Here is a 230,686-nt window from a genome sequence, read left to right on the forward strand (position 1 = left end):
GACGAGAATACAGAACTTTTTAAACTTGTCAAAAACTCGATTACAGCTTGGTTATTTATCTTTACTTTATGACCTAGAGCATTTTGTGCTTCAATTTCAACATCCTCAACATTTAAATTTTCTAAGGTATAATCAAGCCTTTTTTGAAGTACTTCGGAGTATTTTGGTGCTGTAATATGATATACATTACTTTCATAAGCATCAAATGGTGGAGAAAACCGCCATTTATAATAATACCCCTCTCTAAGGCTTATTACAGTTCCACAAAGACTTGTTTTAGCTAAGGAGTGGGCAAATAAGAATACTTGTTCTTGAACTTCATCTTTAAATTGGTCAGCATTATCAATTATTATTATTAAACGCTTCCTTCTATCACGAATGAAATATTTACTTATACTTTCTAAATGATTTACATGATTGTTTTGTCTTTCAGTTAAAAAAACAGCTATTTTTTGCTGATAAGAAATTTCATTGTTTTCTTTATCAAAAAGCCATATTCCTTTATCATTTCTCTTTATCTCTTTTAAGTAAATTCTTTTCAAAGTCTTCAGTGAATGCAAATCAATATCTTCGTATTTTTCATATATATTTTCGAGTATACTTTTGCAAATTAAATTAGCATCAAAATAATTATTCGTATTAAAATAATCTCTTAAGTCTAAATAAGTGGTTAAATGATTATTTAAATCATTTTCTTTTGTTTTGAATTTAAAAAGATGATTAATAAAAGTAGATTTTCCAGCTCCTTTCGATCCAATAATAATTATTGGTTTTGGTGGTACTAAATTATTTGAATTTATTTCGTCAGTATTTATTTCATCACTAATCTGTTTTTTAATATTAGATGTATTAATTGCTGGTATTACATTTGATAATTTAGGAGCAACGTCAGAAAAAAGACGTTCAATATCATCCCTGTTCTTTTTAGTCTCTTTATTTTCTACAAAACATTTTTCAATAAAGTGTTCATTACTTTCCGTTTCAGTACTAAACATTTCTCCAAAAACACTATTAATAATAGGTGTAATTTTGGAACTTAAGGGGTTTCTTATTAATTCTTTTTCTTTTTGAGGGATTTTTGAAAATATTGAAAAACTTGGGGTTAAGTTACTAGGAAGGTCATAAATAAATCCACCGTTATTAATTATTGAAAATTTAGATAAAATTTCGTAAAATTCCACAAAACGATTTTCGATATCTTCTATTCCATTGAATACAACACATGTGTTGTCCTTCCATAAAGTACCATCTGAATTGTAAAGTCTTAAAATTATAAACTGTTTTCCGTTTGTTATTATTCCGTAATTAACACCAAAATCTCCAGCATAATTTCTAATTTGAGTAATAACATCTTCATTTTCCTTTAAAAAACTTTTGACTTTTAAAGTCTTATGATTTTTAGGAATAACAAAATCTTTAAAGTTTCTTTTAGCCTCAATCATGAAATGAAAGCCAGAAATGGAAACTTTATAATCAAAATAACCTGAGTCAACTTTTCCCTCTCTTGTAACATCAGTTTCATTCCAGCCAAGAATTTTAAATAGTATATTATCAATTAGTTTTGAACGAGTATCAGATTCATTTATGTCTTCTTGTATAAACTTGTCAAACTCAGATTTTAGTAATGAGAAGTTTTCAAATGCTTCATCTACTGTTAATGCTTTTTCCATATGTTTTTTAATTTGTTCTAACTTTATGATATACTGTTATTTCTGGTTTATTAATAGTTTTTTTCTCAAATCTAACCTTTCCAATCAACTTCCACAATACGTATAAATACGTATTTTTCATGGTTTTATGTACGTATTTATACGTAGTTTTAGTTTTTGAGGTGCTTATTTGGTAAAAATAGAAAGAAGATTTTTGTATTTTTTACGGGAAAACGTAATTATTGAAAATAATTATATTGTATTAGTTTTTTTGAACTATTAAACATTACCTTCATTAAGAGTTACGTTTAATTTTAAGGGGATTTTGTCTTGTATCGAAAACATCAGCGATTTTTATAAATCCTTTTTCGTTATCAATAGAATATATGATTTTATAGTTTTTGAAAACCAAATAGCGATAGTGAACGCTTCTTTGTTTTAGTAAGGATTCTTCTTGTCCAATTTCTGGAGTTAGTAGCAACTTTTTAGGTGCATTGATAATCCCTTTTATCAGTTTTTTAGCGATAGTGGAACTAGCTTTTTTTTCGTAATATTCATAAATTACGTCTAGCTGCTTTGTCGCAAACTCAGACCAAATAACATGAAAAATCATTATTTATATTTGGCTAAAAGAGACTCACTAGTTTCAAAACGATTATTTTTAAAGTCAGCTTCAGATTGATCAATTCTATTGTTTAATTCTTCTTCTGTCATTGGCTGAAATAATTGTTCATTTGAATTTTTTCTCTCATTTTGTAATAGTTTCTCTAAACGAGAAATAGCTTCTACACTTTGAAGTTTTAAAAATTCTTGAACAAATTCTATTTTTCTAGCTTCTAAATTCATTATAATTAGCTTTTTATCAAAGATACAAAATTATGAAATTCAATTATTATTTTTAAACAGATTAAGTCATTTAAGTTTCATTAAAATAGTAGTTTAAAGTTTATAACGTTAAAATGCTAAAACTCCATTCAATTCCATAATTTTGTAGTGCATTACGTAATTAAGCTTCCAAATCACATACTATGAGTAATACATTTTCTAAAAGCAGTCAAATTGGAATGGTATCGAGTTTCGAGGAACTCGTAAATACAGATTTTAAAGGCGACAGGAATGCCTTATGCTGGTACAGAAACTTGGATGGTGACTTTAAAGAAATTGTTGCTCAATTGCAATTAAAAGAAGATATAACGGTAGTTCATCCTAAAGACCTATTGGCACTCCAACTATCAGAAAATGGGAATACAGCAAGAGCTATTATTTTAAATGATTTTCGATTATTAACTGATTTTGGAGCTTCTCCAACGCTTAATTTACTGAAATGTTATGAGCGAGATGATGAATTTGATTTCATATCTACTGATGTGTATTCGTATCATGTTGATCGTTCGCCCATTGCTACAGATACTTTTTTGTGTACCTATTATGGAGCATCAAGTGATATCATTTCTAATGCGGAAGCGCATCAAAAAATTCTAATTCCTGAAATTCGAGAAAAACTCAACCATTTATATGATGGCCCAGCGGATGAATTTGAAAATTTTTTAAGTGAAAATTATTTTGATTTGCATTATGAAGCGCAACCTAATGCGAGACCTATCGCTTTAGGAGTAGGACATCTTTGTCGCTTGGCTGTAGATCATCCGGAACAGCAAGTGTTGCCTTGTATTCACAGAGCTCCCGTGGAAAACGAGGGTGAATATCGTTTGTTGTTGATTTGCTAAAAAATAGTGAATAGTTAGTAGTGATTAGTAATTTAACCTGTGGTAAAATAGTGATATAAAATGAGCGGTAAATCTATACTAGGATTAAGTGTAAATAGGAACTCTTCTATAATTCTTTTAAAGGAACATTTTTTAAGTTGATATCTAATTCAGTCTTTTTTACTTTTCTTTTTTCAATAGCTGTTGCTATAATTCTTTGTTCCCAAAACATTCCTTTGTTTATAGTTAAAATCGCTATTCCTTTACCAAATTTTGATATTTCTTTAAAATCACTTTCCATATATTCATTATACCAAATTGGATTAATGGGTAAATCTTTTGCATAACTAAATAAACCTTCTACTTCAATTGATTTTTCCTTGAAGTTTTTTCCAGACACAATTGTTTTAGTTTTGATAACGGTGCATGGATGTTTTAGTATAATAGTGTCATTTAGTACTTCAAATGTTGTCTTTGAGTCATTTTTTGTAATATCTACCCAAAAAATAGTGTCAGTATCTGAAGTTTTTAAATAGCTTTTTCTGTCTTTCAAATTTAATATTCTTTTTTGTAGTAATGTACCACTTGGCGAGAAGTATTCTTTTTTATAATTACCATCTTTAAAAGTTAATATCATTTTTGAACCAACAAATTCCTTGATTTTTTCTGATTGGAATTTTTCGCTATAGGATGTGTATTCAATGTCATAAGTTATTTGTCCTTCGAAATAGGATTCGTTTATTATGCTTGAATCATAATTAATAAAGGAAGAAAGTAAAATGGATGCAAGTAATAAAAATGTTTTTGTTCCATTCAATTTTAAAAAATTATACATTCTGTAAATTACTATTTTAAATAAGACTCTATTTTTGTTAGTGGTTCTATGACCAAGTATAAATCATCTTCAAATTCCCCACCACCAGTTAGTATGCCTATTACCAAACCATTTTTGTCAATAACAGGAGCTCCGCTAAATCCAGTTGCATCAAAATTACTTTTTGATTTTACATACAGTTGTCCGTCTTCATAAGAATCATAAGTGGCATAAAAAACGCGTTGGTGGCATTTGAAATCGGAATATTCACAACCAATAATTTCAAATGTTTCTCCTGTAGTAGCTTTTGTAAACCGAGGAGACAAAGCAATAATGTTATTCTTTGTACCCATTTTGCATTTTTGCAAAATAATATCAATCTCATTAATTTCTTCCGTAACCAATTGTTTTCCAGTAATGGTATCAGTAGATAATTTAGGATCTCTAGGAAAAGCTTTCCAGTATTTTAAAGAAGTATTGAAAGCATTGGTTTTAATTTCAGGATCAATACCCATAGCTTCTCCTAATAAATGTTTTGCAGTGCACAGTAAAGTATCTCCTTTAGCTTTGATTAAAAAAGAACTGGCTCCACTGCCACTAGCTTGTTTAAATTCATAGAAATTGGTAAGAAGGATTTGAACAGTATTGATGTAGTTTTTTGTTTTCCAAGTTTCTCGTTGAGCTATAGTTTCTTTTGATGTACAACTAATATTTAGTAGTAAAAGGAGAAATATACTTATACTTTTTTTAATCATTTAAATTAGGAATTATTGGTTTGTATATGTTGTTATTTTACTTTTATTACTAATACGACTTATGAAATTTATTTCTTTCATCAAAATTAGACTTTCCATTTTATTTTTGCAATAGAAGTTAATAAGAGAAAGGTGGTTTTTATATTTTATAAGGGAAAACTTATTTTTCTAAATAGCTTAATGTTTTAAAATATTTTGATGATATATAGCTTTTTATTTTTTTTAAAACTGTTTGTTCAATCGTTTTTCTTAAAGCAAATTTCTTTATCACCATCATAAAAAACGATTTCAAAGTCAAAATACTTTCTTTTAACAGTAGCAGGAGACCAACCTACACCACATTGAAAAGTAATTAGATCTTTCTCAAAATCGAAATTTCCTTTTTCGCAAAGAGAAATGCCTGGAGTAGGTGTCATTTCAAATGTTTCATCACTTTTTAAAGTTAATGTATAGTGCTGAAATTCACTATTTGGAATGTCATTTTCAGCAGTTGCTATGCAATACGTTCCAAAGAGATTTTCCAATGTAGGTTCTTTGGTTAAAAAGTTGGGATATACTATAAAAAGACCAACAAGTAGCGGTAATACAATGAAAGAAATACCAAAGTAGACTAACGTTTTATTTTTTTCAATTTTACTTCTTATTAAAACATAGAATCCATAAATGATTGATAAAAAAAGAAAGATGAATAGAAATAGATACTTTGTTGCTTCCATAATTTTTGCTGTAAAATAGCGCAATTAAATATAAGTCAAAGAAATAAAAAAAAAAGAGTAAACCTATAATTTTTTTGGAATGTGCTATGTGTTGAAAATCAGTCCTTTTTGAAAATGAAATGAAAGCGAATTAAAATTGTGAATATCTATTTTAAGAATTATTACATTTATTTTTCTTTAAAATCTATCTTTGACGTCCTTTAAAAAAATAAAAAGATATGAGTGCAACTTGGTATGAATGTAAAGTAAAATATAGAAAAGTAGATGATAATGGAGTACAAAAAGTTACAACAGAACCTTATTTAGTAGATGCCTTATCCTATACAGAAGCAGAAAAAAGAATTAACGAAGAAATGTCTGCCTATGTTAGTGAAGAATTTAAAATTACCAATATAAAAGTGGCTAACTATGCAGAAATTCATCCTTTTGAAAATTCTGATCGTTGGTTTAAATCGAAAGTTTCATTAATTGCCTACGATGAAGAAAGTGGTAAAGAACGTAAAACAAGCATGTATTTATTAGTACAAGCCAATGATGTAAAAGAAGCTTTTGACAATACAACACATGCCATGAAAAACACCATGGGAGATTATACTATTCCAGCTATTTCGGAATCACCAATTATGGATGTTTTTCCTTATTTTAGTGGAGAAGAAGGAGATATTGCTGCTTTAGAAAAATTCAATGCAATTAAGGCTTCAAAACCAGCAATTGTGGTTATGGATGATCCTTTGGAGCTAGAAGAAACAGAAGCAGAGTTTACCATTCAAGAAGATGTAGAGCTATAAAAGCATAATGTTTTATATAAAATTGCCTGATTCAAATCAGGCTTTTTTAATGCATATAATTAAAACTTTAATAACCAGTTTGTAATTTTATTTAGTACACTTTCATCCATATCATATAAAGAATCTCCAACTTTAGCGTTTTTATCAGTTAACCAATGATTGAGACCTTCAAAAATATGAACCTCAATATTTTGATTATTTAATTTTCTAAGTAAATCGATTTCTTTCTGGTGGTTTATAATTTTATCTTTTGTTCCTGTTAAATAAAGTACTGGAATTGCTATTCTCTCTAAGACATTTTCTAAATCTGTAGTTAGCAATTCAACCAATGCAACATCCTGAATAATTATAATACAATTTTTATTAAATCCTTTTTCTTTAATATATTTTTTAAATTCATTTTTATCTAAAATGGAGTCTTTTGAAATGATTTTAAAAAAACCTTCTAAAAACAATAAAGTTTCTTCTTTAGATTTACCATTTCTCATGATTTTAGGAATTTTTTGCTCATAATCCATTTGTATTTGGTTCATAACAAAATCGCCATTTTTTAATACTGGAGTTTCAATTAAAATGATGAAATCTGGAATAGATTCATTTTGAATAATCTCTAAAGTTGCAATTCCCCCTAGGCTATGACCTATTATACCAATTTTGATGTTTTTATTAGTTTCCTTTAAATACTTAAAAACAAAGTTTAAATCTTCTGACATATCTTTAGCAGATTCAGAATATTCACCTCCTGATTCTCCAATACCTCTTTCATCAAATCGATAAACTGCTATTCCTTTTTTTAATAAGGTTGTTGCCAATTTGAAATGCGAATGTCTTGTGTCTTTACCGCTTCCTGGAACTATAATTACTATTTTATCAAAATCATTTTTTGGTTGTATTAATGTTCCAGAAAGGACTATTTTTTTAGTAGTGTTATTGATATTAATCACTGTAGAAATATAATTTCCAACGGAATCAATTTCTTTTTCATATTTAAAAATGTTTTGAGAAAAACTTGTCATTGAAAAGAAAAGAAAGAAAATTATGTTTTTTAAAATAGTCATTAATAAAGTTATGTTTTGCATTTTTTATTTAGTAATATCTTCAATTAAAAAATCGAGCTTGTCCATTTTGGTTTTAATTTCTTCTGCTTTTGAGTGAATTCCATCAGAAGTGAAGTGCAAACCTTTAAACAAAGAAGGATCTGGTTTAATATGAATTTTTGTCCAAGTGGTTTCACTTTCAAAAAGTTCTATTTTTTTTGTTTTTAGTACTCCTTTTTTAAACTGAAAAATCCCTTTTTTATTTTCAGAAACCGTAGTAAGTTCGCAGTATTCAGATGCGAAATTGATTGTGGCTAAACCTAAATTGCAAAATTCTTCTCCAACTGCCAAATGTTTTTTTAAATTGGAACAAGCCATAATTTTAGTCATGATTATTTCGGCATATGTAGTGTCTTCGTTTTTACTGTTTTTAAGAGATATTCCTGTATTATATTCCACAATAAAAGAATCATTACTAAAACTCAGTTTTATTTCTGTACAATTACCATCTAAATATTCATCAAAAGCATGACAAAGTACTTCAAATACAATCGAGTTGAGCGATTGTTCAGTATAACATTTTTCAAAATACATTTCAGGTCTCATTCTTACATGAGATCCTCCATCTAAAGATTTTATGTCATCCGCAGTATATTTTTCTTTCATGGTTTTTAGATTATAATGTCAACTAAATATTTTCTTCCCTAAACTCAAATATAAAGAAAATATTTAGTAGTCATTAGAGCGCGATTAGCTTTCTATAGTTTAATCTGTAGCACTTTTTCAAAAAATAGATTTTGCTACAAAAGTTGTAGCAATTTTTATTTATTATAAGAACTGCTACAGCTTTTTTATTTTTTTGTTAATTTACCAGCATCTAATTTCTTCTCCTTTATCATATTTTATTGTACTTACACTATATCCTTTTTCAATTATTTGATCATAATTTCTTTCTTGTTCTTCGATAGAATTGCTATTGTTTAAAAAGTAAATAGCCTCTAATTTTTTAGTAGTAGTGTCAGAAAATATAAAATAGGTTTTTCTTTCAGATGTTATCCTACTTAAAAATAATGCTACTGATTTTGAAGCTTCTAAAATTGTAATGGCAGTTTCCCAAGAAGCAATTTCATTTTTTTGGAATTTACTATTATCCTTAGCAATGTCTAATCTTAATTTATATAGACTAGTAAGTTCAACTTTGTCTTTTTTAATACCAGCATTAAATAAAATAGTTTCATTTTGAATGGAATGTAAACATTCCATTGCAATAGTTGATTTAACTTGCAATAATTTATTTAGATCAGTTAGTTGTATTTCTTTATTCATAAAATCTTATTCATCCGTTACAACATCTTTACTATTTCTCGACCATTCACTCCACGAACCCACATACAAGTTTGGAATTTCCAAACCAGCACTGGCAATTGCTAAAAGTGTATGACAAGCTGTAACTCCAGAACCGCAATGCACAATACGATTTTCGACAGGAATATCTTGAAAAACCGTTTCGTATTTTTCTTTTAATAGGGAAGGAGTCAAAAACAAACCATTTTCATCCAAATTACTCGAAAAAGGAACATTCACAGCATTCGGAATATGACCTGCAATTAAATCCAAAGGTTCTACATGACCTTTGTAACGAGCCGTTTCTCTAACATCAATAATAATAGCATCAGGATTTATAGTTGCTTTTTCTACTTCGTCTGTTATAACTTGAGGTAATAGCCAATTCGTTACAGGATAAAGTCCCACTTTTTCCGCGTTTTCAATTCCTTTCGCCAATGGAAAACCAATTGCTTCAGCAGTAGTTTTTCCACCATTTAAAACCTGTACTTTTTCATGACCAACTGCTTTCATCATCCACCAAAAACGAGCCGCTGCATTCGCTCCATTTTTATCATCATAAACCACAACATGACTTTCAGGAGTAATCCCTAAACTGGAAAGTACTTTTGAAAATTGTTCTAAAGTGGGCAAAGGATGACGACCTCCAACAGCAAGGTCTTCTTTGATGTCTGTCAATTGCGTATTCAAATCGACAAACAGAGCACCTTGAAAATGACTTTCTAAATAGTTGTCATATGCATTTTTACCATTACTTGCATCTATTAAGATGATAGATGCCGTTTGGTGTAAAGTTAGGAGTTCGGTTGCGGTTATGAGTGGTGAGAGTTGTTGTTTCATGTTGTGAAATTACGAAGATAAAAGAATCAATTTATTTTCTGTTCCAAATATAAAGTTGCACTAGTATTTATTGCAAAAAATCCAGCTTGTGTTGAAATCTTAGAGAAATTATCTTTTGCTACAAATGTATTATAGAAATTGTTATGTTGCTCAATAATAATATCTATCTCTTTTCTCAGAAGCAATGAATATTTATGGATTGTCATTTCCGCACTAGTCATTGACATAAATTTATCAGGATAATAAAACACACCAATTGCAATTCGATTATTGCTATTTTTTAATTGATAATCCTCAACAGATGTAAGATATTTAATTGTAAACTTTGTTTCTTCAATTGTAATATTTTTAAATTCAAAAATCATATATGTAAATTTTATTTTCAAATATATAGTAAAATTTTATTAAAAAATAATTTTAAATAGAGAAAATTTATGATTCATTTATGACTTCATAAAAAAAAAAATAATTTTCAAAAACAAAAAATCACAAATCCACCACATTAAACTCCTGTTCCAAAGTTTTCAATTTCTAAAAAAGTATACAGTTTAATTTATTCTAGTAAAATTTAGTTAACAAAATAATGCCGTATATCCAAAAATTGTATAAAAGGGTGTAGGTAAATCCGTAAAAAATACTTCTTTCAAAATTCCCGCTACATTCAGCAGATTTTTTGAAAATCAATCTCAATGCTCTGAAAAATAGCCAATACAACATAGCCAAAAACAACAAAATGGAAAACCAAATGATTGTTCCCAAAGCAAAAAACAGATAGCTAAGAACAAAAGTTACAATAATCCATAAAACGATACTCAAAAGGATTCCAACAATTCCATCAGCAACATCTAAACCACTAAAATCAGAAAGAGTTATATCTTTTAAAAAAGCTGTTTTTTTAGTAGTCATTTTATCAGTAATCTTCCCAATAGTATCTTTTAATTTAGTTCCATTGTACAAACTAATAGTAATAAAAAGGAAAAAAGCAATAGATAGAATCGAGGTTGATATCAATGAATTTTCAATCACTGTTTTATGTTTACCAATGCCATAAAACCAAACACTTAAAATGGTTATGACAATAACTAGCAGCGATATAATAAATACATTTTTTGAGTTAATGATTCTTCTAGTTTTCGCTATTTTCATCTTTTATAATTTCTTAAGAAAACTTGTTTATAAAGTAGTACAATTCAGTTAAAATAAAATCACAAAACCACCACAGTAAATTCCTGTCCCAAAGGTTGTAATTCTTCCAAAAGCTTCTCAATTAATTTTGGTCCAAATGCAGCATAAAACACAGCAAAATTAATTTTACGTTCTTGTAAGCTTTTCCCAGGGAACAACTCATTTTGCAAAGCTGTCATTCGGTCTAGTTTTTCAGCTAACACTCTTTTCTCAGCTTTTAGTAAACGTTTTTCTAAATTTTCTAAGCCTTTTAATTGCTTTTTCTCTTGCGCTTCTACAGCTCCTATAAATGATTTGTCGGTTTGTTTTGCCATTGCTCTTAAACCAATAAACTGTTGTTGTAAATGTTCTTTTTGCTTAGAAAAATCGATATCAAATTGAGATAATGCTTTGGTTTTATTCGTTAATAAGTCATTTTGAGTACTAAATAAATCAGCCCAATTCAAATCTAATTTATCAGCTTTTTGAGCTTGTTTTTCTGTAGCTAACAAAACCGAATTACGTAATAAAAGCATTGGAAAAGTAATTTTATTCGCTTCAAAATTAGATTGCAATTCCAACCAATATGCCAATTCTCCACCACCACCAATATAGCATAAATTAGGTAAAATCACTTCCTGATACAAAGGACGTAAAATCACATTCGGACTAAATTTTTCAGGATGATTTTCTAATTCATTAAGCATTTCGGATTCGCTAAACAGTAGTTTGGTATTCAATACACTGTATTGGTTGTTTTCGAAGATGATTCTTTCTCTCAAATCATCTTCAATATAAAACAAATTAATCTCCCTTGGGTTTACCTGAATTTTATAATCGGCTAAATGTACATTGGTTTTTAAAACTTCTTCACTCGAAGTTTGATGTAGTAATTCTTCCTTTATATAAGGAATGAAAAGTTGTTTCAAACTTTTGTCATCCCCATCAATAATAACCAAACCTTCTTCCATAAACAATTCGTTCGCTAAAAAACGAGTAGCATCTGTTAACGAATCATGTTCTAAATAGGCTTTTTTAAATAGTTCTTTTAAGTTTTTTGCATTATCACTAATTCCAATGGCTTTCGAAAATTCTTCAAAAACAATTTCCAAACCTTCTGTAGACAATCGCCCAACAGGTCCAAAACTGTCTTTTTTCCATTGGATTTTTTTTCCATTGAGATTGAAATAATTAATTTCTTCAAAGTCATGATCTTCAGTCGCCATCCAATACATAGGAACAAAATTGTACTCAGGATATTCCTTTTTTAATTGTTTACACAAATTAATAGTAGAAATAATTTTATATAAAAAATACAAGGGCCCGGTAAACAAGTTTAATTGATGCCCTGTTGTAATTGTAAAAGTCTTTTCGTCTTTTAATTTTCCAATATTGAAAGATGTTTTGTCGGAAATTTTAAATTTTTCGTATTGTTTCTCTAAAGCAGCAACTAATACGTTTCTGTTTTCTAACGGAAAAGTAGTCTGTTTTTCTAAAATTTGAGAAGGAAAGTTTTCCAGTTTTGGAAAATGATTGTATAGCTGTTTTAGTTCTTCTTTTTCATTTAAATAATCGATCATTAATTTAGAAAAATATCCTGAATTTTGATAGCTGATACAGTCGGTTGGCATAGGTTAAAATTTTTCGTAAAAATAGTTAAATTTGAAGAACTAAGTAAACGCTTTAACATACACTTAACCTCTATTATTTAAAAAAATATAATCACTTTAATTTACTTTTTGTTTCATTTTTGAGATCCAAAAATGCATTTCTAATTCTTATATAAGTTTTTTTAATACAAATTATGCCTAATTAATACATTTTTGATTGTGAATAAATAATATATAATGTACTGAATTTAAGCTAATTGTTTTTTGTTTTTGATTTATTTTAAAACTTTTTTTAAAATAAATTTGGAATTGTCAAAAATAATTACAAAAATTTGCAATGTAATAATAACCCAATAAAAACGAAGAAAAAATGACATTATACAATTCATACTTCCAAAGCAACCCATCAGTAGATTCTGGTGCAGCTTTTCTTCGTGGCTTATTTCACTCATAGACAATTCATTTTAGAATATATGACAAAGCCCGAAGCTATTTAGATTCGGGCTTTTTTAATTCTAGACACTTCAGAAACTCCCGATACAACGAACTTTTACTTCTTCCTTTTTGGTTGAAGATGATTATAGCTGTTTTGCTATGTTACTAAAATGAACTTTTTCAAATGGAAAATTTCACTCAGAACGAGTATGCTTTTGCGAGTCGTTTTAAAAGTGCAAGACGTAAGGAAAAGTTAGTAAAAAAAGATTTTGAGAAACAATTGCATGCCATTTATGTTCGTGAACGTAAGTTGTTTGCAGACAAAAGAAATTTACCATTACTTCCATTAGAAAATCCATACCAACAAGGTTGGGTGCGCTATTTTGTGTTGCGAGAAGATGTATTACGATCACCAGAGGCTGAATTTTTTCAGCATTTGCTAACGAAGATCAATACCTACAAATATTCCAACATAAAATCATTTTCAAAAAAAGTGAGAAAGAAAGGTAAAAAGACAATTGTCGAAGAGCATCAAGAGCTGTATCAGGTTTGTCCACGGCAATGGAACTGTGAAAAATTTGGTCTTACAGAAAAAGAGAAGACCTATTTTACATACGTTGAAGAATGGAGCGAAACATTTGATAGAATGTTACGCTATTATAAATTCAATGAAGCTTGGCGATACGTTCTACGAATAAGACCTAACATCATCACGCATAAAAAAGCAATTGATGAAGTCTTAGAAAGCGAATTGCAATGGATTGACAATCGGATTACTAACTATGATTTACGCAATAGAATAAATAGATTAAAAATAGGGTTCAGTCAATATAGGTATTATGAAAACGATGAAAAATCGAAATACATTGACCCCAATAAAAATAAAAGTTTACAAGAGATCTATCAGGATTATGTAGACGAAAAAATAGTAAAGAATGGGAAATAAATTATCAGGAAAAGAACTAGTAAAACTAGGCTTTCCAAAAAATAATACCATAAACATCGCCTTAGGGCAAATTAATAGATACAGAAAAAGAGAAAAAAAGGAAAACATACTATTGGAAGCTCAAGAAGTATTGTTGCATCCTGAAAGTTTCAAAACACACGCTACTTGGAGCAAAGTAGCCGAAGGATTATTAGATCCAGTTCAAGTACAAAAAAAGCTCAATCAGTTGCGAACGTCTAAAGTACCATTTTCCATATTTGGAGAAAATGAAATCGACGAGCAAGCCAAGTTTCAATTGTATGATGCTTTAAAATTGCCTGTTGCGGTTAGAGGTGCTTTAATGCCAGACGCACATTCAGGCTACGGATTACCAATAGGTGGTGTTTTAGCAACAGAAAACGCTGTGATTCCTTACGGAGTAGGTGTAGACATAGGTTGCAGAATGAGTTTGTCCATTTTCGATGTACCAGCTTCATTTTTGAAAGGAAAAGACCATCAATTGCTTGCTATTTTGAAAGACAATACCAAATTCGGGATGACCGAAACGCACGATATAAAGGCAGACCATGATGTGTTTTATCGCGATGAATTTAACGATATTCCTTTGTTAAAAAAACTAAAAACGAAAGCCTACAAACAATTAGGCTCGTCAGGAGGAGGGAATCACTTTGTAGAATTTGGTATCGTGAAGTTAAGTAATCCGTTACCCGAATGGGAATTAGAACACAAAGAATATTTAGCGGTTTTATCGCACAGTGGTTCAAGAGGTTTAGGAGCAAATATTGCCCAACATTATACCGATTTAGCAACCAAAAAATGTCCGTTACCAAAAAATGTGCAACATTTAGCTTGGCTCGATTTAAACACGGAAGAAGGACAAGAATATTGGTTGGCTATGAACTTGGCAGGAGATTACGCAAAGGCTTGTCACGATGATATTCACCGTAGAATTGCCAAAGCATTAGGGAAAAAAGTAGTGGTTACTATCGAAAATCATCACAATTTTGCTTGGAAAGAAAAAGTCGATGGAAAAGAATGTATTGTGCATAGAAAAGGAGCAACACCAGCACAAAAAGGTGTTTTGGGAATCATTCCTGGCTCTATGACAGCACCTGGATATATTGTAAAGGGCAAAGGAAACGAGGAAAGCCTCAATTCCGCTTCTCATGGAGCAGGACGTTTGTTTTCGAGATCCAAATGCAAATCTAGTTTTACACAAAGTCAGATTAAAAAAATCTTGGCAGACAATGATGTAAAATTAATAGGAGGAGGTATCGATGAAGCACCTATGGCCTACAAAGACATTAATAAAGTAATGGCTTTACAAACCGAATTAGTAGATATTTTGGGTACGTTCACTCCTAAAATAGTACGAATGGATCGATAATAAAAAAGTGAAATTGTTTTTCAAGAAGCGAATGGCTTGGGCATTATCAGCCGTCCATTTTCCCGCTTTACGAAGTAGTCCAGATAAAAATCGGGAGCTACTTTCTACAATCGGGGCTAGCTAGGAAACAATTAGAATTTTTGTTTGTAAAAACATGTCGCTCCTCTGGAGCTAGTGTTATAAGAAACATTCATTTTGCTATAAAGATAAAGCCCCGCTGGGCCTTGAAATTGAGAAAACAAAACGGAATAAATAAATTGTATGCTCTAGAGGAGCAGAATAATTATAGAAATTATGGAAAGGTTTCAAGATGAAAATAAATGCTTAGGAAATTTTGAAGATGTCATAGATGTAAAATGTCCTAAGTGTAACGCAAAAGCAGGAGTTAAAAGAACATACGAATCAAAATATTTGTATAGAGATACACGAATTTTAGAATGCAAACACTGCTATTTTGCTCAAAAAGGTCAAATGAAGAAGTTTAAAGCAATAGTGGATACTTTTTGCTGTAACAATGAGGATAAAATCAAGTATGAATCTCAGATTTTGAATGAAAAACCAGAGAAAATAAATTTAAAATGTCCAATTTGTAAGGAACATAAAGATTTTAAACCAAAAATTGAGGAGATTACTTATGGCTTTAATACTGATGTGAACAAACAAAGAGAATTCTATTTTAACTGTGAATTATGGTATCAAAAACAATTTGATAACGCTATTTTTTGGGCTTATAATAGTGATCACATCGATTATTTAGAGCGTTATATCAGAGCAGATTTACGAGAAAGGAGTAATGAAGGAAGTTTTAATAAAACATTGGTTTCAAGATTGCCTCAATTTGTGAAATCAGCAAAGAATAGAGAGAAGCTCTTAAAACGAATTGAAAAATGGAAAAAATAATACAAATAACCTCGGGAAGAGGACCATCAGAATGTACTTGGGTTGTGGCTCAAGTGCTTAAAAAAGTGTTGGAAGAAGCAAACGAGTTGCAATTAAAAGCAACCGTTTTGCAAAGAGAAGCAGGTAGCGAAAACGGAACCGTAGCCACTGCGATTATACAAATAGAAGGCAAAAAAGCAAACGAGTTTGTAACGTCTTGGTTAGGCACCATTCAATGGATTGGAAAGAGTACGTTTCGAAAATTTCACCAACGTAAAAATTGGTTCATTGGGATTTTTGAAATAGAACAATCGAACGAAACTAAATTTCATGAGAAAGATGTGCAATACCAAGCCATGCGAAGTTCAGGAGCTGGTGGACAGCATGTAAATAAGGTGAGTTCGGCAGTGAGAGCTACACATATTCCAACAGGAATTGCAGTTGTTTCGATGGATTCGCGTTCGCAACACCAAAACAAGAAATTAGCAACCGAACGCTTAAAGCTAAAGATAGAAGAAAACAATTTGAATCAGTTTAAAAACCAAGAGCAAAACACTTGGACCAACCAAATGCAAATTGAGCGAGGAAATCCAACAAGAACGTTTCAAGGTTCGGACTTTAAGAAGCAAAAAGTGGACAAAAGTTATAAGAAAGAACGTTTAAAATTAAAAAAGCAGGATTATAATGAATAGCACTTTTTTGCGTGAAGGATTGTAACGGAAAGCCCACAGTGAGGAACGAACGAGGACTTGTAGTGAAAAGCCTGACCTGAAAGGGCACGCCCAAGAGCTAAAGAAAAGAGAAAAGAGTTAATACAGATAGTAACTAATTACTAAAAAAATGAAATCAATAGATAAATACCTGTTTCAGGCAATGGATAGTTATCCCTATTCTTTAGAAGAAACAATAGAATCCTTAGAGTACGCTTTGTCGTATGATAATAAAAACACGATGGCTTTGTGTTTGTATGCACGATTGCAAGCCGAACAATTGTTTAATTATGAAGAAGCTAAAAAATATTTTCAAGAAGCATTAGGTATTAATATTTATGCCATAGCTGTTTATCCTTATTATATTCAAACTTTATTATCTAATGAAGATTTAGAGGAAGCCATAAAATTAATTGACTTTGCATTGACTATTAAAGGAATAAACAAAGTAGAAATTTTAATGAAGAAAATTCAATTTTATGAAATTAAAAGAGAATTTAAGGAAGTGAAAAAGGTTTTAAAAGAAATGAAGTTAAGCATTCTAAATAATGATTACCATTATTTCTTAGAAGAAATTGAGAAAAGAATTAAAGACAAAACAGAAATTTTGAAGCCTAAGAAAGATAAGAAAGCGAAGGAAAAGAAGAAAACTAAGAAGAAAAAGGAGGCTTAATAGCTTCCTTTTTCTATTTTTGATGTACTAATACTGGTGAAATGAAATTGGATTTAATTGAGAATTTTTGGAATAGAATTAATGATTCAAATGCTATAATTGAATCTTCTTGGGACAATGAAGTAGCTTACTTGAATGGATTAGGCATTGGTATGGAGGAAACCTTGCATTATTTTTATAATGAAAAACCAGATAGTATTGTCTTTAAAAAATGGATTGAAGGGAAAGCGAAAAAACAGGAAGAAGAAACGGGTTTAGTAGAAGATGTTTTAACGAAAGAAGATTTGCTTTTTTGGGAAACGAATGGTTATTTGGTTTTAAAAAATGCTATTCCTATAGAAGATTGTTTGGCTACACAAACGGCAATTTGGAATTTTTTAGATAAAAAGCCAAAAGATGTTGCTTCATGGTATACAATTCATGAAGATCAAAGAGGTATGATGGTTAATTTTTTTCACCATAGTACTTTAGAGAAAAACAGAGCGTCTTTAAAAATTAGAAAAGCGTATGAGCAGTTGTATAAAACGAGTGCTATTTGTAAAACGATTGATAAGGTTAGTTTTAATCCTCCTATAACCGATAATTATACTTTTTTTGGGAGTGGATTGCATTGGGATGTGAGTTTGAAACCTCCTATTCCTTTTCGTTTGCAAGGATTATTATATTTATCGAACTGTAATGAAAAGGAAGGTGCTTTTCATTGTGTACCAGGTTTTCACGTGAAGATTGAAGATTGGCTGAAATCGATTGCTGTAAATGAAAACCCAAGAGAGGTGGCATTACAAACTTTAACTCCTAAAGCAATAATTGGAGAAGCGGGTGATTTTGTTATTTGGAATCAAGCGCTACCTCATTGTGCAACGCCTAATTTTGGAAAATCGCCAAGAATGGTTCAGTACTTAACCTATGTTCCTGATAACTATATAGAAAAACTAGAATGGATTTAACAGTTTGAAATTGATTTGCTATTGTTTTTTTGTTAATTTTATGTATTGGTAATCAGATATTTGATTATTAATTCGTAACAGATTTACAAACACACAAAAAAACAGAATTTATGTTAAACAAAATTTTAAAGTTAGAAGGCGCAAAAAATTTAACGAAAATTGAGTTAAAAGCAATTAATGGAGGAATTAAAGAACAAACGGACGATTGTAATTGTTTTTGCTATGTTGGTATTAGGAGAGTAAATCATTCTTGTTTTTCTTATTGCTCTAATGGTTCTATTCCAGGTTTATATCCTAATAGTACAGGCAACTGCACTTTTCCTGATCTATACTAATAGAAAAAATAATTGACATTAAAATATGAATACAAATATTATAAACAATAAAAATTAAATTATGTTAAACAAAATTTTAGATCAATTGGGAGTTCAAGTATTGAATAAAAAAGAGAAAAAAAACATTAATGGTGGATTAGCATGTAGACCAGATGGATCTTGTCCAACTGGAAGTTATTGCGCTACTTCAGGACCTTTTGAAGGTTTGTGTAGACGAGCTTAAAACATTTTTATTTAAAAACAAATAAAAGAGTCCAACATAAAATGTTGGACTCTTTTTAATGGATAAAAATTTAATTGATGTGCTTTTTTAACGATTCGTCTTCGGCTAGATCCATTTTGTTTTTTATTCTCTTTCGAGCCATTTTTACAGCATGTGTAGAAACATTTAATAATTGAGCACATTCCTTAATGGAAAGGTCTAGTTTTAAAAGTAAACAATGTCTAATGTCGTTGGTTGAAAGTTGCGGATATTTTTCTTTAAGCACAGAAGTGATTTCTGGATATTGCGATTCGATTCTGTTAAACATTGTTGTTAGGTTAGAATAGGACTCGATGAATTCATTAACCGATTTGTTTACTTGATTTAATCGCGACTTGTCTTCGCTTTCTATTGCTGTTGAGAGTTCGCTTTTAATTTTACTAATTTTTTCCATTTGAGTAGAAATTGTTACCGCAGTTCCTAATAATTCTTCTTCTCTTTGCTTAATATGATTGGTTAGTACTTCTCGTTCATTTATTTCTAAAGGTTTATTCTTACTCGCATCTTCAACGATTCGTTCAGATTCTATTTTTTTCTTGAAATACCTATAGTATACATAAATAGATATTAATCCAAAAACAATAATAATAACACCTATTATTAAGTATTGTCTAGTGTTTTCTTGTTTCAATAGTTTATTTTTATGTTTTTCTTCAATGAAATTAAAATCGTTATAATGAAACAAAGCGGCTTCTTTTTCCCGGGTTTTATTCACACTATCAATAAGTTTTCGGTATTTAGTATTGGTTTCTGTAGCTTCTTTCCATTGTTCTAATTTTTCATAATTGAGGCTAATATATTTGTAGGCTACTTCTTTGCTTTTAGTGTTATGATTGTTACTGTTGACTACTCTTTCTAGATAGGAATTTGATTTTGTAGGATTATCTAATTCATGATAGATAATCCCTAATAATTTATTAATCCCAATTTTTGATTCATTATCATCATTTTCAGATAGGAGTATTTTCTCGGAATGATGTGCGTTTTCTAAGGCTTTTTTATAATCTCCTTTTTTCAAATAACAGCCTGCAATAGATGTATAGATATAACCATTTTCGTGATTGTTATTTTTTGATTGAATAATTTTCAAGTTTTCATTCCAATATTCGAGAGCTTTGTCATATTGTTCTAAATGATAATAGGATAAAGCAGTAATTGAATTTAATTTATAAATTGGCACTTTATTCTTCTCACTATTTATTAGTAACGAATCTTTCTTAATTTGATTAACCATTTCTAATGCTTTTTTTCCACCTTCAAGTTTAAGGTAACAACTAATCATGTTGATTTTTGCATCGAGAGCAACACTTGGATTTTTATATTTTAGGTTTAGCTTATATACTAGATTATATTGTTGTAATGCTTTACTGAAAAATTCCTGATTCGTTAAAATAATAGCTTTGTGATTGTAGACATAGCTTAAAATGAATTCTAAATCTGGTTTAGTTTGAACAAATTTTTCGCAACTATCTAAATAAATGGTTGAACTATCTATCCTACCAGTATTACTATAATAGGCACCAATATTGAGTAATCCTCTCGCATAACCTTTGCCATAATCGTATTTTTTTGCAAGCTTTGTCGCTTTATGGAGTAATTCAACATTAAAAATTAATTTTTCTCGAGCTACATCAATAATACTGTCTACTTTAAACTCTATTTTTTTTTGCGCATATAAATTATTGGTTTTTAAGGACAAAGAAAATAGAAAAAGGAGATAGAGGTAAGCATTTTTTTTTGATAGTTTCATGTTTGTTTTCTTTCTATAGTTTTTTTAAAGGAACAAAAAAAAATAGAATATTAATATAATGAAATAGCAAAAAAACGAATGTACCCTAAATGTACTCCTAATATACCTTTAATGTACTCTTTTTTGTGTTCTAACTGCCTAAAAAGTACTCCTTCTATTATGTTTCGGCTTTGTTCTAATGTGTAAATTTATAAGTTAAAACAAACAAACAAACATAAAAAAAAAATAAAAATGTCTTCTTGACATTTTTAATGACAGTGGTTACTTTTAGTATTGCTCAAGCGCAAAGAAGTTTTTATGTTAGCAGCACGGGGAATGATGGTAATAATGGAATTTTTCCTTCTTCGGCATGGAAAACGTTAAATAAAGTAAATAGTGCAAGCTTAACTGCAGGCGATGTTTTTTACGTGACTTCAAATGCTAGAGGAAAAAGTGGACAGGACAATGCTGTTCGTTTTGATGAAAGTATGCTGCTTAAAAATAATAAAACCGCTTTTTTACTCAATCAGGAAAGTGTCGATTTGAATTCTTTTTTATATGTTAAAAAAAACGAATTGTCTAAAATAGCCTTATTACTAGCCTTATAAACAGAAACAAAACAAATTAAAGCAGAAAGTGTAGCACTAAAAGCAAAAATTCAGCAACAATTTTGGGATAGCAATTCAGGATGGTTTTTTGATACATCATTAGACGGAAAGAATAAAATAAAAGTAATGGGTTGTGAAGGATATTTACCGTTACGGGCAAAAGTGGCATCAAAAGAACAGGCTGAGTTGATAAAATTAAATATTTTAAACGAAAGCATTTTAAACACCTATGTACCTTTACCAACTTTAGCTGTCAATGAACTAAAATTTGCACCCGATAATGGTTATTGGAGAGGGTCAATTTGACTGGGTCAAAGTTATTTTGTTGTAAAAGGACTAGAAAACTATGGATATATAAAAGAAGCAAATAGTTTGGCTAGAAAACTTATACATAATGCAAAGGGAGTTCTTAAAGTAGGAGAAGCAATTAGAGAAAACTATCAACCCCTTTCTGGTAAAGGTCTAGAGGCCTATAATTTTAGTTGGTCTGCAGCACATTATTTCTTGTTGCTACTAAATGAATAAGAAATAGCTAATTAAAAAATAAACTTTCTTCAATTGTATTACATAAAAGTGTTTAAAATAAAAAAAACAGAAATAAGAAAAATAATTTACTATCTACCAATATCATTGTAAATTACTTTAACATTTGTCGGGTTAAAAATATAAGGTATGCTAAATGTGCCTTGTTTTTGTATATTTTTCTTGAAATGTACCCCTAATGTACCCTTATTTTTTTGCAATACATTTCAAATGTTTATCAACTTTGCCCATTATTAAGTGATTGGGAAAACTTAATAATTTATACTATCAAAGCAAACAAATAAACAAACAAGAAACACTTAAACTAATGAAACAAATTAAATCAAAACATCGTTTGATTGTTTTATTGGCATTATTTAGAAACACTATTTATGTCAAAATACAATCAATTGGATTTAATCCAATTTCACTTGACTACAACACTGTGGGTATTATTGCGATCTATAATTACTTTAATTGGGGAATGAAAAGTGAAATAAAAGCAGTAATAAACCCACATTCTTTTATTTTTTATAAACAATTAGTTTACTAAAGAAAAGTATCATTTAGAGAATTAACAGTTATTACAATCTATTTCATAATATTTAAGGTTGTATTCATTGTAGGTATATTTCAAGAAAGTAGTGGTTTTTGTTTATACTATAGCAATGTCTGATTTATTGCATAGACAATACGTTATCATAATATCTGTTTTTTTTTGATTTAAATTTTAGATGTTTTTAGCCCTAAAATCTATTATAAATTTAATTTCTGTCTATAAGTAATAAATCATTACTGTTGATTCTTTATTGATGCCTTCTTTATTCTTATAATTTTTATAAAAAAATCATATCTATTTTTTTTACACTCTTTTTTGAGATGTTGTGTGCTGTAAAGTTGCAACTTATCTAAATGTGTTGTTATGCACATTTTTGAAAAAGATCATTGTGAAATAAAGAGCAAACAAATAAACAAACATGAAAACTATCAAAAAAATTAACTTAAGCATCTTGGGATTGATTGCTTTAGTGAGTTTACCTTCAAAAGTAAACGCGCAACAACGAGTTGGAGATCCAGGAGTAACATTTGATACTTCTAAATATGACCCTCGCTACCCACAAATGAAGGAATGGGAAAAAGCAGGAGCTTCTGAAGGAATTCCTTTTATTAAAGATTTACAAAAAGTAGAAACTATCAATAGTGGTGCAAATAGCGCAACAATCAACTCAAAGATTGCTGCAGCTGCAAGTTCGGCATCAAAAAGCAATCCTGTTTATATTTTACTTAAAAACGGAACCTATACAATTAATAGTCGAATTGTAATGAAATCTAATGTTTCATTAGTAGGAGAAAGTAGAACGGGTGTAAAATGTTTCATATCTATGACAAATGGAGATGCATTCAGCTTTTACAAAGTGAAAAATTGTGGAATTTATGATTTAACAATTGAAGGAAGTTGGGGAACACCAAAATATCCTTGGAATTATAGTCTGAATCAAAATGACGAACTTCCTTCAAATGATAATATATCTGTTAAATTTAATGATTCAGAAGATTGTTGGTTAGATAGAGTAAATATTATTAATTCAGCTAAAGACCCTGTAAGATGCCCTGCAAATCATATTACTTTAAGAGATTTAAAAGTAGATGGAGCACATAAAAAGGCAGGTGGTGCGCAGGGATATTTCTTTATTCAAGGAGCATATAATCTTATTACAGGTTGTGAAGTTACACATATCAGACACATTTCATTGCAAGGAAGTAATGTAGAATATAATGTGGTTTACGATAATGATTTCAAACAAGAAGTGAGTTTTCATAGTGGAGATAATGGAAATAACTTAATCGAGTTCAATAGAATAACATTACCCGCAGATATGCCAAACTCTAAGGCAGACACACCCAATGCACCCTATAATAATTCGAGTGAACCTAATTATTATGCAATAATGGGACCTTGGTCTATACAGCATCAAAATTCTAAAAATCCTAATTTCATTTTTAGAAATAACTGTAAAGAAGAGAATCATAATAATGCAACACCTTGGTCAAACCCAAATCTATTATACAAAGGACCAAGACAAGTAAAGCCAGCAGATCACGCTACAAATTTTCCTGCATTAGCAGCTTCATTAACTCCATCAGGAAGAACATTATATCCAGTGGTTTTAACTACATCAAGTAATGGTTCAGGAAATAACTGTAATAGTAAAGAGATTATTACTGTTATTGAAGATGCTTATTTACAAGGAACAACGCGTTTTAATACTGGAGATTTAAGAATTGAAAATGGAAAAAGAATTTCATATTTAAAATTTGTTGTACCAACAATTCCAGGAAATATTACCTCGGCAAAATTAGTACTTAATGTGTCTACAGATAGTGGAAATGGCTTAATTGAAATTTTTAAAGGAAGTTCGAATACTTGGACTGAAAATAATCTTTCTACAAGTAACAAACCAAATGAAGGTACAAAAATAGGATCATTAAATACAAATTATAATATAGGACAGTCCTATGAGTGGTTATTGTCAGGAATACATTCTGGAGAAATAATTATTTTAATTGTAAAACAAATAGGAGGTAATGATGTTTCATTTTCTTCTAAAGAAGGAAGTAATCAGCCAAAATTATTGCTCGATGTTGTATGTAGCTCAACAAATAAAAACAGTTATGAAGCCTCTACTTCTAACTCAAACAGCGTAAATCTTACAATGTATCCAAATCCAGCGAAAGACGATGTAACAGTTTCTGGTTTAGAAGTAGGTGATGAAATTTCTATTCATGATCTTCAAGGTAAAACGATTCAAGATTTAAAAGTAATAAGTACAGAACAGACATTGTCTATTTCTTCTTTAAAAGCAGGAATGTATATTCTAGTGGTTAAAGGAAAAAAACAATTAAAACTAGTAATTGAGTAAAGAAATAAGTAAAGCTTTTTTAAAGAAGAAAATCACTGTTATTAATCAAAACAAACAAACTTTTATTAATTTAAAAATTCACAATCATGAAAAAATTGAATTTTTGCTTTCTAGTTGTATTTTCCCTTTACGGATTAATACTAAATGCTCAAACTCCTGAGGGAGAATTAAAACGATGGCATAAGGTTTCCTTAACTTTTAATGGGCCAAATACAAACGAAACAGCAACTCCTAATCCGTTTTCAGATTATAGATTAGAAGTTACTTTTATACATGTAGGTACTAATAGAACCTTCACTGTTCCTGGTTATTTTGCTGCTTGTGGTAATGCAGAAGATAATAGTTGTACATCAGGAAATAAATGGAGAGTTCATTTTTCTCCAGACGATATAGGAAAATGGAACTGGACGGCTTCATTTAAGTCGGGTTCAAATGTAGCCATCAACGGTGGTGGAGTGAGTGGAGGATTTATGGATGGAACGTCAGGAAATATGACAATTTCAGAATCAGATAAATCGGGAAGAGATTTTAGAACCAAAAGTTTAGGGAGACTTAAATATGTTGGTGAACATTACCTAAAACACATTGGTACAAATCCATCAAACCCAAATGGACCTTGGTTTACAAAAGCAGGAGCAGATTCACCTGAAAATGCATTTAATTATACCGATTTTGATGCGACTCCAAATTATACAAACAACTTGAATAAAGTGGGTAATAAAACATGGCAATCACATGTGGTTGATTATGTTGCTACAGATGCTGCTGCATATACATGGAATGGTGGAAAAGGAAAAGGATTACTAGGTGCAGTTAATTATTTATCTAGTCAAGGTGCCAATGCAATGTCTTTTTTATCATGGAATACAGGTGGAGATGATGGAGCAGTTTTTCCACATATTTTACAAGGTTCAATTAGCGATTATGAAGGAACTGCTCGAAATGCACAATGGAATAAAATGCATAAAAATCGCTTTGATGTTTCAAAATTGGCACAATGGGAGAAAATAATGGAATATGCAGATAAAAAAGGAGTCTATTTGCATTTCAAAACGATGGAAACAGAGAATGATAATTTCATGGATGGTAATACTTTCGGAAATGAAAGAAAATTATACTACAGAGAGCTTATCGCAAGATTTGGTCATCATTTAGCTTTAAACTGGAACTTAACAGAAGAAACTACATTGCCAGATAATGTGGCCAAAGCGACTGCAACTTACATTAAAAATTTAGATCCCTACAAGCATCATATTGTAATTCATACTTTTCCTGATCAACAAGATCAACGATACAATCCATTGTTAGGAAATACAGATATTACAGGAGCATCAATTCAAACAGATAAAAATAAAGTCCATAACGATGTAAAAAGATGGCTTGAAAACTCTCGAAATGCAGGCAAAAAATGGGTGGTTGCAAATGACGAGCAAGGAAGTGCAGGAGAAGGTATTCGTGTAGCAAGTGAAGCTTCTGTAAGAAAAGATGTTTTATGGGGAACGCTAATGGCTGGAGGAACAGGTGTTGAATATTATTATGGTTATACAGAAACAGATGGCGATATTAACAACCAAAACCATCGATTAAGAGGCGATAAATACAAGCATGGAGGTTATGCAGTAGATTTTTTCAATACATACATGCAAGCTTATATGGTAGACATGGTAAGTTTAGATAATGTAACATCAGATTCAAATGATTTTGTTTTGGCTAAAACAGGAGAAGCTTATGCTGTTTATAGACCAAACGGAGGAAGTACATCTTTAAGTTTACCAACAGGAAATAATAACTATGAAGTACAATGGTATAATCCAAGAACAGGTGGTAATTTATCATCAAAAAAAACTTTAGGAAATAATTTAATTGCTCCAGATAATAATGATTGGGTTGCATTGATTGTGAAAAAAGACGGTTCAGGAAACGGAAATGGAAACGGAGGAGACTGTGAAAGTCAAATAACTATTAATGTGTTAGAAGACGCTTACTTACAAGGAACAACTCGTTTTAATACTAGCGATTTAAGAGTAGAAAGTGGAAAAAGAATTTCTTATTTAAAATTTGTTGTACCAACAATTACAGGAAATATTACTTCTGCAAAATTAGTACTTAATGTGTCTACAGATAGCGGAACTGGTTTAATTGAAATTTTTAAAGGAAGTTCGAATACTTGGACTGAAAATAATCTTTCTACAACTAACAAACCAAATGAAGGAACAAAAATAGGAACGTTAAATGCAAACTATAATATTGGTCAGTCTTATGAATGGTCATTAGCAGGAATTACTTCTGGAGAAACAATTACGTTAATAGTTAAGCAAACTGGAGGTAATGATGTTTCATTTTCTTCTAAAGAAGGAACAAGTTCACCACAGTTAATTCTTAATGTAACTTGTGCAACTCTAAGTAAGAATAGCGATGCAGACGTTACTTCATCTAATATTACAAAAGTGAAAGTATATCCAAATCCAATTGAAGAAACAACTACAGTTTCAGGCTTGAAAATTGGTGATGAATTAGTTATATATGATTTTTCTGGAAACAAAAAAGTTGTAGTTACTGCGAAATCTGAAAAAGAAATAATCGATTTCTCATCATTAAATACAGGGAATTATATTATTTCTATAAATGGGAAAACAATGATTCAAGTCGTTAAAAAATAATTAAATAAAAAAAATCTCTCGTTGAGTATATATTACATTTTTAATAGTAAAAATAATTCGTTTCCCACAGGCTTATTTTTACAAATACGCAACGAGAATTTTTAATAAACAAGTAAACAAATTATTAATTATGAAAAAAAGAATCGAATTCAGAAGGTTTTTAGGAGCTTTTCTATTATGTGTGTTAAATTTTGCTCATGCACAACCACCAGAACCCGAGTTAGGACAACGATGGGTGCGTAATGATCAGTATTCAGATGAATTTAACGGAACAAGTTTAAACTCCAATAAATGGAATAACACATTTTCAGGATGGCAAGGTAGGAAACCGGCATTCTTTAATCCTAGTTCAGTTAGTGTTGGAGGTGGAAATATGGTGATAAGAAATAAACCAGGTGTTCCAGTAGGAACGCAAAATGGCTATACAATCTCTGGAGGGGCAGTGCAATCTAAAGGAGAATCGGCTCATTATGGCTATTATGAGTGTAATTTTAAATCGTCAAAAATAAATATGTCTACTACTTTTTGGCTTTCTTCATCAAAAAGAGATGAGTTAAGAACGGCAGATAATAATGACTCTTATAGTCAAGAGTTAGATATTGCCGAAAGTATAGGTGGAACAGGTAATTTTAGTAGCGATTTCAGAAAAAAAATGAAATTTAATACCCATTATAGATTACGTAAAGATCCAGGAGCAGCAGAAATATTTTATTCAAGAGGGAACAATCAAGTTGAAATTAGAGATGGAGATTTACAGGGTGGAGATGCTTCTCTTAGAGGACGAACAGAAGCTTGGCAAGATTTTCATACGTATGGATGTTATTGGAAAAATGCTCAAGAAGCATCATTCTTTGTAGATAATGATTTTATAGGTTTAGTAAAGTTTAGAACAGACATTGTTTCTGATCCTTTCAAAGACCCAATGAAAATAAATATGGTAACTGAAACGTATAATTGGGCAAGACCACTACCTACGAATCAACAATTGAACGATGACAGTATTAACGCCTCTTTATATAATTGGATAAGAGCTTATGCAAAATTACCTGTGGATCAACCTACAAGTATGGATGATGAGAATGAGGCAATCTTCACGCAATCGGTAGATTTCAAAAATTTTGTAGACACTAGAAATGCAACTACTACTTATTCATTTCCTGTATTGTACAAATCAAACGCTGATAGAACAATCCGAATTGTCATTAAGAATAATAATGGTATTATTGTAAAACAACAAAATTATGTTGCATTAGCTGGTTTTGGCCACAAATCATTCACAGTAAATTTAAATAATGCTCTTGCTTCTGGTACTTACTCTATTTCAGTTGAACTTCTTAATGGTGCGAATGTAATTGCTAATAAAGTTCAAAATTTAACTATTCAAGGAAATAATAATCCAGATCCTACTACTCAATTAATTGCAAATGGAGAGTATACCATAGAATCTACATCTTCAAATCAAAGATTACTTTCAAGAGCAGTAGAAAACCACAATGCAGTAATGCATGACCCATTAGCATATAATGATCAAAAATGGATTTTTAATCATTTAGGAAACAATGTATACACAATTAAAAACAAAGGAACTAATAGATTTCTAGAAGTACCTTATGCTAAATGTGAAAATTTTGTTCAAGTGTCAACTTATACACAAGGTAGTCAAGACCATCAAAAATGGAAAATAGTACAAAATGGAAATGGTATTTACGGATTACAACCAGTACATTGTTTAACACAAGGGTTAGACAGAAATAATGGAACTTTAAATACTAATGTGCATACTTATTCTTATTGGTCTGGCAATACTAATCAAAAATGGAAAATCATTGCAGCAAATACATCTGCAAGGGTTATAAATACACTTTCTTCAACTATAGATTCTAATGTCAATATCTATCCTAACCCAGCAAAAGATTTTATTACTATAACAGGAATAGAAAATACAGAAAGTGTTTCAATTGTAGATCTTTCGGGAAGAATAGTTGCTGTTGAAAAACAAAAATCAGAAAATGGAATTGTTATAAATACAAGTCAATTAGAAGCAGGTGTATACATAGCATTAATTGCAAATGGAAACACTAAAAATTCATACAAATTTATAAAAGAATAAAAATCAAATATCAACTTTAATTGCATTAAAAAAAATTAAGGTTTTTAACATCAATCAAAACTTCATATTTAGTATTGATGCAAACAAATTTTATGTAAATAATAGATAAAAAGAACACAAAATGAAAACAATTTTTAAAATTTTACTGCTTATAGTATCATTTTCAAATGCATTTGCAAAAAACATATATGTTTCAAAAACAGGAAATGATAACAACCCAGGTACTCAAGCAGCTCCATACCTTACAATATCTAAAGCTGCATCTGTTGCGGTTGCTGGAGATATTGTGTTTATTGGAGGAGGAACTTATGAAGAGACTTTAAAACCTGCAAATTCAGGACAAAATGGTACCCCAATTACTTTTCAATCATTACCCGGAGAAAAGGTAATCATTACGGCTATGCAAGCTTTAAACGGTTGGACTTCGGATGGTAATGGGATTTGGAAAACTACCACAAACTGGGACCTCGGACAACGTAATTTTGTTATGAGAAATACTACTGTATTGGATTTAGCTAGGTGGCCAAATAATACTGATGGCGATCGTTTTACACTTAATTCTGAACGAAATGATGGTGGTAGTGCGAAAGAAGTAGATGCAAATGCTTTTTTAACAGATACGGATATTCCAAATTGGAATTGGTCTAATGGCGGATCTATACTATTTTACGGAGACAATACTGGTGCTGGTTGGTCAACATGGAAAGCATTAATTAAAGGTCAATCTCAAGGAAGAGTAAATTTTGATGCCAATAAAAACGTTAAATGGATTATGAAGTATCACCCACCTGTTTTCAAAGGGGATTTTTATTTAGAGGGTATAAAAGAAGCTCTAGATTATAAAAATGAATGGTATTTCAATCCAGCTAACAAAACTCTTTTTATTAAACTTCCAAATAATGCGCAACCAAAAGATGGTGAAGTGCAAATGTCAAGAAGAACTACAGCTATAGACTTAGAAGGAAGAAATCACATTCATATTAAAAATTTAGCGGTATTTGGAGGTTCTATTTTGATCAATGGAATCGGTAATAAAATTTCTAACTCAAAGGTATTATACGGAAGTATGACAAGAGGTATTGAAAAAGGTATTAGTACTGGTGTAAACGCTGTTTTTGTGAAAAAAAATGCTAGAAATACTATTATTGAAAAATGTGAGATTGGTTATGGAGATGGGTCTGGAGTCTGGGATTCTGGTAAAAACACAATTATTCGAAATAATTATGTTCATGATTTTAATTACGTAGGAATGTATGATGGACCAGTAATGGCCAGAGGTGGAGGTTCTAACACTAAAGTGTTAAACAACACAATAACAAAAGGAGGTAGAGATGCCCTTCAAATAACTAACCCTGGGTCTGAAGTGGCTTGGAATGATATTTCATTTAGCAACTTGATAGCAGACGATTGCGCGCTACTTTATACCATTGGTCCAAACTTAAATATGGATATTCATCACAATTGGTTTCATGATGCAATTGGAAGAGGTAAGTTATACAAGGCAGCGGGTATTTATATGGATAATGATGCTGCTGGTGTGCGTGTTTATAGAAATGTGGTTTGGAATGTAGAGTGGACAAACATTCAAATCAATTGGAACGGTAAAAATATTGATGTGTTTAATAACACACTTTGTAAAGCAGATAGAGGTACAATGGGAGCATGGCACAAAGCAGGAACAGCTTTTTCGAATGTAAAAGTATGGAACAACATTACAGATAAACAGACGACTAAGACTGCTGGTGGACAAGAAACAGAAACTACATGGGAACCTCAATCGGATAAGCAAAATAATATTGTAAGCAAAGAGTCTTTTGTAAATTGGGCAAATAACGATTTTCATTTGAAAGCAAATGCTCCTGCCGTGGATTACGGAAGAGTTATCACAGGCTATACAAATGGGTATAAAGGAGCTAAACCAGATGCGGGTGCTTACGAATTAGGTGACAACTGGGTTCCTGGCATTGATTGGAATATTGCTCAAGGTCCAAATAATATTTGTTATGGTCTACCAGGTGAAGGTTGTAACGGAATTTCAACACCAATAGTTGAATCGGTTGATTTTATTAATGCACCAGATAAGTTAGCTATTAATAATACGTATACTTTTAACGTTAATTATGCAGCAAATGAACCGAGAGATATAATTGTAGAAATTAAAAGCGCTTCAAATGTTTGGTTAGGACGAGCAAGAGTGAGTGTAGCTAAAGGTATTGGTACAACTCCAGCAACTATAAGTTTAGCAAATCCGCTAGCTTCTGGTGTTGGATACAAATTAAGTGTTTGGCTTGTACCAACTGGATTAGATTGGCAAGCAATTATTGTGTCTAATAATAAAGTGTTTGAAGTAGAGGCTCCTTTCTCACAATTAATTGCAAATGGTACTTATACTATAGAATCTACATCTTCAAATCAAAGATTACTCTCTAGAGCACTAGAAAATCATCAGACTAAAATGGTTAATCCAGGTAATTATAGTGATCAAGAATGGATTTTTAATCATTTAGGAAATAATATATATACAATTAAGAATAGAGGTACAAATAGATATTTAGAAGTACCATTTGCAAAATGTGAAAATGCAACACAAGTTGCTACTTATACAGATGCATTAGGAAATCATCAAAAATGGCAAGTTGTTGCAAATGGTTCAGGAATTTATGGATTAAAACCAGCGCATTGTTTAACACAAGGATTAGATAGAAACAATGGAACATTAAATACAAATGTGCATACCTATTTTTATGGAGAAAATAATGGAAATCAAAAATGGAAAATAATACCTGTCTTAACAACTAATAAACAAGTAGAGAACACAATTGAAAATAAGATTGTGCTATATCCTAACCCAGCAAAAGACATTATGATTATTTCAGGTGTAGAAAACGCAGAAAGCATTTCGGTAGTAGATCTTTCAGGCAGAAGAATAACAATAGAAAAACAAAAAACAGAAAATGGAATTTCATTAAATATTAATAACCTTCAACCAGGAGTTTATATAGCATTAATTACTGATGAAGAGAAAACCACATTATTAAAGTTTTATAAAGAGTAAGTCTAATAATACATAATTACAATGCCTTTTTGTCCCAAAAAACGGAATTACACATTTTAGACTTATAAAAGCTATAGAGTAAGTAATTACTACTTGCTCTATAGTTACTCTTAAACTTTAAAAACACTAAAAAAAATACTATCAAGAATGAAACAAAACAAAACAAATAGAACAAAAAGTAGCAATCCGCTAAGCGTAATGACGCTATTAAAATCGGCTTTTAGTCTTGCCTTTCTCTTGGCAACCCATACTGCGGATGCTCAAAATTCCTCTATTGGTAACATTACGAGGAATTTGAATGGAACCGCTATAGACTTCTATAAAGATCTAATTCCTAAAAATTTAAAAGCAACATTTTTACCTTCAGGAACAACCAATGCAGAAATTGTAGCAGCAACAAAAGCCATTAACGATTCCATAACATCGGCTTCAGCTTCAGGAGGAGGAGTTATTATTTTTAATAGAGGTACGCATACTTTAAACCAAATTAACCTAAAATCGAATGTTCGCTTAGAAATGAGACCCGGTGTTGTTTTTAAAATGAATGCCAGAGTATTATTTAATATTGGTAGAGAAGCATCAAGAATGCAAGATAAAGTCTATAATGTAGAAATAATTGCCAAGAATCCAAACAAGCGTTTTGTAATTGATGCTACAAAATTTGCACCCATAGCAGAAGCCATTCCAATTCGAGTTGCCTATGCACAAAACTTTGCAATATCAAGATTCACTATTTTAGACAACTTCACGAAGATTCCAGCTGTTTTCTTAATAGCAGACGATCAATATGTAAATGGAGCAAGTGTTGTTTCAACATTAAATAGAGTACCTTCCTTTGGTGTTGTTAAAGATGGAGATGTAGAAAATACAGCCGTTGGATATGCTTTAGTACAGCTTTTTAGTGGAAATAATGTATTATTAGAAAATCTTAAAAGTAAAAAAGGAATTACTGTACGTTTAGAAACAGGAAACGGAAAACCAGGAGATCCATTTAATGATATTGTAGACCAATCTTTTGGAAACATTCATCATATTCTTTTAAATAATATCGAAATCGAAGAGGGTTTTGCTGCACTATTTATGAAGCCACATTCTAGAATTTGTAGCGATATTGAAGCAAATAACATCAAAGCAATTAATAGTTTGTCGTCTGTTTATATAGCTTCAACCGAATTAAAACCTATTACTAAAAGAGGCCGATTTACTAATACTGTAGTTACAGGTGTTTCTTTTGCACAAACAATTCCAAATTCAACAACTAATTTTCCAGCAGATACAGGTTTAGAAGGACTTCGATTCATGTCGGAAGAATTCAGGCAATTAATAAAAGACCGGTTTGATAATTTAATTCCAAAACCAAGCAACTTTTTAGACGCTGTTCCAAAAGATCCAACAGAAGAACGCTATGTTGCACAACCTTTAGCACCTATTATGATGTTATCGCGTGTGAGTGCAACAAATTTAGGAGATCTTGCTTTAGGACGTTTTGATGTTAGCTTACCTAATCTTAATGATATTCAAATTACAGGAGGTATTTTCACAGGACCAAAAATAATTTATAGAGAATCGGCAAAAACTATTGTAACAGGTCAAATAGATCATAATTACATAAACGATTAGTAACAAATAAATTAAGAATAGCATGAAAAATATAAAACTAATAGTAAGTGTGTTTTTTATCTCACTTACAGCAATTTGTCAAAACACAATAAAAGTAGGCAATTCGAGATTAGACGGATACTCAAGTAAAGGAATGTTCTCTAAAAATTTTCTATCAGGAGTAAAATGTACTATTGTTGAAGAAGGGAAGTTAGAATCGATAAATTTGATAGGAAAAGGAACCGATGCCCAAGTGAAAATGGCAATCTATGATGATAAAAATGGCAAACCAAATCAGCTTATAGCAACAACAGAAGTAAAATCAATAACCAACGGAATTCTTTCGTTTAATATGTCTTCTTTAACTTTAAAAGTTGGCGATTATTGGATCATGGCAATATACAATCAAACAGGTCATCATAGCTATAGCAACACACAAGCAACAGCAAATGAAGTGTTTTATACTGCTTTAGATTTTGATAGCGAATTACCAGAAAATGCTTCTCAATTTCAGCAATATCAAGGGCACAGTTTTGCTTATTTTCTTGAAATTAAAGAAGACGAAGAAAGGGTGAATAACGAAATAAAAGTGTACCCAAACCCAACAGCAGATGTAGTTTTTATATCAAACGACAATGCGAAAAATACAAAAGTAGCAATCTATGATTGGTTTGGTAATAAGAAAAAAAGCGTACAATCTACAGCAACAACAATTCAAATACCCGTTCAAAATTTACCAAAAGGGAACTATATTGTGGTTGTAAACGATGAGGTTTCAATACAAATTATAAAAGAATAAAAAAAAATCTGTTGCGGTAATTGTTATCATCTTAAAAACAAACTTCTTACAACAGGTTTTTTTTAAAACTGTCTACTAATAGTGTTACTATTGTAGGCAGTTTTTATTTTAGACACTAAACTTAACATTTTTTTAGAATGCAATTCATTAGATTTTAACATAGTCTTTCGAATTAAAACGATTAGATAATTGAAAACTAGTTATTTAGATCTGATAATTGCATTGTTCTTTTTATGCAATAGTTGTTCTACCTCCGATTTAGATGAAGAGAGTAGTGCAAAAAACAATCATCTACTTACTGCAAAACAATCAGCAGCCTTCTATGATAATTTAGGAAGAAGCATCATTCGTAAAGAAATGACAAATGGAGTTAATAATTATAATATTGATTTGAGTAATTATAATTCAGGTATTTAGTTCTTAAATGCAAGATCTAATGAAGAATTTAAGACTATAAAAACAGCAAAAAACAAATGTACCCTAAATGTACCCCTAACATAGCTTTAATGTACTCTTTTTTCCGTTTTAACTGCCTAAAAAGTACTCCTACTATTTTGTTTCTGCTTTCTTCTAATGTATAAATTTATAAATTCAAACAAACAAACAAACATGAAAAACAAAAAAAGATTTTTTAAAAATGTCTTCTTGACATTTTTAATGACAGTGGGTACTTTTAGTATTACACAAGCGCAAAGAAATTTTTATGTTAGCAGCACGGGGAATGATGCTAATAATGGAACTTCTACTTCTTCGGCATGGAAAACGTTAAATAAAGTAAATAGTGCAAGTTTAACTGCAGGAGATGTTGTTAGTTTTAATAAGGGCGATGTTTTCTACGGAACTTTAAATGCTAGAGGAAAAAGTGGAACAGCAGCAAAATCCATTACTTACAAATCGTATGGTTCAGGAAATCAAGCTGTAATTAGAGCAGCAAGAAGTGTAACGAACTGGACAAGACATAATGGTAATGTTTGGAAAGCGAGTCTAGGAAAAATAAAGAATACTAGAACACCTTCTTTATTTTTGAATAACCAATTGCAACAAATAGGAAGAGAGCCTAATGAAAATTCAGCAAACGGAGGATATAGAGTTATTAATGCGCACAATGCTAATAATACTTCAATTTCTGAAGCTTTAAATTTACCATACGGAGCGAATAGGTTTCAAGGTGGAGAAATTACAATTAGAACAACAGATGATAATGTAAAAGTTGAAACTATAACGTCACATTCTGGAAATACAGTAAATTTTAGCTTATCGCAACCAGGTACTTCTTTTGAAAATGATATTGAAAATAATTTTGGATATTTTTTCCAAAACCATGTCAATACGCTTGATAGAAACGGAGAATGGGCTCATGATACTAATGCTGGTGTTTTATACTTGTATAGTACTACCAATCCAAATAATCTAAGTATCGAAATACCTTCAGAAGAAACTACAATAGATTTAAGTAATACAAAATACATTCAAGTCCAAGATTTAAGATTTGAAGGAGCCTTATCGCAAACACTATCCATGAGCGGTGCTCAAAATGTAACTATTAATGGTTGTTATTTCTATAATGGGAATGATTATTTATTATTAGGCTTTGGATTAAAAAATGTTGTTTTTACAAATAATGTTTTAAATGAAAGTAATAATTTAGGATCAAGATTAGAAAGCATAGATGGTTTAACTTTTTCTAATAATAGAATTACGAATATAGGAATGCGATCTGGTATGGGTGCGAGAAGCTTTATTGGTTATACTGGAATTCGTTTTTACGGAAAATCGGGTTCTGCTCCAATTCTAATTGAAAATAATGTGTTGGATGGAATTGGTTACCATGGTCTTCAATTTGGAGGTTCTAATTTTACAATAAGACAAAATGATATTAAAAACTTTTGTTACACTAAAGATGATGGAGGAGGAATATATTCTGTAGGTAATCGTGAAACAAATAACAGTGTTTATAAAAATTTTGTGCACGACTCTCAAGGTGCAATTAGAGGAATTCCACAGAATAGAGGGGTAAAAACAGCAGGAATCTATTTTGATAATGATTCTCAAAATCAGTTAGTATATGATAATACAGTTTATAATATTAACGGTTGGGGATTAATGGCAAACTTAACGAGTAAAAGTACTTATAGAGACAATACGGTTTATAATTGCGATTATGGTATCGTTTTATCTACATATAATAATAGTTTTGGAGTTGGAGGAAGCGTTGCGCAGTCTACTAATAATACAATAGTGAGAAATATATTATTTGCAAAAGAATCTTCACAATTTTGCGCAAGATATACCAATCAAATTACAGCTAATGGATTCAATACTTTCTTAGGGAATGTTAACGCAAACTATTATTGTCAACCTTTTACAGGAGGAAAAGAAATTAGCGTTAGAGCAGGAAACCAGACATCTGAGTATTTAGTATCTCAGTTTAAAGCAACCTATCCAAACTACGAGAGTAATGGAAAGAGTGCTCCCGTAAAGTTTAGTTCAGGAACCAATCCGAATTCAGTTTTAAGATTTGAAGTAAACAATACAGGTACTTCCAAAGTAATTAATTTAGGAAGCACGAGCTATGTAGATGCGAAAAATGCAGCTTATTCTGGAAGTGTTACACTTGCTCCGTATACTTCTTTAGCATTATTAAAAGGAGGAAGTTCTACACCTCCACCGCCAAGTCAGTTGATTGCGAATGGTTCTTACACTATAGAATCAATTACATCAAATCAAAGATTATTATCTAGAGCATTGGAAAATCATCAGACTAAAATGGTTAATCCGGGTAATTATAGTGATCAAGAATGGGTTTTCAATCATTTAGGAAATAATATATATACAATTAAGAATAGAGGTACAAATAGATATTTAGAAGTGCCATTTGCAAAATGTGAAAATGCAACACAAGTTGCTACTTATACAGATGCATTAGGAGATCATCAAAAATGGGAAGTAGTTGCAAACGGGGTAGGAATTTATGGATTAAAACCAGCGCATTGTTTAACGCAAGGATTAGATAGAAACAATGGAACATTAAATACAAATGTGCATACCTATTTTTATGGAGAAAATAATGGAAATCAAAAATGGAAAATTATTCCTGTAGTAGTTGCAAAAATGACAATTACAGACCTTACTAATAGTTCAGAAATTAAAATGTATCCAAATCCTGCAAAAGATTTTTTTGTATTAGAAGGTGTTTCTGTTGGAGATATAATTACCATTTCTGATGTTCAGGGTAAACAAATCATGAATATTACAGCAGATCAAGCGAATCAAACAATTATAGTTTCTTCGATAAAATCGGGAATGTATTTCGTTACTGTTTCTGGTAAGATACAGAAAAAATTAATTATAGAATAAATATAAATAACCCACATAGTAATAGAATTATGGCTGTGTGGGTTTTTAAATTTTTTATCCATTTAAAATTAAAATAAGAAGAAAGAAAACTACTTTAGAGTACAAATTTTTCAGAATTAAAACAAATTTCAAAGAAATAGATAAATACTGCGATTAACCAAAATCATTTAGCAATATGTATTTAAAAAAAACTATTTATGAAAAGAATTTTGAAAATCGGAACATTAGCATTGTTCCTTTGTGCTGAGTTAATCAGCGCACAAGTTGTTACGTCTCATGTGAATGCAGCCAACACACTTTGGACCAATTATGGTAGAAATGGAGCGAATCCAACGCAATTGCCCAATGCAATTCCATCAAATGTCTCAGTTGCCAATTTAGATAAGGTAACTATAGCACCTAATTATGCTGCTTTGAAAACTGCAATGGAAAATATGGCAGCAAATAATGGAGGAGTTATTTCTTTTAATAACCCTTCTAAAGTTACAATTTCTTTTAATGATATTATTAATATTAATAATGCAAATGGGCCATTAAAAACAATAGTAATTCAAGGTAATAATAAGATTACTTTTAATGGAAGTAATAAAACGAGCATATTTGTAGTAAGAGGTAATTTGAGATTAATAATTCAAAATGCAATTTTTACTAATTGTAAATTAACAAAAGCAATTGTCCAAAATAAATCTAAATTTAGAACGGGTGGTGGAGCAATAGAAGTAGCGCAACCAGCTTCATTACGAGTAAGAACTTGTCAGTTCTTAAATAATACCGTTGAAGATTATGATGGTGTTACAGAAAACCAAAATGGAGCAGCAATTCGTTTTAATAATTACACCAGTGGAGAAGTTTTCGATTGTACTTTTAAAGGGAATAAAGCAGTAACAGGTGGTGCTATTGCAGGAACTTCTATTAATAAATTAATAGTCATTAACTCTACTTTTGACGGAAATATTTCAAACGGATATTCTTCAAAAACAGGAACGAAAAGAACTGTTGTAGAAGGAGCAGGTGCGATTCGTGTAGATAGAACAATTAATCCAATTGAAATTTATGGTTCAACATTCGTTAATAACTCAGCGAATCAAAAATGTTCTGTAATAGAAACTTTCATTTATCCAGTTCCAGCTCCGGGAGTGCCTCGTACAGCTAATACAGTTGATAGAGGAACCTTTCCAGATGCAACAAAAGGAGTAAATGCCCTAATAATGGATGGCTGTGTTTTTAGAAACAATAAATTCTATAATTATGTTGGTGCGGTTAACCCAGATAGAAACGCATTTTTCAGTGGTCCATTATTGTTACAATCGGGAGAACCAGGACCTTTAACGAACTTTACAAGAGCTAAAGTCAAATTAACGAACTGTGTGTTTGATAATAATCAATGTGGAGAGGCGAATATTAGAATGATTAACGATTTTAGTATTACTAATACTATTTTTGCTAACACAAAATATTTAAACCTTACAAATAGCGCTGGTCGCTATAATAGAGGAGCGGTAATGTTACAAAGGATTCCTTCAGGAGGAAATTTTGACAGATGTACTTTCTATAATAATGAGCCAAGTACTGCTATGCATCAAAATGTTACTGCGTCAGGTATTTTTTCTTTTCAAAGTGGTATCGAAAATATCGTTACAGTTACTAATTCTATTTTTTTCAGAACAAATTCGAATGCAGCTTATCGTCAAACAGTAAAACCATTTAAAGGTTTTGGTAACAATCAATTTATCCCTGGTGCAAACATGAGTCTTTTTGATAAAGTAACAGTTAATAATTCGAATACAACCAATCCGAATATTACTCCACAAAATATTGACAATATGTGTTTAGGAGTAAATTCTTTACCGTTAAATATTGGAGGATTGCCAGATTGCGGTTCAAATAAAGCAGATTTTGAAGAAGAGTCTACATTAGAAGAATTGAAAACTAAAGATGGTGTATTGGTATATCCAAACCCAACAAATAATGGATGGGTTGATATTCAGTTATCATCAGAAATCTATACCAATTTTGAAGTGTTTGATAATTTAGGAAGAAGTATCATTCGTAAAGAAATGACAAATGGAGTTAATAATTATAATATTGATTTGAGTAATTATAATTCAGGTATTTATTTCTTAAATGCAAGATCTAATGAAGAATTTAAGACTATAAAAATAGTAAAACAATAAGGATTTTAAAAAAGAGAACTAGTCAGATATGCTAAGAGAATAAATGTCTGGCTAGTATTTTAATTAATTTGTAAAAATATCAACATATGAAAAAACTAATATATACTACAGTAACAGTTGGTTTATTGTTACTCGTTGCTTGTTCACAAGACGACACTATTATGCAACAAGATGAAAAAGCTACGAAAGAAGAAAATTATAATTTTAGTCAAAAATTAGCTAATATTTATAAAAACACATTTAACGGAAGTGCAACCTTTTACACTTCTAATGGTATGGGGAATTGTTCTGAAGAATACCCAACTAGTCAATTGTATGCTGCAATGAATAATTCTCAATATAATAATAGTAATGCATGTGGTTCCTACATAGAAGTAACGAGAAAAGGAACCAATAAAAAAGTTATAGTTAAAGTTTTAGATCAATGCACAGAATGTCCTTACGGTAATGTAGATTTATCAAAAACAGCTTTTTTAAAATTAGGTACCGAATCCGAAGGAATCATTCCAATAACATGGAAGTTTGTAAAACAACCGAATAACAATAAAATAGCAGTAAGAATAAAAACAGGATCGAGTAGATACTATTTTTCATTACAAATTTTAAACCATAGATATATGGTTCAGAAAGTTGAGGTTAAAAATCATTTAGGAGTTTATGTAACGATACCACGTCAATCCTACAATTATTTTTTAGATTCTAATGGCGTTTTTGATGGTAATGGACCAGACGGTCCTTACGATGTAAGAATAACAGATGTTAATGGAAGCGTTGTAAACACGAGAATTAATTTAACAATTAACACAAAAATAACAACAACTGTTCAGTTTCCTGTGTCTAATTAAATTGAATACGAATGCGGCTTATAACAAAAAAGGGACTGTCTATAAAATAGTCCCTTTTTTGTAGATATATAACGTTTAAAATGAGTTTATCGTTTCAAAGTAAAATGTCCTTTAAATTCTTTTCCGTTTTCTCTCGTTACCACAAACCAATAGTCTGTAGAAGGCAATTGTTTACCTAAATAGTTTCCGTCCCAACCTTGAGAACTAGAGCCAAATTGTTTGATAAATTTCCCTTGTCTATCAAAAATAGATACAATCATGTTCGGTTCATTATCTGAAAATTTAATTTGCCAAAAATCATTATAACCATCTCCATTAGGTGTGAAAAACTTAGGATACATTAATAAATATATTTCACCAGAAACTTCACCACATTCATTTTTATCTCTAACATAGATAGTGAACTCACCAGTTTCTAAATCATAAAAAGTATTACTGTCTTGATATACAATTCCGTCTAAAGAATATTCATAGTTCCCTAAGCCTGTAACATTAACCGAAATAATATTATTTTCAACCGTCCAGTCTTCTGTATTGAATGAAGTAATTGTAGCAGGATTAGATAAAACAACTTCAAGCTCTTTAGTAGAAGAACATGTTAAAGCACCATGATTCTCAGTAACTGTTAAAGTATAATTTCCAGCTTGGTCAACAACAATAGATTCTGTAGTTTCACCCGTAGACCATAAATAACTATCGAAACCATTTTCTGCATTTATTGTTACCGTGCTGTTTTCGCAAAGAATGTAACTATCGTTCATGGTTATAACAGGAGAATCTATGAAGCTAAAAGTAAGTGTAACTACTTTAGAACAATTTTGAGATGAGGTTACCCTAACATAAACAGTATTATTTGTATTGCTTAAATTATGTGCATTTGAATTCGTAATTAAAGAACCAATAGTTTGATTAGTTGCACCAAGATAAGTAGTGTAATATGTAAAGCTAAAGTCTATAGCATTAGCAATTAGATTATCATTATAACTTGATAAATTTATATTTTCACTACCATCATTCAAATTATCACAAGTAGTAACATGATAATCATGAGCATCGGGTAAAGACAAATAAGTACTGTTAATATAAACAGAATTTGTATTTGAAACACATCCATTATTCATTTTAGCTTTTATGTAATACGCTTGACCTCCTAATAAATTTGTAATAGTATTGTTTGAAGTCCAAGTGTTTCCACCATCAAAACTATATAAATCAGCAGGAGTTGTTATTGTAATTGTGGCATAAGTATCACAACCTGCATTTGTATAAGTGTATTCAGGATATATAGAATTGAAATCGCGCAAGTTTACATACGTATAATAAGATTCACAAGTGGGAGAGTTTCTAATTTTAATAATATAATAACCTGGACTAAGATTAGTAGCTATTGGGTTTGTTGTCCAAGTTGCACCATTATCAAAGCTATATTCATTAGCAACAGTTGTGATCGTGATTGTTCCATTCGCCCCACAAATTGAGTTAGAAACAGTATAAAGTGGTGCGGGAAGATTAAAATAATTTAGATTGACATAGAGTGAATTTGAAATACAATTTAAATCATTTTTGATTACGATATTATAAGTTCCAGAATTTAAATTTGTAGCAACAGGGTTCGTAGTCCAAGTGTTTCCACCATCAAAACTATACTCAGCCGCTATTGTTGTAATTGTGATGCTTCCTTCCGTATCGCAATCTGGTTGAACTACTGTATATTCAGGATTTGGTAGGTAAAAATTTCTCAAAAACACATTAACGGGGTAAGAAGTACAATTAATATTGTTTCGAATTAATATTTCATAATACCCTGGCGATAAATTGCTTTCTGCATTTGAAGTAGTCCAAGTGATTCCTCCATCAAAACTATATTCTGTTGCAGTATTATGTATTGTAATTGTACCACCCAAACCACAACTAGGATCGATTATCGTATAATCAATGCTTTCGTTTAAATAGAAGGGCTGTAAGTTTACAAATTGAGAATAGGATTCGCAACCATTATTATTTCTGATTTTAACATAATAAGAACCAGCAGGTAGGTTTGATAATGTTGGACTATTTGACCATGTAGTACCATCATCAAAACTATACTCATCAGCAGTAGTAGTAATTGTAATTTCACCACTATTATCGCAGCTAGGTTGAATAATAGTAACTGTAGGTTGTGATAAAAAGACTCTATTTATGGTTATAAATTGATTAGCAGATTGGCAACCATTCTGATCTTTTATTAACACAATATAATTTCCAGGTTGTAAATTATTTGCTACAGAATTTGTTGTCCAAGTTATTCCTCCATCAAAGCTATATTCAGAAGCAATAGAAGAGTTAATTGTAATAGTTCCAGTTTCGTCACAACTAGTAGGTTGAGTAACTGATAAATTTGCAGATGAAATTAGTTGCGGTTGCTGAATGGTAACTCCAGTTCCAGAAGAAATACAACCATTTGGAGTTTTTATCTTTATAAAATAATTTCCAACAGGAAGTGAATTTTTTATTGGTGAGCTTTGCCAAGTTATTCCATTGTCAAAACTATATTCCAATGCTGGAGTAGTTATAGTAATTGTTCCAGAAGGGACTAAACAGTTAGGTTGAACAACAGCATAATTTGGTGAAGATAAAATTCTATTTATAATTGCTTCAGTACTAATATAGCAAGTTGAACCATCTGAAATTTTAACGGAGTAATGTCCTAAGTTACTTGTAAATGATGGAATATTGAAAGTACTAGATGTTGCACCAATAATAGCAATTCCTTCATGATACCATTGGTAGGTAACAGCCGAACTAGTATTAGTAGTTATGTTTGCATTTAAAATTAAATTGTTTTCACAAAAACTACCCGATTGACTGATATTAACTCCGAATTCAGAAGCTTCGTTTAGTAAAAGATTATCAAAAACAAAATAAGGAAATATTGTTTGGTCTAAGGTATAAGAATTGGGCAACACTGCTGGAGCACCAATCATTATAGCATTAATATCTATTGTAGGTGTAAAGGTCATTGTTACTTGTTCCCAATCGGTTAGTGGAGAATAAGTAACATGTCCAATTATTTTCCAAGTTGGGTCTGAAATATTTGGACTGAATACAGTATTTAAAGGTAAATTACTTCCATCAGTACATCCATATAAAGTTATATTAATAGGTTCATAATTTGAAATTACTCCTGGCAAATACCCTCCAGTCGGATTAATAGCTAAAGAAGCTATATTGAAAGTAAGTTGGTAATTAGTACCACTTAACATAGGAGAAAGCAGAGGAGTTCCTATATATTCTTTCCAATCACTTAAAAAACCAGCACCTACAATAGCGTTTCCATCAGGAAATGTATTTAACCCTGAGCTAACTACACCAGGAAGGATATAACCACAAGTGTTAAAATAATCAGAAGTTGCTGAAGTAGCTTGAATCCAAGGAGTAGCTAAACTTAATTGATCATTACCTGGAATTGAAAAATTGGTAGGACATGAGCTGTGTACCTCAAAAGAGGGATTTGGAATAATAGAATTTACAGATGTTGTAGCACATTGGCATTCATCATCATTCAAATCAATTAATCCATCACCATCATCATCAATCCCGTTATCACAAATTTCTTGCGCTGAAAGTATCGAACTAATTAATAAAAAAAAGAAAAGTAATTTTGTCTTCATATAATTTTGTAATATAATACTGCAAAAGTACTATTTAAACAAATAGGAAGCGTTAGCAAAAATTAAAATGTTAGTTAAATTATTTTTTTGTAAATTATTTAACATAGAACGTGAAAGATATGAAGATATCTTATGAATTATTTAAATCAACGCATCAAAGTAAAATGTCCGTTAAATTCTTTTCCGTTTTCTCTCGTCACTACAAACCAATAATCTGTAGAAGGCAATTGTTCGCCTAAATAGTTTCCATCCCAACCTTGAGAATTAGAACTAAATTGTTTGATAATTGTCCCATAACGATCAAAAATTGTAACCATTAAGTGAGGTACGTTTTCAGAGAATTTAATTTTCCAAAAATCATTATAACCAGTCACCTTTTGTATTAAAAAATTTAGGGAACATTAATAAATAAGCATTCTCTTTAATTTCACCACAACTACTTTTACTTGAATTTGCGTCAAATCTCGAAGCTAATCTATCATAATTGATTGCCTTTATTTTGTATGAAAAAGTTATAAATACACAAATGAATTTGGACCTTGCTAAGTTAAGTTCTCCTTTAAAATGAGTTTGCAAAACTGAAATAAGTACTGTGTCTTTATCCGTAAGACTCTTGTTTTATTATGAAAAATTATGTTGTACCAATATTATAATATACGAAATATCGGTCTTTTTTTGGAGATTAATTAATTTTTATTTTTTTTGAATTTTAATGAAACGTAATTTTTGTTATGTACTTAAGAGAAAATCAGATACTCTTGTTCCTAAAATTTACCTTCTTGTTCCATTTTTTTATTTATTCTATCCTTTTTTTAAATACATTTGACAAGAATTAATTACTGTTATAATTAATATTGATTCTGTTTTTTAAAATTAGATAGGCTTGTTTTTTTACAACTTCTCTTTTTAAATATAAATTAATGTTTAATCCCAAAAACTAAAATTATGGATCAAAAAAAATCCAAGTATTATGTTGCCTTGCTCTTTAGTCTAGGACTTTCCATTGTAAATGCTCAAAATGGAACCGTTAGCTCAGGAGGAGATGTTTCAGCAGCCCAAGGAAGTGTTGCTTATTCAGTAGGGCAACCATTTTACACCACTAGTGCTGGTACAAATGGTTCAGTAGCACAAGGTGTGCAACAACCTTTTGAAATTCAAGAGGTATTAGGAACCGACTTGTTTTCAATTAAATTAAAAATGTTGGCTTACCCAAATCCAACTACTGATGTTTTAAATTTAGAGATTGAAGAAAACGAATTTTCGGGTATGTCTTATCAACTTATTGATTTTAATGGCAGAGTGATTAAAAGTAGTACAATTTTAAATCAAAGTACTATTATTCCTATGGCTGAATATCAAAAAGCGATTTACATGCTTACTGTAACTCAAAATAACACCATTATCAAAACTTTCAAAATTATCAAAAAATAAAAAATATGAAAAAATAAAAAATATGAAAAAAATAATTACTCTTATCGCTGTATTATTACTGAATACAATTGCATTTGCACAAGCACCAGAAAAAATGAGCTATCAAGCTGTCATTAGAGATGCCAGTAATGCTTTAATAACAAATCAATCTGTAGGTATGCAGATAAGTATTCTTCAAGGTTCTACTAATGGTACGGCAGTATATGTAGAAACACAAAATCCTACAACTAACAATAATGGTTTAGTTAGTATCGAGATTGGTTCTGGTACCAATGTATCGGGAGTATTTAGTAATATTAATTGGGGAAGTGACAGCTTTTTTATAAAAACGGAAACAGACCCTGATGGTGGCACAAATTATACCATTACGGGTACGAGTCAGTTAATGAGTGTGCCTTATGCTTTGCATGCTAAAACTGCTGAAAGTGTTGGAAACTACACTACGTATGCAATAGGAGATCAATTGCAAGGAGGTATTGTGTTTTACGTTGATCAAAGTGGTCAACATGGCTTACTATGTGCCATTGAAGACCAAAGTACTGGTGCTCCATGGCAGATTACTAGCAACGAAATGACTGGAGCGCAATTCTATGGAATTGGTGGAGGATATGCGAATACCATGCTAATTATTGCATCTCAAAGAGGGGACTACGATGCTAATTACGCTGCAAAGTTATGTTCAAGATACTATACCTATAGTACTAGTCTAGGTCTAGTATATGGTAATTGGTACTTACCTAACATTGTTGAACTTCAACTTATGCAAGGTAGCAAAGACGTAATCAATGCCACTGCTACAACGATGGGAGGTAGCAATTTAGTTGGAGAATATTGGACTTCACGTGAAGGAGGACAAACTACTGATGGACATGCTCAAACAGTCTATATGTCTGGCGGTACAGGTGGAAGAGCAAAAACCGATCTTAAGTCCGTAAGAGCAATTAAAGCCTTTTAAGTGATGCACTCTGGAATTTTTTTTAGCAAATTAGGCTAAAAATAAAGTCTACTGAATACAAAAAGAGAGACTGTCTGAAAAGACAGTCTCTCTTTTTGTATTCAGCTAAAAATTTAGTAACACTTCAAGTGTGTAAAAGGTAATGATAGAATTGAAAGCCAAAACTGAAGAGGAAATTAATATTGTAGCCTCTTTGCCGTTTGGTTTATATGTACTTTCAATTAATGATGAAAAAAATGTTCGTTTTATTGATAGCTTTTTTGTTGTTTTTTATCTTTTCAAAGTAAAATGCCCTTTAAACTCTTTTCCGTTTTCTCTCGTTACTAAAAACCAATAATCTGTAGAAGGTAATTGTTCACCTAAATAGTTTCCATCCCAACCTTGAGAACTAGAACCAAATTGTTTGATAAATTTCCCATAACGATCAAAAATTGTAACTGTTAAGTGAGGCTCGTTTTCAGAGAATTTAATTTTCCAAAAATCATTATAACCATCACCGTTTGGAGTAAAAAATTTAGGGTACATTAATAAATAAACATCCTCTTTAACTTCACCACAACCATTTTTATCATTTACGTAAACAGTGTATTCACCATTTGGTAAACCATTAAAAATTGGACTATTTTGGTAAGTGATACCGTCCAATGAATATTCATAGTTACCATCACTATTGGAACTTAATAATACACTTATTGTATTTTCATTTGCAGTCCAATCAGATGAAATAATTTGAGTAATCGTACCGATATTTGAATTAACTACACTAAAATTTTTAGTACTAGAACAAACTAAAGAGCCATGATTTTCTGAAACAGTTACTGAATAATTTCCAGATTGGAAAACAGTAATAGAAGAAGTTATTTCTCCAGTAGACCAAAGATAATCGTCAAATCCATTACCAGCAGAAATAGTAATTGAAGCGCCTTCACAAATTGGCATTATATCATTAATATTTAAAAAAGGTTTACTATATAAAGTAAAATCTAAAGTAACCACTTGATGGCAAGTATTTGGAGAATCAATTCTAACATAAATAATGTGATTTCCAAGAGATAGATTATAATTGGTTGGATTAGTAATTTTATCAGAGGTAATTAGATTTTCGGCACCATTCAACGAATTGTAATAACTAAAGGTATTTCCAGTTGAGGTAATTAAATTAGTGTTATAATTGGTTAGATTAATAATTTCAAAACCATTATTCAAATCATCGCATAAGGATTCAGAATAATCGGTTGCGTTTAAAGTATTGATTAAACTAATAGTTATAGCTAATCTATTGATACTCTCACAGCTATTAATCGTTTGTGTAGCATAATAAGTAGTACCATCAACTAGTGTTGTAGTATTTGGTAAAACCGAATTGCCATTTAAATTTTCATACCAAGTTATAGACGAACCAGCAATAATAATCTCATTTAAAGTAGCATTAGCCGTACTACAAAAACTTTGATTTACATTTCCTGTTGGAGCAGCAGTATTCTGAAGTGTTACACTAACAGGAACTCTCTCACTCTCACAACCATTTATTGTCTGACTTGCATAATAAGTTACTCCATTTTGTAATAGAGTAGATGTAAGTAAAACAGTTCCTGCTGTTTGAGCATCATACCAAGTGATATTTTGTCCAGTAATTTGAATATCGTTAATAGTTGCGTTGTCTTGAATACAGAATTGTTGTGGTGAGTTTATTATTGGTAACGGAACAGCAATAATAACTACATTTTGAGTTTGATTACTAGTATTTCCATTTCCATCATTATAAAGCCAAGTAATAGTATAGTTTCCAGCAGTTGTATAATTTATAGGGTCCGTTGTAGTAGCATTAATTATTCCAGTACAATTATCATTAGCAGTTGGAATAGCAATAGTTGTATTACAATCTCCACTTATAGTGGGTAAATTTGTAATTGTAGGAATTGGAGCTTCACTATCACCTACAATTATATCAATTGTAACAGTATCATCGCAACCACCAGTTCCTGTTATAGTACAAGAATATTGCCCGTTATTTAGAGAAGTTACATTTGGAATAATTGGATTCTGGTCAGTTGAGGTAAATCCGTTTGGACCAGTCCAAGCGTAACTGTTTCCTCCAGATGCTGTTAGGTTAATCGTACCACCAACGCATACAGGTGAGTTACTTGAAACATTAATTACATTTGGACTAGTTTCTAGAAACTTCATAGAATAGTAATTTAATAAACCTAGCATATTTTGTTGATGACTACTACTATCTGATATTAAGTTATTGGAACTGGTAATTCCAGAAACATAAATATTATTGTTATTATCAATAGATAATTTTGTTGCAGAATCAATAACATAACCACCATTCATTGCATCTCCACCAAGAAATGAACCCCAAATAAAATTACAATTTTTAGAAAATTTACCAATATATCCCAAACTTTCGCCATAAAGATTCCTATTGAAAGAACAAGAATTCGTTAGATTTTGATTACTGGAACTTCCAGTTGCTCCAAGATAAATAGAATTGTTTTTATAAATAATTGAATAAACGTTCAAATCATTTAAGTAGGAACCCCAAAGTCTTACTCCAGTACTAGATAATTTAGCAAAAAAACCATTATATAATTCTTGACTTGAAAATTGAAAACTTCCTGTTGTTGTCATGTTGGAGCTACTGGCTGTTTGACCTCCAATATAAATATTATCTTCATCATCAATTTCTACAGATAAAATATCTTCTATATTGTCACCACCATAATACGATGACCATAATCTATTTCCATTATTTGAAAATTTATAAATAATACCATCAATTTGTCCGTTTGGATATTTAGTCTGTTGAAACACTCCACTTGTTGCGATGTTAGTCTCACTTCTAGTATAGCCAACCGCAACTACATGGTCATCTTTAATAACCACTGCATTAAAGCTTTCAAAGCTTTCACCACCAGCATAGGTACTCCAAATAATAGTTCCTGTTGAATCAAATTTTGCTATAAAAGCATCGCCATAACTTGAACTACTTTGAAATAATTGGGATTGAAAATTAGAATTATAAGCAATTCCTGAAACACTTGAAGTGCCACCTACAATATATATGTTGTTTAAATTATCTATATCTAAATCCAATGCGAAGTCATCATTATTCCCGCCAAAATAAGTACCCCAAATTCTCACTCCTGATTCATTAAATTTAACAATATAAGCATCTCGATTTGCTTGGTAATTCTCTTGATGAGATCCAACTGTACTAATGTTTATTGGCGACTGTGTTTGTCCAGTTATAACAATATTATTTTGTGAGTCTGCTTTTATGCCACGAATATCATTATAATTAATACCACCGTAGTATGTACCCCATAATCTTGTTCCATTTGTATCAAATTTTACAATAATACCATTTGTACATAAATATTGAGAAGTAGGAATAGAGTTTTGATGAGCACCAGTAGTAGCAAAAGAGGAGTTTGATGCTGAAGTAGAACCAGACATATACAAATTACCATAGGAATCTATTGTATTATTTACGGTACCTAATGAATAATGATTATTAGTTTTATCTCCATATAATGTTCCCCACAATCTCACAGGAACAGGATCAATAACAATTATCTTATTAGAATGATTGACTTCTCCTTCAAAACCGTAAACATTCTTCTTAATTCTTTTATAATTTACAGAAATTTCTTTTTTAGAACTTCCATTCTCAATCCAACTTAATGGTAAAGTTTCTTCCATTGCCCCAAAACGAAGATTCATCTTTATTTTATTATCAACTAATTCGGTTTTACCACCATTAAACTTTAACTGAATGTCAGATACTTTTCCTCCTGGTTTTACTATGAAATTATACTCCACAACTTTTGTGCTATCTTTTGGAATAAAGAAAACCACATCAATATTGTTATAAATATTTTGATAGGTTATCTTTTGATATTTATGTACATTAGTAATGCCGTTTGGTGCATGAGCAACATTGTAATAATTATCATAATCAGATGATTTTTCCTCTGAAATTAACTTACTATTTTTATTTGAATTTAAAAAGTCAATATCAATTCTATGAAAATTATACTTTAGAGAGTAATCTGGTGATTTTACTCCATTGTCAAAATTAGGGTCAGAAGTATAAAGCTCTTTATCCTTTTTTGTTAAAGGAATTTTCTTTGTTTCATATACATCATAAGAGAAACCATTAGCTCTCAACTGAACATTTAATCCATTCGTATTTAATAGATATTTAACTTTTGAATTTTCTTTTCCTTTTTGATCGATAATTTGCCCTTTGTTTTCAATAAAACCAATAGAAGTAGTCTGTTTTTGTGTAAAAACAGTAACAGTACTAACCAAAAATAATAAAACGTATAAAAGTTTCATATATAAAAACTTAAAAATAATATGCAAAAATACTATTTAAACAAATACATTTTTGAACCAAATACTTATTTGTTGAATAAATAGTTTAAAAAATTAGTTGCCAATTATAAATATTTTCAAACAACAATTTAATAAACAACAAGCTTGATCTAACTTATTGCAATTTTATTTTTATACCTTACTATTTATTCTTTATATCTTGTTAATTTATTTTTATTTATAATTTATTTTTTATTATTTAATACTATAAAATCTATATATAGAATCATATTTTTATAATATAATGTGACTTAATATATATATCTTACTACTTTATTGTTATTACTTGCTACTTTATTATTGTTATTTACTACTTTATTGATATATCTTATTACTTTTTTATTATTTTTGAAATAAAAACTATATGATACACTTCAATTTTAGTCGCATTTTTAAACTAAAAGGAATAGTAAGACCTTTTACTTATTTAACGAAGAATGGCTATTCAGCTGGATATGCTACAAAACTGACGAACAATAGAGTGCATGAAATTAACTTAGTACGTCTCGAAAAGTTTTGCCGAGATTTTAATTGCACTCCCAATGATATTCTAGATTTTAAACCATCCTCAAATGATAGTATCTCAAAGGATCATGCACTACATACACTTACTAAAAAAGAACTGGACACAGAGCTTATTTATAAAATAAATGCTTTACCAGCAGATAAAATCCAACAAATACATAATATTCTAAAAGAGATGGAGTAATTTTGTCCTCATTTTTAATTTACTATGAAACGAGCCATAACAAATCTTGATGCCCACCGAGATGATAATTGGCGAATTCCATCTGACCTATAAAAAAAATAAAAATAAACAGATGAAAGACATTCTATTAATCACTCCACCTTTTACCCAACTGAATACTCCATATCCAGCAACAGCCTATATTAAAGGGTTTCTGAATACTAAAAACATTGCTGCTTTTCAAATGGATTTAGGGATAGAAGTAATTTTAGAATTGTTTTCAAAGATAGGGTTACAAAATATTTTCGAATATGCAACGGTACAATTCGAATCGAGTAATGATATTTCTGAAAATTCAGAACGGATTTTTACACTTCAAAGTGAATATAGTAAAACAATAGATTCGGTTATTGCATTTCTTCAAGGGAAAAACCCTTCATTGGCAAGGCAAATATGCAGTGGTAACTTTCTACCAGAAGCTTCACGTTTTAGTCAGTTGGACGATATGGAATGGGCTTTTGGAAACATGGGAATGCAAGATAAAGCTAAGCATTTAGCAACATTGTATTTAGAGGATTTATCCGATTTTATAGTAGAATGTATCGATGAAAATTTTGGATTTAGTCGTTATGCCGAACGTTTAGGGAGAAGCGCAAACTCATTTAATGAACTGCATCAAGAACTGCAAAGTGAACCTACTTACATAGATGTAATAACTTTATCTATTTTAAACGATAGAGTAAAAAGTATTCAACCAAAATTGGTTTTAATTTCCGTACCCTTTCCAGGTAATTTATACAGTGCTTTTCGTTGTGCTCAATTCATAAAAAACAATTATCCAGAAATTAAGATTTCTATGGGTGGTGGCTTTCCAAACACAGAACTTCGAGAAATAAAAGACAAGCGTGTTTTTGAATTTTTCGATTTTATTACTTTAGATGATGGAGAATTACCTGTTGAACTTTTAGTTAATCATGTTTTAAATTCCCCTCCATTGGAGGGGTTAGTGGAGGCTAAACGTACATTTCTCCTTGAAAACAATGAAGTAACCTACAAAAATAATACTCTAAAACACGACTATAAACAAAGCGAAGTAGGAACACCTGACTATTCCGATTTGTGCCTTGATAAATATATTTCTGTGATAGAAATTGCCAACCCAATGCATAGTTTATGGTCAGACGGACGTTGGAATAAGTTAACAATGGCTCATGGATGTTATTGGGGAAAATGTACTTTCTGCGATATCTCCTTAGATTATATTAAAATTTACGAACCCGTTGCAGCCAAACTATTAGTAGATAGAATGGAAGAATTAATGTTGCAAACGGGAGAAAACGGATTTCATTTTGTAGATGAAGCAGCACCACCAGCTTTAATGCGAGAGGTTGCGCTAGAAATTCTTAGAAGAGACTTAGTAGTAACTTGGTGGACGAACATCCGATTTGAGAAAAGCTTTACCTATGATTTGTGTTTGTTATTGAAAACTTCGGGTTGTATTGCAGTTTCAGGAGGTTTAGAAGTAGCATCAGATAGGTTACTACAATTAATAAAAAAAGGAGTAACGCTAGAACAAGTTGCCAAAGTAACCAGAAATTTAACCGAATCAGGAATTATGGTTCATGCTTATTTAATGTATGGCTATCCAACTCAAACTATTCAAGAAACAATTGATAGTCTTGAAATGGTGCGACAATTATTTGAGTTAGGAGTGCTACAATCAGGTTTTTGGCATCAATTTGCAATGACAGCACATAGTCCAGTTGGATTAGATCCTGAAGCTTTTGGGGTAGTACCAGAAAAAAATGAAATTACGTTTGCTAATAATGATATTAATTTCAAAGACAAAACAGGCATCAATCATGATAAGTTTAGTTTCGGATTAAAGAAATCATTATTCAATTATATGCATGGAATTTGTTTTGATTATGAATTGCAAGATTGGTTTGATTTTAAAATTCCAAGAACAAAAATCGATCCAGATTATATTTCAAATTGTCTACAGCAAGAGCAAGTTTTTACATTAAAACCAAATGCAAAAATTGTGTGGTTAGGAATGAATCCAATACTTGAAATTTTTACAAAATCTAAAAAAGGGAATTCTTGGGAAATGATGAAATTATTTTTCCATGATAAAAAAGTTTCATTTGAAATTGTGTTAGAAAAGGAAAAAGGAGAGTGGCTTGTTAGAATGTTACCCTCGCTTTCTGTAAAGAATCAAGCTGTTTCAACTTTAGGCCAATTAAAAACAAGTTATGAATCTGACTTTGAAGATTTTGAATTATTTTGGTATTCTAAGCCAATTGAGACACTAAAAGAGAATGGGTTATTGTTAATTTAATGAAGCGATTTTTATTGTAAGCTTTTATTCTTTATATTTAGTCAGGTTTTAAGTTAAAAATATAAATTAAACGCTGATACTATGTCCTTTGTTGCGGCAAAAAAGAATTTACAAGTAACTACCTATTCTAAAGTAGTTTTCTTATTGGTCATTGTATCAATAGGCTTTTTATTACTAATGTCTACCTTATATTATTATAATCAAAAGCAACAACGACAGTTTTATATTACCTCTTCTCAAGACTTAGAAAGAGAAGTAAACGGATTAATGGACCTGAATTCAGATTCCTATATTTCACTAATAAACGAAATTACCTATTGGGACGATTTAGTTAATTTTGTAGAAGAAAAAAATATAGAATGGTTTGATAATTCAGTAGTCTATTTAATTGATAGTTACAAAGTAGATTATATTGATGTTTATACAATGAATGAGGAGTTTGTATCCAAAGCATCAACATTAAAAATTAGAACACAAGACTTCATTCCAAAATCGGTATTTCCAAAACTAAAGAAAGATAAATTAATAAAGTTTTATACAAAAATTCCAGAAGGAATAGTAGTTGTCTATGGAGCAACAATCCATTCTTCTACAGATCCATTTAAGAACAAAACAGCTCCAAAAGGCTATTTTTTTATTGCAAAATTATTAGATGATAAATATTTTTTAAACATTAAAAAAGCAAGTAGTGCAACAATAAAATACTACGATAATAATGAACAAATAGAGTCAGATAATATTTTTTATATTAAAGAATTAGAGGATATTGATGGAAAGAAAATAGCATCATTACTTTTTCAAAGAAAAGCAAAAGTTGATTTTTCTAACACACGTAAAATAGTATACATTACTCTTGTTGGTTTTTTATTATCCATCGCAATCTTTTTTTACTACGCAAATAGATGGGCAAAAAAACCAATGTTACTAATTAAGAAAGTATTAGAGAAAGGAGATGTTGGAGCAATAAATGAATTAAAAAATAAAAGAGGAGAGTTCAGATACATTGGTAAACTATTTGAACAAAATCACTACCAGAAAATCCGACTACAGGAAACAAAACTAAAAGCAGAAGAAAGTGACAAACTAAAATCGGCTTTTTTAATGAATTTATCCCATGAAATCAGAACGCCAATGAATGCAATCATGGGGTTTTCAGACCTATTATCAAAAAAAGATTTGACTACTTCTGAAAAAGAAAAATATTTAGAAATAATTAAAAAAAGTGGTTCAAACTTAATTGCAATCATTGATGATTTAGTTGAAATGTCTAAAATTGATTCCGATTTAGTCACTCCAAAATACAGTAGTTTCGATTTAAAATCAATGCTTCAAGCCACATTCGATTCTGTGAAGATTACAATGAATAAAGATAAGAATGTCGATTTAAAGTTTATTAATCCAGAACCTTTAGTTTCTAAAAACATTATTTCAGATGTTGTTAAATTAAATCAAGTTGTAACCAATTTATTGTCTAATGCAGTTAAATTTACCGATGAAGGATTTGTAATTTTAGATTATGAAGTAAATGAAGAAAAGCAAACTATAGATTTTTCTGTAAAAGATTCTGGGATTGGAATTCCAGATGAACTGCAAGAAAAAATATTTGCAAGATTTAATAAAATTAGCATTAATGAAAGTGTAAATAATGACGGATTAGGGCTTGGACTCGCAATTTCGAAAGCTTATGTTGAAATGTTAGGAGGAACAATGTCTTTAAAATCAGAAATTGGAGTTGGTTCAACTTTTAGATTTTCGATTCCATTAAAAGAAGATACTTCTACCCAAAAAATAGATATACAAATAGATGTTAAAGAAGTGCCAATGAATAAAGGGAATAAAGAGGTTATTCTGGTTGCTGAAGACGATAATATTAATTTCCTTCTAATCGAAAAATTGTTAACCATGCTAAACTTCACTATTATTCGTGCAAAAAATGGAGAAGAAGCAATCTTGTTTTGTGAAGAAAATAAAGAAATAGACCTCGTTTTAATGGATATCAAAATGCCAGTTTTAGATGGTCATCAAGCTTTCAAAAAAATTAGAACATTTAATAAAACGGTTCCAATAATTGCGCAAACATCCTATTCTTTTCCAGAAGAAATTGAAAAAATAAAAGAATTAGGCTTTAATGATTTCATTACAAAACCAATAGAGAAAGAGAAACTATTCATGTTGATTGAAAAATACTTAAAGAAATAGTCGGACAAGACTTGTTTGTGTTAGTATAAAATCAAGATAATTTTTAACTTTGTCAGATGGAATATAATAGATGTGGAAAAAGCGGACTATTAATGCCGCAAATTTCTTTAGGACTGTGGCATAATTTCGGATCAGTTGATGATTTTGAAAATGCTGAAAATATAGCAAAGGAAGCTTTTGATAAAGGAATAACTCATTTTGATTTAGCTAATAATTATGGCCCAATTCCAGGTTCGGCAGAAGAAAATTTTGGTAAAATTGTACAAAGAAATTTCAAAGGATTCCTAAGAGATGAACTTCTAATCACGACTAAAGCTGGATTTAAAATGTGGGAAGGACCTTATGGAGAATGGGGTTCTAGAAAATATTTAATTTCTAGCTTAAATCAAAGTTTAAAAAGAATGCAACTAGACTATGTAGATGTTTTTTATTCTCATAGACCAGATCCAAATACTCCAATAGAAGAAACAATGGCTGCATTAGATTTTGCTGTTCGATCAGGAAAAGCACTTTATGCAGGAATTAGTAATTATAATGCGGAAGAATCAGCAATTGCAATTGATGTTTTGCAAAAATTAGGAACACCTTGTGTAGTGCATCAAACAAAATATTCTATGTTTGAGCGCACACCAGAACAAGGCTTGTTAGATGTTATAGGACAGAAAGAAATTGGCTGTGTTGCATTTTCACCTTTAGCACAAGGATTATTAACAAATAAATATTTAAAAGGAATTCCAGAAAACTCAAGGGCGGCAAATCCAAACGGATATTTACAATCATCAGATGTAACAGAAGAAGTAATTCAAAAGATTACAGCATTAAATTCACTAGCAAAAGAAAGATCGCAATCATTAGCACAAATGGCTATCGCTTGGTTATTGAAAGAGGAGAGAATAACATCGGTTCTTGTAGGAGCAAGTTCTATAAATCAATTAAATGATAATTTAGAAAGCTTAAAAAGGTTAGATTTTTCAAGTAAAGAATTACAAAAAATTGAAGCGATATTAAAATAAAGAATATTATTTTTCAAGATTTGTCCAATAAAAATTGAAATTATACGTTGTGTCAAATCATATTTATAAAAACATTAAACGAACTATCTACATGGCTAATTTCAAGATTATTGTTATATTTTTTCTATTTGTCAATAGTTTTGCTATTGCACAAAACAATACACATAAGGTAAAAAAAGGAGAAACAATATATTCAATAACAAGGAAATATGATATGTCAGAAAAGACATTGTATAAATTAAATCCAAAAATTAAAGACAAAGTACTGCAAGTAAATACCGTTTTAACTATTCAGAAAATAAAAGAAGAAGACTTAGTTGAAACCACTAACGAATTAGCTGAAAACCTTAGAACGCATAAAGTAAAAAAAGGTGAATCATTCGCTACAATTTCGAAAAAATATAATATAAGTATTGAAGCGTTAACGTCACTTAATCCTAAAGTCAAACCAAGAAGATTAAAAGCAGGAACCATTTTGAAGATCCTAAATAAGGAAGAAAAAGTTCAAGAAGAAGTGATTGCTGAAACCAATACAAATAATGGACAAAGTAATAAAAAGATAGAACATATCATTCTACCAAAAGAAACGAAATATGGTATTTCAAAAAAATATGATATTACTATTGAAGCCTTAGAAAATTTAAATCCAGAGATAAAAACAAATTTTCCTGTTGGATATGTTTTAACAATTCAGTCAGGTGAAACAGAACCTTCTGTTCTTAATGAGGAAGAGACACTACTAGTTAATGCAATGTCTGATAATTTTCTTAAAAAAGCAGATATACTAGTAGAAAAAGCATCAGAATTCATTGGTACACGATACAGAAGTGGCGGAACAACTCCAAGCGGTTTCGATTGTTCGGGTTTAATGTTAACAACGTTTAAAGAAATAGACTTAACATTACCTAGAACATCAGGAGATCAAGCAAATTACGGAGATGAAGTTAGAAAAAATAAAGCACAAAAAGGCGACTTGATTTTCTTTGCAACAGGACGAAAAAAGAGTAGAATTAACCATGTTGGAATGATAACTGAAGTTTCAGATGGAGAAATAAAATTCATACATTCTTCCACGTCAGCAGGCGTAATAATATCTTCTTTAAATGAATCGTATTATTCCACTCGATTTAAACAAATTAATAGAGTATTAAACTAAAAAAAGAAGTACTAAATAGTCTTTTTTTATGCTTTAAAGCTTCGTTAAAAAGCATATTTTTGAGGTTCATTACTAACGAAAACGATTTCTTTTTCCTATTTTTACACCACTTAAAAGTAAAAATATGAGTAATCATTATAAACTAAACGTAAACAATACTTTTCAATTCGATCTTGATAACGATATTGTTTCTCAATTAGACGCTGTAAGTGTTGAAAAAGATAAATTTCACATTTTAAAAGACAACACACCTTATCAAGCAGAAATTATAGCAACCGATTTTATCAATAAAACCTATACGGTAAAAGTAAATAATACGACTTATACTGTAGCTATTGCGAATGCATTAGATATGTTGATAAAAGAAATGGGATTCGAAGTTGGTGCCTCAAAGCAAGTAAATGCAATTAAAGCACCTATGCCTGGTTTAATTTTAGAAATTGCTGTAGCAGTTGGACAAGAAGTAAAAGAAAACGATCCTTTATTGATATTAGAAGCCATGAAAATGGAAAATAGTATATTGTCGCCTCGTGAGGGAGTAATCAAATCGGTTACAATGACAAAAGGAGCAGCAGTAGAAAAAGGAGCTTTATTAATTGAATTCGAGTAAAGAAAACAGAAAATAGAAACAAGATAAAAGAGCAATGAAACAAGAAAAAATAGTTTATAACAAACATCTTTCTTCTTTCAATGAAATGGTCTTTTTTCTTTCATCTTAAGAACAATGAAAAAAATATTAGTAGCAAATCGTGGTGAAATTGCCATAAGAGTAATGCAAACAGCAAAGAAAATGGGAATCAAAACCGTTGCTGTTTATTCGGTTGCCGATAGAAATGCACCTCATGTAAAATTTGCTGATGAAGCAGTTTGTATTGGAGAAGCACCTTCAAGTCAATCGTATTTACGAGGAGATAAAATAATAGAAGTTTGTAAACAACTTAATGTAGATGGAATACATCCAGGATACGGATTTCTAAGTGAAAATGCAGACTTTGCCGATTTAGTAGAAAAAAGCAACATCACTTTCATTGGGCCTAAGTCGAAAGCTATGCACATGATGGGAAATAAATTAGCAGCTAAAGATGCTGTTAAAGATTATGATATCCCTATGGTTCCTGGTGTAGATGAAGCAATTACAGATATACCAAAAGCAAAAAAAGTTGCCGTTGAAATTGGTTTCCCAATTTTAATTAAAGCAGCAGCTGGTGGTGGTGGAAAAGGAATGCGTGTTGTAAATAACGAAGCGGAATTTGAATCACAAATGAATCGTGCAGTTTCTGAAGCGGTTTCTGCTTTTGGAGATGGTTCTGTTTTTATCGAAAAATACGTTGGTTCTCCACGTCATATCGAAATTCAAGTTATGGCTGATGGTCACGGAAATATCATTTACCTTTTCGAAAGAGAATGTTCTGTACAACGTCGTCATCAAAAAGTAGTAGAAGAAGCACCTTCATCGGTGTTAACACCTGAAATCCGTAAAGCAATGGGTGAAGCTGCTGTAAAAGTAGCCAAAGCTTGTGATTATTTAGGAGCGGGAACAGTCGAATTTCTTTTAGACGAAAATAAAAATTTCTATTTCTTAGAAATGAATACGCGTTTGCAAGTAGAACATCCAGTAACGGAATTAATTACAGGAATGGATTTAGTAGAAATGCAAATTCGTGTGGCTCGTGGTGAAGCGCTTACTGTAAAACAAGAAGACTTGCAAATTACTGGTCATGCAATGGAATTACGTGTTTATGCAGAAGATCCATTAAACGACTTTTTACCAAGTGTTGGGAATCTTGAAGTATATCAATTGCCTGTTGGCGAAGGAATTCGTGTAGATAACGGTTTCGAGCAAGGAATGGATGTACCCATTTATTATGATCCAATGTTAGCGAAGTTAATTACGTACGGAAAAACACGTGAAGAGTCTATCGAATTAATGATAAAAGCGATTGCTAATTATAAAGTAGAAGGAATTAGTACAACATTACCTTTTGGAACTTTTGTAATGGAACATGAAGCGTTTCGTTCAGGAGATTTTGATACACATTTCGTGAAAAAATACTATGATGCTGAGGTATTGAAAGCTCAAGCGGCAAAAGAAGCAGAAATTGCTGCTTTAGTAGCTTTGAAAAAATATTTGGAAGACCAAAAGATAGTTCGATTACCTAATTAGAAGAAATTTTAAGACGGATAGATAAAAGACGGATAGATGATTGACATTTTCTATAATTAATGGTAAAATGTAAATTGAGTAATATTTTTAGTCTATAATCTATTTGTCTATCATCTTTTATCTCAAAAAAAACATGCAAGACAAAATAAAAACATTAGAAGATAAATTAGCCCAAGCTTATTTAGGTGGAGGTGAAAAAAGAATAGCAAAACAACACGAAAAGAAAAAGTTAACGGCTCGTGAGCGTGTCAATTATTTAATGGACGAAGGTTCATTTGAAGAAATTGGCGCATTAGTTACACATAGAACAACCGATTTCGGAATGCAAAACGAAATCTATTATGGAGATGGTGTAATTACAGGTTACGGGACTATTAATGGGCGACCAGTGTATGTTTTTGCACAAGATTTTACCGTTTTTGGTGGAGCATTATCAGAAACACATGCAGAGAAAATATGCAAAGTTATGGACATGGCTTTAAAAGCAAATGTTCCTATGATTGGTTTAAACGATTCTGGTGGTGCACGTATTCAAGAAGGAGTGCGTTCATTAGGAGGTTATGCGGATATTTTCTACAAAAACGTACAAGCCTCTGGGGTAATTCCTCAAATTTCTGCAATTATGGGACCATGCGCTGGTGGAGCCGTGTATTCTCCGGCTATGACCGATTTTACCATGATGGTGGAAGGAAGTAGTTATATGTTTGTAACCGGACCAAGTGTTGTAAAAACGGTAACTAATGAAGAAGTAACTGCCGAAGAATTAGGTGGAGCAAGTACGCATTCTACAAAATCGGGAGTGGCACATATTACGTCTACAAACGATATTGAATGTTTAGAAGATTTAAAAAGATTATTGAGCTATTTACCTCAAAGTAATAAAGAATTGCCAACAAAATTACCTTACGAATTAAACGATGAGGTTCGTGAACAATTGGCAAATCTTATTCCAGATAATGCGAATAAGCCTTACGATATGCACGATGTTATTAAAGGTATTATTGATGAAGAATCGTTTTACGAAATTCATAAAAATTATGCCGAAAACATTATTGTAGGTTTTGCAAGAATTGGTGGTAGAAGTGTTGGAGTAGTAGCCAACCAACCGATGTTTTTAGCAGGTTGTTTAGATGTAAATTCGTCTATAAAAGCAGCGCGTTTTACACGTTTTTGTGATGCGTTTAATATTCCATTATTAGTATTGGTAGATGTACCCGGTTTCTTACCAGGAACAGATCAAGAATGGAACGGAATTATCGTTCACGGAGCAAAATTATTATATGCATTAAGTGAAGCAACTGTGCCAAAAGTGACTGTAATTACACGTAAAGCCTATGGTGGAGCGTATGACGTAATGAATTCGAAACACATTGGTGCCGACTTTAATTTTGCTTGGCCAAGTGCAGAAATTGCAGTAATGGGAGCCAAAGGAGCTTCAGAGATTATCTTTAAGAAAGAAATTAGCGAAGCAAACGATCCTGCAGCAAAACTTTTAGAAAAAGAAGCAGAATATGCAGAGAAATTTGCAAATCCATATAGCGCAGCACAACGCGGCTTTATCGATGAGGTTATTTTACCACAAGACACGCGCAGAAAATTGCTTAAAGCATTTAGTATGCTAGAACACAAAGTAGTTGATACTCCAAAACGCAAACACGGAAATATTCCTTTATAAAATAAAAACCACCGCAAGGTGGTTTTTTTATCTCTTTTTTTAGAATTCAAATATCTATTTTATCTCAAAACGAGCTTTTATTTCAAAGCGAATAAGTATTGGTTTAAAACCTGTTGGGCTTGAGTCTAGTTTACTATTAAAAGAATTCGAACTAAATGTATTAGCTCTTGCAAAAGAATCGTTATCTATTTCTTCTATAATTAATGGATCACCACGTTCTTTGCCTAAGCTTTGAAGTAAATAATCAGCTTTCAATTTCGCCTGATTTAAAGCTTCAATTTTAACTTGTTTTCTAAACTCAGTAATCTTAGAATGTGTAAACTCGGAAAATTCAATTCGGTCAAAACCTTTAAAGTTGAGTTCATTTATAAAATCATCCATTATATAGAAATCATTGAATTTTATTTTATAAGTTTTACTGATTAAAGTTTCTTTCTTTTTAGCTCTATTAAATGATCTTATGTTTTCAGTAATGATATTTTCTTTTTTAATTTCAAAATCATTAACAATTTTAAATAACTCTTTTTCAACAGAATCTAACTCCACTTTTGTTTTATAATGCTTCGCTTTACTATTGTTTTTATATTCTTCTTCCCAATATTCAGTAATAATGACTTTTACAAAGAACTGATCTGGAGTTACCTCTAAAACGCTAGAGCCTGTCACATCAATATATTTTGGAGTTTCATTTTGAGAGAAAGTTAAGAGAGTGCAAAATAAAAAGAAAAAAGGAAAAATATGTTTCATGTTTTTTTTATTAGTTGGATAAAATAATGGAATTTGTGTCTTTTTTAGAATAGTAATTAAAGAATTATTGTATAGGTACCCAAACTTCTTCTTCTGTTTCTGGGTTTTCATGTCCTAAATAGTTATCGCCCATTACTGCAAAATGAGGGCGATCATCTATAGTATATTCCGAATTGGGTAACCATTCTGCATAAATATAGTGCGTGGTTTTTGGGAAATCTGCACTTGTACCTTTATGAAGAAAAACAGCATACTTGCCAGCTGGTAAATCAAATTGTTGAAAATTTTCAGGAACAAAATCATAGTTTTTTACTGCTACCAAAGCAAATTTTGTAAACGCAGTTGTAGGTGTAAACTCCTCAAAAGTTTCACCATTGTAAATTTGTAGTGAAAATAAATCGGCACTTACAGCATTTTTAATTTCTTTTAATCGAGGCATCAATTGTTGCCAAATCTTCACCGTTTGATCATTAGCCATCGTGGTTTTAATAGAAAAACCAATCATTTTCTTTGCGGTAATTGTTTCAGTTTTTAAGAACATAATTATTTATATATTACGATAGAACCCGATGCTAAATCATGCAGTGTTCTTTTGTTATCGGATGTAAAAAAAGTAATGAAAGAAACCCAGCCTAATACCATTTTAATACCATATCGAAGTAATGCATTTATAAAGTTAATTTTTTGAGACTCATCATTTGCTTTCCTTACTTTAATTCCAGCATAGTTCTGACCAATTGTAGCCCCTTTTATAGAAACTAACAATGGTTCATATAAAATGAAATAGAGCACAAATAAGAAAGCTTTCATTATTTCTGGAGTGTTTTCAAATGAATTTAAAACGTCACTTGTAATAATAATCAAGGCAATAAGAATAATAGCATCAATTGTAAGACCTTTAATTCTGTCTAGTAGGTTTGGATACATGTTTTTTTTTAAATGAATGTCAAGGAAAATAAACGGGTTAAATATTGGCAGAAAACTTTTCAAAGTCAAATATAAACAAATTATACTACGAAGGGCTTGGGGCAGTACTACAAAATAGCTTCAATAACAAAAAGAATAGGCTACTTTATAAAAGTAATTTTTGATTTAATTCTATAGTTGTTTAGTAAAATACGGCATTTTAGAAAAAAGCATTAAAAAAGAAATTGGACAGTAAATAATCAGCGTAGTTCAAAACACCGACAGAGTAGGTCATAAGACTATCAGAGTAGCAAACTAGAGCAACAGAGTAAGAAAAATGTCGTCAGAGTAGGTCACAAGACTATCAGAGTAGCAAACTAGACTTCCAGAGTAAGAAAAATGTCGTCAGAGTAGGTCACAAGACTGTCAGAGTAGCAAACTAGACCAACAGAGTAAGAAAAATGCAGTCAGAGGGGAGTAGTTCAAAATGGTGTAGGAGCAGCATATTTTTTTATTAGAGTAGTATATTATTTTGTTTATACGAAAAATTTAAAATAAAACAGCTAATTTTTGACGCCAAACGCATTGCGTCTGAAGTAGAAAAAACGTTTTTAACACTAAATGCTCAGTTTTTGAACTGAAATTTTATAATTATTTTAACCATTAAAAAAACAAACAATTTTAGTATATTTATAATTGTAAAAGCCATATCACATGAACTGGAAAGCCGAATTAATAACCTATAAAGGAGAAAAACGTATTGCTGTTATATTTGCAAAAAATGCTAGACTAATTGCTCGTATCAAAACTTTTGATGGAGCCAGATGGAGTGCTTCTAAAAAATATTGGCACTTGCCTGATACGATTGACAATAGAATTCGTTTCAAAATTTCTTCGCCACTTCTTCCTTCAATGGAAGGAATACAACAGTTAGAACAATTTAAACATTGGTTGCAATCTAAACGCTATAGCGAGAATACTATAAAGACCTACAGCGAAGCGCTACAATCTTTTTTAACATTTTTCAATCAGAAATCTGTTTTTGAAATCACTAATGACGATGTTATTTTGTACAATACTGCTTATATTTTAAAAAACAAGCTTTCTTCTTCTTATCAAAATCAGATTGTGAATGCCATCAAACTGTATTTCAAAACCATTCGCAATGAAGTATTAGTTATAGAGAAAATTCATCGTCCGAAAAGAGAAAAAATATTGCCCAATGGTTTTGAGTAAAGAAGAAATAAAAGCCATTTTAGAAGTACCGAAAAACTTGAAGCACAAAGCTATGCTTTCCCTTATTTATAGCTGTGGTTTAAGAAGAAGTGAATTATTGCATTTAAAGCCAATCGACATAGATTCCAAAAGAAATATAGTTATTATAAGGCAATCTAAAGGGAAAAAGGATAGGATTACGCCATTATCACCAAAGATATTGGAATTGTTAAGAAGCTACTATAAAGCATATTCTCCAAAAATGTATCTTTTTGAAGGGCAAGAAAAAAGCACACCTTATTCTGCTAGAAGTTTAGAAGAAGTATTAAAAAAAAGTATTAAATTAGCATCTATAAATAAACCTGTAACATTGCACTGGCTTAGACACAGTTTTGCTACTCACTTATTAGAAAGTGGAACAGATTTACGATACATACAAGAGTTACTTGGACATAATAGTAGTAAAACAACTGAAATTTACACGCATGTAAGCACAAAAAACTTACAGCAGATTAAAAGTCCTTTTGATGATTTGTAGAAAAATAAAACGCAATGATAATTGAGCCAATCTATACAAAAATGGGTAGCTATGCTCAACTAATTTGCAAAAAACTGAGCATATAAACGAGTTGTGCGTAATTTTAAGAAACCTCGTAAATTAAGATGAAATGAAATTCTCAATTACCATAATGTTTTTAATCTTTTCCTTTATAACATTCGGACAAAATTCCAAATCACCAAAAAATATAAATCAAGCAATTAGAAAGTTAGATAAAAGCCTAACTATAGAAACTAAAGAGAAATTAACAAAAATTTCTTCTGATAGTTTGCTGATATTTTACAAAAATTCCAAATCGGAATTTGACATTATGGAAGAATGGTTTTATAAATGGACTCAAATGAGTACAACAAGAGATGCAAGCCTCGGAAAATATTACAAAAATAAAGGATTGGAAATTCCTAATGATATGATTGAAGTCGTACTTAAAACTTATCAAAATAAATTAAAAGGTAATAAAGTAAACCACGATGAAATATTAAAAACATTCCTAATAAGACAACAAAAGAATAACAAAGAAAATGAAATCCGATATTTAACAGATAGTTTAGGTGGATTTTATATCCCGAAAGACCTTGACGATGCAATAAATTCACTTAATAAAATATATTCAGATAGCGTTAAATTAAAAATCACAAAACTTACAGAAGAAGATTATGTATCTGGAAATTACAGATTTGGAATTGGGTTATGGATGAGAAATAATTGGCAGCTTTGGGGTGGTTCTCGACTTTCTAAATTTTTTCAAAATAATAGAATTAGTCATCCAGAATCAATGTCTGTTGTAATTTTAGAAAGTTATTATCGCTATTTAAAAAATGAAGATATCCGTTTTGAGGAACAAATTAAAGAGTATGTTGAATGGGAAGAAAAATCAAAAAAAGACAAAATAGAACTCGAAAAAAAAGAGTTTAAAGAAAAACAAGAGACATTTGCTGAATTGAAAGTTGGTGATATTCTGGAATTCAATTATAAATATGGTTTTTCTAGCCAAAGTCAGGAAGATAAATGGATGGATGATATTTGTTTAGCAAAAGGTATCTTAATAGAAAAAGATGAACAAAATTTAGAAATTAAAGTAAAAGTTATTGAAAGCTGTGACAGAAAAGGTATTCTAATTTACAACAATGATAATGTTCAGATATATGACAACGATACTAAAGAATGGACAGAACCAAAAAGAAGAATTGTAAAGTATTTAAAAAAAGGAAAATCAGCGTGGTTTACTCTGGACAAATGGGATTTGGAATAAAAAACTACGCACAACAGCTAAGGTTTCGTTGCGTGCGTAGCACGAACAATGAAACCCGTGTTGAACGGAACCGCTGAGATTCCGCAACTATGGGTTTTTCGAAAAGATTGTTTAGAGATACAGAGGATGATTTTATATCCTCTTTTTTGTGGAGTAAAACCAAGGTGTTTTTTAAGTGTTTTTCCATCACTTTTAAGCATAAATTCCCTTACCCATAAGATTAACTTTCACAGGGATTGGGATTTTGGCTACCGCCAAGATACCAAGCAGGTGGACCACGCTGGTCAAAAACTGCTATTCGGTGTAAATTCCCTGTTTTGCAACACCTACATTTAGGTAGAAAAGGTTTCTTCTCTCGCTTTTCCAGTACTTTTACCTTTAGTTTCTCCTGCAAAAGCTTCAGCTTTTGTCGCTTCCAAGTATTGCTCAAAAAACCATAATGACGAATCTTAACAAAGCGTTTGGGCAAAATATGCAACGAAAACCGCCTAATAAACTCCTCATGCGTCAGTGTCATTTGCTTTTTAAAGCCATTTTGACGGTAATCTTTATAATCAAAAACAACGTTTTGATTGTTAATATTTCGGATTCGATGATTACTAATGGCAATTTTATGGGTATATCTTCCCAAATATTCCACCACCGATTTAGGACTTCCAAAAGGCTTTTTGGCAAAAACCACCCAAGGTTTTTTCCATAATTCTTGCCTTATTTGCTCGTATTGTATAGGTTCTTTCGCTTTGAGCTTCGCACAATATTTTGCTCTAAAAACTTTTGATAAGGCTTTTACAGGAAATAGAAATTTACCATCATTCCTTATATTTTGCCATTGTCCACCTTTTGTAACTCCACCACCAGGAACAATACAATGTAAATGAGGATGTAAACTCAATTGCTGTCCCCAAGTGTGCAAAACAGCAATCATTCCCATTTGTATTGTTTTGGCTTTGCCAAATTGTTGCAAAGTTTCCCAAGTAGCTTCAAATAAAGTATCATATACGATTTTTGGTTGATGCATTGCCAAAGAGTTGATGCTGTCTGGCAAAGTAAAAACCACATGAAAATAAGGAACTGGTAAAAGTTCTGTTTCTCGTTTTTCAATCCAATCTTCTCGCTTATTGCCTTGACATTTTGGACAATGGCGATTGCGACAAGAGTTATAACTGATAGTGAGATTCCCACAACCATCGCAAGCATCGATATGACCACCTAAAGCTGAAGTTCGACATTTTTTGATGGCAGATAATGTGCGTAATTGCCAAGTGTTTAAACCCAGATTTTCTATTTTTGTTCCTAATTTGCTAACTACATCGGCTACTTCCGGCTGCATTTTAAAAAAAGAGTATCTAAGGGACTAAAAATACGCTGACTTTCCAGTTGAGCAATCTGCAAATATTCCATGGTAGTTTCTAAATTTTGGTGTCCCAAAAGATCTTTTAAAGTAATAATATCCATACCATCTTCCAGTAAATGTGTAGCATATGTATGACGCAATGTATGCACATGAACTTCTTTTTGAATCCCAACTGCTTTGGCTACTTGTTTGACTGCCCATTGCACTCCACGTTGTGAATACCGACTGTCAAAATCTCCTCCTGCACGCTCATTTGGCTGACCGTTGAACAAATAATCCAGCGGTTTTTCGCACTCGATATATTTCATTAAACCTCGTATTAAATGAACCGAAAGAGGCACGTAGCGGTCTTTTTTACCTTTGCCTTGCACTACTTTGAGTTGTTTTCTATCGAAATCTAAATCTTGTAAACGAACATTGCGTACTTCCATACAGCGAAGACCACAACCATAAAGTAAACCAATAAGGATTTTATGCTTAAGTAGTTTTGCCCCTTGAAGCATTGTCCAAACTTCGAATTTACTCAGCACTACAGGGAGTTTTTTCTCGTGTTTTATCGAAGGTAAACGAAGGTATTCATATGGCAAACCCTCTGATTTAAGTAGAAATCGAAGTCCATAAACACAATGTTTGAAATAGGTTTGTGAAGGTGTTTTTGACTTTTTTTGAAGATAAAACAAATAATCATGAACTTGTTCAGGGTCTAGTTCAGTAGGAATTTTACCAAAATATAAAGAAATTGAAGCCACATGACGAGCGTAATTATTAAAAGTGCTTTGGCTTCTGCCTAAAACGGAAACAGTACGCTCAAAACGATTTAATAACTCCTCAAATCTTGGAACTTCGCGCTTGGCTTGATTAATAATTTTGTTCTCTCTTAATTCCTCAAATGTCTTTTTTTTGTAGTCATAATTTATTGATTTTAATTATATTCGTAAGATAATTAAAATTTACATTGGTGCTACCGAAGGTTTAGTTCAACAGCGGTTTGCTTCAATGGCTACTTCTGGATTTTCCTACGGAAAATCCGCTGCTGAATGGATTGTTTTGTTATATTTGTAATGGCTTGGTGCTGGTTCAACGCCACTGAAAGCAAGCCTCAGAACGTCAAACTGTCTAAAAACTTCTTTTTTATGCATCCTTATTTTTTGCATTAAAGTCTTTTAAATTACTTGGATGTTTAGTTGATTTTATGTAAATTTAAGTATGAAATTCATCACTGGAACCAACAGAAATCAACTTCCACTTTTTGCATTATCGATAGATGAAGCTATTGAACAAGACAATCAAATCAGGTTTATCGATCTTTTTGTAGATAGCCTTTCTCTTGCTGAATTTGGATTTAAAGTTGATTTCATCGAAAATGGAAGGCCTGCTTATCACCCTTCTGATTTATTAAAACTATTCATTTACGGCTACCTAAATCGCATACGTTCTTCTAGAACTTTAGAGAAAGAATGCACTCGCAATATTGAATTGATGTGGCTCTTAAAAAGGCTTGTTCCAGACCACAATACTATAGCTAACTTTAGAAAAAACAACCCAAAAGCTATTGCTCGCGTATTTCGTGCCACCGTAAAAATGGCAGCTCATTTTGAGCTAATAGGAGGAAGCCTTGTGGCTGGTGATAGCACAAAACTAAGAGCTCAAAATTCCAAGAAAAACAACTTTAATCCTGCGAAAATTGAACGTCATATTGCCTACATTGATGCACGACTTGAAGAATACAATTCTGCTCTAGCCAAAGAAGATGGAGATGCTATTGAGAAAGACCTGATAGTAAAGAAAATAAAAAAACACACTATTCAAAAACAAAAGTATATTGAATATCAAAACACAATCAATACTACAGGAGTAACCCAAATCTCTACTTCTGATCCTGATAGTCGACAAATAATGACTCGTAACAACATCTCTGAAGTAGCCTATAACGTGCAAACCGTAGTAGATGCATTGCATAATATTCCAATCGATTTTAAGGTAACTAATGAAAACGACTCTAAAGCTATGGGAGGCATGCTACGACGGGCTAAAACAATTTTAGGACACAACAACTTCATGGCCATTTATGATAAAGGATATCACACAGGTAGTGAGTTTGATTATGCCAATAGACTGGGTGTTGATGTACTAGTTGCCATTCCAGGAGTAGCCTCTCATGCTCCAGATATTGCTTTTGATGTCGAACATTTTAAATACAATAAAGAAGATGATACCTATACTTGCCCTGCTAATCAAACCTTAAGTACAAACGGAAATTGGTACAGCAAAAAAAATGGCAAATCAATCACTCAAATGAAGCATTATAAGACCAATGCTTGCTTGACTTGTACACTTTTCCATAAATGCACCAAAAATAAAAAAGGAAGACTCCTTGAGCGTTCCCAACATACCGACTTAATATATCAAAACAAAGTACGAATAGAAAATAACTATGAAGTATATCGAAGAAGACAAGCCATCGTAGAACATCCTTATGGAGTTATAAAGCGACAATGGGATTTTTATTATATTATGACTAAGAAAACCATTAAACACGCATCAGCTGATGTAGGTCTCATTTTTACAGCCTATAATTTGCGAAGAATATTCAACTTGATTGACACAAATATGTTAAAACAGTATCTAAAAGTACTGTACTTACTTTTTTCAACTATAAAAAGCTTTTTTAAGGCTTTATTAGCTAATTTTAATTTTTGTAATCATGAAATATTACATCCAAAAAAGTTTTTTTGTGTAGCTTAAATCCGCTATTTTTACTTCAATTTATAACACAAAGTAAAATAAACGAAGGTTTTTAGACAAACTGACGTTAGTAATAATTTTAAAAAACATTGAGAAATCTATTAATATTCTTTTTAATCCTAACACTCTTTTCTTGTAAAAGCAAAACTGAATTAAAAGAAGTTCAGGTTCTTTTCTCTCCTTCATTTCTTTATCCAACAAAATTCACAATTGATATCGAAAACAAAACCATCGAACAATACACATATCAAGATGGATACTATGTCAAAGAATGGATTGATTCGACTACATATAAAGAACATAGGAAAGATACATTAATTATTCATTTCCAGAAATCATATCCAATTGATGATAAAATCTTAAATGAATTCTTAAATAAATTAAAAAGAAGTCATCTAGACTCAACTATAAAACATAGAGAACCAATGTTAGACGGAATTGCTTTTAGAATAAGTAAAATAAACAAAGCAAAAGACACAATTTCTTTAACAAGTAATTTTACTCGTAGAAATGAAAAAACTCAAATAGAATATAAAATATTAGATTCCTTTTTTGATTTAGCATATAAAACAATTAAGGACTATGATGGTATTTGTGGAATTGAAAACATTCAAGACTATTTTTCTTATGGTTTACCTATAAAAAAAGTTAATGAAAAACTGCTTGAATATCGAGTTTGGGGTTCAATTTCAGGTTGTAGAGAAGATAATGCAGAATTTTTGACACTATTAAAAAATCTACCAATTGATAAACCTGTAATTTTTGATTTAAGAAATGGAAGTATTTCATACTGTCTAAATGAAGTATTAGAAGAATACAGTCAAAAAAGGGAAATTTACATTTATGGAGATAAAAGTGCACTAAGTTCAAAGGAAATTATGGATGAAATTAAACTTGCCGAAAAGAATGGTGAAGTTTTATCTGAATTAAGAAAACAAGCATATGAAACACATAAAATTATTTATGAAAACTGGAAAAATAATAAAAAAATCAAATCATTTTTAACTAAAGAAGAGATAATAAAAACTATTGCTAACAGCGGTGCTTGTTGCACAACTCCACAAATATAACAATTAGGAAACATTAGAAAGAGTCATTTTTTGTAAATTTAAGTATGCAAGGAAGAAAAGAACTTACACCAAAAATGCTCTATCAAGTATATTTAACGGACTTGATTCCGGAGCATAATTTCTACAGATTATTAGATCAATCCATAGACTTTCAGTTTCTATATAAATCCACTAAGAAGTATTATGGACAAGAAGGACAAGAGAGTATTGATCCAGTTGTCTTCTTTAAAATATGCTTAGTTGGTTATTTAAACAATATTAATTCCGATAGAAAACTCATAGAATATTGTTCCAACTGTTTAGATGTACGCTTGTTTATTCGTTATGATATTGATGAAGTTTTGCCTTGGCATAGTACTATAAGTAGAACCAGACAATTGTATGGAGAAGAGGTATTCATGGAGTTGTTCAAAAAAGTATTGTCCCTGTGTGTAACCAAAGGCATGGTTAGAGGTAAGCGACAAGCAGTTGATAGCGCTTTTATTAAAGCAAATGCATCTATGGATAGTCTAATTGAAAAAGAAGTTTTAGATGATGCGGAATATTATGCAGAAGAGCTTAATGAGAATAGTGAATATAAAGTAAGCCAAACCCGCAAGGATCTAGTAGAAGAACACCACAACTGGAAAAAAGAAGCTTACAAAAACATGCCAAAAGGTAGTCAGAAAGGAGATAAAACAGACGAAAACGGCAATTTAATTAGACCTAAATATGTATCGAATCACACGCATTACTCACCAACAGATCCAGATGCTAGAGTGAGTGTAAAACCAGGTAAAGCCAGACAATTAAACTATTTTGGTCAACTCGCAGTAGATGATGCTTATCATGTCATTACAGGAGCATGTTCTGATTTTGCAGATAAACGCGATAGCCAGTGTTTGGAACAAATTGTGGAACTTACTAAAGAAAATTTACAAGAAAATGAGATAGCACTAGGAGAAATTTTAGCTGATGGTGGTTACAGTAGTGGAGAAGCTTTAAAATACTTAGATGATAAGAATATCGAGGCATGGATGCCTAATTTTGGACAATACAAACCAGAACGAGAAGGTTTTGTTTATGATAAAGAAAATGACAAATATACTTGCAGTCAAGGTATCGATTTACCTTATCGTAAAACCTCAAGCTCTAGAAAAGGAGACGAATTTAAAGTCTATCGAAGCAGTAGAAAAGAGTGTAAAAACTGTCCATTAAAAGTAACCTGTTTAGGTAAGTCACATGAGAAAACTTTGCGAGACACCATTTACAAACCTTTGTATGACAAGATGCATCAAAAACTTACTCAAAATGCTAAATATGCCAAACGAATGGTAAAAGTGAGGAGTAAAACGGTAGAACCTGTATTAGGCACGTTGATTAACTTTCTGAATATGAAGAAAATTAACTCACGGGGTATAAAACAAGCGAACAAGCATGTACTTATGGCATCGATGACCTATAATTTAAAGAAATACATGAAGTTTGTGGTTAAAAAGCCAAAAGTGGTTGTTCAAGTTTTATCAGTAAAACAAGGGAAAATACACTCTTTTCTAAAAACACAATTTTATGAGTTAAAAATAACTTTTTTAAGCCTATCAATTTTTGTAAAATTGTACTTAAGTCAAAAAATAAACCTCGTTTAAATCACTTTAAATGAGGTTACTATTTTTAGTTATTTAGAAAATTCAGCTTTTTGAAGAGGTTGTGCAACAGCTACAGCGGTTACAAGTAATGGCTAGTTTAGTACTATTCGGAAAATTCTCCGAATTTTCTAAAATAAGTTTATATTTGTTATGGCTTGGTGATGATTCACGCCACTACTTGTAGCCGCAAAACGTTACCATACATATGAAAATCAGAAACCTTAAATACTTATTAGTCGGAATATTATTTTTGTTGGGTTACCGATTTTTTACTTATCCGAATTTTGAAAAAGTAAAAACCGAATTAAGGGAAAAGTATTCTGACTTTTCAAACGGAACAGACGAAGATAAATTGACTTATAATGCAAATGTTTTAAAGGAAAAAACAAACGGAATTGAATTACCTCAAGCCGAATTGAATTCTGCTAAAATTTATGGCAAGTTTTTTTCTGCCGACCAAAAGCTGAATTTATCTCAAGCAAAACAACTGACTGTAATACTGAACGATTCTTCCTCTTATCGATGGGGAGAAATCGGAACATTTATTAATTATAAAACGATAGTATTTTACGATTCCGAAAAAAACATAATTGGAATTACGAAATTAGATTCTGACTTAAGGCAAACTTATTCAACACCATTTACAAAAAAGATGAAATGGGGAAACTTATCAGATAATGGATTGAGAAAACTAAAAGAAATAATAACGGAATAAAAATACTGTGGGCAACAGCTAAGGTTTTGTTGGGCTTGAAGAGCCAACAATGAGAACGTGGTTGAACGGATCCGATTCCATATACACCCTTATGGAGTTTTCGAAAAGTTTTTTAGTGTTGTTTTAAACAGCTATTTTTACTTTTAAATTTAAAATAACACAGACGGAGGTTTTTTGAGGAACTGACGTTGCTCAACATTAATAAAAACATTACGCTGAATTGAAAAACCTCAAACCTAACTTCTCGATAGACGAAATTGGAAAGTTCCGATTTTATAGCGGAGCTCTAATCGGAATTGGATTTAGTATAATTCTAAATTCTCTATTTCGTATGACTTTAAGATTGTGTAATTTAGGAATGTATATTGATCAATGGAATTTGAATTATGAAATTTCAGTTTATTATTATACTCTAATAGGATTCACATCTGTTGGATTTGCTTTCTGTTTTACAACCTATTTATGGATGAGTAAACCATTTGCGATTAACAGAAGGAAAACACTGAAATTAAGAATGGCTCAAATTAATCCGATTTGGATTTTCTTTGGAACACTAATGTTTCTTTTGAGAATGTTTTGGTTTCTTTCTGGAGTTAAATTGACAATTGAAAAGGATTTCCCGATTTTAGGTTTTATGATTCCGATTTTTATATATCTGTATTGTTGGAATTTAATTTCGGATGTTTATAAATCAAAAAAAGCTTTCCTGATTTCTTCTCTGATTTTCATAATTGGCGGAATTATATTGAGTGGAATTTAAAAATGAAAATAAATAATGCAATACTACTTTAGAGTTGCGTGTTTAGCACGATAATGAATTGAAAATGTTCGTCTGTTCGCCTTTGGCTCAATTCATAGAACACAAAAACACAAATAATAAAAGTGAAGTAAACCTTGGTTGAACCATTCGACAGGCTCACCGTTTATATTTCATCGCTATAGAAATTTCAAAAAGTTTTTTAGTGTAGTTATAATCTACTATTTTTACTTTGAAATTGAATTTAAAATAACACAAACGGAGGTTTTTTGAGGAACTGACGTTATGCTCAATTACCGAAATGAACGAAGAAGAAATAATTGATATCAAAATGTATGTTCCTAAAGAAGCATCTACAGGAACTTATGAAGTAATAAGAATTTCGGAGAACAGGTATAAATTGACTCATAATAACCCTTTCAGTGAAATTTTAACTTACGGAACTATAATAGATGTACTACCTGAAAAGAAAGATAAAGACACATTTGTATTCAAAAGAGTTTATGCTGAATCTGAATTTAATCTTGAAGTAATTGGTTTACCAATGTCTTTAAACGAGACTGAAATGAGAGTTGTTGGACAAATGATTATTGCCGAAGGTGGATATTGGGAAGTTTTTTTTGGAGGAATGGGATATGTTAATCTGCCAAAAACTTCTCAACTTAATGTAATTGACGAATTAAATAAGTTGATAAGAGAAAAATAAGAAAATTAAATCAAGTGTCAGAAGAATCAAAAAATATCGAATGTAAGTTGAAGTACTCGAATGATTCATTTCCTGGTTTAGAATGGAACGATTTTTTGAAGAATTGTAACGTAAATTTTTATACTTCTCCTAAAAACAGACTTTGGTATTCAATCACAGGTAAAGGATATATAATTTGGATTTCTTCTTTTTATCCATCAAAAGAAAATGACTATACAATATGGTTATCGGATATTGAGATAAATAAAAATACACCGAAAATTGCATTTGAAATATTAGATGAATTTCTACAAGGAGCAATTGAAGAATTTGACAAGATGGAAATAATAAAAGAGCATAACAAAGTGTATAATTAATTGCTAGTTCGAGCTTGTTTGCGAAAATCCTCTCAGATTTTCTATTCGGTATTTATTTGCTAAATTAGGTGCTTAAATACACAACAAACCGTATACAAATACGTTGATATTAATTATCAAAACCACATCATTCAACTTAAAAAACATGAAACTTATACTAATTATTATTTCAGTTCTTACTAGTGCGGTTGCTTTTTCTCAAACTGATTTTGATAAGGAAATCAGTCAAATTCTGAACTCTTATGTTGACTCTGAATCAGAACCAGGCATAACTGTTGGAGTTGTACAAAATGGAGTACTTATTTATCATGCTAGTAAAGGTTCTATGAATTTAGAGTATGGACTTCCTTTTAATGATTCAACAGTGTTTGGACTTGCTTCTATTACAAAACAGTTTACATCAGCATGTATAGGAATATTGGAAAAACAAGAGAAATTATCAATTAATGATGATGTAAGAAAATATATTCCAGAATTAACTAATTATAAGGATACCATACAAATAAAGCATCTTTTAAATCATACAAGTGGTATTCGAAACCATAACGTACTTCTTGATCTCCAAGGCTTTGATTATAAACATCGAGGCTATACGAATAAAATGATTCAAGACCTTATGTTCAAGCAAGAAGGTGTCAATAATTTGCCAGGGGAGAAGATGCTTTATTCTAATACCAATTATGTATTGCTTGCATTAATTATTGAAAGAGTTTCAGGAATGAAAATCGAAGAATTTGCCAAGCAAGAAATCTTTGAACCGCTGAAAATGCACAAAACCTTTTACACTAAGAGCTTAGAAGATATTATTGAAAACAGAGCATATCCTTATTACAAAGAGAGTGGGCAATACCAACAACCCAAATCCTTAACGCATTGTATTGGTGCAGGTGGAATGGGCAGCACAGTTCAAGATTTAGCAAAATGGTCTAATGTATTTTTAAATCCAAATCATGATTTCTTCTATTTAGCAGATTTTATAACCGAATTAGACACTTTAAACAACGGACAGTTAATGAAGCACGCTCGAGGAATGTTTATTTCTCCTTATAAAGGTTTTATAACTTATAATCACAGCGGTCGAGATTTAGGTATGCGCTCTCAATTTATATGTATTCCAAAGAAAAGTTTAGCCGTCATTGTTTACACGAATTCTGAAGATATTAATGCAGTAAATATATCATATGAAATAGTAAATCTATTTATTGACGAAACATCGGTTGAGAATCAAAAACAAAAAACACACAAGCATTCTATCAACCAAAAAAAGAGATTTGAAGGAATTTATCAAGAATTAAACAGTGATTTAAGAATGGATATTTTCGTTGAAAATGACACATTAAAAGCGATAAGTAGTTTTGGTAGAAATGCAACTCCCTTGATTTCAAAAAGTGTTAATTCATTAGTTCGAATTGATAACCCATCAATTGTATATACATTTCAGACAAAAGAAAGTACAGGTGCAGATTTATTAGTTGATTTTGGAGGAGCGATTTTCTATTTTGAAAAAATAGATCTTGCATTCAATCCCAATCAAAATTTAAATGAGTTTGTAGGAAACTATTATTCAGACGAACTCAACGTTAATTATTCCATTTCAATTGAAAATAATAACCTGATTTTAGATTATCCCAACAATGAAGGCATCCTAATTAAAGAAGGTGCGAAAGACACATTTGGTGCAAACAGAAGAACAAAGTACACCTTTATCCGTAGTAAAAATGGGAAGATAATTTCTTTTTTGGTTGCCTCTGAAGGAACTGTGAAAGATATATTATTTGAAAAAATAAACTAATGCCAACAAAACATATAAACGATAGTGGCCTATGGTACGCAATTGCTTATAGCTAGTAATTTAAGACATCTGGAATTTTAAATGCAAAAAATTAAGGTAAGAACCATAAAAGGACCTAATTTGTTAGGGAGTTTTTCAATAAGTAAGTTAGATAATTTACTTGCTGAAAAAGATATGATCGAGAAAATACATCGGCACGGTTTCTTTTTTGTGCTTGCTATGGAAAAAGGAAATGGAGAACATCAAATTGATTTCACTAACTATGCTATTAATGATTATTCTATTTTTATTCTTCGTCCAGGTCAAAGTACATCAACTATTATTGAAGAAAGGAAGTAAGGGGTATTTAATGGCTTTTGATACTGGTTTTTATGCTCCAGATGAAAAACTAAAAAAAGAAATGTTTATAACCGTGAGTAGAAATGACTACTACCAACTGGATTCTGAAACTTATAGTAGATTAAGACTTATATTAAATTGTATTTTTTCTGAATTTTTTAGTAAAAAAATAATGTTTAGATGCATTATTAAAGCAAATCTAGATCTGTTGTTTATAACATTATTTAGACAAATACAAAACACAGATATTCAAACTGAAAATAACTCCTATGCTTTGAGTTTCCTTGAGAAATTATTGGAACTATTAGACATACATTTTTATAAGAAGAAGCAAGTAACCTATTATGCCGATAAACTAAATCTAACTGTTTATCAACTAAATTCAATTACTAAAAAAACAATAGGAAAAAATTGTTCTCAATTAATCAATCAGCGTATATTACTCGAGGCTAAAAGAAATTTAATAGCTACATCTAACCAAATAAATGAAATTTCTTATCATTTAGGTTACAATGACACTTCCTATTTCATTAGGTTTTTTAAAAAGCAAACTGGATTAACCCCTGAAACTTTTAGACAAAGCTTCAAATAGTCCTATAGAACTTACTATTTGTTCTATTACAACACATTTACCAAAAACTATCTTTGTAAAAATTAAAAAACATAAATATGAATTCAATTTTGCAAGTAATTTTTATAGGTACAGGAGCTACTCTTTTTATGGATCTATACACTTTAATATTAAAACAATTCAGTATTAAAACACTTGACTACAAATTTGTAGGTAGGTGGATAGGGCATTTTCCAAAAGGAAAGTTTTTTCATCATAAGATAATGGAATCACCAACTATTTACTATGAAGTAATCTTAGGTTGGATAACTCATTATTTAATTGGAATTACATTTTCTTTTTTATTAGTCATTATTTACGGTAAACAATGGTTGGAAAATCCAACACTAGCACCTGCTTTAATTATTGGTATAATTACTATTATAGGTCCATTTTTAATAATGCAACCTGCTTTTGGTTTTGGAATTGCAGGTTCGAATTTACATGACTCAAATCAAGCTAGATTTATGAGTTTAATAACACACACAATATTTGGAATTGGTTTATATTTAAGTTCTTTGTTACTGAATCTAATACTAAAAATAGCTTAGACAATAACTGCTACAGCCAACAACTGTAGCTGTTACACGACCTCTATAAAAATCTAAATTTTAAAAATAATTAGCTAAAAGAATCTTGTTTAAAGTGATTTAAATAAGATTCTTTTTTTTTAAGTAAATAGTATTTTATTAAAGTAGGCGACTTTGATATAAACTGAGTTTTTTTAGGGAAACAGATGTTGTGTTTTATTTTTAAAATATCTTTTTTTCGATTAAAAGCCTTTCTTAAATAAAAATAATTATTTTTGTAACTGAACAGTCAGTCATATGAATAATAAAGAAAAAATAGTACAATCAGCATTAACTCTTTTTGCAAAGAATGGTTATACTGAAACATCAATAGATAAAATTGCAAAACATGCAGGTGTGTCGAAAGGATTAACCTACACCCATTTTAAGAATAAAGAAGAATTATTAGTTGTTACCATTCAAAACACCATTGCGAAAATGACATCAGAAATGATGATGATTCAAGAACTAAATTTTAACGCTTTTTTCAATTTATTTTTTGCAAGTCTTCAGAATAATACAGAAATTATACGACTATGCCTTCTATTAGTAATTCACCCACAAACGCCTTCTAAGGTTATTAATATACTTGATAGTCAAAAAAATGAATTACTAAATCTATTTTCTACTTTATTGGAAAATAAATTTAGAGAAAATTCACAGCGTGAAGCTGAAATTTTATTAGCAACCTTAGATGGAATTACAATAGAATACGTAACAAATCCTAATCCTTTAAACTTAAAAACTAAACAACAATATTTATCAAATAAATACACACTATGAACGTAATAATAAAAATAATCATAACTGCTTTACTACTATTAATAGCAATCAACCCTTATTTTGAGAATGGTCAAATTCCTGGAGGACTAAGTGAGTTTAGAAGTTTAGGATTGATTCCAAGTATAATTTTAATTTTAATCTTTTTTACAGCAATAGCATTTTATTGTAAATCTTTACAAGCGACCCTTAACTTGATTAAAATTGAAAATAGGACACGAAAACCTAAAAGTATTTGGTATATGTATTTAATTCCTTTCAATTTTATTGAAGACTTTTTTATTATAATAGACATTTCAAATTCTTTGAAAAATGAAATGAAATCAAACGAAAGCTTAAAGAAATTTGGAGATTTTGGTTTAACAATAGGAATAGGTTGGTCTGTAGCCCAACTCTTTTCGTTAATTCCAAATATAGCAGGACAAATTTCTGGATTTGTTGGTATAATTTTATGGATTATTCATTGGGTTTTAATTGAAAAAATAAACAAAGTGTTAAAAAATAAATTGTAATAAAACGAATACACAACAATCGTAGCTGTTGCACAACCTAGTTTAAAAATAAAAATTTTAAAAAATGATAAACTAAAGCCAACTTAATTTTAAGCGAGGCTAGTCTTTTTTAAGTAAAATAGTATTTCTAAAAAAGCTTTAGTATAGTTTAAATCTGCTATTTTTACTTAAAAGATACATAATAAACTTTTAGATAAACTAGAACAAAAATGAAAATTCCCAAAATACACGGATATATTGATAGAAGAATTTTAATCAACTTTACAGTTGATCCTAAAGTTGTGGAGAAAATTATTCCATTTCCTTTTAGACCAAAAACCTATAAGGATAAAGCCATTGTTGGGATTTGCCTAATAAGATTAAAAAACATTAAACCAAAAGGGTTTCCTGACTTTGTTGGTGTAAACTCTGAAAATGGTGCCCACAGAATTGCTGTCGAATGGATCGAAAATGGAGAATTAAAATCGGGAGTTTATATTCCTCGAAGAGATACTTCCCTTAAACTAAACACATTTGTAGGTGGACGCCTATTTCCTGGAAAACATTATTATGCGAAATTTAACGTTAAAGAAAATAACGGAAATTATCATATAGCTTTTAAAAGCTCTGACGATACAGAAATTTCAATAGACGCTTCTGAAACAAAATTATTTAGCAGTAAATCAATTTTTGAAACATTAGATAATGCTTCTGACTTTTTTGAGAACGGAGATCTTGGTTATTCACCAAACAAAGAAAAATTTGACGGACTAAGATTGAAAGCCTATAAGTGGGAAGTTAGTCCTCTTGAGGTTTCAAATGTTTCATCAAGTTTCTTTGAAAACGAAGAGATTTTCCCAAAAGGTTCGGTAACTTTTGACAATGCGTTATTAATGAGGGATATAGAACACGAATGGGAAAGTGAAAAAGACAAATAATAGAAGGAACTTTAGCCATCAGTTTCCGATAACCAATTTTTTAAGAACCGAATTATGAAAAACACCCAAAGAGTATTTTTGATAGTTTTTTCATTAGTAGCATGCGTTTTAGAATTAATAATGCTTGTAAATATATTTCCGAAAACTGGTTTAGGAAGAATTATATATATTCCATTATGGATTATTATATTTTTGTTTATTTCAATATGTTTGACCAAAGGGAACAAACCATTAAAAAAAGTACTAATCAATCTGATAATAGCTCACTTAATATTTTTTCACATTATGGTTTGGAGTTGGCCGCAATCAGCTGCGATACAGAAAAATTTAGTAAAAGAGTTTTATGCAAAGGTTTATAAATAAAATGTTGGTAACAGAATTAAATAGTAGCTTATTTGTAGCTGTAGCATAATTTTAAAAATAGAATTAATGAAATGGATGCTGAAAAAATTAAAGATTTAAGAAGTAAAATATCAATTCCTTTAGATGTTGCTATTCAACTATTAAAAAAGAACAATGGTAATGTTCTTAATTCAGAACTAGAATTTCATAATAATACTATTGTTGAGATAAGTGAAATTACAGCATGTGATTTTGAGCTTGCAAGAAAGTTCTATAATTTATATAATCATGATAGGGTAAAAGCAATTGAAAAACTTAATTCGAGACAAGTAATAATCACAACAAAAGAAAATTTAGTAGCACGAAATGAAATCGGTTTTGTTTTATGGCCTGAAAATAGAAAAGGAGAAAGTTACAAAACAAAAAAGCGAAATGATGCTTTCATTCCTTCTGCTGATTTTGAGTATGTAATTAATGAGTTTAAATCAGTTTTTCCATTAGAAAATTCTTGGAACAAAAGTGTAGATGAATATTTTGATATTTGTGGAAATAATTACTTTGATAAAGAAACTTGTGAAATAATAATTAACAAAATAAGACACACAAAAACGGACGAATTGAAAGTGGCAAAATTTAAAAACGAACTTATCGATTGGCTCAATGACAAATTGCTGTATGCCGATTGCATTGTTGTATATGGGAACTTATAGTTGAAAGTTTATTTAGATAAATACCATTAATTTTTGTTTGCACCTGACATAGGGTTGTCATTTATCAGATATAAATTTGCACTATATAATAGTTAAAGCAAATAAAATGACAAACGTAATTAACTGGTTTAAAATTCAAGCAATAAATTCCATTCAATGCATTAATGGTTTATTGCAGTAAATTCAAGTGATAAATAGTATACGTTTATCACTATAGAAATAAAAACAGTTATGATGCATGAAATAAAACCAGAAACATTTTGCCCCAAAAGTCAAGCGGATTGGCGAGAATGGTTAATGAAAAATCATCAATCAAAAGAATCCATTTGGTTAATTTACTATAGAACGGCAACAAAAGTTGCGACTTTAAGTTGGAGCGAAGCTGTTGATGAAGCACTTTGCTTTGGATGGATAGATAGTACAAAAAAGACTATTGACAATGAACGATATATGCAATATTTTAGTAAAAGAAAACCGAATAGTATATGGTCTAAAGTAAATAAGACAAAAGTGGATTATTTAATTTCAAAGAATCTTATGCAAGAAACGGGATACAAAACTATTGAAGTTGCTAAGAAAAATGGTTCTTGGGCTATTCTAGATGAAGTAGAAGCTCTTATTATTCCAGAAGGTTTAAAGATAGAATTTAACAAAAGAGTAGGGGCTTTGGAATATTACGAAAGTATAAGTAAATCGGCAAAGAAAATTTTATTAGCATGGGCTGTTCTTGCTAAAAGAAATGAAACAAGACAAAAAAGAATCATTGAAATAGCAGAAAATGCGAGTAAAAAACGAAAACCACCACAATTTAGATAGCATAAAAGATCTTGTCAGTAGGAGCTGTTATGCAACTTTTTTAAAGTGAAATAGTACTTTAAAAAAGTTTTAGTATGGTTTAAATCTGCTATTTTTGCTTTAAATACAAATTGATAATTGAGATAATTTTATGACACAAACTATGCAAAAAAAACTTTTTTTTTCAGCTTTCTTATTGCTATTATTTTTTGCGTGTAAAAAAATAGAATTAAATGAAGCTCAAAAAACTGAACACTTAGAATTTCTTTCAGAATTCGTAAATAATTCAAAAGTAATAAAAGATTCAATAAAAAAGTTCACAGGATTTGAACTACTAATCTGTACAAAAAGAAATGTACAAAATTATACAGTTGTCTCTATAAGAGCTTCTTGTGTTCCTTTTTACATAAATCATGAATATGTATATAGGTCAATTAATGGGAAGAATGTTCTTTTCTATAATTATGACAAACCATTAACAACTAAAAACTTTTCTGAGGAAATTAGAAATTTAATTAAGAAAAACATTGTGAAATTTGATCCAAGTAATAGAACTTGCTGTGATATGCCATTTTACAATTTTGCTCTCTGTAATGATAACCCATCAAGAATCAATTGCTTCGATAATCAAATGATAAACAGACAAATGGAAGTGTACAAACAAAATGAATATATTATTGAACCAGAAATGGTTTTCTATCCAAATTGTGATTAAATAAAAACTACTAATAAGACTAGTCATTTTATTCATTCACAATAAAAACAGTAAAGATGTTTTACTTTGAGAAAAACTTCGGATTATTTATGGGAAAGCTATCCGATAATAAATTCTATAAACATTATGCAATACAGATAAGTATTTCTCTACATTCTGAAATGATACTTTCTTTAGCAAATGAAAAAGAAGTTATTGGTAATGCTTTTTTAATTCCGCCCAAACGGCAACACAAATTAATAATCAAATCAAATCAAATAACCATGCTAATAAATCCATTGAGTTTTACAGGGAATCGATTGTATTTACAGTTTGGAAATTTAAAAGACTATATTCTAGAATTAGAGTAGCAACCAATAATTTTGAAAACCCATCCATAGACTGGAATGAAAATCATACTTATATTCAAGATAAAGAAATAATTAGGACTTTGGATTGTTCGATACTCCCGACGATTTTTATGCAAAACACCAACAAGAATTAGAAAGGTTTAAGCAATTTATCTATCGTACTATTATTAGACATTCAATGAATAGGAATGTGGATCGCATTAGAAGTAATAAAGGCTTGCACTTGAACCCGAATAGGTACACAATCTAATTAGTGTTCCGAAGCATGTTTTTACCCCTGCAAATGGTCTTCGGACAGCTACTTTTAGTCTTCTGACAGCTTCTGATAGTCTTCTAACAGTTTCTTTTATACTTCTGAGAGCTTCCAATGCTCTTTTAACAACAGAAAAAGTACAACGGAGCGGTGAAAACAATCTTCTAACAGCTATTTATGTACTTCTAACTTGTTTTTTGATAGTTTTTAGAAAATGAATTTCTTTTTTTGGGGAGTAGTCAAATTGAGTTAAAAATTAATTTAGATTGTATATTGATCAACTAATTAGAAAAAGGAAATAAATAATAAGTTTGCATAAATTATGAAAACATTAACCAAGTATTTTATTGTTAGTTTAATAATATTGATTTCTTGTAAAGGAAATTCTGAAAAATCAGGATTGATAGATTATAAATCAGAAGACGGTTCGATTTCATTAAAATATCCAGAAAATTGGAGTATTGATGTCTCAAAAAGTTCAGGAGCAAATATTTATCTATTTAGCGGAAATACAGAAAATATTAATTTAATAATTCAGGATATTGGAAATGATTATAATCTCGACTCATATACTCAATTATCTGAAAATCAAATTAGAAGTATTGAAGGGGCTAAGCTTTATCAAAGTGAAAGAATTCAAATTAATGGAAATGAAGTGCATTTTCTTGAATATCAGGCTGACATAAGGAAAAGAAGAGAATTGAGATTTATGCAATACTGTATTTTAAAACATCAAAAAGCTTATGTAATAACCTATACTTGTGAATTGGATAGGTTTGAAAAAACTAAACATTTGGCATTAAAAATTATGCAATCGTTTAAGATTCAATAAATCTACACTCAATAGCTTAGGTTTATTCATTTGTTCTTATTGTTTTTTATTGTCTTTTATTGGGGTTCATTATCACTCCTTGAGCCGTTGAGCTCGGAAGGCCAACACCTGTAGTAATAAAATAAAATGACTGATAACAAAAAAAATAAAAAAGTGAAGTAAACCCATGTTAATCATTCCCATTTCTATTCCACCACTATAGAGTTATCGTAAAAAGAGTAGATAGTCTTTTAAGAAGAATATACTACTCTTTTTTTTTAAAGTAAGTCTTTTACAAAACGATATAGAATTACTAAATAGACATGATATAATTTTTGAAGAGCATTTCCATCAATAAAAACAATGTGGAGGTATTAATTTGAAAGTTTTTGTATATTTGGAATGCATCAAATTATTAATATAAGCTACAAAGCTGTTAACCATTTTCTAATTTACTATCAATTTTCAACGTACTTTCTACATTAAAAATTGATAATAATAACAATCATCAACCTCATGAGTCAAAATTTCAACCTTGCTATAGAAAATCCATGTTCAGAAAATTTCAATAATTTTAACTCCACAGAAAAAGGAGGTTTTTGTAATTCCTGTCGGAAAGAAGTTGTCAATTTTACTAATATGACGGATAGTCAAATTATAGATTACTTTAAAAATAGCACTAAAAAAACATGTGGTTATTTTCGTGAAGAACAATTGAAAAATTATGCAAGTCAAATAACTATTTCGCAACAAAAAGGAAAGTTTTGGAACGCAAGCATCATGGGGTTTTCATTACTTTCATTATTGTCGTTTACTAATGGACTTGCACAGGAAGACACCTCAAATATGACTACGCATAAAGTGCAAACGGATAAAAAGAAAGTTGATAATACGACTTCAAATAATCAAAACCTTCAAGAACTTACTTCTGGAGTTGTTTATGATGAAAGTCGAATACCGCTTCCTGGAGCAAGCATCACTTTAAAAGGATCAAATATTGGAGTCATTACAAATTTTGATGGTGAATTTACTTTTCCAAAACCATTAGAAAAAGAGACAATATTAATAGTAAGTTATCTTGGTTATGAAACAAAAGAAGTAAAGATTTTAAATAGCAAAAAAATTGTAATAAAATTGGACAGCCCAATGGCGATTCTAATGATGGGTGAGGTAGCAGTTGAAAAAGTGTATCAATCAAAACCAACTTTTTTTCAGAGAATAGGCAACTTTTTTAAAAAATGATAAAGTTCTTTTATTTAATAGTCATTTTTTTTGGAAGCACTAGTTTACAAGCTCAATTATCAGATTTTAAGAGTTTCAACTTTACAAAAGCAGATGCTAAAGCACTTCAATATAAAGGAGAAAGTTTAGAAAACATGCCTAAACTGGCATATGACTTAACATATAACCTAGCTACAGATGTTGAAAAATTTAGAGCTATATTTATTTGGGTAAGCACAAATATTAAGTATGAATATGGTTTTTATCTAAAAAATGCTAGAGTACGGAAAAAGTTTAAAAACGATAGTATAAAACTAGCCGAATGGAACAAAGAGTTTAGTTTAAAAGTTTTTAAAAAACTATTAAAAGAACAAAAAACAGTTTGTACAGGTTATGCCTATCTTATTAAAGAACTTTCCAATTTAGCAAATATAAAATGCGAAATAATTGATGGTTATGGTCGCACTGCAAACGATGAAACATTACGGCTTATAGTACCAAACCACTCTTGGAATGCTGTGCAACTTAATAATAAATGGTATCTGTGTGACGCTACTTGGTCAAGTGGCTATTATAATGCTAATGAATATAAGTTTCAATATGATTTTAATGATGGCTATTTTTTAACCGATCCCAATTGGTTTGTGAAAAATCATTTTCCTTTAGATTCGAAATGGTTGTTAACGGCTAAAGAAACCCAGTTTTCAGCGTTCGAAAAAATGCCAATTATGTATAATGAAGCGTTTAAATATAAAGTTTTCCCAATGCATTCTTTAAAACTTAGGAACGAAGTGGTTAAAAATAAAGAAGTTGTATTTTTTATAAAAGCACTATACTCATTAGAAAAAAAAGCGATAAAAATAGAAATTGGTTCAGGTAAAAATAGTAGTCTTGTGCAACCAATTATTAATGAGCTTAGTGATGGGGTTTTCGAAATAAAACACACATTTACTACTAGAGGAGTTTATGATGTACATTTCAAAATGAATGAGGATTATATTTTTACGTATATTGTTAAAGTGAAAAAATGAAAAAAGCTGTATTATAAGATCAATGAAATTCTTTGGTTCGAATGGGTTCCAATTGGAATAAACAATGAAGAGAATATTACCGATGAGATTATCATAAATTACAAAGAGATAAACAACATGACAAAAATAGTGAGAAAAAAAATGAACAAGTATTTTTTAAAGAATATACATAGTATTAAAATTGTAGCTCACAGTAAGATTTAATTATAAGTAGTATTACAATAACTTAAATTCCATAATTAGACACGCTCAGTTTAACAATTACAAATAATTGTTTTAAGCTTTTTTTTTTAATAGTATAAGTAGAGTATAGTAGGAAGACTACCAGCCACCGCCACCACCTCCGCCACCTCCGCCACCAGAGCTTCCACCTCCAGAACTTCCGCTACTCCAGCTTCCAGAACTACCACTTCCCGAAGAGGAACTAGAAGAAGGATCTATAGCCGAACGCGTTACAGCGCTACTTAATCCAGATACGAAATGAGAAGGTCTTCTGTAGAAATTATCATCATTTGTACACCAATCGGGATGATATTGGGCTAACTCTAATACTTTTTCAAAGTTTTTGCCCCAAGCTACATCAACATCTAAAGCAATAGCATAGGGTAATAATTCTTCAAATAATTCAGGAGTCAATTCGGGAGCGTTAAGTAAATTGATGCGTTCTTTTTCTGCTGTTTCTAAATACCGTTTAAAACCTTCAATTCTAAGATGTGCTTCTGCTCCTTCAGTAGTATATTTTCCTAAATGGTAAGCATAAAAAACATAGACCAGAAAAATGATTCCTAAAATAATAAGTTGGGTAGATCCTAAAAAAACAAGTGTAAAGAAGAAAATAATAATGGCAGGAAAGCCAGCAAAAAAGAAAAGTATAAATCTTATAATAATGAGTCCTGTTTTCTCTATTTTTTTCGTGAACCAATAGGTGAAAATAGCCAACATGATTGTAAATACGATATAAACAATACTGTTTATTTGGGTTTTAGAACTAGAAAGTACAATATATGTTAAACCCGCAATAATAAAAATTAGAAAACCAATGAATTTTTTTCTAGTGTTGTCTATATAGTATTTTTTTAGATCAATTTGAGAAGTTATACTTTTTATCCATGCACTATATGCTTTACTAAAAAGCACATGGTTTTTATTGTCTACTTTAATATTTTTTTTGCTTGATAAACAATCGAAATAGGCCGCTTCTTCTTCGCTCAATGAAGCAGTAAGTTTATTCTTTATCTCAATTTCATAGGCTGTAGTGTTGGTAAAAATACCACTTTCAATTGCCGATGTTATTTTTATACCGCCTTTTATAGCTGTATTTATTATGGAAGCCATATATGACTTTGTACTTTCACTTCTTTGATAAACATAGCCTAAAATGGCAGGAGACCAATTAAAAGGAGGTCTGAATTCTGGAATAATTGACTTTTCAGCAGGATCTTTTCCATGTTTTTTCCAGTCTAAAAAATAGAAAAAGAACATGCCTAGCCCAAAAAAAGTAGACCAGATGTACATTTTAATTTGGCTGTAAAAAGAAGAGGCTTTTTGAAGTGAACCAGGAGGATTTATAGTTCCTTTTGGAAAAGAAGCAGCAACAGTAAAGCCTTCATAAGCATTAAGTTGTAAGGCTGTAAAAGTGATTGCTGTTCTATTGTGACTCAGCGTACTAATGCAATTAGAAGTAGTAGAACCACTAATACCTGTATAGCAATTCACATTTCCGAAAGTAGTATTTTCCGAAGGTAGAAATAATTGACACGTTGCTTTCGCTATAGGGATTGTCCAACCATTCCCAGTCACATTCCAATAGAGTTCGTCATAATCATCAAAATAACCAACTTGATACGGAGTGCTATAACTAATTTGATATTGATAGGTGTTATTCTCTAATTCAATATCTTTATCGCCAATGTATATTTTCCATTCACCCGCACTTTCTTCTGTGAAATAATTTTCATTGATGCCATTTTTTTTAATGGAGTTAATGGAGTATTCAACATCAATTGCAGTATTGTTTTTATCTTTTCGTTGTAACGGAAGTGTTCTAAGTAAACCATGTTTAAAGATGTCTCCTTCTGCTTTTATCGTTATGTTTTCAATAACTTGGATTGTTCCCGATTTTTCAATTTGGATACTAACATGAAAGTCGGTTATTTGTTCTTGACTATAAGAAAGACAGAAAACAAATAGGAATACAATTGAAAGCCTTTTTTTTAATGACATATTATTAGTGTTAAAACTGAACTTTAGGCGTTTCTCTTTGTGCTACATTATCGAGTTCTAGGAAATTCTTTTTAGGGAATCCAAAAACAGAAGCTACTAGGTTATTTGGGAACGATTGTACACTAATATTATAATCTCTCACGGTTCCGTTATAGTATCTTTTCGAGCGTTCTACATCCGTCTCTAGTAGGCTTAATTCGTTTTGAAGACTTAGAAAATTGGTGTTAGATTTTAAATCGGGATAGTTTTCAGCCAAAGCAAAAAGCTTCGTTACAGATTGACTAATTGTGGCATCGAGCTGCATTTTTTGATCGCTATCGGTTGTGTTTAACGCTTTATTGCGAAGATTTACAATTTCAGTTAGTGTGTCTCTTTCATGAGCCGTATAGCCTTTGATGGTTTCTACAAGATTAGGAATTAGATCATATCTTTTCTTCAGAATCACATCAATACCGCTAAATGCTTCTTCTACTAAAGTACGTTTTGCTACAAAATTATTGTAGCTAAATATTAGAAATAAAACAATTAATACAGGTATTGCTACATAAATTATAGTTGAAATCATTGAGTTTGTTTTTTTTATTTTAAACAAATATATTAGAAATAGCAGTAAATAATAGCTGGTATAAGATATTAATTAACAAGCAACTTAAAAAAGTGGAATAATTTTTTGTTAACCGAATTCAAGAACCTAGTTTATTTATCTAAAGAATTCTTATTGTTTTATTGATACATAAGCTTTAGATTTGTTCGCATTAAAAAAAACTTATTTTTATAGACAACAATATAAAAAAGTAAGCGAAAAAGAATAAAAAGTAAAGATAAATATGACTTCTAAAACGCCAACAATTAGACAATCTTCATGGTTTGCAATACTACCACAATTTGGTATAATGTTGCTTTTCATATTTTTATTTTCAATGTCAAATCTAAAAGATCCGTCTTTGTTTGCACTAATTACGTATTTTTTTATTGCAATGTCTTTAAGAAATTTTGTTCCTAAAAGCCATAGAGAAGGGATAAAATTAACAAACAAAAAGCGATTTGAAGCTGCAATACCGAAGTTCGAAAATAGTTATGCATTCTTTACAAAGAACAGTTGGATTGATAAATATAGATATTTAACACTTTTTAGTTCCTCTAGAATGAGTTATAGAGAAATGGCGTTGTGTAATATTGCTTTTTGCTACAGCCAAATTAAAAATGGTACAAAAGCTTTAGAATATTATGAAAAAGCGCAACGTGAATTTCCAGATAGTGGTTTAGCATTAGCAGGAATAAATATGCTTAAATCTATAGGTAAAGAATAAAAGTATTTTTTTTTAATGAAACAAACATAGTGCTTTTTCTAGTTTAATATCAAATCCATTTTTTTGGCTGATATTCATCAATCCATTCTTTTGGATAACGCTCATACAAATCTTTTAACAAGTGTTTGTTCAAATCGGTCTTTTGAAAATCCTTATAAAAACTCCCCAATAACCAAACGGTTGTGTTTTCTAGTTTGTTTTGATGGAATGAAAACAAAATATCTTTAGAAGATTGTTTAGTATCTAAAAGTAGTATTACTAAAGAACCAGCAGTTGTGAAATTGCTGTCAAAATGCAATGAAAATCCTTCATGAATGCGTTTCATTAAAGTAGTATTTTCTAAGAATGGAAGAAAACGAATTGCTTTTTTTCGTAGATTCGGAAAATTAGTATAATTGCTACAAAGAATTAGAAAATCGAGTAAACTTGCATATTCTTCATGAGTAATGTTGTGTACATTTTTAGCTTCATCACTATTCGTTATTCCAAAAAGTAAATAAATTTTATCAGCACTCAAATAGCTATTATCCCAATCATTGTCAACTATATTTTTTTCAACCGCTTGTAAGAATAAAGAAAAATATTGAGGCAAAGGCTTGTCAATTGTCCCTAATTTAAGACGATAATAATAGGCTAAATGAATAATTTCATCAGGGATTTTTGCCATTTTAGTTTTCATAACCCTATCAATTTCATAATGATAAAACGGGAAAAATTGCCCTTGAAAATGATGTTCACGAGCTTCTTTTTCGCTTTCTATAAAATGTTCCAAAAGAGCCAGATTGTCTTTTTTAATTTGAACAGCAAAATCTAAATTTCTGTAACGTTTTTCTTGTTCGTTTAATAAATTAGTACTCATTCTTAATTATCTTGTTTACTGTAAGAGCGGTTTTCGTAATGTCTCTACTTTTTGGGTGAAAAATATATATTCTGTTTTTATCCCTATAATCTATAAATATAAGATTTTCATTTGCATAACCAATGAGAACACTCAAAGAAAAACGATGCAACGAGAAAGCTATGCCGTTTTGATCATAGGTGAAATTACTATTAACTTTCTGTAAATTTGGAACATGAGCCTTTAGAGAATGAATTGTAAGTATCTCCATACCATGAATAACAACAGGCTTGCACAGTTCGTCAATGGTAAATAAGTTGAACTTTTCGCTGTTGAAACTAATAGTTTTTGGGTTATCTTTAATAAAATCTAAATAATCAAGAGAAATAATTTCATTCAATTGGTTTAGAGTGTTTTCAATGTATTGTGTATTCATTGTCTCTTTTTAATTGATTTAAACATAATCTACTTGTCTCTTTTTTGCTGCTTTATTAGCAAGTCTTTTTGCTTTATTTTCTTGACCTTCAAAAGGAGCTACTTCATTTAGAACAACACCTAGATTTTCTTCTAATTTTTCTTTAGAAATGGCTAATGCTTTTTTTATTAATTCAGGATAAGCATCATTTAAAAACCAATCAGGCATTCGCTCGTAAACAGTTACATCATTATCATAAAATGTGGTTGTTGTTCCTATTTCATATTTTGTATCGTTAAGTTCAAAATAATAATGTAGTTTAATAATAATACTGGTGTTTGTACCTTCAGGATCGTCTGGCCAATTATAGATTAGAAAAAAAGCATCATCGATTCCTATTTTAGGTGTTATTTTTCTTTTGACATTATTATTGTAGTTTATTTCAAATCCGTAACCAGAAGTTATTCCTTCAATAAATTTAGAGATACTCATGTTTTGTATTCTTTTGTTGAGAGATTAAAAATAAAAGGACTTTTTATAAACTAAAAAATGCTTTTATAAGTGTTGTTATTTGTTTTATATCTGCTATATAGTTGTTAAAAAGTTTCTATTTTAATACTAAAAGATTATTTTCGTTTTTTTATTAGAACTGCAAAACATTAGCATGAAACATTGTTTTCTTAGTATTTTTTTGATTTACATAAGTCTATTTTTTTTTCTTTTAAGTTGTACACAATCTAAAGTTAATACTACCGATTTTGATGCTGCAATGGAAACTACGGATAGTCTTATGATATATTCGCCCAAAAAGACAATACGAATTTTAGATAGTTTGAAGCTGCATTATTCTGATATTTCAGAAGAACAAGAAGCACTATTGTTATTTAAAAAAGGCGAAGTTTATTATGTGAATGATTTGTATTTAGAAGCGATACAAGAACACCAAAAAGCCTATACCTTATTTTCAAAACAAAAAGATAATTATAATAAAACAAGAAGTTTAATTACACTAAGTGCAGCAAATTTAAGGTTTGAAAATGTAGAAAAATCACAAGAGTATGCACTAGAAGCGTTGCATGAAGCAACATTATTAAGCGACAAAAGATTACTCGCGAAAGCAAATAATCTTCTATTTCAATTGCATTTTACGTTGGAAGATTATTCAAAGGCATTAGATTATATTCAAAAAGCGGAAAAAATATTTACAGATGAAAAAGATACAGTTTCAGCTTTAGCTATAAAAAGTAATATCGCTGCGGTATATTTAAAGCAAAAGAATAACCAAAAAGCATTAGCAGTTTATAAGGAGTCATTACACCTGGGAAAAAATATAAATGCTCCTCAAACTATTGTGAAAATACTCAATAATATTGGCTTTACTTATATTGAGGTTAAAGAATATGCATTTGCAATTCAGTTCTTTGAGAGTGCAATAGACTTAAATAAAAATATAGATGCAATTAATGCAGCACCATACAAAGGGTTAGGCTATGTTTATTTTTTAAATAATGATTTTAAAAAAGCAATTACGAATTATAATGCTGCCCTTGTTATTTATAAACAAAATAAAAATTTACCCGAACAAATTGAAATTCTCGATAAGTTAATTACTCTTACTATACAAGAAAAGAACCCGCAAAACGCATTAATGTATCAAGCAGAAAGAGATCAATTACAAGTAGCTTTACAAACTATAGAGAAAGAACGGTTATTGCATTTTTCAACTATAAAATATAAAGCCAAAGAAAAAGAAATTGCATTGCAATATGAACAGCAAACAAATAAGAAAAACAGATGGCTCTTTGGTAGTTTATTACTTATATTGACTTTATTATTGTTTCTATTAGGTAGTTATTTATATATAACAAAGCTAAAAGCAGCAAATAAAGCCTCTCAATTAGAACAAAGTTTGTTGCGTGTGCAAATGAATCCACATTTTATTTTTAATACTTTGGCAGCAATACAAAATATTACCTTGGAAAATAGTCCAATAAAAGCATCGAATTATATTGCAAAATTCTCCAAGCTAATACGACAAAACTTTGATTATGTTCAAAAAGAAGAAATTACATTAGAGCAGGAAATTAATATGATTTCAAACTATATAGAAACCCAACAATTCCGATTTCAATATTCATTTCAATATGTTTTAACCCTTTCTCAAAATTGTAATAGTCAAAGTATAAAAGTACCACCAATGCTTTTACAACCCTTTGTAGAAAATGCAATTGAATACGGGTTAAAAGAAAAAAAAGAAGATGGTCTTTTAGAAATAAATATAGACAAAGAAGGTAATCAGCTTTGTTTCGAAATAAAAGACAATGGAATTGGGCGATCAAATGAAGCAAAGCAATATAAAAAAAATGGGGTATTGCATGCTACAGAAATTTTTATTGAAAGATTGAAATTGAGAAAGAAATCGGAAGAAGAAACGTTTCAAATTATTGACTTATATGATTTAGAAAATCAACCTGTAGGTACTAAAATAGTTTTCAAAATATACATTAAATGATACAAGCTGTTATAATAGAAGATGAGTTTAATGCCTTAAACACTTTGTCTAAATTACTTCAATATACACAAAAAGACATAGAAATTATAGCTAAGATAGATAGCGTTGAAGAAGCAATTACTTTTTTGAAAAGTAACAGCCCTGATTTGGTTTTTATGGATATTGAATTGATAGGAGGAAATGCTTTTTCAATATTAGAGGCATTAGAGCAGATATCATTTAAAATTATCTTCACAACTGCCTATGCTGATTTTGCTATAAAAGCTATAAAAGTAGAAGCTATTGATTATTTATTAAAACCAATCGATTCGGAAGAACTTTCTGTTTGTATTGATCGTTTTAGAGTGTCTTTCAAAAAAGAACAACACTATGTGAGTTTAATTGATAAAACGAAAACTTTAGATACATATGAAACTCAAAAAACGCTATTAATAAGAACAACTCAAGAGCAACATATGTTGCTTATAGATGAAATTATTAGATGTCAATCAGATGGGAGTTATACTACTTTTTATACAAATGATAAAAAGATAATGAGTGCTCGAAATTTAAAATATTACGAAAATATATTAGGAGAATATGCATTTGTTAGAGTACATCAATCTCATTTAATCAATGTTAAATATATCGATTCAATAGTGTTAAATAATATACTCTTAAAAGACGGGGGAAAAGTACCAATTGCTTCTAGGAAGAAAAGTTATTTAAAACAGTTTTTATCCAATATAGTTACTTAAAACTGACGGATATAAAATTAAAATAAGCGTTTGCAAAACCGTTTTTTTTCGAACCATTGTGTACTGTAATTTTAGACTGTTAACTTAAGAGCAATCTAAAAAAAACTGAAAATGGGACTAAAAGAAAAAAGATTTACAAAAGAATTTCAAGAAGAGCAATTTCCAGCTTTAAAACAAAAAATTGAAGCTGCAGTAGGTTTTGATATAGCTATTGATGTTCAATGGGATACTCTATTTGAAGATCGTTTTTTGCATTTATATGGCGACAGTTATACAAAAATTTATTTCCAACCTTTAATTGAAGCTTTTACAGCAATAACTTCAGACGAAATGGGGAAAGAAGCAATACAGGAAAGTTTGCAAAAAATAGTCATAGTGAATAGAGATGACCATCATAACCCAACACACGCTTATACTTTTACAGATGGAGTTTTAGAAGTTAACCATAGTCCAATTCTTAACGCAGACAAAGTAAGCGAAAGAACAGAAGTACTAACTGATTTATTAGAAAGCAAATTATAGTCAAATAGAGTCTGTCGAAGTTTTTTTAGCTTAGATTTTTATTATAGTCTTCGATGGGCTCGAACTGGCTGATATCATTTTCAAACGTAATAATTACTTCATAAATATGGATTTAGCAGTTATACTTTCTCAAATTAATAATTTTAGAGTACATTCCGAGATTAAAGATTATAATATTAGCGATTTCTTCGATGCGGTTATGGAGAAAATAGATAAATTAAAAAAGCTCAATCATTCAGAGAAAGAGCAATTACTGGACACACTTTTTGCATTCTTAAATAATCACAATCCAGAATTAGAAGAAGATTTTTCATTTATTCATTTAATAGAAAGTATCGATAAACCAAATTATACCATATATAGTAAAAAGTTATTAGAAAATAATATTAAAAGGCCATCCTTAACTTCGGTTTTGTTACTTAATAGGTATATTAATAGTTTGCATGGAAAAGCTTGGGGAAAAGCGGTAGTAGTAGTGAGAAAAGTAGTAGAAAATATAAAGAAGACTACTTTTATGACTGAAGATACTCTAAATTATTGCGAATATCAAATCAAATAATTAAACAAAAGATGGAATCAAATCAAAATCAATCAACAAAAATAAGTTTATCACAGTTACATAATCAAACTGTTGCATTAACAATGGAACGACAAGATGTTTTTTCTGAATTGGTAGAAGACCTATCTTGGTCTTTCGATATGATAAGTGGTACAGTAACCTTTGGAGATTATTCTTTTAGAATGCAAATGTTGGGAACCTATTCTGAAGAACAGCAATCTTGGTTATGGGCTTGGGCAAACAAACAAAGTGGCATACCAGAAGAGTTTCTACAAGCTGCGTTAGCAATGAAAGAAATAGGAGAACGTAATGGAATTGAAGATTTAGTTACGGCAAAAATAGAAACAGATCAAGACCCTGGTCATTACTTTTCTTTTGTAGCTAATGGATTAATTAAATCGAGTTGTTATGCTCCATTAACGTTTAATAATATAAAAGTATATGTATTATTAAACTCTGAGCTTGTAGATAATAAGAAAATTACTGATCCAGCTCTTATTTGTTCTCATTTTGCAAAAACAATTTCAAGAATGGACTTTGGACACAAACATGGTTTATTTTGTTACTTAAATCAAAAAGGATATGAAGTAAAGCTATCTGAAGATACTATTTTGGGAGAAAAAGATAAAGATCAAATTTTAGGGTCGTTTGATACTAACGGAAGATTATTAAAAATAACCAATTCAAAAATTGAAACCGCAGTTTAACTATCAATTTTGATGAATTGGTTGTTGTTATAAAAAGAATAATTTCTAAAAATCCATTTTCAATTTTTGTTTGAAATGGATTTTTTTGTTTTCAGAATGCTATTTTTAAGCAATAGAATATAAACTACTAATTGCTTCTGCGAGTAATCTATCTTTTTCGGTAATAGTATTTCCTTCATCATGAGTAGTTAATATAATATCTACTTTATTATAGACGTTTTTCCATTCAGGATGATGATTCATTTTTTCGGCAATCATTGCTACTTTAGTCATAAAAGAAAAAGCTTCAATAAAATTTTTGAACTCAAATGATTTTGATAACGAATTGTTTTCTTCTTTCCACATTAGATTGTTGTTTTCTCAAAGATAAGAAAATGATAATTTCTTATTACCTTTATGGAGATAAAAGTGCGAAGGCTTCAAAAAAATATAGACGAAATTGAATGTGCTGAGAAAAAGAGGAAACTAATTTTAGTTTATGAAGTCTATGAAGCATCCAACTTTATTAAAAATGAATTATGAAAAAATATATAATTATTGTAGCGTTTTTTACTGTTTTGTCATCTTTTAATAAGACAGAATCTGAAATTTCTCTATTCTTATTTCAAAATTGGATTTATGAAAACTATCAAAATGGAGATCAAAGTTTTATTAGTAAGGATAGGTTTCAAAAAGATAAATCAGGAATAGCATTTAAAGAAAATGGTACTATTGTAAAAAAACAAAATTCAGGTTGGTGCGGTACACCTCCAATTGATTATGTAAACGTTAATGGTACATGGAAAGAAATTTCAGAGTCATTATTAGAAATTCAATATGAGAGTTGGAATGGAAGGAATGTGGATACGATACAAATAGTTGAAATATCAAAAAACAAGCTCGTTTTAAGGCATATTTATACAATTAAAAAGAAAGATTAATAGTTTTAAAAAAGGAAGAAAATACTATGAGTAAATCATGCTTTGAGTTTTATAATGGTTTGTTACCGAAAACTAAGCTGATTAAGATTTAGCTATAAAAAAATCCATTTCAAAATGTTTTGAAATGGATTTAATTGTTTTATAAAAAAATACTAATTATTAGTTAGATAAGAGTAAATTTCATCTTTAATACGAACTCTTTCTACTCTCAATGAGTTTAAAGTGTCATCAGAAGCTGGTTCAGTATCAGATTCTATTCTGTAAATTTCATGATCTAAGTTATCATAATCGTCAAATAACTTTTTAAAATGGTTGTCTGAAGTTTTTAAATCATGAATTTTTTCTTCAAACTCAGGAAAATCTGTTGCTAATTGGTGCTTTTTAATCATACTTCTTTGTTTTAATTTGATATTATAAAATTATAAAAAGAGCATTAATTATAAAATGATATATATCATATAAAATATATTTCTTAAAAAAAAACTTTATTTCTTATTTAAAGAGTAGGGATATTTTAATTCACTATTATATACATATATATAGGCATTCCAATTGTTATGTTAACAGGAAATGTAACCGCTAAAGCCATTGGTATAAAAATTCCTGGGTTTGCTTTTGGTACAGCAATTTTCATAGCAGCTGGTACAGCAATGTATGAAGCACTTGCAGCTAAAACAGCCAATATGAATCGATCACCAATTTCAGAAGTAATCCAACCACTAAGATAGGCAAATACAATTCCGTTTATTAGCGGAATTACAATGGCAAAGATTGTTGTGAACCAGCCATTTTTTAAGAAATCTTTCAATTTTTTTCCACAAACAATCCCCATATCGAGTAAAAAAATAGCTAAAAAACCTTTAAATAAATCATTTGTAAATGGTTTAATACCTAAAGCTTGCTTGTCACTTGCTAAAAAACCAATTATTAAACTACCCAAAATAAGAAGTACACTTCCATTTGTGAAAGAATGTTTAATTATGGCAGATAATTTTTGCTCTGGTTTCGAGTTGTCCTTTTTAACATATAATCGTATCAAAATAACACCAATAATAATTGCAGGTGCTTCCATTAGTGCCATGATTGCCACCATATGTCCATTAAAAGTTATGTTTTGTAATTCTAAAAAAGATACGGCAGTAACAAATGTAACAGCACTTACTGAACCGTATGCAGCTGCAATAGCTCCAGAGTTAGAAATAGATAATTTTCTTTTTAATATAAAAAAGACATAAATAGGTATTGCTATAGATGCAAAAAGACCAAAAAGAATTGCCCAAATAATTTCTATGGAAAAATGACTATGTGCTAATTCTTGTCCTCCTTTAAAGCCGATAGCAAACAATAAGTACAAGGAAATAAATTTTGAAGAGTTTTCAGGAATTGCTAAATCACTTTTTAGTTTAACAGATAGTATTCCTAGAATAAAGAATAATAATGCTGGATTTTTTAAATTGTCTATTAATAAGTCTAAATTCATCTTTGTTTTTATTAGTTTTTATATGAAGCTCTTATAAGTCTATCGTTAATTGATTTTCCTAAGTTCTCATTTGGAAAATAATCTGCTACTATAGCATCAAAATGTAGTGTGTCAATTTTAATTAATGTTTTGTATAGATTAGCGGCTGCTATCTCAAAATTTTGTTCAGTTGATAATAAAAAACTCTCTTTTATTTTCTTGTTTTGATTAGGTAAATTAAAACCTAAATAGGCAATGTTTTTATAAATGGTTTTATTTAAAAATTCATTAGTGTTTTCAACTAAGTATAAAGGTGTTTTTGGTGAATAATGTTTTAAAAACATACCGGGAGCTTCTGGATTTTGAATATTTGTTTTTTTAACATCTATTTTTCCAATAGTTTTTTCAATCTCTTCAATGGCAATTGCTCCTAACCTGTAAAGAATGGGCTTGTTGTTTTCAAAACCTATAATAGTTGATTCTAGTCCTTTGCTACATTCCCCTCCATCTAAAATATAGGGTATTTTATTACCAAAATAATCACGTACATGTTTGTAAGAAGTTGCACTTACAGCATTTGAAGGATTAGCACTAGGCGCAGCCAATGGAAATTCAAGTTCATGTAATAAGGCTAAAGTAATTTTGTGTGAGGGTACTCTAATAGCTACTGTATCTTTGTTAGAAGTAATATAATCTGGAACGTTTGCTGCTTTTGGTAAAACCAAAGTTAATGGTCCAGGCCAAAATTTATCGGCTAATTTTTGTGCTTTTTCGGGTATGTTTTTTGTGTATTTTGGAAGCTCTTTAATATCTTTAATATGAACAATTAACGGGTTGTTTAAAGGTCTATTCTTTATTTTGTAAATTGCTGCCACAGCTTTTTTACTGAAAATATTAGCAGCCAAGCCATACACTGTTTCTGTAGGAATGGCTACTACTTTGTTTTCAGATACTATTTTTGCAGCCTTTTTGATGTCTTCTAAATTCATAGTTATGGATTGCAATAGTCGCAAAATGTAGGTTCTTCAAATTTTTTATTATTCGGAAATTTTTGTTCTTGCTTAAAATCGCAATTTTTGCAACTGTACTTTAGTGCTAAAGTAGATTTTGTAGGTAAGCCGCAATTATCGCAAGGCAATCCTTTTATAATTTCTTCCACATCAAAACCTGGGAAATTACAAGATGGACAGGCCTTTTTTATTTTTGCTACTAACTTTTCAGTAGCTTTTTGAATCACTTGCATTCGTGTTGGATTTAAATGAGCCCTCATGTCTGTTTCAATAAAAACACTACTAAATTTTGACTTTAATTCTTGAAATTTATTTAATAAATCTTCTTTTTGAACAATTCCTTTGTAGATGATTTCTGGATTCTTTTCTGATGATTTTAAGATTAGCGCATGACTTGGAAATAATGCCTTTTCAGCAAAAGCTAAGAGTTGGTTTGAAGTATTTACTTCTTCACCAGAAAAATTCGTTTCTAAGCTTATTTCACGGCTACTGATTTCAATATTATTTTTTAAGTCTAAAAAAAGCATAAATTCGTCATCGGCAGCTGCAAAAAAAAGAGTTGGATGCGTTCCAAATGAACCTTCGCTTGCTACAATTAAATCGAATTTTTCTTCTTGAGCAGCTAAAAGACATTTTTTACGTAAAGTTTCCATTATAGAAAAACGTCTTTCTATTTCGCCAGAAAAAGTTCCCAAAATATCTGTGTCAAAAGTTGTATTTGTATGACAAGTAACATTGAATTCCTTTTCAAATAAAGGTTGAATTACCGATTCCTTTGCGTGCTTTGTAGCAATTAAAAGTTTTCTACCTGTAAACATTTAGTCAATAAATTCAATAGTAATTGTTCCATCGATTTTTAATTTTTTATTTTCTTTTTTTGCTAATGCAATAATTGTTTCTAAATCATTCTTAGTTTCATTTAGCTCAAAAATACGTTTTTGAATATGATCTACATTTGCAGAAGTACGTTCAGAAATACTGAACGCTTCTAATTGATGATAACTTATTTTACTTTGAATAAGTTTGAACATTACTTCTTTTGCATCTTCTGCTGAAAAAGTACCTTTTACGAATTTAAAGCTTGTATTTTCTTTCATTTTCTTTATTATTTATGTTTGTAATTGTCATTAAAATGTGCACTAAATAGAATACACTATAAGCAATTATCATATTTGTTTTTAAGTGATCAGTTAAGTTTGTCTTGATTGTAGTAGTAATCAAAAACAACAGCAGAATAGTAGAAATAAACAATCTAAGTTTCATGTTTGAGTGGTTTGTTTTATGTTTAGTACTCTTGGTTTTCATTGGCAAATTACCAACTAAAAATTCATCTATTTTTATTTATATTTATAATATTTAGTATAATTTTTTTTTATATATTAAGCAATATAATAGCTTAAGAACTATTGTATTACTTAGACTTGTTATGTTATTGCCCTTGACCTAAAGAATAACTAGGCTTACCATCAAATTCGTACAGGTTTTCTGTTTTTATTACATCGATCTTTGTCTCTAATGCTTTTGTGAGCAGCGTGATAATTTGGTTCTTAAACAAAATTTTACCATTTGTTGGTTTGTATCTACATCGCCAATGATCTGTGCAAAAAGTTTCATTAAACCCTTCTGGCCATACTTTAATGCCTCTATTGGTAATCATGGTTAATTCTTTGTTTTCAGTATTTATACTTTGCATTATTCTAGCTATTTCTTCTGGATCAGTTCCGTTCCAGTGAACAAATAAATCAATACCTACTAATTCTTTGTTTTTTGGAGCTTTTTTAATATATTTTGGTAAGTTTAAAACAGCTTCTTTTGAATAATTTACCATTTCTAAGATTGCAGGTTTATTTCCTAAGTTGTCAATTACTGCTTGTGCAAATTCTTTTGTGCCTACTTTCTGCTTACTTATGTTTTCGTTATATATGTCAACGGTATGAATACCATCTTCAATAGTTTTTAACCAAGCATTTTGAACTTTTTCGGCTATTTCAGTTTGGCCTATGTGCGCTAACATTAAAATAGCACCTTGAAGAATTCCTGATGGATTTGCAATGTTTTTTCCTCCAATATCGGGAGCTGTACCATGAATGGCTTCGAACATTGCACATTCTTCACCTATGTTTGATGAACCTGCTAACCCTACAGAACCTGTAATTTGTGCAGCTATATCTGAAATGATGTCACCATATAAATTAAGGGTTACAATTACATCGAAATATTCTGGAGTATCGGCTAGTTTTGCTGCTCCAATATCAATAATCCAATGTTCGCTTTCAATTTCAGGATATTCTAAAGCAATTGTATTAAAAACTTCATGAAATAATCCGTCAGTTTGTTTCATGATATTGTCTTTTGTAAAACAAGTCACTTTTTTTCTACCATACACTTTGGCATACTCAAAGGCATATCTAATGATTTTCTCACATCCAGGTCGGCTTATTAATTTTAAACACTGTACTACTTCATCTGTTTGTTGGTGTTCAATTCCTGCATATAAATCTTCTTCATTTTCTCTTATAATTACAATATCCATTTTAGGATGTTTTGTTTCTACAAATGGATGTAAACTTACACATGGTCTTACATTTGAATATAATCCTAAAAATTTTCGAGTCGTAACATTCAAACTTTTATAACCACCACCTTGCGGTGTTGTAATAGGTGCTTTTAAGAAGATTTTATTTTTTCTAATGATGTTCCAAGAGTCGTTTGCTATACCCGATGTGTTTCCAGATAAGTACACTTTTTCTCCTATTTCAATTTCGTCAATTTCAATTTTCGCACCTGCTGCTTTGATAATCTCTAACGTTGCATCCATAATTTCAGGACCAATTCCGTCTCCTTTTGCTACTGTAATTCGTGTCATTTTTTTGTTTTAGAAATTTTTAGCTTTACCTTGATAATATTTTTACAAATGTATGAGGCTTTTTGTATAAAATTTTATTTATATTTGTAATACATTATATAAAATAATTTTATGAATTATACTTTGCATCAATTACAAATTTTTTTAAAAGTTGTTGAAACAAAAAGCATAACCAAAGCAGCATTAGACTTGCATTTGACGCAACCTGCAGTTTCTATTCAATTAAGAAATTTTCAGGATCAATTTGAAATTCCGTTAACAGAAATAATAGGAAGGCAGCTGTATGTTACAGATTTTGGAAGTGAAATTGCAGATATCTGTAAACGAATTAATAATGAAATACAGGAGATTACTTTTAAAACCTTAGCTTTTAAGGGGTATTTATCTGGCACTTTAAAAATATCTGTTGTTTCTACAGGAAAGTATATAATGCCTTATTTCTTGTCTGATTTTTTAAAAATGCATCCAGGAATTGAGCTACAACTTGACGTTACTAATAAGTCAAAAGTTGTTCAAAGCTTAGAAAATAATGAGGTAGATTTGGCATTGGTTTCTATTTTACCAGAAAACATTTCTGTTTTTAATGAAGAATTAATGCAAAACAAGTTGTTTTTAGTTGCGAATAAAGATTTTGTAAAACCGAGCAAGGTATTAACGGCTAAAGATTTAACTAAATTTTCTATAATCTATCGTGAAAAAGGATCTGGGACTCGTTTTAAAATGGAACGTTTTTTTGAAGCCAATGCTATTAGCGTTAATAATAAATTAAAATTAACTTCAAATGAAGCAGTAAAACAAGCTGTAATTGCAGGCTTAGGCTTATCAATTATGCCTTTAATAGGAATTAAAAACGAATTACAAAAAGGAGATTTACAGATTATTCCAGTAAATGGATTGCCATTAATGACGAATTGGAATTTAATATGGCAATCTCAAAAATCATTATCTCCAATTGCTAAAGAGTATTTAAAATATATAAAAGAAAAAAAACAAGATATTATTGATAGAAAATTTAATTGGTATGAAGATTATAAATAAACTATTTTAGCTAGAATTAGATGAAGTTAAATTTTTTTATGTGTTCCATTCAATAGTATTTCAAGTTATTATTTTCTAAACTGTATTGAAAATGACTACAAGCTAATATAAAAAACAGCATTTTAATTAAACTAATTACCTTTTACTCTAATAAATAATTGATTGAATATTTTTGAATAATCGTTAGGCTCTTTTTTGCTGACTTCATATGTTCCATCTTCCTTAAATTCAAGAGGGAAAAAGAATTGTGCTTTATTATTTTCAATGTTTATTGGTCCAAATTTGGTTCCATAAATAACCATTTTTTCGCCTTCTTTTCGAGCTAATTCATAGCCTTCGGTAAAATTGAAAAAAGGTTCTAATTCAGCAATTTTCTTTTTATCTTCAATGAAAGCGATATCATTTTTTTCATAATGAAAAATCGAAGTGGTTTTTGAGTCAAATAAACTATAATCGGAATAGTAAATACCTTCTTTAGACTTAACAATTGCTTGCCAAAGTATCGTGTTGAAAGGTGTTGGAACTACTTTAATTTTTTTATAGGTGATTTTTTGCCTGTCTAATTCTTGCTTAAAATGATTGGTTGCATAAAAATGAAGAATTAAACCAAGTACTAAATAACAAGTTGAAAGAGTTAGCGACCATTTGATGACAGTTTGTCTTTTGTTGTTGTCTTTTTTCATAAATAACAAAACAACGCAACCAAGAAGTAACCATATAGTATATAAAGGGTCGATTACAAAAACATTATCAAAGCTAAAATAAGAATTACTTAGCGGATAAAATATTCGTGTTCCATAAGTGGTACATAAATCCAGTAAGGGGTGTGTAAACAGCGCTAAAAAACTAGCCCAAAACCAAGATTTATATGATGTTTTGTATTTATAGGTAAACCATTTTGCAGAGAGAAAGCTTAGAAGAATCGAGAAAAAAACAGAGTGCGAAAACGCTCTATGAATTGCTAACTGCTCAATAGAATTAAAAAATGGATTCATTAACACATCTAGATCTGGAATTGTGCCAAGAATAGCTCCATAAAGCAATGCTTTTTTTCCTATTTCCTTGTCTTTTACTAATGCAAAAGTAGCAGCACCAAGAACAATTTGTGATAATGAATCCATTTTTTAATTATTTTAAAGACTGAATACTAAAAAAAAATAAAATTCGAACGCTAGTTAATAGGTTCTGCATATAAATCAAATTCAGTAGCATCAGTTACTTTTAACATAACGAAATCGCCTGTCTTTAAATAATGTTTAGAAGCTTCAATTAAAACTTCATTATCAACATCTGGACTGTCAAATTCGGTACGACCAATAAAGTGCTCGCCTTCTTTTCTGTCAATTACACATTTGAATACTTTTCCAATTTTTTCCTGATTCAAATCCCAAGAAATTTGTGCTTGAATATCCATTATAATTCGAGCTCTTTCTTGTTTAACATCATGAGGAACATCGTCTTCTAAGCTATATGCATGCGTATTTTCTTCATGAGAATAGGCAAAACAGCCCAAACGCTCAAAACGCATTGCTGAAACCCAATTTTTTAAAATCTCGAAATCTTCTTCTGTTTCACCAGGATAACCTACAATTAGAGTAGTACGAATAGCCATTTCTGGAACCGCTTTTCTAAAATCTTTTAAAAGATTAGTTGTTTTTTCATAAGTAGTTCCTCTTCGCATCGATTTCAAGACACTATCACTAATATGTTGTAGCGGAATATCAATATAATTACAAATTTTAGGCTCTTTTTTCATTAAATCTAAAACTTCCATAGGGAAACCTGTAGGGAAAGCATAGTGCAAACGAATCCATTCAATACCTTCTACCTTAACTAAATTTTCTAATAATTCGGCTAAATTTCTTTTTTTGTAAATATCTAAACCGTAATACGTTAAATCTTGCGCAATTAGAATTAATTCTTTAACACCGTTTTTAGCTAATTTTTCAGCTTCAATAACTAAATGTTCAATAGGAGTAGAGACGTGTTTTCCTCTCATTAATGGAATAGCGCAAAAACTACAAGGTCTATCGCATCCTTCAGCAATTTTTAAATACGCATAATTTTTTGGCGTAGTTGTTAAACGTTCTCCAATTAGCTCATGCTTATAATCTGCTCCTAACGCTTTTAATAATAAAGGCAACTCCGTTGTACCAAAAAATTGGTCAACATTCGGGATTTCTTTTTCTAAATCAGGTCTGTAACGTTCAGATAAACATCCGGTAACGAAAACCTTATCTACTAAACCACGTTCTTTTTTATCGGCATATTCTAATATCATATTTACCGATTCTTCCTTTGCATTGTCAATAAAACCACATGTGTTAATTACAATAATGTTTCCTTCGTCCTTAGTAGCCTCGTGAGTTACTTCTTTTCCGTTAGCTTTCAGTTGTCCCATTAAAACTTCACTATCGTAAACGTTTTTAGAACATCCAAGGGTAATTACGTTGATTTTATTTTTCTTTAACGATTTGGTTCTCATATACTTAAAATTGAGGTGCAAAATTACATAAAATTATTCATTAGAAGCACTAGCGGTTGCGAGTTTTTTAAAAGTTTCTGCCTGCTGTTCGTTCTATCTGTCATTGCTTCGTGCCTAGCAATAACAGGATGCCGCTTCCATCCTACCGTGTGGACACATCTTGAAATAATTGCCATCCTTGCATAATTGAAGCGAATTTTTGAATTCCAATAGAAAAAGTAGTTATTCCAGGTTTTCGAGCACTAGTATATCCTTTCCATCCTCCAAGTCTAGCAATTGCCCATACATATCTTTTCAAATCCTTTTCTTTATAAGGATTTTTTAATTTTTCTGTTTTACCTTCTAATTTTATTATCTGATATTCTAAACATTCAAGTTCTTGATTGGTAAAACAACTTCTTGATTCTATTTCATGTTCTGGCATATCGTAGGCTATTTGCATTAAAAATAGCTTAACAATTGTTTCCATCATCATTAAAGTTAATTTTCGGATGGATTTAGCTGAACCTAATTCACTGGCTTCTATATTAAATCCTTCTTTTTTTAGTATCCTAAAAATTTCTTCTATTACCCATCTACAGGTATACCAATCAATACATTGTAAAGCAGTTTCTAAATCTAAAACTTTAATAGTTGTTAATAGTTTCCAACATATTGGATTTTCAATATTCTCACCAATTTCTTTCGCTTCTATAATATATAAATCAACACTATCTGGTGCATTTTTCGAAACTAAATCGTTTTTTTGAATAGTAACAGCTGAAAACCTTACCTCTAAAGTAGCTTCTCGCTTACTTATGTTTCTTCGTTTATCTCCTTCTAGTGCAATGGTATATTTTCCTTGAAGAGGCTCATTAGCTATAAAGTCAAATAATTTTATCTTATTTAATAATGTTCTGTTGGCTCTAGCCCTTACTAGCAACTCTGTCTTTTCATCAGGTACTATCGCAAATTGCTCATAAATATCACCTTCTCTATCTTGGATTATGATGATTTTTTTTGCCTTCTCTAGAGCTTCTTTTGATTTTTCAGAAGATTCTATCCACTTGTATGATTCTTTTTCTTCAATAGGTAATTTATTGTAATTTCTTTCCTGTTTTGTAAGTTTCTCTAGAGGTCTATTCCATATTTTAACATCAGAAAAACCATAAGGAATGAAATTATAAGCATCAACAACAAAGCTAGGGTGCAATAAAAAGCCAATCCCACCTTTTGCAGCATTAGTAGTGCCAATGAATCCGTCCTTTTTAATCCTATTTTTATGATTATAAAGATTTACTTCACTTGTGTCTTGTATGCATAAAACTGTTTTATCTAAACAGGAAGTGATACAATTAGAAGACATATTTTTGATTAATTTTGATTCTGAGATCCTATTATTCTGTAAAAAACGATAAAAAGCTTTACACTCCGATTCATTTTGGGTGATTTGTCGAATAGAATGAACACTATTACAAAATAAACTGTCCAAAATCAAATTACTTCGTCTAAGTAATCGAGAATCTTCAATATCAGTAAAATGTCTACGCATAATTTATATTTGGTCTAAAATAGTGAAAATATAGATGTGTCCACACGGTAGGCTTCCATCAGGGCTAGGGGAAGCTTTTGGTATAAAAAAAATCCTTCCGTAAAGAAGGATTTGTGATATAGAAACGCTGTTAATTAAAAATTAATAGAGTAGGTAAGTGTCATATTGTTTTGAATTGTTCTAATTCTAGCCGTGTCATTCATTCCAGAAGAAACAAAACGCTGGTTGTAATTTCTGTGGCTATTTGAATAGGCTAAATCTAATCGGCTAATACCAAAATTATACCCTATACCTCCAGAAAAACCAGTTAAATCTCCCATCGCATAGTCAACTTTGTATGGGCTTTGTTCAAAACGATAACCAGCTCTAAGACTAACTTGTTTTATTTTGTATTCTCCACCAATTCTAACTTCGTAAGCTTCTGTTAAATCTTCACTCATCGTTCTATTTATTCCAGAAAAATCTCTAACAGGTTTAAATTGTGTGTTTGAATAGTCTTTTCTTGAAACATCAGCACTAATTAAGCCTGTTTTATTGATAATATATGCACCACTTAAAGTCCATTTTGCAGGAGTTTTAATTTTGTAAGGAGCAAATTCTATAGTTATGTTTGGGTCTGTAACTTTAGTTATAAAAGTATTGTTATTTGGTGCTTCAGTTCTTTCTGTATAAAGATTTTGGTATAATTGATCGGTTAGATTTTGCCAAGTTGGAGACTCGTAAGCTAAACCTAATCTGAAATCATCTGTAATTTTAGCAATTGCACCCAAATTTAATGAAAAACCATTTCCTGTTGTGTACTGTTCATTGTTAAATATAATATAACTTACGCTTGCACCATCAGGATATAATCCATTGTTTGTTTCTTTTAATTGAGTAACACTTGTGTAATCTGTAAAGTGTAAATTTAAATTCATCCCCAAGTATAGTCTGTCTTTGAAGGAAGTAGAAAAATTAGCAGAAAATTTGCCATTATAACCAGAAGATCTGTTGAATCTAGATTGTTGATAGATAGTGTTATCTGGAACATTTGTAAAATACTCATTGTTTGTTGCATCATGTTCAACAATGTATGAATTATAACCTAGCCAAGCTTGTTGATCAATAAAAGGTAGCGTTTCAAAATTAGCATTAGCATCATTAATATTAAAAACACCTTCGTTTCCAATTCCATTTGCAAAACGTAAAAAGTATTGATCTATAGAGTTGGATGTGTTGTTCCCAGAAAAGGAAAGATTATTATCTAGATTCTTAGTGTTCTCATAATTAAGAGCAATAGCGAATTTTTTCCAGTTATTTTCAGGGTTATTATCCTTGAAAACAAATACTGCTCCCAATTGATTTAAATCAAGGGTGCTATAGGTCTCTTTGTTATTCGTGTTGAAGTAATTCGATTTATTTTTAGTGTTTAAGTTACTAGCAGTAACGCTAAACATATTGTGATTGAAAATAGCAGATCCAGCTGGATTTACATTTATTGAAGAAAGGTCACCTCCAACGGCACCAAAAGCTCCGCTCATTCCTCTAAAACGAGCGGTTCCTGTAATGTCGTCTACTGCATATCTCAATGCATCTTGGGTTGTTATTTCTTGGCTTATCCCTGCAAGGAAGGATAAGAACATGGTAAGTGTATAAATTTTTTTCATAGCAATTTTATTCTGTAAAACTTAAATTTTTATATTCAATTAACCTCTTCCGCCTCTACCACCGCTTGAGCGACTACCACCACCTGATGATCTTGTTCCAGAAGATCTTCCACCGGATGAGCTACTTCTTGTAGTAGTAGTGCTTCCAGATGAGCTTCTTGGAGTAGAGTAACTGTTAGATCTTGTTCCGCTACTTCTAGGTGTTGAGCTAGTGTTTCTTGGTGTTGAATAAGTATTTGATCTTGTACCACTATTTCTTGGTGTTGAGTAATTACTTCTTGTTCCTGAAGATCTTGGAGTGCTTATAGTATTTCTTCTTGTTCCAGAAGAAATAGTGTTTCTTCTAGTTGTCGAGTAGTTGTTTCTGCCGCTACTGTATCTTGAACCGTTTCTGTTAGAATAATAGCTATTGCCACCTCTTGTTCCAGAATTATAAGCTATGTTCCTGCCACCTCTACCGTAGTAGCCGTTATATCCATAGTAATATGGATTATAGTAAGGGTTGTTGTATCCACCCCAGCCCCAAGTGTTTCCGTAGTAAACTCCCCAACTTGGTCCGTACCAGTTGTTCCAGCCCCAGTTAGATCCATAATAAGGATTCCCCCATCCCCAATTATTTCCCCAACCCATTCCCCAGTTTGGAGAATACCAATTATTCCATCCATTGTTGTAATAATTGATGGTTACATCGCTGTTGTTATTGCCCCAGCCAGCGTATCTTTCTTCATTATCTTGGTAGTTGTTTCTATATACGGTTACTGCTGTATCGTTAGTTTCTGATGAGTATTCTTCAACATCAGTGAAATATACATAATCATCTTGCATATTTTTAAACTGTTGTGAATACTTGTTAGATTGTTCCATATTCTGTTCCGAATATTGGTTTTCTGTTACCTGTTCATTTCTTTCTGTAGTACCATAAACGCCGTCATTATCATAGTAAGATGAGTTTTGATACGAACCACAAGAAACGATAAATAGACTTGCAATTCCAGTGAAGGAAAACAAGTGAATTTTTCTTAAAATGGATAGATTAGTTTTCATAAAGCTTTTTTTTATTGTTGGACATTACAAAAATAGTTAGTTTTGCGTAACTATTTAGTTAAAATAAATATAAACAATTTTTGTGCCAAAACCTTAAAAATGAGCAAAAACTTAACAAAAAGAGAAGAAGATTACTCGAAATGGTATAATGAATTGGTTGTAAAAGCCGATTTAGCTGAGAATTCGGGGGTAAGAGGATGTATGGTTATAAAACCATACGGTTATGCAATTTGGGAGAAAATGCAAGCTGAATTAGATAAAAAATTTAAAGAGACAGGACATAGTAATGCTTATTTTCCCCTTTTTGTGCCTAAAAGTATGTTTGAAGCAGAAGAAAAAAATGCGGAAGGGTTTGCAAAAGAATGTGCTATTGTTACTCATTATAGATTGATGAATGATCCAGATAATAAAGGGAAGCTAATTGTAGATCCAAAAGCTAAGTTAGAGGAAGAGCTAATTGTTCGTCCAACAAGTGAAGCGATTATTTGGAGTACATATAAAGGTTGGGTTCAGTCTTATAGAGATTTACCTTTGTTAATTAATCAGTGGGCTAATGTTGTGCGCTGGGAAATGAGAACGCGTCTATTTTTGAGAACTGCTGAATTTTTGTGGCAAGAAGGGCATACGGCTCATGCAACTAAAATAGAAGCAATCGAAGAGTCAGAAAAAATGATGAACGTGTATGCGGATTTTGTTCAAAATTTTATGGCCATACCAGTTGTAAAAGGTTTGAAAACTGAGTCTGAAAGATTTGCAGGAGCGGAAGAAACGTATTGTATTGAAGCTTTAATGCAAGATGGAAAAGCGTTACAAGCAGGAACTTCACATTTCTTAGGTCAAAATTTCGCAAAAGCATTTGATGTGAAATTTGCAAATCAAGAAGGGAAGCAAGAGTATGTCTGGGGGACTTCTTGGGGGGTTTCTACACGCTTGATGGGAGCATTGGTAATGACGCATTCAGATGATAATGGATTGGTCTTGCCTCCAAATTTAGCACCTATACAGGTTGTAGTGGTTCCTATTCATAAAACAGACGAGCAATTAGAAGCGATATCCAATCAAGTGAATGAATTGGTAGTTAAATTAAGAAATCTAGGTGTCTCTGTCAAGTATGATGATAGAACAACCCATAAGCCTGGGTTTAAATTTGCAGAATGGGAATTGAAGGGTGTGCCCTTAAGGATAGCAATTGGTCCTAAAGATTTAGAAAATGGAACTTATGAAGTTGCTAGAAGAGATATTTTGTCAAAAGAAGTCGTTTCTAAAGAAGGAATTGAAATTTTTATTAAAAATAAACTAGATCAAATCCAAGAAGAATTATTTACTAAGGCAGTAGATTATAGAACAAATCATACTACGGAAGTGAATGATTTTGAAGAATTTAAGTCTGTTTTGGAGTCGAAAGGTGGCTTTGTTTCAGCACATTGGGACGGTACAATTGAAACGGAAGAAAATATAAAAAACCTTACAAAAGCGACTATTAGATGTATTCCTTTGGATAGAGTAGAAGAGACGGGAAGCTGTGTGTTTACTGGGAATCCTTCGGTAGGGAGGGTGCTTTTTGCAAAGGCTTATTAAAAAAAAACAAAAAAAGTTTGTCCAACTATTGCAAGAATAATAAATAGATGTATCTTTGCACCGCATTAGAGAAATAACGATATGCATTTAGTGAAACAAATGGTCCGTTCGTCTAGGGGTTAGGACGCATGGTTTTCATCCATGTAACACGGGTTCGATTCCCGTACGGACTACTACATTTCCTCCGGCCCGTTCGTCTATCGGTTAGGACGCATGGTTTTCATCCATGTAAGAGGGGTTCGATTCCCCTACGGGCTACTAAATAGATATTTCTCACGGCCCGTTCGTCTATCGGTTAGGACGCATGGTTTTCATCCATGTAAGAGGGGTTCGATTCCCCTACGGGCTACAAAGTTTTATAAGATTAAAGTTCAGTGTCTCGAATTTTAATTTTATTAGTTAAAACCAAAGTGATTGTTCGATGCAATTGTGGGAGGTTTTTCTTTTTTAACTAGTAGTTTATAATAATTATTAAAATTAAAAAGAAACAATAAAATGGCAAATCATAAGTCGGCTTTAAAAAGAATTAGAAGCAACGAAAAGAAAAGAGTGTTAAATAAATATCAACACAAAACAACTCGTAACGCAATTAAAGCTATACGTTTAGCAACAGAAAAAGCTGATGCTGTAGCAAAATTACCAGTTGTAATTTCAATGATTGATAAATTAGCTAAAAAGAATGTAATTCATTCTAATAAAGCTTCTAACTTAAAATCAAAATTAACAAGATTTGTAGCTTCTATCTAGTTGCTTATTCTTGAAAAAATATTTAAAGCTCTCTTCGTGAGAGCTTTTTTTATGGAATAAATTTAGTAAATAATAATATAGTAAACTACATTATAGTGTTTTATCCAAAAATAAAGTTTACTTTTGCACCTTGAAAAAAATATAGCATGACGCCAATTAGAAACATTGCAATTATTGCACACGTTGACCACGGAAAGACAACTTTGGTTGACAAAATTATGTATCACTGTCAATTATTTCGTGAAAACGAAAATACAGGAGACTTGATATTGGACAACAATGATTTAGAACGTGAAAGAGGAATTACTATTACTTCTAAAAATGTATCAGTTACCTACAAAGGGACTAAGATTAACATTATTGATACTCCAGGTCACGCGGATTTCGGGGGTGAGGTAGAAAGAGTATTAAACATGGCCGATGGAGTTTGTCTACTTGTAGATGCTTTTGAAGGACCAATGCCACAAACTCGTTTCGTATTACAAAAAGCAATCGACTTAGGATTAAAGCCTTGTGTGGTTATTAATAAAGTAGATAAAGAAAACTGTACTCCTGAAGAAGTTCATGAAAAAGTTTTTGACTTAATGTTTGAATTAGGTGCTACTGAAGAACAATTAGATTTTCCAGCTGTTTATGGTTCAGCTAAAAATAACTGGATGTCTGATCATTGGGAAAATATAACTGATAATGTTGAAGCATTATTGGATATGGTTGTTGAAAATGTACCTGCTCCTAAAGTTTCTGAAGGAACACCACAAATGTTGATTACATCTTTAGACTTTTCTAGTTTTACAGGTCGTATAGCAATTGGGCGTTTAGAAAGAGGAGTTTTAAGAGAAGGTATGCCAATTTCTTTAGTAAAAAGAGATGGTAAAGTAATAAAATCTAGAATTAAAGAATTACATACATTCGAAGGTTTAGGACGTAGAAAAGTAGAAGAGGTAATTGCTGGAGATATTTGTGCAATTATTGGTGTTGAAGGTTTTGAAATTGGTGATACTATTGCTGATTTTGAAAATCCAGAAGCATTAAAAACGATTACTATTGACGAGCCTACAATGAGTATGTTGTTTACAATTAACGATTCGCCATTCTTCGGTAAAGAAGGTAAATTTGTAACATCTAGACATATTAGAGATAGACTAACTAAAGAATTAGAGAAAAACCTAGCGATGAAGATGGGTGAGACTGATTCTGCGGATAAATTTATGGTTTTTGGTCGTGGAGTACTTCACTTGTCTGTTCTTATTGAAACAATGAGAAGAGAAGGGTATGAGTTACAAATTGGTCAACCGCAAGTTATTATTAAAGAAGTTGACGGTGTTAAATGTGAGCCAATAGAAGAATTAACAATCGATTTACCAGAAAATCTTTCTGGACGTGCAGTAGAGTTTGTTACTTTACGTAAAGGAGAGATGTTAAGTATGGAAGGTAAAGGTGAGCGTATGATTATTAAATTTAACATTCCATCTCGTGGAATTATTGGATTACGTAATCAATTGCTAACTGCTACTGCTGGAGAAGCTATTATGTCTCACCGTTACATTGGATACGAGCCTTTTAAAGGAGCAATTCCAGGACGTAATAATGGTTCTTTGATTTCTATGGAAAATGGAAAAGCAATTCCTTATTCTATTGATAAATTACAAGATCGTGGTAAATTCTTCGTTGAGCCAAATGCTGAAATTTATGAAGGTCAGGTAATTGGAGAAAATAGCCGTAGTGATGATATGTGTATTAATGTTACTAAAGCTAAGAAGCAATCTAACGTTCGTTCGTCTGGAAATGATGAAAAAGCAAGGATTATACCTCCAATTATTTTCTCATTAGAGGAGGCTTTAGAGTATATTCAAAAGGATGAGTATGTTGAGGTAACTCCAAAATCTATTCGTTTAAGAAAAATATATTTAACAGAAACAGATAGAAAACGTTTTAAATTGTAATGAATTTAAATGTTTTTGATTAATATAATACTTTAAACCATCATGCTTTTGTATGATGGTTTTTAATTTTAAAAAACAATAAAGATGGAAGTAAAATTAAAATATGGAATTGGTAAATTGCTTTTTGGAATGAAGCAAAAAGATGTTGAAGTTATTTATGGGAAGCCGAATAAACAATACTCTGATGAAGAAGAAAATATTGTATATGTTTATAATGACCACAAAATGAGATTAACATTTTATGATGAGGAAGAATATCAGTTGGGCTATATAACTTCTATAAATGAAGAATTAGAGCTGTTTGGAGAAAAAATAATAGGTAGAAAATGGAATGATATTGAGTCGGTTTTAGCTAACAATAAGTTAAATCAGTTTGAAACTGAAATTGTTGATGGAACTGAAAATTATTTCTTTGAAGATAATTGGCTTTTTGTAAATGTTGATTATGATAAAATTTTTAAAATAGAAATTGGCGCGGTTTTTAATAATAACGACGAATTCGATTGGAAGTTTAAAGGGTAATATTCGTGTTAATTCTTTATTACATAAAAAAAGCTCCAGTTGGAGCTTTTTTTATTCTGTAATTGTTATATTATTGTTTGTCCAATAATTCTATTTCGAATATTAGATTTGCGTTTGGTGGAATTACTCCTCCAGCACCAGCTTCTCCGTAGCCTAAAGCAGGTGGAATAAATATAATTGCTTTGTCTCCAATATTCATGTTGTTTATGCCTTCTAAGAAACCTGGAATTAATCCCCCTTTTTTTCCGTATTGGAAAGGGAAAGGTTTGTATCCATTTTGATTGGCTCTGTTTTGATCGTATTTACCAAACTCTTTAGAAACATCTTCGTAGCTACTATCAAAAAGTTTACCGTCTTCAAAGAAGCCTGCATAATGAATGAAAACCTGAGAACCTTCTTTTGGTTTTACACCTGTTCCTTGTTTTATAATAATATATTCTAAACCTGAAGGTAATTTTAAGGATTGCGCTTTTTGAGTTGCAAAATAGGCAACCTTGCTTTGGCAGGTTGCCATTAATTTAGCCTCTAATTCTTTTCTTTTTAGAGCTTCAGCTTCAGCCTGTTTTTTTCTATTTGCTTCTTGAATTTTTGTTATTTTCTTTAGGTTTTCAATGTTTAAGTCAGAAATTTTTTTATCTTCCTCTTCTTTGTTTTCCATGTAGTTTTTAAAGACTTTGTCTGCTTTAAATCTTTTTGCAGCTTTTCCTTTTTTAATAATAGTTACTTTTTCTATAATATCATTTTGAGCAATAGCATTGACTACGTCTAAACCTTCAACGACATGACCAAAAACAGTATGTTTTCCGTCTAACCAAGGAGTTTCTTTGTGTGTAATGAAGAATTGGCTTCCGTTGGTTTTTGGACCAGAATTTGCCATTGATAATATACCAGCTTTATCATGAATTAAATCGGATACTTCATCAGTAAATTTGTATCCAGGATCTCCAGAACCAGTTCCTAATGGATCACCACCTTGAATCATAAAGTTTTCGATTACTCTATGGAATTTTAATCCGTCATAAAATGGCTTTCCTTGTAACTCTTTTTTAACAGACTCATTTTTTCCTTCTGCTAAAGAAACGAAATTAGCTACTGTGATTGGTGTTTTTTCAAACTCCAATTGTAGAACTATTTTTCCTTTAGAAGTTTGTAATTCAGCAAATAGTCCATCTGTTTTTTGTGCAAATCCAGAAAAAATTGTTGTTAAAAGTAGAAAGAGTAAAGATTTCATTTTTTTAGTATTCATTTATAAAAGTATTATTTAGTTGGTTTTTCTAACATTTCAATTTCAAAAACTAAATCTGTATTTGGTGGAATCATTTGAAAACCTTGAGTTCCATAAGCTAGATTAGAAGGGATGTAAGCGATTAGTTTATCTCCATAGTTAAGTATGTCTAAACATTCTAAAAAGCCTGTAATGAGTCCTTGTTTGTTTCCGTACGGGAAAGGAAAAGGAGCGTATGCATTGTGCTGAGCTCTTGCTGGGTCGAATTTCCCAAATGTCATAGCTATTTCTTGTCTATTGCTATCAAAAAGTTCTCCGTTTTGTAGCCAACCAGCATAATTTACTAATATTTCAGTTCCTTGGTTTGGCTTTTTACCGTCACCTTTGGTTAGTATTTTGTAGATTAAACCCGATTTTGTCTTTGTGCCTTCGGCTTTTAGCATGTTAATGTCAACTGCTTTTTGAGCTTTTATTACTTCAATTTTCTCAGCTAATTTTCGTTGCTTTTCTTCTTCAATTTTTTGTTCTTCTAATGCAGAAGGAAAGTAGTTTTTGAAAATTTTCTCAGCATCAAATTTCTTAGCATCCGTACCTTTTTTTACAATTGTAATTTTTTTGATGATATCTCCAACCGCAATTGAATCTACAATTTCTATGCCTGTAACTACTTCTCCAAAAACAGTATGTTTGTCATCTAACCAAGGGGTTTCTTTATGTGTGATGAAAAATTGACTTCCATTTGTGTTTGGACCAGCATTTGCCATAGATAATATTCCTTTCTTATTGTGTCGTAATTCGGGATGAAATTCATCTTTGAACCTGTAATCAGGCCCTCCTGATCCGTCACCAGCTGGATCACCACCTTGTATCATGAAATCTGGAATTACTCTATGGAATGTCAATCCATCATAGAAAGGTTTTCCTGTATAACTTTCGTTTACATAAGGGTTTTTTCCTTCAGCTAAGCTAACAAAATTGGCTACTGTAATTGGTGTTTTTTCAAATTCTAATTTTACAATGATAGAACCCTTATTGGTAGAAATGTCTGCGTACATTCCATCTTCTAATTTTGAATATGGATTAGAGCATGAACTGAAAATGACTAATAGTCCTAAAACTAGATGTGTTAAGTGTTTCATGAAATATATTAATTATTTGTTTGAGTTTTCTTGTTGTAAATCGATTAAATTAACGGTGCAAATTAGTGGTTCATTTGGATTTATTTCATTGTCATCTCCATGATAACCAAATGCCATATGTGAAGGGAAAAGAAAAGTTATTGTTTCCCCTTTTTTCATTAATTTTATTCCATCACGTAATCCCATCATTATATTTTGTTTGTCGACAACATATTTTTGTGGCTTTAAATCTTCTTTAGAATAAATGACTTTATTGTTGATGTCGTGAATTTGATAATCAAAATAGGCAATGTCTCCTTTTTTCGGTAAAATCGATTCTTCGTTAATTTTAGTCTCGTATTTGTACCAATATCCTTTACTAGAAGCTATATATTCTTTTAAAGTGTCCTGTTTGATTATTGAATCAATCAGTTTTTCTTCACCTGCAATTAATTCCTTATTTCTTTCAATGGATTCTTTTATGAAGCTTCCGTTGGTTTGAGAAATAGGTTTTCTAGCTTTTTGTTGTGAGCAGCTAGTTAATAGAATGCTAGCGATGAATAATTGAAATAATATTTTCATTTTTATTAATTTTCTTTTGCTAAAATAGTAATAAATTGTTTTGCAGTTTCTTCTAAGCTAGAAAAAGATTTACCACCTGCAGCATTTATATGTCCGCCACCTTGAAAATGATTTCGAGCAAATTCATTAACATCAAATCCTCCTTGGGAACGGAAGGAAATTTTGATTATACCTTCTTCTTTGTTTTCAATAAAAATCGCTGTAACAAGTATTCCTTCAATGCTTAATCCGTAATTTACAATTCCTTCTGTATCACCTTTTTTGTAATCAAAAGAATCTAATTCTTCTTGGCTAAGTGTAATGTATGATGCGTTTAATTCTGGAAAAACTTTTAAATTTTGAAGTGCTTTTCCAAGTAATTGTAATCTAGCGTAACTAGAATTATCGAATAAAGCGCTATGAATTTGACTATTGTTTGCTCCTTTTTCTATTAAATCAGCCACACAAATGTGTGTTTCTGATGTTGTTTTAGGGAAACGAAAACTACCAGAATCGGTTACGATTCCAGTATATAAACACGAAGCTATTTCTGTATTAATTAAATCGTTATAGCCTAAAGTATTTATAAAGTCATAAACCATTTGACAAGTTGATCCGTAGGTTACATCGGAAAAAGTATATTTTGCATAATCATCTGGCAATTGATGATGATCTATCATTATCATTAGATTGGTAAGCGTGTCTAATGTTTTTTGCATTGCATCTCCAGTTCTGTGTAAGGCATTGAAATCTAATGTAAAAATGATATCACTATTTTGTAATATAGGTAATGCTTTGTCGTATTCTCTTTCAAAAATCACCACTTTATTAGTCTCAGGTAACCAAGCTAAAAAATCTGGATATTCGTTTGGAGAAATATAAACTACTTCGTGATTTAATTGTTTTAAAAAGTGTAATAGTCCTAATGAAGATCCCATGGCATCACCATCTGGATTTCTATGAGAAATAATTGTGATTTTTTTTGGACTACTAAGTAGTTCTTTTATTTCTGTAATCTCTATATTGTTTAACATTTTGTGTTTTTCTTATTTCTTACTATTAATGGAAAGGTCTGTAAGTAAGGAATTATATTATTTTTGATTTATCTTTTTAATGAAAAGTGGTTTTTGATTTTTTTTCCATTAGCTAATTCTAATACAAACCAATAATCTCCTGATGGTAAAGGTTTTTCATTGAAAGTACCATTCCAACCAGTTCCATCTGGATGAATTTGTTTTAATAATTTACCATAGCGGTCAAAAATATAGATTTTGCTATTTTCAAGTCCTTTTTTCTCAAGGTTTTTAATCGTCCAAGTTTCGTTGTATCCATCTCCATTTGGTGTGAAGAATTTTGGATAATCTATGATGTAAAAAATTTGAGAGCTAATTCCACATCCATTTTTATCTTTAACAAAAACAGTATATTCTCCAGCAGCTAAATTTTGAAATACAATTGATTCTTGGTAATTTATTTCATTAAGTGAATAAACATATTCTCCGTCTCCTATCGCAATAATTGTTGCGGTGTTGTTTTCTGCAAGATCAATAATTTCGATATTTTGAATAATAGCAATATCGGAAGGAAGTACGGTTATAGTTTTTGTTTTTAAACAGCCATTTGCGTTCTCTAGAATTACTTCATAAGTGCCTGCTGAGTCTATTGTAATGGATTGAGTAGTTTGTATAGGTGTTGTATTCCAAGAATAAGATATGAATCCAGCACCAGCATCTAAGACTTTTGTTGTTCCTGCACAAAGATGTATTGTTTCATCTATAGCAATTTCACTGAATATGTCTACATTTAATTCTACGGGTATGTTTCCAAAACATTCTATATTGGTTGTTCTAGCGTAAATTGTTTGTTGAAACGGAGTTGTGTTTGTGTAGTTTAAAGCTAGAGGAGTTGTTGATGTTGTACTATCGAAAAAGGCAACAGTATAACCAGCTGGTAAACCTGGAAATAGAAGAGGAATTATTGAATTCAAATCAAATGTGCGAATCCCATCTTGCGCACCTTCATAGTCACATTCTCTATAGCTATCTTGTCCAATAGTTAAATCGGGTACAAACTCTAAATCTATTTCAGATCTAGGGGTACATAAAGTGCTGTAAAATAAATCGACACCGTAGGTTCCATTTTGAGCAGTTGTATGTGGAGGCGTTAATGTTAATATAGGGTTTGTTTCTCCAAGAATTGGATTTCCTTCGTAGAACCATTGATAAGAAGTTACTCCTGTAGTAGTAGCATCTATTGTAAGTATTTCGTCAGGACAAACTGGGTTTCCTGAGGCTATAGATCTAGGGTCTCCAAGATTCGGACCTAAATTAAAGCTGCCTCCTTTTAGGAAAATAGCAGAATCGAAATTAGAATCACTTTCGTCTGCAATTACTAATTTAATATGATATTGAGTCCCAGGTATTACATTTGCTTGTGCTGTTAAAACAACCGTTTGACCATTATATACAGTTGGGTGCTCTGTGCCATTAAAGGCATCGAAATATTGTTCGTTTTCAGCAGGACAACCACCTGCAGCAGTTATAGCTGGGTGAACAGTAGTCACTTTTACAGGTATATTTGTATTTGGAATTAGTGCTAAGTTTTGATAGTTAGTTGCACCTACAGCTTTTAATAAAAAGGCAAATCCATCTGAAAATCGACATGGATAATTGGTATTGTCTTCATATTCTTCGGATGAAAAGATGTAGTCAAAACTAATTCGATCACCAGTTGGTATAAAATCAAATTCTAAAACTGTAGCATTATTAGAAGAAACGCTTAATGTTTGATCTAAATCGTTATCTCCTAACCATCCAATACCATTTCCACTATCAGCTAAAGGTGTTGTTGGTCCGGGTGACTCCGAAACTTTACCAGTACTAAGTATGATTCCATCTTGAAAAGGAAATGTTGTTCCTGCTCCACTGAAATAACCATAAGACTTTTCTCCTGAAGCAAAATTTGCTCCAGAAACAGTTACATTAGTTATTGATGCACAAGGACTGTTAATTAGTACATCTTCAATAAGCTGTTGAGCAGTGTAAGTTTCATCAACGGATATATATTGAGCGATGTTTTTTTGAATTATAAAAAACGTAAGAAAGGTAAAGAAATATTTCATTTAATAAAAATAATAATACCAGCAAAGATACTATAAATCTATTTTTTAACTACCTCCTTTTAATAATAAATACCCGTTATTTTGTGAAAAACTAATAAAATTTAATTTATTTTTGAAACTTACCTAGTTTTATATATTTCTTCTTTATTACCGTTTAAGCGAAAAATGATTTTTTACTGTTTTTCCGTTTGATAATTCTAAGACAAACCAATAATCTTCGGAAGGTAACTGAGCGTTGTTGAAATTTCCGTTCCAGCCTTCTCCTTGCGGATTTATTTGTTTTAATAATTTTCCATAACGATCAAAAATGTATATTTTACTATTTTCTAACCCTCTTTTATTTAGATTTTTAATTTGCCAACTGTCATTATAACCATCGCCATTTGGAGTGAAAAACTTTGGATAATCTAAGATATAGAATGATTCCGAAACTATTCCACATCCGTTTTTATCTTTAACATAAACGGTATATTCACCAGCGGAAAGATTATTGAATACATTACTGTTTTGATAGTTTATTTCGTTTAATGAAAATTCATAATCACTATTTCCAGTATAACTAATTGTAGCTGTATTGTTTTCTTCAAAATCATTAATTATAATGGTAGTAATTGTAGCTATTTGTGAATCTACAACAGTAAAAGTCTTAATTTTTTTACAACCAAGAGCATTTGTAATAGTTACTGAATATGTACCAGAAGCGTTTACAGTAATACTTTGAGTGTTTTGAATTGGTGTTGTGTTCCAAGAATAAGATGGGAAACCATTATCGGCTGTTAGAATGATATTTGTGTTCTCACAGATACTTTTTGTTTCATCTAGAATAATGTTACTAAAAGTATTTACTCTTAATGTTATTGGGGTATTTATTGTAGAATAACAATTTGGAATATTTGTTATTCGTGCATATATAATTTGCTGATTAGGTGTTGTGTTTTGATAGGAGAGCGGTAAAGGAACTGTTGCTGTTGTACTTTCAAATAATTCTACCTGATAGTTTGATGGTAAATTTAAATAGATTTCAGGTATAATTAGAGATAAATCAAAAGTATGTATTCCGTCTTGAACACTATCTCCGTCACACTCCGTAAAAGGTGTAGGATTGGTGACTAAATCGGGAGCAAATTCAATCGTTATTGAATCGGTCGCATTCGGTGTACAGCCAGGAATGATTATTTCTACTGAATATTCACCATCTTGAGGTGATGTTATTGTTAATGTTGAATTTGTTTCTCCAATTAATTCAATTCCGTTTAAAAACCACTTATGATTTCCGCTTGTATTGGTGTCTAAAGTATATGGAAGTTCTCCATTACAAACTGGATTATTTCCTGTCACAGTTCTATCATCACCTAAGGTTATGTTAGTATTGAAACTGCCTCCTTTTAAGAAAATTGCAGAATCATAACGATGGTTTCCTTCATCTGCAATCACTAGTTTTATATGATATTGGTTTCCAGCAATCACATTAGATTCAGCGGTTAATGTTTTTGTTTGACCGTTAAAGTTTGTTGGGTAATTACTACCATTAAAGGCATCAAAATATTGTTCATTTGCAGGTGGACAAATGGTTCCAGATCCGCGAACAGTATTCACTTTTATTGGTATTGTTGTTCCAGGAACTAATGCTAAATTTTGATAGTTGGTTGCTCCAACTTCCTTTAAAAGAAAAGCAAAACCATCAGTGAAATTACATTGATTAGAACTAGGATTGGTTAAATATTGCTCGGAGGATAAAAGAAATTCAAAGCTAATTTTTGAACCTTGTGGAATAAAATCAAACTCCAAAACTGTTGCGTTAAAACTATTTGATAAGTTTAAAGCTGTATTTAAATCATTGTCTCCGGGCCAATTAATATCTCCACCATCATCTAATAAACTGTTGTTTGGACCAGGAGCATTAATAATCTTTCCTGTACTTAAAATGACTCCTTCATTCATTGGAAACGAAGAGCCATTACTGTTAAAATAACCATATGTTTTTTCTCCAGAAGTATAATTCCCGCCAGATACTACTACATTGGTAACAGCTGCACAACCACCGTTTAGAAGTATGTCTTCCACAAGTTGTTGTGCAGTGTAGGTTTCATCTACTATTATGTTTTGTGTAAAACCATTTTGGAATGATAAAAATATAATAATGATTAAAAAATGTCTCATTTTCTTTGTTTAATAGCTTCTGCAAAGATACTATAAATCTCTTTTTTTAACTATCCAAAATGATAAATATATAAATATCAATGTCCAAATTAGAACAATTAGAATTTCTCCAGAATGAACTCCAAAATCTCTTACAATTTCTTCTCCCGATATTGTTGTTTCAATGTTTTTAATTGCAGATAATCTTGTAAAAGGAGCTTTGATAAGATTACTCATAGCTTCTAAAGGGAAAAATTGGTCTATAGATTGATAAATATCAGTTCGTGGAAATATTTGCCATCTTAAAAGGCCACTAACAATGTTTTCAAAAATATACCATACTAAAAGAAAACCTAATGCAAAAGCACTTCTCTTGATTAAAATACCTAGGAAAAGGCAAAAAGAGAAAAATCCAATAAGCTTTACAAAATAAGCTAAAAGGTATTCTAAATCTGAGAAAACTATTGATAATTCTGTATAAGAAGAGAACGAATATCCTAGAATTAAGGATAAAATAAAGATAAAGGCAGTTGATGCAAATGCGAAAACAATTACCATTAAAAACTTAGATATTATAAATTCTTTTTTACTTAAGCCATCAATTAAATTTTGTTTTAAAGTACCATAACTGTATTCATTGGCCATCATTGAGACAATTACAATTGCCAGAAATAATTTAAAAATAGAAGCCATGAAAGTGTTGAAATGCCATATAAATGGGAAATTAAAAATTCCTTGTTCAGCAATATGTAGTCTAAAGGTTCCAATTTCAAATTTAATAGAAGCAATTAATGCAATAAAGGATAAGAGAACAAAGTAGGTTGCAATTAAAAACTTACTAGCTCTGTTTTTATATAATTTTTGAAATTCTATTGAGAGTAATCGTTTCATCGTTTATTTGTTTTTTGTTAGTTCAAGGAATTGTTCTTCAAGACTATTTTTTCGTTTAACAAGATGTTGTAGTATAATTCCGTTTTTAAACAAATATTCATTTAAGTCTTTAGCTTCTAAATTTTCTTTTAGATGTACTACTAATTTGTCTTCTTCTTGCAATATGTTTTCTACAGCAACATGTTGTGTTAATTTTTCTTTTAACAAATTTAGGTTTTCGGATTTAAGTTCGAAAAAACCTTCAGTAGAAAGCATTCCGTCAACTGAGCCTTGATATAGCATTTCTCCATGTCTTAAAACAACTACATGACTACATACTTTTTCAACCTCGTCTAAAAGATGTGAAGCTAATAATATAGTAGTTCCTTGCGAAGCAATTATTTTTATAAGGTCTCTAATTTGTCTAATTCCTTGTGGATCTAGCCCGTTTGTTGGTTCGTCTAAAATTAGAATTTCCGGGTCGTTTAATAGAGCAGAAGCAATGGCTAAACGTTGTTTCATTCCTAGTGAAAAAGTTCTAAACTTACTGTCTTTACGGTCTAATAAGCCAACTAATTCTAGTTTTTCATATACTTTGGTAAGTGGAATACTTTTAATTTTACAAACTAACTTCAGGTTTTCTTCAGCCGTCATGTAGGGATAGAAATTTGGACGTTCAATAATTGCACCTACTTTTTTAAGTGCATCATGTGTTTCTAGATTTCCATTAAACCATTGGTATTCACCAGAAGTTTTGTTAACAACATTGAGTACAATTCCTAAGGTAGTTGATTTTCCAGAACCATTTGGTCCTAAAATTCCATAAACATTTCCTTTATAAATTTCGAAAGACACATTTTTTACAGCGTGTACTTTTTTATTGTAAACTTTGTCAAGGTTTTTAATTGTTAGTATAGTTTCCAAAATAGTTTATTTTTATAATAACAAGACGAAATTAATAGGTGTTTGTTACATATAAATATAAAACACTTTAAAAAATCTTATATTTTTATTTATTGAGTACTAAAAATAAAGCTTAAAAATCATGTAGAATTTAGTGTTTGCTTTTAATTTCTTTGTATTGGGTTTATTTATCAAAGAAATAATGTAGAAATGATGAAATAAAAGTTAAAAATTGAGAAGAGAATAGTTGAAGTAGGAAGAAGCAGTTTTATAGCGAAGTGGAAATAAAAAAATCGTGTAAGTTAATTAAATGCGGACTTACACGATTTTTTTGGTTTAAAATTTTCTTTTTCCATTGATGAGAGATAGTATAAAAAGTACAATAAAAACAAAGAAAAGTATTTTTGCAATACTAGCTGCTCCAGCTGCAATTCCACTAAATCCGAAAATTCCAGCAACTATTGCTAAAATAATAAATGTAACTGTCCATCTTAACATAATAATAAATTTTTAGTTTGTAAATTGTTTGTTTGAGAGTGATATATAATTCTACTCTCATTTTCTTTTACAAATTTATGTATGTTTAAAGGTTTTTGATTTACAATATTTTTTAACATTGTTATACTATTTCCATAATTAATAGGAAACCATTAAAATTTTTCAAAAACGCCCAATCCAAATAGAGCAAAATCATACTTTACAGGATCATTGCTATCTAATAAACGTAGGTTGGTATCGAGTTCTAAAAGTGCTTTTGCATCATTTTGTTTTCGAGAAAGAAGCCCAAGTTTTCGTGCCATATTTCCAGAATGAACATCTAGTGGGCAAGAAAGGGAAGAAGTTGGGATGGATTTCCAAATGCCGAAATCCACACCTTTTTTGTCATTTCTAACCATCCAACGAAGGTACATGTTGATCCTTTTTGCTGCAGAATTATTAAGAGGATCTGATATATGTTTTGTAGTTCTTTGTTGATGAGGAATTTCAAAAAAGACTTTTTTAAACTCAGAAATACTTTTTTGAGTAGAATTGTTTTTTATGTTTTTTGAAAGAACGTTTTCTAAACCATTATGGTTTTTATAAATATTCTGTAACGATTTTATAAAAGTAACGGCATCAATACTATTAAAAGTTCTATGAACGAAATTTTCTAGTTTTTCTAAATCATTTTCAGAATGGGACATGACAAAATCATATGGAGAGTTTCCCATGATATCCATTAATTTTTTTGCATTGTTGATAATCATTTTTCTATTTCCCCAAGCTATTGTTGCAGCTAGAAAACCAGAAATCTCGATATCTTCTTTTAATGAGTATAGATGTGGAATTTGTATTGGATCGGATGTTATGAAATCGGGATTGTTGTATAATACTACTTTTTCGTCTAAAAATTCTTTTAGTTCAGTTTGAGTCATTATTGTGTTAATTATCTGAAACAATTTTTCCGTCAACCATAACTAATTTCCGATCAGCCATGTTGGCTAAATCTTCATTATGAGTAACAATTACAAAGGTTTGTCCAAACTCATCTCTAAGCTTAAAAAATAACTGATGTAAGTTTTCTGCTGTGGCTTTATCTAAGTTTCCAGAAGGTTCGTCGGCAAAAATAACTGCTGGTTTATTGATTAATGCTCTTGCTACTGCTACCCGTTGTTGTTCTCCACCAGAAAGTTCTCCTGGTTTGTGGTGTATTCTATTTGATAAACCTAAATATTCTAATAGCTTAGTTGCTTCTTCTTCTAATTCTTTTTTATTTCTTTTTGCTATTAAACCAGGAAGGTATACATTTTCTAATGCTGTAAATTCTGGTAGTAATTGATGAAATTGAAAAATGAAACCTAAATGCTTATTTCTAAAATTAGATAAACTTTTGTCGTTCAAATCTGTTACATCTACATTATTAATTTCTAAAGATGAATTTTCTGTTTTAGATAATTTGTCTAAAGTTCCTAGAATCTGTAATAATGTTGTTTTTCCAGCACCTGATGCTCCAACAATAGAAACAATTTCTCCTTTTTTAATATGTAGATTAACACCTTTTAAAACGTGTAAAGTGTCATAGTACTTGTGTAAATTAGTTGCTTTTATCATCAAAAATCATTTGTACAAAGAAACCATTTTTTTTTCTATTTTTTAATTCTAATCTACTTTGATTTTTCTTAGCGTAAATAATAAATATAAGTTAAAATGTATTTTTGTTTAACTATTTAACTATATTTGTTGAACAAAATAATTGTTTATCGTGTCTATTGTAATTATTATATAATTGTAGTGGCTACAAAATTAGAAAATAGTATAAGTCGTAACTCGAATAGAAATAGAATATTATAATGAATACAACTATTAAAAAAGAAATATTTGATGCTATAGGAGATAATCATCAAATGACGTCAGCAGAAACTCCGCTTAGAAAGGATGCTTTTGAAAAAACGGATGAAGCTAAAATGCAAGTGATTGAGGAACATTTTGAAATTATCATGAAAGAGTTAGGTTTGGATCTTACAGATGATAGTTTGAAAGGAACTCCACACAGAGTTGCAAAAATGTTTGTTAAAGAAATTTTTTCAGGTTTAAATCCTGCCAATAAGCCTAAAATATCAGTTTTTGATAATTCTTATCACTATGATAAAATGCTTGTTGAAGCAAATATTAGCTTTAATTCTACTTGTGAGCATCATTTTTTGCCTATAGTTGGAAAAGCACATGTTGGATATGTTTCTTCAGGAAAAGTTATAGGATTGTCTAAATTAAATAGAATTGTTGATTATTATGCAAGAAGACCACAAGTTCAAGAGCGCATGATTATGCAAATTTTTAATGAATTGAAAACTGTTTTAGATACTGAAAACGTTATGGTTGTTGTTGAAGCGACTCATCTTTGTGTTTCGAGTAGGGGAATTAAAGATGAAAGTAGTTATACTTCAACTTTACAATATGGAGGAGTGTTTAATCAAAAAGAATTTAGAGATGATTTTTATAAGTTAATTAAAAAAGATTAATTACTTTGGCATTCATTTTGCTTTAATAGAGGTAATTAACTTTAAAAGTATACTACATGTCTGAAGAAATAGAAGTAATAACTACTCCAAAAAAATCGAGTAAAAAGTCAAAATTAATCTTGAGTATTGTTTTTGACCTCATTGGAATGTTGTCTTACATTGTTCCAGGTTATGCAGAAAGCATTGACATTGTTTGGGCACCTGTTTCTTTTCTATTATTACGTAAAATGTATAAAGGAAAGATTGGAGAAGTTGCAAGTGTTATCGGATTTATAGAAGAAGCTTTTCCTTTTATAGACATTATTCCTACCTTTACTATAACTTGGATTTATAAATTCCTTATTAAGAAAGAAGAATAGCAAAAATCCCGAGAAATCGGGATTTTTTTATTTTAGTTTTTGATCAACATAGTCAGCTATAAAACCTAGTTTCATTCTAAATAACATTTTCTTTTCGAATTCCCAAAAGAACTTAAATTGACCAAATAGTGCTCCAATTATAACAAGCATAATTTGATAAATAGGAAATAAGATCATTATTCGTAACGGCCAATATAAAGACCAATGTAGATTTTCTTTTGTAACACCTAATAATGATGTTACCGGTTTTGAAAGATATGCAGCAGTTGAACCTGTAATTGCAAAAACTATGAATATAATTGTTAGTTGTATATTACTTGTAACGTTCCAGCGTTCTTTTAATTTATTCATTGAGTAGAAATTTTTGAGAAAAATCGATTTCTTTTCCTTTTAAAGGGTAAAGTACGCTATCTTTTTTTGAAAAATAAAATTTGTCACAAGAATATTCATCTTTTTTAATATTTGTAGTTTCAATAATCGAATCAATAATAGTATAATTGCCATAATAATAACGACCACTAATGTCAGAATAATCATAGATGACGCAAGTTTTGTCTTTTTTTAAATCAATTCGTGTACCATTAATATTACTGCTGAATTCGAAAGTTAATACTGATTCTTTGTTTAAGTTGTAGTCTAAATTTAAATAAAAAAGATAAAGTAATCCTAAAGAAATTAAACCTAGAAACGTTGCAGAAAAGGACATTAGCCTTTTTGATTTTTGAAATGCTTTAAAATCCTTTATAAAATTTACAGTAAAAATAGCAAAGAAGGAAATATAAATAAAAGGAAGAATAATTATGCTATATATTGGAAAATCATCAAAGTAAAACATACGAAGATTATAACCAAAGAATAAAGCAAAAATGATAATTAGTATATTTTTCAAAATAATTATAGTCTTGCTGAAAAAACGCCTAATTTCTGATTGTGTCTCTGTTGAAAATAGAGGAGATAATTATAGAGCATATAATTCACTTCATAACCATAATCAGTATAACTATTATAGTCTATTTGCATTTCATAGAGATTACTATTGTAGTTCATAGGGGAATTTGCTCTAATATTCCATTCTAAAACCCAAACTCTATTTCTAGCTTCAAGATAGGTTTGAGAGTAAAAAGATCGCGGTCTAGAATTGGTGTTAAACCAAGAAGTAAAGCCACCATCTATAATAGTTATTTCGTATTCAATTTCTTCATTGGCAATGGTTACAGTGTCGCTTACTAGTTTTGGATCTTCATTTGTAGAAAAGTTTTTTGTAGAATTACAAGAGATTGTAATTCCAATGATGCATACTATTATGGATATGTATAATCTCATTATTGCTACTTTTCAGACATAAAGATAAAAAAAAGCATCAACATTGTTGACGCTTTTAACATATTATAAGTAAGAGTAATTATTTTTTTCCAAATAGCCCTCCTAAAAGTCCTCCAAGACCTCCTTTTTTCTTTCCACTTAAAGCCGACATTGCATCGCTAATATCGAGCTTACCATCTCCGTTTTGGTCTAATACAGAAGTTAAAATAGAGCTTCCTCCATCTGTTCCGCTTAGTAGGCCTCCTAAAAGTCCACCAAGACCAGCACCATCAGAAACACCATTGCTTTTAGTTTGTTTCCCTAAATATCCCATGATAATAGGAGTAAGCATAGGTAGAATTTTTGAAATAATTCCAGAATCTACACCACTATTTTGACTAATGTTGTTTACAACGGTGTCTTGTTTGTTTCCTAAAACGTGTCCTAATATTTTAGATCCATCAGAAAAATCACCACTATTAAAAAAACCTCCTAAATTGTCAAGTATGCTACCGTCATGCTTTCCACCGTTTAAGGCACCTAAAAGACCTGCGGCCCCGTCACCAGAGGTTACGTTATCTTTCATAGCTCCTAATATAGCAGGAAGACCTGATGAAACAACACTTGTTGCTTGGGAAGCATTTATTCCCGTTTTTTCTGTAATATTTCCTATGAGTTGTTTACCCATATCACTGTTTAATAAATCTAAAATTCCAGACATGATTATAAAAATTAAGGTTTGATGTTTAAAGTTACTAATTTTTTTTAATTATTTTTCAATAAACTTATAATCTGCTCTGCAAGTTCTGTGCCAATTCTATCTTGTGCTTCGAAAGTGGCTGCTCCAATATGTGGCGTTAATGATACTTTTGGGTGCATTAAAACGCGCATTGCAGGAGTTGGTTCTTCTTCAAAAACATCTAAACCAGCAAATAGAACTCTATCTTCATCTAAAGCTTCAATTAAGGCAACTTCATCTATTACACCTCCGCGAGCTGCATTGACAATACCTACATTATCTTTCATTAGTTTTAATTCATCGCGTCCAATAATATAACCTTTTTGAGAAGGAACATGTAATGTGATAAAATCGGAATGCTTTAAAAGATCTTCCATTGGCTCTGTTTTAATATCAACATTGATAAATTGTCCATTATAAAAGTCTACTCTAATTATTGCTTCACCTACATATTTATCTGATGCAATAACTTTCATTCCTAATCCTAAGGCAATTTTTGCAACTGCTTGACCAATTCTTCCAAAACCAATTATACCTAAGGTTTTTCCTTTTAGTTCAATACCGTTTGCATATGCTTTTTTCAAACCATTAAAGTTCGTGTCTCCTTCAAGTGGCATTACTCGGTTAGAGTCATAAAGGAAACGAACACCAGAAAATAAGTGTGCAAAAACAAGCTCTGCAACGCTTTCACTTGAGGCAGCTGGTGTGTTGATGACATGAATTCCTTGTTGACGTGCATAATCAACATCAATATTGTCCATTCCAACACCACCACGTCCTATGATTTTTAATCCTGGACAAGCGTCGATAATATCTTTTTTTACTTTTGTAGCACTTCGTACTAAAATTACTTTAACATCGTGAGTATTAATAAAACTGGCAACTTGTTCTTGAGCTACTTTTGTTGTTATTACTTCAAAACCAGCTTTTTCTAGAGCTTTTATACCTTTTTTAGAAACACCGTCATTAGCTAATACTTTCATATTTATTTTGTTGTAAGGAAAGAGTTTGTCTATTCCTAAATATTATTATTTGTTTTAAATTTTATTTTCTAGTTCTTTCATTACATCAACTAAAACTTGTACGCTTTCTAATGGCAAAGCATTATACATTGATGCTCTATAACCGCCAACAGATCGATGTCCATTAATTCCAGAAATTCCAGCTTCTTTCCACATTGTATCGAATAGTTCTTGATGCTCTGGATTTACAAGGGTAAAAGTAGCATTCATGATGCTTCTGTCTTCTTTTACAGCAACACCATTAAATAATGTATTTCGGTCAATTTCATTATAAAGTAAATTAGCTTTTGCTTCATTTATTTTTTCAATTGCAGGAACTCCTCCTAGTTTTTTTAACCATTGTAGTGTTAGTAATGAAGTATAAACTGCAAATACAGGAGGAGTATTATACATACTTTCCTTGGTAATATGTTGTTGGTAGTTTAAGATATTAGGAATTGCTCTTCCTGTTTTTCCTAAAATTTCTTCTTTAATTACAACTAAAGTTGTTCCAGCTGGCCCCATGTTTTTCTGTGCACCAGCATAAATGATATCAAATTTTGAAAAATCTAATGTTCTTGAAAAAATGTCTGAACTCATATCGCAAACTAGAGGAATATCCGTTTTAGGGAAATCTTTAATTTGAGTTCCAAAAATTGTATTATTTGAAGTGCAATGAAAATAATTTGCATCAGAAGGAATTGTGAATCCTTTTGGAATGTGATTGTAATTTTCATCTTTAGATGATGCAACAACAACTGTTTCTCCAAACGCTTTAGCTTCTTTAATGGCTCCATTTGCCCAAGTTCCTGTATCTAAATAGGCTGCTTTTCCGCTTTCTTTCATTAAATTATAAGGTACTCTTAAAAACTCTAAGCTTGCGCCTCCTTGTAAAAATAAAGCTTGATAGCCTTTCCCTTCTAAGTTTAATAACTCAAGTACTAATGCTCTAGCTTCATCCATTACAGCAACAAAATCTTTACTTCTATGGGAAATTTCTAGAATGGAAAGTCCTGAGTTGTTAAAATTTAAAACGGCTTGTGCTGCTTTTTCAAAAACTTCTTGAGGTAAAATACAAGGTCCTGCGCTATAATTGTGTTTTTTCATTATGATATGTATAGTGGTTGTTATGATACAAATTTCGGAAATAGACTTTATAGAAACTATTAAAATGTGTATCAATTATTCAATTTTATTAACAATAACGTTGTAGTAAATTGTTATAAATTGATTAAAAATTGCAAAGTATCTATATTATCTGCGTAATCCCAAAGGTTTGGTTTCTGTGTTTCACCGAATGAAATACTGTCCAGAATTTGATTTTTTGAAACAATACATTGAATTTTTTCTTTATCTTTTTCTAGTTTATTAGTTAACGATTCAATGGATGTGTAATATTCGTAAAAAACAGATGAAATTGGAGAAGAAAAGTTGGTGTCTTCTTTTAGAGTTAAAAAACCATTATCAAGTAATTTAAAATTACTCATTAAATAAACTGCTTTGTTGTAATCATAATTATTAGCATATTTTTCATATTTAACAACTTCTTGAAACTCAAAAATAGCATTAAAAAAGTTATCGAAATTATAGCCTTCTGGAATAAAAAGTTTAGAAACATTACGACAACCCAAACCAAAATATCTAAAAACATCATCACCTAATTCAACTAATTCTTCTTTAGTTTCTTCACCAGTAAGGATTGCTACAGAATTCCTGTTTTTTCTAATGATATTTGGTTTGTTTTTAAAGTAATATTCAAAATAACGTGCTGTATTATTACTTCCAGTAGCAATAACAGCGTCAAAACCTTCTAATTTTCCTTCTGCTAAAGTGATTCTTTCACTAATTCTGTCATCTAAAGAAATTAAATATTTGATTAAGAATTTAACTAAATATTGATCATTTGATGATGTTTTAATTAAGGCCTTGTGTCCAGCTATTAATACAGATAATAAATCATGAAAGCCAACAAGAGGAATGTTTCCAGCGAGTACTAAGCCTACAGTTTTAGGCTTACAGTCTTCAAGTTTATAAGGTGATAACCATTTATTTAGATTTTCTTCTTTTAAAGCAGTAGCCCAAGATTGGATAGCAAAATGAACATTTTCTGGCGTAAACCAACCATTATGAGATTGAGATAGTTCAATAAGTTTACTGAATTCTTCTTGAAATAAATCGTTGTTTTTAACAGCGGTGTTTACATGAAATCCGTCTAGTTGAAATTGACTTAAAAATAGACCTAAATCCGTAAAACTTTTTTTTATTTCATTTTGTAACATTTGTTTTTTGCTTTTAAGTGGTTTACGTTGTATTTTTGCACAAAAATAAGTAATAAGTTAGAAAGAATTGGAGAAATAGAAGTAATTCTTCAAACTTACGAACTTCAAAGTTTAAACTTAAAGAGATGGCAATAAAGATAACCGACGAGTGTATTAATTGTGGAGCTTGTGAACCAGAGTGTCCTAATACAGCAATTTATGAAGGTGCAGATGATTGGAGATATAAAGACGGAACAAAATTATCAGGTAAAATAGTTTTACCAGATGGTACCGAGGTGGACTCTGATGCTGCACAAACACCTTTTTCTGATGATGTGTATTATATTGTTCCTGGAAAATGTACAGAATGTAAAGGATTTCATGAAGAACCGCAGTGTGCTGCAGTTTGTCCTGTAGATTGTTGTGTTCCAGATGATGAATATGTAGAGTCTGAAGAAACCTTGCTTAATAGGCAATCATTTTTACACAATGAGTAACATATTCCCTTCTTTGTGAAGGGATTTTTTATATGATTAAGAAGAAGATACCGTTTAATATCATTTTTGCTTTTCTTTTTTTAGGATGTTTACTGTTTAACTTTTGTAGCAAACTATATACATACGTAGTTTCGGAAAAGTATGTAGGGAAAATTATTGGTTTTAGTATTTATCAGCCAATATATCCCATTATAGAATTTGTAGATAAAAACAACAGTATTCATGTTTTAAAAGAGGAAAAGTGGTTCTATGCTTTTACAGATGATCAAATTAAAGGCTATGAGAAAGATTTGAACAGAGATGTGACTATTTTGTATGATGCTTCTAATTCTTCCTATGAATATGTTACTTTCTATAATTACTGGTTAACAGTTACTAATTTGTTAACTTGGTTTTGTATTCTTTTTTTTGGAGTTATAATTTTTGAACTTATCCAATCGATATTTTTTAAGAATTAAATTCAACTCAATTTCAATTATTAATCTATTAAATTAATTCTTTTTGACCTCGATAAGCAACATTTTATCGACAAGGTTTGGTGTTTTAATTTAATATTTGTTAAATTCGTTAAAATTGTTAATTAAAATGAGAAAATTATTTTTCCTTTTTTTAGTTTTTTATTCTTTACATTGTTTTTCTCAAACAAAAGAGATAACCATCTTATTTGTTGATGCTGACACGCTATTACCTGTTGAAGAAGTTACTGTTACCTCATTAAGAACAAAGGAGAACTTTGTTTCTAATGTTGATGGAATTGTAAAAGTAGTGTTTGAAAGATCTGTTTATTTAGAAATAAATCATTCTTCTTATAAAAAGTTTATTTTAAAAACGATTACTTTAAAAGATGAAGTGAATACTGTCTACTTGGAAAGTACTGTTAATAAACTTCCAGAGATAATATTAACAAAAAATCATCCTCAAGATATATTACAATCTTTAGTTGATAATTCTAAGGCAAAATTGTCAATTCCATCAAATTTAAGAATCTATATTAGAGAATTTTTCAAAAAGAATGATGCAAATATTCTCTATAACGATGGTTTAGTGAATTTTCAAATAGAAAGAAATAAATCAACTGTAAAAACAGATATATTAATAGAACAGAATAGAGTATTAGGTATTCTTGATGAAAAATCAGACAATGATATTTATGGATACAATCTGAATGATTTGATGGAGAATTATTATCAATTTAAATATCTAGATGAAATTTTAACATCAAGAGTAAAAGATAAATATAATTTTCAAATCAATTCATATCCAGAAAATGAAAATTATTATAGATTAACGGTTAGTCCATTAGAAGAGGAAAAAGGTTTTTTGTTTAATTTTTCTATTTTATACGACCATAATAAAAGGATAATTATAGAAATTAATAATTTTATTTCACCGGAAAGGGCTGAAGAAAATACAAATTACTCGGTTTCTAGTAGAAAAAACATTTATAAATCGGCCTTTAAGACAACCTATAGAGTTAAAGGAAACGATTATTATTTAGTCTATGCTAAAGAAGAAATAGGCTATTTATCTAAGAAAAAAGAAGAAATAATTAAAACAGAAATAAGGAATTACTTTGTTACTTCTAAATTTACAACACGATTATTTACCTATGATCCAAAAGATGTTTTTAAGGATAAAACACTATTGAACAGACAAAATACTATTCTTACAGATTTTTGGAATATAGAATCTGGTTTGCTTTTAACACAAGATGAACAAGATTTTATTGATAGTTTATCACCTCCTCCTTCAACAGAAGTTGAAGAAATTGAAGTTGAAGAGATTAAAGAAGACTAATTATAGCTTCATATTTAGAGTTTCTTGATAATTATAATTGTTTTTGTCTTTCAGAATAATCTTAGAGATTTCATTTGCTTTTTCTTTATTGTCTAATTTTAGATGTATTAATAATTGATACCAAAAACCTTTTGTATGTTCTTCAAATTCAGTAAGCTGGCTCAGTTTATTAAAGTAGTCTAATGCTTTTTCATTCTCATTTAATACATCATAGGAAGCACCAATATACATAAGCGAATAAGGATATAATTCGTTCGTGGTTTCAATATTTTCAAAAGACAGGATTGCACTTTTGTATTCTTTCTTTTTAAAAGCAATTTCACCTTTTGTAAAATTATCTAAAGCATTTCCTTTATCTATGAAAGAGGGTAAATTTTCCCAATTAACATTTTCGCTGTAATAGGATTCTAAACTTGATTCAGAATTGAAAAAAAATAACGTAGCAAAGAAAATTGTAACACTTGCGGCAATAAAATAGTTAAGGTAATGTGTTTTCCTTTTTCTTGGTTTTCCATTTGAAATTCTATTTTCATTACCAATAGTTCTAATTTTGTTAGATAAACGTAGGTATTCGTCAGTTTTTAGTTTTTCTTTTAGCAATGCTATAGCTTCAAAATCAGTTTCATTAGATGAAATATCTGTGGTAGAAGTTCCGTGCATAGCAAATAGTTGTTTTTGAATAATTACATCTTCTTGTAATTGTTCATCTTCTTGTAATAGCTTTTCAAAAGACAATCTTTCTTGTTCCGATAACTCTCCTTTGAGGTATTGGTCTATTTTATCTAATAATTCTTCGGTTAAAATTCTCCCCATTTTTTTATCTTTTGAAATTCAAGGTCTGATTTTATTAGTTCAATTAATTTCGATCTACATTTAAAAACTCTTTGTCTAACTGTATTAATGTTAGAGTAGGCATACTCTATAACTAGTTCTTCATAGCTTGCACCATTAAAATAACTACTCAAAATGTCTTTACAGTTTATTGATAAAAGATTGAATTTTTCTAAATAGAATTCGATGCATTGTTGTTCTAAAATTATAGTACTTAAATCGGTTTCTTTTTCTTCTAGTGTTGAAACATCTGTTTTTATTACCCTATTTTTTAAACTTTTCTTCCAAATGTTTTTGCAAATCACAAAAAGATAAGCTTCAAAAGAAAGAATAATTGTTCTTTTTTCTTTCTGAGTAATAATAATATACATCAAAGCATCATGAAAAACATCAAGAGCATCATCAGTATTTCCTTTATTAGAGAAAATATAGGAAGCAATTTTGGGATATATTTTACTGTATATTTCTTTAATAACGAAATCGTCTCCTTCAATTAGAGCATTGATATATCGTTCTGTATTTTCCATTATAATATTTTTTTTGAGCTTTATAGACTCATAATCATATGATTATATAGCAAAAGTGAATTTTTAAATCTAACTTTAGTAAATTATTAAAAATTTAAGAATTCAGTTTTTTTAGTACGTTAAAAGTACAGAAATTATTTATATAATGAGAAAATTATAGGTAAAAGGAAAATAAGATTGATTTTTTAAAAAAATAGAGTAACAATTTTCGAAATATTGGGTAATATATTTATGTAATACACACTATTAAAAAGTAACTTAAAACTTATAAAAAAATGAAAAGCTTAAAAAAAATAATTGTTCTTTTTGTGTTGTCAATTTTTTCTCTTTCGTGTAGCGAAGATCATTTATACACTGAGGAGGAATCTCAAAAGAGCTTATTAAAGGAAAACAGTCTAAGGAATAATAACAATAACATTTCAAATCTTCCTGTCTATTCTCGTAATAAACTAATCATTCAATATTTATTAGGAACACCAAATAGTGTAAAATCTAATTTAAGAGATATTTTCGGTGTTCAAAATTATGAAATTTGTGAGCATTGTGAAGATAAAAACATAGAGTTGTGGATTTTTGATAAAGGAATTCTAATTGAGCCTAAGAAGACAACTATCGAAACAGGAAGTGGTGGTGGAATTGAATATATTGTAGAAGTAGATTATGAGTTTGTGTTCGGTATAGATTTATCTAACCCTTATTTAGGTTCAGATTCCGATACAAGTTTTTATCCATATATAAAATCCGATAATGAAGGAGTAACAGTTGCTGTTTTAGATACTGGAATCGCTCCAACAATTGGTGCAGATACATCACCAATTTTTACATCACCATTTTTGTATAATGCAAGTAATGATGGTTATACGGGAGTAGAGTCTGGTTGGGATTTTGTAAATGATGATCCAAATTGCTTTGATGATAATGGGGGAAGACATGGAACAGTTGTTTCATCAATAATACATAATGTGTTAAATAATGACGAAATTCCACATCAAATATTACCTATTAAAATTGCTAATCGAAGAGGTCAAATAAGTTATTTTGGGCTTTTATGTGGTTTTAACTTTGCATTAAATCATGCTCAAGTGGTTCAAATGAGTTTCGGTTGGTATGATGATGGTTCTGGAGATCAATTGAATACTATTTTTTCAGAACTATTAAATTTATATCCAAATGTAATGGTTGTTACTTCGGCTGGAAATGATGGTTTCAATAATGATGTAGTGTCACATTACCCTTCTAATTATCCGCAAGATAATTTAATCGCAGTTGCAGCAGCAAATAAGAAAGTATTGTTTCCAAGTTCAATAGGTTTACCCGATCCAAATATTGCTGGTTTTTCAAACTATGGAATTGTAAATGTCGATTTTTTTGCTCCTGGTGAAGGAATTCCATTTTTAGGTTATGATATGGATGGAACTTCTTTTGCTGCTCCATTTGTTTCTGGTGTTGTTGCAAGAATAGTTCAATCGAATCCTGGATTCACTCCAAATAATGTGTTAGATGCATTAACTTCATATGGAGAACCTTGTCCAGTAACTTTTAGCACAACACGAAAAGTAAAGCACAATAGAATAATTATGCCATAAATTAATGTAAAACAAGCAAAGTCATGAGGTTCTTTAAAAAAGCATATTGGTTTTGCTTGTTTTTTTATAAATTACATGGAAAAATAGGCCATGTTATTTTTCCTTAAGTATTTTTATGTTTTTATTCTATTTTTCTTTTCATTAACGGGAACTTCTCAAAAGTTTTTGAAGGAAGAAATGGATGCAATTTTGGCTATTGAAGGAAACAATAAATTAAATGAACTACATTATTTATTGTCAAATCAAAATAAGCTTTTAAAAACACAAGAGTTGGCATTGTTATATGTTGAAATTGGTAAGCAATTTTATAAAAACAAAGACAATGAAAATGCAATTTTGTTTTTCAAAAAAGCAATTGTCATTCAAGAAATGTATAAAAAAAATAATCTTGAAGTACTTAATAGAACAAGAAATAATTTAGCATGGATTTATTATTATGAAGAGAAAAACAATGAACGGTTTAAAACTTTAAAACAAATTGTTGATGATGCTGGAAAAGATAAATATACCTTCAATGCCATAATCGATTTTTCTATTTTAGAAGCAAAAAGAGGCGATTTTTATTCTGGCTTACATCGATTAAATATAGAATTAGCAAAAAATAAAGAGGTTGAAAAGGAAATTAAACTTAGAGCTATTTTAATTTACATCTATAGTAAAAAATATGAAAACGCTTTCACTTCTGTTAATCAATCTGATTTGAATATTGTAAAGCAACATCATTTAAAAATTGAACAAAAATTTCACGAATCTAATTTAGAGCAAAATGAAAAATATGATATCTATAATAATCTAGCAAATGTTTATGAAGCATTTAATGAGATAGATGTTGCATTAGCATTATATGAAAAAGTTAGAAAATATTATGATGATGACACTCTGAATAAGCTAAAAGCAGTTAATAATATTGGAATACTACATGCAAAACAACAAAAATACAGTAAAGCAAATAATTGTTTTCAAGAAGTAATAAACAAATCAACCGATATTGAACAAATTGCAACAGCATATAATAATTGGGGTTATTTTTTGCAAACAAATTCTTCTTCAAGCAAAATTCCATATTTTCAAAAAGCAATACATATAATATTAGAAGAAAACCAGACAGATTTTACTATTCCATCGTTAGATCAAATTAAGAAATCTGGATATGAACAAGAAATTTTAGTCTATTTAGTAGATTTAGCCTATCATTATGTTGAAGCCTATAAGGAAGAAAAAAAGAAACATTATTTACTGAAAGCAAAAGAAATAGCATATAGAGTTGATGAGCTTGTTTCTTTAATTCGGTATGAAAGTAATGCAGAGCAATCTAAACTTTTTTGGATAGAAAAAGGAGTAAATACCTATATGTTAGCGGTTGAAGTTTGTTATTTTTTGAATAGTCCAGAAGAAGCATTCTATTTTATGGAAAAGAACAAAGCTCTTTTGTTGTTAGAAAACATAAAGACTTTGCAAGCTAAATTAGCATTAGATATTCCTAAAGAAATTCAAGATAGAGAATACAAATTGCATTATGAACTACTCACTTTAGAGCGACTGTTTCAAGAGCAATCAAGCAATAAATTAATTAAACAAAAATACTCTAGTAAAAACAAAGAATTTCAGCAGTTCATTGATTCGGTTGAAAGTGAGTATCCTAAATATGTTAAAACGAAGCAAAAAATCGAAACAGTAACACTCAATGAAGTTATTGCAAATACCATTTCTAAAGAGGAAGTTTTTGTTTCTTATATTTTAAATGAAAATCATGGTTTTGGAATCTTTTGTACATCTAATGAGAAGCTACTTTTTAAGTTGAATAATGTAATTCAGCTACAATCAGATTTGGTACTTTTAAAGCAATTAATGAAACAACGCTTTATGGATAAAGTCGCAAAAGCAGATTTTAATAGAATTAGTAATAGCGTTTTTCAATCATTATTTCCTTTTAAAGATGCTTTGTCTAAGTTGAAAAATAAAAAAATAATTATTGTTCCAGATGATGCCCTACTTAGTTTGCCTTTTGAAGCATTATTAACTTCGCATAGTGAAGATTTTTCAAAACATTATTTAGTTAACTTTTCAGAAATATCTTACCTACAATCTTTTTCTGTTTTTGAAAAAATAAAACAAAAAATAAATCATCCACAAAAAAAGATAATGGCAATAGTTCCGTATCAATTCGAGAACAATTCTTTACCCGAATTATTAGGCTCTAAAGAAATGATGCATACATTAGAAAGATATAAGAAATCAGATGTGTTTGAAGAAAACCAAGCAACTAAGGAGAATTTTTATAATTTCAGTAATGAATATGAAATAATTCACTTAAACACACACGCAGGAATTGATAATATTACGAGAACACCTTGGATTGCCTTTAGAAATAAAAAATTGACTTTGGATGAATTATATGGAATTGAAAACGAAGCTAGTTTAGTTATTTTAGATGCCTGTAAAACGAATGATGGGGTTTTTGTTTCTGGTGAAGGAATATTAAGTTTGTCGAGAGGTTTTTTTTATAACGGATCAAAAAGTGTTTTAGCTTCAATATGGAATGTGAATCAAAAAGCAGGAAATACAATAATAAAAACATTCTATGATGAATTAGAACAAAAAAAAAGTAAATCGAAATCCTTACAAAACGCGAAGATAAAATATTTACAAGAGCATAAATTTTCTGAAGCTTTACCTTATTACTGGGCTTCATTTACATTGACGGGTAGTACTTCATCCCTCGAAATTTCAAAAGGAATAACTTTTGAAACCATTTTGATTATCGTTTTCATATTCATTTTGCTAGTATATATTTGGAGTAAAAAAAGCAATAAATTTTCAAAAAAATAAATTTTCATTTTTTTGTTATTTTTTGGGTAATGATTTTTTATTAAACACACTTATAGATAGATCGATCTAAGGGTGGAACCTGAAAAACCCTAATACAGAATAGAGTAAGGGAAAACAAATAAACATTAAAAATGAAAAAAATTATTCTATTTGTCGCAATGTTGTTAATGGGGATGACTAGCAATGCAGCCTTAGTAGCAAACTTGACTTTAAATCCTGCACCAACGCCAAGTGCATCTTATCCAGGTTATCATGTTGTTAGTCTTCGTGTAACTACAAATGGACCAGGGTGCTATGGAAAGTTTTCTTTTCTTTGTCAAAGTAGAGAAGTTGGTACAATTTCGTGGTCAAATTTCACACCAAGTGTTCAACAATTTCCATTTACAACAAGTCTCTTAGAGGTGTATTCAGGAACTGCGAAAACATTACAATTGGAAGGTACTAATTATGAGTATAGAATAAGGGTAAGTTTTAATCCTCAAGGAATTAATGGTTGTGATTCTGCACCTACACTTTATGATTACACAAATAGTGTAACAGTAAACATTCCAGGAGTATCAGTGCCTTGTTTCACGATGTATAATGTTTTATCTACACAAAACGAATCTTCTCTTTATGGGCCAATGCCTGTAAAGACTATTTGTCAAAATGCAGTAACAATAAATGGGAGCTGTAGTAAATTTGAGAGTGGTTATCATATTCGTATCTCTGAATTTAATTTGACAACGTGGTCGTTTGTTTCTGATTATTATAATGATTGGGCTGGTACAGGAGAAGCACCATCATTTATTAGCTTAAATGCACTTGCAAATGAAAATGATAAGTATTTTCAGACAGGAAAATTATATGCTGTAGGTTTTTCTATTGGACCCGTTTGGAAATCTGCACCAGTTCAGTTTTTTAGAGTGGTATCTTGTAAAACATCTGGAACTTCAGATGGACAGGATATTATTTCATTTTTAGATATAGAAAATGATACTATTGATGCGTTAAAACTATATCCAAATCCAGTGAAAGATGTTTTAATCATAACAGTTGATAAGGAAGAAAAAATAATTTCTTATGAAATTTTTGATAATTATGGCTCAAGGGTTAAAAAAGAAAAATTAACAGCAGCTTCAAACGAACAGAATGTTAATTTGACCGAATTGAAAAAAGGATTTTATATTATTAATATAGAAACTGATAAAGGAAGTTATAAAGAAAAAATTATAAAAGAATAAGTTTATTACTGTAGGTTAACAATGTAGAAAATCCGATTATAGCAAAAGTTATAATCGGATTTTTAAGTTTATTAGATAACTGTTTATTCTACAATTAACTTAGCTGTGAATAGTTTTCTAGAATGAATCTTTATAATGTAGATTCCTTTTGGTAAATCTTGTGTTAATAGTGAGTATTTATTATTGTTTACATTTTTTGTAGCATATAATAATTGTCCTTCAGTATTAAATAATTCAATCTCATCAATAGGATAATCACATTGAATGAAAGTTTGCTTATTGTTATTGGTCGGATTTGGATAGAGTTTAATGCCTTTGTCTATTTCAAATGCTGTGTTTTTTAAGGGAGAAACAATTTCAAAGGACACTCTATTGGAAACCTCATTATAAGAATCATTAGTGAACATCACAATAAAGTAATTACCTTCTTGGTTTGGCATGTTTTGATTCTCAATTTGGGAGCTACCATTTGCTAAACCTTGAAAATATTGATAACTTATTAAAGGTTGTACATTTGGGTTGTCTCCTTCGTTATAAACACCCAACCAGTCTTTAACAATTCCTGGAGCATCTGTCCAAGAAGCGTTAATTTGTTCCCCAAGTTCATATACAGGTTTGTCAATCCAAAGTTCGGTAACAATATCACCAACTTTAAAGAACACTTTGTTTCCAATTGCATCATAATCATCTTCTAAATAATAGGAAGCGTAATAATATCCTTTTGGGAGGTTTTGGAAAGTTAACGAGCCATTTGTGCTAGTTACATATTCATACGCTGTAGAAGGAGCATCTCCAGCATTAATACCCATTTTGTAAATACCTATCCAATCATTAGATAAATTAGGGCCATTGGTAAAAGAAACAATAACATCAGTTCCTAACGCATATTCTGTTTCGTCGGTACTAATTGTTGGAACAGGTCCTACATAGAAGTAGATTCTATCGGCTACTTCAGTATATCCGTTATTTATAAAAAGAGCAACGTAATAACGACCACTATTGGCTAAACCAGAAGTGAAATTGGTTGTACCACTAGACGTACCATTTGTATATTGCCAAGATTGAGAAGATGGTGTTCCTGGTGTTTGTCCGTCTTTGTAAATACCAATCCAAGTGTTGTTTGTTGTTGGAGCATTTACATAATTTACATTTATTGTTTGGTTTATGTTGTAGGTATTCGTTGGACTATCAATAGATAGAGTAACGGTTCCAGTATTACTATTTGTAATTTCAAAAGAAACTGCATCACTCCAATCAGACCACTCTAGGTTTCTATCTCTATATCTAAGTTTTGCAAAGTAAGTTCCATTATCTAACGAGTTTGTTGGAATTTCCATTTTGGTAATATCTACCCCTAGATTAACATCTACAGTAGAATCACGTTGTGTAGCATATTTTCCAAATAAATTCTCATAATCTCTATATGATTCTTTTTCAATTACATTAAAATCTTGAAATTTAGAAATAACAAACTGAGAAGTGTTTAGTAACTCAGGTTCATTAGTAGAAAACGGGCTTCCTTCTAAGGTAATTGGTAATTGAACAGTGCTAGAAAAAGTATTTGTAATTGATGGTTTGTTAGGTTTTGTTTTGTTTTTATAACGGTGAAATTCATCCATCAATTGGTTATTTTTCCATTTATAAATACTTCCAATAGAATAACTTTCAATATCCATTGTTCCATTGGTAACGTCAATATCTACAATTTGATACATCCAGTTACTTATTGTTTTTTGAACATCTTCAAAATCTTTCTCAGTAGACATTGACCAGTATTGATCCCAAGCAGTTCCTCCAGAAATGATATTATAAGTAGGTGTGTTTTTTAATTGACCTCTATGATATAGGTGATGATGTGCACCTACATGCATGATATATTTGTCTGTGGTAGTTAAAAGTGGGACAGCCGTTTCTCTTACCCAATTTGAAATATCACCAACATATTGTTCCGCTTGATAAGGACGATGGCTTAAAGAAATAACCCAATCTACTGTTGTGTCATTTTTAGCAGCTGTTAAAACTTGCTGTAACCAGTTGAATTGAGTTGTGCCAGTATGCTCTGAGCTTAAACTAATAAAAAGAACATTTCCAGCTTGTTGTGCATAATAATTTTCAGAATTAGATGAAATTCCTTGATAGTTCAACTCACTCATGTAAAAGTGGCTATAATAAGAGTTCATTCCTAAAGTTCCATAGGTTTCGTGATTTCCTACTGTAGTTTGGATAGGTAAATAGCCAGATAATGCTCTGTTCTTTTTAAAATGTACATTTTCATAATGATCTAATGTTCCAACATCTACTTGATCTCCAACCATAAATGTCATGGCAATATTGTCATTAGGATCGAGAGATGCACCCCATTTTTCTTTCACTTTTCTTTTTGCGGCAGCAACTAAAGAATCATATCGAGGTTCATTTTTTAGTTGATTGTCACCCATGATTAAGAATCGAATATGTCCGTCTGCTGTAGCTGCTTCACCTGGATTAGGAAGTGTTTTAAACGAAAAAATAGCAGAGGTTGCACTTCCTGTTTTTATCTTGTAATAATATTTAGTGTTAGGGCTTAAGTTTGTTAGTTTAGCAGAATGATAGTAATAATTACCTGGATAACCCACATCGGTTAGGATATTGGTGTTTCCTGTAACGGTTACATTTAAATTAGTCGAGTTTGTTCCATATTCTACAATAGTTTCATTATTATTACTTGTTTTCCAGTTGACATAAATAGAAGTTGGAGTAACGTTTTGTAAATAAGGATGTAGTGCTTGAGAAACACTAAAATTGAAGAGTAGAATACTTAAAATAAGTAATGCTTTTTTCATTAGAATTGTTGTTTAGTTTAGTAACGACGAAATTACCTCGAATCTATAAGGTAAGTTTTTTCTTAATGTTACCAATAGACCTCAATCTTTATTAAAAAGTTATATAGTTTAAGAGAAGTTTAAGAGAAGTGGAGTGGTATGAAAAAAAACCTAACGTAATACGTTAGGTTTTTGTAGTTTAAAATTTTTATGAAGATCTACTTTTCAATTGTAAATTTCTCCATGGTAATTTGATCGTTTTTATAATCAAATGTTTCTAGGATAAGATTACCCTCATTATCTAAATAACCAAAAGACACTTTATCTTTACTTCTGAAAATATAATTGTTATTTGATGTTTTTCTTAGAACTCCAGTCTCACTGTTTGCAGAGTTCATCATCGAATAGCCATTTCCCTTTTGAATAATTTGATATTTTCTACCATTCAAATTGTAATAGGCAGATTGATCTATGTCAATAAATTTAGTTTCACCATCAATTTTTATTTTGGTTGTTTTTGTAACATCTACTTTAGCTTCTTCCTTTATTGGAATATTCTTTCCTTTTTGTTCTGATAATGCAAGTTCTACATTTTGAGTTTCTTTTGTTTCTATTGTTTTTACTATTTCTTGTTCTCCTTTAGAATCTTTAATAGTTTTAGTTACAGTTTTTGTTTCTTTCTTTACATTTTTGTTTTGTGCTACAATATTTAATGTGCTAAATGATAATAGAGCAGTTAAAATTAAACTTTTCATGATTTCTTGTTTTAAAATTATAGTACAAATGTATAACTGATTGATATGTTTTATGTTATATCATTTTGAGAGCTTGTTATATAATTATAAGGTAAGATGAGTTATACAATTCTAGTTAATCTCAAGAAATAAAAAAAGCTGTCCTAATTTAGAACAGCTTTATATTGTATATTAATGTTTAGTTAAAAATTGAAACCAATTCTAGCATAATAATAAGCACCACTAAACCCCATTTGCACAGAATCCCAATATCCACCAGCTTCAGTATCACCAATTTCATCTTGTTTGTCAGGGTAAACGTTTAATAGGTTGTTACTTCCTAATGTTAACTTTAAACTTTTTGTAAATTGATAACCCAATGTTAAATCGGTAACTGTTTTTGCGTCATATACATCATCCTGATCTGAATAATCAACCAAAACAACTTTACTAAAACGAGTTAATGCAAGTCCAGCATCAAACTTATTTCTATTATAAGCAATGTTTAAACCAAATTTGTTTGCTGGGGCAGAAGCTAAAAGAAAAGCTTTTTCTCTTTTACCAAAAAATGTAGCTTCATCTAAAGAGCTATTTTTTACATTATCAATTTTCATATCGTTGATGTTTCCAACTAAAGTAGCAGAGTACATTGCGTTACCAATGTTTCTTTTCCAAGAAAAAACTAAATCTAAACCAGCTGTTCTTGTATCGACACCATTAGCGAAAAATTGCGCTTCAGAAACACCAATGTTTAAAGCAGTTGCATCAAAATATCCAGTTAAAATAATACGATTATTAACAGCAATCAAGTATCCATCAATAGTTGTTGTGAAGTCACCAAAAGAAGCAGTAAAACCTAATGAAGCATTTGCTGCTTTTTCTTGATTTAGTTTTTGAATTCCAAAAGCACGGGTAACTGGACTATTGTTTGGAGACAATAAAACTTCAGTTGCACCACCAGAATTAAAGTTAGTAAATCTTAAATTATAATATATTTGAGCCAATGAGGGTGCTCTAAAACCAGTACTAACAGATCCTCTAAGATTTATTTTTTGACTTAATTTAACTCTTGTTGCTAGTTTCCAGTTTAAAGCAGAACCAAAATCACTGTAATTTTCAAATCGTAACGCAGTACTTAGTAAGAAAGATTCAGATATATCTAATTCAGTATCGGCATAAAGTGATAAATTTGACCTGTTTTTTGTAAGTTCATTTTCTAGGCTATATCCAGGGAAACCTTGAGAGCCTCCAGGTCTTGGATTCCCAGAAATAGGATCGGTAGGTATCGTTTGGTTCCCAGGGTCTGTAACTACTTGTCCATTTACATCATACGTTGCATAAGAACCTTCTTCTCCAGCAAAAATGCTAAACTGTTCGGTTCTAAATTCTGCCCCCAATGCTAAATTGAATCCTTTTAATATAGTTTCATAGCTTTTAGAAAAATCAAAATTCAATGTGTTTTGACTTAAACTGTGTCCACCAGCATCAAATTCTGTTGGAGATGCTGCTTCTAAAGAAGCATTTAATGTTCCTTTTATAGTATAATGAAATAAGTTTTTACCAAAAGTATTACTAATGTCAATATTCCAACCATTATCAGTTTTTGTACGTATTCCAGCGGCTATTGAAGTATCAAAAATAACCGAAGCAATTCTAGGTGTAAAACCACCAGGATAAATGCTTTCAACCACTCTTTCGCCATCATTTCTAGTAAATGCATAAGCATCAGTGTTACGATAGTTTCGACCACCAAAAATATAAAAATCGGTTTTGTCTGCAATCTTAGTTTTAACGTTTCCAAAGAAATTAAAACCATTAATTTCTGCTTCACCAAAACCTCTTCTAAAATCGTAACCAGGACGAAGTGTTTTGTTTTTGTCTAAATATTCAAGTGTAAAATTTGCAAATCCTTCTTTACCAAGCTTTACGCCATAGTTAGTAGCTATTTTTAAAGAACCACCATCAAAATTTTGATCTTTTCCAACTGAAGTTCCATTACCATTTTGATCTAAACGATTGCCTTTTGTGTTTGGAGTTCCTGGAAGAAAATCGCCATCAGCATTTGTATTATAAGCACCATAAGTAATGTTTCCAGAAATACCTTCATCATTATCATTTAAAACAATGTTAATTACACCCGCAATAGCATCAGAACCATACTGAGCCGAAGCACCATCTCTTAAAATTTCGATTCTTTTAATTGAACTAGATGGTATTGCGTTTAAATCGGTACCTGTATTTCCTCTACCTCTTGTACCAAATAGATTAATCAAGGAAGATTGATGTCTTCTTTTTCCGTTAATTAAAACCAAAGTTTGATCTGGACCTAAACCTCTAAGAGAAGCTGGGTCAACGTGGTCAGCACCATCGGAACCTGATTGTTTATTGGCATTAAAAGAAGGAGCAACATATTGTAAAAGCTGATTAATTTCAATTTTACCACTTTGGGTACTAATGTCTTTTACATCAATAACATCAATTGCAACAGGAGATTCTGTTACTGTTCTTTTCGGACTTCTAGAACCGACAACTTGAATTTCATCTAATTCTTGACCTTCAATTAAAATAACGTCTAATGTGTAACCTTCTACTTTTTTTTCAAGGGTGTTAAAACCAATATAACTAAAAACAAGTGTTGTTCCTAGATTTGCAGTTATTTTGAATTTACCATTAAAATCAGAAACGACTCCGTTTTTAGTGTTTTTTTCAATGACATTAACTCCTACTAGAGGTTCTCCAAATTCATCTGACACACTTCCTGTTACTTGCTTTTGGGAAAATAGCAACTGGAAACCACTCAGGAATAGTAATACTACTAATTTTTTCATAAAAAAATGTTTATTTGTTTGTTAAAACAAATATAGGTTAAAAAAAAAGCATTTTTTCATTGTAAATTTTAGAATAAATAACTAAAATTAAAGGAGCTTTGAGACTTTGTAACTTTTAAAGTATATTTGCAAACTTTAAAACGAATTACTTGTAAAAAAATATACTATATGAAAGCAGGAATTGTAGGATTACCAAATGTTGGAAAATCAACACTATTTAATTGTTTGTCAAATGCAAAAGCGCAAAGTGCAAACTTCCCATTCTGTACTATTGAACCAAATATTGGAGTTGTAAATGTACCTGATCCAAGAATAGTAAGATTAGAAGAGTTAGTAAAACCAGAACGTGTTCAAATGGCAACTGTTGATATTGTAGATATTGCAGGATTAGTAAAAGGAGCAAGTAAAGGAGAAGGTTTAGGAAATCAGTTTTTAGGAAATATTAGAGAATGTAACGCGATTATTCATGTTTTACGTTGTTTTGATAATGATAATATTATACATGTTGATGGAAACGTTAATCCTATTCGTGATAAAGAAACAATTGATATCGAATTGCAATTGAAAGATTTAGAAACGGTTGAAAAGCGTTTGGAAAAAACAAATCGTGCTGCAAAAACTGGAAATAAAGAAGCACAAGCGGAAAAAGCATTATTAGACAGAATTCGTGAAGCCTTATTACAAGCAAAATCGGCTCGTACAGTTATTCCTCAAAATCAAGATGAAGAGGAGATGATGGAAGAATTTCAATTAATTACTTTAAAACCAGTTTTATATGTGTGTAACGTAGACGAGAATTCTGCAGTTAAAGGAAACGCATATGTAGAGCAAGTTAGAGAATTAGTTAAAGATGAAAATGCTGAGGTAATTATCCTTTCGGTAGGAGCAGAGGCAGATATTACTGAATTAGAGAGCTATGAAGAGCGTCAAGTATTCTTAGAAGACATGGGTTTAAAAGAACCAGGTTCTGCAGTTTTAATTCGTGCGGCCTATAAATTATTAAACTTACAAACGTATTTTACAGCAGGTGTAAAAGAAGTGAGAGCTTGGACTATTCAGATAGGAGACACAGCTCCACAAGCTGCTGGAGTTATTCATACAGATTTTGAGAAAGGATTCATTCGTGCAGAGGTTATCGCTTATGAAGACTACTCTAATTTTGGTACTGAAGCGAAAGTAAAAGAAGCAGGAAAACTTAGAGTTGAAGGAAAAGAATATATCGTTAAAGATGGTGATGTTATGCACTTTAGATTTAATGTATAGTTTTTTCGAAGAAAGAAAAAAGATAGAACCTGTAAAGAAATTTACAGGTTTTTTTATTTATATTTGACTTATAATGCTTGTAGCTTTATTATTAAATTTATTAATTGAACCTTTTTCTAAATTAGATTAAAGATTTAGGGAGTAACGAAATAAATAGTTTAATTTTTATTCAAAAAGGTGAAAAATGAGAGTAGTTATCGTTTATATTTTCTTTTTTAGTTTCTTCGCTTTTTCTCAAGAAAAGAAAGTAGTTGATTTATTGAATAAGCAACTTATGAAAGAAATTAAGAAGTTTGCAGATGAAGATTCTTTGAAAATAATTCAACCTTTTTACATAGATGAAAGCAAAAAACTAATTCTCGAAGTTGAAAAATACAATACTTATAACGAGCAATGGGAAGTCATTAAAGCGGAAGTGCCATTAGATAAAATAACAGGTTTTATTAGAGATATTAATGTCATTTTTGAAACAGAAGGTAAGGATGTTTTGGAAACGATTAGCACTTATAATGAAAAAGGAGAACTTTTAACAACGAATACCCACAATACTAATTTGTTTTTTACCCAAATTAGTAAAGAAGATAATACTAAATCTTTTAGGAAAGCCATACTGAGAGCGTTTGAAAAAGAAGGCTTTTCAATTAATTCTGAGTTTTGGGCTAATTAATTGTAGCAAATGAGATTATCCAAAAGTAGAGAAAAATATTTGTCACAAAAATATTTCAACACAAAAAGTGATAAGAATATTCCAGACCATTTGAGTCAGTTTGGTATGCGTTCAGGTGATACAACTGATGAAGATTTGTGTTTTATTACCCAACATGTCTCAGCAATAGATAGACTTGCATTAGGAGATTCTTTTGTTACAATTCAGGGATTAGACTATCTTAAAAAGTTAAAGAAGGTTTTGTTTTTAGACTTAAGAGGAATTCCTTTAACAGATGAAAAACTAGATTGTCTGCTTCATTTGGCTGAATTAGAATATTTGGATATTAAGAATTCAGAAGTTACTGCAGCTGGTATTTTGAAGATTTTAGTGTCTTTTCCAAAACTAGAAACATTACGAATTGATATTCCTATTGAAGAGGAAGCGCATTTAAATAGTTGGAAAAAGAAGTTTATCAATTGCGAATTACTAATAAACTTAAAATAAATGTATTTTTGTTTTATTACTAGTATTATATTTTAAAATCGTTTCATGAAAGGAATAGTGGTCATTTTTTTATTAGTTTTTATTTCTTGTAAAGACGTCTCAGGAGATCTTGAAATCGCTGGAAATACTTTTTATTTTGAAAATCCACAACCTATTAATGATTCCGAATTAAAATCATTTCCAAATAAATTTTTAGGTAGTTATATGGATTTGGATTCTACTTTTTTAATTTTTCAAAAAGAATATATTTTTAAGGAATATTATGATACTTTTAAAGTAAGCAATAATTTTCTAGATTCTCTAAAATTAGAATATGATATTTTAGAAAGTGAAATAGTTTCTAAAAATTATAAGGATGTGAGATTTCCATTCCGAAAATTAAAAGATTCAATTGAAATTACAGATATTAGAATTGATACTATTTTTCAGTTTTCTGATTTTCAAAAGGCAAAACGGATTAACGGGAATCTTGTTATTAGTGAAAAAGATTCTATTTATTGGAATGTAAAAATGTTTATCTTTGATAAAGACAAACTAATTGTGAAACAGTTATATTCCGATTCCGATTTATTTAAGATGGATTCTATTACAGCAACGAAATCTAGAAGAATTGATTCCACTACTTTTGTTATTGCACCAAAGAGAAACGAATTTAAACAGTTTTTTAAGTTGAAAAATTTCGGATATGATTCGAATTATAGCAAGATAAAGAAATGAAAATAATAAAAAAGACAATCAGAATAATACTAAAGTCAGCGCTTGGACTTCTACTTTTTTTATTAGTTTATGGATTTGTTATTTTTATTACGTCGATTATTTCTGTAAACGAAAAAAATAAAGTTACTGATAAAAAAATCACCATTTATATTCTCTCCAACGGAGTACATACAGATATTGTTGTTCCTTTAAAAAATGAAATAAAAGATTGGTCGAAAGAAATTTCACATTCTCAAACAAAAGCACAAGATACAACAAGGCAAAATTTAGCTTTTGGTTGGGGCGATAAAGGTTTTTATTTAGATACACCTACTTGGGCAGACTTGAAAGCATCTACAGCACTAAAAGCCGTTACAGGGCTTAGTAATTCTGCTATGCATCTTACTTTTTATGGTAGTTTGAATGAAAGTGAGACTTGTAAAAAAATAGTAGTTTCTGAATCACAATACAAAAAGTTAATTGCCTATTTTGAAAATAGTTTTCTGTTAGATGAAGATAATAAAATACAACGTATTGGCTCACATTCCTATGGTAAACACGATCTGTTTTACGAAGCCAAAGGAAGTTATAACTTGTTCTACACTTGTAATACTTGGGCAAACCAAGCCTTAAAAGCAGGGAATCAAAAAGCAGCCCTTTGGACGGTTTTAGATAAAGGAATTTTTTATCATTATGAGTAATCAATTTAAGTATTACTTTTTCTCTAATGCTATCAATTTTTCTTTTGCATTGCTATTCTTATGTAAATCCTGAACTCTTTTTATAAATATCTTTCTGGGCCGAATATTATGGTTCAGAAACTACTGCTTTTTTAACAATTATCGATTTCGAATTTCAGTTTACCTTTTTTATGTTCTATAATAACAGGAATTTTCTCTAGAGTGCATCGAGGTTCAATAGTAAACTGAATGTAGCCTCTAACTTCAAAGTCTTCTTTAGTTGTAATTTCAAGTTGCTGATTATAGGATGTATTTACACGAACCCAGTTTGTCAAGCCATTATCATTTGTGCTGGATTCATGTTTCTTATTTGAGAGCGGTGTTTTAATAAGACTATTTTTTAGTACGAACGAGTTATTATTTTCAATAAAAAAAGTAAACTTACCCTTTAAGTCTTCTTTAGTATTTGGAGAAGCATAATAAGCATTATTGTATAATAACATCTGTATTTCTAAATCATAAATGCTATTATTTAATTGTTGGATGTCGAGTTTTAGTTCATAAGGTTCAGATGGTAAATTTGGACCATAAAGATGTATCATACTAGGTACTACATTTGTATTTTGAACGAAAACACTATCAATATTAGATTGAGTTTTTGAAGAATCTATTTTGCAACTTAGAACGAATAATAGACAAAAGAAAAGAAGTGCATTTTTCATTTTTATTATTTTTAGGAATTAGTATTGAGTTAAAAACCGCAACAAACTTTGCGATTATTTGATGACAGTGTAAAACTACTATTCGCTTCATCTTAGAGTGTCAAAAAAATGTCAAAAAAGTGTCAACAGTTGTAAAATGTCATAAAATTGTATGTTATTTACAAATAATTATGAATAACTATATCAAATATTCCTGTAGATTTTTAGTCATTTTCGGATTGTTTTCTTGTATGATTTCCTGTTCAAAGGAATCAAATGAAGATGCTTCTGCAATGGTGAAAGTTGCATTACGTAATGTGGGCCATCAATTACTATCAATCAATCAAGATTCTATATCAGTAGTAAAGCCAATAGTGAAGATAGAGAATTCACAATACCAATTATCTTTTGAAGAACAGTTGGAGATAAATCCAGATAGTCTGATTGTTTTTCTGAAAAATAGTTTTCAAAAAGCAAATCTACCACAACACTATTTGGTTGAAGTGTTGCAATGTAAGGACAACGAAGTCGCTTATAGTTTTCAAATGAAGCAAAATATAGAAAAAGGCATCGTTCCTTGTAGAGGAAGACAGTTAAAAAAAGACTGCTACCTTATAAATGTTCGATTTGCCAAAAGAATTGAGACGAATTGCAGTTATTCTTATATTTGGCTTGTCTCTATTTTCTTGTTTGGTATTTTTGGAATCATAACATTTTTTTATTTCAAACGAAAAACTAAAGTTTCTTCAGAAGAAAATTCCGAAAGTTTTACATTTATTGGTACATATAAGTTCTATCCAGAACAAAATAAACTGATTAAAGAAGCTGTGAGATCAGTCTTTCCAAAAAAGAATGTGAATTGTTAACTATTTTTATTGCCCAACCCAATCAAATTATTAAAAGGGAAGAATTGACTAAAAAAGTTTGGGAAGACAATGGTGTGTTTGTAGGAAGAAGTTTGGATACTTATATTTCAAAACTTCGTATTAAATTAAAAGCGGACGAATCTGTCAAATTAATAAATATTCATGGAGTAGGGTATAAGTTAGAGATTGATTAAATTGATTCAGGTTTTTGTATAAGGAAATTAAAAAGTACTTTATGGAAGATTTTTTGATAAAGAGATTTTTTAGCATTATGATTGGAAATGTTTTATAATATCATTTTTTTGATGAATTCCATTTAAGAATACGACTTCTTTATCTTCATAATCATATAGTACAGTTTTTTCAATTTTTATTGCTATCTAATTTTCTTTCTTCTTTTCTTTATGTTCTTTCTTCTTTTGTCAATAACTTATAAACACTCCTCTTTTATTTTTTATGGAGAAATAGTATATTGCACAAAATCCGAAATCTGTTTATGTTAGAGCAAGATCAATATACCGAAGACAATATACGTTCCCTCGATTGGAAAGAGCATATTCGTATGCGTCCAGGAATGTACATTGGAAAACTAGGAGATGGTTCATCACCCGATGATGGTATTTATATACTTCTTAAAGAAGTTATGGATAACTGTATCGATGAATTTGTAATGGGTGCTGGAAAAACCATAGAAGTAACCATAAAAGATAAATTGGTAACCGTTCGCGATTACGGACGTGGAATTCCACTTGGAAAAGTGATAGATGTGGTTTCCAAGATGAATACTGGAGGTAAATATGACTCGAAAGCCTTTAAAAAATCAGTAGGTTTAAATGGAGTAGGTACAAAAGCAGTAAATGCACTCTCTAATTTCTTTAGAGTAGAATCAGTTCGTGATAATCAACAAAAAGCTGCTGAATTTTCTGCGGGTAATCTAACTTCTGAAGAAGAAGTAATAGAAACCACAAAACGAAAAGGTACAAAAGTGTCTTTTATTGCCGATGATACAATTTTTAAAAATTATAAGTTTCGTAATGAGTACATCATTAAGATGCTTAAGAATTACTGTTATTTAAATCGTGGTTTAACCATCATTTATAACGGTGAGAAATTTGTTTCGGAACATGGTTTAAAAGATTTATTAGAAGAGAATATTGCAGAAGAAGATATGGTATATCCAATCATTCATCTTGAAGGTGAGGATATCGAAATAGCAATTACACATAGTAAAACTCAATATTCAGAAGAATATCATTCTTTTGTAAACGGACAAAATACAACGCAAGGTGGAACACATTTAAGTGCGTTTCGTGAAGCAATAGTAAGAGCTATAAAAGAATTCTATAATAAAAGTTTTGAGGCTTCCGATGTAAGAAAATCGATTGTTTCCGCAGTAGCTATTAAAGTTGAAGAACCCGTTTTTGAATCGCAAACAAAAACAAAGTTAGGTTCTACAGATATTGGTCCAGAAGGTCCAACAGTTCGTACTTTCATAAACGATTTTATTAAAACGAAATTAGATAATTTTCTACATAAAAACCCTGAAGTTGCAGATGCTTTATTGCGTAAGATATTACAAGCAGAACGCGAAAGAAAAGAACTTTCAGGAATTCGTAAATTAGCAAAAGACAGAGCCAAAAAAGCTAATTTACACAATAAAAAACTACGCGATTGTCGTGTGCATTTAGCGGATGTTAAAAATCCAAGAAGTTTAGAAAGTACACTTTTTATTACTGAGGGGGATTCGGCTTCGGGTTCGATTACAAAATCACGAGATGTAAATACACAAGCAGTATTTAGTTTGCGTGGTAAGCCTTTGAATTCTTACGGAATGAGTAAGAAAATTGTTTATGAAAATGAAGAATTCAATTTATTACAAGCCGCTTTAAATATTGAGGAAGACATGGGCGATTTGCGATACAATAACATTGTAATTGCAACCGATGCCGATGTCGATGGAATGCACATTCGTTTGTTATTGATTACTTTTTTCTTGCAGTTTTTTCCTGAGTTAATAAAAGACGGTCACTTGTATATTCTACAAACGCCATTGTTCCGTGTGAGAAATAAAAAAGAAACGATATATTGTTATACTGAAGAAGAAAGGAAAGACGCTATTGAGAAATTGAAACCAAAACCAGAGATAACACGATTTAAAGGTTTGGGAGAAATTTCTCCCGATGAGTTCAAGTTCTTCATTGGAGAAGATATTCGATTAGATCCTGTAATGTTAGACAAGGGAACTACAATTGAAAAATTATTGGAATTCTACATGGGTAAAAATACACCAGACAGACAAGAGTTCATTATCAATAATTTGAAAGTAGAGTTAGATGTGATCGAGAAAGAGTAATGATAAGAACACTTCAAAATAAAGAATTATTCCAACAAGTAGTTGATTTGTTACAAAATGCAAGACAACAAGTTTTGCGTACCGTAAATTCAACAATGGTTTATACTTATTTTGAAATAGGAAGAATCATTGTAGAAGAAGAACAAAATGGTAAAGAAAGAGCCGAATATGGTAAACAACTCTTAAAAGGACTTTCTGAAGAATTGAAGAAAGAGTTTGGTAAAGGTTTTTCGGTAGATAATTTAGAAAATATGAGAAAGTTTTATTTGACTTACTCAATTTCCGAGTTTTTGACTCGGATTTTACAAATTCAAAATTCCGAGACACTGACTCGGATTTCTGAAAATACAATTTCTCAGTCAGTTAACGGAGAATTAGAAAATCAAAAAACGCAGACACTGATTTCGTTTTTCAAATTAACTTGGACACATTATGTTTTCTTAATGAGAATTGATGACGAAAAAGAAAGAAACTTCTACGAAATCGAATCTATAAAAAACAATTGGAGCGTTAGAGAATTAAAAAGACAATATGATTCGGCATTGTATACTCGATTAAGTCTAAGTAGAGACAAAGAAGGTATTTTAAAACTTTCAAAAGAAGGACAAATTATTGAAAAGCCAAAAGATATTATCAAAGATCCTTATATATTAGAGTTTTTGGGTTTACCCGAAATGCATCAGTATTCGGAAAGTGATTTAGAAGAACAAATCATCAATAAATTAGAACATTTTCTATTAGAATTAGGTCAAGGATTTGCATTTGTTGCACGTCAAAAAAGAATTACTTTTGATGGGAAACATTTTAGAATCGATTTGGTTTTTTACAATCGAATCTTAAAGAGTTTTGTGCTTATTGATTTAAAAATAGGAGAATTAAAACATCAAGATTTAGGTCAGATGCAAATGTACGTTAATTATTACGACAGAAATATGCGTTTAGAAGATGAAAACAGAACCATAGGAATCGTATTGTGTCAGAATAAAAGTGATTTAGTGGTAGAATATACTTTACCAGAAAACAACGAACAAATTTTTGCGAGTAAGTACAAAACAGTTTTACCAACTAAAGAAGAATTTAAACGATTGATTGGGAATTAACTCATGAAGAAAAGGAATCTGTTTTTGTCTATTTTAATTATGCTAATAAGTTTGATTTTTAATGCATGTAATGAAACAAAAAGACAAGAAATTGAAAAGGAAGAAAGAATAATAAAAAAAGATTTTTCTAAATCAATGTCATTCAAGTATGATGATATAAGCGAAGTCATAATATACTCTTTTCCTGATAAGGAATTTATAAAACAAATTGATGGATATTTAAGAAAAGACATAAACTTTAATACAGATGTTCAATTGTCAAATGATTTTATAAAAGAAAGAATAGTTTTAAGCGAAAATCAAAAAACAGAATTATTCAATCTAATAGCTAAAGATTCTTGTAATTCAGATCAATTAATAGCAGATTGTTATAATCCTAGGCATCAAATAGTTTTTAAAGATAAAAAGGATAATGTTATAGGAGATATTGAAATATGTTTTTCTTGTGGAAATATTGAGAATTCAAAAAGTATTGGAGAAGCAAAATATTATTGTTTAGAAGATATGAGATTGTTTTTTTGGAATGTTGGAATAAAATATTTCATTAACGACGATCATTCTGGCATACAAACAGAAGAAGATCAAAAAGAAATTGAAAGAATATACAGGACATTACCGAAAAAAGTAAATAAATAAGTTTTTAAAAACATACTGAAAATAATTCAGCAATATGAACGAAGACGAAGAAAATACAAACCCAGAAGAAAACAACGATTCGTTAAACGAGTCTAATGAAAAGGAAGGCTTTGACGATATAAAAGCATCAGGACATAATTTTTATGAAAACAACGAAAATCCAGAAGATACCATTACGAAAGTAACAGGTATGTATAAAGATTGGTTTTTAGACTATGCCTCCTATGTAATTCTAGAACGTGCTGTTCCAGCTATTGAAGACGGTTTTAAACCAGTGCAACGTCGTATCATGCATTCTATGAAAGAATTAGATGATGGACGTTACAATAAAGTAGCAAATATCGTTGGTCACACCATGCAGTATCATCCTCATGGAGATGCAAGTATTGGAGATGCAATGGTGCAAATCGGACAGAAAGAACTAATCATAGACATGCAAGGTAACTGGGGTAATATCCTTACCGGGGATAGTGCTGCTGCTTCTCGTTATATTGAAGCACGTATTTCTAAATTTGGTCACGATGTATTGTATTCCCCTAAAATTACCGAATGGGGAACTTCATATGATGGTCGTAGAGCAGAACCTGTAAACTTACCAGTTAAGTTTCCATTGCTTTTAGCACAAGGAGCAGAAGGTATTGCTGTAGGTTTATCTACCAAAGTATTGCCACATAATTTTAATGAACTTATTGACAGTTCTATAAAAATACTAAAAGGGAAACCGTTTACATTGTATCCTGATTTCCCTACTGCGGGTATTGCAGATGTGTCTAATTATAATGATGGATTACGCGGTGGTCGTGTGCGTGTGCGTGCTAAAATTGCACAATTGGATAAATCTACTTTAGTAATTACTCAAATTCCTTTTTCAACCAATACATCAACATTGATTGATAGTATTTTAAAAGCAAATGATAAAGGGAAAATTAAAGTTAAAAAGATTGAAGACAACACAGCTGCTGATGTTGAAATCTTAATTCATCTTCCATCAGGTGTTTCGCCAGATAAAACAATAGATGCATTATATGCTTTTACCGCATGTGAAACGTCTATTGCTCCATTAGGTTGTGTCATAGAAAATAACAAACCTTTGTTTATTGGCGTTTCCGATATGTTGAAAATTTCAACAGACAGAACAGTTGAATTATTAAAGAGAGAGCTTGAGATTCAATTAGAAGAATTAGAAAACAAATGGCATTTCTCTACTTTAGAAAAAATATTCATTCGAGAAGAAATGTATATTGATTTCAAATTATATTCCGACAGAGAATCATTATACGAATACCTATATAAGAAATTCGAACCTTTTAGAGCATTATTAGTTCGAGATATTCATGATGAAGATTTGCAAAAGTTAACTCAAATTCCAATGATTCGTATTACACGTTTTGACTCCGATAAGGCAGATGAGGCCATTGCTAAACTGGAAGCTGAAATGGAACGTATTAGACATGATTTGGCTAATATTATAGATTTTTCAATTGCATTTTTCACAACATTAAAGGAAAAATATGGGAAAGGTAAAGAACGTCAAACTGAATTAAGAAGTTTCGATACTATTGAAGCTACCAAAGTAGCTCTAAGAAATACAAAACTCTATGTTAATAAAGCAGAAGGGTTTTTAGGAACAGGACTTAAGAAAGACGAGTACGTTGCCGATTGTTCCGATATTGATGATGTGATTGTTTTTCTACGTGATGGAAGAATGGTAATAACCAAAGTAGATGATAAGAAATTTATAGGGAAAGACATTATTCATATAGCAATTTTCGATAAAAACGACAAGCGTACTATATATAATGTTATTTATCGTGATGGAAAATCGGGAGCTTCATTCGTAAAACGTTTTAATGTTTCTGCAATAACAAGAGACAAAGAATACCATGTTTCCCAAGAAAAACCAGGGTCACAAATTCTCTATTTCTCATCAAATCCAAATGGAGAAGCAGAAGTAGTTACTATTTTATTGAGACAAGTTGGAAGCGTTAAAAAACTGAAATGGGATTTAGATTTCTCTGATATTTTAATAAAAGGAAGAAGTTCCAAAGGAAATACAGTTTCAAAATACCCTATTAAGAAAATCGAGTTGAAAGAAAAAGGAATTTCAACACTTCGTCCACGTAAAATTTGGTTTGATGATACAGTTCAACGATTAAATACAGACGGAAGAGGAGAATTATTAGGAGAATTTAAGCCAAACGATAGATTATTAATAATCAATCAATCAGGGAAATTAAAAACGATAATTCCAGAATTAACAACGCATTTTGATTCAGATATGATTGTATTGGAGAAATGGAAACCAACAAAACCAATTTCTGCAATATATTATGATGGAGAAAAAGAACGCTATTATTTGAAACGATTCCTTGTTGAAAACGAAAGTAGAGAAGAAACTTTTATTACAGAACACGAAAAATCGCAGTTAGAAATTGTTTCTACAGATTGGCGACCAATGGCTGAAGTCATTTTTTCAAAAGTGAAAGGAGTGCAAAAAGAAACTCTAGAAGTAAATTTAGAAGAATTTATTGCAGTGAAAGGTATAAAAGCTTTAGGAAACCAATTAACGACAGACAAAGTAAAACAAGTTAATTTATTAGAACCGTTACCATTTGAAGAACCTGTTGAACCAGAGCCAGAAAAAATGGAAGTGAAAGATGAAAATAATATCTCTGAAAGCATTAATACTGAACTAGATGATGACGGTCAAATAACCTTAAGTTTAGATTAATTATCATTATATTAACAATCTTGTTAAATGTTTTTTTTACATTTGTTACATAGATGAATAAAAAGATACACATAATAACCTTACTCTTTATACTTGGTATGTTTACAATACCAAGTATAGGGTATGCGTGTCTCAAGAAAAATGTGGAAACAGAAAAGGTATGTTGTAAGGGTAAATTATCAAATAAAAAAGAATCCAAATCTTGTTGTGATTCTACATCTACAAACGATGATGATAATTCTTGCAACGGTAAATGTGGTAATTCAAATTGTACAGCCACAGCTTCTGTTGGTTCTAGTTTATTTATTTACAATGAAATAGAATTCACTAATAATAATTTTGATTTTAACACAAGTAAACCAAAATTTTACCATGCTGAAAACTTACTTTCAGATGGTTTTCTTTCTATATGGCTTATCCCTAAAATAAGCTAAATTTAAAATTTGACAGCCGTACTTATGTCAAATTTATAGCATTTACTATTTTTTTATAACAGTTTTTTGAATCTTAAATTATCATGTTTAACATGCTTATTTAATTCATTTATTATGTTATTCAATTTAAATTTATTCCAAGAATTTATTCAAAAAAAACTTTTTGAATACTAAAATCATATAAAATGAAAAAATCATTATTAAAAATATTGATAGCAATCACTGTATTGTTATCAACAACGATAAACGCACAAACAAAAAACACAAAAACTGAGGAAGTGAAAGTTTCAGGGAATTGTGGAATGTGTAAAAAAACGATAGAAAAAGCAGGAAACATCAAAGATATTGCTACAGTAGTATGGAACAAAGAAACTAAAATATTAATAGTAACTTATGATGAATCTAAAACAAATAAAGAAGAAATAGCAAAGCGTATAGCTAAAGCTGGATATGATTCAGAACTTGTAAAAGCAAAAGATGAGGATTACGATAACCTTCCAGGATGTTGTCAGTATGACCGTGAGTAATTGTGCTTTAATAAGTTGTAATTAACCTTTTCCTCTAAAGTGAAATAACTTTAGGGGAATATTGAAAAATTGCTTATCAAAATCTTTGGTAAATAGTATTTCAATGGTTATAAATTTTATATCCAGATGTTAAATAAAATAATAAAATATTTCCTAGAAAATAGATTAGTAACCGTTCTTATTCTTATGGTTCTAATTTTATGGGGTATTTCCGCAGCTCCGTTTAATTGGAAAATACCATTCCTTCCTTCTGATTCAGTTGGGGTTGATGCTATTCCAGATATTGGAGAAAATCAACAAATTGTTTTTACTCAATGGCAAGGTAGATCGCCACAGGATATTGAAGACCAAATTTCTTATCCATTAACTACTTATTTATTAGGTATTCCAGGTGTAAAATCGATTAGAAGTAATTCCATTTTTGGTTTTTCAAGTATTTACATAATCTTCGATGATGATATTGAATTTTACTGGTCTAGATCCAGAATACTTGAAAAATTAAACTCATTACCTAACAGTTTATTACCTGAAAATGTAAAACCATCACTTGGTCCAGATGCAACCGCTTTAGGGCAAGTATATTGGTACACAGTTGAAGGTAGAGATAAAGATGGCAACCCAACTGGTGGATGGGATTTACAAGAAATAAGAACTGCACAAGATTTCTATATTAAATATGGCTTAAACGCTGTTAAAGGAGTTTCAGAAGTAGCATCTATTGGAGGCTTTGTTAAAGAATACCAAATTGATGTCAATCCAGATGCATTAAAAGCTTACAATATTAGTTTGATGCAAGTAATGACTGCAGTGCAAAAATCAAATAAAGATGTTGGTGCAAAAACAATTGAAATCAACCAAGCCGAATATTTAGTTAGAGGTTTAGGTTATGTAAAAAAAGTAGAAGACATTGAACTCGCTGTTGTGGCAGTAAAAGATAATGTGCCAATTCGAGTAAAAGATATTGCTGTTGTTAGTTTAGGACCGTCAACTAGAAGAGGGATTTTAGATAAAGGTGGAGCTGAAGCTGTTGGAGGTGTTGTTATTGCTCGTTATGGTTCTAATCCATTAGAAGTAATTAATGGAGTAAAATCTAAAATCAGTGAAATTGCATCTGGTTTACCAAAAAAGACATTAGCTAATGGAGTAGTTAGTCAATTAACTATTATTCCTTTTTACGATCGTACAGAATTGATTCAAGAAACAATAGGTACATTAGAAACAGCGCTTTCTCATGAAGTTTTAATTAGTATAATTGTTGTTTTACTTTTAGTTTTTAATTTAAGAGCATCTTTAATTATCTCCAGTTTATTACCAGTTGGTGTATTAATGACTTTTATTGTCATGCGTTATTCTGGGGTAGACGCGAATGTTGTTGCGCTATCCGGTATTGCTATTGCTATTGGTGTCATGGTAGATGTTGGAGTCGTCTTTGTCGAAAATATTATTCGACATCTCGAAATGCCCAAGAATAAAGGAGTAAAAGGAAAACAATTAATGCAAGTAATTTATGAAGGAACTACTGAAGTTGCTTCTGCAATAACTACAGCTTTAGCAACAACGGTTGTTAGTTTTATTCCTGTTTTCGCGATGGAATCTGCTGAAGGTAAATTATTTAGACCTTTAGCATTCACAAAGACTTTTGCACTGTTAGGAGCTTTTGTATTAGGAATTGTAGTACTTCCTTCTTTAGCTAACTATTTATTAGGAATTGATTTCGATAAAAAAAGAGTAAAACGTTTTTGGTCGTATGTATTTATTTCTGGTGGTATAATATTAAGTATTTATTTTAAAATTTGGCTTCCTTTAGGATTAGTCTTAATGGGACTATATGACTTGTTTAATCATAAAATTCCTGAAAAATTCCAACCTTATACAAAGCATTTCAACTTAGTTATAGTTGTATTCATTGTTTCTTTTTTCTTAACAGAAGAATGGATGCCTTTAGGCCCACAAATAAGTGTGATAGGTAATTATCTTTTTGTGATTTTTCTGTTAGGAATAATAATAGGTGCACTTTTATATATAGTCAGTTCTTATGAAAGAGTACTGCGTTGGTGTTTAGAAAACAAAGGTAAATTCATGTTATTACCAATAATGACATTGTTTTTTGGCGTTTTAGTATGGATAGGTTTTGATAGTACTTTTGGAATTGTGGCAAAAGGGTTTGATAAATTAGGTTTTAATATTAGAAATTCTAAAGTTTGGTCTGTTCCATCACACACTTTCCCAGGAATAGGTTCCGAATTTATGCCAACGCTTAACGAAGGAAGTTATTTGTTAATGCCAACATCTATGCCTCATGCTGGTGTAGAACAAAATAGAAAAGTAGTTGGGCAACTCGATATGATTCTAAATCATATTCCCGAAGTCGATATGGCTGTTGGTAAATTAGGTCGTGTAGAAAGTGCTTTAGATCCTGCTCCTATTTCTATGTATGAAAATATTATCAATTATAAACCAGAATTCATCTTAGATGCTGATGGGCATCGTATGCGATTTAAGACGGATAAAAAGGGTCGTTTTATTACTAAATCCGGTGATAGTATTACACACGATGATGCTTTAAAACAAGCCATTTCTATTAAGAATCTTATTCCAGATGATGATGGTACTTTCTATAGAAATTGGCGAGATATAATTCAATCACCTGATGATATTTGGAACGAAATTGTAAAAGCTTCAAAAATACCAGGAGTTACTTCTGCTCCAAAATTACAGCCTATAGAAACACGGTTAGTGATGCTTCAAACAGGAATGCGAGCACCAATGGGAATAAAAGTTTTTGGACCCGATTTAAAAACAATTGAAGAATTCGGTTTAGAATTGGAAGCCATTATTAAAGAAGTACCTTCCGTTAAAAAAGAAGCTGTTTTTGCAGATAGAATTGTAGGGAAACCTTATTTACATTTAAACATTGACAGAGAAAAGATTTCTCGATTTGGCTTAAATGTAGAATATATCCAACAAACAATAGAAACAGCAATTGGAGGAATGAAAATTTCTTCAACGGTTGAAGGTAGAGAACGATATCCAATACGTGTTCGTTATCCTCGAGAATTACGAGATAGCCCTGAAGCACTAAGTAAAATATTAGTTGCTACACCTACAGGGGCACAAATCCCGCTAGGGCAATTGGTTCAGTTTGAATACAAAAAAGGACCTCAAGCAATTAAGAGTGAGGATACTTTTTTGGTTGGTTTTGTACTTTTTGATAAAAATGATAATTATGCTGAGGTCGATGTAGTGAATGATGCACAAAAAGCTATTCAAACCAAAATTGATTCGGGCGAATTAATAGTTCCACAAGGGGTTAATTACAAATTTTCAGGAAGTTATGAAAATCAAATTAGAGCCATGAAAAGGCTTTCAATTGTAATTCCTATATGTTTAGTAGTAATCTTTTTGTTACTCTACTTCCAATTCAAAACTGTTATTGCATCATCAATCCATTTCTCTGGTGTATTTGTTGCTTTTGCAGGTGGATTTATAATGCTTTGGTTATACGGACAAGACTGGTTTATGAATTTTGCTGTTTCCGGAGTAAATATGCGGGACTTATTTAAAATGCATTCTATTAATTTAAGTGTAGCAGTTTGGGTAGGTTTCATTGCCTTGTTTGGAATCGCAACCGATGATGGGGTAATTATGGGTTCTTACATTCATCAAGTTTTTAAAGAAAAAGACCCACAAACGGTATCTGAAGTTCGTGATGCTGTAGTTGAAGCTGGAAAAATGAGAGTGAGACCAGCAGTTATGACAACAGCTACAACAATCATTGCATTACTTCCCGTTTTAACCTCAACAGGAAAAGGTTCAGACATTATGATTCCAATGGCTATACCAACTTTTGGAGGAATGACCATTCAAATTATGACCATGTTTATTGTGCCTGTTTTACAAGCATATTGGAGAGAAACAGTAATTAAAAATAAAGAAAAAAGAAATGCGTAAAATACTAATACTATCAATTCTATTTTTTGCTTATAATGTTGAAGGGCAATCTATAAACGACTATTATACTATTGCTGCGGAAAATAATCCGGAATTAAAAGCGAAGTATAAGGAGTTTGAAGCAGCCATGCAAAAAATACCACAAGTGAGTTCTTTACCAGATCCTAATCTTTCTATGGGTTATTTTATTTCACCAGTAGAAACAAGGCTTGGGCCTCAAAACATGCGATTTTCGCTTTCGCAAATGTTTCCTTGGTTTGGTACTTTAAAGGCTCAAAAAAATGCTACAACCCTAATGGCTGAAAGCAAATATCAAGCATTTTTAAATGCTAAAAATCAATTGTATTCTCAAGTTGCTACGGTTTATTACCCTTTGTATGAGCTACTAAAATTAAAAGACATTGAACAAGAAAATATCAAAATTCTAGAATCATACAAAAATATTGCCACTTCAAAATTTGAAAACGGTAAAGGAAGTTTAGTTGATGTTTTGCGTGTAGATATCATGTTAAAAGATGCCCAAGCTAATTTAGAAATTTTAACTAAAAAAGAACCCGCATTAACATCTTGGTTGAATAGTATTCTAAATAGAAAGTACAATGAAAAAATTGTTATTTCTAAAGATTTGCAAATTATGGAATTACCAATCGAATACCGCAAAGATTCAATAGCCTCTAATCCAATATTACAAGAATTGGAATTAAAAAAACAAGCTTCAGAAGTTGCCACTGAAGTTGCCAGAAAACAAGGTTTACCTAAATTAGGTCTTGGTTTAGATTATGTTTTAGTAGGGAAAGGAATGAATAACTTCCCAGATTCGGGTAAAGATATTATCATGCCAATGGTTTCTGTTAGTTTGCCAATTTTCAGAAAAAAATACAATGCAGCAACGAAAGAAGCAAAACTAATGCAAGAGAGTTATTCTTTTCAAAAAGAAGCGTATGAAAACAAATTAAACGGTACATACTATAAACTTGTTTTTGAATTGGAGAAAGAGCGTGATTTGTTAAAATTATATGAAGGTCAAGTACTAACACTCTCCAAAAGTTTGAATCTATTATTTGCCTATTACAGTAATGCAAATAAGGACTTTGAAGAAGTATTACGCATGCAACAAGAACTTTTAAAGTATCAAAAAATGCAATTGTCAAGCACTAGTACTTTTTATATAAAATTAGCTGAATTGGATTATTTAACAGCAAAACAATTTTAATCATGAACATAGATAAAAAAACTAAAATATTACTAGGACTTACATTAGTTGTAGGTATTCTATTAGGCGCATTGTTTTTTGGAGGAGACTCTAAAGAAGAAGAAAAAACAGAAGTCACTTCAAAAACAGAAGTTTGGACGTGTTCCATGCACCCACAAATTAGACAACCAGAACCAGGAGATTGTCCTATCTGTGGAATGGATTTAATTCCATTGGAATCTGGAGATGACAGTATTGATCCCGATGCAATTAGTATGTCTGAATCAGCTATGATTATTGCTGGAATCTCCACTTATAAAGTTGGGAATACTGATGGTGTAAAAGATATTTCACTCAACGGGAAAATTGAAGTAAATGAGAAAACAGTTTATAGTCAATCTTCGCACATACCTGGTCGTATTGAAAAAATTCAGGTTTCTTTTGTTGGTGAATATGTAAAAAAAGGGCAAGTGGTTGCTTATATATATTCTCCAGATTTAGCGAGTGCACAACAAGAGCTTCTTGAAGCTTATAGTGTAAAAGATATTCAACCACAATTATTCGAATCGGTAAAAATGAAATTAAAAAACTGGAAAGTTTCGGATGCTACTATTAATACTATTATTTCTTCAGGGAAAACACAAGATAGATTTCCTATTTATGCTGATGTTTCAGGATACATTATTAAGAAAAATGTGGAATTAGGTGATTATCTTCAAAAAGGACAAACATTATATGATGTTGCAGATTTATCAACAGTTTGGGTACTTTTTGAAATTTACGAATCAGATATGAGTTGGGTTAAAAAAGGCGATAAAATAAACTATACTGTTGCCTCTTTTCCAGGAGAAACATTTTCAGGAACAATTGCATTTATTGACCCATTTATAAATCCAATAACACGAATTGCAAAGGCAAGAGTTGAGGTAGCTAACGTTGGGCTAAAATTCAAGCCAGAGATGTTTGTGTCAGGTACTTTAAAAACTAAAATAGGTGGAAATAAAGCAACATTAAGTGTTCCTAAATCGGCTGTGATGTGGACAGGAAAACGCTCCATTGTGTATATTAAAAATGAAACGGATAAAGGAATAACATTCAAATTGCGCGAAGTTACATTAGGACCACTTTTAGGGAATGATTACATAATTGAAGAAGGTTTAGAAATTGGTGAAGAAATAGTAGCTAATGGTACTTTTAATGTAGATGCTGCTGCACAATTAGCAGGAAAACCAAGCATGATGAATATTGATGGTGGCAGAGTAAGCACAGGTCATAATCATGGAGATGCAACAATGGTAATGAGTGATGATAAAAAAGTAGTGTTAAAAGAAGATAAAACCACTATTAGTAATGAAGCTAGGAAAAGCTTACAACCCTTATATCTAAATTATTTTGAATTTAAAGATGCCTTAACAAAAGATGATTTTAATTCCGCTAAAAAAGCACTTTTAGCATTTGAAAAATCTTTGAATAAAATAAACATGAGCCTATTTAAAAAGGAATCTCATAACGCATGGATGAATTATCAAACAGAGCTGAAAAAACAGGCACTTCATACTACACATGTAAAGAACATTAAAGAATTAAGAATGTCTTTTGAACCAATGTCTAATGTAATGATAGCTATGACAAAAGCATTTAATCCTTTAAATGAAACTGTTTATGTTCAATTTTGCCCTATGGCAAACAGTGATAAAGGTGCAAATTGGTTAAGTAAAGAAAATAAAGTAGTTAATCCTTATTTTGGTATATCCATGTTAAAATGTGGTGAAGTAAAAGAAACAATTAAAAATATTAAATAATAAAGAATGAAAAAAGTAATCGGAATTTTAGTAGTAACTTTAATAAGTGTAATAATTTCTTGTAAAGAAAACAAAGAGCAGGAAACAATGCAAATGGATTCACATGATGGACATCACCATTCTAAAACGGAAGAAACAGCTTCAGTGTATTATTGCCCAATGAAATGTGAAGGAGACAAAACGTATGATAAAGCTGGAGAATGTCCAAAATGTGGAATGGATTTAGTTGTTGTAGAAAAAGAATAAATCTATGATAAAGTTATACATCAAAAATATGGTTTGTAGCCGATGTATTTTAGTAGTTAAGTCTGAGTTGGAAAAATTCGGACTTAACTATCTATCTGTTGAGTTAGGTGAAGTTAACCTCCAAAACGAATTACCTCAAGATGATAAAATAGAAATTTCCAAACAGCTTGAAGTTTTAGGATTTGAAATTTTAGACGATGCCAATAGTAAAACAATTGAAAAAATTAAAAATATTCTCATTGATTTAATTCAAAATAAGAATAACGATATAAGAATAACGATTTCAGATTATCTTAAAAAAAAATTACATCAAGATTATAGTAAACTCAGTAATTTATTTTCTGAAGTAGAAGGTATTAGTATTGAAAAATATTTAATTAATCTAAAAGTCGAAAAAGTAAAAGAACTAATAGTTTATAACGAACTAACTCTTTCTGAAATTGCAAATTTATTACATTATAGCAGTAGTGCACATTTAAGTAATCAGTTTAAAAAAGTAACTGGTTTTTCGCCTTCTTACTTTAAAAAACTGAAAGGAAATAAAAGAATTCAACTCGATCAATTATAAATTTTGCAAAAGCTATCCATAATTGTGTAAACCGTTAGGTATTTTATTTCCGAAATTTGTAGTATCAAAATCAGATTATTATGACACATACATATCACATAAAAGGAATGACTTGTTCTGGTTGTGAAAATAAAGTACAAACAGACTTAGCGAAGACAAAAAACATTACACATGTAAAAGTTTCGAAAGAAAATAGCGAAGCAATAATTGAAATGTCAAAACATGTAGAACTTTCAGTTTTACAAGAATCATTAGGAGGAAAAGACAGTAAATATCAAATTTCATTACCCAATTCCAATCCCAAAGGAGAAGAAAAATCAAGTTGTTGTACAACTAACAGTAAGTCTCATAATCCCATTCATCAAAAACAAAACCATCCTGCTGGAAAGTATTATTGCCCAATGCATTGTGAAGGCGATAAAGTATATGATAAGGCAGGTGACTGTCCTGTTTGTGGAATGGATTTAGTGCAACAACCAACATTAGTTCAAAATACACAATACACTTGTCCAATGCATCCAGAAGTTGTTCAAGACAAACCTGGAAGTTGCCCAAAATGTGGAATGGATTTAGTGCCAATGGAACCAACCGAATCTGAAGAAGATATAACGTATCAAAAGCTATGGCATAAAATGAAAATTGCCCTACTATTCAGTATTCCTGTTTTTGTTATTACCATGTCTGATATGTTACCAAACAATCCGTTATATAAACTAATGGATTTGCAATATTGGAATTGGATTCAATTTATATTAACTATTCCAGTTGTTTTTTATGCTTGTTGGATGTTTTTTGAAAGAGCTTGGAAATCAATTGTAAATTGGAATTTAAACATGTTTACTTTAATTGGTATTGGAACAGGAGTTGCTTTTGTTTTTAGTATCATTGGATTATTATTTCCATTTGTTTTTCCAGACGAATTCAAAACTTCCGAAGGTACCGTTCATTTGTATTTTGAAGCTACAGCTGTAGTTTTAACATTGGTTTTATTAGGACAACTGTTAGAAGCTAAAGCACACAGTAGAACTAGTGGAGCTATTAAAGAGCTATTGAAATTAGCACCAACTGAAGCTACATTAGTAATTGATGGCGAAGAAAAAGTAATTTCCATTCATGATATTAATAAAGGAGATATTATTCGTGTTAAACCAGGTGAAAAAATACCTGTAGATGGAATTATTACAAAAGGTAATAGTACTATAGATGAATCGATGATTACTGGAGAACCTATTCCTGTTGATAAAAAAACAGCCGATAAAGTAAGTTCTGGAACAATCAACGGAACAAAATCTTTTTTAATGCTAGCTGAAAAAGTAGGTTCAGAAACTTTATTATCTCAAATAGTTCAAATGGTTTCAGATGCTAGTCGTTCTCGTGCACCAATTCAAAATTTAGTAGATAAAATTTCTAAATATTTTGTACCAATAGTAGTATTCATTTCTGTAATTACATTTTTTGTTTGGTGGATTTTTGGACCAGAACCCAAGTTAGTTTACGGTTTTATAAATGCTATTGCTGTATTAATTATTGCTTGTCCATGTGCTCTAGGTTTAGCTACACCAATGTCAGTTATGGTTGGAGTTGGTAAAGGAGCAAAATCAGGTGTGTTAATTAAGAATGCGGAAGTCCTTGAAAAAATGGATAAAATAGATGTTTTAATTACGGATAAAACAGGAACTTTAACCGAAGGAAAACCGTCAGTTGAAAAAATCGTAGTAAAAGATGTAGATGAAAATATAGTTTTAGGAAAAATAGCATCTCTAAATCAAAATAGCGAACATCCATTAGCAACGGCAGTAGTTACTTTTGCAAAATCTAAAAATACTGAATTTTATAAAGTTGATAACTTTGATTCTGTAACAGGAAAAGGAGTTATAGGATATATTGACAATTTAAAAGTAAGTTTAGGAAATAAGAAATTATTAGAACAAGAAGGAATTCAGGATTTTTCAGATATAGAACAAGAAGTAATTGCAGAACAAAAGTTAGGAAAAACGGTTTCTTATATTGCTATCGACAAAAAAGTAGTAGGTTATATCACAATTACAGATGCGATAAAAAAATCTAGTTTAGAAGCTATTAACGAGTTAAAGCGTCAGGGAGTTCAAGTCATTATGCTAACGGGTGATAATGAAAACACAGCAAAAGCAGTAGCTTCTGAACTAAACTTAACCGATTTTAAAGCAAGTTGTTTGCCACAAGATAAATTAGAATATATTAAAGCGCTACAAACTAAAGGTAAAATAGTTGCGATGGCTGGTGACGGAATTAATGACGCACCTGCATTAGCACAATCGGATATTGGAATAGCAATGGGAACAGGCACTGATGCGGCTATTGAAAGTGCTAAAATTACTTTAGTAAAAGGAGATTTACAAGGAATTGTAAAAGCTAAGAATTTGAGTCATGCTGTAATGAAAAATATCAAGCAGAATCTATTTTTTGCCTTCATTTATAATTCTGTTGGTGTTCCTGTTGCAGCAGGTGTTTTGTTTCCTTTCTTTGGACTGTTATTGTCACCTATGATTGCAGCACTAGCTATGAGCTTTAGTTCGGTTTCTGTAATCGTAAATGCATTGCGATTACGAACAGTAAAGATATAATTTCATTTAATTTTAAAAAACAGTATGAATATGCTACATTTTAAATAGGTCTTTATTGGAAATATTAAAAAGAGAAGAATTAGGAAATTAATTTTGGTCAGAATCTAAATTAGTAGCGAATAAATGTAAAACTCACATTGAGTTAATAAAAACTTAAGATAGTAACTTTTTGTTAAAACAGAAACAGTATAAAGGTAATATGTAATTTACTATTTGGTTACACATGGAGAGTAGTTTTGGGGTATTAAAAAACACAACCAATTACATACTATGAAGACAAATTTTAGGACTTTATTATTATTTACCATGTCAGCAATGGTTATTTCTTGTAATCAAGACGATGACTCAAGTACAACTACTGAAGAACAAGTTGCATTAAAAAATCATTCATCAACACCCGCTTTCTTAAACAAAAAAGCTGGTTTTGAAAATTTAGAAATCTATTCATTATTAAGTTCAGAAGATCAGTTATTACAATCTCCAAACTTTGTATATGGGTCTATGGCAGATGGAATGGGGTTAATGAAAAATAACGATGGTACTTTCTCATTAATTAATAATATTGAAGCAGATTATTCTATCGCTAGAATTTCATTCGATAAAACTTTTAAACCAGTAAAAGGAGAGTATATTTTAAATGCAGCGGCAACAGCAAGCACAGCACAATGTTCGGGTTCATTAATAACTCCAGAAGAACATGGTTTTGGACCTTTGTTTTTATCAGGAGGAGAATGGGGAGGAGCTTCAAAAGGAGTTTTTGCTACAGATCCTTTTAAAAATTCTAACGATGCAGAATTAGCTACAATGTTACCTGCATTTGGGCAATGGTCTACAGAAAACGCAGTAGTAATAGGTAAAGATGCCTATCCAACTAAAACAGTCGCTTTTATTGGAGACGATACAGGAGATAACACAACACCTTCTGGTCAGTTAGCTATGTATGTTGCAAATAGAGGAGATCTAGCAGGAGGAAAGCTTTATGGATTAAAAGTAACAACTGCTGGAATCGATTTTGAAATGGATATGAATGAAGGATCAACCTATCAAGCAGAATTTGTAGAATACACAGAAAAAACTTTAAATGAGTTAGAGCAAGAATCGAGAGACAAAGGAATCATGGGATTCTCTAGAGTTGAAGATATCGATTATAGAAAAGGTTCTGGAAGTGCAAATAGAGAAATTTATTTTGCAGTTACGGGTAGAAAGAAAACTGCTTTAACAGGAAAAGGGACGTTTTATGGTAGAATTTACAAAGTAGTTCTAGATGCTGTAAATCCAACTTTAGCAACAATAACTTGTGTATTAGATGGCGATAAATTATCAGGAGTTGCAAAACAATTTCATAGCCCAGATAATATAGTTGTAACAAAAGATTATGCCTACATTCAAGAAGATCCTAACGGATATCCTGATACAGCAGATAAAACACACTTTTCATATTTATACCAATATAATTTAAATACTGGAGCATTAAAAGTTGTTTTAGAGTGTGATCAAGTAGCAGCAGAAGCAGCAGGTATAGGTTCAGCTTCAGATATGTGGGAATTAACAGGAATGATAGATGTTTCAGATATAATAGGAGTAGAAGGAAGCTTTTTAATTTGTACACAAAATCACGGTTGGAGTGATGCAGCGTTCACTGATCCAAATGCAAATGCTACACCTGCAAGTAATGAAGGAAGTCAATTATATCTAATAAAAGGATTAGAAAGATAAAATGAATAAAATATTGAATAATAATACCTTAAAGACTATATTTATGTATAGTCTTTTGGTTTTTTTAATGAGTTGTACTAATAAAGAAGCTTACAAAGAAATTTCATCTTTTGAAAAATTAGAAATTTACTTTAAAGAAACATTAGTAGAAGCGGCTGTTTCCTTAGAAGATCTAAACAAGGCAAATAGTATTGAAGAAAAGAAAAAATGCTATTTGAAAGCCAGAAAAGCATTCAAGAAATGTGAACCTATTTTAGCCTTTGTAGATTCGGAAAATTACGGATATTTAAATCAACCAAATATTTTAAAAGTCGAAGAAGAAGATTTTACAGACATTAAAATAAATGAACCGACAGGTTTTCAGGTAATTGAAGAAATCCTTTTTGATGAGGTTGTTGATACTTTAGCTTTGAAAAAAAATGTTGAAAAAACACAAATAAGATTAACATTTCTACATAAAAATCAAACTTTAGAGTTTTTGAAGAAACATCATATTCTTTGGATTCTTAGGGATGCAATAAATAGAATAGCTTTAACAGGAATTACAGGTTTTGATTCACCAGTATTGGAAAATTCATTGCAAGAAAGTCAGACAGTATATGAAAGTTTAAACACAATCATTTCAATTTTTGAAGCAGAATTTTCAAACAAAAAACTATTTGAAACGTGGAAAAAAGAGATAGATGAAAGTATTAATTTTCTAAATCAAACCAAGTTCAACGAGTTTAATAGATATATTTTTATAAAAGAGCACACACATAAAAGTTTATCCCTTTGGAATGAAACTGTAACCGATTGGAAAGTTGAATTTCCTTTTAAACAAGCTATAAACTATGATGTAACTTCATTGTTTTCTAATGAAACATTCAATATAAATTACTTCACCGATCAAAAAGGAAATCCAATTGAAGACGATAAGGTTGCGCTCGGAAAATTATTATTTGAAGACACATCACTATCAAAAGAGAAAACAATTAGTTGTGCAACTTGTCATAAAAAAGAACTCTATTTTACAGATGGAGTTGCAAAATCGCCAGGAACCACCAGAAATTCACCAACTTTATTTTATGCAGCTTTACAAAAAGGATTTTTTCACGATAGACGAACAGGAAGTTTAGAAGGACAAGTTATAGATGTGGTAAACAATCCAAATGAGTTTCATTTATCGTTGAATGATTTAGAAAAACGTGTTATCGAAAAGAAAGAATATAAAGAAGCTTTTAAAAAAGTATACGCAAAAGATATTGATAATTATTTAATTAGAAATGCAATTGCTTCCTATATTATGTCTTTAACACCTTTCAATTCTAAATTCGATTTGAATATGCAAGGAAAAGAAAAAACGTTAACTAAAAAAGAAATTAATGGATTCAATCTTTTCATGGGAAAAGGAAAATGTGCCACTTGCCATTTTGCTCCATTATTTAATGGATTAGTGCCAACACAATTTAAAGAATCAGAAATAGAGTTAATTGGTGTGCCAAAAACAAAAGACACAATCAATGCAGAAATAGACTATGACTTAGGACGTTATGGCGTATATAGTACAAAAGAGCGTAAGTTTTTCTTTAAAACACCAACCGTTCGTAATATAGAAAAAACGGCTCCTTATATGCATAACGGTGTGTACACAACATTAGAAGAAATAGTAGATTTTTATAATAAAGGAGGAGCAACTGGTTTAGGTTTTGATCTAGAATACCAAACCTTGCCTCCAGATAAACTAAACTTAACGGTCAAAGAAAAAGAAGATTTAGTACTTTTTTTAAAGACCTTAACCGATAGGTATTAAAATAAAATGGGCTGTCTAATTTAGACAGCCCATTTTTAAATTTTATATATTTTATTCTTGATTCTGATTAATCTAAAATATCAATATCTGTTAATTTATCATCCATAATAGTATTGTTCTTCAATTGTATAGGCTTTCTGTTTTTCTTCATTTTTAAATTTAAAAATTCTACAAACAGAGAGAAGAAAATTGCAAAATAAAGATATCCTTTAGGAATACTATGCACTTCGTTACCATTAAATGAGAAATGTGCTAAGTGAGAACCTTCTGCTAAAAGCATCACACCAATAAGTATTAAGAAAGACAAACCTAAGATTTGAATAGTAGGATGTTCATTAACAAACTTACTAACAGGTCCAGCAAAAACAAGCATTACAATGATAGAAATAATAATTGCCATAATCATAATTTCAATTGCACCAGCAGGACCGAAACCAGCAGGTGGTTCTGCAGAACTAACTAAACCAATAGCGGTTAAAATACTATCAAAAGAGAACACAATATTTAAAAGTGCAATCTGTATAATCGCAGACGATAATTGATTACTCGCTTTTCCCGAAGTACTTTCTTCTTCACCTTCCAATTTATGGTGAATTTCAGAAACCGATTTGTATAGTAAAAACAAACCACCAGCAAAAATAATTAAACTCTGTCCAGAAATTCCACCTGTAAAAAAGCCTAAATCAAAATCATAGAACGATTCTTTTAAACTCATTACCCAAGTAATCCCAAAAAGAAGAATAATACGAAAAACCATTGCTAATAATAAACCAATACGTCTCGCTTTTGGTTGGTCTTCTTCTTTCAATTTTCCAGAAACGATAGACAAAAATACAATGTTATCAATTCCAAGGATAATTTCTAAAAAAGTAAGGGTTAAAAGTGCAATCCAAGCATCTGGATTTGTTAAAATTTCCATAGTGTTACTATAAGTTAATTAGTTTTTTATATTTTTAAAATACGGTAATTAAACGTAAGTTATTGCTTTTTTGTTACAAAACCACGTTGTTTTTTTGACTCACCAACATAAGAATATTCAAAAGTATAGCCTTCCTCGTTAGTTGTGAGTATTTTAATATGTACCGATTTTTTTTCAGCCATGTTCTTCGGACGAATGTTTTTGCCAATATATTCACAATCATTAATCCAACGAATAGCAAGGGTATCTGTTTGCCCTCTAAAAGTTTCAATTTGCAATGAATCGTTTCTTTCAAAATAAGAAGTCTCATTTTTACCCTCTATTTCTTGAGTAAATTCAAAAGAACCTGTTTTAAAATCCTTACAATTACGTTTTTGGTTATAGCATGAGGCTAAAACAAAAGGAAGAAGGAGAACTATTTTTTTACTCATATTTTTATTTTTTTAAGGAGCTATTCCAGCTATTCGCTCTATCTGTTTTTGCGAAGAACAAAACAATCTAAATAAGACCATATCGTTTCTCGCAAAAAAAGGATGCCGCTACTATCTGGGCTATTGTAATTTTTTTAATTCATCATCAGTAAAATGCTTTACACTTTTTTCTTTCGAAAATTTATCAGCATTATAATCATTCGATTTGTTTTTAGGAATAGACAAACTGTTCCAGTCACTTTGCTTCAGCATTTTTGCATAAAACACTATTTGTCCAATATGATAAGGGTAATGGGCTAGTTGTCTATTGATAGCGTCTAAAGCCGTTTGTCCTTCATTTCTAATGTAAATGATTTTAGACAAATCTTCAGGTTGTAGTGCATTTATAGCCTTAAAAAAGCAATCCCAACCTTCGTTCCAAAGCTGTAATAATTCTGTCTTAGAATTATCAGGATTGTCAAATTCAGCATCTCTTTTTCTCCATTCTTTTTCTCCGTCTGTAGTAAGAAAATCAGTCCAACGAGAAAGCATATTGCCATGCATGTGCTTTATGATAGTAGCTATCGAATTCGTATCTTCATTTACAGTAGTAAATAATTGATTTTCATCTAATTGATCCATCGCTTTTTCGGCAATAGTTTTGTAATAAAGCATTTGCTTTTTTACACTTGCTAAGTAAATGTTATTTATTTCCATCGAATAAACTTTTCATAATTGTATTTAAACCTTTAAAACCAAGAAAAATAGCAAAACCGCAAATAAGGATTCCTAAAATTAAAATGTATAAAAATAAAGGACTCTCTTCATTTTTAAAGGAACTATTAATAACAATTGGACCTATAAATAATAAAGGTAAACATGCAGATAAGTATTTAATGCCTTTGGCTAATATTTTCCGATTAGTTGCCATTTTTTTAATTGTTTTTTGGTGGAGGAGGTAGAGATTTTCTTTCACCTACGCCAAGATATATGTTAGATCGCTCTCTTTTTATTGCTTTGAATTCAGTTTTGCTAAGTTTGCACAATGATTTGCCAAATCTTTGTTGCCCAACTTCTTCATAATACAATTGGTACCCTTTTTTGATGTTTAAAAACACTTTTTCAATAGCTTTTTTTTGACTGGGTTTGTCCCAATAAAACATAAAATTTACGCTGTCAATTAAATCTTCATTTTTTAAACAATCATAAATATTTAAAGACAATGAGTCTAAAGCGATTGGCCTATCTTGAAAGAGCAATTGATTGTCTTTGGTCAATAAAATACGATAATAAAATCGATCATTAATATATACTTGACAACTTTCACATTCATTATGAAGTTTCACATTTATTGTCTCATTGTTTTCTAGTTGCAATTGAAACTCATTAATTTCACAACAAGTTTCTTTTTTTAACTTTATAGAAATTTCCTCCAATAACTCATTGCGAAACTGATTGTAATTAATTGAAATACTTGGTAACGAATCATGAATGCCTAACAGATAATTTTCAGTATCGCAATATTTAAATGTTTTGTTAGAAAATAAAAAATAACAACAAACAAAGAATACTGTAATGAAAGTAATTACTACTGTTACGCTATTGTTACTATATTTTATTTTCTTTCTCAATGTTAGAAAGTCATATTGAAACCAATACCATTCTGGTTGGTAATCACTTTCAGATCAAAATTATAACCCAATGTTGGACTATTTCCTTTAACACTATCATTATAAGTATCAATACTTTTGTTTAAAATTTTTGTACGTCCAGAAAGTATAGGAATAGAAACCGCAATTAATCCTGCACCCACATAAGTAAAACCAGAAGGATAATCAACATCAGAAACTAAGCCCTTAACAACATCACCAATGATCAATCCAGCACCAGCACCAAGAAGTAAACCTCCAATAGATTCTTTGCGTTTCGACTTTTTATAAAGTTGTAGTGCTTCTGGGTTTGCAGCTAAGGTTTCTGTAATTTTATGTTTATAAATGTGCTCACCATCAATATAAAACTTTTTGTCTCTTAACTCAATTTGTTGCGAAAAAACCAAACTTGTGATGGATAAACTTAATAGTAAAAGTATTTTTTTCATTGTTTCTGTTTTTTATTTATAGTTGTCAACAGCATTTCGAACGCTGCCATATTGTTTTAATAATTCTCCAGCTTGCTTATAATCTACAGGAATTTCGTCCATGATCATTTTTATACCTCTGTCCACTAATTTATCGTTACTCAGTTGCATATCGACCATTTTGTTTCCTTTCACTTTTCCTAATTGAATCATAGCTGTTGTAGAAATCATGTTAAGGATTAACTTTTGAGCCGTACCAGCTTTCATTCTGCTACTACCTGTAACAAATTCAGGCCCAACCACCACTTCAATAGGAAACTGAGCTGTTTTTGCTAACGGGCTACCTGCATTACATGTAATACAACCAGTACTAATTCCGTTTTCGTTGCATCTTTCTAAGCCACTAATAACATAAGGAGTTGTTCCAGAAGCCGCAATTCCAACAACTACATCATTTGGAGTTATGCTATGTGCTTTCAAATCTTCCCAAGCTTGCGTAGTGTCATCTTCAGCATTTTCAACGGCTCTACGAATGGCAGTATCACCACCTGCAATAATACCTAAAACCAAATCGAAAGACACACCAAAAGTAGGCGGACATTCGGATGCATCAACAATTCCTAATCGTCCAGAAGTTCCAGCTCCAATATAAAAAAGTCGTCCTCCTTTTTTCATTTTAGTAACAATTTCTGTAACTAAATGTTCAATTTGTGGTAATGTTTTTTCTACAGCAAGTGGTACAGTTTTGTCTTCATTATTAATATTTTTTAATAAATCTGCAACCGACATCTGTTCTAAATGCTCATATTTGGACGCTTGTTCTGTTGTTTTAGTAAAACTCATTTTTATGCTTTTCGAATCAGAGTAGCTAAGTTACAAAGATTTCGTTTAATTTATTTTTTTAATTTTTTTTTAATTTCCTTTACTAAAGTTTTTAAAGTTCTTTTTCCAGATTCTGTTTTTGATGTATATGAATAACCCCAAACCACTGTTTTACCTGTGTTTAAGCTAACAATATCATATTTGAAACTTTCATATGTTAAGCCAGTAATATCTTTAGAATATCTATAATCTAGAATAATTGAATAAACTGCGTCTATGTTTTTTATATTAAAAGCTTTTTCTATATCGCGATTAATTTCACTTTTACTATTAATTGTTCTGTTTTTCATCGCTTTAGAAGCATATTCAAACGGAACTATATGAAACCCTTCCTCTTCAAATAATTGTTTCAAATTTCGAATGGTACCAATTTTATCTTCATCATTTGCTATACAAAAAGTAGTGTTCTTGTCTAATATAATACTATAATCAATTGTTCTTGTAGCCATTCTAGAACAAGAACTTAGTAAAATACCAATTGTAAATATTTTTAGGAGTCTAATCATTGTTGTCATTTACATAAAATAAGCCAAAATAATTCCTAATACAATAACTGATAATTTCGCTAAATTGAATTTATGCCCTTCACTACTTTCGAAAATTATAGTAGATGAAATATGGAATAAAATACCAATAACAATTCCAGATATTTGTGTATAATAATCGGCTAAGAAATGAAGATTATCCGCTAAGAATGTTCCAAGAGGTGTCATGAAAGCAAAAATTATCATAAAGAAAAAAATGGCTTTTTTATTCAACTGTGCATTGATGAAAAAAGTAGTCAAAATAATTGCAATTGGAAAGTGATGAATAGCAATTCCGTAGGCAAGATGATTATGATTACTAATAGGCATCCCTTCTAATAATGCATGCAAACACAAACTAAAAAAGAGTAACCAAGGAATTTGTTCCATGGTTTGATGTCCATGAACGTGCCCATGTTCTGCACCTTTAGAAAAATATTCCAAAATGATTTGAAATACTATTCCAATCATAATAAATATTCCAATGGCATTATTATGGTTATGATGATGACCTTCCTGATGATGTAATCCTGCTTCATATACTTCGGGCAATAAATGCATCACAGTTAAAGACAATAAGAAAGCACCACTAAAGGCTAATAAAAGTTTTAAGTTTTTTTTGCTTTTCGGACGTAAATAGAGCGCAATAAAATAACCAATTAAAACTGAAATTAATGGAAAAATATAAATACTGTAATTCATTATTTAAATATCATGATTAATCTTTCCGACTGGCTTTTGAAGAATTTTTGCAATTTATAATTACCAAAAATATCTAATAAATAAATACCTGCTTCTTCCATCATTTTTTCAAAATCTGCCAAGCGAAGTGCCTGAACTTTTTCAGTGAAATGGAAATCTTCACCATCGGCATTAAATTTAATTTCTTTATAAATATGATTCTCCTTTACATATCTTTTAATATGAAAATCGATGTTCTCAACAGTTTTAATTTCTTCGGGAACAAGATTATCAATTACATAATCAACATTCATAAAATCGATACATGCAAAACCTGTTTCATTAAGACTACTATGAATTGCTTTCAAGGTTTTCAAGTTGTCGGCATCATCATCAAAGTAACCAAAACTTGTAAAAAGGTTAAAAATAGCATCATATTTATTTTCACAAACTTCACGCATATCATGTACTTTAAAACCTAAAGTCTCATTAGAAAATTCAGAAGCTTCCGCAATACTGTTTTCAGATAAATCTGCACCAGTAACATTATAGCCTAAAGAATTTAGATAGATAGAGTGTCTTCCTTTCCCACAAGCTAAGTCTAAAATTCTCGCTTCTTCAGGTAAATTTAAATAACCAGTTAAACTGTCCATGAAGTGTTGCGCTTCAGTATAATCTCTATCCTTGTATAAAATATGGTAATATGGAGTATCAAACCAAGATGCAAACCATTTATTTGATGTAGATTCTGTATTTTCTATCATTATTCTTTTTCTCACTAATTAATCTTGCAAATTTAGTGTATTTTTGCACTTTAATTCTAATTTTTGGAAAGATAGATTTCTAATTTTAGCGTTTTTTTAAGGAATATACAAAGTGAATTTGTAGTTGATATTAAAAGTAAGAGATGGAAAATTATAAAATGGTAGCCAAAACCTTATTTGGTTTTGAAGAGCTTTTAGCAAAAGAATTAACCCAATTAGGTGCTCAAAATGTAGAGCAGGGTACACGTGTTGTTAATTTTATAGGAGATAAAGGGTTTATGTACAAAGCAAACTTAGCATTAAGAACCGCTTTAAAAATATTAAAACCAATAAAAACCTTTAAAGCATTTAATGATAATAGTTTGTATGATGGTATTCAAAAAATAGACTGGTCTCAATATTTAAATGAATATAAAACGTTTGTTGTAGAAACTACGTTACACTCTGAGCACTTCAATCATAGTCAGTTTGTTGCTTTAAAAACAAAAGATGCCATTGTAGATCAATTTAGAGATAAAACTGGAAAACGACCAAATATCGATAAAGATTTTCCTGATTTACGTATTCATGTACATATTGATAGAGATTTAGTAACTGTTTCTTTAGACAGTTCAGGAGAATCATTACACCGTAGAGGGTATAAAACAGCGACTAACATTGCACCAATTAATGAAGTTTTAGCAGCAGGAATGTTGTTGCTTTCTGGTTGGGACGGAACTAGTCATTTTATAGATCCAATGTGTGGTAGTGGAACTATTTTAGCAGAAGCAGCAATGATTGCGTGTAATATACCTGCTAATATAAACCGAAAAGAGTTTGCTTTTGAAAAATGGCAAGATTGGGACAGTGAATTGTTTGATAAGGTTTTAGAATCGTTATTAAAGAAAACAAGAGAGTTTCATTATACTATTACAGGATATGATAAAGCACCTAGTGCTGTTTCAAAAGCAAAAGACAATATTCACAATGCGAATTTAGATGAATATATAACTATTCGTCAAGCGAATTTCTTCGAAAGCGAAAAAATGACAGACGGACCATTACACATGGTTTTCAATCCACCTTATGGGGAGCGTTTGGATATTGAAATGGAACGTTTTTATAGAGAAATTGGAGATACTATGAAACAAAAATATCCAAACACAAATGCATGGTTTATTACAGCAAATTTAGAAGCATTAAAATTTGTTGGATTGAGACCAAGTAGAAAAATTAAATTGTTTAATGGTAAACTAGAAGCACGTTTCGCTAAATATGAAATGTATGCTGGAAGTAAGCGAACAAAATTTCAAACAGAAGATAACGATTAAAACGAAAATATCATGAGTAAAAAGACGAAAGCATTTCTATATAATTTTTTAAGCTTTGTTGCCATCTATATTCCTGCGCTATTTATAGTAAAATTAATAGTTAATTCCGAAAGTGTTATAGTATCTATTTTTGCATTTGTAATTTCATTAGTACTTGGACCAAAATTTCAATATGTGAAAACAAGTGAAGATGAAAAGATATTCATGAAATGGATTTTTGTTAAAGGAATTAAAGAAGTGAAGTAATAGTTGAAAATAACTATAAAAAAAGTCTTAATGTAGTCGTTAAGACTTTTTTTATGCTAAATAATTACAGTTATGTCATAAAATCACTATAAATGATGATTTTTATTTCTGATTAGAAATCGAAATTTGTAGTGTTAAAAATAAAGATATGGTTTCAAAGAGAATAACGATTATAGTTTTTTGTTTAGTAATGGCAATAATGGTGTGTTTTAGTATTTTTTTATTATTGAGTTTCACAATTGACGATGGAAAGTTAAATAAGGTTTCTCAATCCGATTATTCTAAATACGGATCAATTTCGCTAACAATTGCAGGAGAAAACACAGATAATATTCAATTTGCTTATACATCATTATTTCAATTCACAACTATTGAGGAAAATGATTTAAAAAACCAGAACGTAATAAAAAAAGAAGGAAATGATTTAAGCTTTTATGCTTTACGTTTTTTAGGAATTCCAGGAGATAACAAGCAAGACTCTAATGTTTCATTCCGACTAAAGGTGATTGATGCAGATTTGGCAACAGAAAAGATACTATTAGAAAGAGTGAATATTAATGAGTTTGCTGTTGTTGATAAAGAAAAGAAATACTTTTTCCTGAATGAATCGTTCAATACGAATTCAGAAAAGGAAGGCGTCACAAATTTTGAAATTTCAAGTTATCATTATAATAAGAGTACACAAAATTTACAGTTCATTTTTTCATTCAATGTGGATGGAGAAAATAACGAAACAGGAAATACAATGTCTATAATAGGAAATGTAGACGTTATGTTATAATATGATTAAGGAAAGGCTGACCTAAGGATTTATTTTGTTTTCATAAAAATTATTGGTTGTTTGGGTTGGATTCTTAGTCGGCTTCCTTTTTCATATATTTTAGTACATACAAAAACCGCTTTAAAATATTTTTTAAAGCGGTTTTTTAGATATTAGATTCGTCTATTTTTTTATTTGACTCTTCTCTTTATTCTTTTTATAGATTGGAATAAAATAACTCAATGCATAATTAAAACCAGCTCCAAATTTTCCATCATAGGTTCTGTTAAAACCAGGAATATAAAGATTGTCGAATGTTTCTGGTTTCTTCTGAGAAACTAAATAATTCAAGCGCAAAGAAAAACCTAAAAATAAATTATTGAAAAGTTTTGCTTTAACACCACCAACAACTTCAATCCAACCTGCATTTAATCCATCAAATTTTTCATTAGGAAAAACAACATTTTCACCATAGAAATTTGTTGCATCATAAATTTTATACGAATTCAAATTCTGACTAAAAGAACTCAATCCGTAGCGAAGTCCAATGTGAACAATATTTTCCATGTCGAGCCAATTTTCATACGAATTATAGTCAAAACCTACTTTAAAATAAGTTCCCTTAGTCGTAAAATTCACTCTATCGTCATTAACAGTTTTTTCTTCGTTCCCTAATTCTCCTGCAATATAATATTTCTTAGTTAGTCGATAATCTCCAACAACTTCTAAACCTTGATAATTCTTGTCATAGAACGATTTCGTCAATCGATGTAGATCGATGCCAACACGCAAACCATAACGTTCAGGATATAAAGGCTTTTTTGTGCTTAAACTATCCTGAGAAAATCCTTGCCATGAAAACAAGAATAGTACAAGACTAAAAGTATATTTTAATATGTGTTTCATCTTCGTTTTCAATTTTTACGTTTTCTACCGTTACACTTTGAATCCAGTTTGTAGTACTAATAGTTGTAGGGTTTGTAATCTCAAAAGTAGTTTTATAACCACAAGCTCTAGAAATATAAGTATCTTTTTTTGTATAAGTAAAAGTCAATACATCTGTTGCTTCACCTGTACCACCATTATTAAGAATAAAATTAAATTTTGTTTCGAAAGCATCTGTTCGTAAAGGAACTGAAACAGTGCTTGTATTGAATAAATAGCGTGCGTCATCTGTAGCAGCTTCATTAGAAACTAGTTTGTTATCTGTTCCAAACTCTTTAATAACCAAATCTGTAACTGGTTTAAGTTCTGTAGGTGCTACATTGTTATAAAACTGAATTACAACACGTGGAGTAGTAGGTGTAGTTTCTGCACATAAATCGTCTTTTTCACAGTTCCAAAAAGAAACCGCAAAAAGAACCATTAAAGCAATGATGCTATATTTTTTCATTTTATACTATTTTTTTAAGTCAGTACTTGTTGAAGAAAAATTGTTACTTTCTTCTTCAACAAGTCTATCACTTTATCGTTTTTCCAAAAGTACAACATTTTCTACGTGATGCGTTTGCGGAAACATATCTACAGGACGCACACGTATTACTTTATACATTTCGTCTAGTAAGGCTAAGTCTCTCGCTTGTGTTGCCGAGTTACAACTTACATAAACTACTCTATTAGGTGCAATTTTTATAATTTGGGCCACAACGTCTTTATGCATACCATCTCTTGGAGGATCGGTAATAATTACGTCTGGATGACCGTGTGTTTTAATAAAATCATCATTAAAAACATTTTTCATGTCTCCAACAAAGAATTCACAATTTGTAATGTTATTGCGTACTGCGTTCTCTTTTGCATCAGCAATTGCTTCTGGAACAGCTTCTACACCAATTACTTTTTTAGCTTGTTTCGATACAAACTGAGCAATGGTTCCTGTTCCTGTATATAAATCGTATACTAATTCTTCCCCTGTTAATCCTGCAAACTCACGTGTAATTTTGTACAGTTCATACGCTTGTTCCGAATTGGTTTGGTAGAACGATTTGGCATTAATACTAAAATGCAAACCTTCCATTTCTTCCAAAATATATTCTCTTCCTTTAAAGAGTTTCACATCTTGGTCATAAATAGTATCGTTTGGTTTTCCATTAATAACATACAATAAAGAAGTAATTTCAGGGAAACGTTCTGCAAGGAAATTTAGTAATAATTCTCTTTGCTCTTTTTCTTCTTTAAAAAACTGAATCAATACCATGATTTCTCCAGTAGAAGCAGTACGAATCATTAAAGTTCGCAACAAACCTTCATGCGCTCGAGGATTAAAGAATTCTAATCCATTTTCGACAGCAAATTTCTTCACTTCATTACGAATAGCATTCGAAGGATCTTGTTGTAAATGACATTTCTCGATGTCTAGAATTTTGTCCCACATTCTAGGAATATGAAATCCTAAAGCGTTTTTATGTTCGAATTCTACACCACTTTTAATCTCTTCATCCGTCATCCAACGCGCATTGGAGAAACCAAATTCCATTTTATTACGGTAGAAGAATTGTTTTTCAGAACCCAAAATAGGTTCAAAATCGGGCATTTCTATTTTACCAATTCTTTTCAGATTGTTATAAACTTCTTGATTTTTATAAAATAATTGCTTGTCGTAGTGCATGTTTTGCCATTTGCAACCACCACAAGCTCCAAAATGATCGCACACCACTTCTACACGATCTGTAGAAAATTCATGAATAGTAGTAGCTTTTCCTTCGTAGTAGGCCTTTCTCTTCTTCATTGTTTGCACATCTACCACATCTCCGGGTACTACATTTGGAATGAAAATCACCTTACCATCAGGTGCTTTTGCTACCGATACGCCTTTTGCTCCAGCATCAAGGACTTTTACGTTTTCGAATACGATTCTTTCTGTTTTCTTTCTTCCCATAGCGCAAAAATAAAGTATTGATTAGATTTATAGATATAGTTTAAGAAAAAAATATCGTTTTTCTAAAGTTTTTTCTTCAAAGGCTTGCTTGTTTGCTATTAATCGTGTTTTGCTTATTCATAATCGAGTTCGGTTTAATGCAAATTGAGTTTTGCTTATTACTAATTAAATTTTACTTCAACCGAATCAAATTCGATTTAATAGTAATTCGATTTGGATTTAATTCAATCGAATTCTACTTATTATGAATTAAATTAGGTTTTAACCGAATCTAATTAGGTTTAATATAAATTAAGTTTTGTTTCAATCGAATCGATTTCGACTTATAATTAAGTAATAATCATAATTAAAACGGGCGACTTACACTGGGCAGGTTTCAAAAACTTGTCCCGTGTAAGTAAAATGAGAATTACCGTAGAAATTGAGTGGAGAGATTTTCGTTACCTATATTACATATCTAACGAGATTGTTTTTTCGTGGTTGTATTATAGTTACCAATATTGCATCCTTACGGGATTGTTTTTTCTTGCGGTTGTATTATTGTTACCAATATTGCATTCCTAACGGGATTGTTTTTTTTGTGGTTGTATTATTGTTACCAATATTGCATCCTTACAGGATTTATTATCTTATGTGTATATTATAGTTATCTATATTTCGTCCCTAACGGATTTTTATCGTTCCTATATGAATTAGCTATAATATTGTTAAGTAAACCTATTATCGTATGTTTAGCTTATTGTAATCCCTTTAGGGATATTATATCGGTAGCTTTTTTAATCCATTAATTAAACAATCCCTTTAGGGATGAGATAGGGGTGATGATATTTTCTAATAAAATTCAATTCTTGTTGAAATAGTACAAGTAATTAGATTATTTTAGTATCATAAAAACAATAACAAATGGCAAACACCTATACACAAATTCATTTACAGTTTGTTTTTGCTGTAAAATAAAGACAAGCCTGTATTTTGCCCTCTTTTAAAAATGAATTGTATCAATACATAACTGGAATTATTCAAAACCAAGAGCATAAAGTATTGGCAATAAACGGGACGGAAGATCATATTCATATTTTTATAGGTATGCGACCATCGCAGTCTATTTCTGATTTATTACAAGACATAAAAGCAAGCTCTTCTAAATGGATAAACGATAAGAAATTTTTAAAGATAAAATTTGAATGGCAAAGTGGTTATGGGGCATTCTCTTACTCTAAATCTCACGTAGATAAGGTAATTAACTATATTAAAAATCAGGAGGAACATCATAAAAAAGAAACATTTAAAGAAGAATATCTGAAGTTTTTAAAAGTGTTTGAAATTGAATATAATGAAAGTTACATTTTTAAAGATTTAATTTAGGATATCTTTTTTTTAGAAATTATAAAAGCAAAACCCGATAGTCCATTATGGTATCTATCGGGTTTTTGGATAAAAAGAGAGATAAAACGATTAGAAAACGACTTTGCTTGACACAATAATTCCGTTTTGTGTTATTGTTTTAATTAGTAATAATTGATTATTCTTTTGAATTGAAGTAATACTTACTGATGTTTGATTTAAATCTTCTTCTCTAGCTAAAAGCTTTCCTGTAATATCATAGATCTCTATGCTTTTAATATTTTCTAAATAAGAAACAGCGATAGTATTGTTGTTTGTTGTAACCTTTAATTGTGGCGTTGCAACAAATTCATCTTTATAAAGTGCATTGTTACACGAATAGGTATAATTGATAATTAATTTTGCAGATTTATCTGTACCACCTTCAAAAGAATCGGCTACCCTTTTGGAAGAAGTATTGGTTAAACTAACTCCAGTTCCTTTAATTCTAAAGGCCATAGCATTTCCGTTTTGCCAAGTTGATTTATTGATAATACTTTGAACTAAATTAACTAAAGATGGTGTTTGCTGACTTGTACTACTCTGATTGGTTGATGACCATGCGTTTGGTGACCAATTTACGAGATTAGTGTTGTAATTTCTAGAACTTACTCCATAAGATAGTGCTTCAATATATTCAGCCGCATCGTCGGTATTTTCAATTGCAATTTGTAATTGACAGGAAGCTGTGTTTGTTTCGTCGGATGTGAATTGAATATAAGCATTATTAATGGTTGCTCCATGAGGTATTTTAATGTTCCCAAAGCGTAAACCAATGGTTTGATATTGCAAATTGTTATAACTATCATAAACCATTTCTAGGTCAGAACTATCGGTATATAACCGTCCATCTTGTGCTTCTTCTACATCGTCATCTCCAGTTAAAATTGTAAAGGTTTCTGTTTTTGTAAATTGTTCTACGAAAATATAACGTTCTGTTGAAGCAGTTCGTCCGTTAACGTCTGTTGCAACAACGTTTATTGTTTGAATACCAGATGAGAAACTATAATTAAAAGCGAAAGGAGCAGCAGTATCGGTACTTACAAAAGTGCCATTAATGTATAATTTTGCATTTTCGATTCCTCCTCCATTTTCTAGGATATTTACAGCAATATTGATGTTACTTCCATTGTCATAACATTGTCCGTTAGTAATATTAGCTAATTGAATTTGTGGTGCTGGTTCTGATGTATTTTTAAAAATTTCTACTACAGCTCCATTACTAGGTGTCCAAACATCTAAATTGGTTGGTAGAATAAATGGATTTGTATTTGAAACAGATCCAACACTATCAGCATTGTCTACTTTAATTGTTCTTGCTTCAATCTTATTTTGATCGATAAAGATTAATTTAAATTGATTGAATGAACCAGAATTTCTTGTCCAAGATTTGTCATCATTGTTAGAGCGTAAAGGTGCTCCCCAACAACCTTCACCTAAATATACGGTTCCGTTTGTGTCGTCTCTAATAAAACCTTCATCGCTTCCTGGTTGTGTAGAGGGTTTTAATGGCCAAGTTGATTTTACGGTATGTGAATCGCAGTCTATAACCATTCTTACTTGATTGTTGTAGAAAGTTTCTGCCCAAGCGTTATAAACGTGTGTTCCTTCAGATTTTGATGCATTGTGTGGGCGCATAGGTTTGTGGTATTGAGCTCCTTTCCAAATTACATTAGTATTGGCTTGTAAATCAGTATTTAACCATGTATTTTGGTTTCCTGTTACTGAAATTTCTGAATTTAAAGAATACATTCTAACTAGATTTGCTCCAAATGTTACAGCATAATAAGAATCAGAATTGGGTGTGTCGAATAAATTATAAATAGTTGAAGCTCCTTCATGGTTCCCTCTAACGGGAATAATAGGAAACATTCTTCCATCGGAAGCTGTTGTCAATTGCCAATCGTCAAACCATTCTTGCCATTGTGAATCATTATCACTCGATGTCATATCTCCTCCAAAGAAAACCGCATGTGGTTTTAATTTTGCTACTAATTTGTTTGCTTTTTGTCTAGGAGCTCTATTGTTTCTAGAATCTCCACCTGCAATAAATGAAAGACGACTCAAATCATTCGGAGCAGTTTTAAACCAAAAGCGTTGGCTTGTGCCTTGGCTATCTTTAATAACAAAGTAATAGGTAGTATTTGCTGTTAAACCATTAACTCTGGCGAAGTTGTTGTTCATCCCTCTATAAGAAACGCTTCTACTTACCGTTTTGCTATTTGGGTAAGAATTCCAATTCGTTCCATAATCGGTTGTTCCATAATAGACAGTTGGACTACTTCCTGAAATTTGATTCCATGCAATTGTAATTGTTGTACTTGGATCATCCAAAAGAATGATTCTATACTTGTCGTTGTTACTAAATACTGATAGGTAAGTGAGTAACAAAAGAAAGAATAGTGTTTTTTTCATTTTGTTTATTTTTTTTGTTTTCGGTGTAAATTTATCAGTATTCTTTGTTAGTTGTTTATCGTTTTTTAAGAATTAACAATTTAGGAATATTCATTGTAATTTTTTAACATATAAGGGGTAATGAGTTAACATTTAGGAAATTATAAAAATTGTATTATTGCATTTCAAAATAAAGTTATATGAAGTCTAAAAGTATTTTTTTACTTAAGATATCGGTGTTTACTATTTTTATAGGAAGAGCCTATCAACATATTTTTTGGGATGTTCCATATAGAGCAATCCTTTGGTATGAGAGCATAATGAGCCCGCTCTTGTGTATTTTTGATATACAATGGAGTGCTTTTGTAAATGACACTGCAGTTGATACTAAAATTCAAGTGGTAATTAAGGGAATAGGTGTTTTGTATTTAATTGCTGCTATTTTGGTATTACAGCTAGACGAAGTATCAAAAAAAGGAAGTAAAAGATTTATAAAGTGTATTATTTTTTGGCAATTTGTTGTTGTTTTTCTTTTTACCAAAGAGTCTTTTTTTCAAATTGGTCAATATTTTGAGCATTCGTTACAATTGGGTTTGCCTTTATTATTGTTATATGCTTATTCTAGTTCTTATGTTAAAGAAAAGGCAATATTGATTTTAAAAATTTTAATTGCTATTACATTTTTATCTCATGGATTATATGCATTTGGATTTTATCCTGTTCCTGGTAATTTTATAGACATGACAATTTCAATTTTTGGAGTTTCTGAAGAAGTAGCGCGTACTTTTTTATGGATTGCAGGTGCAATAGATGTATTAATCTTGCCTTTATTGTTTGTCGATAAAGTAATGAAAATAGTTGTTATGTATGCTATTTTCTGGGGACTTCTTACAGCATTGGCTCGAATTGTTGCTAATTTTTCGATGGATTTTCCTTTGCAAACTTTACACCAATATGGTTTTGAAACTATTGTCCGTTTGTGTCATGGTTTAGGACCTTTACTACTTTTTTTTATGCTTAATGAAGAAGAGAAGGTGTTGAAATAATATTTATACTTGATTTAAAATTGTATTTTTGGAATCTATTTTAAATAAAGAAAAAGGAATGAAAACTCATTTAGCACTTTTAAGAGGTATAAACGTTTCAGGACATAATATGATGAAAATGGATGCTTTGAAAAAAGCATTAGAAAATATCGGATTTAAAAATGTTCGTACATATATTCAAACGGGAAATGTATTTGTTGATACAGAAGAAGAAAATGCTGCTTCTGTTGGATTCCAAATTAAGCAAGAGATTTTTAAAACATTCGGACATGAAGTTCCTGTAATTGTATTAAAAAAAGAAGATTTAGAAGCTTGTTTTACAAATAATTTATTTTTGAAATCGGAAGGATGCGATACTAAGAAATTATATGTTGCATTTATATCTAAAGAGTTAGCTTCAACAGCAATAAATGATTTGAAAATGAGTCAAGTAAAGCCCGATGATGCACAAATAGACAGTAATAGAATATTTATTAAATATGCAGTAGGAGCAGGGAAGACTAAGTTCGATCAAAAATATATTGAAAAGAAATTAAGTGTTACAGCAACCATTCGAAATTGGAATACTATTACAAAATTATTAGAAATGTATGCTGAATAAAAGCAATAAAAAAAGGAGTATTTTTTTTAAAAAAAACTCCTTTTTTTATACTTAATTATATTATTCAATAATAAAAGAATTGGCATTAATTACTCCAACACTTCCGCTTGTATTTTGTAACCAGTTGAATTGCATAAAATCGCTTCCTGAATTTTCATAGTACCAAAATTCGAATTTATGTTTTCCTTTAGCTAAGAAAAAAGAAGCACCGTCAAAAGTAGTCGTTCCTTGATCTACCCATCTATTTAAAACAGGAATATTGTCTACAATTACTCTAGCTCCATCATCTGAAATAGATTGAACCTGATACATTCCAGATCTTTCAACTTCAAGCGTACCAGTAAATAAAATAAAGAAATTATCTCCAGATTGAATCGTGTTTTGTGCAGCGTCATTCAATGCACCTGTCCAAATTCCAGATGTAACAAGTGTATTGTTTATCGTTGTTCTTTCGGTGGTGGGTGTTGCTCCACTTCCTGAAAAAACATAGTATTGCAAGCCTTGTGTTTTTTCTTCTTTTTTTGCAATTCCTTGCCATTTTGTTCCGTCCCAGTAGTAATATCCAGCTTCAATTCCGTTGGTTCCTTTGTGATAAACCATTGTGCTTTCTTCTAAATGACCACTTTGAGGGTTAGTAATAGGTAATTCAATAAGTAACGAAGTTAGATCAACTCTTGGGATTAATATTCCGCTATTTGTAGAAGTTATGTCTAATTGAGCTTGAGGAGTTGTTGTTTTAATTCCAACTTGGGCATAGAAATTCATTCCTATAAGTAGGAAAGAGGTTAATAGTAGGTTTCTCATTATTTTGGCAGTAAAATTTTAAGTGTGCAAAATTAAAAAATTAAGCTAGAAAACCTTAAGAATATTTAATTAAAAGGATAATTATTGTTATTTTTGAAGACTTGAGGATGATTTCTCTCCTAATTAAAGAAGGAATTGAAGATTTAATAATCTAATAAATTTATCATGTCAGTTTTAGAAAAAATGAGCTCGGCAGAAGCTATTGCGCTAGAAGACAAATTCGGTGCACACAATTATCATCCACTACCAGTTGTATTAAGTAAAGGGGAAGGTGTCTTTGTTTGGGATGTTGAAGGGAAAAAATATTATGATTTTCTTTCTGCATATTCAGCAGTAAATCAAGGTCATTGTCATCCAAAAATTATTGGTGCAATGGTGGAGCAAGCAAAAACATTAACATTAACATCTAGAGCATTTTACAATGACAAACTAGGTGCTTATGAAAAATACATAACTGAGTTTTTCGGTTTTGATAAAGTACTACCAATGAATACAGGTGCAGAAGCAGTAGAGACGGCTTTGAAAATTTGTAGAAAATGGGCGTATGAAAAAAAAGGAATCAGTGAAAATGAAGCACAAATAATTGTTTGTGAGAATAATTTTCATGGAAGAACAACTACCATTATTTCTTTTTCGAATGACGAAAATGCACGTAAGAATTTCGGACCTTACACAGCTGGTTTTATAAAAATACCTTATGACGATATTGAAGCTTTAGAAAAAGTAATTACATCGTCTAAAAACATTGCTGGTTTCCTTGTTGAACCAATTCAAGGAGAAGCTGGAGTTTATGTTCCAACTGATGGATATTTAACAAAAGCAAAAGCACTTTGTGAAGCAAATAACGTATTGTTTATTGCAGATGAAGTTCAAACAGGTGTAGCAAGAACAGGACAGTTATTGGCTGTAAATCATGAAAATGTAAAACCTGATGTTTTAATATTAGGGAAAGCGTTATCTGGTGGAGTATATCCAGTTTCTGCAGTTTTAGCGAGTGATGCAGTTATGGGAGTAATTAAACCAGGTCAGCATGGTTCAACATTTGGAGGTAATCCAATTGCTGCTGCCGTTGCGGTTGCTGCTTTAGAAGTTGTTAAAGAAGAGAAATTAGCAGAAAATGCTGAAACTTTAGGACAATTATTCCGTTTAGAATTGGATAAATATATTCAAAGTAGTAAAATTTGTTCTTTAGTTAGAGGAAAAGGATTGCTAAACGCTATTGTGATTAATGATGATGAAGAAAGTGAAACAGCTTGGAATATCTGTATGGCTTTGCGTGATAACGGATTGTTAGCAAAACCAACTCACGGAAATATTATTCGTTTTGCACCACCATTAGTAATTAATGAAGAACAATTATTAGATTGCGTTCGTATTATTACTGAAACATTGAAAACATTTGAAAAATAATGTTTTTTATATATAAATTAGAAAAGTCCAATCGTTAGGTTGGACTTTTTTATTTGGATAGTATTTTATCAATTTTTTGCTGTAAAATCGGAATTACGTGCTCTTCAAACCATTCATTTTTTTGTAACCAAAAACGATTTCTAGGTGATGGATGTGGTAAAGGAAAGTATTTAGGTAAGTAGGCTTTAAAATTACTTACAGTTTCTGTTAAAGTGATTTTATTTTCTTCTTTTAAATAATGTTTTTGTGCATATTGTCCAATGAGAAGGATTAGTTCTAAATTGGGCATTTTTGAGAGTAATTTATCATGCCAAAGTTCGGCACATTCTTTTCTAGGTGGTAAATCACCTGTTTTTCCTTTTCCAGGATAGCAAAACCCCATAGGGACAATAGCTATTTTTGTAGTATCATAAAATGTAATATCAGAGATATTTAACCATTTTCGTAATTGATTACCACTAGGGTCATTCCAAGGAATATTGGTTTTGTGCACTTTTGTTCCTGGTGCTTGTCCAATAATAAGGATTTTTGCAGTTTTGCTTGCGCGTACTATTGGATTTGGTCCAAGAGGAAGAAAGTCTTTGCAAACTGTACAGTTTGATATTTCGTTTAATAACTTTTTCATATAAAAAAAAATCCGCTATTGCGGATTAATTGTAGATAAATTATTGTATTTTTTTGAAACCAAAGACCAGTTTATTAGTTCAAATACGGCTTCAATATATGCTTTTTTATTGTTTTTATGCTTTAAGTAATATGAATGCTCCCATAAATCCAAACACAATATTGGTGTTCCTTTTATTGTTGCATCATACATTAATGGATTGTTTTCATTGTTCGAAGTTGTAATTTCTAATTGCCCATTTTTTGTAACAACTAACCAAACCCAACCAGAACCATTATGTTTATTAGCTTCGTTAATAAATTTATTCTTAAATATTGCAAATGAAACAAAGTCTTCGTTGATCGCTTTTGCTAAATTTTCTGTAGGTTTCTTAGCTCCTTTTGGAGTCAGAATTTCAAAATAAAGAGAATGATTAAAATAGCCTCCTGCATTGTTTTTTAAATCTACTTCTTTATCACCCACTTTCAATAAAATTTCTTGAATTGTTTTATCTTTCCACTCTGTATTTGTTTCAACAAAACTATTTAAAGAATTAGTGTAATTTAAATAAAACTTTGAATAATGGATTTCCATTGTTTCTCCATCTATCGCAGACTCTAATGCATCGTATGGATAATTAATTTTAAATAATCTAAAATGACCACCAATTGTTTTAACATTATTTGGATTGCCAAAAGTGGTAGATGTTTTTATTTCTGGTTCAGGAAGTTGGACTTCGACTAAATTACTCTCGTTTTTACACGAAAATAATGAGAAAATAAAAAATAGAATTAAGTAGCTTTTTTTCATAGACCTCTTTCTTTCATAAGTTGATTAATGATGTCTATATATTGTTTTTTAGCTTCATCAATTGATAAGTTTTTAACTTGCATCCAAGCATTTAGCTTAAAAGCATTTCTTAAATCCTGAGGGTTTTGAAAATAGAGATTTGTGTTTCCGCTAGTAGCTTGCTTGTATAATCCATATAGGACAAGTTGTGTGTCTTGTGGAACAGTGTCTTGAGGAACAATATTAGCATTCTCAAAAGCTTCTTCAAATAATATGTCTATATCCTTTTTACTCATTTATTTCTTAGAAATGATTGTTTTTGCACCAATTGCTTTTTCTCCTAATTTCACATTTACTTCAGTTCCTAATGGTAAATAAATGTCTACTCTTGAACCAAACTTAATAAAACCAGCATCTTTACCCTGAACTACGCGCATTCCTTCTTCTGCATAGTTAACAATTCTTCTTGCTAATGCTCCAGCAATTTGACGATACATAATTTCTCCGTAAATTCTATTGTTTATAACAATAGTTGTACGTTCATTCTCTTCACTAGCTTTTGGATGCCATGCAACTAAGTATTTTCCAGGATGGTATTTACTATATTTAACAACTCCATTAACTGGATAGCGTGTAACGTGTACATTTATTGGAGACATAAAGATTGAAACCATTAATCTTTTTTCTTTAAAATATTCTGGCTCATAAACCTCCTCAATAACAACTACTTTTCCATCAACAGGAGCAAGAATATGATTGTCGCTATTGTCTGCAACTCTTTTTGGGTTTCTGAAAAATTGTAATACTAAAAATAGCAACGCAATTGCTAAAATGATTATAGCGCTCTTTATCCAATTGGTAGAAATAAAAGCATCGCTAATGAAAATTAAACCTACAACAATTATAAGCGTAATAAAAATGATTTTTGCACCTTCTTTATGAAACATAATATAAAATTAAATAAAACAAATTAATGAATGGAACTACAAATATAATACTGTCTAATCGATCTAGAATTCCACCATGACCAGGCATAATGCTTCCAGTATCTTTTATTCCAGCAACTCTTTTTAACTTTGACTCTATTAGATCTCCAAGAGTACTAAAAATACTAATTATTATTGCAATAATTGCCCAAATGTATAAATTTTTTGTGCCAATATAATACTTTGATAATAATGCACTAAAAATAACAGTAAAAATTATACCGCCAATAAAACCCTCTATTGTTTTTTTGGGAGAAACCCTTGGGAATAATTTATGCTTTCCGAAGTTTTTCCCCACTAAATAAGCGAAAGTATCGTTTGTCCAAATTAGCACCAATATGGTAATTAAAATTTTTTCATTGTATTTATTTCCTTTTCCAATGCAAATATGGTTTGTTAGAAGGAAAGGAATAATAATATAACCTATCAGGATAATATATCTTGTGTAGATTTTGAAATCTGTTTTTTTATTATCGAAAAGATAAAATAATAGTTTTAGAGAAATTAGTATAGAAAAAACAGAAAGGATTGTCCAAGTAGAAGTACTAATTAAGGTTTTATCCCAAAGGAAATAATATAGTACGGCAGAAATAGGTAATGAAATATAGTAGTTTAATGATGCTAATTTGCAAAATTCATACACACCAATAAGTAAAAAAGTACCGAAAAGAATTGCAAAGCTCTCTTTTGAGTATAAAATGCTTGCTAATAATAAAAATATATAAACAGCACCAGATAATGCTCTTTTTAAAGTTTCGTTCATCTTAGAGATCTTCAAATAAAAGCAAATATAGGTTTTTATGACAACTTCCATACTGTAAAAAGTCTTCTTCTTTTGCTTTTTCGAAGTATTTTATGGTAGTAATATTGGATGGATATTCTTTGTCATATTTATTTTTAATCATTCTTAAACCGTCTCCTTTGTTACCAACTAACTGACTTGTTGTTGCAAGCACAATCATATTTGTTGGTAAATCGTTTGGTTTTAAATGTCTAAACTGTTTTGAAGAAAAAAGTATCGAACCTTCATCTGCAATTAAGTTTTCGCAAGTAGAAAAATAAAAAACCGGTTTTTTTGGGTCATTCTTATAATCTAATTTGTTTTCATCAAGAAGATGGAATAATTGAGATTCATGACATAATGCCTGACATTCAAACCAATCATTTTCTTCTAAAATATTTAGAAAATTCTCAGAAACTTCATTTAGGTTTTCACAATAGATAAATTTACCACCATTTTTCTTGAATGAATGCGTAAACATTTCATCTATTGGTAGATTAATATCTGGAGCATACGGACTATCCATATCCTTGTTTTCCTTAGAGGAGTTTCCTATGTTTCCAAAAATTTTTTTGAAAAAATTCATTTAAATTTTGTAGGTATCATTGTTATTAGCGCGACTTCAAAGATAAAAAAAAACTTAGTTCTTTATAGTAAAGAACTAAGTTTTTTATCATTAGTAGTAGAAGTTTTATTCTGACGCTCCTTCTGAACTAGTTTCAATTAGTTTTTCATGAGGTCTATTCCCAAAGATAGTTTCTAAATCATCTTTAAAAATCACTTCTTTTTCTATAAGTATATCAGCAAGTTGAATTAATTTATCCTTGTTGTCTTCTAATAAATCAATCGCTCTTTTGTACTGTCCTTCTATTAATTTAGAAATTTCAGAATCAATAACTCTTGCGGTGTCTTCAGAATACGGTTTTGAAAAATTATATTCACTTTGTCCTGAAGAATCATAATAAGTAATGTTTCCTATTTTATCATTCAATCCATAAATAGTAACCATAGCTCTTGCTTGTTTCGTTACTTTTTCTAAATCACTTAAGGCACCAGTTGAAATTCTATCAAAAATCACTTTTTCTGCAGCTCTACCACCCATTGTAGCACACATTTCGTCAAGCATTTGCTCTGGATGAACAATTAAACGTTCTTCTGGTAAATACCAAGCAGCTCCTAAGCTTTGTCCTCTAGGAACAATGGTTACTTTAACTAGTGGTGCAGCATGTTCAAGCATCCAACTTACAGTTGCATGACCTGCTTCATGTATTGCAATTGCTCTTTTTTCTTCTGGAGTAACAATTTTATTTTTCTTCTCTAAACCACCAACAATTCTGTCTACAGCATCTAAGAAATCTTGTTTGTTAACCGCTTTTTTGTTTTTTCTAGCAGCAATTAAAGCTGCTTCATTACAAACATTAGCAATATCTGCTCCAGAGAAACCAGGAGTTTGTTTTGCTAAGAATTCTGTATCTAATTCTTCTTCTTTTTTAATTGGCTTAAGATGTACTTCGAAAATTTCTTTACGTTCTCTAACATCTGGAAGATCAACATAAATTTGTCTGTCAAAACGTCCTGCTCTCATTAACGCTTTATCTAAAACATCAGCTCTATTGGTTGCAGCTAAGACTATTACGTTAGTGTTTGTTCCGAAACCGTCCATCTCTGTTAGTAATTGATTAAGAGTGTTTTCTCTTTCGTCATTTCCACCAGACATGTTGCTTTTTCCACGTGCTCTACCTACAGCATCAATCTCATCAATAAAAATAATTGCTGGAGATTTTTCTTTAGCTTGTTTAAATAAATCTCTTACTCTTGAAGCTCCTACACCTACAAACATTTCAACAAAATCTGAACCAGATAATGAGAAAAAAGGAACTTTTGCTTCTCCAGCTACAGCTTTTGCTAATAAGGTTTTACCAGTTCCTGGAGGTCCAACTAATAAGGCTCCTTTTGGAATTTTACCACCAATAGAAGTATATTTTTCTGGATTTTTTAAGAACTCTACAATTTCTTCGATTTCTTCTTTTGCTCCTTCAAGTCCTGCTACGTTTTCAAAAGTGATTTTTACATCATTCTTTTCATCAAATAATTTAGCTTTAGATTTTCCAATGTTAAAAATTTGACCACCACCGCCAGAACCACCAGACATTCTTTTCATCATGAAAAACCATAATGCAACAATGACAATGATAGGAAGTAAAATAGAAAATAATTCGCCCCAGTTGCTTTCTGGTTCTTTTGCATAATCCTCTATAAGTTTCTTCTCTCTCGCTTCTTCTAGTGTTTTTTGAAACAATTCTAAGTTACCAATTTCAAAATAATAATGGGGTCCTTTTTCATTAAGTTTCCCAAGCATATTGTCTTTGGCTTTATTGTGTTCTTTGTTACCTAAAGCTTCCTTTTTAAGGAATATTTGTGCTTTAGTATTAGAAAAAAGAACTTTATCTACCTGATTTGAATCTAAAAATTCATGAAATTTAGATAAGGTGGTTGGTTTTGGGTTGCTTAAATCAATTCCATTGCCAAAAACATTTATTAATAACAATACTCCAACAATAAGCCCATATATTAACCAAGGGCTTATTTTGAATTTTGGATTTTTATTTTCAGACATAATTTTTTTAATATTTACTTTCTATAGAAGTTATTTTAGCATCTCCCCAAAGATTTTCAATGTTATAATATTCTCTAATGTGAGTTTGAAAAACATGAACAACAATGTTTACGAAGTCCATTAAAACCCATTCCGCATTTTCCATACCTTCAACATGCCATGGTTTTTCTTTAAGTTCTTTAGATACTACTTTTTGAATTGAATTTGCGATAGCTACAACTTGGGTGTTTGAGTTTCCATTACAAACAATGAAATAATCGCATACAGTATTGTCTATTTCTCTAAGATCTAAAATGTTTATATCAGCACCTTTAACATCTTCAATCCCTTTAATGATATTAGCTAATAAATCGTCGTTATTATTATTTCCCATTTAAATTTTTTAAGTTTATGCAAAGTTATCATTTTTTGTCTTTATTTTTGAACCTTAACATAAGATTAAAAATAAAACTTTACATTTTTTGTAAATGAATATTATCAAACTCAATGCCATAGCTTCAACAAACGATTTTTTAAAAGAATTGTCAGCGAAGCAAATCGTACAAAATTTAACAACTGTTGTTGCGGAAAATCAATTAAATGGAAAAGGTCAAAGAGGAACTACTTGGAACTCCGAAGATGGTAAGAACCTAACATTCAGTGTTTTTTTAAACGGAAATACTATAAATACTACATCACTTTATTTAATAAATATAATTGTACCCATTAGTATTCAAGAAGTTTTAAAACGATATAATTTTAACACTATTGCAATTAAATGGCCAAACGACATTTTGTCAGGCAACAAAAAAATTGGCGGAATTTTAATTGAAAATGCAATAAAGTCAGACGGAACTGTGCAAACAATTATCGGAGTAGGGCTTAATGTGAATCAATTCTATTTTGAAAATCTACCTCAAGCAGCTTCTTTGGCTATGATAATGAATAGAGAATTTGATAAAGAAATACTATTAAAAAACATTCTAGATCAATTGATGATTAATTTGAATAGAATAGGAGATGCGTCTTATTTTTGGGAGAAATATAATGATTTACTCTTTAAAAAAGATATTCCGATGGTTTTTTCAAATGCTTTGAATGAAAAATTTATGGGAATTATAAAAGGGGTTTCTGAAAACGGTAAGTTGCTGTTGCTCTTAGAGGATGATGCAATAAAAGAATACGATATTAAAGAGATAAAAATGCATTATTAATTTACAAATCTTAAAACTTAATAAAGACTTGTTAAACTTAACTAAAAAGTTTTTGTTTTTAAGTACTTTTGCAATCATTAAATTTACTTGGTCTAAAATGGATAAAAAAATATTTTCGTTCTTATTTTCAACTCGATTAATGGCAGTTTTGTTTATTGTTATGATAATTTCAATGGCTGCTGGAACTTTTATTGAAGATGCTTACAATACAGATACTGCTCGTATTATTGTTTATAATGCTTGGTGGTTTGAGGTTATAATGGTCTTTTTTGTTATAAATTTTATTGGTAATATAAAGCGTTATCAGTTGTATAAAAGAGAAAAATGGGCTACACTTTTAATTCATTTATCGTTTATATTTATCATTTTGGGTGCTTTTGTTACTAGGTATATTAGTTATGAAGGTATGATGTTAATTAGAGAAGGTGAGACGGAAAACCATATGTATTCTGATAAAACCTATGTTTCTGGTTTTGTTGATGGTGAATATAAAGGAGAAATGCGACGTAGGTCTTTTGAAAAAAGTAGATATTTTGCTCCAGAAATCGAAGACGCGTGGTTTTTAAAGCCTTTTTTCTCTAATGATTTTACAATTAAAGGAGATTTTAATTCAATTCCTTATGTTATTGAATATGACGATTTTTTAATGAATGTAACGGAAACGATTGAAGCTGATCCAAATGGTGTTCAGTATTTCAAAATGGTTGAATCTGGAGATGGTTCTAGACATGAACACTTTTTAAAAGAAGGAGAAGTTCAAAGTATACATAATGTTTTATATGCATTTAATAAGTTTACACAAGGGGCAATAAATATTTCAAACGAAAAAGGTGAGTTATCTATTCAGACGCCATTTGAAGGTAATTATATGAGAATGGCTGATAAATTGCAAGGTAAAGTTGCAAAAGATTCTGTTCAGCCTTTGCAAATGCGTTCATTGTATAATCTTGCGGGTACTCAATTTGTGTTTCCTGACGCCCCAATTAAGGGGAAAAAAGCATATAAATCAAATAGAGATTATACCGACAAACAAACTGACGATGCTGTTTCTGTAACTATTAGATGTCAGGGTAAAGAAGAGAAATTACTATTAGTGGGTTCGAAAGGAAAACAAGGTGTGCCACAAAATATAAAAGTTGGTGATTTAGATTTTACTTTGTTTTTTGGAAGTAAGGTGTATGAAATGCCTTTTAAAATAAAGTTAGAGGATTTTATTGCGGATAAATATCCAGGAACAGAAAAAAGTTATTCTGCTTTTAAAAGTAAAATTGAAGTTCAAGATGCTGAAATGAATAAAACATTTAGGGATAGTGTTTTTATGAATAATATTTTAGATTATAGAGGTTTTCGTTTTTTTCAAGCTGGTTTTGATCCTGATGAAAAAGGAACACATTTATCTGTAAATCACGATCAATGGGGAACATGGATTACTTATTTTGGATACTTTTTATTGTATTTTGCATTAATGGCTATTTTATTTGATAAGAATACTCGTTTTGGAGATTTGAAGAGAAAAATTGACAAGGTTAATGAGAAGAAAAAAATGATGACTACTGTTTTATTGCTTTTCTTTTCTGTATTAGGTTTTTCGCAAGAACATAAGCATCAAGAGTCAGATTCAAAAAAAGTACTAGAACATATTCAGAAATATAAAGTTTCAGAAGAACATGCAGCAGAGTTTGGTAAAGTAGTGATTCAAGATCAGAGTGGTAGGATGAAGCCTATTAATACTTTTTCTTCAGAGTTGTTGCGAAAAGTTTCAAAAAAAGATACCTATGAAGGATTGAATTCTGATCAGGCATTTATTTCAATGACTCAATTTCCTCAATATTGGTATAACGTGCCAATTATTTATTTGAATACAAAGAATGATAGTATTCGTAAGATTGCTGGGATTGATTCGTCTGTAAAATATGCTCCATTAATAAGTTTCTTTGATGAGGAAGGTGGTTATAAGTTGGCTCCTTATTTGGAAGGGGCTTATTCGGCTGCAGTTCCAAATAGTTTTCAAAAAGATTTTATAGAAACAGATAAAAAAATTAACTTATTATATGATGCTTTAAGTGGTCAAATAATGAGGGTGTATCCTATACCTAAAGATAAAAATAATAAATGGGTTTCATATTTAGAAATAAGTGAAACTACAGGTACTGCGTTGGATTCTATAAAAACAGTATTACCTTTCTATTTGGATGCAGTTTCAAAGGCTTCTCAGAATAATGATTACAAACTAGCAAGTTCGCTTTTGGTAGGACTAAAGAATTATCAAAAAAAATATGGACAGAAAGTAATGTTATCTGATGAGAAAATTAATTCTGAAATTTTATATAATAAATATGATGTTTTTAAGCGTTTGTATTATTTATATATGCTGGCAGGAGTTTTTATGCTTGCATTTGTTCTTTTTAAAATGTTTTCAGAAGCTAAGTGGGTTAGGTATACTGTTAATTTTTTCCATGGTTTAGTAATTTTATTTTTTGCAATTCATACTTTGGGATTGATAGCTAGATGGTATATTTCAGGGCATGCCCCTTGGAGTAATGCTTATGAAAGCATGATTTATGTTGCTTGGGCAACCATGTTTTTTGGTGTTGCTTTCGGTAGAAAGTCGCAACTTACTTTAGCAGCAACAACTTTTGTAGGAGCTATGATTTTAATGGTGGCTCATATGAATTGGATGGATCCTGAAATAGGTAATTTACAGCCTGTTTTAAACTCTTATTGGTTAATGATACATGTTGCGGTTATTGTAGCTAGTTATGGTCCGTTTACATTAGCTATGGTGTTAGGTTTAGTTGCTCTATTCTTAATGATTTTTACAAATAGTAATAATGTTAAGAAAATGAAGTTGGCTATTGATGAGTTGAGCTATATTAATGAAATGTCTGTAACAGTAGGTTTAGTAATGTTGACTATTGGTAACTTCTTAGGAGGTCAATGGGCGAATGAAAGTTGGGGACGTTATTGGGGATGGGATCCAAAAGAGACATGGGCATTAATAAGTATTTTTGTTTATGCTTTTGTGATTCATGCTAGGTTGGTTCCTGGTCTACGTAGTAAGTGGGTTTATAATTTCATGAGTGTTTTAGCATTTGCATCTGTTGTAATGACTTATGTTGGTGTAAACTTTCATTTAAGCGGTTTGCATTCATATGCGTCAGGTGAGAAACAAAATGTAGTATATTATTTGTATATCTTCTTTGGAGTAGTTGTAGTTGGTATTTTGGCATATTTGAAATTTAGAAAGTATTATAAAAAATAATATAGTATTGACATAAAGGAAAAGACTATTCTAAGTAAAGAATAGTCTTTTTTTTTTGCTGATTATTGTAAAAAAGTACAGCTTTTCAATTTTACTTTAATTGAAGCTCATTGCTGTTTACTACCAGTAGAAATTTGAATTTACTGTAAAATAAAAGGATTTTTTTTTCTTAACACAAAAAATTAAAGTATCGTTACGTTTCTATTTTACATTGAAATAAAGAAGGAGGAATAAGGATGTTTTTATTTGTAAGGCTAGGTAATTAAAATACTTATGTGTTCTGATGAAATGTAGTGGGAATGAAAAAAGGTTCAGTTAATTAAAACTGAACCTTTTTTATGATATTATAAGAAGCTTTTATTCGCTTCTTCTTGAACGCTTTGCTTTTTCAAAGAATTTTGGACCATCACTAGATGATGATGAACTTCTAGAGTTTCTGTCAGTACTTCTGTCTCCACTTCTAAAATTTCTATCTCCACCACCGCTACGTCTGTCTCCACTGCTGTTGCTGTTTCTTCTATCTCCGCCACCGCTTCTTCCGCCGCTACGTCTGTCTCCACCGCCACTGTTTCTTCCACTGCTACGTCTATCTCCACCGCCGCCACGACCATTGTGATCTCTTCTTCCGCTGCTTCCGCCATCGTTTTTAGAAATCTCTACATTAATCTTTCTGCCTTCATGGTTGTATGCGTTTAGAACTTCCATTACTTTAGGAGCAAGTCCTGCGTCAGTATTAAAGAAAGAAAAACCTTCTTTAACATCTACTTTGAATACGTCATCACGACCTAAGTCTAATGTGTCTTTTAAGAAGTCTTTTAACGACATCCAATCAAAATTATCTCTTGATCCAATGTTGATAAAGAAACGAACAGCTCCATCTGTAGGAATTGTTCCTGATTCTCTTCTTGTTCCTCCGTCTGAAGATAAATCTCTTGATTTTTTATAGTAATTGATGAATCTATTGAATTCAACCGATACCATTTTCTTGATTAAGTCTTCTTTAGGTAAATCTTTTAATACTTCATAGATTGCTGGTAAGTAAGTATCAATTTCATGATCTACTTCAACATCTTTGATTTTATTTGCTAAGTGAAATAATTGAATTTCGCAGATTTCAATTCCAGAAGGTATTGGTTTTTCTTCAAATTTCATTTTTATGATACGCTCAATTGATGAAATCTTACGTAATTCACTTTTTGTGATAATTACTAATGAAGTACCTGATTTTCCAGCACGACCAGTACGACCTGAACGGTGCGTGTAAGTCTCAACTTCATCTGGAAGTTGGTAGTTAATTACGTGTGTAATATCATCAACGTCAATTCCACGAGCAGCAACATCAGTTGCAACTAACATTTGAATTTGTCTTCCACGGAATGATTTCATTACTCCATCACGTTGTGATTGAGATAAATCTCCATGTAATGCAGCAGCGCTGTAACCATCTTCGATTAGTTTTTCAGCAACAGCTTGAGTATCACGTTTTGTTCTACAAAAAATTACAGAAAAAATATCTGGATTAGCATCAGCTAAACGCTTAAGTGCAGGGTAACGATCACGAGCACTCACTAAGTAAAACTCATGAGATACATTTTCATTACCAGCATTTTTATGTCCAACTGTAATTTCAAGAGGGCTTCTCATGAATTCTTTTGCAATACGAGCAACTTCTTGCGGCATTGTTGCAGAGAATAACCATGTACTCTTTTCTTTAGGTGTGTCAGATAAGATAGCAGTAATGTCTTCATAGAATCCCATGTTTAACATTTCATCTGCCTCATCTAAGACACAATAATTAAGATTTTTAATGTTAACCATGTTTCGGTTAATCATGTCTTGCATTCTTCCAGGAGTTGCAACAATAATTTGTGCACCTCTTCTTATTTGGCTAGCTTGTTCTGTGATACTCGCTCCACCATAGATGGCAACAGTATTTAAACCTTTAATGTACTTAGAGTATAGTTTGATTTCATTTGTAATTTGAAGACATAACTCTCTTGTAGGCGATAAAATTAATGCTTGAGTTTCTTTGTTTTCAGCATTAATTTTTTGGATAAGTGGAAACCCAAACGCTGCAGTCTTACCAGTTCCGGTTTGAGCTAACGCTACAATGTCTGTGTCTTTTTCCAATAATAGGGGAATCGCTTTTTCTTGTACTTCCGATGGACTTTCAAATCCAAGGTCTTTGATCGCGAGCAGTAGCGATTCGTTTAGACCTAATTGTTCAAATTTATTCATGTATGTATTTAAAATTGGGTGCAAAAGTACTGTTTATTAATGAGATATGCTAATTTTTTTTAACTTGTTCAATATCAGAATCTTGATTTGTGAAATAAATGTAAAAAAACTCTGTAGTTTTATGATTGTAAGCCTTATTTTTGCAGAAAATGGATTATTATGTTTCAACTTTTGGATTTTATTGGAACTTTTGTGTTTGCGGTTTCAGGTGTTTTAACAGGTTTGAATAAAAAATTAGATTTATTTGGAGTTTTTATTATTGCTTTTGTGACTGCTTTAGGTGGGGGTACATTAAGAGATGTTTTGATTGGAAGAACTCCTGTGGGTTGGATGTTGGATTTGCAATATGTTTATTTGATTGTTATAGGTTTTGTAGTAGCTATTGTTTTTCGAAAAAAGCTGGATAAACTAAGGGTGTCTATGTTTCTTTTTGATACAATTGGCTTAGGTATTTTTACGTTAATAGGTCTCGAAAAGGGAATTGAAAAAGGATTGCATCCTATTGTTTGTATTGCGTTAGGTGCTATGACAGCTACTTTTGGTGGTGTCATTCGAGATATTTTGTGTAATGAAATACCAGTAGTTTTCAGAAGAGAAATTTATGCTACTGTTTGTATTTTGGGTGGTGTTTTGTTTTTTGTTTTACAAAATTGTAATGTAAGTAACGATTTTATATATCTAACAACTACTGTTTTTATGATCGTATTGCGACTTTTGGCTGTAAAATATAAGTGGTATTTACCGACTTTGTATTATAAAGGATAGTTTAAAATAAATGTGATTAATTCTTTAGTAGCTTTTCCTCTATGGCTTAATAGTGCTTTTTCTTTTTGTTCAATTTCTGCAAATGTTTTATTATTTCCTTTAGGAAGGAATATTGGGTCATATCCAAAGCCTTTATTTCCTTTCTTTTCGTTGGTAATGGTTCCGTTTGCTATTCCTGTAAATGAATATTGTTTTCCATTTAGGTTTAATGTGATAACGGTTTTGAAATTAGCATTTCTGTTTTCTTTGTCTTTTAATTCAGTTAACAACTTATTCATGTTGTCTTCTGAGTTTTTTTGATCTCCAGCATACCTAGCTGAATAAACGCCAGGTGCTCCATTTAAAGCATCTACTTCAAGTCCTGTGTCGTCTGCAAAGCAATCGTAACCAAATTTTTCACTAACATAGTTTGCTTTTAAAATTGCGTTACCTTCAATCGTATCTGCTGTTTCTGGAATGTCATCATAGCATCCAATTTCTTCAAGGCTTAAAATTTGGATTTCTTTTGGCAGCATTTGCTGAATTTCAGCGATTTTGTTTTTATTATTGGATGCAAAAACTAACTTCATAATTGTTTAAAATTTAATTTTCTCTTTTGTGTTTCCATCTTTTATGAGTCCAAAGGTAGAATTCTGGAGCTTCATGAATCTGTTCTTCTACTTTTTTCATGAATGCTTCCGATATTTCAAAATTTGGTATTGATTTAGCATTGTCGGTCATTAATTCCATTGAAGCTTCATAGTAGCCTCTCTTTATTTTTTTAGTTTTTAAGAACATGACTGTTAAGTCTAGTCTTTTGGCTAATAATTCGGCACCAACGTGTATTGGTGTTTCGATTCCCATAAACTTCGCCCAGTGCGCTTTTGAAGATGATTTTGGGGATTGGTCACTTGCGAAGCCATAGATGCTTAATATCCCGTTTTTATGATTGCTTTCTATTGTTGAAATGGTTTCTTTAGTTGTGATTAGTTTTGCTTCGAATTTTGATCGTATATCGTGAACAAGTTTGTCAAAGTATTTATTTGAAATCTTCTTATAGATACCAATTCCTTTAAAGGTGATGTAGTAATTCATTGAAACTACCCATTCATAACTAGCGTAATGTGCACATAATAAAGCAATGCTTTTTCCTTTTTTTTCGGTTTCTAAATAAAGATCCATGTTTTTAAATTTGAATCTCTTTTGAATTTCTTTTTTAGAAATAGTCATTGTTTTGATCATTTCTAAAAACATATCACACATGTGTGAATAGAATTTTTTCTCAATGATTTTTCTTTCTTCATTGCTTAGGTGTGGTAGAGCCATAGCTAAGTTTCCTCGTACAACCTTTGTTCTGTATCCGATAACTCTGTAGACTAAAAAGCATACAAAATCTGAAAAAATATAAAGCAAAGGGAATGGTAGAATTGAAATTAAGAATAGAATAGGGTAGAGAAGAATATATACTATTAACTGCATTGTTGTTTTTTTTTACAAATATACTTTTTTAAAATAATAAGGAAATAGGTAAACTATTATTAAATTTACAAAAAAAAATATTTTATGGATTTACTTTTAATAGTAATTATAGCTGTAACAGTTTTGGTAAGTTATAAAGGGTTTAATGATTTTAATTTCTTTAGAAAATATGAATTTCATATTGGAAGTATTAGAAGTGGTGAGCAGATTAGAATGATAACATCTGGTTTTCTTCATGGTGATATGATGCATTTAGCGTTTAATATGATCACATTTTATTTTTTTGCACCCTATGTTTTGGGAAATTTGGGTCGCATTTATTTCTTGTATGTGTATTTTGGAAGTCTAATTGCTGGTAGTTTATTAACGCTTTATATGCACAAGAATGACTATTCGTATAGGGCTATTGGAGCATCGGGAGCGGTTACAGGTGTAATTTATAGTGCGATTTTACTAGATCCGAATATTACTTTAGGGTTGTATTTTGTTATACCAATTCCTGGTTATTTATTTGGTATTGGTTATTTGTTATACTCTATTTATGGGATGAAAGCAAAAAGAGATAATATTGGTCATACGGCTCATTTTGGTGGTGCTATTGGTGGGTATTTGATTACAATTATGAAAGAGCCTTCGTTGTTGCAAACCAATACTCGAATGGTTGTTTTGTTGTTAATACCTATGGTAGTATTATTTTATATGCACAAAACAAATAAATTATAATTTGGCATGAGAATTGATTAGTATAAACAGAAATAAAAATAAAAAAAACATGAAAAAAGTAATTTTAGTATTAACATTTGTAACTACAATAATGCAAGCACAAGAAAGTAAGTTGGTTCCACAAATTTCGGTTTCGGGAGAAGGGAAGGTAAAGGTAGTACCAGATCAAGCAATAATTACAGTAGGGGTAGAGAATAAAGGGAAAGATGCTACAGAGGTGAAAAGGAAAAACGATGAAACGGTGGATTTGGTAATTAAAACAATAAAAAAGTTAGGAATTCCTGCTTCAGATTTTCAAACACAAAGAGTTTCGTTGTATAAAAATTTTGATTACGAAACGAAAAAAGAGCATTATGTTGCAAGCCAGACAATAAAGATTGAATTGAAAGATTTGTCAAAATATGATGCTGTAATGGTAGATTTGTTAGGAAGTGGTATTAATCAAATTCAAGGAGTGGAGTTTAAATCTTCTAAAATGGCTCAATATGAAAGCGATGCTAGAAAGAAAGCGGTATTAGACGCAAAAAAGAAAGCAGAAGATTATGCTGCTGTATTGAATCAGAAAGTGGGTAAGGCAATTATGATTTCAGATAACACACAAGCAGCTTTTCCTCAGCCAATGTATAGAAATGTAATGGTGAAAGAAATGGCAATGGATGGAGAGAATGAAACCTTAGCTATTGGAGAGATTGAGATAGATGCTAATGTGACTATTAGTTTTTTATTGGACTAAGTTTAGGAAAACATTGAACAAAAAAAAACACTTAAGAAATCTTAAGTGTTTTTTTGTTTCGTGGGGAGAGCAGGATTCGAACCTGCGAAGTTTTCACAGCAGATTTACAGTCTGCCCTCGTTGGCCGCTTGAGTATCTCCCCGACGCCATATTTGTTTCAGTAAAGCGATGCAAATATAGGATGCTTTTTGAAATAAACAAATGTTTTTTTGATTATTTTTTAAAGTATTTTGTAAGTAATTGTGAATGAAAAGTATAAAAAAAAATTCCAATGGAAGTTTTTTTAAAATCATTGTTTTTTTGATGAATTATTACTTTAAAAGCTCTCTTACTTTTGCTACTAATTCTTCTCCACGAAGGTCTTTTGCAATAATATTTCCTTTTTCATCTAAAATATAGGTAGCAGGAATTGATTTAATAGAATATAATTCAGCAATTGGATCTTGCCAAAATTTTAAATTTGAAACATGTGTCCAAGTTAACTCATCTTTAGCGATAGCTTCTTTCCATTTTAAAGCATCACGATCTAAAGAAACCCCGATTATATTTAAACCTTTTGAATGATACTCATTGTACATGGCAACAACATTTGGGTTTTCTGCTCTACATGGTCCACACCAAGAAGCCCAAAAATCGATAATTGTAATTTTTCCTAACGATTCTTTTAAAGAAATCATTTTTCCATCGGGAGAAGGTCCAGAAAAATCAGGAGCTTTTTTACCAATACTTAAATTGCCCATAGATTTTAATGTTTTCTCTATATTTTTAGCATATTTGGTTTCTAAAGATTCTTTTCCAAGTTTGTTATAGAACTCTTGTGTTTCTTCTGTTGTTATTGACTGATTAAGCATTAGATTTTCGAGTATTAGAACTGAAATGAAAGCTTTAGGGTTGTTTTTGATGAAATTTGTTGATACACCTTTCATTTCGTCTTGAAGTGCTGTAAAGCTCTTCATAATGCTGTTAATAGTCGCAGTGTCTTTAGTTTGTTGCGCTGTTTGCATTTTGCTCATGTTTTCTTGCTGAAAACTTAACATTTTTTTGTTTACAATTCCTATTTTGTCACTGAATTCTTGAAACTTATCATTGTTTTGTGTTCCGCTAATTCTTGATTTATTCAAACTGTCTTTATCGAATGTAATAGCTATTTTTCCTTTCTCTAATATAAAAGGTAATCCTGCTTTTTCTTTTTCAAGTTTAATAAAAGCAATGTCTGAGTTTTCAATATTACCTTTGAATTCAAATTTTCCATTTTTAATAACTGTACTGTCTTTTAAAATTGGAGTATTGTCTTTAACTTCTTCAATAAAAATTTTAGAATTATTTACTGATGAATTAATTGTACCAGAAATAGTAAACTCTTTTTGTGCATTTGCATAAAATACACAAAAAAATAAAATTAGTGTAAAGTGTGTGTGTTTCATTTTTTAAAAATATAAAAAAAATCTCCATTTTGGAGATTTTTATAACTAATATTGTTTTGAGATTATTCTCCTAAAAGTTCTTTTACTTTAGCTTTCAAATCGTCACCTCTTAAGTCTCTAGCAACAATGTTTCCTTTTTCATCTAATATAAATGTAGCAGGAATTGATTTAACATTGTATTGTTCTGCGATAGGATCTTGCCAAAATTTCAAGTTAGAAACATGGTTCCAAATTAAACCATCTTTAGCAATAGCTTCTTTCCATTTTGCAGCATCTTTGTCTAAAGAAACACCAATAATATTTAAGCCTTTTTCATGAAATTCATTGTATAAAGCAACAACATTTGGATTTTCTACTCTACATGGTCCACACCAAGAAGCCCAAAAGTCAATAATAGTAACTTTACCCATTGATTCTTTTAAACTAATTGTTTTTCCTTCTGGTGATGGTGCAGAAAAATCAGGAGCAACTTTTCCAACTTCAACACTAGTAGCGGCATTAGCAATTTTTAAAATGTTTTTACCACTTTTAGTTTCGTTATATTTTCCTTTAGATTTTTCTAATTGAACTTTAGCTTCTTCAGGAGTCATAATTTGATTTAACAAAAGGTTTTCTGTTAATAAAATACTAATGAAAGAATCTGGATTATTTTTTAAAAATTCTAATGGCACCGTTTTAGATATTTCGTCTTGCAATGCTTTGAAATCTTCTTGAATTTTCATTACAGTAGCAGTATCTTTCGATTGCTGAGCTGTTTGCATTTTAATCATGTTATCAACTTGAAACTTTTGCATTTTTTTGTTTACAGCAAAAGACTTTTGATTAAACTCTTGAAATTTATCATTATTAGGAGTTCCTCCAATTGTAGATTTGTTTAAACTATCTTTATCAAAAACAACATTTATTTTTCCTTCTTCAAGTACAAAAGGTAGCATTTGGTTGTCATCTCCAATTTTAAGAAATGCAATATCTAAATCTTTAACTTCTCCAGCTTGACCTTTAAACTCAAACTTTCCGTCTTTAATAACAGCAGTGTCTTTAGTAATAGGTTCTCCTTCTGAGCGTAACTCAATAAAAATTTTCGTTCCTTTCTCTACTACACCTGTTACAGATCCGTTAATAGTGTATTGGTTTTCTAAAGCTTTTTCGCATGATATAAAAGCGAAAGTTGCAGCTAGTAATACTAAAATTTTCTTCATTTATTATTATATAGTTTTGTTTGACAGCAAATGTATTTATTTTTAACGCTAATATTAAAATTTTTCAGCTAATTTTTTCATAAAAAAAGAGTCAAGTTATTTTCTTGACTCTTTGTTCTTTACTGATTTTATTTCAATGTTGATGGACAGACATTTTCGATTAATGGTATTGCGGTGTTCTTTATTCCAGACATTCCTTTTTCTACATTAATCATGTTATGATATCCTCTCGATTTCATAATTGAAGACCAAATTACAGAACGATAACCACCAGCACAATGAATATAGAAATTTTCTTCTTTTGGAATCTCTGTTAAGTGGTCATTTAGAAAATCTAATGGAATATTTTTGGCTTTGTTTATTCGTATTGAAGTGTATTCAGCTGGTCTTCGGCAATCTATAACCGCTGTGTTCTCATAATTTTTCTCAAATTCTTCAGGAGAAACAGATGTAATACTGTCAATTTCTTTATTATCCTTTATCCATGCTTCAATTCCACCGTTAAGAAATCCAAGTGTATTGTCGAAACCTACTCTTGATAAGCGCATCACAGTTTCTTCTTCTTTTCCTTCTGGAGTAATTAATAAAATAGGTTGCTTAACGTCTCTAATTAAAGCACCAACCCAAGGGGCAAATTGACCATGAAGTCCAATAAAAATGGAATTAGGAATATGAGCTTTAACAAAGTCTGCCTCATTACGAACATCTAAAATGACTGCTTCAGTTTTGTTAGCTATTATTTCAAATTCTTTTGGAGATAGTGGCTTGTTCGCTTTTTCCTTGATAGTATCTAAACTTTCATATCCTTGAATATTCATTAATACATTTTGAGGAAAATAGGCAGGTGGAGGAGTTAGACCGTCAAGTAATTCTTTTTTAAATTCTTCAACTGTCATGTCTGCTCTTAAAGCATAATTTGTTTTTTTCTGATTCCCTAAGGTATCAGTTGTTTCTTTGCTCATGTTTTTTCCACAAGCGCTTCCAGCTCCATGATTTGGGTAAACAATTAAATCATCAGCCAAAGGCATTATTTTATTTCGTAAAGAATGAAATAAATATTCTGCTAATTTTTCTTGTGTTAAATCTGCTATTAATTCTTGTGCTAAATCAGGACGCCCAACATCGCCAATAAATAAGGTGTCACCAGTAATTATTCCGTGTTGTTTTCCGTTCTCATCTAATAGTAAGTAGCAAGTACTCTCAAGTGTGTGTCCAGGAGTGTGAATTGCTTTTATTGTATAATTTCCAATTTTAAACTCTTGATTGTCTTCTGCAATAATTGCTTCAAAATCAGGATTGGCAGTTGGACCAAATACTATGTTGGCATCTGTTTTTTTAGCTAAATCCAAATGTCCAGAGACAAAATCAGCATGAAAATGTGTTTCAAAAATGTATTTTATTTTTGCGTTGTCTTTTGCAGCTCTGTTTATATAAGGTTCAACTTCTCTAAGTGGATCGAATATAGCAGCTTCACCGTTGTTTTTAATATAATAGGCAGCGTGTGCAATGCAACCTGTATAAATTTGTTCTATTTTCATCTGTGCTTTATTTATTAGTTTTAGAAATAACTATTATAATAATAGTTATGTGTAAATTGAATTTCTGAGAACAAAACTACGAATAAATAATTCTTAAAGAAGTAACAAAAGTTACTTTACAACAATTCTTTAACTAAAATTACAGTAGCCATTAGGAACACAAAGTAGGTGAATCCTTTTTTTAGATGTTTTTCATTTATAAATTTATTAAGATAAATTCCGATGAAGATTCCAATAATAGAAACGGAAGCAAAAGAGAATAGGAAAAACCAATCTATTGTGTGATTTTGAACATCTCCAATAAATCCAATAGAAGAATTAATTGCAATAATGAAAAGAGATGTCCCTATTGCTTTTTTCATAGGTAATTTAGCAAATATAACTAATGACGGAATAATTAAAAAACCACCACCAGCGCCTACAAGTCCAATTACTATTCCAATAAAAAAAGTTTGAAAAATTAACACACCTATTGTTGCTTTTTTTTCTTTTGAATTCTCGTTGGTCTTTTTCAACATAGCAAAAGCCGAAAAAAACATTATGATTGCAAAAAGCAACATTAGAAATGTCTCTTTCGTTAAAATATAACTTTCTAATGAGAAGATAATATCAGGTAAGGTAGGAATAATGAATCGTCTTGTTAAATAAACACCAATAAACGAAGGGATTGCAAACAAAATACCATTGTTAAAATCGACCAAACCATTTCTGTAGCTTTGAAAAGCACCCACCATAGAAGTAGAACCTACAATAAACAAGGAATATGCCGTTGCAATAATTGGATTAATATGTAATATATAGACCAATATTGGAACAGTTAATAATGAACCACCACCACCAGTAAGGCCTAATATTATTCCTATGCAAACAGCTCCTATGTAGGCAATGATTTCCATTAAAATTCTAAGATTTCAATTTTGTTTCGGTGTAGTTTTATTTTTCCTTGCAACTCTAAACTTTTTAAAAGTCTAGAAATAACTACTCTAGAAGTATGCATGTCTTGTGCAATTTGTTGATGTGTGTTGAGTATTTCAGTTTTCCCAATCACTTTTGCTTTGTCAGTTAGGTATTTATATAATCTCTCGTCTAAATTCATGAAAGCTAAAGTATCTATTGCTTCCAGCATTTCGTTCAGCCGTATATTATAACTTTCAAAAACAAAGTTTCTCCAAGTTTTATATTTTGTTAACCATTCTTCCATCTTTTCAACTGGAATCATAAATAATTGCACGTTATTTTCGGCTATAGCTCTAATCTTACTTTTAGATTGTCCCATACAGCATGTTAAAGTCATAGCACATGTATCACCTCTTTCTAAGAAATAGAGTAATAATTCATCGCCATTTTCATCTTCTCTTAAAATTTTTATAGCTCCATGAAGCAATAATGGCATCGATTTTATATAATCTCCAATTTCAATTAAATTGTCTTCGGCCTTGAATTCTTTATATATTGCTACATTCTCAATTTCGAGAAGTAAATCTTCTTCAAAAATATATCCGTAGGCTTCGTTTAATAACTCGTTCATTGTAATTGAATAATATTATTACCAAAGATACTCTATTCTTAATAATTTTATATGTTACTTTTGTTACACAAGCTAATATGTTGTTTGAAAAGAATATATTAGCTTGTGAATTTTATTTTATAGCGAGGTATCAATTTTGTATGTAATACTAATGTTTAGTACATATTGTATTCCAACTTCCGATTGGGCATTGTTGATTACTTTGTCAAAATCAGAAGTTGAAGGACTATCGTAATAATATGTAGTATTTTTTCGTGCTAGCTTTTTTATGAAATTTTGATTACGATTTCTAGTATATGTCTCAATTTCAGAATTTTCAAAGGCTTCATATTTTTTATACTGAGTATTTGGAAAGATAACCGAAAAATCTTCAGTAGCATTTGGAGTACCAATTATTCTCTTTTTAAATGCTTTCACATAAGTTTCTTTTTTCTGTTCAGCAATTTTAAATGCTTCTTCAAACAGTTCACCATGAATTGATAGAACATCATTATTAGAATAATCTACTTTTATAACATCGTAAATTTCATATTTTGAAGCAAGTGTAATTATATTTTCAATTTCGTATACATTTTTACTCGATATAATGATGTTCTTCTTTATTTCGAATCCTTTTTGAAATTGTTCAGCAGTATTATTTTCAACATTATAATCATATACTTTGGTTTGTGAAATAAAATCAACATAAATAGCTTCTTTTTTAATGTTGTTTTTTAATAATTCTTTTATGAAACCATTAATCCTTTGGTTAATTTGTGTGTTACAAACGGCTACTGTTTCTGCTTCTTCATTTGTACCTAAAACAATTGAAAAAGAATCAGCTTTCTTATTGAGAAGCACTTTTACATTGAGTGTTAAATGATTGTCGTTAATTGTAATAGTACTATTTTTTGTTCGATTCGTATCATAATCATTTTTGCCATACACTTGATTTCCGCTCATTTGAGATTGTACATTTATAATAATGAATCCAAATAAAATTGATAAATAATTTTTCATTTTTTTTGCTTTTTAAAGTTTAACAGAACAAACTTACTTGAAGTAGTGAAAAATAGTTGAGTAAAAGCACAGTAAACACATTGTAATGATTTTTCAGTACTTTTACAGCAGTTTTACAGTGAGTAAAAAAGCAATAAAAGTATTTTTACCAAGAATTACATGATAGATTTAGCAGTGTTTTATGAATTAAAGAAAAGTGTTTTAGAACGCTATAAAACACGCTATTCTTATTTTGAGGAAGATTGGAAAAAGTTCAGTTCTCAGGATATTTTAAATTTGATAGATGATATTCAGGAAACCACAAAGAATTCGGTTAGTGAAAAATGGATTTATACACATTTAAAACCTGAATCGAATGAAAAATTACCACGAAAAGACATGTTGGATATTTTTTCTGTCTATGTAGGTAAAAAAAATTGGAATGATTTTAAGCACACATTTGTAACTGAACATAAAAGAATATCGAAAAAGGAAAATGTTATATCAAAAATAAATGCTAAAATACTAATAGTACCTTTTTTATTTCTATTGTTATTTTTACTTTGGAAGTTTGTTTTTCCAATAAAAGAAAGAAGAACGATAGAGTTAAATGAAAAATATAGTAATGATTCAATTTCATCAAGAAAAGTAAAAGCATTTACAATTGATGATACTATTGTTACAGAAATTGAAATTAAAAATTCTAAAATTGAAGTTGAAAAAGATGAAAAAGTAGTAGTAAAAAGTCCTTTTTATAAAGAAAAAACAATCGATTTACAAAAAACACCAAACATAAAGAAAATTGAATTAGAACCAGATGATTATGTGAATATTTTGCAAGGTTTTATTAAAAGTAATATTAAAGATTGGAAAACTAGAAAAGAACAATTAGACAGGATTTTAGATGATAATTTAGAAGTTATTGTTATGCTTCAGAATAATTTAGGGGCAGAATATTTTAATAAAGAAGAGTTTTCTCAGAAAGTAATTATTCCAACACCTTCTTTGAAAAGTTTGCACATTGTTGCAGTAGAAAAGAATAAAGAGAACAAAATTATATTTATTCGATTAATAAAGAAATAATGAAAAAGAGAATCTACCTAATTGTATTTGTTTTGATGTCTTTATTTGGGTTTTCCCAAAGTAGTGCTATTGGTTTGGAAAAGAACAATAGTATCGTTTCTAATTTTTCTGAAGCTTCAATTGTAGTATATCAAGAAGTTGCAATCGATAAAATCAATGATTTTTATAGTTACTTAAATTTATATAAAGAAGTGAAATCAGTTGCATTACAGCAAGAAATTGACATTAATGTACGAACTGTTTTTTTTAATGAGAATGTAGAAGTTTTCGATTTTATTCAAGATAATAATAATGTTCATTTGGATGTATTATTAAAACAATGCAAAAAAGAAAAATTTACATATACGGTTTCTAATTTCAAAAAAGAAACACCGTCTAAGACTAACTTTTTCTTAATTACTTATGATTTAGAAATTATAAATGAAGCCATAAAAAAGTATAAAATGATTCAGAAAGTTTATTTTTTTCCAAGTGTCAAAAGTTTCGGATCAGAAAAAAAGAATGTTTGGCAACTCAAATTAGGAGAATTTAATGCAGTACAATAAATATAACTTTCATAAATATACCTTTTGTGTTTTTAATGAAGTAGAAAATGAAGCTATTGATGGTTTAAAATTAAGTTATCAAAGTAAATCAGGAAGTAGTTATTATTTTACAAATGATGGTGTTTTTAGAGTGTCAAATCATTGGGGAAGAGCTGCAAATTGCAGGTGGAGATTGCAATCTAAAGCAAAAAATACCAACCAAGTGAATAGAATTGGATATGCCAATTGGAGTGATTTTTATTCAAATAACGAACAAGGGAAGTTTTTTTATATTACAGTTAATAAGGAAGATAAAGAAGTAGATTTTCAACATAAGGACAATCCAAATTATAGTAAAGATGTTGTTCTTAGGAACGCAGCAGCAACAGCAAAAAGAATTCAACTAATAAGAGAGGTGCTTTTGGAAGAGAATTGGTCAAAATATCTTACTTTTGATGACTTAGATGAGCTTCGAAATAAAATTATTGAACTGCTAATAAAAACAGACGATTCTTTTATTAAAATTAAACAAAAATTTAGCTAAGATGGGACGGAGAAATGAGAGTAATAGATTGGCTCATAAAAAGAAAGTAGAAGCAAAAAAAAATAGAGAAAACGAAGCGAAAAATAGTCTAAAAGAGAAGCGAAAAGCAATACTAAATCAATTCAACCTAAATAAAGATGAGTCAGGAGAAATTAACCTACCTACATAAAGAAGTGCAAGCCGTAATAGATGCAATGGCTGTTAAAGAGTTTAGAACAGCCAATAATAAATTAGTTGCTATTAGTGATGAATTAGACAATTTGTTAGATACAACAGCAGATGAGAATTTACTTGTTGAATTAAGTAAGTATCAGGTTCTTTTAAATCATTTACAGATTAAATTGAATACTGCAGAATAGATTACAATTCATAAACGACTAATCCGCTTCTGAACTTAGGTTCAATATAGGTGCTTTTTGGAGGCATAATCAAATTATTGTCTGCTAATGTTTTTATTTCCGAAATATCGGAAGGATATAACATAAAACCGACTTTAAAGCCACCTTCATCAATTACTTCTTTGATGGTTGTTATTGATTTGTTTCCTGGAATATATTCAATACGTTCATCATTTCGTAAGTCTTCAATCCCTAAAATAGGATTCAGAACTTTATCATATAAAATCTGAGCGTCTAAAGTTTCTAAAATTGATCTTTCATTACTATTAGAGTTTTCGTGCTTATAATATAAAGCATAAAAATCACCATCTAAATACATACTAAATTCAAACTTATTTTGTGGTTTCCACAATTCTTGATCTTTGGTTTTAATAATGAAGTTCTCAGCAATTAGTTTCAAAAAATCTTCTTTTGAATGATCGTTTAAATCACGGATAATTCTATTAAACTCATAAATTTTCACATTACTTTCTGCAATTAAAAAACTCATGAAATAATCCAAATTAGGATTGTTTAACTCTTTATCATCATCGTAAAGTTTTTCAGCGGAAGCCGAACGATGATGTCCATCTGCAATATATAAGTTCGGAATGTTGTCAAAATGTTCCTGAAGCCAATCAATATCACTTTGTGTGTCAATTTTCCATAAAGTATGTTTTTCTTTATTAGTTGTAGAAAATTGATTTGCTGGTTGACCTTGTTTCTTTAATAATATCCAAGTGTTTAGTTCTACGCTATCTGGATAGGTTATTAAAACAGGCTCAGTATTAAAACGAGTTTGATGCAAGTAACTTTTAAACATTTCAACTCGATACTCTAAAGTGTCCTCGTGCTTTTTAATATGATTATTTTTATAATCAATAACTGAAGTTCCAGCAATAATTCCTGTGAATTTTTGCTTTTTTGTATTGATTTCATAAAGATAAAAAACAGGTTTTTCTTCCTGAATGAAGATGTTTTCAGCTTTGAAATCTTTGTATTTTAACGCAACCCCTTTAAAACGTTTTTTTAATCCAATACTTTGCACATTTGCATAAGCAGGGCTAATCACGTGTAAAAATGAATAGGGATTAAAATTTAGCCAAGCCGCAAGTTCAGCAGCACTATAATCTTCGTAATTTCTGCAAGAAACTAAACCTATTTTATCTGGAGCAGGACGAACTGCCTTGAAAGGAACTATTTTTGCCATTTTAGAGTGTTTGGTGAAAAGTGATTAGTAAGGAGTATAAAAACACCTCACTAATCACTAATTACACTGTACTATTTACTAAATTGTTTTGCTACTTTTTCTGCTTTTCTGCTTTCTGCATAATCATAGAAACCTTCTCCTGATTTTGCTCCAAGTTTTCCGGCCATAACCATATTTACTAATAAAGGACATGGAGCATATTTTGGATTTTTAAATCCGTCATACATTACATTTAAGATAGATAAGCAAACATCTAATCCAATAAAATCAGCTAATTGTAATGGTCCCATTGGGTGTGCCATTCCTAACTTCATTACTGTATCAATTTCTGCAACACCAGCAACACCGTTATATAAAGTTTCTATTGCTTCATTTATCATTGGCATTAAAATTCTGTTTGCAACAAAACCAGGGTAATCGTTAACTTCTGTAGGTGTTTTTCCTAGTTTTACAGATAAGTCCATGATAATTTTTGTTACTTCATTAGAAGTTGAATAACCACGAATAATTTCTACTAATTTCATGATTGGCACAGGGTTCATGAAATGCATTCCAATCACTCTTTCAGGATGGACTACTTGTGCCGCTATTTGCGTAATGGAAATTGAAGAAGTATTTGATGCTAAAATTACATTATGATCGCAAACATCACTTAGTTGTTTGAAAATTTTCATTTTTAAATCAACATTCTCTGTTGCAGCTTCAACTACTAAATCGCAACCTACAACGCCATCTTTAATGTCGGTATAGGTTATTATGTTTGCAATAGTCTTGTGTTTATCATCTTCTGAAATAACACCTTTTGAAACCATTCTGTCAAGGTTGTTTGCAATAGTTGTCATTCCTTTTTCTAATGATTTTTCTGAGATGTCAATTAGTTTTACAGTGAATCCAGATTGAGCAAAAGTATGAGCAATTCCATTACCCATAGTTCCAGCTCCAATTACAGCTATTTGTTTCATTTTTTGTGTAGTTATTTTGTATTGTTAATTATTTGAAATTTATATAAAGATGATATAAAATGGTGCTATTATGATTTTTAATAGATGAAACACTTTCTATATAATAATAGTAAAAGTAAAGAAACAAAAAAAAAATAAATTAATCCAAATGAAAAGTTTGAATCTATCTAGATTAATTTTTAGTAAAAACAAAAAAGTGCTAGTAATTATAGTTATAAAACCAACTAAAAACATTGCATCAGGAACAATGTTTTCTATTGATAAAAATGAAACTATAAGTATATAAATAATTACACTTATGATGTTGTAAATAATTTTTCTTTTTGTTTTATCCATCTATTTTCTCTCCATAGATTCTATAATCTGATAAGCAACACGTAATGCTTCTGTACCATCTTCTAAAGTTACAATTGGAGTTGTATTATTATTAATAGCATCTGCGAAAGTTTCTAGTTCGTCAAGAATTGCATTGTTTGGATTCACTTGTGGATTGTTGAAATAGATTTGTTTTTTAACACCTTCCGCATTTTGAAGAATCATATCAAAATCTCCAGGTATTTCTGGAGCATCTTTCATTTTTACAACTTCACAAATTTTATCTAAATAATCAACAGAAATGTAGGCGTCTTTTTGAAAGAAACGTGATTTACGCATATTTTTCATTGAAATTCTACTCGAAGTTATATTGGCAACACAACCATTTTCGAATTCAATTCTTGCATTAGCAATATCTGGTGAGTCTGATATTACAGCAACACCACTAGCATTGATGCTTTTAACTTTCGATTTTACAACGCTTAAAATAGCATCAATATCATGAATCATTAAGTCTAAAACCACAGGTACATCTGTTCCTCTAGGATTAAATTCAGCCAAACGATGTGTTTCAATGAACATTGGGTTCTGAATTTGATCTTTCACAGCAATAAATGCAGGATTAAATCGTTCAACATGTCCCACTTGTCCTTTAACGTTGTGTTTTTTCGCAAGCGTAATAATTTCTTCCGCTTCTGCTACTGTATTCGAAATTGGCTTCTCTAAGAAAACATGTTTCCCAGCTTTTATAGCTTCTAGAGCGCAATCATAATGAGAAAGAGTGGGGGTAACAATGTCAATAACATCTACTGCTTCAATTAAGGCAGCGATGGAATCAAATTTTTTATATCCAAATTCATTAGCAATTTTTATAGCATTCTCTTCAAAAGGATCATAAAACCCAACTAATTCGTATTTTGAAGATTGATTTAATAAACGTAAATGTATTTTTCCTAAATGTCCAGCACCTAGAACACCAACTTTTAGCATAATAGAGTATTTTCAACAAAAATAGCAATAAATTGAGAATTTATAATTGATATTTGAGAATTAGTTTTCTATTTTTACCGAAAACTAACCCATATTACTTTGAAAGATACTCCCAAACATCAAGGACTTAGAAATCAATTAGCTAAACTATTAGAAGAAAAAGGAATAATTGATAAAAATGTGTTGGATGCGATTAAAAAAATCCCTCGACATTTGTTCTTGAACTCAAGTTTTGAGGATTTCGCATACCAAGACAAGGCTTTTCCCATTAGCGCTGGGCAAACTATTTCTCAGCCCTATACAGTTGCTTTTCAAAGTCAATTATTAGAAGTTCAAAAAGAACACAAGGTATTAGAAATAGGAACAGGAAGTGGTTATCAAACAGCTGTTTTGTGTTTGTTAGGTGCTAAAGTGTTTACTATAGAAAGACAAAATGAGCTTTTTAAGAAGACGTCTTTGTTGTTGCCTAAATTAGGAATTCGTCCGAAGCATATTTCTTTCGGAGATGGTTATAAAGGCTTACCTCAATATGCACCATTTGATAGTATTATTGTAACAGCTGGTGCTCCTTTTATTCCACAACCTCTTATGGCTCAGTTAAAAATTGGTGGAAAATTAGTAATTCCATTAGGGGAAGACAGTCAGGTTATGACGATGTTGATTCGTAAAAATGAATCCCAATTCGAAAAGCATGAGTTTGGAGAATTCCGGTTTGTACCTTTATTGGAAGATAAAAATTAAACTAATGATATTAAAAAACCTAGAAAGATTTTTTAATTCGATCTAGGTCTCTTTTTGTATCTTTTTCTTTTAAAGATTCTCGTTTGTCATAGTTTTTCTTTCCTCGACAAAGCGCAATATCTAATTTGGCTAATCCTTTTTCGTTAGTGAATAATCGTAAAGGAACAATAGTTAGCCCTTTATTGTCGCTATCTTTAAATAATTTCTTTAATTCTTTTTTGTTGAGTAATAGCTTTCTTTCGCTTTTTGCTCTATGATTATAATGTGTACCATAAAGATATTCTTCGATAGTGGCGTTAATAACAAAAAGTTCGTCATTATGAAATTCGCAAAAGCTTTCAGCAATAGATGCTTTACCCAAACGGATGGATTTTATTTCTGTACCTGTTAAAACAATTCCAGCAGTATATCTGTCGATCAATTCATAATCGAATTTTGCTCTTTTGTTTAATATGTTAATCGTTTTTTGCATAGGGATACAAAAGTAGTTAGAAAAATGTGATATTAAAATTTCTAGTTTGTTTTTTATGAGTATATTTTTTTTGAATTATTATAAGTTTAAAATTATGCATAAAAAAATAAAAACTCTTTATATTTTGAATTGATTTTTTTATATATTCGCAACAACAAACCATAAAACTATAACAATATGAAAAAAAATCTTTTAAAAATATGCACTTTTGCATTTTTAGGGATAATGGTCTCTTGTTCTGAAGACAATTATGAAAAAGAGAATGCTGTAGATGCTGAAAATTTTAATCAAGAGCTTTTATCTACAAAACAGATTAATGATGAAATTAAAGAAACACTTCAACAAACTGGGAAATTTTATTGGAAAGATGCTTCTTTGCAAATGTTGTGGAGCGCAACACAACATGGTTCAAATTTAGTAACAATTGGTTACGGAGAATCGTTAAATGATTTTGAGAAAGCTTCAGGGAAAGCTTCGGGTATTGAAGATGAGATTTTGAAAATAATAAAAGAAAATGAGTCTGATTCGCCCGAAAAAGTGGTTATTTATAAAGACCCAGTTCTGAATATTATCGATGTTATCATTAAAGATCAAAAAACGTTGTTCTTGTTAAGAAAAAATAAAGGAATACGATATATTGAACCAGGAGATTATAAATATTTCACTTTCGAACAAGAAAATGGAGCTAATAAAAGCTCGGGTTCTTCTGGATGTGGATATGATTCTGAGTCTTTAAGTGGTTCAGATTATACTACCATTACTCCAAATGCTAAAGTACCTTGGAATTTCTACAAACATAATATACCAAATGCTTGGGCGAAAAGTACAGGTGCTGGAATTACCGTTGGTGTAATCGATTCTGGAGTTTCTCCAAATCAGTCATTATTGGGAAGTAATTTTAACAATGGAGATTCGTCTGGAAGAACGGTTCAAAAATATGGAACGTATGTTGATTCTTTTTGGCCATGGTCTACATCTACAGATGGACCAAATGACCAATGTGGTCACGGAACAAGTATGACGGCAACTGCAACTGCTCCAAGAAACAATAAAGGCTTACCAGTTGGTGTAGCGTATAATGCGAATTTAATTTCTTACAGAGCAGCTTCAAATGTTGTTTTAGAAGGTTATCATGAGCAAAAAGGAGTTCAGAATGCATTTGTTGGATTAGGAAATAATTCTTCTGTAAAAATTATTTCAATGTCTATGGGACATATTTTCTCTGTAGGAAGAATAGAAGACGGTGTAAGATATGCTAATAATAGAGGGAAACTAATTTTCTGTGCTGGTGGAACATCTACTAGTTTTACAAATTTTGTTGGAGTAATTTTTCCAGCTTGGATGAATGAAACGGTTGCTGTTACTGGTATTAAAGAAGGATCGGGATATAATAAATGTTCTAACTGTCATTCTGGTAGTAAGATTGAATTTACTGTAGTAATGGAAAGATCGGCTTCTGGAAACACAGCACCAGTATTAAGTTATTATGAAAACCAAACCGATTATGTTGGTGGTTCTTCTGTAGCTACAGCTACAACAGCAGGAATCGCTGCTTTAGTTTGGTCTAAAAACCCAACATGGAATAAAGATCAAGTTTTAAATAAACTGAGACAATCTTCATCGCTTTACCCTAATAAGAGTTCAGATTACGGTTATGGAAATATAAACGCAGCTTTAGCGGTTCAATAACTATAAAATATAATTGTTAATTCATAAAAGCAGATTGAAGAATTTCAATCTGCTTTTTTATTTATTCCAGGTGTTAATATATTACTTAGTAAATGATTTTTTAACTTTATTTTTTATGATTTACTTGGATTTTTTAATTACTTTTATGTTAATTAACCTATTTACTTATCTACTATGACTTTAGGATATCAAACAATTGAGAAAGAATCTATAGCTTCCTTACATTTTCCGAGTTCGGAAGTGTTAACTGAAAAAGAAGCTGTTTCACAAAGAAGAACTGATTTAGACAGAGCTTTGTCTCTTGGAAATTTAGAGCATTTAAAAATTAAAATTTATTTTGAAGATGATGCATCTATGAAAATGACAGAAACTACTGTTTGGGGCGTAACCGACAATAGAGTTATTCTGAAACAAGGTGTAGTAATTCCACTTAATAGAATTCATAAAGTAATTTAAAAAGGTAGAAAAAAAAGGCTTTCTTATTATAAGAAAGCCTTTTTTTTAAAGTATGTCTATCGAAAAATAACATTTAAAATGTTCTTTTGGATTTATTCTTTGAATCCCTTTTTTGTCTTCTAATTGTCCGTTTGTAGAAGATTCATCGGCATGACCATACCAAGGTTCAATACATAAAAAGGGGGCATTTACTTTTGTCCAAATTCCTAAATCGGGAAAACCTCTAAAGTTTACTTTTAATATTGGATTGTCTTTATATGCAATTGTCAACTCTTCCGATTTTAAGTTTCTAAAAACTAAAGCATCTTTTTCAAATAGTGAATAATTAAGAGCTATTATTCCATTTTTGGAAGGTATAGGAATCGTTTCACCTGAAAATAATTCATTTTCTAATAAATGACTTTCAAATGCTTCTGTTTCATTACTAAAAATTAAGCTATGATTGTTAAAATCTCCATGAATAGCAAATGCAGGATGTGCACCTATTGAAAAGGGCATAATTTCATCATTATTGTTTTGTATGGAATAACTAATTTTTAAGCCTGAAGTAGATAATGTATAATGAATTTGTAATTCGAAAGAAAACGGATATATTTTTAGCGTATCATTATTTTCTTTTAAAGAAAAAACAACTTCATTTTCAGTTTGATGATTAATTTCAAAATTATAATTTCTTGCAAAACCATGTCTAGGCAAAGTGAATTCTTTGTTTTGAAAGGTATAAGTGTCGTTTTTTAATTTTCCAACAATAGGG

Annotated in this window: 216 protein-coding genes, 4 tRNA genes and 3 pseudogenes (2 of these 223 cut by a window edge); 122 read left to right on the plus strand and 101 right to left on the minus strand. The window is 30.5% G+C overall.

Going from position 1 to position 230,686, the window contains the following annotated elements:
* From L2Z92_RS12920 to L2Z92_RS12930, 3 genes are all read right to left on the minus strand, one after another.
* Positions 1 to 1,670, minus strand: the 5' portion of a protein-coding gene (locus L2Z92_RS12920) for a hypothetical protein (protein WP_236453994.1). The gene continues 979 nt to the left of window position 1, outside the view; only the first 1,670 of its 2,649 coding nucleotides appear in the window; its start codon is at positions 1,668 to 1,670; its stop codon lies beyond the left edge, outside the window.
* Positions 1,671 to 1,944: 274 nt separating this feature from the next.
* Positions 1,945 to 2,262, minus strand: a complete 318-nt coding sequence (locus L2Z92_RS12925) for a type II toxin-antitoxin system RelE/ParE family toxin (protein ID WP_236453997.1) — start codon at positions 2,260 to 2,262, stop codon at positions 1,945 to 1,947.
* Positions 2,262 to 2,495, minus strand: coding sequence for a hypothetical protein (locus L2Z92_RS12930; RefSeq protein ID WP_236454021.1), 234 nt, complete (start codon positions 2,493 to 2,495; stop codon positions 2,262 to 2,264). The genes L2Z92_RS12925 and L2Z92_RS12930 overlap by 1 nt, the downstream gene beginning before the upstream one ends.
* Positions 2,496 to 2,677: 182 nt before the next feature.
* Between L2Z92_RS12930 and L2Z92_RS12935 the strand changes: the two genes are divergently transcribed.
* Positions 2,678 to 3,376 carry a DUF1826 domain-containing protein gene (locus L2Z92_RS12935; protein ID WP_236454024.1) on the plus strand — a complete coding sequence of 233 codons (699 nt, stop codon included), beginning with the start codon at positions 2,678 to 2,680 and terminating at the stop codon, positions 3,374 to 3,376.
* A 106-nt stretch (positions 3,377 to 3,482) separates the two neighbouring features.
* On the opposite strand, the gene L2Z92_RS12940 is transcribed toward L2Z92_RS12935, so the two are convergent.
* From L2Z92_RS12940 to L2Z92_RS12950, 3 genes are all read right to left on the minus strand, one after another.
* A complete protein-coding gene (locus L2Z92_RS12940; RefSeq protein WP_236454027.1) occupies positions 3,483 to 4,190 on the minus strand; it encodes a hypothetical protein in 708 nt (235 codons plus the stop codon).
* 11 nt (positions 4,191 to 4,201) lie between these two features.
* Positions 4,202 to 4,924: a CBS domain-containing protein gene (locus L2Z92_RS12945; protein ID WP_236454030.1), complete on the minus strand. Its 723-nt coding sequence runs from the start codon at positions 4,922 to 4,924 to the stop codon at positions 4,202 to 4,204.
* Positions 4,925 to 5,160: 236 nt separating this feature from the next.
* A complete protein-coding gene (locus tag L2Z92_RS12950; protein WP_236454033.1) occupies positions 5,161 to 5,640 on the minus strand; it encodes a hypothetical protein in 480 nt (159 codons plus the stop codon).
* Between the two features lie 218 nt (positions 5,641 to 5,858).
* Between L2Z92_RS12950 and L2Z92_RS12955 the strand changes: the two genes are divergently transcribed.
* On the plus strand, positions 5,859 to 6,428 hold the full coding sequence (locus L2Z92_RS12955; protein WP_236454034.1) for a DUF4494 domain-containing protein: 570 nt from the start codon (positions 5,859 to 5,861) through the stop codon (positions 6,426 to 6,428).
* Positions 6,429 to 6,487: 59 nt separating this feature from the next.
* On the opposite strand, the gene L2Z92_RS12960 is transcribed toward L2Z92_RS12955, so the two are convergent.
* From L2Z92_RS12960 to bshC, 7 genes are all read right to left on the minus strand, one after another.
* On the minus strand, positions 6,488 to 7,507 hold the full coding sequence (locus L2Z92_RS12960; protein ID WP_236454037.1) for an alpha/beta fold hydrolase: 1,020 nt from the start codon (positions 7,505 to 7,507) through the stop codon (positions 6,488 to 6,490).
* A gap of 3 nt (positions 7,508 to 7,510) precedes the next feature.
* On the minus strand, positions 7,511 to 8,131 hold the full coding sequence (locus tag L2Z92_RS12965; protein ID WP_236454040.1) for a DNA topoisomerase subunit B: 621 nt from the start codon (positions 8,129 to 8,131) through the stop codon (positions 7,511 to 7,513).
* Positions 8,132 to 8,332: 201 nt separating this feature from the next.
* Entirely contained in the window at positions 8,333 to 8,791 is a 459-nt protein-coding gene (locus tag L2Z92_RS12970; protein WP_236454043.1) for a hypothetical protein, read from the minus strand.
* A 6-nt stretch (positions 8,792 to 8,797) separates the two neighbouring features.
* Complete coding sequence (locus tag L2Z92_RS12975) at positions 8,798 to 9,649, minus strand: sulfurtransferase (protein ID WP_236454046.1); 852 nt, start codon at positions 9,647 to 9,649, stop codon at positions 8,798 to 8,800.
* Positions 9,650 to 9,675: 26 nt separating this feature from the next.
* Positions 9,676 to 10,014, minus strand: a complete 339-nt coding sequence (locus L2Z92_RS12980) for a hypothetical protein (protein ID WP_236454049.1) — start codon at positions 10,012 to 10,014, stop codon at positions 9,676 to 9,678.
* A 193-nt stretch (positions 10,015 to 10,207) separates the two neighbouring features.
* Positions 10,208 to 10,795 carry a hypothetical protein gene (locus L2Z92_RS12985; RefSeq protein ID WP_236454050.1) on the minus strand — a complete coding sequence of 196 codons (588 nt, stop codon included), beginning with the start codon at positions 10,793 to 10,795 and terminating at the stop codon, positions 10,208 to 10,210.
* Positions 10,796 to 10,854: 59 nt separating this feature from the next.
* Positions 10,855 to 12,444, minus strand: a complete 1,590-nt coding sequence (bshC, locus tag L2Z92_RS12990; protein ID WP_236454053.1) for a bacillithiol biosynthesis cysteine-adding enzyme BshC — start codon at positions 12,442 to 12,444, stop codon at positions 10,855 to 10,857.
* A 598-nt stretch (positions 12,445 to 13,042) separates the two neighbouring features.
* On the opposite strand from bshC, the gene L2Z92_RS12995 reads away from it, so the two are divergent.
* The 8 genes from L2Z92_RS12995 (at position 13,043) to L2Z92_RS13030 (ending at position 18,958) form a co-directional block, all read left to right on the plus strand.
* Entirely contained in the window at positions 13,043 to 13,804 is a 762-nt protein-coding gene (locus tag L2Z92_RS12995; RefSeq protein ID WP_236454055.1) for a hypothetical protein, read from the plus strand.
* Positions 13,794 to 15,191 carry an RtcB family protein gene (locus tag L2Z92_RS13000; RefSeq protein WP_236454058.1) on the plus strand — a complete coding sequence of 466 codons (1,398 nt, stop codon included), beginning with the start codon at positions 13,794 to 13,796 and terminating at the stop codon, positions 15,189 to 15,191. Before L2Z92_RS12995 ends, L2Z92_RS13000 begins: the two co-directional genes overlap by 11 nt.
* 294 nt (positions 15,192 to 15,485) lie before the next feature.
* Entirely contained in the window at positions 15,486 to 16,091 is a 606-nt protein-coding gene (locus L2Z92_RS13005; protein WP_236454061.1) for a hypothetical protein, read from the plus strand.
* Positions 16,079 to 16,762, plus strand: coding sequence for a peptide chain release factor H (gene prfH / locus L2Z92_RS13010; protein WP_236454064.1), 684 nt, complete (start codon positions 16,079 to 16,081; stop codon positions 16,760 to 16,762). Before L2Z92_RS13005 ends, prfH begins: the two co-directional genes overlap by 13 nt.
* A gap of 148 nt (positions 16,763 to 16,910) precedes the next feature.
* Entirely contained in the window at positions 16,911 to 17,453 is a 543-nt protein-coding gene (locus tag L2Z92_RS13015) for a hypothetical protein (RefSeq protein WP_236454067.1), read from the plus strand.
* A gap of 41 nt (positions 17,454 to 17,494) precedes the next feature.
* Entirely contained in the window at positions 17,495 to 18,400 is a 906-nt protein-coding gene (locus L2Z92_RS13020; protein WP_236454070.1) for a phytanoyl-CoA dioxygenase family protein, read from the plus strand.
* A 110-nt stretch (positions 18,401 to 18,510) separates the two neighbouring features.
* A complete protein-coding gene (locus L2Z92_RS13025) occupies positions 18,511 to 18,735 on the plus strand; it encodes a hypothetical protein (RefSeq protein WP_236454073.1) in 225 nt (74 codons plus the stop codon).
* A 61-nt stretch (positions 18,736 to 18,796) separates the two neighbouring features.
* A complete protein-coding gene (locus tag L2Z92_RS13030) occupies positions 18,797 to 18,958 on the plus strand; it encodes a hypothetical protein (protein WP_236454076.1) in 162 nt (53 codons plus the stop codon).
* A gap of 70 nt (positions 18,959 to 19,028) precedes the next feature.
* Here the strand turns inward: L2Z92_RS13030 and L2Z92_RS13035 are convergent, their stop codons facing one another.
* Positions 19,029 to 20,747, minus strand: a complete 1,719-nt coding sequence (locus tag L2Z92_RS13035) for a tetratricopeptide repeat protein (RefSeq protein WP_236454079.1) — start codon at positions 20,745 to 20,747, stop codon at positions 19,029 to 19,031.
* 239 nt (positions 20,748 to 20,986) lie between these two features.
* Between L2Z92_RS13035 and L2Z92_RS13040 the strand changes: the two genes are divergently transcribed.
* The 13 genes and pseudogenes from L2Z92_RS13040 to L2Z92_RS13105 all read left to right on the plus strand — a co-directional run bounded on the left by L2Z92_RS13040 (position 20,987) and on the right by L2Z92_RS13105 (position 41,376).
* Positions 20,987 to 21,334: a hypothetical protein gene (locus L2Z92_RS13040; RefSeq protein ID WP_236454082.1), complete on the plus strand. Its 348-nt coding sequence runs from the start codon at positions 20,987 to 20,989 to the stop codon at positions 21,332 to 21,334.
* Between the two features lie 15 nt (positions 21,335 to 21,349).
* Positions 21,350 to 21,859: pseudogene (locus tag L2Z92_RS21520) on the plus strand (MGH1-like glycoside hydrolase domain-containing protein).
* Positions 21,860 to 22,184: 325 nt separating this feature from the next.
* The gene (locus L2Z92_RS13055) at positions 22,185 to 22,409 is read left to right on the plus strand and encodes a hypothetical protein (RefSeq protein ID WP_236454090.1); all 225 of its coding nucleotides are present in this window, start codon (positions 22,185 to 22,187) and stop codon (positions 22,407 to 22,409) included.
* Positions 22,410 to 22,833: 424 nt separating this feature from the next.
* The gene (locus L2Z92_RS13060; RefSeq protein WP_236454094.1) at positions 22,834 to 24,777 is read left to right on the plus strand and encodes a CBM96 family carbohydrate-binding protein; all 1,944 of its coding nucleotides are present in this window, start codon (positions 22,834 to 22,836) and stop codon (positions 24,775 to 24,777) included.
* A gap of 86 nt (positions 24,778 to 24,863) precedes the next feature.
* Complete coding sequence (locus L2Z92_RS13065) at positions 24,864 to 27,437, plus strand: DUF5060 domain-containing protein (RefSeq protein WP_236454096.1); 2,574 nt, start codon at positions 24,864 to 24,866, stop codon at positions 27,435 to 27,437.
* A gap of 130 nt (positions 27,438 to 27,567) precedes the next feature.
* A complete protein-coding gene (locus L2Z92_RS13070) occupies positions 27,568 to 29,547 on the plus strand; it encodes an RICIN domain-containing protein (RefSeq protein ID WP_236454099.1) in 1,980 nt (659 codons plus the stop codon).
* Positions 29,548 to 29,668: 121 nt separating this feature from the next.
* Positions 29,669 to 32,602, plus strand: coding sequence for an RICIN domain-containing protein (locus tag L2Z92_RS13075; protein WP_236454102.1), 2,934 nt, complete (start codon positions 29,669 to 29,671; stop codon positions 32,600 to 32,602).
* Between the two features lie 147 nt (positions 32,603 to 32,749).
* Positions 32,750 to 34,222, plus strand: coding sequence for a hypothetical protein (locus tag L2Z92_RS13080; RefSeq protein ID WP_236454105.1), 1,473 nt, complete (start codon positions 32,750 to 32,752; stop codon positions 34,220 to 34,222).
* Between the two features lie 22 nt (positions 34,223 to 34,244).
* Complete coding sequence (locus L2Z92_RS13085) at positions 34,245 to 35,000, plus strand: T9SS type A sorting domain-containing protein (protein ID WP_236454107.1); 756 nt, start codon at positions 34,245 to 34,247, stop codon at positions 34,998 to 35,000.
* Between the two features lie 189 nt (positions 35,001 to 35,189).
* A complete protein-coding gene (locus tag L2Z92_RS13090; protein ID WP_236454108.1) occupies positions 35,190 to 35,417 on the plus strand; it encodes a T9SS type A sorting domain-containing protein in 228 nt (75 codons plus the stop codon).
* 192 nt (positions 35,418 to 35,609) lie between these two features.
* Positions 35,610 to 38,357, plus strand: a complete 2,748-nt coding sequence (locus L2Z92_RS13095; RefSeq protein WP_236454113.1) for a right-handed parallel beta-helix repeat-containing protein — start codon at positions 35,610 to 35,612, stop codon at positions 38,355 to 38,357.
* Between the two features lie 197 nt (positions 38,358 to 38,554).
* Positions 38,555 to 40,531 (plus strand): T9SS type A sorting domain-containing protein, encoded by a 1,977-nt coding sequence (locus L2Z92_RS13100; RefSeq protein ID WP_236454115.1) that lies wholly within the window; start codon positions 38,555 to 38,557, stop codon positions 40,529 to 40,531.
* Between the two features lie 86 nt (positions 40,532 to 40,617).
* A complete protein-coding gene (locus L2Z92_RS13105) occupies positions 40,618 to 41,376 on the plus strand; it encodes an expansin EXLX1 family cellulose-binding protein (protein ID WP_236454118.1) in 759 nt (252 codons plus the stop codon).
* A gap of 86 nt (positions 41,377 to 41,462) precedes the next feature.
* Here L2Z92_RS13105 and L2Z92_RS13110 read toward each other — a convergent pair whose 3' ends face one another.
* A complete protein-coding gene (locus tag L2Z92_RS13110; RefSeq protein WP_236454121.1) occupies positions 41,463 to 45,029 on the minus strand; it encodes a T9SS type B sorting domain-containing protein in 3,567 nt (1,188 codons plus the stop codon).
* A gap of 146 nt (positions 45,030 to 45,175) precedes the next feature.
* A complete protein-coding gene (locus tag L2Z92_RS13115; protein WP_262912976.1) occupies positions 45,176 to 45,403 on the minus strand; it encodes a T9SS type B sorting domain-containing protein in 228 nt (75 codons plus the stop codon).
* Positions 45,404 to 45,974: 571 nt separating this feature from the next.
* Here L2Z92_RS13115 and L2Z92_RS13120 point away from each other — a divergent pair.
* Positions 45,975 to 46,460, plus strand: coding sequence for a T9SS type A sorting domain-containing protein (locus tag L2Z92_RS13120; RefSeq protein ID WP_236454128.1), 486 nt, complete (start codon positions 45,975 to 45,977; stop codon positions 46,458 to 46,460).
* 22 nt (positions 46,461 to 46,482) lie between these two features.
* Positions 46,483 to 47,415, plus strand: coding sequence for a DUF1566 domain-containing protein (locus L2Z92_RS13125; protein WP_236454131.1), 933 nt, complete (start codon positions 46,483 to 46,485; stop codon positions 47,413 to 47,415).
* 270 nt (positions 47,416 to 47,685) lie between these two features.
* Here L2Z92_RS13125 and L2Z92_RS13130 read toward each other — a convergent pair whose 3' ends face one another.
* Positions 47,686 to 51,765 (minus strand): DUF7948 domain-containing protein, encoded by a 4,080-nt coding sequence (locus L2Z92_RS13130; protein WP_236454134.1) that lies wholly within the window; start codon positions 51,763 to 51,765, stop codon positions 47,686 to 47,688.
* 403 nt (positions 51,766 to 52,168) lie between these two features.
* On the opposite strand from L2Z92_RS13130, the gene L2Z92_RS13135 reads away from it, so the two are divergent.
* The 8 genes from L2Z92_RS13135 to L2Z92_RS13170 all read left to right on the plus strand — a co-directional run bounded on the left by L2Z92_RS13135 (position 52,169) and on the right by L2Z92_RS13170 (position 63,040).
* Positions 52,169 to 52,513, plus strand: coding sequence for a helix-turn-helix domain-containing protein (locus L2Z92_RS13135; RefSeq protein ID WP_236454137.1), 345 nt, complete (start codon positions 52,169 to 52,171; stop codon positions 52,511 to 52,513).
* Positions 52,514 to 52,625: 112 nt separating this feature from the next.
* Entirely contained in the window at positions 52,626 to 54,833 is a 2,208-nt protein-coding gene (locus L2Z92_RS13140) for a B12-binding domain-containing radical SAM protein (protein WP_236454140.1), read from the plus strand.
* Positions 54,834 to 54,914: 81 nt separating this feature from the next.
* On the plus strand, positions 54,915 to 57,032 hold the full coding sequence (locus L2Z92_RS13145; protein ID WP_236454143.1) for an ATP-binding protein: 2,118 nt from the start codon (positions 54,915 to 54,917) through the stop codon (positions 57,030 to 57,032).
* A gap of 56 nt (positions 57,033 to 57,088) precedes the next feature.
* The gene (locus tag L2Z92_RS13150; RefSeq protein WP_236454146.1) at positions 57,089 to 58,045 is read left to right on the plus strand and encodes an aldo/keto reductase; all 957 of its coding nucleotides are present in this window, start codon (positions 57,089 to 57,091) and stop codon (positions 58,043 to 58,045) included.
* Between the two features lie 34 nt (positions 58,046 to 58,079).
* A complete protein-coding gene (locus L2Z92_RS13155) occupies positions 58,080 to 59,201 on the plus strand; it encodes a peptidoglycan endopeptidase (protein ID WP_236454149.1) in 1,122 nt (373 codons plus the stop codon).
* A 124-nt stretch (positions 59,202 to 59,325) separates the two neighbouring features.
* Entirely contained in the window at positions 59,326 to 59,811 is a 486-nt protein-coding gene (locus L2Z92_RS13160) for an acetyl-CoA carboxylase biotin carboxyl carrier protein subunit (RefSeq protein ID WP_236454152.1), read from the plus strand.
* A 114-nt stretch (positions 59,812 to 59,925) separates the two neighbouring features.
* Positions 59,926 to 61,365 carry an acetyl-CoA carboxylase biotin carboxylase subunit gene (gene accC / locus L2Z92_RS13165; RefSeq protein ID WP_236454155.1) on the plus strand — a complete coding sequence of 480 codons (1,440 nt, stop codon included), beginning with the start codon at positions 59,926 to 59,928 and terminating at the stop codon, positions 61,363 to 61,365.
* 133 nt (positions 61,366 to 61,498) lie between these two features.
* Positions 61,499 to 63,040, plus strand: coding sequence for an acyl-CoA carboxylase subunit beta (locus L2Z92_RS13170; protein WP_236454157.1), 1,542 nt, complete (start codon positions 61,499 to 61,501; stop codon positions 63,038 to 63,040).
* Between the two features lie 54 nt (positions 63,041 to 63,094).
* Here the strand turns inward: L2Z92_RS13170 and L2Z92_RS13175 are convergent, their stop codons facing one another.
* The 3 genes from L2Z92_RS13175 to L2Z92_RS13185 all read right to left on the minus strand — a co-directional run bounded on the left by L2Z92_RS13175 (position 63,095) and on the right by L2Z92_RS13185 (position 64,714).
* Positions 63,095 to 63,787 (minus strand): SIMPL domain-containing protein, encoded by a 693-nt coding sequence (locus L2Z92_RS13175; RefSeq protein ID WP_236454160.1) that lies wholly within the window; start codon positions 63,785 to 63,787, stop codon positions 63,095 to 63,097.
* A 64-nt stretch (positions 63,788 to 63,851) separates the two neighbouring features.
* Positions 63,852 to 64,328: a GyrI-like domain-containing protein gene (locus tag L2Z92_RS13180; protein WP_236454163.1), complete on the minus strand. Its 477-nt coding sequence runs from the start codon at positions 64,326 to 64,328 to the stop codon at positions 63,852 to 63,854.
* Between the two features lie 2 nt (positions 64,329 to 64,330).
* On the minus strand, positions 64,331 to 64,714 hold the full coding sequence (locus L2Z92_RS13185) for an RDD family protein (RefSeq protein ID WP_236454165.1): 384 nt from the start codon (positions 64,712 to 64,714) through the stop codon (positions 64,331 to 64,333).
* Between the two features lie 693 nt (positions 64,715 to 65,407).
* On the opposite strand from L2Z92_RS13185, the gene L2Z92_RS13190 reads away from it, so the two are divergent.
* From L2Z92_RS13190 to L2Z92_RS13200, 3 genes are all read left to right on the plus strand, one after another.
* Positions 65,408 to 65,929 (plus strand): site-specific integrase, encoded by a 522-nt coding sequence (locus L2Z92_RS13190; protein WP_236454167.1) that lies wholly within the window; start codon positions 65,408 to 65,410, stop codon positions 65,927 to 65,929.
* Positions 65,916 to 66,446 carry a tyrosine-type recombinase/integrase gene (locus L2Z92_RS13195; RefSeq protein WP_236454171.1) on the plus strand — a complete coding sequence of 177 codons (531 nt, stop codon included), beginning with the start codon at positions 65,916 to 65,918 and terminating at the stop codon, positions 66,444 to 66,446. The genes L2Z92_RS13190 and L2Z92_RS13195 overlap by 14 nt, the downstream gene beginning before the upstream one ends.
* 130 nt (positions 66,447 to 66,576) lie before the next feature.
* Positions 66,577 to 67,719, plus strand: a complete 1,143-nt coding sequence (locus L2Z92_RS13200; protein ID WP_236454173.1) for a DUF6794 domain-containing protein — start codon at positions 66,577 to 66,579, stop codon at positions 67,717 to 67,719.
* Between the two features lie 220 nt (positions 67,720 to 67,939).
* On the opposite strand, the gene L2Z92_RS13205 is transcribed toward L2Z92_RS13200, so the two are convergent.
* Entirely contained in the window at positions 67,940 to 69,049 is a 1,110-nt protein-coding gene (locus L2Z92_RS13205) for an IS91 family transposase (RefSeq protein WP_236454176.1), read from the minus strand.
* The gene (locus L2Z92_RS13210; protein WP_407647585.1) at positions 69,034 to 69,990 is read right to left on the minus strand and encodes a tyrosine-type recombinase/integrase; all 957 of its coding nucleotides are present in this window, start codon (positions 69,988 to 69,990) and stop codon (positions 69,034 to 69,036) included. The genes L2Z92_RS13205 and L2Z92_RS13210 overlap by 16 nt, the downstream gene beginning before the upstream one ends.
* Before the next feature lie 289 nt (positions 69,991 to 70,279).
* Between L2Z92_RS13210 and L2Z92_RS13215 the strand changes: the two genes are divergently transcribed.
* From L2Z92_RS13215 to L2Z92_RS13315, 21 genes are all read left to right on the plus strand, one after another.
* A complete protein-coding gene (locus L2Z92_RS13215) occupies positions 70,280 to 71,818 on the plus strand; it encodes an IS1182 family transposase (RefSeq protein WP_236454179.1) in 1,539 nt (512 codons plus the stop codon).
* An 89-nt stretch (positions 71,819 to 71,907) separates the two neighbouring features.
* Positions 71,908 to 72,888, plus strand: a complete 981-nt coding sequence (locus L2Z92_RS13220) for a hypothetical protein (RefSeq protein WP_236454181.1) — start codon at positions 71,908 to 71,910, stop codon at positions 72,886 to 72,888.
* A 44-nt stretch (positions 72,889 to 72,932) separates the two neighbouring features.
* Entirely contained in the window at positions 72,933 to 74,513 is a 1,581-nt protein-coding gene (locus tag L2Z92_RS13225; RefSeq protein ID WP_236454183.1) for an IS1182 family transposase, read from the plus strand.
* 205 nt (positions 74,514 to 74,718) lie between these two features.
* A complete protein-coding gene (locus tag L2Z92_RS13230; RefSeq protein WP_236454185.1) occupies positions 74,719 to 75,228 on the plus strand; it encodes a hypothetical protein in 510 nt (169 codons plus the stop codon).
* Between the two features lie 220 nt (positions 75,229 to 75,448).
* Positions 75,449 to 75,988: a hypothetical protein gene (locus tag L2Z92_RS13235; protein WP_236454187.1), complete on the plus strand. Its 540-nt coding sequence runs from the start codon at positions 75,449 to 75,451 to the stop codon at positions 75,986 to 75,988.
* Between the two features lie 298 nt (positions 75,989 to 76,286).
* Entirely contained in the window at positions 76,287 to 76,691 is a 405-nt protein-coding gene (locus tag L2Z92_RS13240) for a hypothetical protein (RefSeq protein ID WP_236454189.1), read from the plus strand.
* A gap of 14 nt (positions 76,692 to 76,705) precedes the next feature.
* On the plus strand, positions 76,706 to 77,047 hold the full coding sequence (locus tag L2Z92_RS13245; protein ID WP_236454191.1) for a hypothetical protein: 342 nt from the start codon (positions 76,706 to 76,708) through the stop codon (positions 77,045 to 77,047).
* A gap of 145 nt (positions 77,048 to 77,192) precedes the next feature.
* Complete coding sequence (locus L2Z92_RS13250) at positions 77,193 to 78,839, plus strand: serine hydrolase domain-containing protein (protein WP_236454194.1); 1,647 nt, start codon at positions 77,193 to 77,195, stop codon at positions 78,837 to 78,839.
* A gap of 81 nt (positions 78,840 to 78,920) precedes the next feature.
* A complete protein-coding gene (locus tag L2Z92_RS13255; RefSeq protein ID WP_236454196.1) occupies positions 78,921 to 79,178 on the plus strand; it encodes an AraC family ligand binding domain-containing protein in 258 nt (85 codons plus the stop codon).
* The gene (locus tag L2Z92_RS13260; protein ID WP_236454198.1) at positions 79,162 to 79,770 is read left to right on the plus strand and encodes a helix-turn-helix domain-containing protein; all 609 of its coding nucleotides are present in this window, start codon (positions 79,162 to 79,164) and stop codon (positions 79,768 to 79,770) included. Before L2Z92_RS13255 ends, L2Z92_RS13260 begins: the two co-directional genes overlap by 17 nt.
* A 77-nt stretch (positions 79,771 to 79,847) precedes the next feature.
* Positions 79,848 to 80,339, plus strand: coding sequence for a DUF2938 domain-containing protein (locus L2Z92_RS13265; protein ID WP_236454201.1), 492 nt, complete (start codon positions 79,848 to 79,850; stop codon positions 80,337 to 80,339).
* Positions 80,340 to 80,615: 276 nt separating this feature from the next.
* Positions 80,616 to 81,140, plus strand: coding sequence for a TetR/AcrR family transcriptional regulator (locus L2Z92_RS13270; RefSeq protein ID WP_236454205.1), 525 nt, complete (start codon positions 80,616 to 80,618; stop codon positions 81,138 to 81,140).
* Positions 81,137 to 81,649, plus strand: a complete 513-nt coding sequence (locus L2Z92_RS13275) for a hypothetical protein (protein WP_236454207.1) — start codon at positions 81,137 to 81,139, stop codon at positions 81,647 to 81,649. The genes L2Z92_RS13270 and L2Z92_RS13275 overlap by 4 nt, the downstream gene beginning before the upstream one ends.
* A 209-nt stretch (positions 81,650 to 81,858) precedes the next feature.
* Entirely contained in the window at positions 81,859 to 82,566 is a 708-nt protein-coding gene (locus L2Z92_RS13280) for a DUF2071 domain-containing protein (protein WP_236454210.1), read from the plus strand.
* Between the two features lie 434 nt (positions 82,567 to 83,000).
* Positions 83,001 to 83,618, plus strand: coding sequence for a hypothetical protein (locus L2Z92_RS13285; RefSeq protein ID WP_236454214.1), 618 nt, complete (start codon positions 83,001 to 83,003; stop codon positions 83,616 to 83,618).
* A gap of 231 nt (positions 83,619 to 83,849) precedes the next feature.
* The gene (locus tag L2Z92_RS13290; RefSeq protein ID WP_319800374.1) at positions 83,850 to 84,434 is read left to right on the plus strand and encodes a YdeI/OmpD-associated family protein; all 585 of its coding nucleotides are present in this window, start codon (positions 83,850 to 83,852) and stop codon (positions 84,432 to 84,434) included.
* A gap of 142 nt (positions 84,435 to 84,576) precedes the next feature.
* Positions 84,577 to 85,128, plus strand: a complete 552-nt coding sequence (locus L2Z92_RS13295; protein WP_236454217.1) for a hypothetical protein — start codon at positions 84,577 to 84,579, stop codon at positions 85,126 to 85,128.
* A gap of 56 nt (positions 85,129 to 85,184) precedes the next feature.
* Entirely contained in the window at positions 85,185 to 85,478 is a 294-nt protein-coding gene (locus L2Z92_RS13300; protein ID WP_236454220.1) for a hypothetical protein, read from the plus strand.
* Between the two features lie 575 nt (positions 85,479 to 86,053).
* On the plus strand, positions 86,054 to 86,563 hold the full coding sequence (locus tag L2Z92_RS13305; RefSeq protein WP_236454223.1) for a PsbP-related protein: 510 nt from the start codon (positions 86,054 to 86,056) through the stop codon (positions 86,561 to 86,563).
* A 495-nt stretch (positions 86,564 to 87,058) separates the two neighbouring features.
* On the plus strand, positions 87,059 to 87,784 hold the full coding sequence (locus tag L2Z92_RS13310; protein ID WP_236454226.1) for a carboxypeptidase-like regulatory domain-containing protein: 726 nt from the start codon (positions 87,059 to 87,061) through the stop codon (positions 87,782 to 87,784).
* Positions 87,781 to 88,794, plus strand: coding sequence for a transglutaminase domain-containing protein (locus L2Z92_RS13315; RefSeq protein WP_236454229.1), 1,014 nt, complete (start codon positions 87,781 to 87,783; stop codon positions 88,792 to 88,794). The genes L2Z92_RS13310 and L2Z92_RS13315 overlap by 4 nt, the downstream gene beginning before the upstream one ends.
* Before the next feature lie 321 nt (positions 88,795 to 89,115).
* On the opposite strand, the gene L2Z92_RS13320 is transcribed toward L2Z92_RS13315, so the two are convergent.
* Positions 89,116 to 91,017: a DUF2207 domain-containing protein gene (locus L2Z92_RS13320; RefSeq protein WP_236454232.1), complete on the minus strand. Its 1,902-nt coding sequence runs from the start codon at positions 91,015 to 91,017 to the stop codon at positions 89,116 to 89,118.
* A 10-nt stretch (positions 91,018 to 91,027) separates the two neighbouring features.
* Positions 91,028 to 91,582, minus strand: a complete 555-nt coding sequence (locus tag L2Z92_RS13325) for a LemA family protein (RefSeq protein ID WP_236454235.1) — start codon at positions 91,580 to 91,582, stop codon at positions 91,028 to 91,030.
* A 262-nt stretch (positions 91,583 to 91,844) separates the two neighbouring features.
* Between L2Z92_RS13325 and L2Z92_RS13330 the strand changes: the two genes are divergently transcribed.
* Positions 91,845 to 92,327 carry a tetratricopeptide repeat protein gene (locus tag L2Z92_RS13330; RefSeq protein ID WP_236454238.1) on the plus strand — a complete coding sequence of 161 codons (483 nt, stop codon included), beginning with the start codon at positions 91,845 to 91,847 and terminating at the stop codon, positions 92,325 to 92,327.
* A 49-nt stretch (positions 92,328 to 92,376) separates the two neighbouring features.
* On the opposite strand, the gene L2Z92_RS13335 is transcribed toward L2Z92_RS13330, so the two are convergent.
* Genes L2Z92_RS13335 through L2Z92_RS13345 form a run of 3 tightly spaced genes read right to left on the minus strand, consistent with a single transcriptional unit; the run spans position 92,377 to position 94,072 of the window.
* Positions 92,377 to 93,186, minus strand: a complete 810-nt coding sequence (locus tag L2Z92_RS13335) for a hypothetical protein (protein ID WP_236454241.1) — start codon at positions 93,184 to 93,186, stop codon at positions 92,377 to 92,379.
* Entirely contained in the window at positions 93,176 to 93,601 is a 426-nt protein-coding gene (locus L2Z92_RS13340; RefSeq protein ID WP_236454244.1) for a hypothetical protein, read from the minus strand. The genes L2Z92_RS13335 and L2Z92_RS13340 overlap by 11 nt, the downstream gene beginning before the upstream one ends.
* Before the next feature lie 18 nt (positions 93,602 to 93,619).
* Positions 93,620 to 94,072 (minus strand): hypothetical protein, encoded by a 453-nt coding sequence (locus tag L2Z92_RS13345; protein WP_236454247.1) that lies wholly within the window; start codon positions 94,070 to 94,072, stop codon positions 93,620 to 93,622.
* 172 nt (positions 94,073 to 94,244) lie between these two features.
* Between L2Z92_RS13345 and L2Z92_RS13350 the strand changes: the two genes are divergently transcribed.
* The 5 genes from L2Z92_RS13350 (at position 94,245) to L2Z92_RS13370 (ending at position 98,617) form a co-directional block, all read left to right on the plus strand.
* Positions 94,245 to 96,092, plus strand: a complete 1,848-nt coding sequence (locus L2Z92_RS13350) for a tetratricopeptide repeat protein (protein ID WP_236454251.1) — start codon at positions 94,245 to 94,247, stop codon at positions 96,090 to 96,092.
* The gene (locus L2Z92_RS13355) at positions 96,089 to 96,829 is read left to right on the plus strand and encodes a LytR/AlgR family response regulator transcription factor (protein WP_236454254.1); all 741 of its coding nucleotides are present in this window, start codon (positions 96,089 to 96,091) and stop codon (positions 96,827 to 96,829) included. Before L2Z92_RS13350 ends, L2Z92_RS13355 begins: the two co-directional genes overlap by 4 nt.
* Before the next feature lie 111 nt (positions 96,830 to 96,940).
* Positions 96,941 to 97,351: a hypothetical protein gene (locus tag L2Z92_RS13360; protein WP_236454256.1), complete on the plus strand. Its 411-nt coding sequence runs from the start codon at positions 96,941 to 96,943 to the stop codon at positions 97,349 to 97,351.
* A 106-nt stretch (positions 97,352 to 97,457) separates the two neighbouring features.
* A complete protein-coding gene (locus tag L2Z92_RS13365; RefSeq protein ID WP_236454259.1) occupies positions 97,458 to 97,910 on the plus strand; it encodes a hypothetical protein in 453 nt (150 codons plus the stop codon).
* A gap of 11 nt (positions 97,911 to 97,921) precedes the next feature.
* Positions 97,922 to 98,617 carry a DUF6882 domain-containing protein gene (locus L2Z92_RS13370; protein WP_236454262.1) on the plus strand — a complete coding sequence of 232 codons (696 nt, stop codon included), beginning with the start codon at positions 97,922 to 97,924 and terminating at the stop codon, positions 98,615 to 98,617.
* A gap of 105 nt (positions 98,618 to 98,722) precedes the next feature.
* Here L2Z92_RS13370 and L2Z92_RS13375 read toward each other — a convergent pair whose 3' ends face one another.
* On the minus strand, positions 98,723 to 98,962 hold the full coding sequence (locus tag L2Z92_RS13375; protein WP_236454264.1) for a 4a-hydroxytetrahydrobiopterin dehydratase: 240 nt from the start codon (positions 98,960 to 98,962) through the stop codon (positions 98,723 to 98,725).
* A 173-nt stretch (positions 98,963 to 99,135) separates the two neighbouring features.
* Between L2Z92_RS13375 and L2Z92_RS13380 the strand changes: the two genes are divergently transcribed.
* On the plus strand, positions 99,136 to 99,537 hold the full coding sequence (locus L2Z92_RS13380; RefSeq protein WP_236454267.1) for a hypothetical protein: 402 nt from the start codon (positions 99,136 to 99,138) through the stop codon (positions 99,535 to 99,537).
* Positions 99,538 to 99,689: 152 nt separating this feature from the next.
* Here L2Z92_RS13380 and L2Z92_RS13385 read toward each other — a convergent pair whose 3' ends face one another.
* From L2Z92_RS13385 to L2Z92_RS13410, 6 genes are all read right to left on the minus strand, one after another.
* On the minus strand, positions 99,690 to 99,926 hold the full coding sequence (locus tag L2Z92_RS13385) for a YdcH family protein (RefSeq protein WP_236454270.1): 237 nt from the start codon (positions 99,924 to 99,926) through the stop codon (positions 99,690 to 99,692).
* 125 nt (positions 99,927 to 100,051) lie between these two features.
* Complete coding sequence (locus tag L2Z92_RS13390) at positions 100,052 to 101,017, minus strand: sodium-dependent bicarbonate transport family permease (protein ID WP_236454273.1); 966 nt, start codon at positions 101,015 to 101,017, stop codon at positions 100,052 to 100,054.
* Positions 101,018 to 101,028: 11 nt separating this feature from the next.
* A complete protein-coding gene (locus tag L2Z92_RS13395; protein WP_319800375.1) occupies positions 101,029 to 101,985 on the minus strand; it encodes an L-threonylcarbamoyladenylate synthase in 957 nt (318 codons plus the stop codon).
* 2 nt (positions 101,986 to 101,987) lie between these two features.
* Positions 101,988 to 102,824 carry a DUF6671 family protein gene (locus L2Z92_RS13400; RefSeq protein ID WP_236454276.1) on the minus strand — a complete coding sequence of 279 codons (837 nt, stop codon included), beginning with the start codon at positions 102,822 to 102,824 and terminating at the stop codon, positions 101,988 to 101,990.
* A complete protein-coding gene (locus L2Z92_RS13405; RefSeq protein WP_236454277.1) occupies positions 102,825 to 103,103 on the minus strand; it encodes a hypothetical protein in 279 nt (92 codons plus the stop codon).
* A gap of 332 nt (positions 103,104 to 103,435) precedes the next feature.
* A complete protein-coding gene (locus tag L2Z92_RS13410; RefSeq protein ID WP_236454280.1) occupies positions 103,436 to 104,872 on the minus strand; it encodes an NADP-dependent isocitrate dehydrogenase in 1,437 nt (478 codons plus the stop codon).
* A 111-nt stretch (positions 104,873 to 104,983) separates the two neighbouring features.
* Between L2Z92_RS13410 and L2Z92_RS13415 the strand changes: the two genes are divergently transcribed.
* Positions 104,984 to 105,910: a LysR family transcriptional regulator gene (locus tag L2Z92_RS13415; RefSeq protein ID WP_236454283.1), complete on the plus strand. Its 927-nt coding sequence runs from the start codon at positions 104,984 to 104,986 to the stop codon at positions 105,908 to 105,910.
* A 131-nt stretch (positions 105,911 to 106,041) separates the two neighbouring features.
* On the opposite strand, the gene L2Z92_RS13420 is transcribed toward L2Z92_RS13415, so the two are convergent.
* The 5 genes from L2Z92_RS13420 to L2Z92_RS13440 all read right to left on the minus strand — a co-directional run bounded on the left by L2Z92_RS13420 (position 106,042) and on the right by L2Z92_RS13440 (position 112,616).
* On the minus strand, positions 106,042 to 107,031 hold the full coding sequence (locus tag L2Z92_RS13420; protein ID WP_236454286.1) for a metal-dependent hydrolase: 990 nt from the start codon (positions 107,029 to 107,031) through the stop codon (positions 106,042 to 106,044).
* A 50-nt stretch (positions 107,032 to 107,081) separates the two neighbouring features.
* Positions 107,082 to 108,395: a 30S ribosomal protein S12 methylthiotransferase RimO gene (gene rimO, locus L2Z92_RS13425; protein ID WP_236454289.1), complete on the minus strand. Its 1,314-nt coding sequence runs from the start codon at positions 108,393 to 108,395 to the stop codon at positions 107,082 to 107,084.
* A gap of 142 nt (positions 108,396 to 108,537) precedes the next feature.
* Positions 108,538 to 109,926 carry an IS4 family transposase gene (locus tag L2Z92_RS13430; protein WP_236453288.1) on the minus strand — a complete coding sequence of 463 codons (1,389 nt, stop codon included), beginning with the start codon at positions 109,924 to 109,926 and terminating at the stop codon, positions 108,538 to 108,540.
* Between the two features lie 134 nt (positions 109,927 to 110,060).
* On the minus strand, positions 110,061 to 111,572 hold the full coding sequence (locus tag L2Z92_RS13435) for an OmpP1/FadL family transporter (RefSeq protein ID WP_236454306.1): 1,512 nt from the start codon (positions 111,570 to 111,572) through the stop codon (positions 110,061 to 110,063).
* 39 nt (positions 111,573 to 111,611) lie between these two features.
* Positions 111,612 to 112,616 carry a hypothetical protein gene (locus L2Z92_RS13440; RefSeq protein ID WP_236454309.1) on the minus strand — a complete coding sequence of 335 codons (1,005 nt, stop codon included), beginning with the start codon at positions 112,614 to 112,616 and terminating at the stop codon, positions 111,612 to 111,614.
* A gap of 99 nt (positions 112,617 to 112,715) precedes the next feature.
* Between L2Z92_RS13440 and proS the strand changes: the two genes are divergently transcribed.
* From proS to L2Z92_RS13475, 7 genes are all read left to right on the plus strand, one after another.
* A complete protein-coding gene (gene proS / locus L2Z92_RS13445) occupies positions 112,716 to 114,194 on the plus strand; it encodes a proline--tRNA ligase (RefSeq protein WP_236454314.1) in 1,479 nt (492 codons plus the stop codon).
* A 101-nt stretch (positions 114,195 to 114,295) separates the two neighbouring features.
* Positions 114,296 to 114,367 (plus strand) — tRNA-Glu (locus tag L2Z92_RS13450).
* 13 nt (positions 114,368 to 114,380) lie between these two features.
* Positions 114,381 to 114,452, plus strand: a tRNA-Glu gene (locus L2Z92_RS13455).
* 19 nt (positions 114,453 to 114,471) lie between these two features.
* Positions 114,472 to 114,543, plus strand: a tRNA-Glu gene (locus L2Z92_RS13460).
* A 146-nt stretch (positions 114,544 to 114,689) separates the two neighbouring features.
* Entirely contained in the window at positions 114,690 to 114,941 is a 252-nt protein-coding gene (rpsT, locus tag L2Z92_RS13465) for a 30S ribosomal protein S20 (protein WP_236454317.1), read from the plus strand.
* A 146-nt stretch (positions 114,942 to 115,087) separates the two neighbouring features.
* Entirely contained in the window at positions 115,088 to 116,884 is a 1,797-nt protein-coding gene (typA, locus tag L2Z92_RS13470) for a translational GTPase TypA (RefSeq protein WP_236454319.1), read from the plus strand.
* A gap of 84 nt (positions 116,885 to 116,968) precedes the next feature.
* Positions 116,969 to 117,406, plus strand: a complete 438-nt coding sequence (locus tag L2Z92_RS13475) for a hypothetical protein (protein ID WP_236454322.1) — start codon at positions 116,969 to 116,971, stop codon at positions 117,404 to 117,406.
* Between the two features lie 70 nt (positions 117,407 to 117,476).
* Here L2Z92_RS13475 and L2Z92_RS13480 read toward each other — a convergent pair whose 3' ends face one another.
* The 11 genes from L2Z92_RS13480 to L2Z92_RS13530 all read right to left on the minus strand — a co-directional run bounded on the left by L2Z92_RS13480 (position 117,477) and on the right by L2Z92_RS13530 (position 129,434).
* Complete coding sequence (locus L2Z92_RS13480) at positions 117,477 to 118,637, minus strand: peptidylprolyl isomerase (RefSeq protein WP_236454325.1); 1,161 nt, start codon at positions 118,635 to 118,637, stop codon at positions 117,477 to 117,479.
* A 26-nt stretch (positions 118,638 to 118,663) separates the two neighbouring features.
* Positions 118,664 to 119,770: a peptidylprolyl isomerase gene (locus L2Z92_RS13485; RefSeq protein WP_236454328.1), complete on the minus strand. Its 1,107-nt coding sequence runs from the start codon at positions 119,768 to 119,770 to the stop codon at positions 118,664 to 118,666.
* Positions 119,771 to 119,782: 12 nt separating this feature from the next.
* Positions 119,783 to 120,331 carry a gliding motility-associated peptidyl-prolyl isomerase GldI gene (gldI, locus tag L2Z92_RS13490; protein ID WP_236454331.1) on the minus strand — a complete coding sequence of 183 codons (549 nt, stop codon included), beginning with the start codon at positions 120,329 to 120,331 and terminating at the stop codon, positions 119,783 to 119,785.
* Between the two features lie 5 nt (positions 120,332 to 120,336).
* Positions 120,337 to 121,344 (minus strand): DHH family phosphoesterase, encoded by a 1,008-nt coding sequence (locus L2Z92_RS13495; RefSeq protein WP_236454334.1) that lies wholly within the window; start codon positions 121,342 to 121,344, stop codon positions 120,337 to 120,339.
* A gap of 68 nt (positions 121,345 to 121,412) precedes the next feature.
* A complete protein-coding gene (locus L2Z92_RS13500; RefSeq protein WP_236454336.1) occupies positions 121,413 to 123,431 on the minus strand; it encodes a T9SS type B sorting domain-containing protein in 2,019 nt (672 codons plus the stop codon).
* A gap of 147 nt (positions 123,432 to 123,578) precedes the next feature.
* Entirely contained in the window at positions 123,579 to 125,591 is a 2,013-nt protein-coding gene (locus tag L2Z92_RS13505) for a T9SS type B sorting domain-containing protein (protein WP_236454339.1), read from the minus strand.
* 30 nt (positions 125,592 to 125,621) lie between these two features.
* Complete coding sequence (locus L2Z92_RS13510; RefSeq protein ID WP_236454342.1) at positions 125,622 to 126,461, minus strand: ABC transporter permease; 840 nt, start codon at positions 126,459 to 126,461, stop codon at positions 125,622 to 125,624.
* 3 nt (positions 126,462 to 126,464) lie between these two features.
* Positions 126,465 to 127,364, minus strand: a complete 900-nt coding sequence (locus L2Z92_RS13515; RefSeq protein ID WP_236454345.1) for an ABC transporter ATP-binding protein — start codon at positions 127,362 to 127,364, stop codon at positions 126,465 to 126,467.
* A gap of 315 nt (positions 127,365 to 127,679) precedes the next feature.
* On the minus strand, positions 127,680 to 127,841 hold the full coding sequence (locus L2Z92_RS13520) for a DUF1328 domain-containing protein (protein WP_236454348.1): 162 nt from the start codon (positions 127,839 to 127,841) through the stop codon (positions 127,680 to 127,682).
* A 152-nt stretch (positions 127,842 to 127,993) separates the two neighbouring features.
* The gene (locus tag L2Z92_RS13525; protein ID WP_236454351.1) at positions 127,994 to 128,758 is read right to left on the minus strand and encodes a TIGR02757 family protein; all 765 of its coding nucleotides are present in this window, start codon (positions 128,756 to 128,758) and stop codon (positions 127,994 to 127,996) included.
* Positions 128,759 to 128,765: 7 nt separating this feature from the next.
* Positions 128,766 to 129,434, minus strand: a complete 669-nt coding sequence (locus tag L2Z92_RS13530; protein ID WP_236454354.1) for an ABC transporter ATP-binding protein — start codon at positions 129,432 to 129,434, stop codon at positions 128,766 to 128,768.
* A 239-nt stretch (positions 129,435 to 129,673) separates the two neighbouring features.
* Between L2Z92_RS13530 and folE the strand changes: the two genes are divergently transcribed.
* Positions 129,674 to 130,342 carry a GTP cyclohydrolase I FolE gene (gene folE / locus L2Z92_RS13535; protein WP_236454356.1) on the plus strand — a complete coding sequence of 223 codons (669 nt, stop codon included), beginning with the start codon at positions 129,674 to 129,676 and terminating at the stop codon, positions 130,340 to 130,342.
* A 56-nt stretch (positions 130,343 to 130,398) separates the two neighbouring features.
* On the plus strand, positions 130,399 to 130,701 hold the full coding sequence (locus L2Z92_RS13540; RefSeq protein ID WP_236454359.1) for a hypothetical protein: 303 nt from the start codon (positions 130,399 to 130,401) through the stop codon (positions 130,699 to 130,701).
* Positions 130,702 to 130,728: 27 nt separating this feature from the next.
* On the opposite strand, the gene L2Z92_RS13545 is transcribed toward L2Z92_RS13540, so the two are convergent.
* From L2Z92_RS13545 to L2Z92_RS13575, 7 genes are all read right to left on the minus strand, one after another.
* The gene (locus tag L2Z92_RS13545) at positions 130,729 to 131,052 is read right to left on the minus strand and encodes a DUF6787 family protein (protein ID WP_236454360.1); all 324 of its coding nucleotides are present in this window, start codon (positions 131,050 to 131,052) and stop codon (positions 130,729 to 130,731) included.
* Positions 131,045 to 131,590, minus strand: coding sequence for a hypothetical protein (locus L2Z92_RS13550; RefSeq protein WP_236454362.1), 546 nt, complete (start codon positions 131,588 to 131,590; stop codon positions 131,045 to 131,047). Before L2Z92_RS13550 ends, L2Z92_RS13545 begins: the two co-directional genes overlap by 8 nt.
* A gap of 5 nt (positions 131,591 to 131,595) precedes the next feature.
* Complete coding sequence (locus L2Z92_RS13555; RefSeq protein WP_236454364.1) at positions 131,596 to 132,024, minus strand: DUF6146 family protein; 429 nt, start codon at positions 132,022 to 132,024, stop codon at positions 131,596 to 131,598.
* A gap of 79 nt (positions 132,025 to 132,103) precedes the next feature.
* Positions 132,104 to 132,724 (minus strand): DUF937 domain-containing protein, encoded by a 621-nt coding sequence (locus L2Z92_RS13560; protein ID WP_236454366.1) that lies wholly within the window; start codon positions 132,722 to 132,724, stop codon positions 132,104 to 132,106.
* A 44-nt stretch (positions 132,725 to 132,768) separates the two neighbouring features.
* Positions 132,769 to 133,725 carry a D-2-hydroxyacid dehydrogenase gene (locus tag L2Z92_RS13565; RefSeq protein ID WP_236454368.1) on the minus strand — a complete coding sequence of 319 codons (957 nt, stop codon included), beginning with the start codon at positions 133,723 to 133,725 and terminating at the stop codon, positions 132,769 to 132,771.
* Between the two features lie 54 nt (positions 133,726 to 133,779).
* Complete coding sequence (gene serC / locus L2Z92_RS13570) at positions 133,780 to 134,850, minus strand: 3-phosphoserine/phosphohydroxythreonine transaminase (RefSeq protein WP_236454370.1); 1,071 nt, start codon at positions 134,848 to 134,850, stop codon at positions 133,780 to 133,782.
* Positions 134,851 to 134,963: 113 nt separating this feature from the next.
* Positions 134,964 to 136,022 carry an acyl-CoA reductase gene (locus tag L2Z92_RS13575; RefSeq protein ID WP_236454372.1) on the minus strand — a complete coding sequence of 353 codons (1,059 nt, stop codon included), beginning with the start codon at positions 136,020 to 136,022 and terminating at the stop codon, positions 134,964 to 134,966.
* 125 nt (positions 136,023 to 136,147) lie between these two features.
* On the opposite strand from L2Z92_RS13575, the gene L2Z92_RS13580 reads away from it, so the two are divergent.
* The 3 genes from L2Z92_RS13580 (at position 136,148) to L2Z92_RS13590 (ending at position 138,295) form a co-directional block, all read left to right on the plus strand.
* Positions 136,148 to 136,498, plus strand: a complete 351-nt coding sequence (locus tag L2Z92_RS13580) for a 4Fe-4S dicluster domain-containing protein (RefSeq protein ID WP_236454374.1) — start codon at positions 136,148 to 136,150, stop codon at positions 136,496 to 136,498.
* A 32-nt stretch (positions 136,499 to 136,530) separates the two neighbouring features.
* Positions 136,531 to 136,956, plus strand: a complete 426-nt coding sequence (locus L2Z92_RS13585) for a hypothetical protein (RefSeq protein WP_236454377.1) — start codon at positions 136,531 to 136,533, stop codon at positions 136,954 to 136,956.
* A gap of 127 nt (positions 136,957 to 137,083) precedes the next feature.
* Positions 137,084 to 138,295 carry a hypothetical protein gene (locus L2Z92_RS13590; protein WP_236454380.1) on the plus strand — a complete coding sequence of 404 codons (1,212 nt, stop codon included), beginning with the start codon at positions 137,084 to 137,086 and terminating at the stop codon, positions 138,293 to 138,295.
* On the opposite strand, the gene L2Z92_RS13595 is transcribed toward L2Z92_RS13590, so the two are convergent.
* Together L2Z92_RS13595 and L2Z92_RS13600 are read right to left on the minus strand one after the other, a co-directional pair.
* Positions 138,296 to 139,108: a tetratricopeptide repeat protein gene (locus L2Z92_RS13595; protein WP_236454383.1), complete on the minus strand. Its 813-nt coding sequence runs from the start codon at positions 139,106 to 139,108 to the stop codon at positions 138,296 to 138,298. It abuts the gene before it with no gap.
* Positions 139,093 to 139,653 (minus strand): RNA polymerase sigma factor, encoded by a 561-nt coding sequence (locus tag L2Z92_RS13600; RefSeq protein WP_236454386.1) that lies wholly within the window; start codon positions 139,651 to 139,653, stop codon positions 139,093 to 139,095. The genes L2Z92_RS13595 and L2Z92_RS13600 overlap by 16 nt, the downstream gene beginning before the upstream one ends.
* A 275-nt stretch (positions 139,654 to 139,928) precedes the next feature.
* Between L2Z92_RS13600 and L2Z92_RS13605 the strand changes: the two genes are divergently transcribed.
* The 3 genes from L2Z92_RS13605 (at position 139,929) to L2Z92_RS13615 (ending at position 145,291) form a co-directional block, all read left to right on the plus strand.
* Positions 139,929 to 141,239 (plus strand): S8 family peptidase, encoded by a 1,311-nt coding sequence (locus L2Z92_RS13605; protein ID WP_236454389.1) that lies wholly within the window; start codon positions 139,929 to 139,931, stop codon positions 141,237 to 141,239.
* Positions 141,240 to 141,329: 90 nt separating this feature from the next.
* Positions 141,330 to 144,068, plus strand: a complete 2,739-nt coding sequence (locus L2Z92_RS13610; protein WP_236454391.1) for a CHAT domain-containing protein — start codon at positions 141,330 to 141,332, stop codon at positions 144,066 to 144,068.
* Positions 144,069 to 144,199: 131 nt separating this feature from the next.
* Positions 144,200 to 145,291, plus strand: coding sequence for a T9SS type A sorting domain-containing protein (locus L2Z92_RS13615; RefSeq protein ID WP_236454394.1), 1,092 nt, complete (start codon positions 144,200 to 144,202; stop codon positions 145,289 to 145,291).
* A gap of 83 nt (positions 145,292 to 145,374) precedes the next feature.
* Here L2Z92_RS13615 and L2Z92_RS13620 read toward each other — a convergent pair whose 3' ends face one another.
* The 3 genes from L2Z92_RS13620 to L2Z92_RS13630 form a co-directional block, all read right to left on the minus strand.
* Complete coding sequence (locus tag L2Z92_RS13620) at positions 145,375 to 148,113, minus strand: fibronectin type III domain-containing protein (protein ID WP_236454398.1); 2,739 nt, start codon at positions 148,111 to 148,113, stop codon at positions 145,375 to 145,377.
* Between the two features lie 197 nt (positions 148,114 to 148,310).
* Positions 148,311 to 148,847, minus strand: a complete 537-nt coding sequence (locus L2Z92_RS13625) for a hypothetical protein (RefSeq protein ID WP_236454400.1) — start codon at positions 148,845 to 148,847, stop codon at positions 148,311 to 148,313.
* Between the two features lie 182 nt (positions 148,848 to 149,029).
* Positions 149,030 to 151,654: a TonB-dependent receptor gene (locus tag L2Z92_RS13630; RefSeq protein WP_236454402.1), complete on the minus strand. Its 2,625-nt coding sequence runs from the start codon at positions 151,652 to 151,654 to the stop codon at positions 149,030 to 149,032.
* 168 nt (positions 151,655 to 151,822) lie between these two features.
* Here L2Z92_RS13630 and ychF point away from each other — a divergent pair, with 168 nt between their 5' ends.
* From ychF to L2Z92_RS13655, 5 genes are all read left to right on the plus strand, one after another.
* Positions 151,823 to 152,917 carry a redox-regulated ATPase YchF gene (ychF, locus tag L2Z92_RS13635; protein ID WP_236454419.1) on the plus strand — a complete coding sequence of 365 codons (1,095 nt, stop codon included), beginning with the start codon at positions 151,823 to 151,825 and terminating at the stop codon, positions 152,915 to 152,917.
* A 184-nt stretch (positions 152,918 to 153,101) separates the two neighbouring features.
* Positions 153,102 to 153,584, plus strand: a complete 483-nt coding sequence (locus tag L2Z92_RS13640) for a hypothetical protein (protein WP_236454422.1) — start codon at positions 153,102 to 153,104, stop codon at positions 153,582 to 153,584.
* Positions 153,585 to 153,593: 9 nt separating this feature from the next.
* A complete protein-coding gene (locus L2Z92_RS13645; protein ID WP_236454425.1) occupies positions 153,594 to 154,070 on the plus strand; it encodes a hypothetical protein in 477 nt (158 codons plus the stop codon).
* Between the two features lie 45 nt (positions 154,071 to 154,115).
* On the plus strand, positions 154,116 to 154,787 hold the full coding sequence (locus L2Z92_RS13650; protein ID WP_236454429.1) for a hypothetical protein: 672 nt from the start codon (positions 154,116 to 154,118) through the stop codon (positions 154,785 to 154,787).
* Positions 154,784 to 155,467, plus strand: coding sequence for a TIGR02117 family protein (locus L2Z92_RS13655; RefSeq protein ID WP_319800376.1), 684 nt, complete (start codon positions 154,784 to 154,786; stop codon positions 155,465 to 155,467). Before L2Z92_RS13650 ends, L2Z92_RS13655 begins: the two co-directional genes overlap by 4 nt.
* Before the next feature lie 131 nt (positions 155,468 to 155,598).
* On the opposite strand, the gene L2Z92_RS13660 is transcribed toward L2Z92_RS13655, so the two are convergent.
* The gene (locus L2Z92_RS13660) at positions 155,599 to 156,168 is read right to left on the minus strand and encodes a hypothetical protein (protein ID WP_236454432.1); all 570 of its coding nucleotides are present in this window, start codon (positions 156,166 to 156,168) and stop codon (positions 155,599 to 155,601) included.
* A 170-nt stretch (positions 156,169 to 156,338) separates the two neighbouring features.
* Between L2Z92_RS13660 and L2Z92_RS13665 the strand changes: the two genes are divergently transcribed.
* The 16 genes and pseudogenes from L2Z92_RS13665 (at position 156,339) to L2Z92_RS13740 (ending at position 178,664) form a co-directional block, all read left to right on the plus strand.
* On the plus strand, positions 156,339 to 157,013 hold the full coding sequence (locus L2Z92_RS13665) for a winged helix family transcriptional regulator (RefSeq protein ID WP_236454436.1): 675 nt from the start codon (positions 156,339 to 156,341) through the stop codon (positions 157,011 to 157,013).
* Complete coding sequence (locus L2Z92_RS13670) at positions 157,007 to 157,207, plus strand: helix-turn-helix domain-containing protein (RefSeq protein ID WP_236454439.1); 201 nt, start codon at positions 157,007 to 157,009, stop codon at positions 157,205 to 157,207. The genes L2Z92_RS13665 and L2Z92_RS13670 overlap by 7 nt, the downstream gene beginning before the upstream one ends.
* A 302-nt stretch (positions 157,208 to 157,509) precedes the next feature.
* Positions 157,510 to 159,366, plus strand: a complete 1,857-nt coding sequence (locus L2Z92_RS13675; protein ID WP_236454443.1) for a DNA topoisomerase IV subunit B — start codon at positions 157,510 to 157,512, stop codon at positions 159,364 to 159,366.
* Positions 159,366 to 160,466: a PDDEXK nuclease domain-containing protein gene (locus L2Z92_RS13680; protein WP_236454446.1), complete on the plus strand. Its 1,101-nt coding sequence runs from the start codon at positions 159,366 to 159,368 to the stop codon at positions 160,464 to 160,466. The genes L2Z92_RS13675 and L2Z92_RS13680 overlap by 1 nt, the downstream gene beginning before the upstream one ends.
* A 3-nt stretch (positions 160,467 to 160,469) precedes the next feature.
* Positions 160,470 to 161,102, plus strand: a complete 633-nt coding sequence (locus tag L2Z92_RS13685) for a peptidylprolyl isomerase PrsA family protein (RefSeq protein ID WP_236454449.1) — start codon at positions 160,470 to 160,472, stop codon at positions 161,100 to 161,102.
* A gap of 34 nt (positions 161,103 to 161,136) precedes the next feature.
* Positions 161,137 to 163,833, plus strand: a complete 2,697-nt coding sequence (locus tag L2Z92_RS13690; protein ID WP_236454452.1) for a DNA gyrase/topoisomerase IV subunit A — start codon at positions 161,137 to 161,139, stop codon at positions 163,831 to 163,833.
* 143 nt (positions 163,834 to 163,976) lie between these two features.
* On the plus strand, positions 163,977 to 164,267 hold the full coding sequence (locus L2Z92_RS13695) for a hypothetical protein (RefSeq protein ID WP_236454454.1): 291 nt from the start codon (positions 163,977 to 163,979) through the stop codon (positions 164,265 to 164,267).
* A 185-nt stretch (positions 164,268 to 164,452) separates the two neighbouring features.
* On the plus strand, positions 164,453 to 164,794 hold the full coding sequence (locus L2Z92_RS13700; protein WP_236454458.1) for a heavy-metal-associated domain-containing protein: 342 nt from the start codon (positions 164,453 to 164,455) through the stop codon (positions 164,792 to 164,794).
* 126 nt (positions 164,795 to 164,920) lie between these two features.
* Entirely contained in the window at positions 164,921 to 168,745 is a 3,825-nt protein-coding gene (locus L2Z92_RS13705) for an efflux RND transporter permease subunit (RefSeq protein WP_236454461.1), read from the plus strand.
* Entirely contained in the window at positions 168,738 to 169,958 is a 1,221-nt protein-coding gene (locus L2Z92_RS13710) for a TolC family protein (RefSeq protein ID WP_236454473.1), read from the plus strand. Before L2Z92_RS13705 ends, L2Z92_RS13710 begins: the two co-directional genes overlap by 8 nt.
* A gap of 2 nt (positions 169,959 to 169,960) precedes the next feature.
* Positions 169,961 to 171,739: an efflux RND transporter periplasmic adaptor subunit gene (locus L2Z92_RS13715; RefSeq protein ID WP_236454475.1), complete on the plus strand. Its 1,779-nt coding sequence runs from the start codon at positions 169,961 to 169,963 to the stop codon at positions 171,737 to 171,739.
* Between the two features lie 141 nt (positions 171,740 to 171,880).
* Positions 171,881 to 171,967, plus strand: a pseudogene (locus L2Z92_RS21525) (heavy metal-binding domain-containing protein); the annotation flags it as partial.
* Positions 171,968 to 171,989: 22 nt separating this feature from the next.
* Entirely contained in the window at positions 171,990 to 172,553 is a 564-nt protein-coding gene (locus L2Z92_RS13725) for a helix-turn-helix domain-containing protein (RefSeq protein ID WP_236454478.1), read from the plus strand.
* A gap of 80 nt (positions 172,554 to 172,633) precedes the next feature.
* Complete coding sequence (locus L2Z92_RS13730) at positions 172,634 to 175,156, plus strand: heavy metal translocating P-type ATPase (protein ID WP_236454481.1); 2,523 nt, start codon at positions 172,634 to 172,636, stop codon at positions 175,154 to 175,156.
* A gap of 270 nt (positions 175,157 to 175,426) precedes the next feature.
* Positions 175,427 to 176,872, plus strand: a complete 1,446-nt coding sequence (locus L2Z92_RS13735) for an alkaline phosphatase PhoX (RefSeq protein ID WP_236454484.1) — start codon at positions 175,427 to 175,429, stop codon at positions 176,870 to 176,872.
* A gap of 1 nt (position 176,873) precedes the next feature.
* Entirely contained in the window at positions 176,874 to 178,664 is a 1,791-nt protein-coding gene (locus L2Z92_RS13740; protein WP_236454486.1) for a cytochrome-c peroxidase, read from the plus strand.
* 67 nt (positions 178,665 to 178,731) lie between these two features.
* Here L2Z92_RS13740 and L2Z92_RS13745 read toward each other — a convergent pair whose 3' ends face one another.
* The 10 genes from L2Z92_RS13745 to L2Z92_RS13790 all read right to left on the minus strand — a co-directional run bounded on the left by L2Z92_RS13745 (position 178,732) and on the right by L2Z92_RS13790 (position 184,921).
* Entirely contained in the window at positions 178,732 to 179,583 is an 852-nt protein-coding gene (locus L2Z92_RS13745; protein ID WP_236454489.1) for a TerC family protein, read from the minus strand.
* Positions 179,584 to 179,642: 59 nt separating this feature from the next.
* Positions 179,643 to 180,014 (minus strand): DNA topoisomerase IV, encoded by a 372-nt coding sequence (locus tag L2Z92_RS13750; RefSeq protein WP_236454491.1) that lies wholly within the window; start codon positions 180,012 to 180,014, stop codon positions 179,643 to 179,645.
* Between the two features lie 120 nt (positions 180,015 to 180,134).
* Positions 180,135 to 180,710 carry a DUF1572 family protein gene (locus L2Z92_RS13755; RefSeq protein ID WP_236454495.1) on the minus strand — a complete coding sequence of 192 codons (576 nt, stop codon included), beginning with the start codon at positions 180,708 to 180,710 and terminating at the stop codon, positions 180,135 to 180,137.
* Entirely contained in the window at positions 180,697 to 180,924 is a 228-nt protein-coding gene (locus L2Z92_RS13760) for a DUF6095 family protein (protein WP_236454498.1), read from the minus strand. Before L2Z92_RS13760 ends, L2Z92_RS13755 begins: the two co-directional genes overlap by 14 nt.
* Before the next feature lie 4 nt (positions 180,925 to 180,928).
* Positions 180,929 to 181,624 carry a hypothetical protein gene (locus L2Z92_RS13765; RefSeq protein WP_236454500.1) on the minus strand — a complete coding sequence of 232 codons (696 nt, stop codon included), beginning with the start codon at positions 181,622 to 181,624 and terminating at the stop codon, positions 180,929 to 180,931.
* A gap of 2 nt (positions 181,625 to 181,626) precedes the next feature.
* A complete protein-coding gene (locus L2Z92_RS13770; protein WP_236454503.1) occupies positions 181,627 to 182,091 on the minus strand; it encodes a hypothetical protein in 465 nt (154 codons plus the stop codon).
* A 12-nt stretch (positions 182,092 to 182,103) separates the two neighbouring features.
* Positions 182,104 to 182,913, minus strand: coding sequence for an N-acetylmuramic acid 6-phosphate etherase (gene murQ / locus L2Z92_RS13775; protein WP_236454507.1), 810 nt, complete (start codon positions 182,911 to 182,913; stop codon positions 182,104 to 182,106).
* A 50-nt stretch (positions 182,914 to 182,963) separates the two neighbouring features.
* A complete protein-coding gene (locus L2Z92_RS13780) occupies positions 182,964 to 183,458 on the minus strand; it encodes a hypothetical protein (RefSeq protein ID WP_236454510.1) in 495 nt (164 codons plus the stop codon).
* Positions 183,459 to 183,467: 9 nt separating this feature from the next.
* Entirely contained in the window at positions 183,468 to 184,178 is a 711-nt protein-coding gene (locus L2Z92_RS13785; protein WP_236454513.1) for a ZIP family metal transporter, read from the minus strand.
* The gene (locus tag L2Z92_RS13790) at positions 184,178 to 184,921 is read right to left on the minus strand and encodes an SAM-dependent methyltransferase (protein ID WP_236454516.1); all 744 of its coding nucleotides are present in this window, start codon (positions 184,919 to 184,921) and stop codon (positions 184,178 to 184,180) included. The genes L2Z92_RS13785 and L2Z92_RS13790 overlap by 1 nt, the downstream gene beginning before the upstream one ends.
* A 143-nt stretch (positions 184,922 to 185,064) precedes the next feature.
* Between L2Z92_RS13790 and L2Z92_RS13795 the strand changes: the two genes are divergently transcribed.
* From L2Z92_RS13795 to L2Z92_RS13805, 3 genes are all read left to right on the plus strand, one after another.
* A complete protein-coding gene (locus tag L2Z92_RS13795) occupies positions 185,065 to 186,231 on the plus strand; it encodes a THUMP domain-containing class I SAM-dependent RNA methyltransferase (RefSeq protein ID WP_236454519.1) in 1,167 nt (388 codons plus the stop codon).
* A gap of 12 nt (positions 186,232 to 186,243) precedes the next feature.
* On the plus strand, positions 186,244 to 186,477 hold the full coding sequence (locus L2Z92_RS13800) for a hypothetical protein (RefSeq protein WP_236454522.1): 234 nt from the start codon (positions 186,244 to 186,246) through the stop codon (positions 186,475 to 186,477).
* Positions 186,478 to 186,625: 148 nt separating this feature from the next.
* Positions 186,626 to 187,258: a hypothetical protein gene (locus tag L2Z92_RS13805; protein ID WP_236454525.1), complete on the plus strand. Its 633-nt coding sequence runs from the start codon at positions 186,626 to 186,628 to the stop codon at positions 187,256 to 187,258.
* Between the two features lie 162 nt (positions 187,259 to 187,420).
* Here the strand turns inward: L2Z92_RS13805 and L2Z92_RS13810 are convergent, their stop codons facing one another.
* The 3 genes from L2Z92_RS13810 to rlmD all read right to left on the minus strand — a co-directional run bounded on the left by L2Z92_RS13810 (position 187,421) and on the right by rlmD (position 190,115).
* The gene (locus tag L2Z92_RS13810; RefSeq protein ID WP_236454527.1) at positions 187,421 to 188,143 is read right to left on the minus strand and encodes a DUF6048 family protein; all 723 of its coding nucleotides are present in this window, start codon (positions 188,141 to 188,143) and stop codon (positions 187,421 to 187,423) included.
* Positions 188,115 to 188,630 (minus strand): DUF6452 family protein, encoded by a 516-nt coding sequence (locus L2Z92_RS13815; protein WP_236454530.1) that lies wholly within the window; start codon positions 188,628 to 188,630, stop codon positions 188,115 to 188,117. The genes L2Z92_RS13810 and L2Z92_RS13815 overlap by 29 nt, the downstream gene beginning before the upstream one ends.
* A 72-nt stretch (positions 188,631 to 188,702) precedes the next feature.
* On the minus strand, positions 188,703 to 190,115 hold the full coding sequence (rlmD, locus tag L2Z92_RS13820; RefSeq protein WP_236454534.1) for a 23S rRNA (uracil(1939)-C(5))-methyltransferase RlmD: 1,413 nt from the start codon (positions 190,113 to 190,115) through the stop codon (positions 188,703 to 188,705).
* 903 nt (positions 190,116 to 191,018) lie between these two features.
* On the opposite strand from rlmD, the pseudogene tnpA reads away from it, so the two are divergent.
* Positions 191,019 to 191,480: pseudogene (gene tnpA / locus L2Z92_RS13825) on the plus strand (IS200/IS605 family transposase).
* A 90-nt stretch (positions 191,481 to 191,570) separates the two neighbouring features.
* Here the strand turns inward: tnpA and L2Z92_RS13830 are convergent.
* The gene (locus L2Z92_RS13830) at positions 191,571 to 193,913 is read right to left on the minus strand and encodes a T9SS sorting signal type C domain-containing protein (protein WP_236454537.1); all 2,343 of its coding nucleotides are present in this window, start codon (positions 193,911 to 193,913) and stop codon (positions 191,571 to 191,573) included.
* Positions 193,914 to 194,092: 179 nt separating this feature from the next.
* Between L2Z92_RS13830 and L2Z92_RS13835 the strand changes: the two genes are divergently transcribed.
* Entirely contained in the window at positions 194,093 to 194,938 is an 846-nt protein-coding gene (locus L2Z92_RS13835) for a hypothetical protein (RefSeq protein ID WP_236454539.1), read from the plus strand.
* Positions 194,939 to 194,996: 58 nt separating this feature from the next.
* Entirely contained in the window at positions 194,997 to 195,539 is a 543-nt protein-coding gene (locus L2Z92_RS13840; RefSeq protein WP_236458865.1) for a DUF1697 domain-containing protein, read from the plus strand.
* A 60-nt stretch (positions 195,540 to 195,599) separates the two neighbouring features.
* Here L2Z92_RS13840 and L2Z92_RS13845 read toward each other — a convergent pair whose 3' ends face one another.
* Positions 195,600 to 196,343 (minus strand): PA14 domain-containing protein, encoded by a 744-nt coding sequence (locus L2Z92_RS13845; protein ID WP_236454542.1) that lies wholly within the window; start codon positions 196,341 to 196,343, stop codon positions 195,600 to 195,602.
* Between the two features lie 165 nt (positions 196,344 to 196,508).
* Between L2Z92_RS13845 and rocD the strand changes: the two genes are divergently transcribed.
* Positions 196,509 to 197,753 carry an ornithine--oxo-acid transaminase gene (rocD, locus tag L2Z92_RS13850; protein ID WP_236454544.1) on the plus strand — a complete coding sequence of 415 codons (1,245 nt, stop codon included), beginning with the start codon at positions 196,509 to 196,511 and terminating at the stop codon, positions 197,751 to 197,753.
* A 49-nt stretch (positions 197,754 to 197,802) separates the two neighbouring features.
* On the opposite strand, the gene L2Z92_RS13855 is transcribed toward rocD, so the two are convergent.
* The 8 genes from L2Z92_RS13855 to rsfS form a co-directional block, all read right to left on the minus strand.
* Positions 197,803 to 198,378, minus strand: a complete 576-nt coding sequence (locus L2Z92_RS13855) for a uracil-DNA glycosylase family protein (RefSeq protein WP_236454547.1) — start codon at positions 198,376 to 198,378, stop codon at positions 197,803 to 197,805.
* Between the two features lie 15 nt (positions 198,379 to 198,393).
* Entirely contained in the window at positions 198,394 to 199,167 is a 774-nt protein-coding gene (locus L2Z92_RS13860) for a superoxide dismutase (RefSeq protein ID WP_236454549.1), read from the minus strand.
* Positions 199,164 to 199,442, minus strand: coding sequence for an acyl-CoA-binding protein (locus L2Z92_RS13865; RefSeq protein WP_236454552.1), 279 nt, complete (start codon positions 199,440 to 199,442; stop codon positions 199,164 to 199,166). Before L2Z92_RS13865 ends, L2Z92_RS13860 begins: the two co-directional genes overlap by 4 nt.
* Complete coding sequence (locus L2Z92_RS13870; RefSeq protein WP_236454555.1) at positions 199,443 to 200,093, minus strand: phosphatidylserine decarboxylase family protein; 651 nt, start codon at positions 200,091 to 200,093, stop codon at positions 199,443 to 199,445.
* The gene (locus L2Z92_RS13875) at positions 200,083 to 200,895 is read right to left on the minus strand and encodes a phosphatidate cytidylyltransferase (RefSeq protein WP_236454558.1); all 813 of its coding nucleotides are present in this window, start codon (positions 200,893 to 200,895) and stop codon (positions 200,083 to 200,085) included. Before L2Z92_RS13875 ends, L2Z92_RS13870 begins: the two co-directional genes overlap by 11 nt.
* A 1-nt stretch (position 200,896) precedes the next feature.
* Positions 200,897 to 201,499 carry a lactate utilization protein gene (locus tag L2Z92_RS13880; protein ID WP_236454562.1) on the minus strand — a complete coding sequence of 201 codons (603 nt, stop codon included), beginning with the start codon at positions 201,497 to 201,499 and terminating at the stop codon, positions 200,897 to 200,899.
* A 105-nt stretch (positions 201,500 to 201,604) separates the two neighbouring features.
* Positions 201,605 to 203,530 carry an ATP-dependent zinc metalloprotease FtsH gene (gene ftsH, locus L2Z92_RS13885; RefSeq protein ID WP_236454565.1) on the minus strand — a complete coding sequence of 642 codons (1,926 nt, stop codon included), beginning with the start codon at positions 203,528 to 203,530 and terminating at the stop codon, positions 201,605 to 201,607.
* A 7-nt stretch (positions 203,531 to 203,537) separates the two neighbouring features.
* Entirely contained in the window at positions 203,538 to 203,903 is a 366-nt protein-coding gene (rsfS, locus tag L2Z92_RS13890; protein ID WP_236454569.1) for a ribosome silencing factor, read from the minus strand.
* A gap of 94 nt (positions 203,904 to 203,997) precedes the next feature.
* On the opposite strand from rsfS, the gene L2Z92_RS13895 reads away from it, so the two are divergent.
* Entirely contained in the window at positions 203,998 to 204,723 is a 726-nt protein-coding gene (locus L2Z92_RS13895; RefSeq protein WP_236454572.1) for a biotin--[acetyl-CoA-carboxylase] ligase, read from the plus strand.
* A 97-nt stretch (positions 204,724 to 204,820) separates the two neighbouring features.
* Positions 204,821 to 207,985: a cytochrome c biogenesis protein CcsA gene (ccsA, locus tag L2Z92_RS13900; RefSeq protein ID WP_236454588.1), complete on the plus strand. Its 3,165-nt coding sequence runs from the start codon at positions 204,821 to 204,823 to the stop codon at positions 207,983 to 207,985.
* Between the two features lie 357 nt (positions 207,986 to 208,342).
* On the opposite strand, the gene L2Z92_RS13905 is transcribed toward ccsA, so the two are convergent.
* Positions 208,343 to 210,223 carry a DEAD/DEAH box helicase gene (locus L2Z92_RS13905; protein ID WP_236454590.1) on the minus strand — a complete coding sequence of 627 codons (1,881 nt, stop codon included), beginning with the start codon at positions 210,221 to 210,223 and terminating at the stop codon, positions 208,343 to 208,345.
* Positions 210,224 to 210,382: 159 nt separating this feature from the next.
* Between L2Z92_RS13905 and L2Z92_RS13910 the strand changes: the two genes are divergently transcribed.
* Positions 210,383 to 210,988, plus strand: coding sequence for a trimeric intracellular cation channel family protein (locus L2Z92_RS13910; RefSeq protein ID WP_236454592.1), 606 nt, complete (start codon positions 210,383 to 210,385; stop codon positions 210,986 to 210,988).
* Here the strand turns inward: L2Z92_RS13910 and L2Z92_RS13915 are convergent.
* Together L2Z92_RS13915 and L2Z92_RS13920 are read right to left on the minus strand one after the other, a co-directional pair.
* Positions 210,976 to 211,557, minus strand: a complete 582-nt coding sequence (locus tag L2Z92_RS13915; protein WP_236454596.1) for a non-canonical purine NTP diphosphatase — start codon at positions 211,555 to 211,557, stop codon at positions 210,976 to 210,978. The two genes, L2Z92_RS13910 and L2Z92_RS13915, sit on opposite strands and share 13 nt — an antisense overlap.
* Positions 211,558 to 211,570: 13 nt before the next feature.
* Positions 211,571 to 212,446 (minus strand): lysophospholipid acyltransferase family protein, encoded by an 876-nt coding sequence (locus L2Z92_RS13920; protein WP_236454599.1) that lies wholly within the window; start codon positions 212,444 to 212,446, stop codon positions 211,571 to 211,573.
* Between the two features lie 84 nt (positions 212,447 to 212,530).
* Here L2Z92_RS13920 and L2Z92_RS13925 point away from each other — a divergent pair, with 84 nt between their 5' ends.
* Both L2Z92_RS13925 and L2Z92_RS13930 read left to right on the plus strand, forming a co-directional pair.
* The gene (locus tag L2Z92_RS13925; protein ID WP_236454602.1) at positions 212,531 to 213,169 is read left to right on the plus strand and encodes a rhomboid family intramembrane serine protease; all 639 of its coding nucleotides are present in this window, start codon (positions 212,531 to 212,533) and stop codon (positions 213,167 to 213,169) included.
* A 49-nt stretch (positions 213,170 to 213,218) separates the two neighbouring features.
* Complete coding sequence (locus L2Z92_RS13930) at positions 213,219 to 213,902, plus strand: SIMPL domain-containing protein (RefSeq protein ID WP_236454603.1); 684 nt, start codon at positions 213,219 to 213,221, stop codon at positions 213,900 to 213,902.
* A gap of 61 nt (positions 213,903 to 213,963) precedes the next feature.
* Here L2Z92_RS13930 and L2Z92_RS13935 read toward each other — a convergent pair.
* From L2Z92_RS13935 to L2Z92_RS13965, 7 genes are all read right to left on the minus strand, one after another.
* A tRNA-Tyr gene (locus L2Z92_RS13935) sits at positions 213,964 to 214,044 on the minus strand.
* 169 nt (positions 214,045 to 214,213) lie between these two features.
* Positions 214,214 to 215,326 carry a TlpA disulfide reductase family protein gene (locus L2Z92_RS13940; protein ID WP_236454606.1) on the minus strand — a complete coding sequence of 371 codons (1,113 nt, stop codon included), beginning with the start codon at positions 215,324 to 215,326 and terminating at the stop codon, positions 214,214 to 214,216.
* A 62-nt stretch (positions 215,327 to 215,388) separates the two neighbouring features.
* A complete protein-coding gene (locus L2Z92_RS13945) occupies positions 215,389 to 216,525 on the minus strand; it encodes a TlpA disulfide reductase family protein (RefSeq protein WP_236454609.1) in 1,137 nt (378 codons plus the stop codon).
* Positions 216,526 to 216,653: 128 nt separating this feature from the next.
* Complete coding sequence (locus L2Z92_RS13950) at positions 216,654 to 218,063, minus strand: MBL fold metallo-hydrolase (protein WP_236454613.1); 1,410 nt, start codon at positions 218,061 to 218,063, stop codon at positions 216,654 to 216,656.
* A gap of 116 nt (positions 218,064 to 218,179) precedes the next feature.
* Positions 218,180 to 218,959: a sulfite exporter TauE/SafE family protein gene (locus L2Z92_RS13955; RefSeq protein WP_236454616.1), complete on the minus strand. Its 780-nt coding sequence runs from the start codon at positions 218,957 to 218,959 to the stop codon at positions 218,180 to 218,182.
* A complete protein-coding gene (locus L2Z92_RS13960; RefSeq protein WP_236454619.1) occupies positions 218,959 to 219,591 on the minus strand; it encodes a Crp/Fnr family transcriptional regulator in 633 nt (210 codons plus the stop codon). The genes L2Z92_RS13955 and L2Z92_RS13960 overlap by 1 nt, the downstream gene beginning before the upstream one ends.
* A gap of 117 nt (positions 219,592 to 219,708) precedes the next feature.
* Positions 219,709 to 220,590, minus strand: coding sequence for an SIMPL domain-containing protein (locus tag L2Z92_RS13965; RefSeq protein WP_236454648.1), 882 nt, complete (start codon positions 220,588 to 220,590; stop codon positions 219,709 to 219,711).
* 159 nt (positions 220,591 to 220,749) lie between these two features.
* Between L2Z92_RS13965 and L2Z92_RS13970 the strand changes: the two genes are divergently transcribed.
* The 5 genes from L2Z92_RS13970 to L2Z92_RS13990 are packed head-to-tail and all read left to right on the plus strand — an operon-like array spanning position 220,750 to position 223,079.
* Positions 220,750 to 221,652 (plus strand): hypothetical protein, encoded by a 903-nt coding sequence (locus L2Z92_RS13970; RefSeq protein WP_236454651.1) that lies wholly within the window; start codon positions 220,750 to 220,752, stop codon positions 221,650 to 221,652.
* Positions 221,652 to 222,197 carry a hypothetical protein gene (locus L2Z92_RS13975; RefSeq protein ID WP_236454654.1) on the plus strand — a complete coding sequence of 182 codons (546 nt, stop codon included), beginning with the start codon at positions 221,652 to 221,654 and terminating at the stop codon, positions 222,195 to 222,197. Before L2Z92_RS13970 ends, L2Z92_RS13975 begins: the two co-directional genes overlap by 1 nt.
* Positions 222,184 to 222,720, plus strand: coding sequence for a hypothetical protein (locus L2Z92_RS13980; RefSeq protein WP_236454657.1), 537 nt, complete (start codon positions 222,184 to 222,186; stop codon positions 222,718 to 222,720). Before L2Z92_RS13975 ends, L2Z92_RS13980 begins: the two co-directional genes overlap by 14 nt.
* Position 222,721: 1 nt before the next feature.
* A complete protein-coding gene (locus L2Z92_RS13985; RefSeq protein ID WP_236454659.1) occupies positions 222,722 to 222,889 on the plus strand; it encodes a hypothetical protein in 168 nt (55 codons plus the stop codon).
* Positions 222,858 to 223,079: a hypothetical protein gene (locus tag L2Z92_RS13990; protein ID WP_236454676.1), complete on the plus strand. Its 222-nt coding sequence runs from the start codon at positions 222,858 to 222,860 to the stop codon at positions 223,077 to 223,079. Before L2Z92_RS13985 ends, L2Z92_RS13990 begins: the two co-directional genes overlap by 32 nt.
* A gap of 1 nt (position 223,080) precedes the next feature.
* On the opposite strand, the gene L2Z92_RS13995 is transcribed toward L2Z92_RS13990, so the two are convergent.
* The gene (locus L2Z92_RS13995) at positions 223,081 to 224,307 is read right to left on the minus strand and encodes a DUF1015 domain-containing protein (RefSeq protein WP_236454679.1); all 1,227 of its coding nucleotides are present in this window, start codon (positions 224,305 to 224,307) and stop codon (positions 223,081 to 223,083) included.
* 71 nt (positions 224,308 to 224,378) lie between these two features.
* On the minus strand, positions 224,379 to 225,269 hold the full coding sequence (locus L2Z92_RS14000) for a 3-hydroxyacyl-CoA dehydrogenase family protein (RefSeq protein WP_236454682.1): 891 nt from the start codon (positions 225,267 to 225,269) through the stop codon (positions 224,379 to 224,381).
* Positions 225,270 to 225,417: 148 nt separating this feature from the next.
* On the opposite strand from L2Z92_RS14000, the gene L2Z92_RS14005 reads away from it, so the two are divergent.
* The gene (locus L2Z92_RS14005; RefSeq protein ID WP_236454685.1) at positions 225,418 to 225,555 is read left to right on the plus strand and encodes a hypothetical protein; all 138 of its coding nucleotides are present in this window, start codon (positions 225,418 to 225,420) and stop codon (positions 225,553 to 225,555) included.
* A 50-nt stretch (positions 225,556 to 225,605) separates the two neighbouring features.
* Here L2Z92_RS14005 and L2Z92_RS14010 read toward each other — a convergent pair whose 3' ends face one another.
* Positions 225,606 to 226,574: a Gfo/Idh/MocA family protein gene (locus tag L2Z92_RS14010; protein WP_236454689.1), complete on the minus strand. Its 969-nt coding sequence runs from the start codon at positions 226,572 to 226,574 to the stop codon at positions 225,606 to 225,608.
* A 99-nt stretch (positions 226,575 to 226,673) separates the two neighbouring features.
* Between L2Z92_RS14010 and L2Z92_RS14015 the strand changes: the two genes are divergently transcribed.
* A complete protein-coding gene (locus L2Z92_RS14015) occupies positions 226,674 to 227,315 on the plus strand; it encodes a protein-L-isoaspartate(D-aspartate) O-methyltransferase (RefSeq protein ID WP_236454692.1) in 642 nt (213 codons plus the stop codon).
* 19 nt (positions 227,316 to 227,334) lie between these two features.
* Here the strand turns inward: L2Z92_RS14015 and smpB are convergent, their stop codons facing one another.
* On the minus strand, positions 227,335 to 227,787 hold the full coding sequence (gene smpB, locus L2Z92_RS14020) for an SsrA-binding protein SmpB (RefSeq protein ID WP_236454709.1): 453 nt from the start codon (positions 227,785 to 227,787) through the stop codon (positions 227,335 to 227,337).
* 177 nt (positions 227,788 to 227,964) lie between these two features.
* Between smpB and L2Z92_RS14025 the strand changes: the two genes are divergently transcribed.
* Together L2Z92_RS14025 and L2Z92_RS14030 are read left to right on the plus strand one after the other, a co-directional pair.
* Positions 227,965 to 229,476, plus strand: coding sequence for a S8 family peptidase (locus L2Z92_RS14025; protein ID WP_236454711.1), 1,512 nt, complete (start codon positions 227,965 to 227,967; stop codon positions 229,474 to 229,476).
* A 174-nt stretch (positions 229,477 to 229,650) separates the two neighbouring features.
* Positions 229,651 to 229,932, plus strand: a complete 282-nt coding sequence (locus tag L2Z92_RS14030; RefSeq protein ID WP_236454712.1) for a hypothetical protein — start codon at positions 229,651 to 229,653, stop codon at positions 229,930 to 229,932.
* Positions 229,933 to 229,977: 45 nt separating this feature from the next.
* On the opposite strand, the gene L2Z92_RS14035 is transcribed toward L2Z92_RS14030, so the two are convergent.
* Positions 229,978 to 230,686, minus strand: partial view of an aldose 1-epimerase family protein gene (locus L2Z92_RS14035; RefSeq protein WP_236454714.1) — the 3' portion only. It continues 143 nt past the right edge of the window; 709 of the gene's 852 nt are visible here — the last part of the coding sequence; the start codon falls outside the window, past its right edge; its stop codon occupies positions 229,978 to 229,980.

The organism is Flavobacterium jumunjinense, from assembly GCF_021650975.2.
In the GTDB taxonomy this organism is placed as follows: domain Bacteria; phylum Bacteroidota; class Bacteroidia; order Flavobacteriales; family Flavobacteriaceae; genus Flavobacterium; species Flavobacterium jumunjinense.

Bases quoted from the DNA above. Each gene is read 5' to 3' on its own strand.
- L2Z92_RS12925 (WP_236453997.1), bottom strand. From the start codon at position 2,262: ATGATTTTTCATGTTATTTGGTCTGAGTTTGCGACAAAGCAGCTAGAC.
- L2Z92_RS12930 (WP_236454021.1), bottom strand. From the start codon at position 2,495: ATGAATTTAGAAGCTAGAAAAATAGAATTTGTTCAAGAATTTTTAAAA.
- L2Z92_RS12935 (WP_236454024.1), top strand. From the start codon at position 2,678: ATGAGTAATACATTTTCTAAAAGCAGTCAAATTGGAATGGTATCGAGT.
- L2Z92_RS12940 (WP_236454027.1), bottom strand. From the start codon at position 4,190: ATGTATAATTTTTTAAAATTGAATGGAACAAAAACATTTTTATTACTT.
- L2Z92_RS12945 (WP_236454030.1), bottom strand. From the start codon at position 4,924: ATGATTAAAAAAAGTATAAGTATATTTCTCCTTTTACTACTAAATATT.
- L2Z92_RS12950 (WP_236454033.1), bottom strand. From the start codon at position 5,640: ATGGAAGCAACAAAGTATCTATTTCTATTCATCTTTCTTTTTTTATCA.
- L2Z92_RS12955 (WP_236454034.1), top strand. From the start codon at position 5,859: ATGAGTGCAACTTGGTATGAATGTAAAGTAAAATATAGAAAAGTAGAT.
- L2Z92_RS12960 (WP_236454037.1), bottom strand. From the start codon at position 7,507: ATGCAAAACATAACTTTATTAATGACTATTTTAAAAAACATAATTTTC.
- L2Z92_RS12965 (WP_236454040.1), bottom strand. From the start codon at position 8,131: ATGAAAGAAAAATATACTGCGGATGACATAAAATCTTTAGATGGAGGA.
- L2Z92_RS12970 (WP_236454043.1), bottom strand. From the start codon at position 8,791: ATGAATAAAGAAATACAACTAACTGATCTAAATAAATTATTGCAAGTT.
- L2Z92_RS12975 (WP_236454046.1), bottom strand. From the start codon at position 9,649: ATGAAACAACAACTCTCACCACTCATAACCGCAACCGAACTCCTAACT.
- L2Z92_RS12980 (WP_236454049.1), bottom strand. From the start codon at position 10,014: ATGATTTTTGAATTTAAAAATATTACAATTGAAGAAACAAAGTTTACA.
- L2Z92_RS12985 (WP_236454050.1), bottom strand. From the start codon at position 10,795: ATGAAAATAGCGAAAACTAGAAGAATCATTAACTCAAAAAATGTATTT.
- bshC (WP_236454053.1), bottom strand. From the start codon at position 12,444: ATGCCAACCGACTGTATCAGCTATCAAAATTCAGGATATTTTTCTAAA.
- L2Z92_RS12995 (WP_236454055.1), top strand. From the start codon at position 13,043: ATGGAAAATTTCACTCAGAACGAGTATGCTTTTGCGAGTCGTTTTAAA.
- L2Z92_RS13000 (WP_236454058.1), top strand. From the start codon at position 13,794: ATGGGAAATAAATTATCAGGAAAAGAACTAGTAAAACTAGGCTTTCCA.
- L2Z92_RS13005 (WP_236454061.1), top strand. From the start codon at position 15,486: ATGGAAAGGTTTCAAGATGAAAATAAATGCTTAGGAAATTTTGAAGAT.
- prfH (WP_236454064.1), top strand. From the start codon at position 16,079: ATGGAAAAAATAATACAAATAACCTCGGGAAGAGGACCATCAGAATGT.
- L2Z92_RS13015 (WP_236454067.1), top strand. From the start codon at position 16,911: ATGAAATCAATAGATAAATACCTGTTTCAGGCAATGGATAGTTATCCC.
- L2Z92_RS13020 (WP_236454070.1), top strand. From the start codon at position 17,495: ATGAAATTGGATTTAATTGAGAATTTTTGGAATAGAATTAATGATTCA.
- L2Z92_RS13025 (WP_236454073.1), top strand. From the start codon at position 18,511: ATGTTAAACAAAATTTTAAAGTTAGAAGGCGCAAAAAATTTAACGAAA.
- L2Z92_RS13030 (WP_236454076.1), top strand. From the start codon at position 18,797: ATGTTAAACAAAATTTTAGATCAATTGGGAGTTCAAGTATTGAATAAA.
- L2Z92_RS13035 (WP_236454079.1), bottom strand. From the start codon at position 20,747: ATGAAACTATCAAAAAAAAATGCTTACCTCTATCTCCTTTTTCTATTT.
- L2Z92_RS13055 (WP_236454090.1), top strand. From the start codon at position 22,185: ATGAAACAAATTAAATCAAAACATCGTTTGATTGTTTTATTGGCATTA.
- L2Z92_RS13060 (WP_236454094.1), top strand. From the start codon at position 22,834: ATGAAAACTATCAAAAAAATTAACTTAAGCATCTTGGGATTGATTGCT.
- L2Z92_RS13065 (WP_236454096.1), top strand. From the start codon at position 24,864: ATGAAAAAATTGAATTTTTGCTTTCTAGTTGTATTTTCCCTTTACGGA.
- L2Z92_RS13070 (WP_236454099.1), top strand. From the start codon at position 27,568: ATGAAAAAAAGAATCGAATTCAGAAGGTTTTTAGGAGCTTTTCTATTA.
- L2Z92_RS13075 (WP_236454102.1), top strand. From the start codon at position 29,669: ATGAAAACAATTTTTAAAATTTTACTGCTTATAGTATCATTTTCAAAT.
- L2Z92_RS13080 (WP_236454105.1), top strand. From the start codon at position 32,750: ATGAAACAAAACAAAACAAATAGAACAAAAAGTAGCAATCCGCTAAGC.
- L2Z92_RS13085 (WP_236454107.1), top strand. From the start codon at position 34,245: ATGAAAAATATAAAACTAATAGTAAGTGTGTTTTTTATCTCACTTACA.
- L2Z92_RS13095 (WP_236454113.1), top strand. From the start codon at position 35,610: ATGAAAAACAAAAAAAGATTTTTTAAAAATGTCTTCTTGACATTTTTA.
- L2Z92_RS13100 (WP_236454115.1), top strand. From the start codon at position 38,555: ATGAAAAGAATTTTGAAAATCGGAACATTAGCATTGTTCCTTTGTGCT.
- L2Z92_RS13105 (WP_236454118.1), top strand. From the start codon at position 40,618: ATGAAAAAACTAATATATACTACAGTAACAGTTGGTTTATTGTTACTC.
- L2Z92_RS13110 (WP_236454121.1), bottom strand. From the start codon at position 45,029: ATGAAGACAAAATTACTTTTCTTTTTTTTATTAATTAGTTCGATACTT.
- L2Z92_RS13120 (WP_236454128.1), top strand. From the start codon at position 45,975: ATGGATCAAAAAAAATCCAAGTATTATGTTGCCTTGCTCTTTAGTCTA.
- L2Z92_RS13125 (WP_236454131.1), top strand. From the start codon at position 46,483: ATGAAAAAAATAATTACTCTTATCGCTGTATTATTACTGAATACAATT.
- L2Z92_RS13130 (WP_236454134.1), bottom strand. From the start codon at position 51,765: ATGAAACTTTTATACGTTTTATTATTTTTGGTTAGTACTGTTACTGTT.
- L2Z92_RS13135 (WP_236454137.1), top strand. From the start codon at position 52,169: ATGATACACTTCAATTTTAGTCGCATTTTTAAACTAAAAGGAATAGTA.
- L2Z92_RS13140 (WP_236454140.1), top strand. From the start codon at position 52,626: ATGAAAGACATTCTATTAATCACTCCACCTTTTACCCAACTGAATACT.
- L2Z92_RS13145 (WP_236454143.1), top strand. From the start codon at position 54,915: ATGTCCTTTGTTGCGGCAAAAAAGAATTTACAAGTAACTACCTATTCT.
- L2Z92_RS13150 (WP_236454146.1), top strand. From the start codon at position 57,089: ATGGAATATAATAGATGTGGAAAAAGCGGACTATTAATGCCGCAAATT.
- L2Z92_RS13160 (WP_236454152.1), top strand. From the start codon at position 59,326: ATGAGTAATCATTATAAACTAAACGTAAACAATACTTTTCAATTCGAT.
- accC (WP_236454155.1), top strand. From the start codon at position 59,926: ATGAAAAAAATATTAGTAGCAAATCGTGGTGAAATTGCCATAAGAGTA.
- L2Z92_RS13170 (WP_236454157.1), top strand. From the start codon at position 61,499: ATGCAAGACAAAATAAAAACATTAGAAGATAAATTAGCCCAAGCTTAT.
- L2Z92_RS13175 (WP_236454160.1), bottom strand. From the start codon at position 63,787: ATGAAACATATTTTTCCTTTTTTCTTTTTATTTTGCACTCTCTTAACT.
- L2Z92_RS13180 (WP_236454163.1), bottom strand. From the start codon at position 64,328: ATGTTCTTAAAAACTGAAACAATTACCGCAAAGAAAATGATTGGTTTT.
- L2Z92_RS13185 (WP_236454165.1), bottom strand. From the start codon at position 64,714: ATGTATCCAAACCTACTAGACAGAATTAAAGGTCTTACAATTGATGCT.
- L2Z92_RS13190 (WP_236454167.1), top strand. From the start codon at position 65,408: ATGAACTGGAAAGCCGAATTAATAACCTATAAAGGAGAAAAACGTATT.
- L2Z92_RS13195 (WP_236454171.1), top strand. From the start codon at position 65,916: ATGGTTTTGAGTAAAGAAGAAATAAAAGCCATTTTAGAAGTACCGAAA.
- L2Z92_RS13200 (WP_236454173.1), top strand. From the start codon at position 66,577: ATGAAATTCTCAATTACCATAATGTTTTTAATCTTTTCCTTTATAACA.
- L2Z92_RS13205 (WP_236454176.1), bottom strand. From the start codon at position 69,049: ATGCAGCCGGAAGTAGCCGATGTAGTTAGCAAATTAGGAACAAAAATA.
- L2Z92_RS13215 (WP_236454179.1), top strand. From the start codon at position 70,280: ATGAAATTCATCACTGGAACCAACAGAAATCAACTTCCACTTTTTGCA.
- L2Z92_RS13225 (WP_236454183.1), top strand. From the start codon at position 72,933: ATGCAAGGAAGAAAAGAACTTACACCAAAAATGCTCTATCAAGTATAT.
- L2Z92_RS13230 (WP_236454185.1), top strand. From the start codon at position 74,719: ATGAAAATCAGAAACCTTAAATACTTATTAGTCGGAATATTATTTTTG.
- L2Z92_RS13240 (WP_236454189.1), top strand. From the start codon at position 76,287: ATGAACGAAGAAGAAATAATTGATATCAAAATGTATGTTCCTAAAGAA.
- L2Z92_RS13250 (WP_236454194.1), top strand. From the start codon at position 77,193: ATGAAACTTATACTAATTATTATTTCAGTTCTTACTAGTGCGGTTGCT.
- L2Z92_RS13255 (WP_236454196.1), top strand. From the start codon at position 78,921: ATGCAAAAAATTAAGGTAAGAACCATAAAAGGACCTAATTTGTTAGGG.
- L2Z92_RS13265 (WP_236454201.1), top strand. From the start codon at position 79,848: ATGAATTCAATTTTGCAAGTAATTTTTATAGGTACAGGAGCTACTCTT.
- L2Z92_RS13270 (WP_236454205.1), top strand. From the start codon at position 80,616: ATGAATAATAAAGAAAAAATAGTACAATCAGCATTAACTCTTTTTGCA.
- L2Z92_RS13275 (WP_236454207.1), top strand. From the start codon at position 81,137: ATGAACGTAATAATAAAAATAATCATAACTGCTTTACTACTATTAATA.
- L2Z92_RS13280 (WP_236454210.1), top strand. From the start codon at position 81,859: ATGAAAATTCCCAAAATACACGGATATATTGATAGAAGAATTTTAATC.
- L2Z92_RS13285 (WP_236454214.1), top strand. From the start codon at position 83,001: ATGGATGCTGAAAAAATTAAAGATTTAAGAAGTAAAATATCAATTCCT.
- L2Z92_RS13290 (WP_319800374.1), top strand. From the start codon at position 83,850: ATGATGCATGAAATAAAACCAGAAACATTTTGCCCCAAAAGTCAAGCG.
- L2Z92_RS13295 (WP_236454217.1), top strand. From the start codon at position 84,577: ATGCAAAAAAAACTTTTTTTTTCAGCTTTCTTATTGCTATTATTTTTT.
- L2Z92_RS13300 (WP_236454220.1), top strand. From the start codon at position 85,185: ATGTTTTACTTTGAGAAAAACTTCGGATTATTTATGGGAAAGCTATCC.
- L2Z92_RS13305 (WP_236454223.1), top strand. From the start codon at position 86,054: ATGAAAACATTAACCAAGTATTTTATTGTTAGTTTAATAATATTGATT.
- L2Z92_RS13310 (WP_236454226.1), top strand. From the start codon at position 87,059: ATGAGTCAAAATTTCAACCTTGCTATAGAAAATCCATGTTCAGAAAAT.
- L2Z92_RS13315 (WP_236454229.1), top strand. From the start codon at position 87,781: ATGATAAAGTTCTTTTATTTAATAGTCATTTTTTTTGGAAGCACTAGT.
- L2Z92_RS13320 (WP_236454232.1), bottom strand. From the start codon at position 91,017: ATGTCATTAAAAAAAAGGCTTTCAATTGTATTCCTATTTGTTTTCTGT.
- L2Z92_RS13325 (WP_236454235.1), bottom strand. From the start codon at position 91,582: ATGATTTCAACTATAATTTATGTAGCAATACCTGTATTAATTGTTTTA.
- L2Z92_RS13330 (WP_236454238.1), top strand. From the start codon at position 91,845: ATGACTTCTAAAACGCCAACAATTAGACAATCTTCATGGTTTGCAATA.
- L2Z92_RS13335 (WP_236454241.1), bottom strand. From the start codon at position 93,186: ATGAGTACTAATTTATTAAACGAACAAGAAAAACGTTACAGAAATTTA.
- L2Z92_RS13340 (WP_236454244.1), bottom strand. From the start codon at position 93,601: ATGAATACACAATACATTGAAAACACTCTAAACCAATTGAATGAAATT.
- L2Z92_RS13345 (WP_236454247.1), bottom strand. From the start codon at position 94,072: ATGAGTATCTCTAAATTTATTGAAGGAATAACTTCTGGTTACGGATTT.
- L2Z92_RS13350 (WP_236454251.1), top strand. From the start codon at position 94,245: ATGAAACATTGTTTTCTTAGTATTTTTTTGATTTACATAAGTCTATTT.
- L2Z92_RS13355 (WP_236454254.1), top strand. From the start codon at position 96,089: ATGATACAAGCTGTTATAATAGAAGATGAGTTTAATGCCTTAAACACT.
- L2Z92_RS13360 (WP_236454256.1), top strand. From the start codon at position 96,941: ATGGGACTAAAAGAAAAAAGATTTACAAAAGAATTTCAAGAAGAGCAA.
- L2Z92_RS13365 (WP_236454259.1), top strand. From the start codon at position 97,458: ATGGATTTAGCAGTTATACTTTCTCAAATTAATAATTTTAGAGTACAT.
- L2Z92_RS13370 (WP_236454262.1), top strand. From the start codon at position 97,922: ATGGAATCAAATCAAAATCAATCAACAAAAATAAGTTTATCACAGTTA.
- L2Z92_RS13375 (WP_236454264.1), bottom strand. From the start codon at position 98,962: ATGTGGAAAGAAGAAAACAATTCGTTATCAAAATCATTTGAGTTCAAA.
- L2Z92_RS13380 (WP_236454267.1), top strand. From the start codon at position 99,136: ATGAAAAAATATATAATTATTGTAGCGTTTTTTACTGTTTTGTCATCT.
- L2Z92_RS13385 (WP_236454270.1), bottom strand. From the start codon at position 99,926: ATGATTAAAAAGCACCAATTAGCAACAGATTTTCCTGAGTTTGAAGAA.
- L2Z92_RS13390 (WP_236454273.1), bottom strand. From the start codon at position 101,017: ATGAATTTAGACTTATTAATAGACAATTTAAAAAATCCAGCATTATTA.
- L2Z92_RS13395 (WP_319800375.1), bottom strand. From the start codon at position 101,985: ATGAATTTAGAAGACATCAAAAAGGCTGCAAAAATAGTATCTGAAAAC.
- L2Z92_RS13400 (WP_236454276.1), bottom strand. From the start codon at position 102,824: ATGTTTACAGGTAGAAAACTTTTAATTGCTACAAAGCACGCAAAGGAA.
- L2Z92_RS13405 (WP_236454277.1), bottom strand. From the start codon at position 103,103: ATGAAAGAAAATACAAGCTTTAAATTCGTAAAAGGTACTTTTTCAGCA.
- L2Z92_RS13410 (WP_236454280.1), bottom strand. From the start codon at position 104,872: ATGACACGAATTACAGTAGCAAAAGGAGACGGAATTGGTCCTGAAATT.
- L2Z92_RS13415 (WP_236454283.1), top strand. From the start codon at position 104,984: ATGAATTATACTTTGCATCAATTACAAATTTTTTTAAAAGTTGTTGAA.
- L2Z92_RS13420 (WP_236454286.1), bottom strand. From the start codon at position 107,031: ATGGATTCATTATCACAAATTGTTCTTGGTGCTGCTACTTTTGCATTA.
- rimO (WP_236454289.1), bottom strand. From the start codon at position 108,395: ATGAGAACCAAATCGTTAAAGAAAAATAAAATCAACGTAATTACCCTT.
- L2Z92_RS13430 (WP_236453288.1), bottom strand. From the start codon at position 109,926: ATGCGTAGACATTTTACTGATATTGAAGATTCTCGATTACTTAGACGA.
- L2Z92_RS13435 (WP_236454306.1), bottom strand. From the start codon at position 111,572: ATGAAAAAAATTTATACACTTACCATGTTCTTATCCTTCCTTGCAGGG.
- L2Z92_RS13440 (WP_236454309.1), bottom strand. From the start codon at position 112,616: ATGAAAACTAATCTATCCATTTTAAGAAAAATTCACTTGTTTTCCTTC.
- proS (WP_236454314.1), top strand. From the start codon at position 112,716: ATGAGCAAAAACTTAACAAAAAGAGAAGAAGATTACTCGAAATGGTAT.
- rpsT (WP_236454317.1), top strand. From the start codon at position 114,690: ATGGCAAATCATAAGTCGGCTTTAAAAAGAATTAGAAGCAACGAAAAG.
- typA (WP_236454319.1), top strand. From the start codon at position 115,088: ATGACGCCAATTAGAAACATTGCAATTATTGCACACGTTGACCACGGA.
- L2Z92_RS13475 (WP_236454322.1), top strand. From the start codon at position 116,969: ATGGAAGTAAAATTAAAATATGGAATTGGTAAATTGCTTTTTGGAATG.
- L2Z92_RS13480 (WP_236454325.1), bottom strand. From the start codon at position 118,637: ATGAAATCTTTACTCTTTCTACTTTTAACAACAATTTTTTCTGGATTT.
- L2Z92_RS13485 (WP_236454328.1), bottom strand. From the start codon at position 119,770: ATGAAACACTTAACACATCTAGTTTTAGGACTATTAGTCATTTTCAGT.
- gldI (WP_236454331.1), bottom strand. From the start codon at position 120,331: ATGAAAATATTATTTCAATTATTCATCGCTAGCATTCTATTAACTAGC.
- L2Z92_RS13495 (WP_236454334.1), bottom strand. From the start codon at position 121,344: ATGTTAAACAATATAGAGATTACAGAAATAAAAGAACTACTTAGTAGT.
- L2Z92_RS13500 (WP_236454336.1), bottom strand. From the start codon at position 123,431: ATGAAATATTTCTTTACCTTTCTTACGTTTTTTATAATTCAAAAAAAC.
- L2Z92_RS13505 (WP_236454339.1), bottom strand. From the start codon at position 125,591: ATGAGACATTTTTTAATCATTATTATATTTTTATCATTCCAAAATGGT.
- L2Z92_RS13510 (WP_236454342.1), bottom strand. From the start codon at position 126,461: ATGAAACGATTACTCTCAATAGAATTTCAAAAATTATATAAAAACAGA.
- L2Z92_RS13520 (WP_236454348.1), bottom strand. From the start codon at position 127,841: ATGTTAAGATGGACAGTTACATTTATTATTTTAGCAATAGTTGCTGGA.
- L2Z92_RS13525 (WP_236454351.1), bottom strand. From the start codon at position 128,758: ATGACTCAAACTGAACTAAAAGAATTTTTAGACGAAAAAGTAGTATTA.
- L2Z92_RS13530 (WP_236454354.1), bottom strand. From the start codon at position 129,434: ATGATAAAAGCAACTAATTTACACAAGTACTATGACACTTTACACGTT.
- folE (WP_236454356.1), top strand. From the start codon at position 129,674: ATGAATACAACTATTAAAAAAGAAATATTTGATGCTATAGGAGATAAT.
- L2Z92_RS13540 (WP_236454359.1), top strand. From the start codon at position 130,399: ATGTCTGAAGAAATAGAAGTAATAACTACTCCAAAAAAATCGAGTAAA.
- L2Z92_RS13545 (WP_236454360.1), bottom strand. From the start codon at position 131,052: ATGAATAAATTAAAAGAACGCTGGAACGTTACAAGTAATATACAACTA.
- L2Z92_RS13555 (WP_236454364.1), bottom strand. From the start codon at position 132,024: ATGAGATTATACATATCCATAATAGTATGCATCATTGGAATTACAATC.
- L2Z92_RS13560 (WP_236454366.1), bottom strand. From the start codon at position 132,724: ATGTCTGGAATTTTAGATTTATTAAACAGTGATATGGGTAAACAACTC.
- L2Z92_RS13565 (WP_236454368.1), bottom strand. From the start codon at position 133,725: ATGAAAGTATTAGCTAATGACGGTGTTTCTAAAAAAGGTATAAAAGCT.
- serC (WP_236454370.1), bottom strand. From the start codon at position 134,850: ATGAAAAAACACAATTATAGCGCAGGACCTTGTATTTTACCTCAAGAA.
- L2Z92_RS13575 (WP_236454372.1), bottom strand. From the start codon at position 136,022: ATGTTACAAAATGAAATAAAAAAAAGTTTTACGGATTTAGGTCTATTT.
- L2Z92_RS13580 (WP_236454374.1), top strand. From the start codon at position 136,148: ATGGCAATAAAGATAACCGACGAGTGTATTAATTGTGGAGCTTGTGAA.
- L2Z92_RS13585 (WP_236454377.1), top strand. From the start codon at position 136,531: ATGATTAAGAAGAAGATACCGTTTAATATCATTTTTGCTTTTCTTTTT.
- L2Z92_RS13590 (WP_236454380.1), top strand. From the start codon at position 137,084: ATGAGAAAATTATTTTTCCTTTTTTTAGTTTTTTATTCTTTACATTGT.
- L2Z92_RS13595 (WP_236454383.1), bottom strand. From the start codon at position 139,108: ATGGGGAGAATTTTAACCGAAGAATTATTAGATAAAATAGACCAATAC.
- L2Z92_RS13600 (WP_236454386.1), bottom strand. From the start codon at position 139,653: ATGGAAAATACAGAACGATATATCAATGCTCTAATTGAAGGAGACGAT.
- L2Z92_RS13605 (WP_236454389.1), top strand. From the start codon at position 139,929: ATGAAAAGCTTAAAAAAAATAATTGTTCTTTTTGTGTTGTCAATTTTT.
- L2Z92_RS13610 (WP_236454391.1), top strand. From the start codon at position 141,330: ATGTTATTTTTCCTTAAGTATTTTTATGTTTTTATTCTATTTTTCTTT.
- L2Z92_RS13615 (WP_236454394.1), top strand. From the start codon at position 144,200: ATGAAAAAAATTATTCTATTTGTCGCAATGTTGTTAATGGGGATGACT.
- L2Z92_RS13620 (WP_236454398.1), bottom strand. From the start codon at position 148,113: ATGAAAAAAGCATTACTTATTTTAAGTATTCTACTCTTCAATTTTAGT.
- L2Z92_RS13625 (WP_236454400.1), bottom strand. From the start codon at position 148,847: ATGAAAAGTTTAATTTTAACTGCTCTATTATCATTTAGCACATTAAAT.
- L2Z92_RS13630 (WP_236454402.1), bottom strand. From the start codon at position 151,654: ATGAAAAAATTAGTAGTATTACTATTCCTGAGTGGTTTCCAGTTGCTA.
- ychF (WP_236454419.1), top strand. From the start codon at position 151,823: ATGAAAGCAGGAATTGTAGGATTACCAAATGTTGGAAAATCAACACTA.
- L2Z92_RS13640 (WP_236454422.1), top strand. From the start codon at position 153,102: ATGAGAGTAGTTATCGTTTATATTTTCTTTTTTAGTTTCTTCGCTTTT.
- L2Z92_RS13645 (WP_236454425.1), top strand. From the start codon at position 153,594: ATGAGATTATCCAAAAGTAGAGAAAAATATTTGTCACAAAAATATTTC.
- L2Z92_RS13650 (WP_236454429.1), top strand. From the start codon at position 154,116: ATGAAAGGAATAGTGGTCATTTTTTTATTAGTTTTTATTTCTTGTAAA.
- L2Z92_RS13655 (WP_319800376.1), top strand. From the start codon at position 154,784: ATGAAAATAATAAAAAAGACAATCAGAATAATACTAAAGTCAGCGCTT.
- L2Z92_RS13660 (WP_236454432.1), bottom strand. From the start codon at position 156,168: ATGAAAAATGCACTTCTTTTCTTTTGTCTATTATTCGTTCTAAGTTGC.
- L2Z92_RS13665 (WP_236454436.1), top strand. From the start codon at position 156,339: ATGAATAACTATATCAAATATTCCTGTAGATTTTTAGTCATTTTCGGA.
- L2Z92_RS13675 (WP_236454443.1), top strand. From the start codon at position 157,510: ATGTTAGAGCAAGATCAATATACCGAAGACAATATACGTTCCCTCGAT.
- L2Z92_RS13680 (WP_236454446.1), top strand. From the start codon at position 159,366: ATGATAAGAACACTTCAAAATAAAGAATTATTCCAACAAGTAGTTGAT.
- L2Z92_RS13685 (WP_236454449.1), top strand. From the start codon at position 160,470: ATGAAGAAAAGGAATCTGTTTTTGTCTATTTTAATTATGCTAATAAGT.
- L2Z92_RS13690 (WP_236454452.1), top strand. From the start codon at position 161,137: ATGAACGAAGACGAAGAAAATACAAACCCAGAAGAAAACAACGATTCG.
- L2Z92_RS13700 (WP_236454458.1), top strand. From the start codon at position 164,453: ATGAAAAAATCATTATTAAAAATATTGATAGCAATCACTGTATTGTTA.
- L2Z92_RS13705 (WP_236454461.1), top strand. From the start codon at position 164,921: ATGTTAAATAAAATAATAAAATATTTCCTAGAAAATAGATTAGTAACC.
- L2Z92_RS13710 (WP_236454473.1), top strand. From the start codon at position 168,738: ATGCGTAAAATACTAATACTATCAATTCTATTTTTTGCTTATAATGTT.
- L2Z92_RS13715 (WP_236454475.1), top strand. From the start codon at position 169,961: ATGAACATAGATAAAAAAACTAAAATATTACTAGGACTTACATTAGTT.
- L2Z92_RS13725 (WP_236454478.1), top strand. From the start codon at position 171,990: ATGATAAAGTTATACATCAAAAATATGGTTTGTAGCCGATGTATTTTA.
- L2Z92_RS13730 (WP_236454481.1), top strand. From the start codon at position 172,634: ATGACACATACATATCACATAAAAGGAATGACTTGTTCTGGTTGTGAA.
- L2Z92_RS13735 (WP_236454484.1), top strand. From the start codon at position 175,427: ATGAAGACAAATTTTAGGACTTTATTATTATTTACCATGTCAGCAATG.
- L2Z92_RS13740 (WP_236454486.1), top strand. From the start codon at position 176,874: ATGAATAAAATATTGAATAATAATACCTTAAAGACTATATTTATGTAT.
- L2Z92_RS13745 (WP_236454489.1), bottom strand. From the start codon at position 179,583: ATGGAAATTTTAACAAATCCAGATGCTTGGATTGCACTTTTAACCCTT.
- L2Z92_RS13750 (WP_236454491.1), bottom strand. From the start codon at position 180,014: ATGAGTAAAAAAATAGTTCTCCTTCTTCCTTTTGTTTTAGCCTCATGC.
- L2Z92_RS13755 (WP_236454495.1), bottom strand. From the start codon at position 180,710: ATGGAAATAAATAACATTTACTTAGCAAGTGTAAAAAAGCAAATGCTT.
- L2Z92_RS13760 (WP_236454498.1), bottom strand. From the start codon at position 180,924: ATGGCAACTAATCGGAAAATATTAGCCAAAGGCATTAAATACTTATCT.
- L2Z92_RS13770 (WP_236454503.1), bottom strand. From the start codon at position 182,091: ATGAAAAAAATACTTTTACTATTAAGTTTATCCATCACAAGTTTGGTT.
- murQ (WP_236454507.1), bottom strand. From the start codon at position 182,913: ATGAGTTTTACTAAAACAACAGAACAAGCGTCCAAATATGAGCATTTA.
- L2Z92_RS13780 (WP_236454510.1), bottom strand. From the start codon at position 183,458: ATGATTAGACTCCTAAAAATATTTACAATTGGTATTTTACTAAGTTCT.
- L2Z92_RS13785 (WP_236454513.1), bottom strand. From the start codon at position 184,178: ATGAATTACAGTATTTATATTTTTCCATTAATTTCAGTTTTAATTGGT.
- L2Z92_RS13790 (WP_236454516.1), bottom strand. From the start codon at position 184,921: ATGATAGAAAATACAGAATCTACATCAAATAAATGGTTTGCATCTTGG.
- L2Z92_RS13795 (WP_236454519.1), top strand. From the start codon at position 185,065: ATGGAAAATTATAAAATGGTAGCCAAAACCTTATTTGGTTTTGAAGAG.
- L2Z92_RS13800 (WP_236454522.1), top strand. From the start codon at position 186,244: ATGAGTAAAAAGACGAAAGCATTTCTATATAATTTTTTAAGCTTTGTT.
- L2Z92_RS13805 (WP_236454525.1), top strand. From the start codon at position 186,626: ATGGTTTCAAAGAGAATAACGATTATAGTTTTTTGTTTAGTAATGGCA.
- L2Z92_RS13810 (WP_236454527.1), bottom strand. From the start codon at position 188,143: ATGAAACACATATTAAAATATACTTTTAGTCTTGTACTATTCTTGTTT.
- L2Z92_RS13815 (WP_236454530.1), bottom strand. From the start codon at position 188,630: ATGAAAAAATATAGCATCATTGCTTTAATGGTTCTTTTTGCGGTTTCT.
- rlmD (WP_236454534.1), bottom strand. From the start codon at position 190,115: ATGGGAAGAAAGAAAACAGAAAGAATCGTATTCGAAAACGTAAAAGTC.
- L2Z92_RS13830 (WP_236454537.1), bottom strand. From the start codon at position 193,913: ATGAAAAAAACACTATTCTTTCTTTTGTTACTCACTTACCTATCAGTA.
- L2Z92_RS13835 (WP_236454539.1), top strand. From the start codon at position 194,093: ATGAAGTCTAAAAGTATTTTTTTACTTAAGATATCGGTGTTTACTATT.
- L2Z92_RS13840 (WP_236458865.1), top strand. From the start codon at position 194,997: ATGAAAACTCATTTAGCACTTTTAAGAGGTATAAACGTTTCAGGACAT.
- L2Z92_RS13845 (WP_236454542.1), bottom strand. From the start codon at position 196,343: ATGAGAAACCTACTATTAACCTCTTTCCTACTTATAGGAATGAATTTC.
- rocD (WP_236454544.1), top strand. From the start codon at position 196,509: ATGTCAGTTTTAGAAAAAATGAGCTCGGCAGAAGCTATTGCGCTAGAA.
- L2Z92_RS13855 (WP_236454547.1), bottom strand. From the start codon at position 198,378: ATGAAAAAGTTATTAAACGAAATATCAAACTGTACAGTTTGCAAAGAC.
- L2Z92_RS13860 (WP_236454549.1), bottom strand. From the start codon at position 199,167: ATGAAAAAAAGCTACTTAATTCTATTTTTTATTTTCTCATTATTTTCG.
- L2Z92_RS13865 (WP_236454552.1), bottom strand. From the start codon at position 199,442: ATGAGTAAAAAGGATATAGACATATTATTTGAAGAAGCTTTTGAGAAT.
- L2Z92_RS13870 (WP_236454555.1), bottom strand. From the start codon at position 200,093: ATGTTTCATAAAGAAGGTGCAAAAATCATTTTTATTACGCTTATAATT.
- L2Z92_RS13875 (WP_236454558.1), bottom strand. From the start codon at position 200,895: ATGAACGAAACTTTAAAAAGAGCATTATCTGGTGCTGTTTATATATTT.
- L2Z92_RS13880 (WP_236454562.1), bottom strand. From the start codon at position 201,499: ATGAATTTTTTCAAAAAAATTTTTGGAAACATAGGAAACTCCTCTAAG.
- ftsH (WP_236454565.1), bottom strand. From the start codon at position 203,530: ATGTCTGAAAATAAAAATCCAAAATTCAAAATAAGCCCTTGGTTAATA.
- rsfS (WP_236454569.1), bottom strand. From the start codon at position 203,903: ATGGGAAATAATAATAACGACGATTTATTAGCTAATATCATTAAAGGG.
- L2Z92_RS13895 (WP_236454572.1), top strand. From the start codon at position 203,998: ATGAATATTATCAAACTCAATGCCATAGCTTCAACAAACGATTTTTTA.
- ccsA (WP_236454588.1), top strand. From the start codon at position 204,821: ATGGATAAAAAAATATTTTCGTTCTTATTTTCAACTCGATTAATGGCA.
- L2Z92_RS13905 (WP_236454590.1), bottom strand. From the start codon at position 210,223: ATGAATAAATTTGAACAATTAGGTCTAAACGAATCGCTACTGCTCGCG.
- L2Z92_RS13910 (WP_236454592.1), top strand. From the start codon at position 210,383: ATGTTTCAACTTTTGGATTTTATTGGAACTTTTGTGTTTGCGGTTTCA.
- L2Z92_RS13915 (WP_236454596.1), bottom strand. From the start codon at position 211,557: ATGAAGTTAGTTTTTGCATCCAATAATAAAAACAAAATCGCTGAAATT.
- L2Z92_RS13920 (WP_236454599.1), bottom strand. From the start codon at position 212,446: ATGCAGTTAATAGTATATATTCTTCTCTACCCTATTCTATTCTTAATT.
- L2Z92_RS13925 (WP_236454602.1), top strand. From the start codon at position 212,531: ATGGATTTACTTTTAATAGTAATTATAGCTGTAACAGTTTTGGTAAGT.
- L2Z92_RS13930 (WP_236454603.1), top strand. From the start codon at position 213,219: ATGAAAAAAGTAATTTTAGTATTAACATTTGTAACTACAATAATGCAA.
- L2Z92_RS13940 (WP_236454606.1), bottom strand. From the start codon at position 215,326: ATGAAACACACACACTTTACACTAATTTTATTTTTTTGTGTATTTTAT.
- L2Z92_RS13945 (WP_236454609.1), bottom strand. From the start codon at position 216,525: ATGAAGAAAATTTTAGTATTACTAGCTGCAACTTTCGCTTTTATATCA.
- L2Z92_RS13950 (WP_236454613.1), bottom strand. From the start codon at position 218,063: ATGAAAATAGAACAAATTTATACAGGTTGCATTGCACACGCTGCCTAT.
- L2Z92_RS13955 (WP_236454616.1), bottom strand. From the start codon at position 218,959: ATGGAAATCATTGCCTACATAGGAGCTGTTTGCATAGGAATAATATTA.
- L2Z92_RS13960 (WP_236454619.1), bottom strand. From the start codon at position 219,591: ATGAACGAGTTATTAAACGAAGCCTACGGATATATTTTTGAAGAAGAT.
- L2Z92_RS13965 (WP_236454648.1), bottom strand. From the start codon at position 220,590: ATGAAAAATTATTTATCAATTTTATTTGGATTCATTATTATAAATGTA.
- L2Z92_RS13970 (WP_236454651.1), top strand. From the start codon at position 220,750: ATGATAGATTTAGCAGTGTTTTATGAATTAAAGAAAAGTGTTTTAGAA.
- L2Z92_RS13975 (WP_236454654.1), top strand. From the start codon at position 221,652: ATGAAAAAGAGAATCTACCTAATTGTATTTGTTTTGATGTCTTTATTT.
- L2Z92_RS13980 (WP_236454657.1), top strand. From the start codon at position 222,184: ATGCAGTACAATAAATATAACTTTCATAAATATACCTTTTGTGTTTTT.
- L2Z92_RS13985 (WP_236454659.1), top strand. From the start codon at position 222,722: ATGGGACGGAGAAATGAGAGTAATAGATTGGCTCATAAAAAGAAAGTA.
- L2Z92_RS13990 (WP_236454676.1), top strand. From the start codon at position 222,858: ATGAGTCAGGAGAAATTAACCTACCTACATAAAGAAGTGCAAGCCGTA.
- L2Z92_RS13995 (WP_236454679.1), bottom strand. From the start codon at position 224,307: ATGGCAAAAATAGTTCCTTTCAAGGCAGTTCGTCCTGCTCCAGATAAA.
- L2Z92_RS14000 (WP_236454682.1), bottom strand. From the start codon at position 225,269: ATGAAACAAATAGCTGTAATTGGAGCTGGAACTATGGGTAATGGAATT.
- L2Z92_RS14005 (WP_236454685.1), top strand. From the start codon at position 225,418: ATGAAAAGTTTGAATCTATCTAGATTAATTTTTAGTAAAAACAAAAAA.
- L2Z92_RS14010 (WP_236454689.1), bottom strand. From the start codon at position 226,574: ATGCTAAAAGTTGGTGTTCTAGGTGCTGGACATTTAGGAAAAATACAT.
- smpB (WP_236454709.1), bottom strand. From the start codon at position 227,787: ATGCAAAAAACGATTAACATATTAAACAAAAGAGCAAAATTCGATTAT.
- L2Z92_RS14025 (WP_236454711.1), top strand. From the start codon at position 227,965: ATGAAAAAAAATCTTTTAAAAATATGCACTTTTGCATTTTTAGGGATA.
- L2Z92_RS14030 (WP_236454712.1), top strand. From the start codon at position 229,651: ATGACTTTAGGATATCAAACAATTGAGAAAGAATCTATAGCTTCCTTA.